Below are 193190 nucleotides of genomic sequence, written 5' to 3'. Positions count from 1 at the left end.
TCGAATTCGCCGTGAAGATGCGGTGTACCCGCGGCTAGACGGAAAGACCCCGTGAACCTTTACTACAGCTTGGCACTGAACATTGAACCTACATGTGTAGGATAGGTGGGAGGCTTTGAAGGCGTGACGCCAGTTGCGCTGGAGCCGTCCTTGAAATACCACCCTTGTATGTTTGATGTTCTAACGCAGGGCCCTGAATCGGGCTCGCGGACAGTGCCTGGTGGGTAGTTTGACTGGGGCGGTCTCCTCCCAAAGAGTAACGGAGGAGCACGAAGGTTGGCTAATCCTGGTCGGACATCAGGAGGTTAGTGCAATGGCATAAGCCAGCTTAACTGCGAGACGGACAGGTCGAGCAGGTACGAAAGTAGGTCATAGTGATCCGGTGGTTCTGAATGGAAGGGCCATCGCTCAACGGATAAAAGGTACTCCGGGGATAACAGGCTGATACCGCCCAAGAGTTCATATCGACGGCGGTGTTTGGCACCTCGATGTCGGCTCATCACATCCTGGGGCTGAAGTCGGTCCCAAGGGTATGGCTGTTCGCCATTTAAAGTGGTACGCGAGCTGGGTTCAGAACGTCGTGAGACAGTTCGGTCCCTATCTGCCGTGGGCGTTGGATGATTGAAGGGAGTTGCTCCTAGTACGAGAGGACCGGAGTGAACGAACCTCTGGTGTTCGGGTTGTCACGCCAGTGGCACTGCCCGGTAGCTAAGTTCGGAATCGATAACCGCTGAAAGCATCTAAGCGGGAAGCGAGCCCTGAGATGAGTCATCCCTGACCCCTTGAGGGTCCTAAAGGGCCGTTGGAGACCACAACGTTGATAGGCGGGGTGTGTAAGTGCAGCGATGCATTGAGCTAACCCGTACTAATTACCCGTGAGGCTTAACCATACAACACCCAAGAAGTGTTCTAAGGCTTGTAACAGATACCAAGCGAACTACTAATTCAGTGATAACGACCAAGTCGTTATTCACGTCAGCTTTCTCAGATTGAAGAATTTGCCTGGCGGCCATAGCGCCGTGGAACCACCTGATCCCATGCCGAACTCAGAAGTGAAACGCGGTAGCGCCGATGGTAGTGTGGCATTCGCCATGCGAGAGTAGGACACTGCCAGGCACCAAATTTAAGAACCCCGCTCGATGAGCGGGGTTTTTTATTGCCTGCAATTCAGAACGTCGCCGGATATTAAACTTTCCCCTTCTTGTCATTCATTGATTACCCTTCTAAAGCCCCAAAAAGACCTCTTTTTCTGTTCGATATTTGCTCACCAGTTCAATGTGTTGGATACAAAAAGTACAGAATGTGATGCCTGCTCTGGTTTAATTCTTCAGTCCACATGGATGGACCAAGGAATCACAATAATTTAAGGAATAGACCCATGTTCAAAAGAACAGTAACGATGATGCTGGCGGCGGGAACCCTGGTATTAGGCGGTTGCGCATCCAATGGTGGTGCAGAGCAGGCAGCGGCAGACAACAGCGACTTCGGTGGCAAGTCCATCTACCTGCGCGGGGAGATGAACGATTGGATGGCTACTGATGAAAGCAAGGTCGTCAAGGTGGCCGACAAGCTCTATATGGCCAAAGGCACCCTCAAGAAAGAGTGGGCACCCTACAAGTTCAAGTTTGCTGATTCAGGCTGGAGCTGCGGTAGCAACTTTGGCTACAAGAGCCCGAGTGATGGTGTTGCCGTGTTGGGTGGTGAGGCTGTGCCGGTCAACCCCTGCTCCAAGTATGAGGACATGAAGTTCTCACCGGATGCTGATGGCGTCTACGAGTTCTATCTGAATATGGCGGGTGAAACGCCGACTGTTTACGTCAAGAAGCCCTGATCTATCTCTGAGTGTTAAATCTCTTAGCAAATTAATCAGTTAAGTGCCCTGACCCAGAAATCTGCTGGCCGGGGCATTTTTTTAGGTTAGAATCGGCGCCCTCATGGCATCAGGTGTACTATATGTTGTGCCATTAATTTTAGATGGCACCATTAGTTGTGTTTTCTGCTGTTGTCATGATGTTGATGCATTCACATAAGGTTGATTGAAAATGGCTAAATCGAACCCGGTGCTGGAGAGTGAGCTTGGCTCCCGCCTTATCCCCATGCAGGAAACGTCCCTCGAGATCTGGGATAGCAAGTATCGCCTCAAGAGCAAGGATGGCACTCCCATCGACAGCTCTATCGATGAGACCTACCAGCGGGTAGCCCGTGCGTTGGCAGAGCAGGAGCTGGAACCGGAGGCCTGGTATGAGCCGTTCCTGTGGGCGCTGCGCAATGGGGCCATTCCGGCGGGCCGCATCACCTCCAACGCCGGGGCGTTTGAGCACAAGCCTGCCACTTCAACCATCAACTGTACTGTTTCCGGTACCATCGAAGATTCGATGGACGATATCCTTGGCAAGGTGCACGAGGCCGGTCTGACCCTGAAAGCCGGTTGCGGCATCGGATATGACTTCTCGACCCTGCGCCCGCGCGGTGCCTTTGTCTCCGGTGCCGGTGCCTACACTTCCGGCCCGCTCTCCTTTATGGATATCTATGACAAGATGTGTTTCACCGTCTCGTCAGCCGGTGGCCGTCGCGGCGCCCAGATGGGCACCATGGATATCCGCCATCCCGATGTGATCGAGTTTATACAGGCCAAGCGTGAAGATGGCCGCCTGCGTCAGTTCAACCTCTCTCTGCTCATCACCGAAGATTTCGTCAAGGCGGTGAAAGAGGATGCCCCCTGGTCGCTGATCTTCCCCTATACCGCTAAAGAGGTGGAGCAGGATGGCATTGCGCTGGACGATCCCGCTCAGGTGCTATGGGCCGACTGGCCCAACAAGGAAGGGGTTGTATTCAACGAGTTGGGGCAGGTCGCTTGTAAGGTCTACAAGACCATGCCAGCCCGCAAGCTGTGGAATGTCATCATGACCTCCACCTATGACTATGCAGAGCCCGGCTTCATCCTGATCGACAAGGTCAACCAGATGAACAACAACTGGTTCTGTGAAGAGATCCGCGCGACCAACCCCTGTGGTGAGCAGCCGTTGCCGCCCTACGGTGCCTGTCTGCTGGGCTCGGTCAATCTGACCAAGTTTGTGCGCGACCCTTTTACTGAAAACGCGGCATTCGATTGGCAGGCGTTTCGCAAGGTGGTGGCCATCTTTACTCGCATGCTCGACAACGTGGTGGAGATCAACCAACTGCCACTGGCCAAACAGCGCGAGGAGATCACAGCCAAGCGCCGGCATGGCATGGGTTTCCTGGGTCTTGGTTCGACCCTCACCATGCTGCAGATCAAGTACGGCTCTGCGGCATCCGTAGCCTTTACCGAGCAGGTATCCCAGGAGCTGGCGATGACCGGCTGGCAGGAGTCCCTGCGTCTTGCCAGGGAGAAGGGCCCAGCCCCCATCCTGGAGCAGGAGTTCGAAGTGACCGGCAAGATGCTGCGTCTGCGCCCGGAAATGGCGGCTGATGGCATCAAGGTGGGCGACAAGGTGAAGGGCAAGGTGCTGCATGCGCGCTACAGCCGCTACATGCAGCAGGTTGCCGAAGTGGATCCTGCGCTGGTCGCCGAGCTGGCCGAAGTGGGTGGGCGTTTCACCCATCACAGTAGTATCGCGCCGACCGGCACCATCTCGCTGTCTCTGGCCAACAACGCCAGCAACGGCATCGAGCCGAGCTTTGCCCACCACTACAGCCGCAACGTTATCAAGCCGGGCAAGAAGAGCAAGGAGAGCGTCGATGTCTACTCCTTCGAGCTGCTGGCCTACCGCGAGCTGGTGAATCCGGCCGCCATGCCCTATGCCGATGATGAGGCGAGCCGTCTGCCGGACTATTTCATTACTGCCGATGACATCAGCCCGGCGCAGCATGTGGACATTCAGGCGGCGGCCCAGCGCTGGATTGACTCCTCCATCTCCAAGACTGCCAACGTGCCAACCGATTTCCCGTTCGAGCAGTTCAAGGACATCTACATGTATGCCTCGGACTCCGGCCTCAAGGGCTGCACCACCTTCCGCTTCAATCCGGAGGCTTTCCAGGGCGTGCTGGTGAAGGAGAAGGATCTGGAGAACACCCTGTACGATTTCACCCTGGAGGATGGCTCCGTCATCTCCGTCAAGGGGAACGAAGAGATCGAATACGATGGCGAGCTGCATACGGCCGCCAACCTCTACGACGCCTTGAAAGAAGGCTATTACGGTAAATTCTGAGAACGACATTATGGTCAAGAAGATCGACAAGAAAATCGTCGCCTACAAGGTGCGTACCAAGGATGAGCCGCAAGAAGATCTCTCTGCGCAGGATGACGTGGTACACATGCACGAAACCGTGCTGCGCCCGGAGCGGCTGATGGGCACCACCTACAAGTTGAAGACGCCGGAGCATGTCTCCGAGCACTCGCTGTTCATCACTATCAACGACATCATTCTCAACGAGGGCACGGTTCACGAAACCCGCCGCCCGTTCGAGATCTTCATTAACTCAAAGAGCCTGGAACACTACCAGTGGATCGTTGCGCTGACCCGCATTATCTCCGCCGTATTCCGTAAAGGTGGGGATGTCACCTTTCTGGTGGAGGAGCTGCGCTCGGTGTTTGATCCCAAAGGCGGCTACTGGAACAAGGGCAAGTATGTGCCGTCACTGATCGCCGAAATTGGCAACGTGATCGAGAGCCATCTTACCGAGATAGGCATGCTCAAGGCGCCGGGACTGGACGAGCATCAGCAGGCGTTTCTGGCCGAGAAGCAAGCCGAGTTGAAAGCCGCTCAGGAGGCCGAAGAGCAGCAGGCTGGCAGTGGTTTCCCGGCCAATGCCGCGCTCTGCTACAAGTGCCATACCAAGGCGCTGGTGCTGAAGGATGGCTGCATGACTTGCCTCAATTGTGGCGACTCCAAATGTGGTTAATCCGCTAGATAAATAAAAAGACCGGCCCGATGGCCGGTCTTTTTATTGCTGCTTTTCTGTTCGGACGATTCTGGTGCTGCAAGTCATTTGTTGCGTGATGGTAAAATCGGGCGTAGCGTTGAAGGTAATAAAACTGTCACGGCCGTGTGGTTTCAATGACATCCGAGATTCACACACGTGGCCCTTCAGTGCCAAGGAGGATGCTTATGGACAATACGGACCGAAAGCTGTTTATCCTGGATACCAACGTTCTGCTTCACGAACCCCTCGCTATCTACTCCTTCAAAGAGCACGACGTGCTCATCCCCATGACGGTGCTGGAAGAGCTCGATAACATCAAGGATCGCAACAAGGATGTCAGCCGCGACGCGCGGGTGGCCATTCGTGCGCTGGAAGATGTGTTCCGCGATGCAACCCCGGATCAGATCACCCAGGGCGTGCCGCTGGCTGGCGAAGCGAGCGGCAATATCTGCATCTTCAGCGATCACCATCTGCCGCAGGATGCCGAGGTGTTTACCGACAAGGAGGCCGACAACCGCATCATCAACGCGGCCCTCTATCTGCAAAAGCACGAGTTGAAGCGTCAGGTGGTGCTGGTCACCAAAGACATCAACATGCGCCTCAAGGCCAAGGGGGCCGGGCTTGCTCACGTTGAAGATTACCGTAGCGACCAGCTGATCGACGATATCCGCCTGCTGGCTAAAGGCTTTCAGGTTGTGCCCGGCAGCTTTTGGGAGCGCGTCGGCGAGTGCGAGAGCGAGACCCATGGCCGCGACACCATCCATGTGATCGATGCCAATCTGCTGGAAGGGGTTCACGTAAACCAGTATCTGGTGGATGAAGAGAATTTCTTCGCCGCCCGGGTACTCAGCCACGATGGCAACAAGATCCGCATCAAGGATCTGGGCCGCGAGCGGCTGATGTCTCGCAAGGCGTGGGGTGTACACCCCAAGAATGTCTATCAGGGGATGGCGCTGGATGCACTGCTCGATCCGCACATCGATCTGGTGATCCTGACCGGCCCGGCCGGTTGCGGCAAAACCTTGCTGGCCATGGCTGCTGCGCTGGAGTTGGTGATTGAGAAGGGCATTTACGAGAAGGTGATCGTCACCCGGAATACCCCGGAAATTGCCGAGAGCATCGGCTTCCTGCCCGGCACCGAAGAGGAGAAGATGATGCCCTGGTTGGCGGCGGTGACCGACACCCTGGAGGTGCTGCACAAGCAGGACGAGAACATGAGCGGCTCGCTCAGCTACATCATGGAGAAGGCCAATATCCAGTTCAAATCGGTCAACTTCATGCGCGGGCGCAGCATCCAGAACACCTTCGTGCTGCTGGATGAGTGCCAGAACCTGACCGCGTCCCAGATCAAGACCATCATCACCCGCTGCGGCGAGGGTACCAAGATCGTCTGCTCCGGTAACCTGGCCCAGATCGACTCCAACTATCTGAGCCCTGTGACCTCGGGTCTCACCTACATCGTCGAGCGTTTCAAGGATTTTGACGGCAGTGCCAACATCTTCCTCAATGGCGTGGTGCGCAGCCGACTGGCTTCGTTCGCCGAGGAAAACCTCTGATTTAAATGAATATTTCCAGATGCAAAGGGAGGCCAATCGGCCTCCCTTTTTGATCATGGCGCAGTCTTTATTCCCAAGGGCTATTGGCCAAGGTAGCGCAGCAGCCCCGGGTGGTTGCTGTTTTGCAGAATATCCGGCTTGCCTTGCAGGGCGATGCGGCCCTCGTCGACAAACAGCACCTGATCGGCAATCAGCTGGGCATCTTCCGGATTGTGGGACACCATCAGTACGGTAATGCCCTGTTCGCAGGCTAGCCTCGCCACTTCCGCCAGCATCTCCCGGCGCAGGGCGGGATCGAGGGCAGAGAAGGGCTCATCCAGCAGCAGCAGCGGTTTGCCGCGCACCAGCGCGCGAGCCAGCCCGACTCGCTGCTGCTGGCCGCCGGAGAGCTGTTCAGGCTGGCGGTCTAACATCTCACCAAGGCCAACCCGCCCGGCTGCATCGATCACCTGTGCCCGCTGGGCTGCATTCAGGCGCAGGCCCGGGTGCAAGCCGATGGCGATATTGTCGAACACCGACAGGTGGAGGAACAGGTTGTGATCCTGAAACAGGGTGGTGACCGGTCGCTCGGCGGGGCCCAACGGCAGCAGATCTTCGCCATCGAAGCTGAGGCGGCCCGACTCCACCGGCACGAAGCCGGCGATCATCCCGAGCAGGGTCGACTTGCCCGCGCCGCTTGGGCCAATCAGCGCGGTGATCTCCCCCTTGGGCAGGGTCGCGCTGAAGCTGACGCGCCAGTCGGGGTAGCTGGTCACCAGCGTATCAATGTTCAGCATGTTTTCCTCCAAGACCCCGCTCCACCAGCCAGAACAGGGAGAAACAGAGTGTCAGCAACAGCAGAGCGGTGGCGGCTGCCTCGGTCAATCGATAGCTGCCAAGCTGCTGGTAGAGCAGCCAGGGCAGGGTGGTGAGCTCTTGACTGCCAAACATGGCGATGGCGCCGAGATCCCCCAGCGAGAGGATCATCGACAGCGCCATCGCCAGTGCCAGCGGGCGGCGCAGCAGTGGCCACTCCACCAGCCGCAGGCGATGCAGGCCACGTACCCCCAGGCTATCCGCCAGCCGGTCATACTGACGCACCACCAGCTGCATGGGGGCGGAGAGGGTGCGCAGCACGTAGGGTAGCGCCATCAGGGCGTTGACCAGCACCACCAGCCAGGGGCCGAGTGCGAATACATCGGCAAAGGGCATAAACAGGATGAAGAGACCGGTAGAGAGCACCACCGCCGGGATCATCAGAATCATCGAGCCGCTTGCCTCCCACAGGGCGGCAGCCCGCCGCTGGCGGGTGCGCACCTTGAGGTGACGGCTGGTGAGCAGCAGGCCACTGCCGAGCAGGGTCGCCATGGTGCCCGCCGCCAGCGCAATCAGCAGCGACTGGCCGCTCGCCTGCCATAGCTTGCTGGAGGTGAGCGCCGTCAGCAGGCCGGGGTGGAGGCCGGCCACCACGATAGCCAGCAGCGGTGGCAGAAAGATGGCCAGCCCGATACAGAGCGAGAGCAGATCCACCACGGCCGCGCCCGGCTGATGGCGATCCGGCCGCAGGCAGGGGCGACGGGGTGTCACCCTGCTGGCCGGGGTACTCTGCAGCTTGTGCTGCAGGGCGAGCAGGGCGGCGGTCAGGATGAGCTGCACCAGCGCCAATCCGCCCGCGGTGGCGAGATCGAAGTCAAAGCGCAGCGCCTGATAGACGGCCACCTCCAGCGTGGTCGATTTCGGCCCGCCCCCCAGCGCCAGCACTGTGGTGAAGCTGGTGAAGCAGAGCATGAAGATGAGGCTGGCCAGCCCCGGCAATATGCCGCGAATAAGCGGCCACTCCAGCAGCCGGAAGATGTGGGATGAGCGCATGCCAAGCTGGCTGGCAAGGCGCCAGCTCGATTCGGGGATGCTCTCTATGCTCTGCAGCATCAGACGGGCCGCCAGTGGCATATTGAAGAAGACGTGGGCCAGCAGGATACCAAACAGACCGTAGAGATAATTGCCGGGATCCAGCCCCAGTGAGCGCAACAGTTGCGGTAGCCACCCCTGTTTGCCATGTACCGCCACAATACCGAAGATGGCGATGATGACCGGCAGTACCAGCGAGAGACCAAACAACTTGATCAGTAGGGTTCGGCCAATGAAACGGCGCCGCGCCAGCGCGCGGGCCACCGGAATGGCGAGCCCGAGACTGAGCAGGGTGGAGAGCAGTGCCTGCCCCAGACTGAAGCCCAGCACATGACGCAGATAAGGATCTGCGAACAGGGTGCGGGGTGCCAGCGAACCGGCCTGCCACAGCAGGGCCGCGAGCGGCCCGAGGGATAACAGCAGGATCAACAGGGTTGCTGCACTGCCCGGCAGCCACCAGAGGGGACGAGCCTGTGGTTTCAGATAACGGCTCACTGGGTGACGGCTTGCAGCCACTCGCGGATCCACCCTTTGCGATTGGCGGCCACCTCATCGCTGCTGAAGGCGAGCGGCTTGGCTACGGTGATCATCTGCTCGAAGCCCTTGGGCAGCGGCGTGTCGATAACGGGATACATCCAGTTGCCGGTCGGGATCTCGTTCTGGAAGGCGGGGCTCACCATAAATTGCAGGAACTGGTCAGCCAGCTTCTCCTGTTTGGCGCTCTTCAGCTTGGCGGCCACTTCTACCTGACGGTAGTGACCCTCCTCGAAGGCGGCAGCCTGATACTGGGGCTTGTTCTCGGCAATCAGGTGATAGGCCGGAGAGGTTGTGTAGGAGAGCACCATGTCCGCTTCGCCATCGAGGAACATGCCATAAGCCTCTGACCACCCCTTGGTGACGGTGACCGTCTTTTTGGCAAGCTCGGCCCAGGCGGCAGGCGCCTTGTCGCCGTAGACAGACTTCATCCACAGCATCAGCCCCTGCCCCGGGGTGGAGGTGCGGGGATCCTGATAGATCACCTTGAGGTCGGGACGCTCCACCAGCTCTTTCAGGCTCTTGGGCGGCTGCTTAAGTTTGTCTTTGTCATAGACGAAGGCGAAGTAGCCGTAGTCGTAGGGTACGAAGGTGTCATCCTGCCAGCCACCCGGCACCTTGATGCTGTCGAGCTTGGCGGGATGGGGGGCGAACAGACCGCTCTGCTTGGCTTCGCTGATGAGGGCATCGTCAAGCCCCAGCACCAGATCGGCCTTGCTGTGGTTGCCCTCCAGCCGCAGCCGGTTGAGGATGGCGACCCCATCTTCGAGGGGAACCAGATTGAGGGTGCAGTCGCACGCTTTCTCGAAGGCCTGTTTGATCTTGGGCCCCGGCCCCCACTCGGCAGTGAAGGAGCTGTAGGTGTAGACGGTGAGGGTGTCGGCGGCGAACACATTGGCCGACAGCAGGCCGGTGGTGACCAGCAGCAGGGTCTTCATGGGTGGCACTCCCTATTACTTGTTAATAACGAGGTGCCAGCGGGTGAGGGCGCAAAAAATGAGCGCCATGCCTCAAATTCCTCCGCCAGCATTATCTGGATCAGGTACACGGGTATAATCTCAGCGGTAAACCGCACCCCGTTTGAGAAACGAACCGCATTGTATTAACGTTCTTTTGGGTAGACCAGCACAATTGTGCAATACCCATGAGATGACGCCCACCCAACAGAGGATGTTCGCGTGCTTACCAATACCAAGGAAAGGCGTGCCTTTGCGCGCATGGTCATCAATGCTCCGGTCACCGTCTATCAGCAGCAGCTGGTGCTGGAGGGGATCTGCCGGGATCTCAGTGCCAACGGCATGGGGATTGCGGTCTCTGAACACCAGCTCGACATCAATCAGCCCATCCGGATCAGTCTTGCCACCAACAACAACCTGTTGCCCCCATTTGAAGCCCATGCCCGTATTATCCGGGTGCTGGAGGAGGAGAGCGGGTTGTTGCTGGCGGTAGAGTTTCTGCCTCAGGGTTAATCCTCTCTCCCCATCGGCAGAGGGAGGGAATTAGCCTTTTTCCTGAACCGGCTGCACACTCAACTGCTTGCTATCGACCAGCGTTTTGCTGGTCGATGCTATTTGGCCTGCAGGCAAGGTGGCGGGACCGGTAGGTTCGAGCAGCAGGTAGTTCTGCCCCTGCCAGTTGAGGGTCACATCCCCCGGCTTGGCGGGCAGGTCAACGGCCAGCAGGGCATGGCCGGGGACGAACACCATGGCCTGTTTCAGCTCGGGAAAGAGCTGGGCCAGCATAGCGGCCATCAGGGTTACCTTGCTGTCGCAATCCCCCCGATTCTGCTCCAGCACCTGACGGGGAGATAGAAAGCCCTTGCCCTGTCTTCCATTCAGGCTATCGAGCTGCTGATAGGGGATGCTCTGGATAAAGGTGAGCATATGGGCCACGGTCTTCTGGCGAGCTTCCGTTTCGGTACTGCCTTGCTGCTTGAGTTGATCCGCCAGTGGAGCCAGCCCGCTGCGACTCTCCAGCGCGATGCGCACATGGTCCTGCTTCACCGCCAGCTGCCCGTCCGGGGTGTTGAAGTACTGGAAGTAGTGTTTGGTCAGCCACGCCTGCTCCTCTTTGCTCCGCTTGGACTGCAGAAAGGCCATCGCCTCGCGCGCCTTGTCCTGATTGCGGCTTTTCAGATGCAGCTCCAGCGAGGGACGGGCGAGGGTGAACTGCACCTCGGGGTAGTTCTGGCGCACCTCCCGCAGCAACACCTGCAACACCTCCTCCTGCATTCTCGCCGGGCGATAGGCGATAAGGGGCGGCAACTTGCCCTGTTCGAGCCGGTAGGTGAGCTGTTGGGGTTTACCTTCGCTATCATGCCAGCCGACGCTGATCTGGCCGAGGCTGTTGTTGAAGCTGGTTTGATTGGCCCCCGCAGGCAGGGCAAGCAGCAGGGCACAGAGCAGAGGAATTGCCGTCGGTCTCTTCATCATCCTTTCCTGTGGCACGGGCCAGTTCCGGTGGCCCAAAGTGGGAAGCGTCGCGGACAGTAAAACAGGGAGCCGAAGCTCCCTGTTGATTCTACTCGTTTTTTTGCAACTGGCGCGTTAAATCCAGCTGGGCTGCTTCGCCTCAAAGGCGCTGATAGCTGCCTCGTGCTGCAGGGTCAGACCGATGGCATCCAAGCCGTTGAGCAGACAGTAACGGCGGAATTCATCGATCTCGAAACCGAAGCAGAGGCTACCTGCACGTACCTGATTGGCTTCCAGATCCACTTCGATCTCGATGCCCGGCTGGGCGGCTACCAGCTGGAACAGGGCATCGACCTCCTCCTCCTTCAGGCGCACCGGCACCATGCCATTGTTGATGGCGTTGCCGTAGAAAATGTCGGCAAAGCTCGGGGCTATGATGGTCTTGAAGCCGTAGTCCGCCAGCGCCCAGGGGGCGTGCTCGCGGCTCGAGCCGCAGCCGAAGTTCTCGCGGGCCAACAGGATGCTGGCACCGGCGAATTGCGGTTGGTTGAGCACGAACTCGGGGTTGGGCTGCAGGCCTGCATCGTCCAGAAAGCGCCAGTCATGGAACAGGTGCTTGCCGAAACCGATGCGGTTTACTTTTTGCAAAAACTGTTTGGGAATGATGGCGTCGGTGTCGACGTTGGCACTGTCGAGGGGGACGACGATCCCTTTATGCTGTTTGAATCCTGTCATCGAAATGTCCTCTTACAGTGCGCGAATGTCGGCGAAGCGGCCGGTGACGGCGGCAGCGGCGGCCATGGCCGGGCTCACCAGATGGGTGCGGCCTGCGCGGCCCTGACGCCCTTCGAAGTTGCGGTTGCTGGTGGAGGCGCAGCGCTCCCCCGGTTGCAGCCGGTCGTTGTTCATCGCCAGACACATGGAGCAGCCCGGCAGGCGCCACTCAAAACCGGCCTCGATGAAGATCTTGTCCAGCCCCTCGGCTTCGGCCTGCGCCTTCACCTGCTCGGAGCCCGGCACCACCAGCGCCTGCACGCCAGCGGCTACCTTGCGACCGCGAGCGATGGCGGCGGCCGCACGCAGATCCTCGATGCGGCTGTTGGTGCACGACCCGATAAACACCTTGTCGATGGCAACGTCGGAGAGCTTCTGACCCGGTTGCAAATCCATGTAGGCGAGCGCCTTTCGGGCGGATTGCTGTTCCATCAGATCGCTGAAGGATTCTGGCGCCGGAATAGGCTCGTTGACGGCAATCACCTGACCCGGATTGGTCCCCCAGGTGACCTGCGGGGCGATATCGGCGGCGTCCAGCACCACTTCGGCATCGAAGTGGGCGCCTTCATCGCTCTTGAGGCTCTGCCAGTAGGCGATGGCCTGCTCCAGTACCTCGCCCTTGGGGGCAAACTCCTTGCCACGGATGTAGTCTATGGTGGTCTGGTCGGGGGCAATCATCCCCGCCTTGGCGCCCAGCTCGATGGCCATGTTGCACACCGTCATCCGCCCTTCCATAGAGAGGCTCGCAATGGCCTCGCCAGCAAACTCCACCACGTAGCCGGTACCACCGGCATGGCCGACCTTGCCGATAATGGCCAGCACCACGTCCTTGGCGCTGATCCCCTCGGCCAGCTTGCCGTTGACTGAAATGCGCATGGTTTTGGCGCGGCCCTGTTTCAGGGTCTGGGTGGCCATCACATGTTCCACTTCGGAAGTGCCGATGCCGAAGGCCAGCGAGCCAAAGGCGCCGTGAGTGGCGGTGTGGGAGTCGCCGCAGACGATGGTGGTGCCGGGCAGGGTGATGCCGAGCTCGGGGCCCATCACATGGACGATCCCCTGATATTTGTGATTGAGATCGTAGAGGCGAACCCCGAACTCTTTGCAGTTGTCGGCCAACGTCTCCATCTGGATGCGAGCCATCTCGCCGGAGGCGGCGATGTCCTTGGTAGTGGTGGAGACGTTGTGATCCATGGTGGCCCAAGTCAGGTCCGGGCGGCGCAGCTGGCGATTCATGGCGCGCAGGCCGTCGAATGCCTGCGGGCTGGTCACTTCATGCACCAGATGGCGGTCGATGTAGATGAGGGGGGTCTCCCCTTCCACTTCCCGTACCACGTGGGCGTCGAATACTTTCTGATAGAGGGTCTTGGCCATTGCTTCTCTCTTCCTTGTTCTCTGTTATGTGGCTCAGATCCGGGCGGCGATCTGGCTACCCATCTCGGACGTACTCTGCACCGGATGGCGGGCGCTGGCCTGATGCAGGTCGGCGGTGAAGTAACCCTCGGCCAGGGTCTGGGCCACGGCCTGCTCGATGGCTTGAGCTGCGGCTTCCTGGCCCAGGCTGTAGCGCAGCATCAGGGCGGCGGAGAGGATCTGGGCGATGGGATTGGCAATCCCTTTGCCGGCGATATCCGGAGCCGAACCACCGGCCGGTTCGAACAGGCCGAAACCCGATTCGTTGAGGCTGGCGGAGGGGAGCAGCCCCATGGAGCCGGTGATCATGGCGCACTCGTCGGAGAGGATGTCACCGAACAGGTTGGAGCAGAGCAGCACATCGAACTGGGATGGATCCTTGATGAGCTGCATGGTGGCGTTGTCGATATACATATGGTTCAGCGCCACGTCCGGATAGGACTTGGCAACTTGCGTCACCACCTCACGCCACAGGATGGAGGAGGCGAGCACGTTGGCCTTGTCGATGGAGGTGACCTTGCCACGGCGCACACGCGCCGACTCAAAGGCAATCTTGGCGATGCGCTCAATCTCGAAGCGGTGATACACCTCGGTGTCGAACGCCTTCTCTTTCGCCCCTTCTCCCTCGCGCCCCTTGGGTTGGCCGAAGTAGATGCCACCGGTCAGCTCGCGCACGCAGGCGATGTCAAAACCGCGATCGGAGATATCGGCGCGCAGCGGCGAGAACTGCTCCAGACCAGTGTAGATGCGGGCCGGACGCAGGTTGCAGAACAGCTTGAAGTGGGCGCGCAGGGGCAGCAGGGCGCCACGTTCCGGCTGATCGTTGGGGGGCAGATGTTCCCATTTCGGGCCGCCCACCGAGCCAAACAGCACGGCATCGGCCGCTTCGCAGCCTTTGATCGTGCTTTGCGGCAGCGGGGTACCGTGGTTGTCGATGGCGATGCCGCCCACGTCATGGTGATCATACTCGAAGGCGAGGCCGAACCTGGCCTGCACCTTCTCCAGCACCTTGACGGCTTCGGCCATCACTTCCGGGCCAATGCCGTCACCCGGCAATACTGCGATCCGATAACTGCTCATACACTCTCCATCCTGATATTGTCTTTGAGATCCCTCTGTCCGGTTTCCCCGACGCTGCGCGCGGTTGCCGGTTCAGACGTTCCCCGTCCTGATGTTGTCATTCCATGCCGTCTGTGTGGCAGTGAGTCCTGCTCAGACGGTTTCTGATTTGATGCTGTTATTGCGTTCCATCTGCTCGGCCACCTGATCGGCGCGCCAGATGCTGTTGATCACATGCAGCAGGGCGTGGGCCGAGGATTCGATGATGTCGGTGGCCAGTCCCATGCCGTGGAATTTGCGCCCTTTGTACTCGGCGACGATATCGACCTGACCGAGGGCATCTTCCCCTTCGCCCTTGCTCTTGAGGGCATATTTGTCGATGCGGATCTCATAGCCGGTGATGCGGTTGATGCACTGGTAGACCGCATCCACCGGGCCATTGCCGGTGGCCGCTTCGCAGATCAGATCCTGTCCCACCTTCAATTTGACCGAGGCGGTGGCCAGTACCGAGCTGCCGCTCTGCACCCCGAGGTACTCCAGTTTGAAGTGCTCGGGCTCTTCGTGGATCTGGCTGAAGAAGGCCAGTGCTTCGAGGTCGTAGTCGAACACCTGCCCCTTCTTGTCGGCCAGGGTCAGGAACTTGCCGTAGAGGTGGTCGAGGTCGTAGCTGCTCTCGGCGTAGCCCATGGACTCCATCCGGTGCTTGATGACGTGACGGCCGGAGCGGGAGGTCATGTTGAGGTTGTTCTGGGTCAGGCCAATGCTCTCGGGAGTGATGATTTCGTAGGTATTTTTCGCCTTGAGCACCCCATCCTGATGGATGCCGGAGCTGTGGGAAAAGGCGTTGGCACCGACGATCGCCTTGTTGGGTTGCACCGGCATGTTGCACAGCTGGCTGACCAGCGTGCTGGTGCGATGAATTTCGCTGTGGCGGATATTGGTTTGCACCCCGAGCAGGTCGGCGCGGGTTTTGAGGATCATCGCCACCTCTTCCAGCGAGCAGTTGCCCGCCCGTTCGCCGATGCCGTTGATGGTGCACTCGATCTGGCGGGCCCCCATCTGCACCGCGCCGATGGAGTTGGCCACCGAGAGCCCCAGATCATCATGGCAGTGGACCGAGATGATGGCCTTGTCGATGTTGGGCACCCGGTTGAACAGGGTGTGGATGATGCCGGAGAACTCGGTCGGTACCGTATAGCCCACGGTATCCGGGATATTGATGGTGCGGGCGCCTGCCTTGATGGCAGCCTCCACCATGCGGCAGAGATTATCAATCGGCGTGCGGCCCGCATCCTCGCAGGAGAACTCCACATCATCGGTGTAGCGCAGGGCGTGCTTGATGGCGCCGACTCCCATCTCCAGCACATCCTCGAAGCTCTTTTTCAGCTTGCTCTCCACATGAATGGAGGAGGTGGAGATAAAGGTGTGGATGCGAAACGCCTCGGCGACCCGCAAGGCTTCGCCGGCGGCATCGATATCCTTGGGCAGGGCGCGGGCGAGGGCGCAGACCCGGCTGTTTTTGATGTGGCGGGCGATGGTCTGCACCGATTGAAAATCGCCGGGAGAAGAGACCGGGAAGCCCACCTCCATGACGTCGACACCGAGCCGCTCCAGTGCCTGGGCGATCTGCAGCTTCTCCTTGACTGTCAAACTGGCCGCCAGGGCCTGCTCACCATCACGCAAGGTGGTGTCGAATATGATGACCCGATCTGACATGTGACTTCCCTCTTCCTAAGTTCGGTAACGTGCATCCTGCGGCGGCATAAAAAAACCCGTGCAGGGTGCACGGGTTTTTGTAAATTCCGGCTATGCCTTAGCCCGGCTACAAGGATCCCGCGCGAGTTAACGCGATTAGGGAGATTAGTAGTAGCGGGGTGGCAATACGCATGACGTTGTTATTCCTTCCAGTCGATAACGCTTTTACCAATATCGAGATTTTTATGCTGTGTCAACACGGAAGGTCAGGGGCAATCTGCTGACGTATTTAATCGGATTGTAAAGGATTGCAAATTTCCTTGTCCCATATTCGGCCCATGACCGATTATCTGGTCATTCCTGCTGTGCTCTATTCTCTGCACAACCAGATCGACTTATCAGCATTGGCTGAATTATCTGAGGTGTTAAATGGAAAAACGTAGACCTGGTCGTCCGGTCGGACGTTCTGACATTCGTGACAAGTTGCTTGCTGCCGCCCGTGAGCGTTTTCTCAATACTCCCTATAGCAAGGTAACTACACGCGAAATCGCGGAGCTTGCTGGCTCCAATCTGGCAATGATCCACTACTACTTCGGCAGTAAAGAGGGTCTTTACAAAGCGGTGTTGGGCGATGTCGCCGAGCCCCTCGACCATGCCTGGCAAGATGAACACAGCAATCACAGCCTCAACGAGCTGCTCAACACCTACTATCAGGTGATGGCGCCCAACAGCGAGCTGACCTCTGCCATCTCCAGCGCATTGTCGACCGAGAAGAGCCCGGGCCGGGATTTTGTGCTGAACCGCCTGCTGGAACGTCAGCTGCCGCAGTTCGATGCCCTGTTGGAAACCATGAGGTCCAACGGTGAGCTGGGTGACAACCTGGATCCCGACATGCTGAAGATCTCCTTCCTCAGCATGATGTGGCAGCCATTCGTGATGAAAGATCTCTACGAGCAGGTGTTTGGCCTGAAAGTGGATGAGCACTTCATGGCCCGTCTGGCGGACCACAATTGCCGTCTGATGGAGACCGGCCTGCGCGGCAGCCACTGATTTTGCCGCAACATCGAGATTAAAAAGGGCCATTCGGCCCTTTTTTCATAAATCTGTTATCCCTTGTTCAACGTAACGTCATCCCGCTTTCTTACTCTGCAAGCAAAATTCAGGGAAGGAGGGGATATGAACAAGATCCAGCAATGGGACCTGCAGGTGTGCCGGGTCTGCCTGCTTCACGGCTACAACCGGCAGCAGGCGAGGGTGAGTCGTCTCATTTCCCGCACCGGTGATGGCCCGCTTTACGCCGTGCTGGCCGCCCTGCTCTGGTGGCAGGGGGAGGCAGAGCGGGAACTGGTGCGACTGGCGCTGCTTGCATTTGCCATCGAACTGCCCCTCTATCTGCTGCTGAAAAACAGCCTGAAACGGCAACGGCCGGTCGGCTTGCCGGTCTTTATCACCCCCTCCGATCGTTACAGCCTCCCCTCCGGCCACACCGCCGCCGCTTTTCTGATGGCTACCATACTGGCCACCGGCTTTCCGCTCTGGGCGCCCCTGCTGTTTGGCTGGGCGGCGCTGGTGGGGGCATCCCGGTTGCTGCTCGGGGTGCACTACCTGAGTGATCTGGTAGCCGGTGCCCTGCTGGGTGGCGGTTGCGCCGTGCTGGCGCTCAGCTGGAGCCACTCATGAGGATACTGTTTGGGGTGCAAGGCACCGGCAACGGCCATATCAGTCGTAGTCGCACCCTGGCGCGGGCGCTGCGCACAGCAGGGGTCGAGGTGGATTATCTCTTCAGCGGCCGCCCCGCCGACCGCTACTTCGACATGGAGGAGTTTGGCGCATACCGTGCCTTTCCCGGCCTCACTTTTGTCAGTCACGAGGGGCGAGTTTCTCCGTGGCGCACCCTGCAAGCCGCCTCGCCACTCACCTTCTGGCGGGATCTGCGGTCTCTCGATTGCAGCGAATACGATCTGGTGGTGAGCGATTTTGAGCCGCTGACCGCCCACGCTGCCCGCCGCTATGGCAAGCCGAGCCTCACCGTCAGTCATCAGGCCAGCTTCAACTGGCCCATCCCGCGTTGGGGGGAGGATGGGGTCAGCCGCCAGCTGATGCGCCACTTTGCTCCTGTGGATCAGCCGCTCGGGCTGCACTGGTTTCACTTCGGTCACCCCTTGTTGCCGCCGGTGATCGACCCTATCGCCGCTGCGCCGGATAACGGCGAGATCCTGGTCTATCTGCCGTTCGAGCAGACCGAGGCGATCGCCGCCCTGTTGTCGCGCTTTGGTCAGCAACGCTTCGTCTGCTTTCACCCCGCCATTCGCACCCCCAGCCAATGGCGCAACCTGCGCTTCGAGCCGCCGTCGCGGCACGGGTTTATCGCCGTACTGGCCGGTTGTCGCGGCGTGATATCCAACGCGGGTTTCGAGCTGGCTTCCGAGGCGCTCACCCTCGGCAAGAAGCTGTTGGTCAAGCCCCTCGGCGGCCAGTTCGAGCAGCTGACCAATGGCAAGACGCTTGAGATGATGGGGCTGGCAACTCTGATGGATGTGCTCGATGCCAATCTGGTGCGTACCTGGCTCGACAGCGCCTCGCCGGGGGCGGTTTGCTACCCCGATGTAGCGGGGGAGCTGGCCCGCTGGCTGGCGGCGGGCGCTGACGAGAGCGTGGCCTCTCTGTCGCGGCGGCTCTGGGCGCGTACTCTGTTTCCGGAGGAGGTGAGTGATCGCCTGAGCGAGCTGGATGGGGGCGACTGTTTATCCAGTTGCTGGTTATCGCAAGTGAGCGTTGTTGACTAGACTGAAAGGCGATCCCACCAAGGAGAGGACGGAGCAAATGCGCTTTACCAATGAAAACGGCGAAGTCATGAACCTGGCTGACAATCTCACCCTGCACGAGTTGCTCGATATGGGTGTCAGCATCTCGGTCAGTGAAGAGACCGATCCGGATCAGCAGATCTGGTTGGCGGAGCCGGATCAGGAGAACTGAGTCATCATTCGGCATCAAGCCCATCGCTGAGCGGTGGGCTTTTTTGTGGCTGTTTTTCCCCTCTGCGGAATGATCCGCTGGCCATTCCCCGACTTCCTTCCCTTTTGTCTCATGGTCGCTACGGCAAGTCATTGAATGTTAATAGCCGGTTGAAATGTATGACTGTTCTGGTCAGATAAAGCCGTGGACAAGCGTTATGAAGCGGGTTAAGTTGGTTTTTCACCCTATTTTCGGGTGAATGACGGAAAAATCCTTTTTTTCTACTGTCGACGGGGCTGAATTGGACCGATCTGCATTCAGATAACAACAAGAAACGGATCGGGCCGTGCCGGGAAGCACTGCATCGTCGGCGGGATTCGCTAAACGGAGCAAAGCCTGGAGGGCTTTATCATGGAGATGTTATCAGGCGCCCAGATGGTGGTTAGAGCGCTGGAAGATCAGGGAGTTGAGCACGTCTTCGGCTACCCTGGTGGCTCAGTGCTCGACATCTATGACGCTCTCTTCGAAAACGGCAAGATGGAGCATGTCTTGGTGCGGCACGAGCAAGCCGCGGTTCACATGGCTGACGGTTACGCCCGTTCCACCGGCAAGGTGGGGACTGTGCTGGTAACGTCAGGCCCGGGAGCGACCAACTGCATTACCGGTATTGCCACCGCCTATATGGATTCCATTCCGCTGGTGATCCTCTCCGGCCAGGTGCCGACCAGCATGATCGGTGAGGATGCGTTCCAGGAGACCGACATGATCGGTATCTCCCGCCCGGTGGTGAAGCACAGCTTTCTGTGCAAGAAGGCGAGCGATATCCCTGAGGCCATCAAGAAGGCCTACTACATTGCCGCCAGCGGCCGCCCGGGGCCGGTGGTGGTGGATCTGCCCAAAGATGTGCAGAACCCGAAAGAAAAATTCCCCTACCAGTATCCCGAGACGGTCTCCCTGCGCTCCTACAACCCGACCAAGTCTGGCCATAAAGGGCAGATCAAGCGGGCAGCCAAGCTGCTGGTAGAAGCCCAGCGCCCGGTGATGTACGTGGGCGGCGGCGCTATCAATGCCAACGCGGATCATCTGGTGACCAAACTGGCGGAGCTGCTGAACCTGCCGGTGACCACCACCCTGATGGGGCTGGGGGCCTTCTCCGGTGTCCATCCGCAATTTATCGGCATGCTGGGGATGCACGGCACCTTCGAAGCCAACAAGACCATGCACAACGCGGATCTCATCTTCGCCGTCGGTGCCCGCTTCGATGACCGCGTCACCAACAACGTGGCCAAGTTCTGCCCAAATGCGACCGTGGTTCATATCGATATCGACCCCACCTCCATCTCCAAGACGGTGCAGGCCCATGTGCCTATCGTCGGCTCGGTGGAAACCGTGCTGGAGCAGATGCTGGAAGTGATCCGCGAGTGTGGCTTCGATAACGACAAGGAGGCGCTGGCGGACTGGTGGAGCCAGATCAACCAGTGGCGCTCCCGTCACTGTCTGGCCTACGAAAAGTCGGCCACCCAGATCAAGCCGCAACAGGTTATCGAGACCCTCTACAAGGTGACTCAGGGTCAGGCGTTCGTTGCCTCCGACGTGGGCCAGCACCAGATGTTTGCTGCCCTCTACTACCCGTTTGCCAAACCGCGCCAGTGGATCAACTCAGGGGGCCTCGGCACCATGGGCTTTGGTATTCCGGCAGCCATGGGGGCCCAGTTTGCCAACCCGGATGCGGTGGTCTGCTGCGTCACCGGCGACGGCTCGGTGCAGATGAACATTCAGGAGCTCTCTACCTGCATGCAGTACGGGGTGCCCATCAAGATCATCTCCATCAACAACCGTGCGCTGGGCATGGTCAAGCAGTGGCAGAAGATGTTCTACGGCGGTCGTCACAGCCACTCCTACATGGAGTCGCTGCCAGACTTCGTCAAACTGGCGGAAGCCTACGGCCACGTCGGTATCGCGGTGAGCGATCCGGCCGAGCTGGAGAGCGCCATGGAGAAGGCCTTCGCCATGAAGGATCGGCTGGTGTTCATGGATATCTCGGTAGACCCGGATGAGCACGTCTATCCGATGCAGATAAAGTTCGGCGCCATGGACGAGATGTGGCTGAGCAAGACGGAGAGAACCTGACGATGGAACATATTATTTCGGTCGTACCCAAGGAGCTCATGTTTGGTTCCATCAAGGACGAGATGTGGCTGAGCAAGGCGGGGGAAATATCATGAGACATATAATTTCCGTTCTGCTGGAGAACGAATCCGGCGCCCTGAGCCGCGTGGTGGGCCTCTTTTCCCAGCGCGGCTACAACATCGAGACCTTGACGGTGGCGCCGACCGAGGATCCCACCCTGTCGCGCATGACCATAGTCACCATGGGTGACGAGCGGGTGCTGGAGCAGATCCAGAAGCAGCTGCACAAGCTGGTGGATGTGCTCAAGGTGTGCGACCTGAGCGAAGGGGAGCATATCGAGCGGGAGATCGCGCTGGTCAAGGCGCGTGCCGCCGGTGGCGCCCGTGACGAGCTGAAACGGCTGGCGGATATCTTCCGTGGCCAGATCGTCGATGTCACTCCCGAGCAGTACACGGTACAGCTGGTGGGTACCAGCGAGAAGCTGGATGCCTTTATCAAGACTGCCGCCCAGACCAACGAGATCATCGAAGTGGTGCGCTCCGGTGTCTGCGGCATCTCCCGGGCGGACAAGGCGCTGCGGCCCTGATGGCTGGCGGAACAGCTGATGATGTGTCAGCTGCCGCAGAGTGAAAGAAAAGAGGGCTCTGCGGAGCCCTCTTTGTTTGGTTTTTCTTGATGATGGGAGGGGTGATGTTCGGTATTCATGATCTTGCTCTGTTTATGGTCTCGGGGCTGCTGCTCAACATCATACCGGGACCCGACTCCCTGCTGGTTATGCTGCGCAGCGGCTCGCAAGGGTGGCGTGCCGGTTCGGTCGCGACGTTGGGTATCGGCACAGGTGTCATGGTGCATGTGCTGGCGGCGGCCCTCGGTCTGTCGGCCTTGCTCAGCGCCTCGGCCGAGTTGTTTGCCCTTATCAAGCTGGCTGGTGCCATCTACCTCATCTATCTGGGGTTCTCCCTGCTGCGCCAGCAGGCAACGGGTGCAATGGAGGGAGGGGCCACCCTGCCCGCCCTCTCCTATGGCCAGATTTACCGGCAGGGTGTGTTGACCAATGTGCTCAACCCCAAGGTCGCGCTCTTTTTCCTCGCCTTCGTGCCCCAGTTCATCGCACCGGATGCCCCCGACAAGGCGCTCGCCTTTATCCTGCTCGGTTGCATTTTCAATCTGGGCGGCATCATCTGGTGTCACCTGCTGGTCTTTACCACCGTCTATGCCAGCCACAGGGTTCGGTTGTCACAGCGTCTTGGTCGCTGGCTCAACCGGGGCATCGGCACCCTGTTTGTCGGGCTCGGGATCAAGCTCGCCAGCGACTAGCTCGCGGCTTTCTGACCTGAGGCAGATTATCGTGCAGCGCGCTGTGGTATGGTCGGCTGTTAGCTGCGGGTCTCTCCCGCGCTCTCTTATAAACGCCAGCATTGCTGGCCGCAGCAGCGAGATCCCTTGCCCAGATGAACATCGCCCGGCTCAAGAACTTTACCGAGATCGTGAAGAACAACTTCAACATCTCGGCGACGGCGGAGAAGCTCTACACCTCCCAGCCCACCCTCAGCAAGCAGATGAAGATGCTGGAAGATGAGCTCGGGCTCGCCCTCTTTACCCGCAAGGGAAAGAATCTGGTCGGTTTGACCAGCGCAGGCGAGCAGGTGATGGAGTTGGCCAAGGGGGTGGTGGCACAGGTGGAGCAGATCAACCAGCTGTCGCTCGGGGAGCAGCTGGCCACCAGCGGGGTGCTGCGTATCGCCACCACCCACACCCAGGCCCGCTACAAGCTGCCAGCGGTGATCACCGAGTTCAGTCGTCGCTACCCTGACGTGGCGATCCAGCTCCATCAGGGGGCGCCTGCCCAACTGGCCCAGATGGTGCAAAGCGGCGATGTGGATATGGCGATCGCCACCGAGTCCATGTATCTGTTCGATGAGCTGGCTGCGGTGCCCTGTTATCGTTGGGGGCGCAGCGTGGTGGTGCCCCACGCTCATCAGCTGATCGACTGTCAGCCGCTATCGATGGCCGATCTGGCTCGCTATCCCCTCATCACCTATGTATTCGGCTTTACCGGCCGCTCCAAGATGGACAAGGCTTTCAGCCGCCACGGCCTCTCGCCGAAAACCGTGCTGACCGCCACCGATACCGATGTGATCAAGCACTACGTCCGGCTCGGGATGGGGGTCGGGGTGATTGCCAGCGTGGCCTTCGACGAGGGGGATAGGGGGGATCTGGTGAGCCTCAACATCGACCACCTGATCGCCTCGAGCGCCACCCATATCTGCCTGCGCAAGCATGCCCATCTGCGCGACTACATGTACGACTTTATCCACCTCTACGCCCCCCATATCAGCCGGGAGACGGTGCAACTTCATCTGATCAATCAGCCGCCCGTCGCCAATATGGTCGAGTTGCCGTGGCTCTAGCCGTGGGTTGTTTGTCGTACACAGAGCAAAAATACAGAGACAAAAAAGAGAGGCCTTGGCCTCTCTTCTGGTTTTATCGGTATGCGGGATTAAGCGCTGCGGGTCGCCAGATTGATAAAGATCTGGGCTCCGACCAGCAGGCAATCGTCATCGAGGTAGTAGGGGTTGGCATGCAGGTAGTTGCAGATCCCCTTGGCCTGACAGCCGCTGCCGAGGAAGAACATGGCCCCCTTGCGGCCACGGCAGGCGTTGACCATGTAGCTGAAATCCTCGCTGCCGGTCATCGGCTGACCCTGGGCGTTGATTCCCTCGGAGGGCAATACGTCGGCGGCCGCTTGCAGCAGACGGGCGCAGGCATCGGCGTGGTTCTCGACCGCCGGATACCCGGCATAGACCATCTTGGTCTTGAAGCCGCGCAGTTCGCTCTGGGCCACGATCTCCTTGAAGCTGTTCTTCAGGATCTGGTCGGTCTCGGCATCCATGGCACGGATGGTGCCGCGCGCCTGCACATGGTCGGCGATGGCGTTGGGGATGGTGCCGCCGTTGATCATGCCGCAGCCAAATACCGCCGGGCTGAACGGACTGGTGCGCTTGGCGACGATGTAGTCCATGTCCTCGATGATCCGCACCGCTTCGCGGATGGCATCCAGCCCCTTGTGGGGGGTCGAGCCGTGGGCGGAGATACCGTGCACATCCAGCGTCCAGGCGGAGCCCCAGGAGGACATGACACCGTGGTTGAACTTGATGGTGCCGGTCTCCATGGCGCCGTCGTTATGGAGGGCATAGACCTCGTCCACCCCCTTCATGCAGCCCAGTTCGACCATCTTCTCGGCGCCCGGCACCCGCATATCCTCTTCCGCCATCTGGAAGATAAAGCGGACGTTGTACTGCAGGCGATCGCGGTTGGCGGCCAGAAACTTGGCCGCGGTCAGGGCGATCGCCATATGGGAGTCGTGACCACAGTTGTGAGCCATTCCCTCGTGGGTTGACTTGAACGCAACGTCGCTCATGTCGTGCATCTCGAGGCCATCCATGTCGGCACGGAAGGCGATGGTCGGCAGCACCGGGTCAACCACCAGATCGCCGTGGAAACCGGTGAAGCCCGGGTAGTCGGTGAGACGGTAGCCAAAGCCTGCCATCAGCTCGCGGCAGTAGGCCGAGGTCTTGAACTCGACGCCGGAGGCTTCCGGAATGGTGTGCAGATGGTGGCGCACTTCCTGACTGAAGTCGCGCAGGGCCAGCAGGGCCGGTTCAATGTGGATGTTGTTCATCAGATGATCCCTTGGATGGAGAAGCCGAGCTGGGCCACCAGCGAGGCGCCGAAGAAGCAGCAGGTAGAGACGATCATGAAGATCAGGATCACTTTCCAGGACATCTTCTTCAGCTCTTCCAGCTGACCGCCCACCGAGAGACCGGCGAAGGCCAGCAGCGGTACGCAGCAGGAGAGGAAGGAGATCTTGGCGACGGCGTCAATAAAGAGGCCGCGCACCGGGGTTTCCGGCAGGCAGATGAGAATGCCGATGATGGTGGCATAGGCAAACGCCGGCAGGGAGGAGGGCAGGTAGCGCTTGGCAATCAGCGAAGCGAACACCACCAGCGACATGGCGATGAAGCTGTCACCCATCAGCCAGAGCGGGGTGCCGGTGGTCAGGGTCTGGGTAAACATGGCCAGCAGGATCGCCAGAAAGACGAACCGCATATCCATTACGATGCTTTTCATGCTTTCTCTCCTTTGGCAGTCAGGGCATAGATTTTTTCAGCGAGCGGCAGACCCAGATAGGTGAGGGAGAGGGCGCCGAGGGCAGACGAGAGCAGGTTCGAGGCTGCCGCGATACTCAGCACCTGCTGAGCCAGCGCTTCGTCGAGACCGTTGATCAGGGCGCCGGAGGCGGCACTCAGCATGGAGCCTGAGCCCACGCCGGAACCGGCAGCCAGCGCCAGCGGGTGCAGGCCAGTGAGCGGGGCGATGCTGCCCAGCACGCTGAACCAGAGGGTGCCGATGACGGAGCCGCACAAGTAGATGGCCAGCACGCCGATGTACTCCTGAGAGCCGGTGCCGAACTTGCCCTGAATTACCGCGACGGACGGCTCACGGCTGATGGAGGAGCAGGCCCCGATGGCGCGGCGGCCAAAGCCGAACTTCACCGCCAGCGGAATGGCGATCAGGATCGGCAGCAGATTGCCAATCTCCTGCAGGAACAGCGGTACGCCGACGCTCAGGATCATCTTCAGGTTGGGGATGATCATCCCCGCATACTGGGTGCCCAGGATCAGCAGGCTGAAGCCCACCATCTTGCCGCAGAAGCCCTCTTCTTTTTCGGTGAAGAGCTGCTTCCAGCCGGGAATGCGATCCTTGACCGGTTTGGCGGAGACAATCATGCCGATGATGACGGCAAAGAGCATCGGCAGGATCGGGATGATGGCGATGCCGATCTTGATCTCCTGTTTGCCTATCAGGTACTGGGCCACAAAGATCAGCATGGCGGTTGCCAATATGCTGACCGTGACCGTCTTGAGGGGGCTGGTTTGCTGCATAGTCTTTTCTCTTGTTATTCCCATGTGAGGCCATCGTCAGGGTTGTCCAGACCGATGATGGGGGCATCATAGGGATAGAAGAGGGGCAGGAATGTGACCTTCATCAAGCTGGCCATATGGCATTTTTTCATGTGGTATGCCCTTTAACCCTCTGGATACCAAGGGTTAAAGGCCGTTAACAGAACGTCAGCATTGGCAGGACAAGATAAAGCAAACAGGAGGGAAATGGTGACACCGCCCCGCAGGGCGGTGACGCGGATCAGACGGGCGTTTTGAGCCGTGCACTGCGCAGCAACAGGGGGAGCTGGTAGAGCACCAGGGCGCCGAGTACCAGTCCGGCACCGGCCAGTTTGGCGCCGCCTAGGGGTTCGCTGTAGAAGAGGGTGCTCAGCAGCAGAGTCCAGACCGGTTCCAGCAGCATCATCAGGGCGGCATGGGCGGTGGTCATCTTGCTCAACGCATGGGTGAGCAGCCAGTAGCGCAGGGTGGTGGCGATCAAGACGCTCGCCGCAAACCAGCCCCAGATGCCGTGGCTGACTCCAGCCTCGGGCCACTGTTCGGTCAGCAGGGAGAGCAGGGTGCCGAGCAGGCCGGTCATCGCCAGCTGGATGCAGGTGAGCCAGGTGGGGGCAATGGATTGGGCGAAGTGGCGATGGACGGCAAGCTGGATACCGAGGGTGGTGGCCGCCGCCAGAAACCAGAACAGCGAGAGCGACACGCCCCAGTGGGTACTGCTGGAGAGCAGCAGCAAACCGGCGATGGCGATGGGCAGGGTGAGCCAGTAGTGGCGGCCTGGCTTGGCCCGAAAGGCTCCCCATGCGGCCAGCGGGGCCATCAGGGTGGCGACGCTCATGATAAAGGCGCCGCTGCCGAGCGCATCGCTCTGGCTGATGGCGGTGACCCACAGCAGCAGGCTGGCGCCGAGGAGGGTGCCGCAACCGGCGGCGCGCACCATCTGGGGTCGGCTCGGCGGTGGCTCGCGCAACCAGGCCAGGGGGAGCAAAAGCAGGGCGGCCAGCAGAAAGCGGCTGCCGATAAAGGCGGCGGGGGGCAGTTCGCGGATCGCCTCTTTCGAGAAGAGCCAGCCAGCGGCGGCCAGCAGGGTGACCAGTACCATCAGCAGCAGGGGAGTGCGGTTCATCGGGGTCGTCATGGTGAAATGGAGGGAAGAGCATAAAGGAAAGGCGCCAGGTATTGCTACCTGGCGCCTTTCGCATCTGCCTTGAACCGCCGTTGCGGCTCGCGGCCAGCAATCAGTTCATGCCGTAACGCTTGAGCTTCTTGCGCAGGGTGCCACGGTTGATACCCATCATCACGGCAGCGCGAGTCTGGTTACCACGGGTGTACTGCATGATCACGTCCAGCATCGGCGCTTCGACTTCGGAGAGAACCATATCGTACAGATCAATCACTTCCTGACCGTTCAACTGGGCCAGGTAGTTACGCAGGGCCTGTTGCACAGAGTCACGCAGGGGGCGCTGGGTCGGCTCGGCAGCGTGATTGTGAGTAGTTGTTACCAATGCATCAGAAGTCAGGGTTTGTTCGAACATATTCGGTCGGCTCTTTAGTTATCTTGTTAACCTAATCCATCGAAATACGCTTCGAGTGCCTCAAGTTGCGCGTCTGCGCAATCCAGGGCATTGAAGTGCTTACGGAATTCTCGGCCCGTCTCTTCTTCATCCAGATACCAGCCCACGTGTTTACGGGCTATGCGCGCTCCCAGATATGCACCATAAAACCGGTGCAGGTTGGTTACATGCTCGTTCATCAGGGTGCGAACCTCTTCCCTCTCGGGAGGCGGCAGCTTGGTGCCCGTCTCAAGAAAATGACGGATTTCCCGGAAAATCCAGGGTCGTCCTTGCGCAGCTCGGCCGATCATCACGGCGTCAACACCGGTATAGTCGAGGACATACCGGGCTTTCTCCGGGCTGTTGATGTCACCATTGGCGACAACAGGAATCGATACGGCCTGCTTAATCGCCCTGATCGTGTCGTACTCCGCTTCGCCCTTGTAGAGGCAGGCACGGGTACGACCATGCACGGCAAGGGCCGCGATACCGCAATCTTCGGCGATTCGGGCGATCTCCACGCCATTGCGGTTATCCGGATCCCATCCTGTGCGGATCTTCAAGGTGACAGGCACCTCCACTGCATCCACCACGGCCCGGCAAATTGCTTTGACCTGATCGGGGGCACGCAGCAGGGCAGAACCTGCCAACTTCTTATTCACTTTTTTTGCCGGACATCCCATGTTGATGTCGACGATCTGTGCGCCCTGCTCAACGTTGTAGCGGGCAGCAAACGCCATCATCTCGGGGTCGGCTCCGGCAATCTGGACCGATCGCAATCCGCCTTCTGCAGAGTGATCCATCCTCATCCGGGTTTTCTGGGTATCCCAGACATCCGGGTTGGCCAGCAGCATCTCGGAAACGGCCATGCCAGCCCCCAATCGCAAACAAAGTTCACGGAATGGTCGGTCAGTTACACCGGCCATGGGAGCCACAATCAAGGGAGTTTCAAGCGTGTGGGGACCTATCTGCATTCCACGGTTACCATCGGCTTAGGGCGGCGTATATTACGCATTTTTTAGGCAGGAGAAAAGGTTAGTATTTGAGCGTCAGCCATTTTTTTCTGAAAAAAACGTCGCGCCAAGGCTTGCAAATTCTGGAGTTATTGAAAAACGGCCAGATTGCCGGAGAGTGAGCGCTGTACCATTCGGGTCGGACGCCTGCATAATTGTCAGTCCACTTGCAGGCTCGCTTTGCGTTATGATAACGGGCTTAAGTCGAGCAAATGCTCCAAACATTTATGCAACAAAAGCGGATTGGGGATCTATGACGTCAAGGTTCATTAAATCACTCTGGCCGTGTCTGATGGGGGCCGTGCTGGGGTCGGCGCAGGCGCAAACCATCAGTTTCGGCGAAGCCTGGACCCGGGTCATCCAGCAGGATGAAGGGCTGGCTGCCGAGCAGGCCGGGGTCGATCGGGCCAAGCAGCTGCGCGAGGCGGCCAAGGACATGTATCTGCCCAAAGTGGATCTGGGGGCCAGCTATACCCATCTTGATCAGCCGATTGAACTTGATGCCCTCGATCTCAATCCGCTGGCCAAGCAGAAAGATCTGATCCTGGCGCTCGGCAGCCTGTTCGGGGTCGGGGCCAACGCATTTGTCACCCCCCTGACCAAACAGAATGTGGTGACCAGCTCGGTCAAGATGCTCTGGCCGCTGTTTGCCGGTGGTCGCATCGATGCGGCGCAGGATATCCGCCAGGCGCAGGTGAGCGAGGCGCAGCAACTGCTGGTGCTCAAGCAGCAATCCACCTTCGAGAGCCTCTCCCAGACCTATTTCGGCGTGGTGCTGGCTGCTCAGGTGGTGCAGACCAAACAGGAGATCGAAGAGGGGCTGGCCCACCATCTGGATCACGCCAAGAAGCTCGAAGCACAGGGGCAGATAGCCAGGGTGGAGCGCCTCTCCGCCCAGTCGGCCTATGACAGAGCGCGCATCGATACCCAGAAGGCGCGCCGCAGCCTCGAGATCGCCGAACTGGCCCTCGGCCGCATGCTGAAGTTGCCAAATGCCCAGCCGGGCAGCGGCCTGTTCGTCAACAAGGAGCTGCCGCGCCTTGAGGGGTTGGTGAGCCAGACCCTGGAGGTGCACCCCGGTCTCAAGCTGCTCACTGCCAAGAAGGAGCAGGCCAAGGGGCTGATCCGGGTCGAGCAGGGCAAATATGCCCCCGAGGTGTTCCTGTTCGGCAACTACAACCTCTATGAAGATGATTCGCTTGCCTCCAAGACCGCGCCGGACTGGCTGGTGGGGGTGGGTGTCAGCATGCCGCTGGTGAGCCGCGATGGCCGCTCCGAGACGGTGCAGGCCGCCAAGAGTGCCGAGCTGCAGGTCAATCTGCTGCAAGCCAAGACCCGTCAGGATCTGGAGTTGCTCGTCGAGAAGACCTGGCGCGAAGCTGCGCAGGGGCTGGAGGAGTATCAATCCCTCTCTTCCACCCAGGCGTTGGCAGAGGAGAACGTGCTGCTGCGGGACAAGGCCTTCGGTCAGGGACTCTCTACCTCCCTTGATGTGGTGGATGCCCAAAACCAGCTGGCGGGGGTCAAGACCCAGCGCGCAGCGGCGGCCTATCAATATGTGGTATCGCTGGCCCGCCTGCTGGCCCTCTCCGGCCAGATGAACAGTTTCAATCAATATCAGCACGGTCAGGTGATCGAGGTGAACTCATGATCCCGGCCCTGTCTGTTCCTTTTTTCATGTCTTTTCCGACCGTCAAGGGTCGCCAGTTTGTCGAGGTGAAGTGATGAGCCATCCCCCCATCAAAAAGAAGATGAGCCAGGGTAAACCGCTGTTGTTGCCGCTGGCGCTGGTGATCCTGGTGGTCTGGCTCGGCTGGCGCTTCTGGCTGGCCTATCAGCCGGAGCCGGTGCATCTGCAAGGGCAGATTGAAGCGCAGCAGTACTCGGTCTCCTCCAAGGTGCCGGGTCGCATCGACGAAGTGTTGGTCAAAAAGGGTGATCAGCTGACCAAGGATCAGCTGGTCTTTACCCTGGCGAGCCCCGAGATTGAAGCCAAGCTGAGTCAGGCCAAGGCCGGTGAGGCCGCTGCGGGTGCGTTGGCGCAAGAGGCGGAGAAAGGGGCCCGTGCCCAACAGATCGCTGCCGCTAAGGATCAGTGGCAAAAAGCCAAGGCTGCCGCCCAGCTGCGTGGCAAGACCTATGAGCGGGTGGCCAGTCTGCACCGCGACGGCGTAATGCCCCTGCAAAAGCGAGACGAAGCCTGGACCGCCTGGCAAGCCGCCCGCTACAGCGAAGGGATGGCGTGGCAGCAATATCAAATGGCGCTGGAAGGGGCGCGGGAAGAGACCAAGATCGCCGCCCGCGAGAAGGCCAAGATGGCGGCCGGTTCGGTGGCCGAGGTTGAGGCCTATCTGGCCGATACCCGTATCGTCAGCCCCCACAATGGTGAAGTGAGTCAGGTGCTGCTGCGCAGCGGCGAGCTGGCGCCGCAAGGCTTCCCGGTGGTGACCCTGCTCGACATGAGCGATGCCTGGGCCCAGTTCCACGTTCGCGAGGATCTGCTGCCCCGCTTCCCGGTCGGTACCGAGTTTGATGCCCGCATCCCGGGCCTTGGCGATCAGATGGTGCGCTTCAAGGTGACCCATGTGGCCGTGATGGGGGATTTCGCTACCTGGCGTGCCACCGATACCCGTCAGGGCTTCGATATGAAGAGCTTCCAGGTGGAGGCTCGCCCGCTGCAACCGGTTGAGGGGCTGCGGGTTGGCATGAGTGTGCTGGTTGAACTCTGATGGGACGTGAATTTCGGCTGCTGTGGCAGGATCCCTTCAGTCGTGCCCTGATGAGCTGGGTGCCGCTGCTGCTGATGGGGATCCTCTGCTGGATCTTCTCGGCAGGATTGGCCCGCGACCTCAAGGTGGGGCTGGTGGATCTCGACCACAGCATGCTCTCGCGCCAGCTCGCCTTCTCGCTGGATGGCTCGGCCGGGCTCAAGGTGGCGCAACAGTTTGACTCCATCGATGCCGGTGCCCACGCCCTGCGCGGCGGCGACATCTATGCGCTGGTGGTGATCCCCAACCATCTGGAGCGGGATGCCCGTCAGGGCACCCAGCCGCAGGTGACGGTGTTCAACAACGGCCAGTTCATCCTGATCGCCAAGCTGGTTAACTCAGCGCTGGCGCAGGTGGTAGGCACTCTTAACGGTCAGGTGGGCGTGCTGGAAGCGATGGCTGACGGCAAGGCGCTGCCCGGTGCGATTGGACAGTCAGTGCCCATCAGCAGTCAGGTCACTGCGCTCTACAACCTCAACTCCAGCTACGCCCAGTTTCTGCTGAGTGCCATTCTGCCTGCGGTGTGGCAGATCCTGGTGGTGCTGTTCGGCCTCAATGCGCTGGCCCGTACCGATCGGCTGGGGCTGGACTGGACCACTCGCGGTGTCTGGTTTGGTCTCTGGCGCACCCTGCTGCCCCACGTGCTGATTGGCTGGGGCTGGGGGATTGTCTGGACGCTGCTGCTGTTCAAGGGCTTCTCCTACCCCATGCACGGTAGCTGGCTGGTATTGCTGGTGGGGCTGGGGCTCGCCTCGGCCGCCTGCGTCACCATGGGGGCCTTCTTTTACGGCATCATCCGGGATCCGGCCCGCGCCCTGTCGCTGGCGGGGGCTTACACGGCGCCCGGCTTTGCCTTTATGGGGGTCACCTTTCCGGTGAGCGCCATGGGGGATTTTGCCCGCTTCTGGCGCAGCCTGTTGCCGGTCTCTCACTATGTCGAGTTGCAGATTGGTCAGAGCAACTATGGTCTGCCCCTCGCATCGGCGCTGCCGCAACTGGGGGCGTTGCTGCTGTTTCTGCTCCCCTTGCTGCTGGTGGTTCGTCGTTACAAGCAGCAGGCCGAGCTGGCCCGTCAATCTGCCGCAGTGGCCGTCGCCGAGAAGGAGCCTGAGTGATGTTGGGATTTGTCGATCTGTTGCGCCTAGAGCTGCGCACCCTGCTGGCGGATCGCGCCATCATGCTGACCCTGTTTGGCGGAGTGATCTTCTACTCGTTTCTCTATCCCCAGCCCTATCTGCATCAGCTGCCGCGGGAAGAGGCGGTGGTGGTGGTCAACGACGATGGCAGTCAGCTGTCCCGTCAGCTGGAGTTTATGGCCGATGCCACCCCGCAGGTAAAGCTGGTGGCGCGAGCCAATTCGCTGGCCGAGGCGCGCCAGCTGATGATGGCCGGGGAGGCGAGCGGGATCCTGCACATTCCCAACCACTTCTATCGGGATCTGATGCTGGGCAAGAGCGTCACCCTGAGCTATGCCGGTGATGCCTCTTACTTTCTGGTCTACGGCACCATTGCCGAAGGACTGGCGCAGGCCGGTGGCACTCTCGCCGCGCAGGTGAAGGTGGCGCGGCTGTTGAGCCACGGCGAGGCACTGCCACAAGCGGCCATGGGCTGGAACGCGGTGGCCCTCAACGTGGTACCGGTGTTCAACCCCACCATGGGCTATGTGAATTACGTGGTGCCGGCGGTGTTCGTGCTGATCCTCCATCAGGTGCTGCTGATGGGGGCGGGGATCCTGGGGGCGACCCAGAACCAGCGCAGTTGCCGCGGCGAGCATGGCTACTGGCAAAGCGCGCCGGTGTTGCCGCTGCTGCTGGCCAGAACCCTGGTGCTGGCGGGGTTGTTCCTGCTGCCGGTGAGCTACTTCCTCGGCTTCTGCTTCGATCACTACAACATCGCTCGCCATGCCGACCCGGTGCAGCTTTGGCTGTTTGCTCTGCCGTTCCTGCTGGCGACCTGCTGGTTCGGGATTGTGTTGGGGGCGATCTTTACCCGGCGGGATCTGCCGACTCAGGTGGTGCTGGTCTCCTCCCTACCGCTGGTCTTTCTGGCGGGCTTTATCTGGCCGCTCGAGCTGATCCCGGCGCCTCTCAACTGGCTGGCTCAGTGGGTGCCCACTATCCCCGCTATCGAGGGTTTTTTGCGCCTTAACCAGATGGGGGCCGACTTTGCGCAGGTCTCCCGCTACTGGTGGCAGCTGTGGGGTCTGGCGCTGCTTTACGGTGTGCTGGCCAGCCTGTTGCTGCGTTGGCGGCAGCAGTCGTTGCCGGTTGCTCGTCCGTCAGTCGTGCAGAGTGAGACGACCGCCGGTTAAACGGGATAGGGCAAGCGCCCGTGAGATGGCGGGTGCGGTAAAGCGAAAACGGTCAGCCCTTGGGCTGACCGTTTTGTTATGTGGTGGGGTTAAGCGGTTTTACTGCTGCTTTAGCTGCGCTGGAGTTCGGGATCCCCGATGGCGTAGATCTGCCCCACTGCCGTCTCATCCGCCAGCAGGCGCAGCCCTTGGGCGGCCACATCGGCGCGGCGTACCAGTCCGTGTACCTCCTTGCCCTGACTCAGCTCGGCGCGGCTGGTGGCGTCGCCATCCTGCAGGCCCGCCGGGCGCAGAATGGTCCATGCGAGGGCGCTGGTCTGCAGCCAGCTCTCCGCCAGACTCTTGAGACGCACCTCGTGACCGAAGGCGGCGCGTGCCCGCTCCGGCAGATATTGCCAGCTGTCGCCGCAGCCGAGGGAGGTGACCAGCAGCAGCCGTTTCAGGCCTGCCTGCTCCATGGCATCGATTACATGGCGGTTGCCCTGATAGTCCACTGGCGCGGCCTGACGGAAGCTGCCGAGGGTAGAGACGACCTGTGCATCTTGCCCCGCACGGGCACATGCCTGCTGCACCGCAGCCGGATCCAGCGCATCCCCTTCGATGACTTCGACCCCCAGCGCACTCAGTTCCATGGCCATCTCGGGGCTGCGCACCAGCGCAACGACCCGGTGACCCTGGCTCAGGGCGTGGTGAGTAAAGGCGCGGCCCAGCCCGCGGCTGGCTCCGAAAATCAGTGTGGTTGGCATAGATGAGCTCCCTTGGCAAAAGGGGCTAGCCTAGTGGCTTGTTCGCCTGCTGTAAATGAGAGTTGTTTCTATTTGTGAGTCAGCAAGGAGGAGAAGGTGCGAGCCGTCAGCGACTCGCACTCTTTGAGAGGGATCAGCCGTTGTAGTTGCCGATGCTGGGGCGACGGCTTGGGCCGCTCAGGTGGATATCCACCGGATTGAACGCCTTGATCGCCTCATAGCTGAAATCACCGATCGCCTGATGCAGGGTCTGAGGCGTGTGGTTGGTGATGATGATGACGCTCTTTGACAGGTTGCGACGGCGGCGCAGCAGGTGGCCGAGGAAGCTGGACTGACTCTCCGCCATTTTGGCGCGGTTGGCCGATACCTCATCGATGATCAGCAGATCCACCTCTTCCAGCGCGCGGCGGTACTGGTTGCGCTCATCCTGATCGGGGATCACGTTGAAGAAGAGGCGATCGACGATGGAGGCCCACTGCTGGAAGATCACCGATTTCTGGTGACGGGCGATCAGCTCATGCGCAACCGCCCCCGCCAGGGTCGACTTGCCGGTGCCGTAGTCGCCGTAGATCAGCATGCAGCCGCCACCGCTCTTCTCCCAGTGCTCGAAACCGCTGATAAAGTAACGGGCGGTCTCGATGGGATATTGCAGCGCCGGGTCACCGGCATCCATCTTGTCAAATACCCAGTCGGGGTTGAGGTCGGCCTGGGCGATCAGCTTCTGGATCCGCTCCTGACGGGCCGCCTTCTGCAGCTCGCGCACCTCGGCGTTGGCCTTGGCGTCGTACTCCTTGCGCAGGGTCTCGTAGTCATACTGGCCGCCGCCGGTCTCTTGCTGCAGGCGACGAATGCGCTCCAGCAGGCCACCCACATGGCGGCTCAATTCCGGGTCGTGAATACGGTGATCCTGCTTGGCCTTGGCGATCTTCTGGCGCTTGGCTTCGATCTCTTCCAGCTCCTGGCGCAGGGGATCTTGCGGGTCAGTCATGGAATGCTCCTTCTGCTCGATCAGGGATGGGTAGACAGGGGATTGATTCTGCCTGCAGGCGGGGGCCGCTATCAATCATTATCCGGCTCCTGCTGCGCTGCGGGTTCTTGCGTCTGCTGTTGGGCCAGTCGCTTGGCCTCTTCAATCATCTGTTGGGCCCGTTTGCTGGGGCCCGACTCTGCCGGTGCCGGCGTCACCTGCTGGTAGCCCTGCACCTCCATCGGTTTGCGACGGGTATAGCGGCGGGTCTTGAGGGCGCGAATGAACTTGAGCATCCATTGATGCTGGGAGTCGAACACCTCGGGGCGCCCCAGCCAGTAGGCGATAAACTCCCCCAGATCCTCTTCGCTATAGCTGGCATCGATCACTCCGCACAGGCGGGCGAGGGCGGGCAGCTCTTCGTCCGGTCGCCATTGCAGGTGCATCTGGAAGGGGCGCTCCGGCAGCGGGCTGCGCAATTTCTGGGTCAGCAGCGGCAACTGGAACGGGCACTGATGGTAGTGCTCACTCTCGGGCTGAGCCTCGACCTGCAGCAGGCCCGCCTCCATCAGTTCATCGAACAGCTCGGTGAGCTGGCGGGCATTGACCTGAAACGAGAAGCCGCAGGGATCACCCGGATCGACCACCGCCAGCGCCCGACCCAGCTCGGGATAGTTGAGCCTTGCCGCCTGATTTTCCAGCACCAGTCGGCGCAGCTGCAGGGTATAGAGACTGCGAGCCGGATGGGACAATCTGGGGTGGGCAAGGGCGCTGTATTCGGCTGGGGTCATGGTCTTCTTCACGAGCTGGAGTGGGGGGCATTATCCCTTATGGCGCCCACTTGCACAATTCGGATGGCGGTCGCAGTCGCGGGGCCACCCGAGTGAATAGAGCTGCGCGGACGGATGGGGTTCTCTTGATGCCATCATATGAGCGAGGTCTACTTTTGACGCAGGGTTTCCGCGCTGACCACACTTTTGAGCTAGTCTTAATACCTAAATAACCAATTGACTAATAAGAGCTTTATCAAGATGTCAAAAGCCGGGCTACGGATCCTGGTGGTGGAGGACGAGGCCGTTTTTCGCCACTCGTTAGTGAGTTACCTCGCACGGGACGGGGCAACGGTGTTTCAGGCCGAAGATGGTATTGAGGGGCTATCGGCCGCGGCTCTCTACCATCCCGATGTGGTGCTCTGCGATCTCAACATGCCCAATATGGATGGCCACGAGGTGATCGCCTGCCTCTCTGCGCGCTATCCCCATATCCCGGTGATCGTTATTTCGGCCCAGAGCACCATGGAGGCGGTCGCCAGCGCCTTGCGTGCCGGTGCGCGGGACTATCTGCTCAAACCCCTCGAGGATTACGCACTGGTCGAGCGCAGCATTGAACAGTGTCTCAACGGCAGCGCCAACCGGGCGCAGCAGCTGGAGCTGATGGATCACATCGACTATTTCAGTGCCCATGACAAGGCGGCTAGCCGCCTGCTGGCGGGGCTCAAGCCGCCGGGTTTGCAGGAGTGGGGTCCCTGGCAGGTCACGTTCAAGGGGCTGGGGCAGTTGTTTATTCCAGATACCTTCAAGGTGGAAGACAAGCTGCTGGTGCTGGTGATGGAGCTGCCGATCATGGGGACGGATGCGGCATTTTGTGGTGCGCTGGTGCGATCCTTGATGAACGTCCCCTACCGCCAGTTTCAGCAGAACGAGAGCCGGTTGCTGAGCCAGCCGCACCGGTTGCTCGACTACCTCAACCATCAGTTGATGGCGTCAGGGCTTCGCCACTCTTTTGCCATGGCGGCGCTGCTGTTTGATCAGCATGATGGGTTGGTGTTTGCCAACGCCGGGCTTACCTCTCCCCACTGGCTGATGCGCTCAGGCGGCCTACCCCTTGGCCTGATGCGCAGCAGCCACTACGCCCTGCACAAACGCAGCTGGCATGAACCGTTCGCCCTGCAGTTTCGCAGCGACAGCGGCGGCTCGCTGGATGTGCAGGTTCGTCATCACTGATGCCGCCTGATAAACAGGCTAAAACAAACAGGGCGCCGATGGGCGCCCTGTTTGTTGTTTACAATCCTGACCGTTTAGACGGTGGCGGATTGCAGTTTCTTCTCTTGAGCTTGCGGCTCTTTGGCCGGGCCTTCGGCACCGTGCATCCAGTAAACCAGGCGGTTGGCCATGGTCAGCAGGATCAGGGCGCTCAGTACCGCCGCCAGGGCGATGCCACCGAAGATGGCGATCGGACCGGCTTCACCAACGAAGGAGCCGATAAAGCCCGCAGCGTAGTTGGCCAGGGCAACGAAGCCAAACCAGGCGCCCATCATCAGGGAAGCCAGACGCAGCGGAGCCAGCTTGGTCACCATGGAGAGGCCAATCGGGGAGAGGCAGAGCTCGCCCAGGGTGTGGAACAGGTATGCGCCAACCAGCCAGAACATGGAGGTCTTGACGGTGTTGTCACCACCCTGCTGCAGCACGGCACCGACCATGAACAGGAAGCCGATAGCCAGGAACAGCAGACCCATGGCGAATTTCACCGGAGAGTTCGGCTCTTTCTTGCCGAGCTTGATCCAGATGGCCGCAACGACCGGTGCCAGAGTGATAATGAAGAAGGGGTTCAGGGACTGGAACCAGGCGGTCGGCACTTCGAAGCTGCCGATCATGCGGTCGGTATACTCCTGGGTGTAGAGGTTCATCAGACCACCGGCCTGCTCGAAACCGGCCCAGAAGATGATGGTGAACAGACCCAGTACCAGAATAACCTTGATGCGATCCACTTCCTGCTTGGTCAGCGGTGCTTTCTGCTCGGTAGTACGCAGGGCGGCTGCGCGCTGGGCAGCAGTGCACGACCTATGTCACCCAGGAAACGCTGGGCCATGGTGGCCTGGATCACCAGAGAGAGCAGCATACCGATACCGGCGCCGACGAAGGCTGCTTGCCAGCCGTAGGCCGTAGCGGCAGCACCACAGATCACGCCTGCCAGCAGGGAACCCAGGTTGATACCCATGTAGAAGATGGTGAAAGCACCATCACGGCGGTGATCGCCCTCTTCATAGAGGTCACCCACCATGGTGGAGATGTTCGGTTTGAACAGGCCGTTACCCACGATCAGCAGCGCGAGGCCCGCGTAGAACATGGTGTTGACCATATCCGGGAACATGGCGTGGGGCAGTGCCAGAGTGAACTGACCTGCGGCCATCAGCACGGCACCGATCAGGATGGCGCGACGTTGACCCAGGAAGGTGTCAGCCAGCCAGCCGCCGATCAGCGGAGTGATATAAACCAGACCGGTATAGATACCGTAGAGTTTGAGGGCATCTGCCTGACTCCAGCCCAGACCGCCGTTGGCAGTCAGGTCGGTCAGATAGAGCACCAGCACGGCACGCATGCCGTAATAGGAGAATCTCTCCCACAGTTCGGTACTAAAGAGCAAAAAAAGCCCTTTAGGGTGACCTAAAAAGGTCCCTTTTGACGGGTTATTCATTGGAACTTCCACCTGTGTCTTATATTTTTTTGAGTTTTTTATGCAAGGGCGAGAAACACGCCTCAATCCTTATAGAGCATGTGTGAATAAATTACAACATTATGATTTGCTGAGAGTTTATTTACTCTTGATTGATTTTTTGTTGCAAAAATGAAAAAGGAGCATCATTTGATGCCCCTTAAATACGTCTATAAAAAACAGATTTATCAGCGATTACAACTGCTTGACGAACTGCTTCAGCCAGCCGATGAATTCACCATTCAGCTCGTGATGGCGCACACCATATTCCACATTGGCTTTCATGTAGCCCAGCTTGCTGCCGCAATCGTGGCTCTTGCCCTTCATGAAGTAGGCGTTGACCTGCTCCTGCTCCATCAGCATGGCGATGGCGTCAGTCAGCTGGATCTCGTCACCGGCACCGGCCGGTGTCTTCTCCAGCAGCGGCCAGATATTGGAGGAGAGGACGTAACGACCCACCACCGCCAGATTGGAGGGGGCTTCGTCACGGGGCGGCTTCTCGACAATGGCCTGCATCGGCAGGGACATCCCCTCGCTCAGGGCCTCGCCCTTGATGTCGGCGATGCCGTACTTGTCCACTTCGCTCTCCGGAACCGCCTCCACCATGATCTGGCTGATCTGGTTCTCTTCGAACATGTGCACCATCTCGGCCAGGTTGTCTTTTTTCGGGTCGCTGGCCACTTCATCAATCAGTACATCAGGCAGCAGCACGGCAAACGGGTTGTCACCGATCAGCGGGCGGGCGCAGAGCACAGCGTGGCCCAGCCCTTTGGCCTCACCCTGACGGACGTGCATGATAGTGACGTCTTTCGGGCAGATCTGTTGTACCTCTTCCAGCAGCTGACGCTTGACTCGCTTCTCGAGGGTCGCTTCCAGTTCGAAACTCTTGTCGAAGTGGTTTTCGATGGAGTTCTTGCTCGAGTGGGTGACCAGCACGATCTCTTTGATACCGGCGGCGATGGCTTCGCGCACTACGTACTGGATCAGCGGTTTGTCGACCACCGGCAACATCTCTTTCGGGATGGCCTTGGTGGCTGGCAGCATACGGGTACCCAGACCGGCTACCGGGAGCACGGCCTTACGAACAACAAAAGGAGTCTTTTTCATGGAAAACTATCCAGCGGGATTAAAGTGCGGCAATCATACCCCAAGAAAAATGGGGCAGCCACAGGCTGCCCCATTTGCAACTGATCCATTCGACTTTATTTGACTATTATCATGTCCCTGTTGGCTTCCAGCGTGGCCGGGCCAATGCCATTGACATCCGCCAGCTGATCGACCGAGGTGAACTTTCCCTGTTTTTCCCGATAGTCGACGATGGCTTGTGCCTTCTTGTCGCCAATCCCTTTCAGGCTGGTGAGTTCGGCAAGGGTGGCCGTATTGATATTCAGCTTGCCGGTCTCCTTGGCGACCTCGGCTGTGGTTGTTTGCTTGGGCGCTGCCTTATCTGCGGCCAGCACAGGTTGGCTGAACAGTGGCAAGCAGGTCAGCAGCATGACTGCAGAGAGCTTCTTCATCAGCATTTCCATTCCTCCATGATGTGGATATTGCCGAGTGGCACATTGATGAATAGCGTATCGAACGGGTCTTTTTCACTGTTATTTCTAACAGGTCAAATCCTCATGCCGATGGCGAAATATTTGCTATAAGCGCTTCACTATGAATGCCCTCATAAATCCAACCGTATGATCTTGAATCTATTTTAGATACATCTTTAAGGTGGCGGGCACGCTTTCCCGCAGTGCTACGCTCGAGACATTTCTGGCACATCACATGGCATTGTTCTGTGCAACACTGCGCTGATGGCATGTTTCACTGGTCTTCAAAAGAGAACCAATAAAAAAGGCTGCTCACCTGGGGTGAGCAGCCTTTGTGATCGGTTTTTTCAGACAGGCACTGATTAGGCTTGTTCGTCAGCCTGTGCAGCTTGGATACCGGTCAGGGCGATGGTGTAGACGATGTCGTCAACCAGGGCGCCACGGGAGAGGTCGTTGACCGGCTTGCGCATGCCTTGCAGCATGGGGCCGATGGAGACCAGGTCAGCGGAACGCTGCACCGCTTTGTAAGTGGTGTTACCTGTGTTCAGGTCCGGGAAGACGAACACGGTGGCTTTACCGGCAACCGGTGAGTTCGGTGCCTTGGACTTGGCCACGTTCTCCATGATGGCCGCATCGTACTGCAGCGGGCCGTCGATGATGAGGTCGGGGCGCTTGGCCTTGGCCAGCTCGGTCGCTTCACGCACTTTCTCTACATCGGCACCGGCGCCAGAGGTACCGGTGGAGTAGGAGATCATGGCGACGCGCGGCTCGATGCCGAACGCGGCAGCAGAGTCGGCGGACTGGATGGCGATCTCGGCCAGCTGCTCGGCAGTCGGATCCGGGTTGATCGCGCAGTCACCGTAGACCAGAACCTGGTCAGGCAGCAGCATGAAGAAGATGGAGGAGATCAGTGAAGAGCCCGGAGCGGTCTTGATGATCTGCATCGGCGGACGGATGGTGTTGGCAGTGGTGTGCACCGCGCCGGATACCAGGCCGTCCACTTCGTTGCGCTCCAGCATCATGGTACCCAGTACCACGTTGTCTTCCAGCTGCTCGCGAGCAACCACTTCGGTCATGCCCTTGTTCTTGCGCAGCTCGACCAGACGCGGCACATAACGCTCGCGTACAACGGCCGGATCGATGATTTCGACGCGATCGGTCAGAACTACACCCTGCTGCTCGGCAACACGACGGATCTCTTCCGGGTTACCCAGCAGTACCGGACGGGCAATGCCACGCTCGGCACAGATGGCGGCAGCCTTGATTGTGCGCGGCTCGTCGCCTTCCGGCAGCACGACACGCTTGTTGGCCTGACGGGCCAGCTCGGTCAGCTGATAACGGAATGCCGGCGGGCTCAGACGACGGGAACGGGTAGAGCTGACGGTCAGCGACTCGATCCAGTGCTTGTCGATGTGGCCAGCGACGTAGTCCTGTACCAGTTCGATACGCTCGCGGTCATCTTCCGGAATATCGACGTTGAAGTTCTGCAGGCTGACGGCGGTCTGCCAGGTGTTGGTACCGGTCATCATGATCGGCAGGCCGGTGGCCATGGCCTGTTGGCACAGCGCCATTACCTGCGGCTCCGGATGATAGTTACCGGTCAGCAGCAGGGCGCCCAGCTTGACGCCGTTCATGGCGGAGAGGCAGGCGGAGACGATGACGTCAGAGCGGTCGCCGGAGGTGACCAGCAGGCTACCCGGACGGAAGTGCTCGACCATGTTGTGGATGGAGCGGGCGCAGAAGGTCACGGTCTGCAGGCGACGGCTGTCCAGCTCACCCTTGTGCAGGATCTTGGCCGCCAGATGCTTGGCGAGATCCTTGGCGCGCGGGGCGATCAGCTGGGTGTTCCAGGGGATGCAACCCAGGATGCGCAGCGGGCTCTTGCCGAACACTTGCAGCACTTCCAGGTTGTGAGCTGCGTCGGAAGCGTGGTGATGGGCTTCGAACATCTCGGTCAGGTCAGGGCGGGTTACGCCATGCTCGTCAACCGGCGCGCCAACCTTGTTGATCACGCAGCCAACGATACGGGGGTTGTTGACACCACCGAAGTTGGAGCAAGCCAGTTCGATGCGCTCTTTCAGCTTCTGGCTGGAGTCATGGCCCGGATGGGTCACGAATACCATGTCGGCATCCAGAGCTTTAGCGACGTCGTAGTTCAGCTTGTTGGCAAAGGGCTGCTTGTCGGTCGGCACCATACCTTCGACAACCAGCACTTCGGCACCACTGGATTTCACGTGCTCTTCGAAGCGGGCAACGATCTCTTCCAGCAGGATGTCGGTGTTGCTGGAGCTGATCATGTTCTCGGCGTAGGAGAGGGTGAACGGCTCGGGCGGGTTGATGTTGGCAGCAGCGCGGATAACGGCGGTTGAGCGCTCGGCACCGGTTTCACCCGGACGCGGCTGGGCAACCGGTTTGAAGAAGCTGACATTGACACCGTGACGCTCCATGGCGCGAACAACGCCCAGACTCACGGAAGTTACGCCGACACCAGTGCCGACCGGGATAAGCATAATAGTGCGTGCCACTTTATACCCCTTGTTCATTTTTTGGGATCAGGAAAAGGCCGCCCTGGTGGGCGGCCTCGAGTTACTGCGTCAATTAAGCGCCGACCAGTTCCAGCGCGTCGTGGGCGATAACCCACTCTTCGTTGGTCGGGATAACCAGGGCCTTGGTAGAACCAGCCTTGGTGATCTCGCCACCCTTGCCGAAACGAGCCTTCAGGTTGGCGTCGTGATCAACGTCAAAGCCCAGCAGACCCAGCTTGTTCAGGGTGATTTCACGGATCGGGGCAGAGTTTTCACCGATACCACCGGTGAAAACAACGGCGTCCAGACGACCGTCCATGGCGGCAGCGTAGGCGCCGATGTACTTGGCCAGGCGATAGCAGTAAACGTCCATAGCACGCTTGGCTTCTTCTTTGCTGTCGTAGTTGTCTTCAACGAAACGGCAGTCGGAGGTCACTTCGGTCAGACCCTGCAGGCCGGACTCTTTGGTCAGCATGGTGTTGATGTCAGCCACGCTCATGCCCAGCTTGTCGTGCAGGAAGAAGATGATGGCCGGGTCCAGATCGCCGGAGCGGGTACCCATCACCAGGCCTTCCAGCGGGGTCAGGCCCATAGAGGTATCAACGGATTTGCCGTTCTTGATGGCGCAGACGGAACCGCCGTTGCCCAGGTGGCAGTTGATGATGTTCAGCTCTTCAACCGGCTTGTTCAGCTGCTTGGCAGCTTCTAGGCTGATGTAGTAGTGGCTGGTGCCGTGAGCGCCGTAGCGACGGATACCGTTCTCTTTGTAGAGCTTGTACGGCAGGGCGTACAGGAAGGCTTCTTCCGGCATGGTCTGGTGGAACGCGGTATCGAATACGGCCACGTTCTTGTCAGCCAGCGCCGGGAATACGCGGCGAGCTTCACGGATACCGATCAGGTGAGCCGGGTTGTGCAGCGGTGCGTACGGAACAGCAGCTTCGATGCCGGCGATCACGTCTTCGCAGATGACAACGGAAGAGGTGAAGCGCTCGCCACCGTGAACAACACGGTGACCGATGGCGATCAGGTTCTTGGACAGTTCCGGATTGAGCGGCAGGATCTTGTTGACGATGAAGTCCAGCGCTTCCTGGTGAGCGGCACCCGCGCCCAGATCGGCACTGCCTTTCTCGCCATTCAGTTTCCACTTGATGCGGGCGTCGTCGAGGTTGAAGCACTCGGCCAGGCCGGACAGCAGGTCATCACCGGTGGTTGCGTCAATGACGGCAAACTTCAGGGAAGAGCTGCCACAGTTAAGAACAAGAACCAGCTTACTCATGAATAAATCCTATCGCAGATTGGGTTGTGTAGGCGGATGCGTTGGACGCGGTGCGGCCAAAAACTTTCAACTTATCCTTATGAGGGTTGGCAATCTGTTGCTTGCCCCTTGTATAGTGATACAAGACCCGAAATCCAGACGTCCCTGACAGGTCAATAGCAAGAAGCTTTTGACGCAAAAATGGGCGTACAAAGGATAACCCGATTGTTGAAAAATAACAAAGTCATCCTCAACCTTTGTTACTTTGCATCAAATTTTGTCGAGGTTTTGCCGTTAGTACGTTCAAAAAGCGCTCGGAGGTAGTATGAGCATGAACATTTTTGGAACTAAGTTACAGCAAGGCCGCCATTATATGACGCTTTGGCCGCGCCGTCCCGAGCTCAATTCGATGTTTCCTGAAAATCGGGTGATCAAGGCGACCGAGTTCGCCCTCAAGGTGATCCCCGCGCTGGCGGTGCTGAGCGTGATGCTGCAGTTCCAGTTTGGTGAGCTGCACTACTGGCCTTCCGTCATCACCTCCGTGCTGTTTCTGCTCAGCTTGCCGCTGCAGGGTTACTACTGGCTCGGCCAGCGTGCCGATACCCGCTTGCCCCCGTCGCTGGCGAGCTGGTATCGGGAGATCAACGGCAAGATGAACGAGCAGGGCGGCCGCCGTCAGCTGGTGTCACAGCCGCGCTATGAAGAGCTGGCCGATACCCTCAAGGCTGCGTTTCAGCAGCTCGATAAATCGTTTCTCTACGAATAACCCGATTCAGATGCAAAAAGGCGCCACTGGCGCCTTTTTTGTTGTCTGGTGGTCTGCCATCAGGCAGCCAGCACTTTGCGGATCTCCTGAATGGAGAGCTTGTACTGACGGGGGCACTGACGCCACACCTGCAGCATCCGCTGATACTTGTCGCGCATGGCGATGTCGCTGGAGAGCTCATCGCACGGGCACTTGAGCTCGGGGAAGCGCTTGTCCACCTCCAGCAGGAAGCAGACGTAGTCGGCCAGCTCACGCTCCTGGCTGCGGCTGTAGCCGTTGAACTCCAGCCGGCTGGCATTGATCTCGCCCTGATCGGTGGCATCCAGATTGCCCCATGAGATGGCCAGTGCGTGGTGCAGCTCCAGGGTGTCGATCACCTCCTGGCAGGTCGCCAGATCCAGATGGCCGAAGCTCTTCTCCAGCTCGAGGATCTGCAGGCAGTAGCCGCGCTCGATGATGGTGCTTGCGCGCTGGTAGGCGTCCGCTTTCTCCGGATTGAGTTTCGCCAGAATTTCGTACTGGTTGCTCAGGATCAAACGCTCTGTGTTGCTCATGTTCATGGGATATCTCGCTGGAAGATGATTCTGGGGTCACGTTAACCCATATATAAAATGAATTTTTTGATCTGGGCGGGGGAGTTGGTGAGAAAAATCCGCTGGCAAGGGGCGGCTGAGCAGACGAAAAAGGCCTGCATGGCAGGCCTTTCAATAACGCAGGGGAGGATTATCCCTTGAGGAAATCCAGTACCACCTGATGGTGATCGCTGGTTTTGAACTTGTCGAAGTGGTGGGCAATCTTGCCCTCTTCGTCGATCAGGAAGCTCTGACGGTGAATGCCGTCATACTCCTTGCCCATGAACTTCTTCGGGCCCCAGACGCCAAAGGCATCGGCGACGGCGTGGTCTTCATCGGCCAGCAGGGTGAAGTTGAGCTGGTCCCGCTCTTCGAACTTTTTCAGCCGTTTGGCCGGATCCGGGCTGATGCCAAGTACCACCACATTGAGGGCGGCCAACTCGGCGTTCACATCGCGCAGGCTGCAGGCCTGGGTGGTGCAGCCGGGGGTCATCGCCTTGGGGTAGAAATAGACCAGCACCTTCTTGCCGCGCAGGCCAGCAAGGCTGACCTGATTGCCATTCTGATCGGGCAGGGAGAAATCGGGGGCGGGGCTGCCAGCTTGTAGTGGTTGCATGGGGTCTCCTCGGGTAAAACGCCCTCAGGCGTGTTTGCGATTGACGATAAACTCGAACGATTCGGCACCCAGTTGACGACAGAATTCGGCGAAGGCGGTTTGCGAACCTTCCACTTCACCCTCTCTGGCCAGATTGAGCTGAAAACTGATCTTCAGCAGGTTGAACGGCTGCTGCTCCAGGGTCATGGATTGCATCGCCTGAATGTTCCAGCCATGTTCGCTGAAGAACTGGGTGCACTGGCTTACGATGCCGGGCTCGTCGCGGATCAACAGGTCGGCACTGGCGCGGACGTCATACTGCAGGGACTGGTGGCGCTCGGTGCGTTTCATCATGGTGATGAGATCCCACTCCTGGCTACGCAGGGGCAGGCTGATTTCGAGTTGCATCATGCTGTTCCAGTCGCCCGAGAGCAGCATGATAAAGGTAAATTCATTGCCGAAGATGCCAAGGCGGCTGTCCACAATGTTGCAACCACAGCCACTGACGTGGCGGGTCACTTCATTGACGATGCCAGGCCTGTCCGTGCCGATGGCCGTTACGACCAGGTAGTGAGTCATAAATCTTCTCTCGTCCGTTATTTCGTTGCGAAAGCCGCGCTGGCAAGCCAACCCTCCGGCCCTGATGACCACTCCCTGAGGGACGCTGCCGACTTTCGTCCATTACTTTTTGTTCCGGATGGTATCACGGCTTGCCCCCTCTCTCCCTTGTTTTTCAAAGGGGTCAGCTTTACCATTACGCCCCTGAAAATCGGGAGAAAAGTCCATGTTACGCGGTAGTATTGTTGCGCTCGTTACCCCCATGCTGGCTTCAGGTGAAGTCGATTGGGCCAGTCTGGCCAAGCTGGTCGACTATCATGTCAGCGCCGGGACCAGCGCCATTGTTGCGGTGGGTACCACAGGGGAATCGGTGACCCTGAGCGAGCAGGAGCATATCGCCGTCGTTGAAAAGACCGTTGAGTATGCCGCCGGACGCATTCCCGTCATCGCCGGTTGCGGCTCCAACAATACTGCCCATGCCATTGAATTGGCAAAGCGACTGGCCAAAACCGGCGTGGTGGCGGGTCTCTCGGTGACTCCTTACTACAACAAGCCCACTCAGGAAGGTCTCTATCGCCACTATTGTGCGATCGCCGAGGCTAGTGGTCTGCCCCAAATTCTTTATAATGTGCCCGGTCGCACCTGTTGCGATCTCAAACCGGAGACCGTGGCCCGTCTGGCCAAGGTTCCCGGCATTATCGGTTTGAAAGAGGCAACCGGCGATTTGAGCCGCACCCCGCTGCTGCGCGAGCTGTGCGGGCCGGAGTTTGCTCTCTACAGTGGCGACGATGCCACTGGTTGTGATTTTATGCTGCAAGGTGGCGATGGCGTGATTTCGGTCACCACCAATATTGCAGCGGCCCAGATGGCCGACATGTGTCGTGCTGCGCTGGCCGGTGATGCCGGGCAGGCGCATGACATCAACAATCTCTTGATGCCGTTGCACAAGACTCTGTTCTGCGAACCGAGCCCCACCCCGGTGAAATGGGCCTGTGCCCAACTGGGGTTGATTGCAACAGCCACCTTGCGCTTGCCGCTGGTTGACCTCACCCCCGAGGGCGAACAGCTGATGGCGCGAGCACTGACCACAGCGGAGTTGATGGCGAGTGTTTAAATCTAATGGAAAGGGAAATAGAGCACGTCTGGTGCTGAGCGTTGCGACTGTGGCCGTATTGGCCGGTTGCAGCACCCCCCAGGATCGCAAAATGGCCAACCGCGACTTCGGTTATGAAGATGCCCGCCTCGAGGGCCGCGCGTTCTTGATCCCCGCAGGATTGAGTGCCCCCACCTTCAACAGCCAGTACGATATCCCGCCGCTTCCCGAGAGCAGCCGTGAAGGTGCCCTCGGCGCCCAGGTCGATGTGCGCCCACCCGCTCAACTGCTGACCGTGGTACCGGGCAGTCAGGTGGTGCAGACCACAACCGAACCGACCGTTGCCTTCTATGCCCTGAGCACCAGCCAGAGCGTGGAGCGCGATACCTGGTCGTTCCTGATGAACTTCCTGGCCAAGTACAAGGTCACCACCGAGAAGCTGGATCAGCAGGATGGCGTATTGCAGACCGGCTGGTTTGACAACACGGTCGCCCTCGATGGCTGGGGTGAAGATGACGAAGACTTCAAAATCCGTCAGCGTTACCAGTTCACCGTACGCAACGATGCCCAGCGCCACGCCGTCAACATGTCGGTCCGGGTGCTGGATCACGAAGAGACCATCGATGGCGAGACCAGCAACAAGCTGACCCCTGCCGATGCCCAACGCTATGCCGCGCGAGTGCTGAACCAGTTCTCTCTCTATTACGACAGCCAGCTGAAAGCCCGCGAGCAGCACAAGTCCAACGATGGCATGGGTCTGCAACTAGGTCTGGACAACAACGAACTGAGCGCCTGGATTGCCGAAGGCTCCTTTGACCAAGTGTGGCGTCGCCTCAACCAGGTACTGCCCGCTTACGGTTTCACCATCAAGGATACCCAGCAGTCTCTGGGCTGGATCGACGTCGAGTACGAAGAGCCGGGTGCCGAGTTCTGGAAGGCGAAAGGGAGCGAGCCGTTCAAACTGGAGGAGGAGAAATACCGCTTCCAGCTTGGCGAAATGGCGGGAGGCAAGACCTCCATCACCCTGTTCGACAAGGACAAGAAGCCGGTATCGTCCGGGGTTATCTCCCAGATGTATATCAGCCTGTCCGAGGCGTTCGCCAAGGGGCTGGCCGATCAGGCAGCAGCAAAAGCAGAATAAATACAGGGGCCTTGTGCCCCTGTTTTGTTATCAAAATCCCCCTGAAAACGCGGGGATTCCGAGCGGTTTTCGATGATGCGAGCCCCCTTGCCAGCCCGTTGCAAACAGAGCGCGCAGGTGAGGAACTCGCGATGTTTACCCCCCACAAACAGGAAGTGTTATTAGCCATGAGTCTTGCAGATCAAGTATTGGCGGTGAATGACGATTTGCCGATCCGTACCGATAAACCTGTCCATTCCGGCAAAGTGCGCAGCGTCTACTGGTTGACCCCTGAAGACAGTGCCCGGCTCATAAAAGAGAAAGGCTATGATGTACCGGCCGATGCGCCCCTCGCCCTCATGGTGATCAGCGATCGCATCTCGGCCTTCGATTGCATCTGGCAAGGTGTGGATGGCCTGAACGGCGTACCGGGCAAAGGGGCGGCGCTCAACGCCATCTCCAGCCACTGGTTCAAGCTGTTCAAGGAGAAGGGACTGGCCGACAGCCACATTCTGGATATTCCGCACCCCTTCGTCTGGATCGTGCAAAAAGCCCGTCCGGTGATGATCGAGGCGATTGCCCGCCAATACATCACCGGCTCCATGTGGCGTGCCTACAAGGATGGCGAGCGCGAGTTCTGCGGCATCACCCTGCCGGAAGGGCTCAAAAAGGATCAGAAACTGCCGGAGATCCTCATCACCCCTTCCACCAAGGGCGTGCTGAAAGGGCTGGATGGTGTGCCGGAAGCCGATGATGTCAACGTCTCCCGTGCCGATATCGAGCGCCACTACAAGGGCTTCAACTTCAGCAAACCGGCTGACATCGACCGTTACGAAGTGCTGCTCAAAGAGGGCTTCAACGTCATCAGCGACGCGCTGGCCGGGCTGGATCAGATCTTCGTCGATACCAAGTTCGAGTTTGGTTACGTCCACGATGCGGCGGGCAACGAAAAGCTGATCTACATGGATGAAGTGGGCACCCCCGACAGCTCCCGTATCTGGGATGGCGCGGCCCTGCGCGACGGTCAGATTGTCGAGAAGTCGAAAGAGGGTTTCCGTCAGTGGCTGCTCAACCACTTCCCGGATCCGGACATCCTGCTCAACAAGAACCGCATGCCGGAACGTTTTGCCCTGGCCCGCGACAACAAGCTGCCGACCGAAGTGATGATGGATATCTCCAACACCTACGTCGGGATCGCCGAGAAGATCATCGGCCACAAGTTGGCGCGTTCTGCCAATCCCAAGCAGGAGATCATCGAGGTGCTGCGCGATCAGTACGGTCTGATCGACTAAGGGTTGCTCTCTTTTTTGTCGCCAACAAATAAACGTTTGCTGATAGCGAAGGAGATAGGCAGAGAAACAGACGGGCCCCGCTATGGGGCCCGTTTTTATTGCTGGTCTGGCGGTAAGCGAGCGGCGATCAGCCGTTGACTCTGAACACCTGACCTGTCTGGATGCCCAACACCGACTTCTTGTAAGCCTGCGCCACCTTGGCGGCTGGCACCGGCACGAACCCCGGGAAGAAGTCGGCGTATTTGTCCATCGACTCCGCCAGCACGGTGGGGCTCACCACGTTGATGCGAATGCCCCTTGGCAGCTCGCAGGCGGCCGCTTTCACAAAGTGATCGATGGCGCCGTTGACGGTGCTGGCGCTCACGCCCCAGTTGATCGGCTCCTCGCTCAGAATACCGCTGATCAAAGTGATGGAACCCTTGTCAGTCAGATAGGGAATGGCGGCTCGGGTCAGGTTGATCTGGCCCATCAGCTTGCTCTCCAGTCCCACCTGCCACTGCTCGTCGCTCATCTCGGTCAGACCGTTGAAGGCCACGCTGCCGCTGGCGACGACCAGCGCATCGAACTGGCCCAGCTTGGCGAACAGCGCCTTGATGGAGGCGGGATCGCGCATGTCGACCGTGGCATCGCCACGGCTGTGGCCGACCCGGATCACCTGATGATCTTTGGCAAGCAGTTCACTGACCGCGGAGCCGACGGTGCCGGAGGCACCCACAATCACAATTTTCATCTGCATCACTCCTGGTTGGGATGTGTCGATTTTAGCGCAACAGAAAATGCAAAAAAGCGCGTATAATAAACCCATTGTTTCCATATTGGAGCTAATGATGGATATCGCCCATCTGGCCAGCTTTTACGAAGTGGTGCTGCGCGGCAGTTTCTCGGCTGCTGCCGATACGCTGGGGGTCAGCAAGGGGATGCTGAGCCGCCATGTCAGCGCGCTGGAGACCTCCCTCAATGCACAACTGTTGCAGCGCACCACCCGCCGCCTCAGTCTGACCGAGGCGGGCAAGACCCTCTATCAGCAGGCGGGGGAGATCTTCGCGCTGGCTCGGCAGGCGGAGCAGGATATTCAGGCGCTGACCGAAGAGGATTGCGGACGACTGCGCTTTACCTGCCCGGTCAGCACCGGCGACCGCATGGTGAGCGAACTGCTGACCAGCTTTGCCGCGCTCTGCCCGGGAGTGGAGGTGGAACTCAATTTCACCAACCAGATGGTCGACATGAGTCAGGGAGAAAACGACATCGCCCTGCGCGCCATGAGCGAGGTGCCGGACAATCTGGTGGCCCTGCCGCTGGGGCGGCTCAAGGATGTGGTGGTGGCCAGCCCCGCGCTGGTGGCGCGAGAGGGGTATCCTGCCACTCCCTATGAGCTGAGCGGGCGCAACTGCCTGTTGCAGGGGCACAATCCGGCCTGGGAGCAGTGGCACTTTATCCGTGAGGGGGAAGAGGCTCACATTTTGGTACAGGGCAAGGTGCGAGCCAACCACTACAGTACAGTATTGCAACTGGCGCGCGCCGGTATGGGCTATGCCAAGTGCCCGCTGATGCTGGTGGAGTCGCTGCTGACGGCAGGGGAGCTGGTGACCGTGCTCGACGAGTGGCAGAGCGGCCTGCATCAGCTTCATGTGCTGCATGCCCAGCAGCGGCGGGTGCCGCGCAAGATCCGGCTGTTCAAGCAGGTGCTGGCCCAGTGGTTTGCCGAGCGACCCCACTACCTGCTCTGAGCAGCGTTATTTTTCTGTCATCTTCGGCTGCTACCCTGCGCCCATCATCGGCATCAGGAAGATCAGCGGGAATGAAGAGTAATAGAGGGTTGACCGGGTTTGTGCTGCTCTGTGCAGTCTTGGGGGCAGGCAGTGTACAGGCCATGGTGGACGTGAAGGTGCCGGAGAATTTCCGCATCCTCGCGGTGAGCAACGGCACCTTGCAGGATGAGCAGCATGCCACCCTGGCGGATGGCGAACAGCAACTGTTAGTGCGCTTCGAGGGGGTGATCCCCAGTCGCAGCAGCAGCGAGAATGATCGGCAGGTACGCTCCGAGCCGCAGGTGGTGCGCTATCAGGGCAGCAATCAGCATTTGCAGCTGACGGCCAGTGTACCGGGAGACGAGCGGGGGATGCAGGCGTATGCCAAGGCTCCTGTGGTAGTGCTGCAGGAGAATGGCCGCGCGCTTGCTATCCAGCAGGATGCGCTGGTGACCAGCGGCATGCTGCTAGGGGTGGATTGGAACGGCAAACTGGCTGAATACAACCGCAGCGGCGGCAAGGCGGCGCTGACGGCCGTCGCTGTGACTACACAACCAACCGCTACGCTCTCCGGGGCGCAACCTGTTGTGGCTGCCAGCGAGCTGGAAGGGCAGTTGCAGCAGCTGTTCCTCCAGGCAGATCCGGCCCTGCGCAAGCGCTTTATCGGTTGGGCCGTCCCACAGCTTTAAGTTTTCTGCCCGTTGCAGTAACGTGGACACTCCTTTTTCAGGCGCTCTGTTCATCGTACTCAACGAGGTTTTCATGTTTGAATTGCATTCACGCCTGCAGGCAGATACCCGGTGGCTCGGGGATCTGCCCCTCTGCCGTGTCTTGCTGTCCAAAGACAGCCAGTATCCCTGGCTGATCCTGGTACCGCGAGTAGCCAACCTGCGGGAAATTCACCATCTGGCGCCGGAGCAGCAGCAACAGCTGATGCAGGAGTCCTGCGCTGTCGCCAACCTGATGGAACAGGCCCTCAGCCCGGACAAGATCAACATTGGGGCGCTGGGTAATCTGGTGCCGCAACTCCACCTTCACCATGTCGCCCGCTTTGCGACGGATCGCGCCTGGCCAGGCCCCATCTGGGGCGCTCATCCGGTCGTGCCTTATGAGCCACAAGTTTTGGTGCAGCAGGCCGATATATGGCGTGCCCGGCTCGCCAAGCTGAGCGGTTTCACCCCTGTGGCTGCTGATAACGGAGTCAACTGAGAGGCGTGTCGCTATTTCAGTCTCCGGGCCGCGCCATCTGTTAGAGTTATGGTATAGATAAGCCCATTTTCGATGTTCAGGAAGGTCCCATGATAGTGACAAGATCCGATGACGATGCCGTATTGACCACAGAGGATGTGCTGCTCAGCCTGTGCAACTCGGTGACGGACGTTTTGAGTGCTGCGACCATGAGTCAGGTGCGGTTTTCCGGCATGGTGCAGCGGATCAGCAAGACCTGCCTCAAGCCGGATATCGGCTGCTTCGTGCTGTTCGATGGCGGTTTTTCCGGTCTGGTTGTGATCAACTTCTCCGCCGCCGCCGCCATGGAGCTCTACGAGAGCTACATGCTGAGCATGGGACTCTCCAAAGAGGATCTCGCCATCTCCCACACCTCTGATGAGGTGAGCAACGTGATGGGCGAGCTGATGAACCAGATCGTCGGCAGCTTCACCGTCAAGGTGGGTCGGGATCTGCAGACCCACATCACCCAGAACCAGCCGAAGATGCTGGCCCTCAACAAGCAGGTGATGCTGAGTGTCGATACCAATCTCGACAGCCCGGAGTCCCGCCGCGTCACCTTCTTCACCGCTCGCAACAACATCTTCTATCTGGAGCTGGCGATGGACAAAACCGAGTTCATCCGCATCCACAATGAGGGGATGGAGCACGAGGAGCTGGATCCCGATGCGCTGATCGCCCAGGCCAAGCAGGATGCCGCCAAGCCGGCTCAGGCTGCGGCCCCGGTTGCCAACGATCACGATGATCTGCTCGACTCTTTGGGTATTTGAGGCAAATGCCGGATAGCAACAAGGCCACCTTCGGGTGGCCTTGTTGTATCGGTGCGAACAACCGTTGTTAGAAGTTGTAGAGCAGGCCGGTGTTGAACATCACCGATTCAGAATCGTAGAAGTTGATGTCGGAATCGGACTTGGCGTAGCCAGCGGTAAAGGTCGCCGAGAGCGGCGCAATACCGAACAGGCGGTGCCAGAAGAAGGTACCGGTCAGGGCAAACTCGTCGGAGTCGGCGTTTTGGCCAAAGATGGGGTTGGCCTCATCATATTTGGTCTGGCCCAGATAGGCGTTGCTGACGAAAGACCACTGGGAAGCGCGCATGCCGTAGGTCAACTGCAGGCCGTTGCTCTTGTAGCTTTGGGCGCTGCCATCCAGATCAGCTTGGCGGTAGATAAAGGCTGGCTCCAGCATCTGACCGGGTGCCAGCTGCCATTTGTAGGAGAGGTCGAGGGCGTGGATCTTGCCGTTGCGATCCAGCTTGGCGGCAGTATCGGCGCCGTACTGACTGCCGCTGCGCTCCTCATCCACCTCGATGTTGCGGGTGGTCAGGCTGCCATTGAAGTTGCTACCCCAGATGCTGTCCCAGGCGAAGCGAACCCCTTTTGACTTGATATCGGTCGACTGGCGATCAACGCCTACGGCGAAGGGATCGCTCCACTGCTCGGTCGGCATGGCATTAAAGACCACGGAGCCAGCTACAATGCCCTTGTCGCTCATCTCCTGACGGATACCGAGCTGCTGGGTGAAGTCGAAACGGATGGCATCCTGGATCAGGTTACCAAGGAAGACCTGGGTGCGGGTATCGGCAAAGGTATAGCGGATATCGGCGTTGAGCAGCGGCGCAACGGCGGAGCTGCTATCGGCACTGCCCAGTCCGCTCAGGCGGCGGTTTTCATCATCACCGCTATAAAAATTTGATTCGTAATTGATGACACTGACCCCGCCAAGCAGGAAACCGGACCAGCCAGACTCCTTGGGAATTTCACCCAAATCAGCATAAGCACTATTTGCGACCAGCAGGCCCAGGCCCAGCAAGGTGGTGTTGCGCATCGGATAACTCCTAAATTAAATGGTGGTGAATTTTTTCGGCCGGTGAGTATAAAGAAAAAACCTTAATGGCAACTGACTCAATATTGTCAATTATCCTAACCCACTCATTTCATTCGGCGAATCGTTAATTAATTGTGCGAGATTAAGAAGAGTTCACTCGGTTGTGCTGGTATTCTGTACCGCGAATATCGGGGGAAAACAATAAGATGAAACAGATTAAATCCTGGGCGCAATATTATGTCGATCTGATGACCAAGCTGGGACTAGTGCGATTCAGCATGTTCCTAGCGGCGGGCATTATCGTGCTGGCGGTCGCCATCCAGATGGGGGTGACCCTGTTCCTGCGCGGCAATATCGATGTGATCGACTTCGTTCGCTCGGTCTTTTTTGGCCTGCTGGTGACCCCCTGGGCGGTCTATTTTCTCTCCATCGTGGTGGATCAGCTGGAGGATTCCCGTCAGCGACTGAGCCGGATGGTGCGCAAGCTGCAAGATATGCGCGAGCGGGATCTGGAGCTCAATACCCAGCTGCAGGAGAACATCAGCCGCCTCAACGCCCAGATTGCCGAGACCAACCGGGCCGAGAGCCTGCGTCTGCAGGCCATCGAGGATCTCGAGAACGAGGTGTTCCAGCGGGAGAAAGCCCAGCTCCATCTGGGGGAGCGCACCGCGCTGCTGCGCTCCTTTATCGACTGCTCCCCGGATCTGGTCTACTACCGCAACGAGGATGAGCAGTTCTCCGGCTGCAACCGCGCCATGGAAGAGCTGACCGGCAAGGTGGAGGCCGAGCTGATCGGTCTGACCCCGTTCGATGTCTACAAGCAGGAGATCGCCAACAAGGTGGTGGAGACCGACAAGCAGGTCTTTGCCAGCAACGAGCCGCTCACCTACGAGCAGTGGCTGGAGTATCCCGATGGCCGCAAGGCTTACTTCGAGCTGCGCAAGGTGCCCTTCTTCGACCGCTTCGGCAAGCGACTCGGCCTGCTCGGTTTTGGCCGCGACATCACCGAGCGCAAGCAGTATCAGGACAAGCTGGAGAAGGCGAGTCGCGACAAGACCACCTTTATCTCCACCATCAGCCACGAGTTGCGCACCCCGCTCAACGGCATTGTGGGCTTAAGCCGGATGCTGATGGATACCCCCCTCGATCCCAAACAGCATCAGCAGCTCAAGACCATTCACCTGAGTGCGGTGACCCTTGGCAATATCTTCAACGACATCATCGACTTGGACAAACTGGATCGCCGTCGCCTCGAAATTGCGCCAACCCGTATCGACCTGCCTGCCTTCCTCGACGAGCTGGAGACCCTGTCGCGCATTCAGGCGGAGCAGAAGGGGCTCTATCTCCATTTCGATCGCGATGGCGACATGCCGCAATTTGTGATGGCTGACGGTACCCGCCTGCGTCAGGTGCTGTGGAATCTTGTGGGCAACGCGGTCAAGTTTACCGATGAGGGGGGCGTCACCGTGCGTTGCCTATCCCATCCCGCCGACGAGCCGGGCAAGCTGGCCCTGCACTTCGAGGTGGAGGATACCGGTATCGGTATCCCGCGCGCCCAGCAGGAGAAGATCTTCGCCATGTACTATCAGGTGCAGGGCAAGAAGCACGCCACCGGCACCGGCATTGGCCTCGCGGTCTCCCGTCAGCTGGTGCAGGCGATGGGCGGCCAGCTCTATGTGGACAGCGATCCGGGCGAAGGTTCCTGCTTCACTGCCGAATTGGAAGTGGCTTGCGCCGAGCCTGTGTTGCCAGAGCAGGAGGAGGAGATGCCTTCCCTCGATATCCTGCTGGTGGAGGATGTGGAGCTTAACGTGACGGTGGCCTGCGCCCTGCTGGGCAAGCTGGGTCATCAGGTGCAGGTGGCACGGGACGGCACCCAGGCGTTGGCGATGGCCAACCCGGATGATTTCGACCTCATTTTGCTCGATATCCAGCTGCCGGACATGACCGGCTTCGATGTGGCGAAAACCCTGCTGGAGCGTTATGGCGACAGCCTGCCACCCATGGTGGCGCTCACCGCCAACTCAACCGGCGATCGCCAGTACTACCGGGATCACGGCATGCAGGATGTCATTAACAAGCCGCTTGGCTCCAAAGCGGTGCGGGAGGTGATTGGTCACCTGTTTGCCGATCTGGCCGAGGATGAAGCGGACGAGCAGGCGGATGCGGGCAATCAGGATACCCTGCTGGATATCCCCTTCCTCACCGATTACGCCGATACCGTGGGCAAGCCGGTGCTGCTCTCCAGCGTCGATCTGTTCGAGAAGATGATGCCGGACTACATGGCAGTGCTCGACTCCAACATGATTGCCAAGGATCAAGCGGGGGTGGTGGAAGAGGCACACAAGATAAAAGGGGCGGCAGGCTCCATTGGCCTGCGCCGATTGCAGCAGACGGCACAGCTGATCCAGAGCCCGGATCACCCCGCTTGGTGGGAAAACGTGGAAGACTGGATTGAGACGCTGCGCCGGGAATATCCGGGCGATATCGCCCGTCTGCGGCGCTGGTTGCTGTCTTGAGGCTGGAGGTTGTTTTGAGTCTGATGGAAGTTGCTGGCAAGGAGCTGCGAGATGTATAGCCGTTTGATTACCCCTGCGCGCATCCACTCTTGGGGGGATGAGGAGCTGCTGGAGGCGACCGAGCAGGATCGCGCCCGTATCGTGCAGGCCGCGCCAGTGCGCCGGTTGCAGCAGAAGACCCAGGTCTTTCCGCTCGATGTGAAGGCCTCGGTGCGCAGCCGCCTCACCCACTCGCTGGAGGTGCAGGAGACCGGTCGCCAGATCAGCCGCCGCATTCTGGCCGCCTTGCCAGCAGGAACGGTCTGCGAAGGGGCCTTTATCAATCTGGTGGAGATGTCCTGCCTGCTTCATGACGTGGGCAACCCGCCGTTTGGCCACTTTGGCGAGCAGGTGATGAGCCAGTGGCTCGGCGAGATGCTTGATCCCCTCTATCAGCAGGCGCTGGCGCAGCCACCTTCGGCCCAGTGGGCTGAATTGCGTCAGGATCTGCAACTGTTTGATGGCAACGCCCAGAGTCTGCGGCTGGTGCACAGCCTGCACGAGCTCAACCTGACGCTCGGGCAGCTGGCGGCACTCTGCAAATACCCGCAGCAGCCGCAACCCGGGGTGAGCTATGGCCAGCATCATGGCTGGATCAGCAAGCGGGGCATCTTCTTTAGCGAGCAGCCGCTCTACCGCGCCCTCGGTCAGAGCCTGGGATTGGCCCCCGGCTGCCGTCATCCGCTGGTCTACATCATGGAGGCGGCCGATGATATCTCCTACTGCATCGCCGACCTGGAAGATGCGGTAGATCGAAGAATCCTGACTCAGGGTGAACTGCTGGCGGCACTGCGATCTGCTGACCAGAGTGACTACATGGGCACCTTGCTGGATGAGGCGCTTGCCAGTGGTCGGGGCTTTTTCCCCCATTTTCGCCAGCTGTTGACCCGGGATCTGGTGGCGTTGGCGGCGCAGAGCTATGTCAGCGAACATCAGGCCATTTTGCAGGGATCCTATCCGCAAGCGCTGCTGCACGGTCAGGCGCCGGCGGCGCGGGTGCTCGATATCCTCAAACGGGTGGCCCGCGAGCTGGTCTTTATGCGCCCCGAGGTGGAAGCGCTTGAGCTGGAGGGGTATGCGGCGCTGCGCGGGGTGCTGACCAGTTATGCCTGTCTGTTGGCGCTGCCAGCGCCACAGTTTGCTCGCCTGCTGGCCGGGGAGGGGAGTCAGACGCTTTTCTTTGCGCGCCGCCTCTATCACCGCCTCTCGGCCCGCCATCTCAAGGCCTATCGATTGGCGATCGCCACCCCGGATCCGCGTTTTGCCTGCCAGAACGAGCAGGAGTGGTATTACCGGGTGCGGTTGCTGCTCGATTACATCAGCGGCATGACGGATACCTATGTACTGGAAGAGTACCGGCTACTCTCGGGCATCTGATGCCCCAAGCTCCCTGTCGGGCAGCATAAAATGCCGTAAAAACGTTTAAAAAGGAGTCGCAAGAGGCTTGTTTTAAATTCGGATATTTTTTAGACTTCTGCAACCTGTTCAACTTTTATCCGGTAAGGAGACGAATATGCAACATCTGATTCTTAATATTGCATTCTCTCGCGGCACTGCGTGCGGCGTGAAATCTCGTGCTCTTTTACCGCGTGGCGTAAACAGGTAACCCCTGTCTTTTTATCACCCGCGGTTCGTCCCGCAGGGTGATATCCACTTTCTCCGGGAGAACCGCATGTTCAACTGGAGAATGTCATGTCTATCGAACTGGTTTTACTGCGCAGTGTTGAATCCCTGGTCCAGAGAAGGATTGCCCGGGTCGAGCGTCGTCTCGTGCAGGTCAATTTGTCACCCGCCCTGCTCAGGGATATCGGGCTGGAAGGATATCAGGGTCAAATCGCCCTCGTTCGCGAGCGGGAATATCAAACCGGCTTCCGCCTCGGGAATCGAATAACCTGATCGCGAGGGGGAGAATAAGATCCCCCTCGCTAGTGAAATGGCAGGCCGCATGCCTGCCATTTTTCCATCTTATGGTTGATTCCAGGTTCACATGTTGGTGACTCAGTATTATCCTCTCCGCCCTCTTTGTAACAGCTGCGATTGTTTTCTCGCCTTGCGTCGTCAGGATCTGCAAGATTAGAGGTGGCAGCCCTATCTGTTTTACTCATCAGGACAAGACTTTATGCCACTCCTTCGTCAGCTTTTTCTTCCCATTTTGCTGTTGTTTTCAGGCATGTTGGCTGTTGCGGCTCCCCAACCGCAAGATGAGAGCACAAGTAACGAAATTTCTGCACAAAAGGAGCTGCTGGTCGGGGTTCCCCGTGGTGGTTATCCCCCTTTCATCTATCAACTCCCCAACCAGCGTTATGCCGGTCCACTCAAGGAGTTGGCCTCGCGCATTGCAGCCGAGATGGGCGTGTCCCTGCGCTATATCTCCTACAACTCCTACGTCGATGCCCAGATTGCTCTCCAAGGCGGCCAGATCGATGCATTAATCGGAGTCGAACGTAATGCTCTTGAGCTGAAGGGGATAAACCATATCGGCAGTATCGGTTCATATGCCCGCTCCATTTTAATGCATACCCCGGATCAGCAATTGACCCTGGAGCAGGCGCGCAAGTTACGCTGGGTCTGTATTCGTGGTTTTGGCAGTTGTAATGAATTGGCGCGTTTGGGGATCTCTGATGTAACTGAGCTGGAGAGCCGCACTGAGGCGACCTATATGGTCAAGCTGGGCGCTGTCGATGCATATCTTGAGTTGGGTCCAATTGTTACCCTCAAGATGGAGAGAATGCCAGCGTCAATGGGGGTTGTCGCTCCTGGGTGGCTTTCTGGCAGCACGCTGACGATGGCGACCAGTTCCCTCCAGCCAGAACTGAGTGAGAAGCTTTGGCAGGCATATCAACGGATACCCGTTGCAGACTCACGACTACGGTTGCATCAGGAAGATGAGCGCGCCAACGCTGGTCTGTTGCTGGAACCTGATGAGGCTAGTTGGCTGAAGCAGAGAAACAAGGTGATCAAGTTCGCCGTTGCCCCCGGATTTGCCGGCATCAGTGAAATCGATGACGAAGGTGAATTGCATGGCTATACGGCAGACCTGATGAAGTTATTGAGTCTGCGCTCCGGGATCCGCTTTGAGCTGGAGTCGACAAATACCTGGCAGGAGTCACTTAAACTGCTGAAAGAGCACAAAGTGGACCTTATTCCCTTGATGACACCGCTCAAGGATCGTCAGTCCTTTGCCTCTTTTACCTCCTCCTATCTGAAGTTCGACAGCTATGTCGTAGCCAGACACGGTGCTCGCCCGCTGAAGTCGCTGGTCGAGCTGAAAGGGCGTCTGATTGGTGGTGTGACGGGCTCTTACGAAGCCTCTCTTATTCACGCGCTGGGCGCCAATATTATCGAAGTAGGCAAAGATGCCGATTTACTGACCTTGCTTGATACTGGGCGAGCCGAATATGTGCTGTTGACCATGACCAATCTGGGACAGCAAGCGATGAAGGGTTTCAATGAGAAGTATCAGGTGGTGCTGAGTTCTCCCGAATTTTCCGTACCTATCAGTATGGCTGTCGACAATGCTCAGCCCGAGTTGCTCCGCATCATGGACAAGTTGCTGCTGACCATCACGGATGAGGAGTGGCAACTGCTGGAACGACGCTGGCTCAATGTGTCGGTCAATATCGAGTCTGATTACACCCTGATTTACAAATGGTTGGCCATAGGGGGGGGCGCCTTGCTCGTCAGCGGTTTGCTGGTGATGTTCTGGGCTCGCAGTTTGCGTCGCCAGATTGCGCAGCGGAGAATCGCAGAGGACAAGCTGAACGAACAGTTGCTGTTTGTGCAGACCTTGCTCAACTCACTGCCAACCATGGTGGCGCTACGTGATAGCGAGCAGCGGATCACCTTGTGCAATCAGGCCTACCGCGATGCTTTCCTCGGTGCTGGCAGTAGCAGTGAGGAGCTGCAAAACATGCCAGAGACACTCAGAAACAGTGTGTTGGAAGAAGAGCGTTTGGTGTGGCAGACAGGACAGGATCTGGAGGGGGCAGGGAGCAACCTGCGAGCAGATGGCACGCCCTGCCATGTTATCTATGCCAAACGTCCCTATAGAGATCCGGATGGCAATATGCTGGGGGTGTTGACAGTACTGACCGATGTCAGCCGGATCAAAGAGGCGGAGGAGCGCGCCCGTCAGGCTGAAAATCGCCTTACCCAGATTACCGACAGTATGCCTGGGGTGGTCTATCAGTATTTGTGGCAAGGACCCGGCAAGGGGCGGTTTTTGTATGCTTCTCAGGGGGCCAGCGAGATCCTCGGGGCTTCCCGGCAGGATCTGTTCAATGCCGAATCGGGTGGCGAGGTGTTCGGCTTTACCGAAGAGGCGCTGCAGGATTTTGTCAGCAAGGTGGCCAATCATGCCGAGACTCTGGCGCCCCTCGATCTGGAGGTCAAGGTAGAGCGGCCTGATGGAGATCGCTATCTGCAAGTGCGTGGCAACTTTGTCAGACAGGAGCAGCAGGCACTGATCCTCAACGGGGTAATTCAGGACATTACGGCCCTCAAGCAACAGGAATATGAGCTGCGCGAAGCTCGCGCCTATGCCGAGCAGGCGATGCAGGCTCGCAGCCGCTTTTTGGCAACCATGAGCCATGAGCTGCGCACTCCCATTTCAGGCATGCATGGCATGCTCGAATTGCTGCAAATGAGCGAGCTCAACGACGACCAGCGTTTTATGGTGCGCAATGTGGTCACCTCGACCAATAACCTGCTCTATCTGGTCAATGACATCCTCGATTTTTCCAAGATAGAAGCGGGTCAGTTGCAGTTGAATCACCAGAGCAGCCGGCTGCAAACGGTGATCTGCGATGCCATTCGTGGCCACGCGGCACTGGCTCATAACAAGGGGCTCAACGTGGTGCTGGAGTGGGAGCATCATGTGCCGGATTGGGCCGACATCGATGGGGTGCGTATCGGTCAGGTCATCTCCAACCTGCTCAACAATGCGGTGAAGTTTACCGAACAAGGAGGGATTACGATTCGGGTCAGCTATCTGAGTGAGCAACTGACCATCAGTGTCAGTGACACCGGTATCGGGATTGCCGAAGAGAAGCAGGCGCTGCTGTTCACGCCTTTTGAGCAGGTGGAGTCAGATATCAACCGTCGTTTTGGTGGCACCGGACTGGGGTTGGCAATCTGTGAGCAGCTGGTGTGCAAAATGGGGGGGGCACTGACACTGACCAGCAAGGCAGGAGAGGGCTCCAGCTTCCGCTTTACCGTACCGCTTACCAATCCGCAGTGGGAGCCCCCTGCTCTGGCTGATACAGAATGGTGGTTTTTCAGCGATGACACCAACCTCGAAGCGGCCATGGTACGGCAGGGGGCCAAGCTCAGGTACTTGGGGGCCAATGAGCTCAGTCGCTCACTGGAAGGGTTGCTGTTGGCCGATCAACGGTGGCTTGAGCAAGCACTTGGGGGGGAATGGCAAAGCTGGCTGCAACACTCTGCGCTGAAGGGGATCATAGGGTCACCCGATGAGGCGTTACGGGGTCGGATTGGTGAACAGAAATGGTGGCGCCTGGGTCTATCTCCTCTCTATCCGGATCTTCTGCTGGAGAGCTGCCACGAATTGCTACGGGAGCGGGTCACACCAATCCTCCCTGCGCTTGCAGAGAAGCTGGGTGGCAAAGTATTGGTTGCTGATGATCATCCGGTCAATCGTGCCTTGCTGGCACGGCAGTTGGCCATTCTTGGTATCGAGGCTCAGGTTGTGGAAGATGGCGAGAAGGCTCTGCGGGCCTGGCAGGGACAGCAATTCTCTCTGCTGTTGACTGATTGCCATATGCCGATGATGGATGGTTATGCCCTGACCAAGGCGCTGCGGGCTGCGGGAGTGACGGCCCCCATCATAGGGGTAACGGCAGATACGTCGGAAGAGGCGAGTGCTCGTATGGTAGAGGCCGGCATGAGTGACATGCTACTGAAGCCCTACCCGCTGGATATCTTGCGCCAGATGCTGGCCCATTGGCTGGCAGAGAGGACGCCAACCAGAAGCGCGGGTGCGCCCGTTGATGGGGCTACAGGCATGCAGGCTGAACGCTGGTTAGCGCTGTTTGGTGACGAGCTGACCGCGCGAGCCATGGCGGTGGAGTATCTCGATTCCAACCGGCAGGATGGCGAGGCCATGATGGCAGCACTGATTTGTCATGATGCCAGCGCCTTGGTAGAGACCGCCCACCGGATCAAGGGGGCTGCCCGAATGGTCGGGTTGGAGGAGCTTGCCAGTCAGGCCGCCATGCTGGAATCGGCAGCGCGATTGAAGCGGCTCGACGAACTCGACGATCTGGTCAGCACAGTGCAGAGGCTGATGACGGCGATTACCCACGACATTGGATTATGGCTCGATGAAAAAAGCACAACATGAGTTGGTCATCATGGTCGTGGAAGACCATGGATTTCAGCGCAAGGCGCTGCTGCACCAGATCCGCAGCCTGGGTTACCAGAATCTGCTGGAAGCGGTTGATGGTGTCGAGGCGTTGGCGCTTAGCCAGCAACACAACGTCGATATCCTGTTTTGTGATCTGCGAATGCCCGGAATGGATGGCATGGCGCTGTTGCGCCGCCTGTCGCTGGGTGGTTTTCAGGGCGGCATTATCCTCTCCAGCGCGCTTGAGGGGGATGTGGTAGAAGCCGTATTGCGTATGAGTACCGCTTATGGCCTGCAGGTGCTTGGTCGCATAGAGAAACCCTCAACGCCGCAGCAGCTCCAGCGGCTTATCCAGGCTTGGTCACCCCGGCAGGAACCCGTCAGGGAGGAAGAGGGGCACAGAATAGGACTCGATGAGTTGCGTCGGGCGATCGAGCAAGATCAACTGCTGCCCTGGTATCAGCCCAAGGTGAGTTTTGCATCCGGCGAGTGGGTCGGGATGGAGGCGTTGGCCCGCTGGCAACACCCCGAGTTTGGCCTGATCCCGCCCGGGCGTTTTATTTCACTGGCGGAGCACAACGGGCTTATCGATCCGTTGACCGAGGTGATCATCAGTAAATCTCTGAGTGATGGTCATTTATGGGAGGAAACCGGCTTGTCACTCAATCTGTCGATGAACCTCTCCACCACCTCACTCATTGAAGGGGATCTTTGCAACTTATTGATTGATCAGTGCAAGCGCTGGAGTATCAATCCGGAGCTTATCACTCTGGAGGTGACCGAGAGCGCATTCGTTCAGGATCTGGGCAAGTCTCTGGAGGTGCTGACCCGGCTGAGGATGCATGGTTTTGGCCTCTCCATCGATGATTTTGGTACCGGTTACTCCTCGATGCAGCAGCTGGCACTGTTGCCGTTCACCGAACTCAAGCTGGATCGCTCCTTTGTCGATCGCTGCCATGCCGATCCGTCACGTTTGGCTATCATCGAGTCCAGTATCGAGTTGGCCCGCAAGCTGGGGCTGAAGTCGGTGGCGGAAGGGGTAGAGGATGAGGCGACCTGGCGAGTGCTGGCCCAGCTCGGTTGTGACCTCTGTCAGGGATTTTTCTCTGCCCGCCCGATGCCGCGCAGTGAATTGGCTAAATGGCACCGGACTTGGCAAGATAGATTGCCTACACTGATATCTATCTGATTCTGTTGGCTGGTTCCCTCTGTTTGAACAAGGATGTTCATGAAAATCTCAAGCAAGTTGCTGCTCAGCTTCGGTTTTATCAACCTGCTGATCCTGCTCTCCTCCACGCTGGTCTATTACCGGCTGACCCAGATAAATCAGGCCCAACACATCCTGCTGGAGCAGGCGCTGCCCGCTTTGCAGCGGGATGAGGCGAGCCAGAAGGCACTGGTTGCCACCGTTTCTGCTCTGCGTGGCTATCTGATCCTCGGCAAGGATCCGGCTCAGGCTTCCCGCCTCAAGCAGGAGTGGGAGTCGGCCTGGCAGGCCATCGCCCATCAGGCGTTCAGTCCGGCGCTCGCCAAGTCTCTCGAGACCTTCAAAAGCCATCAGGAGAAGGTGTGGACCATCGCCCAGAGTGAAGAGAATCTGCCCGCTCATACCCTGATGCTGCAGGAGGCGGGTCCGCTGGCGGAGGCGGCGCTCGATCAGCTGCAATCCTTTGCCAATGAAGAAGTTGGCACTCCGCAGGATCAACTCTCCGGCGATCGCCGCATGCTGCTCAAACAGGTGGGGGATGCCTACAACAGCCTCGCCAACTCTCTCTCAGCCCTGCGGGATTTTCTCATCTCAGGCGACCCCGAATACCGCAGCAAGTATCAGGATTACTACCAGTTTCATCAGCAGCGTGTGGCTGAGGTTAAACAGCAAGCCGCGCTCTTTACCGACACCCAGCAGAGCCTCTGGCAGCTGTTTGAAGAGATGGCTACCCCCTTCTCCGAGCTGGTGGGGCAGGTGATCGAGAAGCGCCAGGCGCCGGATTGGGATCAGGCAAACTACCTGATGGCCACCGACATCGAGCCGATGCAGTCCAGCCTCAGCGAGCAGCTGGTCCAGCAGGTGGGGAAAACCCGTGCCGAGGTGGATCAGATTTCGGCGCAGATGACCGGAGCCGGGAGGGCCATCAACCAGACTCTGCTGTTGGCTACCGGCAGCGCCATCGTGCTTGGCATGGTAGTCGCCTGGCTCTTTAGTCGTCGTCTGACCCGTGACATTGCCTGTCTGGTGACCCGGGCGGGGCAGGTTGCGGATGGCCGGCTGGCGGCCGAGCCCTTGCCAATCACAGGGCAGGATGAGTTGGGAGACTTGACCGGTTCCATCAACCGGATGTCTGCCCAGTTACATCATCTGGTCGGGGAGTTGCAGGGGGCTGTGGGGCAGGTCGAGGTGGCCTGTCTCGATGTGGGCAGCACTACCAGAGCCATAGTGGCGGATCTGACGGAACAGGATCAGCGGGTCGATGCGGTGGCTGCGGCTATCGATCAGATGTCGGTGAGTGCTCGTGATGTGGCTGGTAACATTGCCGGTGTGGCGGATGGTGCCCATCAGGTGCGGCAGCAGACCCGTCAGGGAGAGGCCGCGCTGGCACGAATGAGCGATACCATGCAGCAGATTGCCGCCATGATTGGACAGGCCAACGAGGCCATGGGGCTGCTGGAGCATCAGAGTGAACAGGTGGGGCAGATCACCGAGGTGATCGCCACTATAGCCGAGCAGACCAATCTGCTGGCACTCAATGCGGCGATAGAAGCGGCGCGGGCAGGCGAGCAGGGGCGAGGTTTTGCGGTGGTGGCCGATGAGGTTCGCCAGCTGGCGACCCGCACCCATCAATCCACCGCCGAGATCAGCCAGACTATTGCGGCCATCTCCCAGCAGACTCGCCAGACGGTGAGCACCGTCAGCAGCGGTACCCGGTTGGTGGAGCAAGGGCGGGATGCAGTCGGATTGGTGACCGATACCCTGAGTGCCATGAACCAGCTGGTACAGTCGCTGTCGGGACAGCTGGAGGCCATTTCGGTGGCAACCGAGCAGCAGTCGCGGGTGGCCGCCGAGGTATCCGGGACGGTCGACGACATTGCCGCGCTCAGTCGGCAATCCTGTCAGCGTAGTCAGCAGGGGGAGGAGATCGTAGCCAGACTGGCTGGCGATACCGGCAAGCTGCAGGCGGTCATCGCCCGCTTTGATCTTGATGCGTGAGATGGCGGGATTATCCCGCCATTGCTATTGCCATTCACCGGGCCGTCTGGCCCGTGGGTTTAGTCCAGACGTCGGAAGGTGTGGTTGTCGAAGCTGCTGGTAGTCTCCCGATTGAGCAGGCTGACCAGCAAAATCGCACGTTTCTCTCCATCCGGCTCCATATAGATGGCTTCGAAGCCGGCAAGCGGCCCCTCTTCAATCAGCACCTTGTCGCCCTGGGTCGGCAGGCTGGCGTAGCTGGCGCGGGCCTCATCGCTGTCGTCCCGGCTCATCAGCTGATAGACCAGCTGGCTGCTGATGGAGGTCCACTCCCGACCGAAGTGGATGATCCGGCTGATGCCGCGGGTTGACTTCAGGGTGACCGGGGTGACCTCTTCCAGATCCACGTAGATGAACAGATAGTTGGGGAACATGGGCTCCCGCACCGGGACACGCTTGCCCCGCCGCAGTTTTTCAATTTCCACCATGGGGTAGTAGGACTCGATCCCCTGGGCTTCGAGATGGGCGCGGGCGCGGGCCTCTTCTTTTGGCTTGCAGTAGGCCAGATACCATTTTTTCATGTGCTGAGTATGTTCGTGTTGCCGTGCTCGCCGATATGATAACGGCAGCAAAAAAAAGGCCACGCATTGCGTGGCCTTTTTTGCCGAGTGAGTGATTACCAACCTTTCACCAGGCCGCCCTTGAACAGTTCCAGCCCTTTCTTGTAGACGTCGTCGGTCTGGAAAGCCTGTACGAACTGTTTGACCTTCTCATCATCCTTGTTGTTGTCGCGGGCAACGATCAGGTTGACGTAGGGGGATTCTTTGTCCTCAACAAACAGACCGTTCTCGGTCGGGGTCAGGCCAATCTGACCGGCGAAGGTGTTGTTGATGATGGCCAAGTCCACGTCTTCCAGCGAGCGCGGCAGCTGGGCAGCTTCCAGCTCGACGATCTTGAAGTTGCGCGGGTTGCTGGCGATATCCAGTACGGTTGCCTCCAGACCGGAGCCCTCTTTGAGCTTCAGCAGACCTTGCTTCTCCAGCAGGATCAGCGAGCGGCCCAGGTTGGTCGGATCGTTCGGCACCGCGATCTGGGCACCATCTTTCAGCTCGCTCAGCGCCTTGATCTTCTTGGAGTAACCGGCGATCGGGTAGACGAAGGTGTTGCCGACCGGCACCAGCTTGAAGCCACGATCACGGATCTGGGCATCCAGATAGGGCTTGTGCTGGAAGGCGTTGACGTCGATGCTGCCATCGTTCAGTGCCACGTTCGGGGTGACGTAGTCGGAGAAGTTGACCACCTCGACGGTCAGGCCGTATTTCTCCTTGGCCACTTTGGCGGCTACTTCAACCAGCTCGGTCTCGGGGCCGGCAATAGCGCCTACTTTAAGAGTCTTGTTCTCTTCCTTTTGACCGCAACCGGCCAGTACCAGAGTGGCCAGCAGGGCTGCCGCAACGGATTTGATGCCAAATTTCATAAAACCTCCTGTCAGAAATCGACGATTAACGATGATCACATTTGTTGACCAGGCGCTCACCCGCGCTCTGGATGAGTTGAACCAGTACGACCAGAATAACCACGGTTACCAGCATGACGGTCGGGTCGAAGCGCTGATAGCCGTAACGAATACCCACATCGCCCAGACCACCGCCCCCGATGGCACCGGCCATGGCAGAGTAGTTCACCAGCGTGACGAGGGTGATGGTGACGCTGTTGAGGATGCCGGGCAGGGCCTCGGGCAGCAGCACCTTGGTGATGATTTGCAGCGGCTTGGCGCCCATGGCCTTGGCCGCTTCCAGCAATCCGTCCGGCACCTCCATCAGGGCCCCTTCCACCAAGCGGGCGATGAAGGGAATGCAACCGACGGTCAGCGGCACGATGGCAGCGATAGTGCCGATGCTGGTGCCGACGATCAGCCGGGTCAGCGGGATGATGGCGACCAGCAGGATGATGAAGGGCACCGAGCGACCCACGTTGACCACCATGCCCAGGGTACGGTTGAGCAGCGGGTTGGCCAGGATCTGGCCGGCCTTGGTCACGTGCAGCGCCACACCGAGCGGCAGGCCGAGCAGGCAGCCGAACAGGGCGGAGGCAAACACCATGATGAGGGTGTCGCCCAGGGCCGTGAACAGCAGATTAATCATGGCTTCGGACATAACCCATTACCTCCAGCTGAATATGGTTGTCGATGAGGAACTGCTGGGTCGCCTCGCACTGGGCTTCATCCCCGAACAGCTCTGCCAGCAGGAAACCGAATTTGACGCCCCCGGCGTACTCGATATCGGCGCTCAGAATGCTGATGTCGATGTTGAAGCGACGGCTCGCCTCGGAAATCAGGGGCGTGTCGACCGTGCTGCCGGTAAAGCCGAGCTTCACCAGCGGATAGCTGCCGGGGACCCGCTCCGCACTCATCCGATCCTGATACTCCTGGGGTACTTCCAGGTGGATGGTGGAGTGGATGAAATCCCGCGCCAGCTGGGTCTTGGCATTGCTGAAGAACCAGGCCACTTCGCCCTGTTCGATCAGGCTGCCGTCGCTGATGATGGCCACTTCGTCACAAATCCCTTTCACCACGTCCATCTCGTGGGTGATGAGCAGGATGGTGAGCCCCAGCTTGACGTTGATCTCCTTGAGCAGGGTCAGGATCGAGCGGGTGGTCTGCGGATCGAGTGCCGAAGTGGCCTCGTCACAGAGCAGCACCTTGGGCGCAGGGGCCAGCGCCCGGGCGATGGCGACCCGCTGTTTCTGGCCGCCGGATAGTTCGGACGGATAGGCGTGGGCACGGGCTTCCAGCCCGACCAGCGCCAGCAGCTCTTCCACCCGGCTCTTGATCTGATCCTTGTTCCAGCCTGCCAGCTCCAGCGGAAAGGCGATGTTGGCAAACACGGTGCGGGAGGCGAGCAGGTTGAAGTGCTGGAAGATCATCCCGATCTGGCGGCGGGCTTGGGTCAGCTCCCGTTCGCTCAGGGCAACCAGATCCTGGCCGTCGACAATCACCTGGCCCTCTGTCGGGCGCTCCAGCAGGTTGACACAGCGGATGAGGGTACTCTTGCCGGCACCGGAGGCACCGATCACCCCGAAGATTTTGCCTTGGGGTACATGCAGACTCACGTCACGCAGGGCGTGCACGGCGTCACTGCCTGTACCGTAGACTTTGTTGAGACCGATCAACTTAATCATGGATTCTTCCGTGCTAACAGCCTTAAAGCACAGGGCGCTACAGGCGGGGAAATTGGGCAGAGGTTCCACTGGGTTACTCTGTCATCATGGAGGATGATGCTAAGATGTCTGGATGGCCATGTCAACGCATGTTTTTACGTCTAGACGTCTAAAAAACTGATAAGGATTTCTGTCAGGTGGATAACGATCAGGATGGTATTGTTGCTCTGCCAGATCCTGTTTCGTCCCTGCGGCAGATAACCGAATTAAAAATGGTTTATATCGGGTAAATGCTGGTTTTATTAGTGTGTCAGCCCGTTTCTGTTCACATCTGCTGTCGAACTTAATGCTCCTCCATCGTTACACAAATTGCTGCACAAATCGTTCCCTATTCGTTACTGGATGACCTGCTCGCCACTTTGTCGGCGTCAACCTTGATGCAGCGCAAGAGGGGCTCGGATAGGGATTGGGTCAGTTGCGCCGGTTTTTTATACTGATGATGTCGACAGGCATGGAGGGCAGTGCGATGAGATTCCAACAGATCAAAGAGTTGCTGCACTATCTTGAGCAGGTTCACCACCAGCTCGGACTCTGTTACGGGCGTTTGACAAGTCAGGTGGACAGCGAACGCAGCCGGATGTTGCTGGTCTATCTGCAAGGGCGTGAGGATGCGGCCAGTGCCCATCTGCACGAATATGCTGCTCAGCTGGGAGAGGCGGTCAGGGAGACCTGGCTGAACCAGAGTTTCAGCGAGGATATGCTGCCTGCCATTACCCGCTTCGAGCTGCCGGCATCAGTCCAGACCCAGGATATCGTCACTCAGGTATGCCGTTGGGAAGAGCAGCTGGTGGGCGAGCTGAGCCATCTGGCCCGGGAGTGCCCGACACCGGCCACCACCGCTTTGCTCGAGAATCTGGCCGGGCTGGAGCAGACCCGCCTGACTCGACTGGTGCACGGAGTGCACCGACTCGACGACATGTAACGGGTGATAAGCACCAAACACGCAAGATGACAGCAAAACAAAAGGGCCCGGCAGCAGTGCCGGGCCCTTTCCATTGGTATCTGCTGACTTGCAGTGAGCGTCGGTTAGCCCTGCTGCTTGGCCGCGTAGAGGGCGGCCCCGATAATGCCTGCCTGATTGAGGCTGGCCGCCGGAATCAGCGGTGCCCGGGTCTCGATGCGATCGACAAACTTATCCAGCTTGGCTGCGCTGCCGCCCCCCAGAATGAAGAGGTCGGGGGAGAAGAGAAACTCAAGGCGCGCCAGATACTTGTTGAAGCGCTTGCCCCAGCGGTTCCAGGAGAGATCCTCCCGTTTGCGCGCCGCATCGGAGCAGTAGTGCTCGGCGACCATTCCTTCCAGCATCAGATGGCCCAGCTCGGTGTTGGGCAGCAGATGGCCGTTGACGAAGATGGCGGTGCCGATACCGGTACCGACCGTGATGAGGATGATGACCCCCTTGCGATCCTTGCCGGCGCCAAAGCGCATCTCGGCCAGACCGGCTGCATCGGCATCATTCAGCACATAGCAGGGCTTGCCGGTGACATCGGCAAACAGATGCTCGGCATCGGTTTCGATCCAGCTCTTGTCGATGTTGGCGGCACTCTTGGCAACCCCGTTGTGTATGGTGGCAGGAAAACCGCAGCCCACCGGTCCTTTCCAGTCGAAATGTTCGACCAGCGCCTTGAGGGTATGGGCGATGGCGGCCGGGGTGGCCGGTTGCGGTGTGGCAATGCGATGGCGCTCGCCAATCAATTCGCCGGTTTTGGTATCGACCAGACAGCCCTTGATCCCTGAGCCTCCAATATCCACTCCCAACATATGCATCTGTGTTGTCCTTGTTGTGTGCCGACCAGTTTGCAGTGACCACGCTGTTATGGGCACTGCAGGTCGGCAGAGCATGAAAAAAGTGCTGCAATCCGGCAAGGGGCAGATCACTTATGCGTGATCCGACAGACCTTTTTCGATGCAGCGGATCAGCAAACGGGTCTTCTTGTTCTCTTCATCCTGACGCCGGGCAAGGGTGGCCAGCGCCCATTCGATGTGTTCGGCCACCATGGGCTCGGCGGTGGTCAGCGCCAGTTGCAGGGCGGCGATTACCTCGGGGATCGCCGGACCATTGCCAAGGGCGACTGCCAGATTGCGGCGCCAGCGCTGGTAACCGATGCGGCGGATCGGGCTCCCTTCGGTTTGTTTGAGGAAATCGCTCTCGCTCCAGCACCACAGCGCCAGCAGGGGGGGGCGGTGCAGGCTGGGGCGGGGGCTAAAATCGGGTTCCGGGCTGGCATCGGCGTAGCGATTCCAGGGGCAGATAAGCTGGCAGTCGTCGCAGCCGTAGATGCGGTTGCCCATCAGGGGCCGGAACTCTTCCGGAATAGGGCCATCATTCTCGATGGTGAGATAGGAGATGCAGCGGCGGCCATCCACCACATAGGGGGCGACAATGGCGCCGGTCGGGCAGATGTTGATGCAGGCGACGCACTTGCCGCACTGCTCCTTCTCCACTTGCTGGTCGAGCGGCAGCGGCAGGTTGAGCAACAGCTCACCGAGAAAAAAGAAGGAGCCGGCCGACTCGTTGAGCAGCAGTGAGTGTTTGCCAACCCAGCCGAGGCCGGCCTTGGCTGCCAGTGGCCGCTCGAGGATGGGGGCGGAGTCAACGAAGGGGCGCCACTCACCCAAGGTATCTGCGGTGCCTTGAAACAGCTCGGCGCAGCGCGCTTCGATGCGATCACCCAGCTGTTTGAGCCGGTTGCGCAGCACCTTGTGGTAGTCACGGCCGAGGGCATAGCGGCTGATATAGCCGAGGGTCGGATCACGCAGGGTGGCAGCAAAGCCTGCCTCGAACGGCAGGTAGTTCATCCGCACCGACAACACCCGCACCGTGCCCGGCAGCAGTTCGTGGGGGCGCGCCCGCATCATGCCGTGACGTGCCATGTAATCCATGCTGCCGTGATAGCCCGCATCCAGCCAGGCCTGCAATCTCGGCTCTTCGATACGCAGATCTGTGTCGGTGATGCCCGCTTGGTCAAAACCTAGCTCCCGTGCCCAGAGCTTGATATCGTGGGCCAGCTGGTGGAAGTCAGGTGCACTCATGCGGCTTGGCCTGGCCGGCGTTTGCTGGCGTGGGTCGATTGATAAGAGGCGGGAGCCGTCATGGTAGAGATCATCAGGGGCGCGTTGGGCACAAAAGAGGGGGGCAGTTTACCACAGGGGCTGTGGCAGACTGAACAGATCCGCGCACTGGAGCTCAACTGGGCCGCGTGTGAGGGGCAACCTCTCTATGCCCTGATGGAGCGAGCCGGTGCCGCACTGCGCACCTATGCCACTCTGCATTGGCCCGACAGTCGCTGCTGGTGGATCTTCGTCGGCCCCGGTAATAACGGCGGTGATGGCTATGTACTGGCCCGCCTTGCCCGCCAGATTGGCATCGAGGTGGTGGTGATTGCCGCCAGAGCACCCGACCAGCTGAATGGGGATGCCAGACGGGCCGCCGATGAGTGGCTGGCGGCCGGTGGCCGGGTCTGGCTGGCCGAGCAGTTTGATAAGGACCAGCACTCCATCCCGGATCTGGTGGTCGATGCCCTGCTTGGCACCGGCGTCAACACGCCCCTCTCGCCACTACTGACAAAGATCGTCGCAACAATCAATGGCTTGGCTGTGCCCGTGCTGGCGGTGGATCTCCCCTCCGGCCTCAACGGCGATACCGGCCGTGCCATGGGGGCCGTGGTGCAGGCCACTCGCACCCTCACCTTTATCGGTATCAAGCAGGGGATGCTCACCGGCGACGGGGTGGATTGTGTCGGCCAGCTCGATTGTGATCCCCTTGGCATGACGCCTGATGACGCTATGCTGCCCGCCGCCTGGCGTATCGATTATCCGCAGCTGAGCACGCAGTTGACCCCGCGCCCGCGCGCATCCCACAAGGGCTCTTATGGCAAGGTGCTGCTGGTGGGGGGCAATCGCGGCATGCAGGGGGCCATCGTGCTGGCGGCTCGCGCCTGCCTGCGGGCGGGGGCCGGGCTGGTGCGGGTGTGTCAGCATCCGGATCATCCGCCAGTCAGCCTCTATCAACCCGAACTGATGAGTCTCACTACCGCTGATGACGAGGGGTGGGCGTCGGTGCGGGTCATTGGCCCCGGGCTCGGTCAGGATGAGTGGGGAAGAGCACAAATCGCCCGTTATCTCACCGAACGGCTGCCACTGGTTTTGGACGCCGATGGATTGAATTGGCTGGCGCAATCTCCCCGCCATCAGGATAATTGGGTGCTCACGCCCCATCCCGGCGAAGCTGCGCGCCTGCTGGGATGCTCCATTGCCGAGATTGAAACCGACCGGTTTGCCGCCGTGCAGGCGCTGCAGCGGCGTTATGGCGGTGTGGTGTTGTTAAAAGGGGCGGGAACACTTATTTATGACGGCGAGCGGGTCGCTCTCTGTTGTGAAGGCAATCCCGGCATGGCAAGTGGCGGCATGGGCGATCTGTTATCTGGTATAATCGCCGCCCTTTTGGCCCAGGGCTGGTCTGCCACCATGGCAAGCTGGCTGGGCGCCGTGATCCACGGCGAGGCCGCAGATCAGGCCGCCGCCGACGGCGAGCGGGGCATGCTGGCGTCAGATCTGCTGCCGCTGATCCGCAAACTGGTTAATCCCGACACCATTACAAGTTAAAAAGAAGAACATGGCAAAACAGTTGATGATGACACTGCCGGACGAGGCAGCAACCGTGGCACTGGGTGGCCGTCTGGCACAGGCCTGCCAGCAGGCGACCACAGTGTTTTTGCATGGCACGCTTGGCGCCGGTAAAACCACCCTGACCCGCGGCTGGGTGCAGGGCCTTGGCCATCAGGGCAAGGTAAAAAGCCCGACTTACACCCTGGTCGAACCCTATGAGCTCGATGGCTGGCAGGTCTACCATTTCGATCTCTATCGCCTGGCTGATCCGGAAGAGCTGGAATTCATGGGCATTCGGGACTATTTTGCCGCCAACACTCTCTGTCTGGTGGAGTGGTCCGAGAAGGGCGAGGGCTGGCTACCGGCTCCCGACCTTGAAATTACCCTCACTTATGTAGGCGAGCAGCGCGAGGTTCTGATAGAGGCTCGCACTGCTATTGGCGAAGCCATTCTGGAACGGTTGTCATCTACGTGCGCTTGATCCTTGTTATTGCTCTCTCTTTGATGGCGTTACCCTCTTGGGCGAATCAGCTCAAGAGCGTACGAATCTGGCCATCACCGGATAACACCCGGGTGGTGCTCGATATGAGCAGCGCCCCCAATTACAACTACTTCACCCTCACCGGCCCGGATCGGCTGGTGATCGATCTGAAAGGGGCGAGCAACGCCGCCAATCTGGCCCGGATCGAGAACAACAGCGAACTGGTGCGCAAGATCCGCCAGAGCACTCCGCTGGAGAAGGGCGGTCTGCGACTGGTGATGGATCTCAGCTCCGCCATCAAGCCGGTGGTCTTCCCGCTGGCGCCAGCCGGGCCCTATGGCCACCGTCTGGTCATCGATCTGCCTTATGAAGAGAAGCGCTCGGCGGCAGCGGTGCAATCCACGCCTGTCGGTGGCAAGGGCAAGGGAGTGGTGATTGCCATCGACCCGGGCCACGGCGGGGAAGATCCGGGCTCCATCGGCCCACGCCGTACCTACGAGAAGCGGGTGACGCTGGCGGTCTCCCAGAAGCTGGCGGCACTGATCGACCGCGAGCCGGGGATGCGCGCCGTGATGACCCGTCGTGGCGACTACTTCGTCGACCTCAACAAGCGCTCCGAGATTGCCCGCAAGGCCAAGGCGGATCTGCTGGTCTCTATCCATGCAGACAGTTTTCATAACTCGACCCCGCGCGGCGCCTCTGTCTGGGTTCTCTCGACCAACCGTGCCAACCGCGAGATGGGCAGCTGGCTGGAGAAGCAGGAGAAGCAGGGCGAGCTGCTGGGCGGTGTCGGCAAGGTGTTGGCGGAATCTGATCCCAACCCCTATCTGGCGCAGACCTTCCTCGACCTCTCCATGGACAAGTCCCGTGCCGAAGGGTATGACGTCAGCCGCCAGATCCTGCGCTCCATGGGCAAGGTCGCCCGACTGCACAAGAAGGCGCCGGAGCACGCCAGTCTGGCTGTGCTGAAGGCGCCGGATATTCCCTCGGTGCTGGTTGAAACCGGGTTTATCTCCAACCATGCGGAGGAGAAGCTGCTGGCTACCGCCAGCTATCAGGACCAGCTGGCCCGCGCCATCTTCGAGGGGATCCGCAACTACTACCGCGCCCACCCGACCAAGGGGGCCATGCTGACCGGCAAGGGGCAGGTGAGCCAGCCTGCCGCTACTCGCCCTGCACCGGTAGCCCGGCAGCCGGTGAGTCAGCCCAGGCAGACACAGTCGCAGCCGGTAGTGACCAACAAGATGCCCGCCACCGCCCGCGACGGCGGTGCTGGGAGCGGCTCTGGTGCCGGGGTGATCAAGCCTTACTCGGCGGCAGCGCAGGAGAGCGGTGCACCGGTCAGCAGTGTGGGGGACTATGACAAATCGCGGATGCTCCGCCATGTGGTCAAACGGGGCGAGAGCCTCTCTCGCCTTGCCGAGAAGCATGGAGTGAGTCAGTCCACTCTGGTGGAGATCAACCAGCTGCGCAGCCGGGATATTCAGATTGGTCAGACCATCTATATTCCCCAGCAAGGGCAGAGCCGCGCTGCCGCCCCCGTTCGCAGTGACGACAAGTCGCAGATGCTCCGCCATGTGGTCAAGCGGGGGGAGAGTCTCTCCCGCCTTGCCGAAAAACATGGGGTGAGTCAGGCTCGGCTGGTAGAGATCAACAAGCTCAAGTCGCGGAATATTCAGGTAGGGCAGGTGCTCTACATTCCGCAAAACTGACGCGCGGGAGCGGGCGATGCCGCTCCCGCTGTTAGCGAATACCATCAGCAAGATTGAAATTCAGGAGTAAATGATGCCGATCCGTATTTTGCCACCCATTCTGGCTAACCAGATTGCAGCCGGAGAGGTGGTGGAGCGGCCCTCCTGGAGCCTTAAGAGACTGACCATCCGCAAGATAGAAATTCAGGAGTAAATGATGCCGATCCGTATTTTGCCACCCATTCTGGCCAACCAGATTGCAGCCGGAGAGGTGGTGGAGCGGCCCTCTTCTGTGGTGAAAGAGCTGGTGGAGAACAGCCTGGATGCGGGGGCAGACCGGGTCGAGATCGACATCGACAAGGGGGGCGCCAAGCTGATCCGCATCCGTGACAACGGCTGTGGCGTCGCCAAAGACGAGCTGGTGCTGGCGCTGTCGCGTCATGCGACCTCCAAGGTGGCCACGCTGGATGATCTGGAAGGGATCAACAGCCTCGGCTTTCGTGGTGAGGCGCTCGCCTCCATCAGCTCGGTCTCCCGTCTCACCTTCACCTCCCGTACCGCCGAGCAGTCCGAAGCCTGGCAAGCCCAGGCGGAAGGGCGCGAGATGAGCGTCACCATCAAGCCGGCGGCCCATCCGGTGGGCACCACGGTGGAGGTGGTGGATCTCTTCTTCAATACCCCCGCGCGGCGCAAGTTCATGCGCAGTGAAAAGACCGAGTTTGCTCATATCGACGAGCTGGTGCGCCGCATCGCGCTCTCCCGCTTCGATGCCACCCTGATCCTGCGCCACAATGGCAAGGTGGTACGCCAGTACAAGGCCGCCAATACCGTGCCGGAGCAGGAGCGTCGCCTCGCCGCCGTTTGCAGCACCCCCTTCATGCACCATGCGCTGGCGGTGGAGAGCGAGCATAGCGACGTGCGGCTGTGGGGCTGGCTGGCGACTCCGGAAGGGGCAAGACCGCAGAACGACCTGCAATACACCTATGTCAACGGCCGGATGATGCGCGACAAGCTCATCAACCACGCCATTCGTCAGGCCTATGACGAGCTGCTGCCTCCCGATCGCTTTGCCGCTTATGTGCTCTATATCGAGCTGGATCCCCGTCAGGTAGATGTCAACGTCCACCCGGCCAAGCATGAGGTGCGCTTCCATCAGGCGCGGCTCATCCACGACTTTATCTTTCAGGCGCTGTTTACCGCGCTGCGCCGCGAAGGGATGAGCGCCGCTCATCAGGACACTCCGCTGGCCGAAACTCTGGTCGAGTTGCCGGTCAGTCCGCAGATTGAATATCCCGGTCAGGCGCCACGCCCGGAGTGGTACGGTGCCGAGCACAGCTACCGGGCACCTGCACAGGTGCGGGAGGGGGGCGGTGGGGCTGGCCGAGCCAGCAATTATCAACCACCTGAGCCGCCGAGTCGGGAGGCGATGCGCGGCATGGGCGCTCTGCTCACTACGCTGCCTATCGCAACTGAGGCTGCTCCTGCGCAGCCCACTGATCCAGTGCCGTCACCCAAACAGGGGGGATGTCGCGCCCTGACACTGGTGGAGCAGGCCTACCTGTTGATCGAGCGGGATAATCAGCTGGCGCTGCTCTCGCTGGTACGCGCCGAGCGGGTGCTGCTGCGCCACTGGCTGCTGGAGACCTGGGGTCAGGGGCTGGCGGCCCAGCCACTGTTGCTGCCGGTCTCCTTCAAATTGCCGAAGAATCTGATCGTGCTGGTTACCGAGCAGGAGCGTTTGCTGAAACGGATGGGGCTGGAGTTGAAAAGCGGGGGGCGTGACACCATGATCCTGACTCGGGTGCCGGCTCTGCTGCGCCAGACCGATCTGGTTCGTCTGTTACCCGAATTGCTGCAAATTATCGAGGGCGGATCTGACAGTGATGCTGGTCAGCAGGCTGAAGTATTATGCCAATGGCTGGTGGAGCAGGGGATAAGCCGCGAGAAGATATACGATTTTTCAACTGCCAGTCGTCTGCTGACGGAACTTGTGACCGATTTCAGTGACCAACTGGCAGACATTCGCATGGTGCGCCCCCTTTCGCTGGCGACCGTGCTGGAGGAGTTTGAACATGGCGAGTGACTTGCCGACCGCAATTTTTCTGATGGGGCCGACGGCCTCCGGCAAGACGGATCTCGCCATTGAACTGTGCCAGGCATTGCCTTGCGATATCATCAGCGTCGATTCTGCGCTGATCTATCGCGGCATGGATATAGGTACGGCCAAGCCGACCGCTGATGAACTGGCGCGGGCCCCGCACCGGCTGATCGACATTCTTGACCCAGCCTTGAGCTATTCGGCAGCCGATTTTTGCAAGGATGCCCTGCGGGAGATGAAAGAGATCGCCGATCGTGGCCGCATTCCGCTGCTGGTAGGCGGCACCATGCTCTATTTCAAGGCGTTGCTGGAGGGATTGTCCCCATTGCCCTCCGCCGATCCCGCCGTTCGTGCCGGGATTGAGGAAGAGGCTGCCCGCCTCGGTTGGCAGGCGCTGCACGATGAGCTGGTGCGCATCGACCCGGTGGCCGGGGCGCGAATTCACCCCAATGACCCGCAGCGACTCTCCCGGGCGCTGGAGGTCTACCGTATCAGCGGCAAGACCCTTACCGAGTTGACGCAGGTGCAGGGGGAGGGCTTGCCCTATCGGGTGCAGCAGTTTGCCATCGCCCCGAGCGATCGCGCCGTGCTGCATCAGCGGATCGAACTGCGCTTTGACAAGATGCTGCAAGGCGGCTTTGAACAGGAGGTTCGTGCGCTGATGGCGCGCGGCGATCTGACCCCGGATCTCCCCTCCATTCGCTGTGTGGGTTATCGCCAAATGTGGGACTACCTGTGCGGTGAAGTGGGGTATGATGAGATGCGTTATCGTGGCATTGTTGCCACACGCCAATTGGCAAAACGACAGATGACCTGGTTGCGCGGCTGGCCCGACGTGACCTGGTTGGAATCTGGTGAGTCTGGCAATCTCGACCGCGTGCTTGCTCGCGCTGGTGCGGCTTGACACTCCCTGTATAATCAGGTTGTTATATTGATATTCGGTGTTTAAAAACAACAAACTATAAGGAAAAGAAAAATGGCTAAGGGGCAATCTCTCCAAGACCCGTTTTTGAATGCGCTGCGCCGTGAGCGGATTCCTGTTTCTATCTATTTGGTGAACGGCATCAAACTGCAAGGTCAGATCGAGTCTTTTGACCAGTTTGTTATCCTGCTGAAAAACACCGTGAGCCAGATGGTTTACAAGCACGCCATCTCGACTGTCGTACCGGCCCGTGCCGTCAATCATCACCAGCCCACTCCGGGTGGCGCGGCTGATGAACAGGGTGATGCCGAGGCGTGATATCCCTGGGCGAGTCGACTCGCCAACTCAGATTCATCATGATTCCTGTTAAGGAGCAAGCGCTTGTTTGACCGTTATGAAGCTGGCGAACAGGCCGTTCTGGTGCATGTCAACTTCAGTGATGAGGGTGAGCGGGAGGATCTGGAAGAGCTCAAGATGTTGGTGAGCTCGGCCGGAGTCAATGCGCTGGGGGTAATTACCACCAGTCGCAGTGCGCCCAGTGCCAAATTTTTTGTCGGCAGTGGCAAGGCTGAAGAGATCGCGTCCCAAGTCCAGATGCTGGATGCCGATGTGGTGATCTTCAACCATGCCCTGACTCCCGCCCAGGAGCGCAACCTGGAGCGTCTGTTCCAGTGCCGGGTGGTGGATCGAACCGGCCTGATCCTCGATATCTTTGCCCAGCGCGCCCGAACCCATGAAGGTAAACTGCAGGTCGAACTGGCCCAGTTGCGCCATCTTTCCACTCGTCTGGTGCGAGGCTGGACCCACCTTGAGCGTCAAAAGGGCGGGATCGGTCTGCGTGGCCCGGGTGAAACCCAGCTTGAAACTGACCGACGTCTGCTGCGGGAACGCATCAAGGCGATTTTGCGTCGGCTCGACAAGGTGGCCAAGCAGCGGGAGCAGGGACGCCGCGCCCGCAACCGCAACGAAGTGCCGACGGTGTCACTGGTTGGTTATACCAACGCCGGAAAGTCCACTTTGTTCAACCAACTTACAGCTGCCAGCGTGTATGCTGCCGACCAATTGTTCGCAACTCTGGATCCCACCCTGCGTAAACTGGTGATCCGGGATGTGGGTGATGTGATTTTGGCGGATACAGTTGGATTTATTCGACACTTGCCCCATGATCTGGTCGCGGCCTTCAAGGCGACCCTGCAGGAGACCCGTGAAGCGGATCTGCTGCTGCATGTGGTGGACTGTGCCGATGAGCAGATGCAGGAGAATATCGACTCCGTGCAGCAGGTGTTGGCCGAGATCGAAGCCGATGACAGGCCCCAGCTGATGATCTGCAACAAGATCGACAAGCTGGCGGATCGTCCGGCAGGTCTGGAGCGAGATGACGAGGGGCGCCCGTTGCGCGTCTGGTTGTCGGCCCAGACTGGTGAAGGTTGTGAGCATCTGTTTACGGCGCTGACCGAATTGCTGGCTGGCTCCATGGTGCATCACACCCTGCAGTTGCCTCCTTCTGCCGCGAGATTGCGCAGTGCGCTCTATCAGCTGAAAGGGATTGAGCAGGAAGGTTTTAGCGAGGAGGGTGATTTCGTGCTGGAAGTCCGCTTGCAAGTGGCCGACTGGAACCGCCTCGTGAAACAGGAAGGTGAGAGTTTACAACGCTTTATCAGGCATTGATTCGTTGATGAAGATGAACCCTTAGGGGCTTCGCGACGTATGACGGCCCGATAGAGATGATATCCATCCGCATGTATTAATGGAGACGCTGATGGCTTGGAATGAGCCTGGTAACAACGGCAAAGACCGTGACCCTTGGGGGAACAACGGCAAGAATCAGGGACCCCCTGATCTGGATGAAATGCTGCGCAAGGTGAGCCGTCGTTTCGGTGGCCTGTTCGGTGGTGGCAAATCCGGTGGTGATGTGGGCAAGTTTGGCCTCTCCATCGCTCTGGTGGTGGCCGTGGTGGTGTGGGTCGTCAGCGGCTTCTACACCATTCGCGAAGCCGAGCGGGGCGTGGTGCTGCGTTTTGGGGAGTACTCCCATAACGTGGATCCGGGCCTGCGCTGGAAGCCGACCTTCATCGATCGGGTGATCCCGGTGGATGTGGAATCGGTGCGCTCCCTGCCTGCCTCCGGCTTCATGCTGACCCAGGACGAGAACGTGGTCCGGGTCGAGATGGACGTGCAGTACCGCGTGGTCGATCCCGAGCAGTATCTGTTCAGCGTCACCAATGCCGACGAGAGTCTGAGCCAGGCCACCGACAGCGCCCTGCGCTACGTGGTGGGTCACACCAAGATGGATGATGTCCTGACCACGGGTCGGGAAAAAGTCCGTCAGGAGACCTGGCAGGTGATCGATGGCATCATAGAGCCCTACCAGATGGGTCTGCAGATCGTCGACGTCAACTTCCTGCCGGCGCGTCCGCCGGAAGAGGTGAAGGACGCCTTCGATGACGCCATCTCCGCCCAGGAAGATGAGCAGCGCTTCATCCGTGAAGCGGAAGCCTATGCCCGTGAAGTCGAGCCCAAGGCCCGTGGTCAGGTCAAGCGTCTGGAACAGGAAGCCGAAGGCTACAAGTCCCAGATCGTGCTGAAGGCCAAGGGTGAAGTCGCGCGCTTCAACGAGCTGCTGCCCCAGTACCAGTCCGCCCCCGAGTTGACTCGTGAGCGTATCTACCTGGAAACCATGGAAGAGCTCTATCAGCAAGCCAACAAGGTGCTGGTCGACATGCCTGCTGGCAACAACAGCATGATCTACCTGCCGCTCGACAAGCTGTCCGGCAAGGCGAATGCCGTGCAACCGGCGCGTCCGGCGGGCACACCTGCGGTGGAGCCGGCCCAGCCGTCCAACGAAGGGGCCAACTCCACTCCGACCCCGCTGCGTGGCGGTGATCGTTTCAGCACAGGGAGAAACTGATAGATGAAAAAGCTAGCTATTGGTGTCATCGCTGTGGCCGCCATGGTCTGCTTCTCTTCCGTCTTCATCGTCGATGAAGGGCAGAAGGGAATCGTGGTGCAGTTTGGCAAGGTGAAGCGGGTTGACTCCGGCGAGCCGCGTCTCTATGAGCCGGGCCTGCACTTCAAGGTGCCGCTCATCGATCAGGTACGCAAGATGGATGCCCGCATCCAGACCCTGGAAGGCCAGGCGGATCGCTTCGTCACCTCCGAGAAGAAGGACCTCATCATCGACTCCTACGTGAAGTGGAAGATCGAGGACTTCTCCAAGTACTATCTGGCGACCGGTGGTGGCAACAAGATCCAGGCCGAAGACCTGCTCAAGCGCAAGATCAACAACGGTCTGCGTTCCGAGATCGGTAACCGCACCATCAAGGACATCGTCTCCGGCGAGCGCAGTACCGTGATGGAAGACGCCCTGATGAAGATGGCGCGCTCCTCCGAGCTCGGCATCAAGGTGGTGGATGTGCGCATCAAGCAGATCAACCTGCCGGTGGAAGTCTCCAGCTCCATCTATCAGCGGATGCGTGCCGAGCGGACTGCAGTCGCCCGTGAGCACCGCTCCCAGGGCCGCGAGCAGGCCGAGATCCTGCGTGCCGACATCGACCGCAAGGTCACCGTCATGATCGCAGACGCCGAGAGTAATGCGCGTCAGCTGCGTGGTGAAGGGGATGCCGAAGCCGCCAAGATCTATGCCGACAGCTACAAGAAGGACCCCGAGTTCTTCAGCTTCGTGCGCAGCATGGAGGCCTATCGCAAGAGCTTCGCCGGCGGCAACGACCTCATGGTCCTCAAGCCTGACAGCGAGTTCTTCCGCTACCTCAAGTCGCCTCACGGTGACAAGCAGTAAGCAGGCATAGCGCCATAACCCAAAGGGCCTGATGATTCAGGCCCTTTTGCTTGATAAGACAAGGCCCAGAGGGCAGGAGGAGTCATGCTGACAGCCATCTTGATGGGAGTGGGGCTGTTGCTGCTGTTCGAGGGGCTGGGCCCCTTGCTGGCGCCGAGGGCCTGGCAACAGATGCTGAGACTGATGAGCGATCAGCCGCCGGAGCAGCTGCGTCGCATCGGCGGCTGCCTGGTGGTGGCGGGGGCCGTCATCCTCTGGGCGCTGGCCCATTGAGCGCTCAAGAGAGCGCTGACGCCTGAGAGCCAAGGGGGGCTGACGCCTGAGAGCAAGGCGCAGACCATAAAAAAGAGGCCTATGGCCTCTTTTTTCTTGGATGCTGACACGCAGGCTCAGGCTCAGGCGCTGCGCTGTACCGCCATCTGGGCCAGGGTCTCCAGCGCCTGCCTGTGCTGGGAGTCCGGCAGGATGGCGAGGGCGGCAATGGCCTTGTCGGCCTCTTCCCGGGCCCGCTCGCGGGAGTACTCCAGGGCGCCGGTGCGATCCAGGATGGCCAGAATGCGCTCGAGATGCTCCATGCCGTTGCGGTGCTCGATGGCGTCGCGGATGAGCTGACGCTCTTCCGGGGTGCCCACGGCCATGGCGCGCAGCAGCGGCAGGGTGGGCTTGCCTTCGGCCAGGTCGTCGCCAACGTTCTTGCCCATCTCGTCGCTCTGGGAGCAGTAGTCCATGACGTCGTCGATGATCTGGAAGGCGGTGCCCAAATACTTGCCGTAGTCGGTCATGGCCTGCTCGACGGACTCGGGCTGGTGGGTCAGTACGGCGGCGAGGCGGGTGGCGGCTTCAAACAGCTTGGCGGTCTTGCAGTAGATGACCGTCATGTAGCTCTCTTCCGTGGTGTCCGGATCGTTGCAGTTCATCAACTGCAGCACTTCTCCCTCGGCGATGGTGTTGGTGGCATCCGACAGGATCTCCATCACCCGCAAGTTGGAGAGCTCGCTCATCATCTGGAAGGAGCGGCTGTAGAGGTAGTCACCGACCAGGACGCTGGCGGCGTTGCCGAACAGCGCATTGGCAGTCTCCCGGCCGCGGCGCAGGTCGGATTCATCGACCACGTCGTCGTGCAGCAGGGTAGAGGTATGAATGAATTCGATGATGGCGGCGAGCTTGAGATGGTCCTGACCTTGGTACCCCAGTGCGCGGGCGGCCATGACCGTCAGCATGGGGCGCATCCGTTTTCCGCCTGCACTGACAATGTAGAAACCCAGCTGGTTGATCAGGCTGACATCGGACTGGAGCCGGGCCAGGATCAGTTCATTGACCGCCGTCATGTCGGCGGCACAGAGCGCACGGATAGTCTGTTGGTCCATAAGTCTCGTAACGTGACGGCAGCAATTACTGCGTTTTTAGCAATGGCGGGGATTCTACACGATTTCACAATGGGTTACAGTTAAGCGTTTATTCACGGCGGCAGATATGCGCACAAAATAAACTTTTTGCTAAATTGGCCTTGCCTAGGCAAATCGTTCTGCGTAGAATGCCCGCCCATTGTTATAGGTTTTTGCGCGTGTCTGGCCTTGAGCAAAAGACACGCCTTTACGGAGTTAATCAAATGTACGCGGTATTCCAAAGCGGCGGAAAACAACACCGTGTGGCCGAAGGTCAAATCGTTCGTCTGGAAAAGCTGAACGTTGAGACTGGCGCTACCATCGACTTCAACGAAGTTCTGATGGTTGCTGCAGGCGACACTTTTAAAGTAGGTGCTCCTTTCGTTGAAGGTGGCAAGGTTGTAGCTGAAGTTGTGGCTCACGGCCGTGGCGAGAAAGTGACTATCGTCAAGTTCCGTCGTCGTAAGCACCATCGTAAGCAAGCGGGCCACCGTCAGTGGTTCACTGAAGTCAAAATCACTGGCATCAGCGCTTAATTAGAGGAGTCCGATAAATGGCACATAAAAAAGCTGGCGGTTCATCCCGCAACGGTCGCGATTCTGAAGCTAAACGCCTTGGCGTTAAGCGTTTCGGCGGCGAAACAGTTCTGGCAGGCAGCATCATCGTTCGTCAACGTGGCACCAAGTTCCACGCTGGCACCAACGTTGGCCTGGGCACCGATCACACCCTGTACGCGAAAGCGACTGGCAAGATCCTGTTCGAAGTTAAAGGTCCGCTGAATCGTAAGTACGTCAGCATCGTTGCTGAGTAATTACGGACCGCAAGGATCCGAAGCCCCGCCAACAGGCGGGGCTTTTGTTTTTCTGACGTCTTTTCTGATGTCGTTGACGAAAAAACGGAACGCAGCTGACCTTGGCTCTGACGGGCATGATTGGCAAGATGCGTATCGCCCGCAGGGGTCTGTACCACTATAATTGCGTATCGGTTTTTCGAATTAAGGTGACGGTTACCTATGAAGTTTGTTGATGAAGTCCAGATTCGAGTCGATGCCGGTGACGGTGGTAACGGTTGTGTGAGCTTTCGCCGTGAAAAGTACATCCCGAATGGTGGCCCGGACGGCGGTGACGGCGGTGACGGCGGTGATGTCTATCTGATCGCCGACGAGAACCTGAACACCCTGATCGACTACCGTTTCGAGCGTTTCCATGCCGCCGAGCGTGGCGAGAACGGCCAGAGCGCCAACTGTACCGGTCGTCGCGGCAAGGATCGTACCCTGCGCGTCCCGGTCGGCACCCGCGCCAGCGATGAGGATACCGGTGAACTGCTGGGGGATCTGACCACCCACGGCCAGAAGCTGCTGGTCGCCAAGGGCGGTTTCCACGGCCTTGGCAACACCCGCTTCAAGAGCTCCGTCAACCGTGCTCCCCGCCAGAAGAGTAATGGTACTCCGGGTGAAGTGCGTACTCTGAAGCTGGAGCTGCTGCTGCTGGCCGATGTAGGCATGCTGGGTCTGCCCAACGCAGGCAAGTCTACCTTTATTCGCGCCGTTTCTGCGGCTCGCCCGAAAGTGGCTGATTACCCCTTCACTACTCTGGTACCGAACTTGGGTGTGGTGCGTGGTGAGAACTCCCGCTCCTTCGTGATCGCCGATATCCCGGGTCTGATCGAAGGTGCTGCCGAGGGTGCTGGTCTGGGTATCCGCTTCCTGAAACACCTCGAGCGTTGCCGCGTACTGATCCACCTGGTGGATATCTGCCCGGTTGATGGCTCCGATCCTGCTGAAAATGCCGTGACCATCGTCAAGGAGCTGGAGAAGTACAGCCCGGAACTGGCGAGCAAGCCGCGCTGGTTGGTGTTTAACAAGATGGACCTGATCCTGGAAGAAGAAGCCCAGGAGGTGATGGATCGCGTCAAGGCGGCCCTGAACCACGAAGGTCCGGTCTATGCTATCACTGCCATCAGCAAGGAAGGCACCAAGAAGGTCTGCTACGACATTCTGGATCTGCTGGACACCATGCCCCGTCAGCTGGCGGAAGATGCCAAAGACGCCATTGAGAAGGTGGAGTTCAAGTGGGACGACTACCATAAGAACCAGTTGGCCAAGGCTGAAGCGGAAGCACTGGCTGCCTCTCTTGCCTTCGATGAAGGGCTTGATGATGACGATTGGGATGACGACGAAGATGATGGCGTTGAAGTCATCTACGTCCGTGACTGATCCCCGTCACTCTCATTGAAAACCGGAGCCTGAACAGGCTCCGGTTTTTTTATGTCTATCGAGCAGCAACTCATTAGGTATATTTGTGATGTCACTTATTGCCTGCTACTGATAACCGATTATACTGCCCACCAAAATTAACAATAACGAAACAATCATCTGGCGATGTCGATTGAATCGATATGCGCCGCTGTATCTCATTGTTTTAATGGAAGGTTTGCCTGTGGAAATATTTATGCGCAAATTTCTGCCTTAAGGGCTTGTTTGTGCATTTTTTTAGAGTATTCTTGCGCCCGTTTTGCCGGTTAATGCATGAATACGCAGGTTGGCCGGGCTAGGGAAAAGTAACATTAGGGCAGTCATATCATGTTGGAAAAGAGTCTCGAAGCACCTGCGGTCAATACTCGCCGTAATTTGTTGATGTTTCTGGTTCCGTCACTTATCGGGATCCTGCTGTTCATGACGCCGGTCGTCTATGACGGTAACGTCACCATCCCGGTGGCCGTGCTGGCCAAGCTGGTACAGCGCGTTTTTGCCGATTATCTGGTCGCCATGGTCAGTGCGGTGATCACCACCACCATGCTGATGACGGTGATTGCCTGGCTGTTCAAGCCAGCGATTCTGGTGCGTCGTCCTTTCCTCAACAGTTTGTTCAATGTCTCCCCTTTCTGGGCCTGCGTGCGGGTATTGGGCGGTATCTTCGTGCTGCTGACCTTCTTCCAGGTGGGGCCAGAGGTGCTTTACTCCGGCGCAACCGGTGGACTGGTGCTCAACGATCTGCTGCCGGTGCTGTTTTCGGTCTTCATTTTTGCCGGCCTGCTGCTGCCGTTGCTGCTCGATTTCGGGTTGCTGGAATTTGTCGGCACCATGATGACCCGCATCATGCGTCCGGTGTTCCGGTTGCCGGGGCGCTCCGCAGTGGACTGCTTTGCCTCCTGGCTTGGCGATGGCAGCGTCGGCATCCTGCTGACCAGCAAGCAGTACGAAGGGAAGTTCTATACCCAGCGTGAAGCCGCGGTGATTGGCACCACCTTCTCTGCGGTCTCCATCACCTTCTGTCTGGTGGTGATCTCCCAGGTGAAGCTGGAGCACATGTTTGTCCCCTTTTACCTGACCGTCTGTCTGGCGGGGGTGGTCGCCGCTATCGTGGTGCCGCGTTTACCGCCACTTTGCTGGAAGAAGGACATCTATGCCGATGGCACCCCCCTGTGCCGCAAGCAGGAAGCAGTGCCGCACCAGCACAGCGTGATGAGCTATGGCTTCGAGCGGGCGCTGACCAAGGCTGACAGCATGACTGATCTCGGCGCAGTCGCACGGGAAGGGGTGAAGAATGCACTGGATATGGTGTTTGGCGTGCTGCCGGTGGTAATGGCGATCGGTACCTGTGCCCTGATGCTGGCCGAGCACACCCCTATCTTCAACTGGCTTGGCGCTCCGTTTGTCCCCTTGCTGGAGCTGCTGCAACTGCCGGAGGCGGAAGCGGCGTCCAAGACCATCATGGTCGGTTTTGCCGACATGTTCATTCCGGCGGTGCTGGCCTCGACCATCGAGAGTGACATGACCCGCTTCGTGATTGCCGCCATGTCGGTGACCCAGCTGATCTATATGTCGGAAGTGGGCGCCCTGCTGCTGGGCAGCAAGATCCCGGTCAAGCTGTGGGAGCTGTTCGTTATCTTCCTGCTGCGCACCCTGGTCACCTTGCCGGTTATTGCCGGGGTGGCACACCTGCTGTTCTAAGGGTGCTGCGCAGTGAAAAACGGTCAACCTCGGTTGACCGTTTTCTTTTTCGCAGTAACGGGAGAGAGCACCCCTTCGGTTGGCTCAGCCTGTAGTGACGGGACACTGGATGGTCAGCGAGAGGATTGTGTTGGCGATGCGATAGGGCTTGGCTGCTTTGTAGACCTTCTTTTCGTCGTCATAGCTTCCCCCCAGATACTGGGTGCTGTAGAGCGTCTGCTGGCGGCGGTCGGTCTCCTTGTAACCTTGCGGGCAGGTCTGGTTGGCCTGCTGGAAGCAGGCTTTCATGCTGCTGCACTCGATATAGAAGCCGCGCTGGCTGGTATCGGCAAGGTGCACCGGGGTGACGGTGGGGGCGGGGGGAGACAACAGGGCGCAGCCGGACAGCGTCAGCGCGCCCAGCAGAACGAGATGTTTTGACATAGATAACCTGAACAGTGTGGTGTGACAAAGAGTGAGGGGGAGTCTGTTGCTCCCCCTTCGCTATAGGGGCACCGTTATAACCAGCCGGAGGCGCTCAGGCCAGCCCGCAAATGTAAGAAAATATGATCCACCCCCGGGCTTGCGCGGCCAGCAGGATGAGCATTCAAACAATACTTGCCTGAGATTTGTTCCGTTCGATTGCTGCCACTTGGCAGGCAGAGTGTGGCAGGAGATAGTGATTCATTCAGGTATCCCGTGCTACATTGCCCCACTTGTTACTGGCCTGTAAATCAATGGAGTGACCCATGTCTGCCATCCCCTATTCCGTGCTCGATCTGGTGCCTGTTGCCGAAGGTTCCGTACCTGCCGAGTCGTTTCGCCGTTCGCGGGATCTTGCCCGCCATGCCGAGGGTTGGGGTTACCAGCGCTACTGGCTGGCCGAACATCACAACATGCCGGGCATTGCCAGTGCCGCTACCTCGGTGCTGATCGGCCATCTGGCCGAAGCCACCACCACTCTGCGGATCGGGGCGGGTGGCATCATGCTGCCGAACCACTCGCCACTGGTGATTGCCGAGCAGTTTGGCACTTTGGCTTCGCTCTATCCCGACCGCATCGATTTGGGCCTTGGTCGCGCCCCCGGTACCGATCAGCGCACCATGCGGGCGCTGCGGCGTATGCGCAGTGGCGAGGTGGATGATTTCTCGGCCGATGTGCGCGAGCTGATGAGTTATTTTGGCGACGAGATCGGCGCGGTGCAGGCGGTGCCCGGCCAGGGGCTGCATCTGCCCATCTGGCTGCTGGGTTCCAGCCTTTACAGCGCGCAACTGGCGGCGGCGATGGGTTTGCCGTTCGGGTTTGCCTCCCATTTCGCGCCCGCCATGTTGCTGCAGGCGCTGGAGATCTACCGCAGCCAGTATCGTCCCTCTGCGCGCTGGCCCAAGCCCCATGCGGTGGTCTGCATCAACATGATCGCCGCCGACAGCGAGCGGGAGGCCCGCTTCCAGTTCACTACTGTGCAGCAGCAGTTCTTGCGCCTCCATCGCGGTGATGCGGGCAAGCTGCCCGCGCCGGTCGTCCAGCTTGGCGATGAGTGGTCTCCCCGTGAGCTGATGGCGATGGAGCAGACCCTGGCCCGCTCTCTGGTGGGCAACCCTGAGCAGGTTCGTCATGGCCTCAAGTCGCTGCTGGCGGAAACCCGTGCCGATGAGCTGATGTTCAATGGCCCCATCGTCGATCATCAGGCCCGACTGCGCTCCTTTGAAATCGCCGCCGAGCTGATGCAGAGCCTGTGATTACACATCCGGGCACATCTGCATGTGTGCCAGAGCTTGACCTTATATCTCTTTATGTTTATTCAACTAATTGATTTTAAAGAGTTGTCAGGTTGATGTCGGCCATCTGTCGTGTCACCTTTCGCGGCGTTAGCCCTATGCTGGCCCTGTCAATTACCACAAGGAGTTCGAGATGATCGTCAGGAAGTTGAGATTGCAACGGGGTTGGTCTCAGGATCAGTTGGCAACGTTGACTGGTTTGAGTGTCCGCACTATCCAGCGGATCGAGCAGGGGCAGCAACCCGGACTGGAATCTCTCAAGGCCCTGGCCGCAGTCTTTGAACTCGATGTGGCTCAACTGGATGGGTCAGAGCAACAGGAGCGCGAGATGAGAGGAAGTGACACTATGGGTCAGGATGCGGTGCAGGTATCGGCAGAGGAGCGGGCGGCAATGCGCTATGTGGAGGAGCTCAAGGGCTTCTATCACCATGTTGCCAGCTACGTGGTGGTTATCTGCGGGCTGTTTGTTATCAACTACCTGAGCAATCCGGAGTACATCTGGGCCTGGTGGCCAACCCTGGGCTGGGGATTGGGGCTTGCCTCCCATGCTGTTCGGGTGTTTCAGCCCTTCAAGCTGTTTGGCCCCGAGTGGGAGAGGCGTCAGATCGAGAAGCGGTTGGGGCGCAAGTTGTAACTTCATTCGCCGGAAAACAGGGAGCCTAAAACAGCAAGCCCGGCAGATTGCCGGGCTTTGTTATTGGAGCGGGTTGTGGCAATCCGTGCGGCAGCGACCGCCAGATTGCTGAGCACTCCCTAGCTGGCGTGAACCGGGCAGGGGGTGGCGATCAGGGCATCATCCTCGTAGCGCCACAGGGTCAGGCTGTTGCCCCAGACACAGCCGGTATCGAGTGCCTTGATGTCGCTCTTGCCGGTGTTGCCCATCAGGGCTGCCCAGTGGCCGAACACCAGAATGGGGTCGTCCACATGGTGTTCGCGCTGCTCGAACCAGGGACGCAGCCCCGGGGTCGACTCCTTGGGCCCCTTCTTGCATTTGAAGTCGAGACGACCGTCGAAATAGCAGAAGCGCATCCGGGTGAAGGTGTTGATGATGTAGCGGTAGCGGTCGAGCCCGACCAGATCATCTTTCCAGCCATCGGGCTGGTCGCCGTACATGTTGTGCAGCAGCCAGCTGTACTGGTCGCCGCGCAGCAGGCTCTCTACCTCGCGGGCGCAGTTGCGCGCGGTGCGGACATCCCATGCGGGGGAGATCCCAGCATGCACCATCATGATGGGCAGATCCGGATGTTCGGCCAGTAGCGGGCGGTGGCGCAGCCACTCCAGCAGTTCATCCCGATCAGGGGCATCCATCAGGCTTTGCAGCTTGTCTTTCTTCTTGAGCGGTGCAACGCCATCGGCGACCGCCAGCAGGTGCAGGTCGTGGTTGCCGAGCACGGTGACGGCGCGGTTGCCCAGCCCTTTGACAAAACGCAGGGTATTGAGGGAGTCCGGGCCGCGGGCGACCAGATCGCCGCAGAGCCAGAGCACGTCTTGGTCGGGATCGAACGCGGCAAGATCCAGCAGACGGCGCAAGTCGTCGTAACAGCCCTGGATGTCACCGACAAAACAGTTCGCCATGAAACCTCAGTTGATAATATTGGGGATGGCCAGCGTGAAGGGGGCGATGGGCGCCTCAAACTGCTGACCAGAGCCATCTTGCAGGGTATAGCTCCCTTCCATCACCCCAAGCGGGGTCGCCAGCGGCACGCCGCTCTGGTAGCGGTAGGTCTCACCTTCGGCAATGACGGGTTGTTCCCCGACCACGCCCGGGCCTGCCACTTCCTGCATCTTGCCATTGGCATCGGTGATGAGCCAGCGCCGATGCAGCAGTTGCACCGGGCCAGGCCCCAGATTCTCAATCTCGATCAGATAGTGAAACTGGTAAGGGTCTTTGGAGCCCGCCACATACACGGGGTATGGGCGGATCTCGATGTGCGGGAGTGCCACCGGATCAGGCCTGTTGCTGATCCGCCAGCCAGTTGGCGATCATGACAAACTGCTCGAGGGAGAGATTCTCCGGGCGCAGGTTGCCATCGATACCAAGCTCGGTCAGCTGGGCGTCGGTGATGAAGTTGGAGAAGCTGTTGCGGATGGTCTTGCGACGCTGGCCAAAGCCTTCGGTACAGACGCGATTCAGACAACGAATATCTTTTGCGACTATGGTCGGATTCTTGTGCGGGATCAGGCGAACTACGGCAGAGTCCACCTTTGGCGCCGGTTTGAAGGCACCCGGGCCCACTTCCAGCACCGGCACCACCTGGCAGTAGTACTGGGTCATCACGCTCAGACGGCCATAAGCCTTGCTGCCCGGGCCAGCGGCCAGACGCAACACCACTTCCTTTTGCAGCATGAAGTGCATGTCTTCAACCCGGTCGGCAAATTCGCACAGGTGGAAGATGAGCGGGGTGGAGATGTTGTAGGGCAGGTTGCCGAAGATGCGCAGCGGCCCCTTGCCTTCACCCATCAGGGTACTGAAGTCGAAACGCATGGCGTCCGCTTCGATGACGGTCAGCTTGTCTTTGAGGGTCGGGTGCTCGCGCAGGCGAGCTGCCAGGTCCCGGTCAAGCTCGACCACGGTCATTTTGTCCATCTGGGCGGCAACCGGCTCGGTCAGCGCGGCCAGACCCGGACCGATCTCCACCAGATTCTGACCCGGCTGCGGGTTGATGGCGGCGACGATCTGATCGATCACATACCGGTCGTGCAAGAAGTTCTGACCGAAACGCTTACGGGCCGTGTGGCCCATGTGCACCTTACTGCTCATATCTTTTTTTCTCTACCATCTTGATGGCGTGGTTAATCGCGGTGACAAGGCTACCCGGATCGGCCAGGCCCTTGCCTGCCAGATCCAGCGCGGTGCCGTGATCCACCGAAGTGCGGATGAAGGGAAGCCCCAGGGTGATATTGACCGAACTGCCGAAGCCCTTGTATTTGAGCACAGGCAGCCCCTGGTCGTGGTACATGGCGAGTACCGCATCCGCATCCTTGAGGTATTTCTCCTGGAACAGGGTGTCGGCCGGCAACGGGCCGACCAGATCGATCCCTTCCTGGCGCAGCGTGGCCAGTGCGGGTTCGATCACGTCAATCTCTTCACGTCCGAGATGGCCACCTTCCCCTGCATGGGGGTTGAGGCCGCAGACGTAAATACGGGGTTTGGCGATGCCAAACTTGGTGGCGAGATCCTCGTTGAGGATCCGGATCACCTTGCCGAGGCGATCCTCGGTGATGGCCATCGCCACATAGGCCAGCGGAATATGGGTGGTTGCCAGAGCGACCCGCAGCCCCTCGGTTGCCAGCATCATCACCACATCGGCGGTGTTGGATTGCTGGGCAAAGAACTCGGTGTGGCCGCTGAACGAGACCCCGGCCTGGTTGATGATCCCCTTGTGCACCGGCCCGGTCACCACGGCGGCAAATTCGCCGCTCATGTTGCCATCACAGGCGCGCTGCAGGGTCGCCAGCACATAGGCGCCATTGCCTTCGTTCAGCTCGCCCGGCACCACGGGGGCGCCGAGGGTGACCGGACAGACGGTCAGGGTGCCCGCCCGCTGCGGATGAGCAGGGGCGGCGGCATCGTAGGGCTCAAGATCGATGGGCAGCCCAAGCAGGGTTGCCCGCTCGCGCAGCAGCGCCGGATCGGCGATCACCACCAACTGGTGGGGCCAATCCTGCCGGGCAATCTGCAGAACCAGGTCCGGGCCGATCCCGGCCGGTTCGCCCGGGGTAACGGCAAGGCGACGGCAGCTCATCAGCTACCGGCGCCTTCGATCTGGATGTATGCCTCGTCACGCAGCTCATCCAGCCACGCCTGGGACTCTTCCACGAAGCGACGGTTGTAGATCAGCTGGTAGGCGCGCTGCTCCTGAGCCTTGTCGGTCGCATCCTGGCTGCGGCGATCTTCCACCTGCACGATGTGCCAGCCATGGCTGGTTCGGAACGGGGCACTGATCTGGCCCGGTTGCAGACGGTTGACCATGTCGCGGAACTCGGGCACATAGACGTTCGGATCAGACCAGCCCAGTTCGCCACCCTGCACCGCAGAGCCCGGATCTTCGGAGTACTTCTCCGCCATGCTGGCGAAGTTGGCCTTGCCGCTCTTGATGTCGTGCAGAATGCCATCCAGCATCCCTTTGGCTTTCTCTTCGCTCAGGATAATGGACGGCTTGATCAGGATGTGGCGGGCTTTCACCTCGGTCTGCATCACTTGCTGCTGCCCCTTGGTGTCGAACACCTTGACGATGTGCAGGCCGGCGCCGGAGCGCAGCGGGCCGACGATGTCGCCCTTCTTGGCACCCTGTACCGCTTCCGCCATCAAGGTCGGCATCTCTTGCGGGCTCATCCAGCCCCAGTCGCCCCCTTCCAGCGCCTTGGGACCGTTACTCTCGGCAATGGCCAGTTTGCGGAAGTCGGCACCTTGCTTGAGGGCGGCCAGAATGCGCTCGATCTTGCTCTTTGCTGCATCCAGCTGGGCGGCAGTGGGGTTGTCCGGCAGGGCAATCTGGATATGGCCGACGTGGTATTCGTTCTGCTGTTGACCCTGTTTCTTCAGGATCTCCACTACCTGCTTCACTTCCTGCTCGGAGATGTTGATACGGCGGCGCACCTGGTTGCGGCGCACCTCGTTCATCAGGATCTCGCGGCGAACCTCTTCCCGATACTGGGCATAGGTCATCCCTTCACGGGCGAGCTGGGCGCGCAGCTGATCCAGGGTCATCTTGTTGTCGGCAGCGATGCCCTGAATAGCCTGTTCCAGCTGGGTGTCGCTGATCTTCAGCCCCTGGCGCTCCGCCAGTTGCAACTGCAGGCTCTCCTGGATCAGCCGATCCAGCGCCTGTTTGCGCAGGGTGGCATCGTCAGGCAGGGACTGGCCGCTCTCCTGAGCGGAGAGTTTTACCTTGTTGACCAGTGCGTCCTGTTGGCTGGACAGCACCACGTCCTTGTTGACCACGGCCAGCACCTTGTCCATCAGCTCGGGCGCAGCCAGTGCGGCCTGGCTCATGGCGCCGAACATTCCCGCGGTCAGCAGGGCAATCAGGGTCTTTTTCATATCCATCTCTCAAGGCTGGGCCAGCATCATTGCTGGCCTTTCAGATTAAACGGGCGAACATAGGGCAACAGCTCGGTATCCAGTGTGACGCTGCGGCCACCTGTACCCACGCTGCCAAGTCCCTTCATTTCAAACTGCAGACCAATGACTTTTTCCGAAGTGGGCTTCAGGGTGACGTTGTCCGGCTGATTGTGCCACTCCAGGCTCATATTGATGCTCCAGCAGCAGGAGTCGTATTTGACACCGATCTTGCGGTCAATGTTCACATCCTGCTTGATGTCACGGTAGTAACCGCCATACATCTGCCACTGATCGGCGATCGGCGCCATCATCACCAGGCCCGCCTGGCTCAGATCTTCTGCTAGTGCCGTGTTGGTCGGATAGCGATAGTCCAGGTTGCCATCCTTGATGTAGCGGTAGTTGACCTGAGTGGTCAGCTTGCCGGTTCGGTACTCGACTGCACCGTTGCCAGCCGTAAATTCACCCTCGGAGGTATCGTACTGGGTCCCCGCATGGGCAAACCACTCATCGGTGATCCGGGCATCCCCCTCGAACGAGAGCAGGGAGCGGGCGTTGGTGCTTTCCGGATTTGAAGGGTAGAGGCGCACCTTGGGTGGTGTCATTTCGAAGGCCTGGGCCACCGCCAGACGCAACCGTTCATCACCCACATTGTCATAGACCCGGCTGGTCAGGCCAACGGTGACCCGATTGGCATCGCTGATGCGGTCGAGACCGGCAAAGCGGCGGTCACTGAACAGGCTGTAGTAGTCCTGACGGGTGGTGGTGGAGTCGTAGATCCCGATCTCGTCCTGATTTTTGTAAGGGATATAGAGGTACTGGAACTCGGGTTCCAGGGTTTGGGTGCCCTTGCCATCATACCAGTCGAGCGGCCGATCGAAGTTGACGCCCCCCTTGAGGCGGAAGGAGGGCAGAGTACGGGTAATGGTGCCCTCTTTCAGGGTCAGCTGTTTGCTGTCTGCATCGGTGAAACGGCTGCGGTCCTGGCTAACCAGATTATCGGGTACCTCCTGGTTGTAGGAGGTAAACATCAGCTTGTACTGACTGGTCAGGTAGTAACCCGGTGCATCCACCAAGGGCACGGTCAGGGTTGGCGCCAGATGCAGGCGGGTGGCGGTATAGCGCTCACCTGCTTGCAGAGTAGCGGCACTGCCACTGTCATAGCCAAACTTGGTCAGTTCACTGTTCCAGGCCAGATCGAACCACTTGCCTTGCTGATAGTAGTTGTAGTCGATACGCGGCAGCATCTCGTGGGGCAGCAGCGCATATGGGCTCAGGATTTGGTAGCGGCGCACCTCGGAGGTGAGGTTCCAGTTGTGCTGGTAGTAGCCGGCGGTAAAGGATTGCTGCAACTGACTGTCGACCTGAGTGCCCACTTGCGGGCTGAAGTCGTTGAAGTAGTTGTAATCCTTGTCGCGCACCTGGGTGTAGTCGATACCAAAACGCAGGCTGCCATCCATCAGGGCGGAACCGTGGCGGACGTTCATCAGGTAGCGATGGCCATCGGACAGACCCGCCAGACTCGGGTTGCTCGGGCTGTACTGCTTGTCATCTGCCAGATTTTCAAAATAGAGGGTGCCGGTGTGGGCGGGGTCCGGCATGTAGCGGAACTCCACCTGTTCCATCAGGCCGCGTTTATCCATAAAACGGGAGGTGATGGTGGCATCGTAGTTGGGAGCTATGTTCCAGTAGAAGGGCTGGGTGATATCCATGCCGTTGCTGGAGCTCTGCTTGTAGCCCGGGTAGAGCAGACCGGTCTTCCGCTCATCCTTGATGGGGAAGTTGATATAGGGGAAGTAGAACACCGGGTAATCATAGAGCCAGAGGCTGGCATTCCAGGCTTCGCCGAACACCTCTTTCTGGTCGATGTCGATGCTGCCCGCCTTGAGGGTCCACACTTCCTGACCGGGGGGGCAGGTGGTGTACTGGGCCCCCTCCATGGTGATGTTCTGGTTGTTGTTGGTCATCACCACGCGCTTGGCAAAGCCGCGCACCGGTGAGCCATGCACCTGATACTTGCCCTCTTCCAGTTCGGAGTTCTTGGTATCCAGGTTGGATTTGAGGGTCTTGTCGCTGGTGACGGTCACCTGACCGTCGTTGTAATAGATGTTGCCGATGGCGATGACATCCCGGCTCTTCTGGTCGAGCTGGGCATAGTCGGAGTCAAACTTGCGAACACCCTGACGAACCTTGACGTCACCTTCATAGACGGCGGTGCCGCCCTGTTTGGCCTCGAGACGGTCAGCATCAACCTCGACCGGCTGTGCGTTGGCATCCTGATCCGATGCAGGCTTCTCTATCTTGGGAACATAGTCATAGCAGAGACTATCTAGAATGCCGGTGGCTGGCGGCGCTTCGAACGGGGCCGCCTGCACCATCATAGAGGTGAGTGCGGGGGCCAGGCTGATAGTCAGGGCGATGGGATAGCGGTACCCCAGTGTCCATTTTGTCATGTGAAAGACTCGTGCAATCCGTGATAGATACGGTTGATCCAAGGCATGCATTTTACGACAGGTTTCATCGAGTTGACATTGCATGTCATTGCTTTATGTTAGCCGGCAATGATAAAGCATTATTGCGGCCAGGGCTAACAGCCAAGTGCTGCTTTCCACCTTGGTCCTCTATTTATGCACGATCGCGATTCCCTGCTATTGCAGTGGGCACGCCGTATTTCCGGTGATGCCAATCTTCAGTTGACCCTCATTTCCGGTGATGCCAGCTTCCGCCGCTACTCTCGTGGTGGTGGTCTTGTGTGGGTGGATGCCAATCCGAAAACCGAAAAAAATCATGAGTTTGTTCGTAACGCGGCCGCCTTGCAGGCGCGTCAGCTGTTGGCGCCAGAGGTGAAGGCGGTGGACTACGAACAGGGTCTGCTGGCGGTCAGTGATCTGGGCGATACCCAGCTGATCAGCTGCCTGAACGAGAACAACGTGCTGGCCTGGTATGGCAAGGCGATTGATTTGCTGCCCCGCCTGGGGGCGGTTGAACTGGCGCTTGAACCCTTCGATGCGGCATTTATGGCGCGGGAGAACAGCATTTTCCCCGAGTGGCTGCTTGGCCATTATCTGCAACTGACTCTGAGCCATGAAGAGCAGCAACTGCTGGACGAGACCTTTGCTTGTCTCACCGCCTGCAATCTGGCCCAGCCGCAGGGGGTGATGCATAGAGATTTCCACAGTCGCAACCTGATGGTGTGTGGCGGGGATACCCCCGAGAGCAGCACTCTTGCCATCATCGATTTTCAGGATATGGTCATCGGGCCGCTTACCTATGACCTGGTCTCCCTGCTGAAAGATTGCTACGTGCGCTGGCCGGACGAGGTGATCGATGAAGGGATGCGCCACGGCTTTGTCACCCTGCAACAGGCGGGTCTGCTTGGCGAGCTCGATTATGCCAGTTTCCGTCGTGATGCCGACCTGACCGGCATGCAGCGCCACCTCAAAGCGGCGGGAATCTTCACCCGGCTCTATCATCGCGACGGCAAGTCCGGCTATCTCAAGGATATTCCCCGCACCCTCGGCTACGTGGTGGATGTCTGTCGCACTCACGGTAGTGCCTATCCGGTATTGGCCCGTTTTGGTCAGTGGCTGGAGCAGGTGGTGTTGCCGGGGATCGCCAACGCTGGGGTGAAACCATGAAGGCAATGATCCTGGCCGCTGGCCGTGGCGAGCGGATGCGCCCGCTGACCGACCTGCTGCCCAAGCCGCTGCTGGCGGTGGGGGGCAAGCCGCTCATCGTTCATCACATCGAAAAACTCAAAGCCGCTGGCGTGACCGAGCTGGTGATCAACCATGCCTGGCTCGGCCACAAGTTGGTCGAGAGCCTGGGTGATGGCAGTGCGCTTGGCGTGACCATCCACTGGTCAGCCGAGGAGAGCGCACTGGAGACCGCGGGCGGCATCGTGCAGGCGCTGCCACTGCTGGGCGAAGCCCCTTTTCTGGTGATCAACGGCGATACCTGGCTCGATCTCGATTATCACACACTGGTCAGCCAGCCCCTTGGCGATGATCTGGCCCACCTTTGGCTGGTGCCCAATCCGCCCCAGCACCCGAGCGGGGACTTTGCCCTGCAAGAAGGGCGAGTCATGGATACGCCAGCGTTTACCTTCAGCGGGGTCGGACTATATGATCCGGCGGCCTTTGCCGGTCTCGCGGGCGGCGCCCGCAAACTGGCGCCCCTGCTCCGTGACTGGATGGCGCAAGGGCGGGTGGGCGGCAGCCTGCTCGCTGGCGAGTGGCGCGATATCGGCACTGTCGACCGTCTGCGCGAGCTGGACGAACAGCTTCAGCGCCGCGCTCAATAACATCAAGAGGTCTTGAACCATGCGTATTTGGGGTAAGGTGCTGGGCGCCTTCTTCGGTTTTCTGCTCGGCAACATCATCGGTGCCCTGATTGGTCTCTGGATTGGCCACCGTTTCGATCGCGGCATGGGGCTGCAGGGGGCGTTTCGCCGCACTCCGACTCAGGAGCAACAGGCTGTCTTCTTCCATGCCACCTTCTCGGTGATGGGCCATATCGCCAAATCGAGCGGTCAGGTGACCGAGCAGGAGATCCGGGTCGCCTCCAATCTGATGGATCGGATGCGTCTCTCCGGCGAGCTGCGCAGCCGCGCGCAGGATTCGTTCCGGCAGGGCAAGGAGGCAGGTTTCCCGTTGCGCGAGACCCTGGCCGAGTTTCGTCGGGCCAGCCAGGGCCAGCGCGATATCCTGCGCTTCTTTCTGGAAGTGCAGCTGCAGGCCGCCTTTGCCGATGGTCGGGTAGAGGATGGTGAACGCGCCATCCTGCACACCATTGCTGACGAGCTGGGCTTTAGCCGCATCGAGCTGGCCCGCATTCTGGCGATGGCCGAGGCGCAGATGAACTTCTTCAATCAGGCCCATGGTCAGTATCAGGGGGGCGGCGCAGGTGGCCAGCAGTATCGGCAGGCGCCTCCCTCGGCGGATCGCCTCAAGAATGCCTACCAGCTGCTGGGGGTAAGCGAGAGCGACAGCGATCAGGATATCAAGCGCGCCTACCGCAAGGAGATGAGCAAGCATCACCCGGACAAGCTGGCCGCCAAGGGATTGCCGCCGGAGATGATGGAGATGGCCAAGGAGAAGACCCAGGAGATCCAGCAAGCCTGGGAGTGGATCCGCGAGGCACGCGGTATCCGTTAAGCGCCAAAGTCAGGCTGGAAAAGACAATAAAAAGCCCCACAGCAGTGCGGGGCTTTTGTTTTGCCTGTTTTATCCGGGGCGTCTTACTTGGCCGGAATGGCTTCCAGTACGTGTACCAGCAGTTGCCAGAAACGCTCGACTGCCGGGATGTGTACCTTCTCGTCAGGGGAGTGGGCACCGCGGATGGTCGGGCCGAAGGAGACCATGTCCCACTCCGGATAGGCGCTCTTGAACAGACCGCACTCGAGACCGGCGTGGATCACCATCACGTTGGGCATGGTGCCGAACAGGGTCTGGTAGCTGTTGCGCACCAGCGCCATGACGGGGGAGTCCACGTTCGGCGCCCAACCCGGATAGGCACCGGTGAATTCGCAGCTGGCACCCGCCAGGGTGAACAGGGAGCGGGTCATCTGCTCGATGCTCTCGCGACCGGAATCGATCAGGGAGCGGATCAGGCACTGGACGTACACTTCGCCATCCTGAGTCTTGATGACCCCCAGGTTGGTAGAGGTTTCGGTCACGCCGGGCATGGCATCGCTCATGCGCATCACGCCATTCGGGCAGGCCATCAGGGCATCCAGCAGGCGCTGCTGCAGGGAGACGCTCATCAGCTTGGCCGGTTTGGCGGCGCTGTTGACCAGCAGAGTCAGGTTCGGCTCGGTGGCGGCCAGCTCGGTCTGGTAGATCCCGGTATAGCGGTCAACCAGCGCCTTGAACTCGTTTACGCTGGCAGCGGGTACCAGCAGGGTGGCACGGGCTTCGCGCGGGATGGCGTTGCGCAGGGTGCCGCCGTGGATCTCGGCCAGACGGATACCGAGCGGCTCGGCTGCTTTGAGCAGGCGCACCAGCAGCTTGTTGGCGTTGCCACGACCGCGGTGGATGTCGCAACCGGAGTGACCGCCACGCAGCCCTTTGACGGCCAGCTCGAGGGCTTCGCCTTCCGCAGCATCAGCCAGCTCGAGCGGGAAACGGATATTGGCATCCACCCCACCGGCGCAGCCCATATAGACCTCGCCATCCTCTTCGGAGTCGGTGTTGAGCAGGATCTCGCCTTCCAGCCAACCCGCTTCCAGACCGAAGGCGCCGGTCATGCCGGTCTCTTCGTCAGTGGTCAGCAGCACTTCCAGCGGGCCGTGCTTGATGGTCTTGTCCGCCAGCACGGCCAGGCAACCGGCCATACCGATGCCGTTGTCGGCACCCAGGGTGGTGCCACGGGCAGTGACCCACTCGCCATCGACATAAGCATCGATGGGATCGGTCGCGAAGTCGTGTTTGGTGTCGGCGTTGGCCTGCGGCACCATGTCGATGTGGGCCTGCAGCACCACACCTTTGCGGTTTTCCATCCCCGGGGTAGCCGGTTTCTTGATGATGATGTTGCCGACGTTATCCTGTTTGACCGCCAGACCTTCCCCTTGCGCCCATTGGACGATCCAGGCGCTCAGCTTGGCTTCATGCTTGGAAGGGTGGGGGATGGAGCAGATCTGTTCGAAGAAATGCCAAATCAGTTGGGGGGACAAGGAACTTAGTTGTGCCACGTCAGGACTCCTTACCAGCACGGAATGAGAGAGGCCCCGTCAGTGGGCCTGGAAAGTGGATAACGATAATACAGTCAATCGCAGAAAAATGTGAGCGGTTAGCGCAAATCGCAGGGCGGTTGTGCTGCCGGTGGCTACCAGGGCAGTGCAATTTTCAGGCTCGGGTGACACTGTTTGGCAGAAACGAAATTTATGTGACGAGCTTCACAAAAAGATTGAATTTACGGTGCCGGCTGGTAAATTAGCTCCCGTGGTTCGCCACCCGTCAGGATGACGATGAAAGCCTCCAGGGAACCGAAGCAAAGCAAGTGCGCCTCCATGGAACCGAGTGTTCGTTCAAGGATTTGAGCCCGCATTAAAGGTACGTAACTTGTTAAGCAATCAGGAGTTTCAATATGCCAGGCAGCAACTCAACCTATTGGTTTGCCCCCTCTTTGTATACCCAGGGTTTCAGCTACCCTAATCCCTTCGTCACTCGTCGCTAAGACGAGCTGCCCAACCAGGCAGAGGCGAGAAAGCAGCAGGTGCGTGAGGTTAAACCTCCCCCTGCTATTTTTTTATCTGCGATTTGCCGCACAGCCCATTAGGACTCGGCAGCAGGGACGGCAGGTTAGTCGTTTGGCGCTCTAGATGTGCCGAATGAAGAGGGGGATGCCGATTTTTCCTGTTTTTGGCATACGTTTGCCAGGCATTTTCTCTGCAAACGGTGCTATCATATCGGCCCAACAGCCTGTCCGCGGTTTGGACACATCATCTAACCGATCGCCGGATAAGCCCATCTTGCTTCCATTGTTATCAGATTTGCTGCCGAGGCTTAGCCCTGAGGCAGCCGAAGTGCAATCTGAATTCAGTCGGGCAAGGGCCGCCATTTACTGGCATCCGCAGGGAGAATTGCGGATGTTTTTATTTTAAGTGATTGTTTTTAAATAACTATTCGAGATCGATAACATGCCGAAAAAGTTCTATGTGTCGTGGGACAACCTGCAACGTGAAGCTCGCCGTCTGGCCCGTCGTCAGCTGCCTGTCAGCCAGTGGAAAGGTATCATCGCGGTCAGCCGTGGTGGTCTGGTGCCCGCAGCCCTGATGGCCCGTGAACTTGGCATTCGTAATGTGGAAACCCTCTGCATCTCCAGCTATGACCATGACAGCCAGCGCGAGCTGGTGGTCGTGAAGGCTGCCACCACCGCCGGTGACGGCGAAGGCTGGCTGGTGGTGGAAGATCTGGTGGACACTGGCACTACCGCCAAGGCGATCCGCGAGCTCTACCCGAAAGCCAAGTTCATCGCGATTTTCGCCAAGCCGATGGGCGAAGCGCTGCTGGACGATTTCGAAGTGGCGATCCCGCAGGATACCTGGATCGAACAACCGTGGGATATGGCACTGGAGTTCGCCACACCGATCTGCGACGAAAAGTAACGGGATCGGGATGTGACGCTCGCTGCGTCCATTGGTCGCAACCGGCAGTAATGGTTTCACAGGGCTCCAATTTGGAGCCCTGTTTTTTTGTGTATCAATCTGTTGCAGGGTGGCTGATGGGCAGTAAAAGTGGTTAAGATGAGCTATTGCCTGATATGAATGGGACACTATCTTGGACTTGAACGAAGACCTAAACCTGACCGAACAGCTCTTTACCCGCGTCAAGAAGGTATTGGAAACATCCGAGATCTCCAACTCCAGTGCGGCTGATCTGGCGCAAGCCGAGTCAGACGAGATGTTTATCGACGGCTCCATGTCAAAGAGCTGGTATCGCTTGCTGCGTCGCCCCTCCTGGACCTGGCAGGGGGCTGATCCCATCGAAGTGGAGCAGACCCTGGCCCGTATCGCCATGGCGACCGGCGAGCGTACCCATGACTGCTATCTCGATACCATCAAGGGCTATGTGCCCGGCAACTGGATCTACGAGTGGAGCCAGGTGGCTGGCAACTATTTCAAGCAGGGCCGCGAACTGCGCGAGAAGGGTGATCCTTCTGGCGCCTTGAAACAGCTGCTCAAGGCGGTGCGCTACTACTCCATCGCCAGCTATCCCCATCTCAAGGATGACGAGCTGGCGGATCAGGCCCAACTGCTCGGTAACATGGCCTATCGCGAGGCGGGTCGCCTGTTCAAGGTGCCGCTCAAAGAGATCCAGGTGCCTTTTCGCGGCAAGCATATTCAGGGTTATCTCCACCTGCCGACGACCGAAAAACCGGTGCCGCTGGTGATCATCAGCGGCGGGATCGACTCCCTGCAGCTCGATTTCCTCAACTTCTATCTCAAACGGCTCGAGCCCAACGGTATCGGCATGCTCTCCCTCGATATGCCCGGGGTTGGCTATGCCGAGCATTGGCCGCTGGTGCAGGATACCAGCCGCCTTCATCAGGCGGTGCTCCATTACCTCTCCGAAGTGGCCTGGGTCGATCATCAGCGTATCGCCATGGTGGGGATGCGTCTGGCGGGCAATATCGCAGCCAGACTGGCCTTTATCGAACCCTTTAAGCTGCGCACCGTGGTTTGTGTCGGCGCCGGTGTCAATCAGGTGTTTACCAATCAGGAGCTGTTTGCCAAGTGTCCGCGCATGATGCGGGACAGTCTGGCCAACCGGTTGGGGGCGGATGCGGCGCAGTGGGACGGCATGCGTACCAAGTGCCAGGTTTTTTCACTTAAAACACAAGGATTACTGGGGACTCGCACCTCAGTGCCGATATTGAGTATTGGACACAAGCGAGATTTTATTTGTCCCGAGCAGGATGTACGGGCATTGGCGGCGGCCAGTCGTAACGGCAAGGCCATCGTATTCGACAAACAGCCTTTGCTGGAGGTGTATGACAAGGCGCTGGACGAAATCGTCGAGTGGCTGAAACAGCATTTGTGTACCTGACATTGCGCTAAAGAACTGACACCATCCCGAGGTGGTGCGGCTTGTTTAACAGGGAGGTTAACATGTCTGAAAGAGTGACCTACAAGCGACTGCTAAGGCAGTTTGCTGCCATTGGCCCCTATTTGCGCGAAGATCTCTGCGAAGAGGGGCGTTATCGTTTCGACTGCCTGTCGGTCTGTGTCAGCGCCAAGCCGGCGCCGGACAAGCGGGAGTTCTGGGGCTGGTGGCTGGTGCTGGAGCAGGACGATCACCATTTCCGTTACCACTATCAGCTCGGTTTCTACAATGCTGATGGTGAGTGGCTGGACAAGCCGATCCCCAAGAAGCACCAGGTAGAAGTGGAGCGGACCCTCAACCGTTTCTACAAGCTCATCAGCGACAAACTGACGGCTCTGGAGTGTCAGTTAGCGCCAGCGGATCAGGTCACCAATGAGTTGACCGTGACCGCTGCTTGATCCCTGATGCCCGGCGAGCAGCATCCCGCTGTTTGCCGGGCCATCAGTCAGCCATCTCCCCTTCCGACCGCAATCATCCGGGCCTTTGCTTCATCTCCTCACCCCCGGCGTTAATTGCCTTGCAGGGCACCATGGCCGTGGGTATAAAGATATTCCTTACTTTTTAGTCTTTATGCTCCCATGGAAAACAGAACCATAGTCGTCAAGTTGGGCACCAGCGTGCTCACAGGGGGGTCTTCCCAGCTCAATCGTGCCCATATGGTCGAGCTGGTCAGACAGTGTGCGGCCTTGCACCGTCACGGCCATCGGGTCGTGGTCGTCACATCAGGAGCTATCGCCGCCGGGCGTGAACATCTGGGCCACCCGCCACTGGCGCCAACCCTGCCCAACAAGCAGATGCTGGCGGCGGTTGGTCAGACCCAGCTGATTCGGGTATGGCAGGATCTGTTCAACCTCTACGGTCTGCATATTGGCCAGATGCTGCTGACCCGCGCCGATCTGGAAGATAGGGAGCGCTACCTCAACGCCCGCGATACCATGCGCACCCTGCTCGATCACCGCATTATTCCGGTCATCAACGAAAACGATGCGGTGGCGACCGCCGAGATCAAGGTCGGCGACAACGACAACCTCTCCGCACGGGCCGCCATTCTGGCGGATGCGGATCTGCTGATCCTGCTGACTGACCAGAAGGGGCTCTTTACCGCCGATCCGCGCACCAATCCCGATGCCCAGCTTATTGAAGAGGTGCAGACTATCGACGATACCCTGCGCTCGCTGGCGGGTGACAGTGTCAGCGGCCTCGGCACCGGCGGCATGGCTACCAAGCTGCAGGCCGCCGATGTGGCGCGCCGCGCCGGCGTCAACGTGGTGATCGCGACCGGCCAGATGCCGGAGGTGATCGGCCGTCTCGCCAAGGGCGAGCGGATTGGCACCCTGTTCCCGGCGCTGGCGTCCCCGCTGGAAGGGCGCAAGAGCTGGATCCTGGCAGGCCCGCCCCCTCACGGCGAAGTACATGTGGATCAGGGGGCTGTCGCCGCCATGAAGGATAAAGGCTCCAGCCTGCTGCCCAAGGGGATTGTCGCCGTCAAGGGTGACTTTATTCGAGGCGATGTGGTGCGAATTCTTGATCCCAAGGGCGCCGAGCTGGCGCGCGGTATCTGCCGTTACGACCATCTGGAGCTGGAGAAGTTGCGTGGCGTCCACTCGGATCAGATTGAGCAGGTACTGGGCTATGGATATGGTTCAGTAGCCATCCATCGAGACGATATGGTGCTGCTCTAATCAGGGCGGCACGGCATGAACAAAGGGAAATGAGATGAGTCTGGAGAAAATGGGGCAGGCGGCCCGTGAAGCCGCCTATCAGCTGGCTACCATCAGCACGGCGCAGAAGAATCGGGCGCTGGCCGCCATCGCCGACGAGCTGGAGGCGCGCAGTGAGCAGATCCTCGCCGCCAACGTGAAAGATATCGCCGCCGGCCGTGAGGCAGGCTTGTCAGAGGCGATGCTGGATCGCCTGCTGCTCAATCCGGCCCGGCTGGCCGGTATCGTGGCAGATGTGCGCAAGGTGATCACGCTGGACGATCCGGTCGGCGCCGAAATGGATAGCCGGGTGCTGGAAAATGGCCTGCGTCTCTCCCGTCGTCGGGTGCCCATCGGGGTTATCGGCGTCATCTACGAGGCGCGCCCCAACGTCACCATCGATATCGCCAGCCTCTGCCTCAAGACCGGCAACGCCAGCATATTGCGTGGCGGGCGCGAGACCTTCCACTCCAATCTGGAGCTGGTGCGGGTGATCCAGCATGCCTTGGCGGCCTCCGGTCTGCCCGAGGCGGCGGTGCAGTACATCGACAACCCGGATCGGGCGCTGGTCGGCGAGCTGCTGCGCCTCGACCGCTATGTGGACATGATCATCCCCCGTGGCGGTGCCGGCCTGCACAAGATGTGCAAGGAGAACAGCTCCATCCCGGTCATCATCGGCGGGTTCGGTATCAGCCATATTTTCGTCGACGAGAGTGCCGATCTGGTGCGCTCTCTGGCTGTTATCGACAACGCCAAGGTGCAGCGCCCCTCCGCCTGCAACGCCCTCGATACCCTGCTGGTACACGAGAAGGTGGCTGCTACCTTCCTGCCGCAGCTGGTGACGCTGATGAACGAGCGCAAGGTGACGCTGGTGGCCGCGCCCAATGCCATGGCGTTGCTGACTGGCGCGGACAACCTGTGCGAGGCGGGGCCGGAGGATTTCGATACCGAGTGGCTCGGTCTGACCCTGGGGGTCAAGTTAGTGGCGGATGTGAACGAGGCGCTGGCCCATATGCGCGAGCATAACGCCGGCCACTCCGATGCCATCCTGACCAACGATCTGGCCAACGCCGAGCGTTTCGTCAACGGAGCCGGTTCGGCGGCTGTCTATGTCAACGCCTCCACCCGTTTCACCGATGGTGGCCAATTTGGTCTGGGGGCTGAAGTGGCGGTGTCGACCCAGATGCTGCACGCCCGTGGCCCCATGGGGCTGACCGAGCTTACCAGCTACAAGTGGGTAGGGCAGGCCGATTACCTCAGCCGTGCCTGATAACCTGTTGTGTCAGATACAAAAATGCCGACTCTTGGGTCGGCATTTTATTTGGCGGATATCGGGAAGATATCAGGCGATCGGGTTACTCCCCCTGATAGAGCACCTTGTCACCGGATTTGAGCACATAGCCCTTCCAGGGGAAGAGGGTGTAACCGCTGCCCTGCCACGACCAGTTGCCTTCCATCCCCTGACGGGCAAGCTGGTGCTGCTCACCGGTGGGCAGGGTCAGTTCGGCCTTGCTCTGATCGGTGTTGAACAGCACGAACGCACTGCTGGTCTGGCTGGCATCGGTCGGATTGAGCCGGATACCCTCTTCAAACAGGCGCACACATTTGCCAGTCAGCGCTGACCACTGATAGCCCGCACTGCCGATACAGCCGTGGCTGTCGCGATCGCCGCCCACCAGATGTTGTTCCGGTGTACTGCATGCCGCCAGCAGCAGAGAGGCGGCCATCAGGGTCAAGGTGCGCATGGTTACTCCTGAAGATCCCGTTCGATGACGATGTTGGAGAATCCCAACTCTTTGAAGTAGTTCTCCTGGTAATCCTTCACGCTTTTCTTGTCACGGCGACAAACCTGAGCCAGCTGGGCCTCCATAGCGTGAAAACTGGTGAGATCCAGCCCTTCGGCAGCGGCGATGGCGTCGTAGATGCTGCGGAACTTGTCGTTCGCGTAGCCGATCTCTTTGGCCTGTTTTTTATAGGTATACGTAATCTTAAAGGCCATCTTGCCCTTCCTTCTTCGATTTGGCTTGCTTGCGCTGGACGTAGAGGTAGAGGCTTTCGACCTTCTCCCGGGCCCAGGGGGTCTTGCGCAAGAACTTCAGGCTGGACTTGATGCTGGGATTATCGGTGAAGCAGCGGATATTGATCTGCTGCCCCAGCTCTTCCCAGCCGTAGTATTCGACCAGCGCGGTGACGATGGCTTCCAGCGTCAGCCCGTGCAGCGGGTTGTTCTTCTGCGAGGCGTTTGGTTGCTCGCTCATGCCTGCTCCGCCAGCTTGGCAAAGGGCTGACCCATGCGGGTGGTGACGCCGTTGGCCAAGTGAGGTTCGAAACCGGCCAGCATGCCAGGGCCAAACAGGCAGACCACGGTGCTGCCCAGCTTGAACAGGCCCATCTCGGCACCTTTCTGCAGGGTAATGGCCTCGTCGCCGCTGTAGTCCCAGCGCACCACCTTCTTCTCTTTGGTCGGCGCAATGTTGCCGGCCCAGATGGTCTCGATGCTGGCCACGATAGTGGCACCGACCAGCACCAGCGCCATCGGGCCGTGCGGGGTGCGGAAGGTGGCGACCACCCGCTCGTTGCGAGCAAACAGGTTCGGCACGTTCTCGGCGGTGAGCGGGTTGACGGAGAAGAGATCCCCCGGCACGAACACCATGCTCTCCAGCACACCATCCAGCGGCATGTGGATGCGGTGATAATCCTTGGGCGCCAGATAGATGGTGGCGAAGTCGCCATCCTTGAACGGCGCCACCAAATCCTCATAGCCACCCAGCAGCTCGCGGGCGCTGTAGTCGTGGCCCTTGGCCTGGATGATGCGACCTTGCTGGATGGGGCCGAGCTGGCTGACGGTGCCATCGACCGGCAGCGCCAGGGTCATGGCATCTTCTACCACGGGGCGGATACCGGGCTTGAGCTCGCGGGTGAAGAACTCGTTGAAGCTCTTGTAGTGGGCCGGGCTCTCGTGCAGCGCCTCGCTCATGTCGACCTGATACTGCTTGATAAAAGCCTCGATCACTTTGGTAGTGATGTTGCCCGCTTCGGCGGCGGCAAACTTGCCGATCAGACGGGAGAGGGCGTGCTTGGGCAGACAGTATTGACCGGCAATTTTCAGGTTGTCAGTAATGCTCATGTTCATCATCAACGTAGGTTTATTAGGGTCACAGGCGCGCCTGTTGGCGACCGTGACGTGCTTCCTGCATGGTTTCCAGGATGCGGTGATAGTTGTGGAAGCGATCGGCGCTGATAGCGCCCGCGTCGACCGCGGCGCGCAGGGCACAGCCGGGATCGTCCTTGTGGGTACAGTCGCGGAACTTGCAGCCACCCAGATAGTCGCGAAACTCGACGAAGCACCAGGTGATGCGGTCGGCCTCCAGATGCCAGAGGGCGAACTCGCGGATCCCGGGGGAGTCGATGAGATCGCCACCGCTCGGGAAGTGGTAGAGTCGCGCCGTGGTGGTGGTGTGCTGGCCGAGCCCCGAGTTTTCGGAGATCTCGCCGGTCAATACATCCAGCCCCGGCATCAGGGCGTTGGTGAGCGACGACTTGCCCACCCCGGACTGGCCAACGAAGATGCTGATCTTGTCGGTCAGAGCGGCTTTCAGCTCATCGAGCCCTTCGCCGCTCTCGCAGCTCACCAGCAGCACCTCGTAATTGAGTTTGCGGTAGGTTTCGAGCTGGCTTTCGATGCGCGCTCTGGCGGCATCATCGAGCATATCGACCTTGTTCAGCACGATGAGGGGGCGGATCTCCACATCCTCGGCGGCCACCAGATAGCGGTCGACGATGTTGGTGGAGAACTCGGGCATCACCGCCGAGACGATGATGATCTGGTCGATATTGGCGGCGATGGGTTTGACCCCGTCGTAGAAGTCCGGCCGGGTCAGTACCGAGTGGCGCGGATGCACTGCCTCGATGACGCCCGCTGTCGCGGCATTGAGGCCGGGACGCCACACTACCTTGTCGCCACAGACCAGACTGCTGATGCTGCTGCGCCGCAGGTTGCTGCGGTGGATGGTGCCATCGACCGCTTCCACGTCTGCGTGTTGACCAAAACGACTGATCACCACCCCTTCGATGGCGGGGCCAAACAGGGTGTCATCCACCACTGTGGTGTGATCTTTTTGCAGCCGCCGTTCGCGGTTGGCCTGGACGCGCCTTTGTTGACCCAGATTGAGTTTTGCTTTCTTTGCCACTCGATTCGCCAGTTTATGAACAGATCCAAAGCCAGTATGATACATGCAAATTGGCAAAATTCCGCCATTCCTCCCAATAGAGAGAGCAATCATGACAGTCAGCGCGCAGAACCTGGTATGGATCGACATGGAGATGACGGGTCTCGACCCCGAAGAGAACGTGGTACTGGAGATTGCCACCATAGTCACCGACAAGGATCTGAACGTACTGGCCGAAGGGCCGGTCATCGCCATTCATCAGAGTGATGAAGAACTGGCCAAGATGGACGACTGGAACGTCAACACCCATACCAAGAGCGGTCTGGTGGCCCGGGTCAAGGCGAGTCAGCACGATGAGGCGAAAGCCATTGCCGAGACCCTCGAGTTCATTCGCCAGTGGGTGCCGGAGCGTACCAGCCCGCTGTGCGGCAACAGCATCGGTCAGGATCGCCGCTTCATGGTCAAACACATGGCCGAGCTGGAAGCCTTCTTCCACTACCGCAATGTCGACGTCAGCACCATCAAGGAGCTGGTACGCCGCTGGCAGCCGGAACTGCTGGATCAGTTCAAGAAGAGCGGCACCCACCAGGCGCTGGACGACATCCGTGAATCTATCGCCGAGCTGCAGTTCTATCGCAGCCACGTCTTCAAGATCTGATTCCCCGGCAAGGGTTTGTCATACTCTGGCTGCTAAAATCGACAGTTCGGCCAGCTTTTGAGCGAACGCGCGCAACCAGACAAAAAAGCCCTTGCAATTGGAATGACTGCTCTTATAATTCGGCTCCCGTACAGTAGCGCAAGCAACCAAATGCTGTACGGCCTGTTTTAAGGTAGTTGCGGGAATAGCTCAGTTGGTAGAGCACGACCTTGCCAAGGTCGGGGTCGCGAGTTCGAGTCTCGTTTCCCGCTCCAAAAATCTGATGATGACACTGGTGCAAACCAGCCCGATGCGGGAATAGCTCAGTTGGTAGAGCACGACCTTGCCAAGGTCGGGGTCGCGAGTTCGAGTCTCGTTTCCCGCTCCAATCATCAGCCAGCCTAAAGACAACCAAATTGTTGCGGGAATAGCTCAGTTGGTAGAGCACGACCTTGCCAAGGTCGGGGTCGCGAGTTCGAGTCTCGTTTCCCGCTCCAAAAAATTTGTAAGTGATATTCCGATGCGGGAATAGCTCAGTTGGTAGAGCACGACCTTGCCAAGGTCGGGGTCGCGAGTTCGAGTCTCGTTTCCCGCTCCAATCACTTGCAGATGACATTCTGTTGCGGGAATAGCTCAGTTGGTAGAGCACGACCTTGCCAAGGTCGGGGTCGCGAGTTCGAGTCTCGTTTCCCGCTCCAAACATTTGTAAGTGACATTCCGTTGCGGGAATAGCTCAGTTGGTAGAGCACGACCTTGCCAAGGTCGGGGTCGCGAGTTCGAGTCTCGTTTCCCGCTCCAATCACTTGTAAATGACATTCTGTTGCGGGAATAGCTCAGTTGGTAGAGCACGACCTTGCCAAGGTCGGGGTCGCGAGTTCGAGTCTCGTTTCCCGCTCCAATCTCTCTTCGAAGTTTTCATAATCCCTTTGAATTGCCCCTCACATCGCGCTGCGATGCTTTGTCGTATCTGACGTTTACTCAGCGTGTCTCTGTCACCTCCTGCAAACAGGAAGGTGGTACGGGTTCATTGTGCGGGTTGTACGAGGGAAAGGTGGTTGGCAGGAAGAATTGCGGGCAAAAAAGAGGAGGGGCCTTGGCTCCTCCTGCATGATTCACTGGCGCGGGCTTAAACCAGAGTAACGTTCTCAGCCTGAGGGCCTTTTTTGCCCTGGGTCACAGTGAACTGGACTTTTTGACCTTCAGCCAGGGTTTTGAAACCGGTGCTCTGGATGGAGGAGAAGTGAACGAATACGTCCGGACCCTGGGATTGTTCAATAAAGCCAAAACCCTTGGTTTCGTTGAACCATTTTACCTGGCCGGTGCGAATGTCAGACATGTGCTAAATCCTATCAATAACAAAATGAAACTAAGCCCGTGCTGGGCTGCATTTGCCTTGCAAGCAGGGGTTGGCTCATGACTGACCACGTCTCTTTGTCCCAGTAGCACGTAGAACAATCCCTGTCTAAAGCACAAACGATTGTACGTTAGCGCCGATCCTTGTCAATTTGACCCCTTTCGTTTTTTGAACAAGCTAAAAATATTGTGAAGTCAGTAGCTTATTTGAAAATATTTGACTGAAAAAAACGGGAAGCCAGCGCCTCCCGTTTTTGTTATTCCTTGAGGGCGAACCCTTCGCCCTGCCGGTCGTAGCGGTAAACCGCCTGACCGTAGGAGCGGATCTCCACCCGCTGGATGCGGCGGGTGTCGTCCACCAGGATGAAGATAGAACGGCCCGATTGCAGGCGGGTCAGGGGACGATCCGGCCCCTCGATGGCGATCAGGCGGCTCAGCTCGGCACCCGGCAACTCGAATTTACGCCAGATGGAGTAGAGGGTCTCACCCGCCTGCACATCGTGTTGCAGCCAGGTGCCGTTAACCTTCTCTTCGACCGGCTTGGCTGCCGCGGGGGCACTGCCTGCCGCGCCATTACCGACAGTTAGAGCTTGAGCAGGCACGGCCAGCGGCACTTCCAGCGAGCCGGAAGGGGCGGCTTTGGGGGCGGATGGCGCTGGCTCCCAAGCCAGCACCAGCAACCAGAGCGGGATCAGGATCAGCAGACCTATGGTGTTTTTGCGGGGCAGCGGGCTGGACAGCTTGAATTTGCCTGCTTTGGCATCCTGGCGGCGTTGGCCGAGGTTGCTCATCCCTTGGCCAAAACGTTGGCGCAGGGACAGGGTCGCGGCATTGATGCGATGGAGCAGGGATCCTTGTGATTCGTCTTGGCGACGCTGCTGGGCTCGTCTGTTATGGCCTCGTGGGCGACGGTCCGGGGTGGGCACGGCATTTACCTCTCACTACATTGCCTGCCATCAGGCAAATTCGTCGCCTATGGTAAACGGACTCGCCCCCGAGGGGGAGAGTCCTGAGGCGGAAAATTATCAGCTGAGACGAAATTGACCCAATAATTGCTGCAATTTGTCGGCCGCCTGACGCAATGCCTGACTGGCTTTGGCCGTTTCGGTCGCATCCTGAGCAATGTCGTTGGCCAGTGCGTTGGTTTTTGACAGGTTGCCGGAGACGGTTTCTGAGACCGAGCTCTGCTCTTCGGCGGCGGAAGCGATCTGATAGGTCATGTCGTTGATGGTGGAGATGGCCTGGTAGATGCTGCCAAGCGCCTCTTCCGCCAGATCCGCCTCGCTCACCGCCTGATGGGTCAGCTGCTGGCTCTGGTTGATGGCGTTGACTGCATTGGTGGAGCTGAGGCGGATCTTCTCGATCAGCTCCTGGGTGTTCTGTACCGCCTGCTGGGTATTGCCCGCCAGTTTGCGCACCTCGTCGGCGACTACTGCAAAGCCGCGGCCCTGTTCGCCAGCCCGGGCTGCCTCGATGGCGGCGTTGAGAGCCAGCAGGTTGGTCTGGTCGGCAATCCCCTGAATGACGGTGAGGATGCTGGTGATTTGGGCGCTGTCGTGGGCCAGCCCTTCCACCACTTCTGCCCCTTTTCCGGCTTCTGCTGCGACCTTGTGCATCGACTGGATCACCTGCTGGAAGCGCTCCTTGCCCTGATCGGCTGCGCCTTGCGCCTGTTTGGCCGAGTCGGCGGTGTTGTTGGCGTGGGTGGCGACCTCCTGACTGACGTAGGACATCTCCTGTACCGCGGTCAGCATCTGCTCCATCTCGGCCTGATGATGCTGCAGATTGTTGTCGGTCTGACCGGCAATGCGATCGGTGTCACCGGCGTAGCGGTTCACCTCGCTGGCAGTCTTGAGCACATCCCCGAGCAGCCCCTGCAGTTTGTCGATAAAGCGGTTGATCCCCTTGGCGAGATCCCCTAGCTCGTCGACAGATCGGGTCGTGAGGCGTTTGGTGAGATCCCCTTCACCATCGGCGATGTCATCCACCAGGCTGACCATCTGACGGATGGGGCCTGTGATGCTGCGGGCAATCACCAGCATGGTGGCCAGCGCCAGCACCAGTACGATAACGGCACCCACCAATTGCTGGGTCATGGCTGCCTGGTTCATGTCGCTCAGCTGGCTCTCCAGTTGATCGGCCCCCGCCAGTACCACCTTGTAGGGCAGGGTGACGATGATGGCCCAGTTGCGGCTCATTCCCGGTACCATGATGGGGACGGAAATACGGAATGACTCGTCCAGCTCCTGACGCTGAACTTCCGGTTTCAGGTACTGCTGCCACTGGTTGCCCAGCACCTTACTTGCGCTGCTGCCGAGCAGGCTGGCATCGCCGCTGGTGCCGGTGATGACACCGGCTGCGCTGACGATCAGGGTCTCCCCCTGGCCATCATAGATGTTGTTGTTGAGGCTCTTGGCCTGACGGCTGATGGAGTCCACCGCCAGATCGAGCGCTGCGATCCCCTTGAACTGACCATTCACCATGATGGGGGTGGTGATGGTGCTGACCAGCACCTGCTGACCGTTGATATCCACCTTGAAGGGATCGATGAGGCAAGAGTGTCCTTCCCGCTTCGGGCAGGCGTAGTAGTCGTTGGCGGGATTGCCGAATTCGTCCGGGTCGGTTTTTTCGATGGAGAGCAGCAGATCGGTACCGATTTGATCCTTGTCGCGATAGAAGTAGGGCACGAAGCGCCCCTTGTCATCACTGCCCAGCGCACTCTGGCCAGCAAAGCTGGCATCCTGACCGTCGAAACCGTTGGGCTCGAAGCCGGCGAAGGCGCCATAAAGCTGGGGCTCCAACGCCAGTTGTGCCTTGAGCAGGTCGGTGGCCTGCTGGCGATCCAGCGGCAGTTTGCCTTGCTGTTGCAGGGCGAGGGTGCTGGCCATCTGCTGGGTGTAGGAGAGCCCTTTTTGCAGCAGCTGGGTGATGGTGGCTGCCTCGGCGCGGGCATTGGCGCTGACCTTTTGCCATGCCTCCTGCTGCAGCGCTTCACGGCTGGAGCTGATGGTGAGTTGTTGGGTCTGTTGGCCGGAGTATTGGTTGAGCAGGATCAGGATGACCAGGGCTGCGGTCATGGCGATCCCGGCCATCACTAGAATGCGATTCTGGATAGAACGGAACTGCATCGTCTCTTCCTTGTTCGTGAGAAGTGTGGTGAGCGTTGTTTGGGTATCGACCGGAGGAGGCAGCTCTCCAGCATTGTGCATAGCAAATCGGAAACGGGGCTTCGGTTTTGCGATCCTCTTCAAATATCGGGCTACAGATGCAAATGGCGACAGATTTAATCCCCTACTTTAGCCCGCAATAGCTTCATGGTTTTCCCATCCGTGATTGTCGGTGCTAAAATGCGACGGTTTTTTTAACGAATTGGCCCAAGGCCCTCTACACAAGGCTTAAAGATGAAAGTCAAAACCCGTTTTGCTCCCAGCCCGACCGGCTTTTTGCATGTCGGCGGTGCCCGTACCGCACTCTATTCCTGGTTGTTTGCAAAGAACCAGGGCGGTGAGTTCGTGCTGCGTATTGAGGATACCGACCTGGAACGTTCCACTCAGGAGGCGATCGACGCCATCATTGAGGGCATGGAATGGCTGGAGCTGAACTGGGATGAGGGCCCCTACTACCAGACCAAGCGCTTCGATCGCTACAACGGTCTGATCGACGAGATGCTGGCCGATGGCCGCGCCTACAAGTGCTACTGCTCCAAAGAGCGTCTGGAAGCACTGCGCGAAGGCCAGATGGCCAACGGCGAGAAGCCCCGTTATGACGGCAAGTGCCGCGACCACGCCCACGATCACCCGGCCGATGCGCCGCACGTCATTCGCTTCCGCAACCCGACCGAAGGTTCTGTGGTGTTCGATGACCACGTCCGTGGCCGCATCGAGTTTGCCAACACCGAGCTGGACGATCTGATTATCCGCCGTACCGACGGCGCGCCGACCTACAACTTCTGCGTAGTGGTCGATGACTGGGATATGGAGATCACCCACGTAGTGCGTGGTGAAGATCACATCAACAACACCCCGCGCCAGATCAACATCTACAAGGCGCTGAACGCGCCGGTGCCGGAGTTTGCCCACGTCTCCATGATCCTGGGTGACGACGGCGCCAAGCTCTCCAAGCGCCACGGTGCCGTTTCTGTGATGCAGTACCGCGATGATGGCTACCTGCCGGAAGCGCTGCTGAACTATCTGGTGCGTCTGGGCTGGTCCCACGGCGATCAGGAGATCTTCAGCCTGGAAGAGATGATCAAGCTGTTCAGCCTGGATGCCATCTCCAAGTCCGCCTCTGCCTTCAACACCGACAAGCTGCTGTGGCTGAACAACCACTACATGCGCAGCCTGGATCCGACCTATGTGGCCAAGCATCTGGCATGGCACATGGAAAACCAGAAGATCGACACCAGCAATGGCCCGGCGCTGGCCGACGTGGTCACCCTGCTGGCCGAGCGCTGCAACACCCTGGTAGAGATGGCCGCCCAGAGCCGCTATCTGTTCGAAGATTTTGAGGCGATCGACGAAGCGGCTGCCAAGAAGCACCTGCGTGGCGTTGCGGCCGAGCCGCTGGCACTGGCCAAAACCAAGCTGGCTGCACTGGATAGCTGGACCACCGAGGCGCTGCACGAGCTGATTGAAGCGACCGCTGCCGAGCTGGGTCAGGGCATGGGCAAGGTTGGTATGCCGCTGCGTGTGGCCGTCACCGGTCTGGGTCAGTCCCCTGCCATCGACGCCGTAATGGCGTTGGTAGGTAAAGAGCGTGTTCTCGCTCGTATCGACCGTGCGCTTGCTTACATCGAAGCCCGTATGGCTGCCGAGTAAGTGCTGCCGATGTGGCAGACGAGGAGATAACCCTGTTCTGCCATATGCTGAATAGCAAAAATCCGAAACCACAGGTTTCGGATTTTTTTATGGCCTGCGCACAGGCCGATAGTAAATCGGGGATAAAAAATGCCAGTCAACTGACTGGCATTTTTGTTGGCAGAAGCCGGAGTTAGTGGCTGTCGACCCAGACGAACTTGAGCACGAACAGCAGGGCAACCACCAGCACGCAAGGGTTGATCTCGCGCCAGCGGCCGGTACCTGCCTTCATCACGCAGTAGGAGATGAAGCCCACGGCGATCCCCTCGGTGATGGAGAAGCTGAATGGCATCATCACCGCGGTCATAAAGGCCGGTACCGCTTCGGTCAGATCTTCCCACTTGACCCGGGTCAGCTCGGAGCACATCAGCACGCCCACATAGATAAGGGCGCCAGCTGCGGCGTAGGCCGGCACCATGGCGGCGACCGGAGAGAAGAAGATCGCCAGCAGGAACAGCAGGCCGACCACAATGGCGGTCAGACCGGTACGGCCGCCGACGGCGACGCCGGAGCTGCTCTCAATAAAGGCGGTAACCGAGGAGGTGCCCATGAAGGCGCCGCCGACGGAGCTGACGCTATCCACCATCAGCGCCTGTTTCATGCGCGGGAAGTGGCCCTTGTCATCGGCCAGCTTGGCGCGGTTGGTGACGCCGATCAGGGTGCCGGAGGAGTCGAACAGGTTGACCAGCATAAAGGAGAAGATGATCCCGGCGAGGCTGATATCGAGCGAGCCCATCAGATCCAGCTGGCCGAACACTGGCTCGATGCTGGGGGGCATGGAGACAAAGCCCTTGAAGGTGACATCGCCAAACAGCCAGCCCAGACCGGTAGTGACCACGATGGCGATCAGCACGGCGGAGTGGACGCCGCGGGCGGAGAAGATGCAGATCAGGAAGAAACCGAGCAGACCCAGCAGGCAGGGCAGGGAGGTGAGATTGCCCACGGTCACCATAGTCGCGGGGCTGGCCACCACGATCCCGGCGTTGTGCAGGCCGAGCAGGGCGATCAGCAGACCGATACCGGCGGTGATGCCGACCCGCAGGGTGAGCGGAATGTTGCCGATCAGCCAATAACGCACCCGCAGCAGGGTGAGGATCAACAGACCCATGGCGCCCCAGAAGATGGTACCCATACCCACTTGCCAGGAGTAGCCCATACCTGCAACCACCACGAAGGCGAAGAAGGCGTTGAGGCCCATGGCGGGGGCCAGCGCGATCGGCAGGTTGGCCAACAGGCCCATCAGGATGCTGCCGATACCGGCGATGAGGCAGGTGGTGACGAACACGGCCTGGGTGTCCATGCCCGCCGCAGAGAGGATCTGCGGGTTGACGAACACGATGTAGACCATGGTCAGGAAGGTGGTGATACCGGCGATCACTTCGGTACGGGCGGTCGTGCCATGGCCTTGCAGGGCAAACAGGCGCTCAAGCAATCCTTGCCCGGCGGCCTGATTGGCAGCTTGGTGTTGTTGATTCATGTTGGATTCCAATAGGTGACGTGAAATAAGCAGCAGGGGAACGGGCTATCCCATCCATGCGGGGTAAATTGCCCTGTTTCTGGCGGTTAAGTAACCAGACTCGTCCTGATACCGTGACAGCGCGCACATTTTTACACAGGCGGCGCCGTTTACAAACCCCGGATCTGCGAAGCAGATCAATGAATAGAGTAAAAATTCAAACGTTTGCTTTTTGAGCATGAAAAAAGGTTCTCAGCAGAGAACCTTTTATCGAAAATAGGGGGCTTACAGGGTTTTGAAGTAGCGCTCGACCAGCTGGGCCAGTACCGAGTCGAGCCGGTCTTGCACTTCACCCAGTTCACGGCCGAAGCGGCGCAGAAAGAGGCTTGCCTGCTCTTCGGTCAGCTTGCGCCCCTCGATAAAGAACTCCTGCTCCGGTAGTTGCTTGTCGTAGCGGGGGATCAGCACCCAGCTCACCAGCTCGGGCTCCACGGCGGCAAAAATCTTGGCGGCAGCAGCACAGAAGGTCTCTATGTGCTCCTTGCCATCCGGCCCGAGGCAACCCGGTTCAACCCGGATCTGGATGGTGAGTTTTTTCTCTATGGGGGTCGTCATCGTGCTACATCCATGCAAAGGCATCCGTCTAGGATTGTAAGTCAAAAGGCAAGAGAAAGGGGAGCCGAAGCTCCCCTCAACACGCAGTCAGCCTTATTTGGCGATGCGCTTATATTTAGCGCGGTGCGGCTGGATCGCCTCGGCGCCGTAGGTCTTCTTCTTCCACTCTTCGTATTCGGTAAAGTTACCTTCGAAGAACTCGATCTTGCCCTCATCCTGATAGTCCAGGATGTGAGTGGCGATACGGTCGAGGAACCAGCGGTCGTGGGAGATGACCATGGCACAACCCGGGAACTCCAGCAGGGCGTTCTCGAGGGCGCGCAGGGTTTCGATATCCAGATCGTTGGTCGGTTCATCCAGCAGCAGCACGTTGCCGCCGGTCTGCAGCAGCTTGGCCAGATGCAGACGACCGCGCTCACCACCGGAGAGCTCGCCAACCCGCTTCTGCTGGTCGGAACCCTTGAAGTTGAAGCGGCCGATGTAGGCGCGGCTCGGGAACTCGTAGTTGCCGATGCGCAGGATATCTTGACCGTCAGCGACCTCTTCGAAGACCGTCTTCTTGTCATCCATGCTGTCGCGGAACTGATCGACAGAGGCCAGTACCACGGTTTCACCCAGGGTGATGGCGCCGGAATCCGGCTGCTCCTGACCCGACATCATGCGGAACAGGGTCGACTTACCGGCACCGTTCGGGCCGATGATGCCGACGATGGCACCCTTCGGAATGGCAAACGACAGATCGTCGATCAGCACCCGATCACCATAGGATTTGCGCAGGTTAGCCACTTCCACCACCTTGTCGCCGAGGCGCGGTCCGGGCGGAATGAACAGCTCGTTGGTCTCGTTGCGCTTCTGGTAGTCGTTGGTGTTGAGCTCTTCGAAGCGAGCCATACGGGCCTTGGACTTGGCCTGACGGCCTTTCGGGTTTTGACGAACCCACTCCAGCTCTTTCTCGATGGACTTGCGGCGAGCCGCTTCGGAACTTGCTTCCTGCGCCAGACGGGCGTCCTTCTGCTCCAGCCAGGAGGAGTAGTTGCCTTCCCACGGGATACCTTCGCCGCGGTCCAGTTCCAGGATCCAGCCTGCCACGTTGTCGAGGAAGTAACGGTCGTGGGTGATGGCCACTACAGTGCCTTCGTAGTCGTGCAGGAAGCGCTCCAGCCAGGCCACGGATTCCGCATCCAGGTGGTTGGTCGGTTCGTCCAGCAGCAGCATGTCCGGCTTTTCCAGCAGCAGACGGCAGAGCGCCACACGGCGGCGCTCACCACCGGAGAGGTGTTTGATCTTGGCATCCCAGGCCGGCAGGCGCAGGGCATCGGCCGCACGCTCCAGCTGGTTTTCCATGTTGTGGCCACCCTGGGCCTGGATGATGGCTTCCAGCTCGCCCTGTTCGCGGGCCAGCTTGTCAAAGTCGGCATCCGGGTCGGCGTAGGCCGCATAGACCTCGTCCAGACGAGCCATGGCGCGCTTCACCTCGCCAACGGCCTCTTCGACCGCTTCGCGTACGGTCTGCTCCGGCTCCAGCTTTGGCTCCTGTGGCAGGTAGCCGATCTTGATGCCGGGCTGCGGACGGGCTTCCCCTTCGATCTCGGTATCGATGCCTGCCATGATGCGCAGCAGGGTCGATTTACCGGCGCCGTTCAGACCCAGCACGCCGATCTTGGCGCCCGGGAAGAAGCTCAAGGAGATGTTCTTGAGAATATGACGCTTGGGCGGCACTACCTTGCCGACCCGGTTCATGGTGTAAATAAATTGAGCCATTGGCTAATTCTCTTCCTTTTCAGCAGGTTAATGTCTTGGCATTAACAGACTGATGTCGTGGTGGGGCCAGGTCGACACAGGTCAACCGGGTTCCAAAAAACCCGTCGATTGTAAACCAACGGACGAGGGGGGGCAAAGGTGGCACCCGGCTGTGTCCCCCCTTTGCCAACAGGGTCACGCCTTGCTGCATCAGCCGTGCAATTTGGGCATGATGTGGGCTGCCGTTTTGTCCCGGAGTCCTCATGAAACCATCCCCTCAAGCCCCCTCACTGGCCGCCTTTCTCTGCACAATGGGATTGGACGCCGCGCTGAGTGGAGCCCTCTGTCAGCGTTTGCCACGGCAGACGCTGCGCGCCGGTCAGGTGCTGTTGGCGCAAGGGGACAAACAGGAGGCTGCCTTCTATATCGAAATGGGCATCGCCCGTGCCTGCCATTACACCCGGGAAGGGCAGGAGCGCTGCAAGGAGTTCTACTTCGAGGGGGAGCTCTGCCTGCTTTACGACAGCTGGCTCACTGGGTCGCCCGCCCGCTATCAGCTGGAGGCGCTGACGGAGCTGCAGGTGGTGCGGGTGCCAATCGCCCTGCTGGATGAGCCCGCCTGGCAGTCGGTCTGCATGGCCCTGTTGCGCCAGCAGCTCGGTTACAAGGAGCGAAAGGAGGCGTTTTTGCTGCTCCACTCCCCCGAAGAGCGTTATCGGGAGCTCTGCCACACCTTCCCCCACTGGCCTGCACGACTGACCCAAGTACAGCTCGCCAACTATATCGGCATCAGCCCGGTTACCCTGTCACGGATCCGCAGGCGCATTAACACGGGTTAATGCCACCTGCTGGTTGCCACTTCATGCTGCGTCATCCAAATGACGGACGAGGGGTGGATGATGTCGCTGTTTCTGTGGTCGCAACTGGTGGTTAGCCTGGCCTTGTTGCTCGATCTGTTGTCGTTTCAGTTGCGGGATCGCCGCAGGATCCTGGCCTGTCTGGCCCTCTCCTGCGCCCTCAATGCCGGTCACTTTGTCCTGCTCGGGCAGTGGTCGGCCGCCAGCCTGTTGCTGCTGGCCAGTATGCGCTTTCTGGTGAGCATCTGGCTGGTTCGCCGCATCTTGATGTGGTTTTTCATGGGGTTGGCCTGTGCGGCGGCGCTAGCGACCTATCAGGGCCTGCTCTCATGGATTGGGCTGCTGGCGAGCCTGCTGCAAACCCGGGCCGCGTTTTGCCCTGATGATCGCCTGCTGCGGCGCTGGATGCTGCTCGGTACCCTCTGCTGGCTGGGTAACAACTTGCTGGTGGGCTCACCGGTCGCCGCGCTGATGGAGGGGCTGTTTCTGGTCAGCAATCTGGTGGGTTACTACCGCCACTATGGCTTCGATTATTGGGGGCGTGGCCGCCACAGTGGCCGCAGAAAGGGGCGTGTGCCGCCTTCCGGTCGGGCGAGCTCCTGATTTTCCGCTCAGGGCTGCTTGTGGCCAGCGAAGTAGAGCACCCGTTTCACATACTCCCGGGTCTCGTCATAGGGTGGGATCCCGCCATAGCGTTCCACCGCTTTTTCCCCGGCATTGTAGGCTGCCGAGATCAGTACCCAGTCGCCATCGAAACGGCGATCCAGCCATTTGAGATAACTGACGCCACCCTTGATGTTCTGGGCCGGATCGAATGGTCGGGTTACCCCGAACCGTTGCTGGGTTTCGGGGATCAGCTGCATCAGCCCCTGCGCATTCTTGGGTGAAACGGCGCGGCTGTTGAGATTGGATTCGGCGATGGCAATCGCCAGCACCAGCCGGGCATCCACCTTATGGTGTCTGGCGGCGTGACGCAGCATGGTGACCAGCTTTTGCTTGGCGGGGGGCTGACGGGCAACCCAGGAGTCGACATTGAAGGGGGTGGAAGGGAGCCCGGCCAGATAGCCACCCTGACCGCCATGGATCCCGATGCCACACCGCTCCCTCATAGGGGCATTACCGATGCGGGCGTTGTAGTAACGGGCGGCCTGTTGGTTACCTAGACGCATAGCCATGGCGAGATAACTGTTGGCCAGCCTGGCGCTGCGTATCGAGGTGGGGCCGGTGGCGAGCAGGCGGCCGATCCGGAAATAACCTTCGGGATTGCCGGTGCTGGCGGCGACACAGTAGAGGGTGATGGCCTTTTGCAGATTGCCGTGTTGCTGGGCAACTTGACCCTGCTTGATCGCCGTCAGCGCCTTGGGGGCCTGTCTGAAATCCCTGCCTTGTGCCATCGCCCGCGGCGTACCTGCCAGTAACAACGACAAAAAAAGCAGCAAAAACAGTCCGTTTTCGCTGATGTGCCTCATGGGTTATCTCCTGTTTGAGTACAGAAGATATAGAGGAACATGGCTGCTATCGCCACGAACCCAGTGGATCATGTTGTTATGGCGGGGGGATTTCAGAGAGCAAAACGGAATGGAACTAACGCTATCTCGACAGTTTCACACCATTTTTCATCCGGTTAAAAGTCGTGGTGATACTCCTGCTCATCCAGCACGGCGGGAGGAAGTGCGCGATAGAAGCTGCCAATTTCGCTGACAACCCAGAGCGAAAGCAGGGCCAGCAGGCTGAGCAGGGGAAGCAGAGAGTGGCTCTGGGTCAGGGCATAGGCCGCAATGGCGGCACCGGTCAAAAGCAGGGTTCGGATCATGAGGTGGCTCCTTGTCGTCATGGGGGTGTTGCATGGCCACGGACAGAGCGCCTGGGGTCGGGAGTTGTTCCCGGGTGGCACGAAGCGCGCTGAGTATATCGCGTCATGCCGCTGCCGATCCGTGGTGTCATCACACTTTCCATAGTCATGGGTTTCGTATCGAGTTGGGCCCCGCCAGATGCGGGGCCAGTAATGGTTTGACGGTCAGAAGAAACCGCCGTTGTTATCGTTACTGTCGGCCCAGCCGCCACTCAGGTTATCGTCATCGAGAAAATTGCTGCCAGCATCGGGAGGTGAATCCCAGCCGTCCCAGCGAACCGGTTCCGCATCGACCGGATTGGCGATGGGGGCAGGCTCTATGATGTCGATGATCTCCTCGGGCCGATTGTTGTGAAACAGTCCGCCGATCATATCGGCCAGCATCACGCCACCGGCCACACCGGCTGCGGTTTGCAGGGCGCCACCGAGAAAGGAGCTGGTACGGGAAGCGGGTTGGGCAGGCGCAGTTGCCGGTGGCGGCGTGAAGCGCGGGGGCGGGCTGCTCTCGCCACCAAACAGGCCGGAGAGAAAACTGCCACCATTTGGGGCGCTCTGGCTGGCTTCCAGCTCCTTGATCCGCTCGTTGAGGCGAGTAAGGGCAGCCTGCTGAATTAGCAGCGCCTGGGCCATGTAGTAGGGGGCATCGGGCTGCTGGGCCAGATGCTGGCGGATCAGCTGATCCGCTTGTTGGTCTCGCTTGCTATCCCTGGCTTGCGCTTGCTTGAGGCGGTCGAACAGTCCATCGATCAGACCCTGTTCCTGTGATTGCATCTCAAATCCTCGCTATGGTGCGCAGACAGTGCGTTTAGCCATCCTAAAACCCGCGGGGCATCAGTGGTATCTGATTAACTCATCAATGACCGAGGGGTTACCCGCGCTCGTCAGCGGGCGGGCCGATAGTAGTCGAGATACCAGCGGACAAACTCGGCAACACCTTGCTTGAGGGGCGTAGCGGGGCGCAGACCGGTGAGGGTGTGCAGCGGTTCGCTGTCGGCCCAGGTGGCGTGCATGTCACCTGCCTGCATCGGTAGCATCCGCTTGATGGCGGGCTTGCCGATGACATCCTCCAGCGCCTCGATAAAGTCGAGCAGCCGTACCGGCTGGCCGTTACCGATATTGAGGATGCGGTAGGGGGCTGCGCTCTCGGCCGCGCTCTGCTCGCTGGCGTGCCAATCGGAATTGGGGCGGGGCAGCTGGTCGGCCACGGCGAGGATCCCATCGACGATGTCGTCGATAAAGGTGAAGTCGCGGCTGAGATCGCCGTTGTTATAGACGTCGATAGGCTCTCCCGCGAGGATGGCGCGGGTGAACTTGATGATGGCCATGTCGGGGCGGCCCCAGGGGCCATAGACGGTAAAGAAGCGCAGCCCTGTGGTGGGCAGGCCATAGAGCGCCGAATAGGCGTGGGCCATCAGCTCGCCGCTCTTCTTGGTGGCGGCGTAGAGGGAGACCGGGTGATCTACCTGCTGCGCGGTGGAGTAAGGCATCTGATCCCCCATGCCATAGACCGAGCTGGAGGAGGCGTAGATGAGGTGCTGGATCCCGTGGTGACGACACCCCTCCAGCACTGTCAGCATACCGGTAAGGTTGCTGTCGGCATAAGCGAACGGATTGTCGATGGAGTAGCGCACCCCCGCTTGCGCCCCCAGATGGATCACCCGTTCGAAACGGTTGCTGGCAAACAGGGTCGCCATCGCTTCGCGATCTGCCAGATCCAGCCGCTCGAAGCGAAAATGGGGGAAACTGGCCAGCTGGGCCAGCCGTGCCTCTTTCAGACTCACCTCGTAGTAGTCGTTGAGGTTGTCGATCCCCACCACCTGATGACCTACGGCGCACAGCTGGCTGGCCACGTGAAAACCAATAAAACCGGCGACGCCGGTGACCAGATAGATCATGGTTGAGTCTCCGGGCTGCAACTGGTGTTGGCAGGCTGCTTTTTGGCGGGAAGATGTGGCCGCCCGATGGCGTGATAGTCAAACCCGAGCTCGCTGAGCTGGCGCGGCTCATAGAGGTTGCGGCCATCGATGATGACAGGTTGGTTGAGCTGCGCTTTCAACTGCTGGAAATCGGGGGCGCGAAACGCCTGCCACTCGGTACAGATCAGCAGGGCGTCGGCCCCTTCCAGTGCCGCTTCCTGAGTCGGGCAGAGCAGCAGATCCGGCCGCTCGCCGTAGATCTGGCGGGCACGCTCCATCGCTTTGGGATCAAAGGCCTGCACCCGGCCACCGGCAGCCCAGATGGCGGCCAGTAGCGGGCGGCTCGGCGCATCGCGCATATCGTCGGTGCCGGGTTTGAACGCCAGTCCCCACAGGGCGAAGGTACGGCCGCGCAGATCCGGGCCGAAGCGATTCAGCAGGGTTTGCGCCATCTTCTGTTGCTGGCGCTGGTTGACCTGCTCGACCGCTGCCAGCAGCGGGGCGTCGCAGCCGACACTCGCCGCGGTATGGCGCAACGACTTGATATCCTTGGGGAAGCAGGAGCCGCCGTAGCCGCAGCCCGGGTAGATAAAGTGGTAACCGATGCGGGGATCGGCCCCCATCCCCTGGCGCACCGCCTCGATATCGGCACCCAGCTGCTCGGCGAGGGCAGCCATCTCGTTCATAAAAGAGATCTTGGTGGCCAGCATGGCGTTGGCGGCGTACTTGGTGAGCTCGGCGCTGCGCAGATCCATCACCACGATCCGGTCGTGATTGCGGTTGAAGGGGGCGTAGAGGGCGCGCAACTGCTCAAGCGCACGCTCGCTGTCACAGCCGATGATGATGCGATCCGGCCGCATGCAGTCGTTGACCGCCGCCCCCTCCTTGAGAAACTCGGGATTGGCCGCCACCTCGCAGGCGAGGGTCAGCCCCCGTTCGGCCAACTGCAGCTCAATGTGTTCTCTTACTTGCTGCGCCGTGCCGACCGGTACTGTGCTCTTGGTCACCACCAGCTTGGGGCGGCTCATCAGTCGGCCTATGGTGTCGGCCACCGCCAGCACATGTTGCAGATCGGCCGAGCCATCCTCGTCAGCCGGGGTACCCACGGCGATCAGCAGCAGGTCGGCGTGTGCCACGGCAATGGCGGGATCGACCGTGAAGCTCAAGCGGCCGCTGGCCAGATGGCTCTCGACCAACGGGGCCAGCCCCGGCTCATAGAAGGGGATCTGCCCCAGCCTGAGGGCGGTAATCCGCTCATCATCCACATCTACGCAGCAGACCTGATGGCCCACCTCGGCCAGAACGGCGGCCTGTACCAGCCCGACATAGCCTGTGCCAAAAATGGTGACCTTCATGAAAAGTGCCTCGTGCTGTGAATGGGGGATGGCGCGCTTAAACCGCGGCATGCTGCATCTTGGTGCAGCGGGTGTCAATGCCAGATGACAGGCACCAGAATGGGGCGTTCAGCCTGCCTGTTGTGATCCTTTTCACAAAAAATAGACTGGACCCCATAACGAAGCCCTGTGGACAGGGCTCGCAGCCCGCCCGCAACGGCAGGCGACAGACACTCTCTCTTTACTTCGCTTGGATACAGGTTATGGACAACACCTCGATTCGCACTGCCCATCCTATTTATGAGGATGTGCTGGCCCTGCTGACGGCGGCCAGCTTTGTTTCCCTCGGCATCTTTCTGTTTCATCAGGTTGGCCTGCTCACTGGCGGCACCGCCGGGCTGGCGCTGCTGCTGCAAAAGGTGACCGGCATCAGCTTCGGCCTGCTCTTCTTCGGCATAAACCTGCCCTTCTATGCGCTGGCATGGCTGCGGATGGGGCCACGTTTTACCTTCAACACTTTTGTCTCGGTGGCGGCGGTCTCCTACATGACCGATCACCTCAACGGGGTGTTGCAGATCGGCAAGATAGAGCCCCTCTATGCGGCGCTGATCGGCGGTACCCTGATTGGCATGGGGCTGCTTATCATGTTTCGCCACAAGTCGAGTCTGGGAGGCTTCAACATTCTGGCGCTCTTTATTCAGGATCGCTTTGGCATTCGGGCGGGCAAGTTGCAGATGGGGCTCGATTGCGCCATTGTTGTCGCCTCGTTTTTCGTGGTGCAGCCCTGGATCCTGGCGCTCTCCATCGTGGCGGCGGTTATCTGTAATCTGGTGTTGACACTCAACCACAAGCCCGGCCGTTACCAGATTGCCTGACAAGCTGCGGCAGTGGCTCGATAAGACAAGCGTGACCCGATAGCACGAGGCGGCCTGATGGCCGCCTCGTCTGTTTCTACCCTGATGTTTGTTCGCTGCGCCTAGCTCGCCTGCTCCAGCCTGCTGTCGCCGCTCATGGCGTTGTCACTGATGGCGTGACCACCAACAGCGAGCGGGGTGTGACAGGCCACCTGATGATGGGACTCATCACACGCCTCAAGCTTGGGCGCCTTGCTTTTGCACAACTCGGTCGCATGGGGGCAGCGCTGGTGGAAGTGGCAGCCGCTTGGCGGCGAGATGGGGGAGGGGACATCGCCGGTCAGCAGAATGCGCTGGCTGCGCCTGCGTGGATCCGGCACCGGAATGGCGGAGATCAGTGCCTGGGTATAGGGGTGACGCGGCGCCAGATAGAGCGACTGGGCATCCGCCAGTTCGACGATCCGTCCCAGATACATCACTGCAATCCGATCCGAGATATGTTTGACCACCGACAGATCGTGGGCGATGAAGATGATGGAGAGATTCATCTCCCGCTGCAGGCTGAGCAGCAGGTTGACGATCTGCGACTGCACCGAGACATCGAGGGCCGAGACTGCCTCGTCGCACACCAGCAGCTTGGGCTTGAGGGCGATGGCGCGGGCGATGCCGATCCGCTGGCGCTGACCGCCGGAAAACTCGTGGGGGTAGCGATCCACCGCACTGCCCGGCAGGCCCACTTTCGCCAGCAACTCCTGCACCCAGCCGCGGCGCTGTTCAGTGTTGCCCTTGCCGTGGATGATAAAGGGCTCCTCCAAAATTTGGCCCACGGTGTGGCGGCTGTTGAGGGATTCTGCAGGGTCCTGAAACACCATCTGCATCTCCTGGCGCAGGGAGCGCATCTCCTTCGGGCTGAGGGCAGTGATATCGCGCCCCTCGAAGGTGATGGTACCCGCGGTCGGCTCGAATAGCTTGAGCAGACTGCGCCCGAGGGTGGACTTGCCACAGCCCGACTCACCCACCAGCCCCAGCGTCTCCCCCTGTTTCAGGTCGAAGCTGATGCCATCCACCGCGTGAACCGTATATTGCTTGCGCAGAAAACCGCCTCCCAGCCGGAAGTGCTGTTTCAGATCCCTGATCGATAACAGAGTGCTCATGCGGTCAACTCCTTCCAGTAGTGACAGGCGACATGGTGGCGCGGATTGAGTTGCTCCACCGCCGGAATGGCGCTGACACAGAGGTCGGTCGCATGGGGGCAACGGTTGGAGAAACGGCAGCCAGCGGGCATCTCGTGCAGGGCCGGTACCTGTCCCTTGATGGTCTTGAGCAGGCTCTTGGGCTCATCCTCAAGGCGCGGGATCGAGCTCATCAGGCCGTGGGTATAGGGGTGACGGGGGTGGTCAAACAGCTCGAATACGTCGGCCTGCTCTACCGCCCGCCCGGCGTACATCACCACAACTTCGTCGCACAGCTCAGCCACTACCCCGAGATCGTGGGTGATAAAGATGATGGCCATGCCGGTCTGGGCCTGCAGCTCTTTCATCAGTTCGAGGATCTGGGCCTGAATGGTGACATCCAGCGCCGTGGTCGGCTCGTCACAGATAAGCAGGTCTGGCTCGCATGAGAGCGCCATGGCGATCATCACCCGCTGGCGCATGCCGCCGGAGAGGTTGTGGGGATAGACCGCAAAGCGCTGGGCCGGTTCCGGGATACCCACTTTCTGCAGCATGGCGATGGCCGCGGCTTTGCGCTGGGCCTTGTCATACTCGGGGCGATGGAGGCGAAACACCTCCATCAGCTGCTCCCCCACCGTCTGCACCGGGTTGAGGGCAGTCATCGGCTCCTGAAAGATCATCGAGATGCGGTTGCCGCGCACCTTGTACATCTGATCCGGTGCAAGCGACAGCAGCTCCTCCCCCTGAAAGCGGATGGAGCCTGCTACCACCTGACCGTGGGGTTTAGGCAAGAGCCCCATGATGGCGAGCGAGGTAACGCTCTTGCCACAGCCGGACTCGCCGACGATCCCCAGCGTCTGACCCGGTGCCACCTTGAAGCTGACCCCGTCGAGCACCTTGATCTTGCCGTCATCGACGGCGAACTCCACCTCGAGATCGCGTACTTCGAGGATTGGGGCCAGGTGCTGGCCGTTATCAACGGCGAACTCCCCCCCGTTGTCCGGTACGTCAAGAATGGGGGCCTGAGTGTTGGGCATAACGGCTGCTCCCTTCGCAATGGCCTGAATATCAATGACGTGCATAGGTCTTGTCGAGCAGGTTGATGGGCGCCAGCGCCTCCCCTGCCTCCTTGGCGTTGCGGGTCTCTTCCTTCACCTTGGGATCGAGCCAGAGCAGACCGCCGCTACTGTGAGGATAACCGTCCATCGGCCAGTAGAGCAGATCCGGCGTGTTCTTGGTGGCAGGCACTTCCGGCAGCATCACATAACGCCAGCTGCTGGCCCGCACATAGTTGAGCTGCACCCCGGGCACGAAGATGGCGAGGTCATAGATGCGCTGCTGGATCTGCTGGGAGAGCTTGGCCCGTTTGGCCATGTCGAATTCGACGTTGTAGGCGTCGATCAGCGCGTCCAGCTCCTTGTCAGCCACGTTGAACAGGTTGTTGGTCTGCGGTTTGTTGGCGTTGGCGGAGTGGAAAAACTCCCAATATTGCGGATAGAGACCGCCGCCGCCCCAACCGAGCCAGGCCGCCTCGTGTTTCTTCTCCAGCATCACCTTGAAGCCGGTGGCGCCATCCACCAGATTGAGCTCCAGATCCAGACCCGCTTTCTTGGCCTCTTCTTTCAGCACGGTCAGTCGCTTGGAGTGCTCCTGACTGGTGTAGGTGAGCGCCAGCGTCAGCCGCTCACCCTTCTCATTTTGCAGGATGCCGTCCGGCCCGGGCTTGTTATAGCCACCCTTGGCAAAGTACTCCCGCGCCTTGCCAATGTCATAAGCCCGCTGTGGCAGCGTGATGTCAGTGAACTCGCCAAAGCCCGAGTCAAAGGTGGTGGCTCTGTCATAGTCGCCGCGCAGCACGGTCTCGATCATCTTGTCGATGTTGAAGGCGTGCTGGATGCCGAGGCGCATGTTTACGTCCGCCAGCTTGGGGTTGGCCACATTGAGGTGAACCCCCTGACCGCCCTGTTTGGTGTCGGTCATGGCCATCACCTTCTGCACGTAGCCTTTTTTGTACTCCGGGGTGACCGCTTTTTCATGCCACCAGTTGGGCAGGATCATCTCGAAGGTATCGATCTCCCCTTTCAGGAAGTGGCGGAAGGCGATGTTGTGGTCGCGGATCACCTGCACCTTGATGGTGTCGATGTTGAATCTGTGCTGGTTGTAGCGATCATCCTTTGCCCACCAATCCTTCTGCTTGCTGAAGGTGACCGACTTGCCCTTCTTGACGTCGCTGATCACGTAGGGACCTGTGGTGGGCACCACGGCCCAGTTGTACTGCTTCACCCAGTTGGGGGTCAGCTTGTAGTAGTGCTTGGGCTGGGGCCACAGCTCGGTGGTGTTGAGCAGGTCCATCTTGGCCTTGCGGTTGCCCGCTTTGACCATAATGGTGTGATCATCGATCTTCTCTACCGCTACCACTTCAGTGGTGTAGTAGTTGTTGAACCAGGGCCCCTTGATGTGTTTGGAGCGCATCATCTCGTAGCCGAAGGTGTAGTCGTCAGCATTGACCGGCTTGCCATCCGACCATTTGGCTCGCGGATCCAGCTTGAAGTAGACGGTCTGATTGTCTGGCGCGATGGCCCAGTGGGTCGCCAGCGAGGGGATGGGGTTGCCGGTATTGGGGTGGAAGCTGATGAGTCGCAACTGGTTATCGAGAATAAAGGAGCGGAACGATCCGTTGGAGTCAGGCCCCACGGTGCGAAACGTCAGCGGAAAGCTCTCCACAAACATATTGAGGCTGCCGCCCGACAGCGCCTTGGGGGAGGCGAACACAGGATCCGTGTCGTTGGTCTCCCATTTGAGATCCGCGGGCAGGCTGGCCGCCCAGACCCAGGATCCGTTTACCAGCACAAAGAGAGCACCTATCCATTTGATTTTATTTTTCATGTTTGACTTCCAGGTCTGGCCCCTGCACTGGGGGTCTTGATTGATAACGGGATTATCCCTTGCTCTCGGGACCGCCGATGGCGGCGGCCCGTCCTTCATTTATCACTGTTCGTTATCTGGCGCCTGCCGATGCGCTGGCATCGGCTGGCTTATTGGTAACGGGTAAATTTGCGCGGATCGAACGCCTCGCGGATCGCCTCGCCGATAAAGGAGACCATGATCAGCACCAGACTCACCGCAGCCACCACCGAGCTGACGATCCAGATGGCATCCAGATTGTTGATGCCCTGGGAGAGCAGCTCTCCCCAGCTCGGGGTCGGCGGTGCCAGCCCGAAGCCCAGATAGTCGAGGGCCGTCAGGGTGGAGATATTGCCCACCACGGCGAACGGCGCCAGGGTGACGATCATCATCAGGGTGTTGGGCAGGATGTGGTTGAAGATGATCCGCCCGGTGGTCGCCCCTTGCGCCCGCGCCGCCATCACATAGTCCCGCGCCCGCTCCTTGTAGGTGAGGGTGCGCATATACCAGGTGATCCCCATCCAGCCGAACAGCACGTTGATGGCGACAAACAGGCCGAAGTTGGGCTTGGCAAGCGACACCAGGATCATGATGACGTAGAGAAACGGCACTTGGGACCAGATCTCGATAAAGCGTTGCAGAATGAGGTCAAAGCGGCCGCCGAGAAAGCCCATCAGACAGCCGATTGTGACCCCGATGGCGTAACTGGCCGCCAGCGCGATAAAGGCAAAGCCGATGGCGATGCGAAAGCCGTAAACCAGCCGCGCCAGCACGTCGCGGCCGCTGGTGTCGGTGCCGAGGAAGTGGCGCTCAGCCGCGCTGGGGGCGTAGGGCGGGTAGGCATCCTCCTTGAAGTCCTGCTCGTAGGGGTTCCAGGGTACCGGCGGCAGCAGCACCCAGTCGCCCTGGCCCTCTGCGGCAAACTTGGCTTTGAGCTGGCGGTAGTTGGTTTCGTACTCGTAATCGAGCCCGAACTGCTGACCGGGGATCACATCGCCATAGGTGGGGAAATGCAGCTGGCCCTGATAGCTCACCATCAGTGCCCGGCTGTTGACCAGCAGCTCCGCCAGCAGGGAGAGCAGCACCAGGGTGGTGAAGATGATGAAGGAGTAGTAACCGCGCTTGATCGACTTGAAGCGCTTGAGTTTTTTCAAGGTAACCGGATTGAGCTTCATGGTCAGTCTCCAAACCGCACGCGGGGATCAACAGAAGGTGCAACGCAGATATCGGAGACGATATGGCGTGATATCAGCATCGGCATGGCAATAGAGGTCTGGTTCATGGTCAATCTCCAAATCGCACGCGCGGATCAACCAGGGCAACGCAGATATCGGAGACGATATTGCCAATCAGCATCAGCATGGAGGTGATGGCCAGAATGCCCATGACGGTGGGGTAATCCCGCTCGACGATCGCCTCGTAACCGAGCAGGCCGATGCCGTCGATGTTGAAGATGGTCTCGATGAGGAAAGAGCCGCCAAAAAAAACAGTGAGCACAGACCCCAGGTGACTGGCGATGGGGATCAGGCTGTTGCGCATCGCGTGGTCGGTGACCGCCTTGCGAAACGGCAGTCCCTTGGCCACGGCGGTACGCACATAATCGGCCGACAGGTTCTCCATCAGGCTGTTTTTCATGGTCATGGTGAGGATGGCGAAATCGCCGATGGCGTAGGCGATAAGCGGCAGCAGGGCGTGGGCAAAGACAGTGCGGATCTGATCCCAGCTGCTCTCCATGTACTCAAAGTCGTCTCCCGGAAAACCGCCCATCGGCAGCCACTCCAGATGGAAGGCGAAGACGGTGATGAGGAAGATCCCCACCACATAGGCGGGCAGGGCATAGGCCATGTAGATAAGCATGGAGCTCAACGAGTCGAAGCGGCTGTTGTGCCTGAGCGCCTTCGCCACCCCGAGCGGAATGGAGACCGCATAGCTCAGCAGAAAGGTTGCCAGCCCGAAGAAGGCGGTAACGGGGAGCCGCTCCTTGATGAGATCCCACACCGGTTCGTAGTAGCGGGTCGATTCGCCCAGATCCAGCACCGCCAGCTTCTGCAGCCACTCCCAGTAGGCGACCAGCATCGGTTTGTCGAGGCCATAGAAGGCCTTGAGCTCCTCTATCTGTTCATCGGAGAGGGCCTGCGCCCCCTTGCTTCCGCTGGAGCGGCCAGATTCATTCTGGGAAACCTGGGCTTGCAGCAGCATGCGTTCGACCGGTCCGCCCGGCACGAAACGGGTGATGGTGAAGACGAGCAGGGTGATACCGAGAAACGTCGGGATGATCAAAAGCATCCGGCGTAGGAAATACGACAGCATGGTGGAACCTCGTCCTTGTTGTTCTTTTTTGCGGCCAGTCAAATCCGGTGACAGGCCTGTCCTTCCTGGCATTACGCGCTGGATTGGTTGCCAAACAGCAGACAATCCGCTTGGCCACTGTAAAAGCTCTGCAACAAAAATCAAGTACAAGGAAATGGAAAACTGGGACAAATGACCCGCTGAGACCAAAATTACCGAAAAATGACGTTTTTTATCTGAAAAGTGAAAATCAAAACAAAACGCTACTGTTCAACATTTTTTTAAAAAATATAAACAGCTGTTTGTTTGAGTTTTGGGTGTTTTTAAGTTGTTGATTGATAATGTTTTTGTTTGATGGGTGAAATTGAAGGAAAACGATACCATCTCGACGATTTTATCTGTTATCCCCATGGGAGCGGTCAGGTTCAACCCTCATGAAGTTAGTGTTTTATTCTTATTAAGGCCGATAAATCAAAATAAGATATAAACAGACAGCACGTTAACTAATAAGTTCATCAAATTTTAATTCAGCGCCATTCGCGTCGTTTAACAATGTTTTTACATTGAATTGGTTGTTTTTGGCAGAATTATTCACTAATTATGTCGGTCAAAATTAATACACTCCGCTTATTTTACGCCTGACCTCGCCACCCCCCTGCTCCATTGACGTCGCTAGTCAAAGATTGATAAGCCTTACACATCGCTCCAAAGAGGGCGGTATCAGGAAGCAAACAATAAACAACCAGGAAGGATATAAGCGATGCTTAGGAAGAGCAGAATCTCTGCTGCGATTGCGTTCGCCTTGGCGAGCCTTGCAGCGGCCCCATCCGTATCTGCCGAAGAAGGGCAGAACGTCGAAAAACTGCAGAAAATCAAAGTCACTGGCTCCCGTATATCTACAACTCAGGTGGAAGGCCCATCACCTGTTACCATGATTAGTGCAAAAGATATTGAAGCTCGCGGGTTTAATAGTGCCGCAGATATTCTAGGCTCTTTGTCGCAAAACAGCGGTGTGATGAATCAGACAAATTCTTTCTCATTCACGCCTGCTGCTCAGTCAGTCAACTTGCGCGGCTTAGGCGCTGGCAAGACCTTGGTGCTTGTTGATGGTCGACGTCTTCCTCAATACCCGCTTGCACAAGACGGGTCGAGTAACTTCACCGATATTGGTCAAATTCCTGTTGCTGCCATCGAGCGTGTCGAGATCCTCACCGATGCTGGCTCTGCCATTTACGGCTCTGATGCCATCGGAGGGGTAGTTAACTTCATTCTGAAAAAAGATTTCGATGGGGTCGCTGTCAAAGCAAAATATGGTGATACGACCGAAGGTGGTTATCAGCATGGTCGCGTTGACATTGTTGCGGGTTCCCAATGGGAGCGGGCCAGAACCATGGTTGTGGGTCAGTTTTCTGGCAATGAAATATTGAAGAACAAAGATCGTGACTGGGCCGGTTTGGATAAATCAGATCGTTCCGCTTTTGGTAACTTCTCGAGTTACGGAGCCAACTTCCAGAAGTCTAATGGCGCATTGGTTGCGACAGTTGCAGATTGCACCAGTCTTATTGGTGAAAATGCAGTCAAGCTGGCAAATGGCAAATGTGGTTATAACCGAGCTGGTGATCGAACCCTCAAACCAGAAGACAAGCAGTACGATCTGATGGGGCGTGGTGAGTACGATATCACTGATAATGTCACCGCAATGGCAGAGCTTCGCTGGGGAACCAAGGAGACTAACTCACAATTTGAACCCAATCCGCTGGAGGTTAAGGTTTCCGCAACGGATCCTGGTAATCCATATGGTCAAGAGGGCTCCTATGTACGTCGTCTTGTCGAGTTCGGACCGCGCCAAAGTAATACCACCTCTGATGCAGCGGCTTTCACGACAGGTTTGACTGGCACATTGGCTGATAAATATGAGTGGGAAGCCTATGCAGGCTACGCTACCCAAGATGTGTCCACAGACAATCCTGCTGTACTTGGGACACTCGAAGATGCTGTTCGCCAGGGGGATGTAGACCTATTCCAGCGAATCGATCCTGCTACCGTCGCCAAATATTCAGGAAACTCCAATAAGGATGCCTCTACCAAGCTGTGGAGTTTCAATAGCGCTCTGAGCGGTGATTTGGTTGAGCTCCCTGCTGGCACCTCGGGTTTCGCTCTTGCTGCCGAGTGGACTAACACGGACTATAGCGAGACAACCGATGACATAACCAAAGCCGGTGGTTTTTCTGGTTTGGGAGGTACTGAAGGCGGTGGTAAACGCGATCAAGTCGGTCTTGGTGGGGAACTTCTCATTCCGATGATCACTGACGTCGAGATGACATTGGCTGGCCGCTACGATCGCTATTTTGATGACTCTGAAACCGGCGGTGCGTTCACTCCCAAGGTTGCCATTACCTATCGCCCTATTGATACGCTGTTATTGCGTGGTAGCTGGGGGCAAGGTTTCAAGGCTCCTGATATGAAGCGACTATTTGGTGGTTCAACTCAGGCGTTTGGTTCTAGTTCTGACTTGCAATACTGCTTGGCTCAGGGAGGGTCTGGCTTGGGTGACAAGTCTACTCCTGCGATCGCAGAAGCGTGTGGGACTCAGTACTACGATGTTGTTACCGGCCCCAATAAGGCTCTAAAGGAAGAGCGTAGTAACAACTACAACTTGGGCTTGGCTTGGGAACCGATCGAGCGTCTGGGTTTCACAGTTGATTACTATTACATCGATCTCGAGGATATTGTTGATGACCCTGATCGTCAGAAAGTCATTAATAACCCATCTCAGTATCCAGGCTCAGTGGTGGAACGCGATGCTAACGGTAAGTTGGTAAAAGTAAGCTATGGTCCGGTTAACATGGCATCCGAGAAGATTTCAGGTCTCGACTTCAAAGTAAAATACAGTTACGAGACTGATTCTTTCGGTATCTTCCGTACTTCAATCGCTCTCACTCGTGAGCTTAAACGCGAGCGCATCGTGCAGGCGGGAGAATCGGCTGTTGATGACCTGCCTTTCACTCCGAAATATAAAGGAAACTGGGAGCTTGGATGGGGTTATGGTGACCTGACAACAACCTTGTTTGCTAACTATCGTGATCGGATGTGCTCATCTTACGCTAACAATTACTACTTCACTGATTGCGAAGATGCTAAAGCTCAAGGATTTGAGCCTGAAATCGCTAGCTTCACGACATGGAATCTCACTATGGGGTATCAGCTTAACGAAGCTGCCAGCGTGACACTGGGTGCGGTCAACCTGTTTGACAAGACACCTCCGGCTGACCGCATCAGCGATACCGCCCCCTACTTTGCCAACGATTATGACAATCCGATTGGTCGGACTGTCTTTGTGGAAGGCAATTACAAGTTCTAATCAACCCTGTTGATATACAACCTCAGCCGGCCCGGTCGGGTCGGCTGTGCCCAACGTCCAAGGAAGTTACGGAGATAGGGTAATCCTATGAAGACAAGGACCATTACAATGAAGAAAGCGCTCCTTGGCAGCCTGGTTTCGGCCGCCTTGTTGACCAGCTTCAATCTGAGTGCCGCCACTGCCGGTCAGGCCGTGGACGCTCAAGCCGCCACCAATAATGCATCCAAAGTTTCCCAGCAGAAAATCGACAGCTATGCCGAATCTGCCGAGTCCGCACTGGCCCAGTACAAGGCCGCCCTGCGGCAGGTCGACAGTCTGCGCACCTACAACGAGCAGGTGAGCAAGATGGTCGAGTCCCAGAGCGCCGAGCTGGCGTCGATGCAAAAGCAGATCGCCCAGATTGATCAGACCAGCACCGAAGTGGTGCCCCTGATGCTCAAGATGATCGACTCCCTCGAACAATTTGTGTCACTGGATCTGCCGTTTCAGAAGGTCGAGCGCGAGGACCGCGTAGCGGCCCTGACCGACCTGATGAACCGCGCCGATGTCACCATCTCCGAGAAGTACCGCAAGATCCTGGAAGCCTACCAGATCGAGGAGGGCTTCAGCCGCACCATCGAGGCCTACAAGGCGAGCCTGGACAAGGATGGCAGCGAGAAGACCTACGAGTTCCTGCGGGTTGGCCGCATCGCGCTGCTTTACCAGTCCCCGGATGGTCAGGAGACCGGCATGTGGAACAAGCAGACCCGTCAGTGGGAAGAGTTGCCAGAGGAGTATCGCAGTGCGGTTGAACAGGGCCTTCGCATCGCCAAGAAGCAGGCGCCTCCCGCGCTGATCAAGCTGCCGGTTCAAACTGCGGAGAAAGCATCATGAAAGGAATCAAACTTGCTATTGCCTCCCTGATTGCGGGAGCAACCCTGGTTACCCTGCCGGTGACCGCTGCCGAAAAACCGGTGGATCTCAATGCGCTGCTGAACCAGGTCAAGGCCTCCAGCCTGAGCGAATCCCAACTCAACAAGGAGCGGGAAGCCCGCTTCCTGGCTGACAAGAACGAGCAGGGGGCGCTGCTGGCCAAGGCCAAGGCCGAGCTGGCTGCCGAAACAGCCAAGGGCGAGCAGCTCAAGGCGACCTTTGATGCCAACGACAAGCAACTGACCGAGCTGACTGAAACTCTGCGCCAGCGTTCCGGCAACATGGGCGAGATGTTTGGTGTGCTGCGTCAGTTCGCCGGTGAGTTCAAGGGGATCTTCAACGCCTCCGCTCGTCGGGTCGAGCATCCGGAGCAATCCGCCCTGCTGACCCGTCTGGCCGAGAGTAAAGAGCTCCCCTCCAGCGACGATCTGGAAGCGTTCTGGACCACCACCCTCAGCCGCATGGTGGACGGTGGCAAGGTGAGCCAGATCCCGGCGACCGTGGTCTACGGCGAAGGCAACCAGGCCGAGAAGACCGTCACCCAGATCGGCGAGTTCAACACTGTCTCCGAAGGCAAGTACCTCACCTTCGTGCCGGAGACCGGTAAATTCGAGCAGCTCTCCCGTCAACCGGAGAAGAGTGTGCTGGCTCCCATCGCCGAGTTTGAACAGGGCGGTGACGGGGTCAAGCCCATCTTTATCGACCCGTCTCGCGGCGTGATCCTCTCCCTGTTGGTGCAGTCACCGACCCTCAAGGAGCGTATCGATCAGGGTGGTTCCGTGGGTTATGTGATCCTGGCATTGGGGGTCATCGGTACCCTGCTGGCCATCTTCTGCGGTATCCGCCTGTCGCTGATCGGCTCGTCCATGCGCAAGCAGCTGAAATCCGATCAGATCATCAAGGGTAACCCCATTGGTGACATGCTGGGGGCCTACCAGAACCATCGCGGTGACAATATCGAGGATCTGGAGTCCAAGCTCGACGAGATCATCCTGCGCAACGTGCCCAAGTTCGAGAAGGGCATCAGCATCATCAAGCTGATCGCCTCCGTAGCACCACTGCTGGGCCTGCTCGGTACCGTGGTGGGGATGATTGCCACCTTCCAGGCCATCACTCTGTTTGGTACCGGCGATCCCAAGCTGATGGCGGGCGGTATCTCCGAGGCGCTGGTGACCACCATGCAGGGTCTGGTCGTCGCGGTGCCCATGCTGTTCCTCTACACCATTGTGCAGACCCAGAGCCGTCGTCTGATCCAGGTGCTGGAAGAGCAGAGCGCCGGTTTCGTGGCCCGTTATCAGGAACGTCTGCACGCCTCCAAAGCCGCAGCGTAAGGAGTCACCCATGTGGTTCTGGTTGATTGAAGAAGTCGAGTCGGTCCGCCGGTTTTTGGGATTGGGGGGCGATGTACTGGTCGCCCTGTTCTTCCTGACCCTGATGATGTGGGCCCTGTTGCTGGAGCGCTGGTTCTACTTCATGGCGGTCTACCCCAAGCAGGTGAAGCAGACCAAGGCCACCTGGCTGGCCCGTACCGATCATCTCTCCTGGTCTGCCAAGCAGATCCGGCGCGAGCTGGTCTCACGGGTTGCCATGGCGGTGGACAAGGGTATGCCGGTCATCAAGGTGCTGATCGCTCTCTGCCCGTTGATGGGGCTGCTCGGCACCGTGGTGGGGATGGTGCAGGTGTTTGACACCCTGGCCATCACCGGCACCGGTTCGCCGCGGGCGATGGCATCGGGGATCTCCAAGGCAACGGTACCGACCATGGCGGGCATGATCGCCGCCCTTTCCGGCCTGTTTTTTGTCAACCAGCTCGATCACAAGGCCAAACTGGCGGTGCAAAAGCTGGAAGACAACCTGAAACACGGTTGATGCAGGATGCATACCCCCGGCCAGGCATGGCCTGCCGGGGGCACAGAACAAGCAAGGAGTTTCTGCTATGAGAAAACGTTACAGCGACAGCGGTGCTGACGAGGCGGCTATCGATTTGACCCCCATGCTGGACATAGTGTTCATCATGCTGATCTTCTTTATCGTCACCACCTCCTTCGTCAAGGAGTCCGGTGTCGAGATCAACCGTCCCAGTGCCAGCACGGCCGAGACGGTGAAGAAGGGCAATATCATGGTCGCGGTGCGCGAAAACGGTCAGGTCTGGGTCGACAAGCGGGTGGTCGAGGTCGGTGCGGTACGCGCCAACATCGAGCGGCTGCGGGCCGAAAACCCGGAGAGCGCCGTGGTGATCCAGGCCGATAACGAATCCCGTTCCGGTCTGGTGGTGCAGGTCATGGATCAGATCCGCATGGCCGGTGTCCAGAACATCTCCATCGCGGCAGACAAGAGCAACTGATGCCGGAGAGAGACCTATGAGATACCTGATATCGTTGGCGGTCTCCTGTGTGGTGGTGTTCTTTCTGTTTCTGGGAATGAACAAGCTGATCACACCGGATCACCGGGAGCTGGTGGAGAAGGATGACGTCACCATGACCGATTTCATCCGCCTCAAGCCCCAGGAGACCCTGCAAGAGAAACAGCGGGAGCTGCCCAAACCGCCGCCGCCCAAGCGTCCGCCGCCTCCTCCCGAGATGGAAGTGGCCAGCACGGATCGGCCGAAGATGGATAGCGCGCCGATGGACATGCCCAAGCTCGACATCCCGGTCAACATCGGTGGTGGCAACGCGCTGGGTGCCTACAGCACCGGCGGTGGTGGTGGCGGAGTGGGTGGCAACAACGGTGCCATTCCGCTGGCAACCTTCGAGCCCATGATGCCCCGCAAGGCGGCACTGGCGGGGCTGGCCTCCGGCAAGGTGCTGGTGGAGTTCACCGTCACCGAGCGCGGCACCGTCAGCAACGTGCGGATCGTCAAGGAAGAGCCGCGCAGTTATGACCTCGGCAAAGAGGCGCGCAAAACCATCGCCAAGTGGACGTTCAAACCGGCCATGGTGGATGGCAAGCCGCAGGCGAGCCGTATGCAGCAAGAGATCGAGTTTGCGGTCAACTAAGGAAGGTGGCGATGAACAAGTTACACAAGATGATCCTCGCCTCGGTCGCCATGGCGGTGCTGCTCAGCACCGCCAGTTGGGCCGCCGAGCAGCCGGCCCTGTCGGATCGGGCCTATCGGGCGGTCAACAAGGCGCAGGAGCTGATCACTGACAAGCAATACGGTCTGGCGAATGCCAGATTGCAGGAGGCACTCTCCAGCGTGGGTGATAGGGTCTACGACAAGGGAGTCATATTGCAGACTCTCGGTTTCGTAGCCGCCCAGCAGGAGAAATACGGTCAGGCGACCAAGTACTTTGCCGATGCCATCGCGACAGGCGGCTTGCCGCCACAGGTGGCCCAGCAGGTGCGCTACAACCTGGCCCAGCTCTATATGGCGGAGGGTAATTATCAGGGGTCGATCAAGACCATGAAAGAGTGGTTTGCCAACCAGGGCAAGGATGACAAGCCCAACTCCCATGCCTATATCACGCTGGCCAACGCCCACGTGCAGCTCAAGCAGTACCGTGACGCGATCCCGGCGGTGGATCAGGCGATCAAGCTGTCGGCAGGTAAAGCGCCGGAGTCCTGGTATCTGCTGAAGATGGGCGCTCACTACGAGCTGAAACAGTACAAACCGGCGACCGAGGTGCTGACCTCTCTGGTCAACATGTTCCCGGAGAAGAAGAAGTACTGGACCCAGCTCTCGGCCATGCATATGCAGGCAGGCAACGATGCCAAGGCGCTGGCGGCGCTGGAGTCGGCCTACAACCTCGGTATGTTGACCGAGGCCGCCGAGCTGCAGCGCCTCGCCAACTACCTCGCCTTCACCGGCATTCCCCATCGCGCCGCACGGGTGATGGAGAAGGGGATGAAGGACGGGGTGATTGAGCAGAACGCCAGCAACTACAAGACTCTGGCCAACTACTGGCATCAGGCCAAGGAGCTGGATCCGGCCATCGACACCCTGGCCAAATCCTACCAGCTGGCCCCGAGCGCCGAATTGCAGCTGAAAATGGCACGCATGATGATCCAGAGCAAACGCTATCAGGATCTGGTGGCGCTGGCCGCCAAACCGGCCGCCAATGCCAATGGTGAACAGCGTGCTGATCTCAAGTTCCTGACCGGGGTCGCCTATTTTGAGCAACAAAAGCCGAAGGAGGCCCTCAACGCCTTCACCCAGGCGGCTCAGAATGGCAACGTCAGCGGTCGGGCATCTCCGTGGATCAGCTTCCTCAAAGAGCAGAGTGGCACCGGAGAGGCAGCCGTCCAGTAATTCCAATGACAACTACCTGTAGTCCCTTTTATGGTTGCCTGGTGGCTCCATTAACCGCTCTTCGGAGCGGTTTTTTTATGGTGGCTGCCAGCACCAGCGGGTAGCCGACGCACGGTTTTATCCCTCTTCATCCCAATAAAGAGCCTCCGTCGACATTGATCTATCTCTCCCGGTGTGACAAACGTTTTGGCTAGGGCTGCAACCGTGAAGCAAGGTGGCGTTGCGCTGTGGTTGACGGGGGCTGGAGTGGCTCGCTGCCAGGCGGGCCGTGCCATTCATCTTTCACTCAGCTGCGACTTGCTAGTGTGGCTTTTGCCCTGTTGATAAGCGTCACACCGAAACGGCTACTTTTAACAAGAAAAGCAACATATGGAAGTTGAAATTTTGGCCGACTCAGGAAAGAATGCGCGCTCGGTTATTGGCGTCGTGGGGCAGGTTGACCCGCCACCGGCAGACCGAGGATGAGACGGCCCCCGGCCCATTTGGTACAGGAAACCACACAGGAATTTTATGAATCCCCTTCGCACTGCCGCTTCGGCCCTTTTATGCACTTTTGCGCTGGTCAGCCAGCAGGCTGCCGCCGTCGAGTACCGTCTGCCTGCGGCCAACAGCCGCCTGATCGGTGAAAACCAGGAATACGTGGTGCCTGCGGACAACCGTCCGCTGGAGCAGATCGCTGCTGACTTCCAGCTGGGTCTGACCAACATCATGGAAGCCAACCCGGGCGTTGATCCCTATCTGCCGAAAGCGGGTAGCACCCTGATCATCCCCCACCAGCTGATCCTGCCCAACGCGCCCCGCGAAGGGATCGTCATCAACGTTGCCGAGATGCGTCTCTACTACTACCCGAAAGGGAAGAACGTGGTGGAAGTACTGCCCATCGGCATCGGTCAACTGGGGGTAAACACCCCGGAGAACTGGATCACCAAGGTAGAGCGCAAGCGCGCCAACCCGACCTGGACCCCGACCGAGAACATCCGTCGTCGCTATGCCGCCCAGGGCAAGACTCTGCCGGCAGTATGGCCAGCCGGTCCGGATAACCCCATGGGTCTGCACGCCCTCTATATCGGCAACCTCTATGCCATCCACGGCACCAACGCCACCTTCGGTATCGGTCTGCGGGTGAGCAGCGGTTGCGTGCGTCTGCGTGCTGACGACATCAAGTATCTGTTCGACAACGTGCCGGTCGGCACCCGCGTTCAGTTCGTCAACCAGCCGGTCAAGACCACGGTCGAGCCGGATGGCGGTCGCTACATGGAAGTACACGAGCCGCTGTCGCGCACCGAGGAGGAGTTCAACTCCACCGCCTCCGTGCCGCTCCCGATGACACCGGCTATCACCCGCTTCATCGCTCACGCCGAGTCTGACTCCAACGTGGTCAAGCAGGTGCTGGAGCAGCGTACCGGTATGCCGACCCGCCTCAATCCCTGATTGAGCAAGTTGGCGGTGCCGCGCGCACTGGCTGAATAAAGAAAACGGCGACCATCTGGTCGCCGTTTTTTTATGGGGGAGTCACCGCTTGCTTACTGCACGCAGACCGGGCAGAAGGCGTAGGTGCCTTGCGGATCGTTGAAGCGGGTGAGCGGGTCGAGACTGCGGTTCACTTCCACCAATGCCTTGCCAAATCCAGCCGGCAGCCAGCTTTGCAACTGGGGGGCCAGCACTTGGGCACTGCTGTCAAACAGCTGGCGCAGGAACTTGTCCTTGGTGGACTCCTCCTGCTCGATGGGGGTGACCTGCCACTCTTTGAGGTTGGCCAGCTCGGCGGCGGCCTTGATGGCGTCATCCAGATTGCCGAACTCGTCCACCAGACCCAGGGCCTTGGCATCTTCGCCGGTCCAGACCCGTCCTTCGGCCGCTTTCTCGGCCTCTTCCGGGCTCAGACCACGACCTTTGCTGACCAGACCGATGAAGCGCTGGTAGGTATCTTCCACGCTCAGCTGGATAGCCTGACCGACGTGATCCGGCAGAGCGCGGGTCGGGCCGACGCCAACGTAATCTGTGGTGCCGACCCCGTCGGTATGGACACCGAACTGAGCCAACGCCTTGTCGATGGTGGCGAACATGCCGAACACCCCGATGGAACCGGTGAGAGTAGTTGGGGAGGCGAAGATCTTGTCCGCATCGGCGGAGATCCAGTAGCCACCGGAGGCGGCATAGCTGCCCATGGAGACCACTACCGGTTTGCCAGCCTGTTTCAGAGCCAGCAGCTCGGCGCGGATCTGCTCGGCGGCGAAGGCGCTGCCGCCCGGGCTGTCGACCCGCAGGACCACGGCTTTGACCTTGTCATCGCGGCGAGCATCGGCCAGCAGGTCGGAGAGGCTGTCGCCGCCGATGGTGCCGGCAGGCTGGACGCCATCCATGATGGCGCCGCTGGCGACCACCAGACCCACCTCATCCTTGCCGCTCTGGGGATATTGTTCCGGAATGGCAGCCAGATACTCTTTCAGGCCGACCCCTTTCCAGCCGTGATCGTCCGCTTCACCCACCTCTTTAATGACCGCCTGGGTCATCTCGTCGCGGGTGGCCAGCTGATCCACCAGACCGTTGTCGAGGGCGTAGTTGGCGGCATTGCCACCGGCCTTGCGCAGCAGCTCGAGGAAGCGCTCCTTGCCCGGTGCCACGGCATCCGGTTCGATCTCCCGCTGCTCGGCTACATCGGCCACATAGGATTGCCACAGCTGATCCAGCCAGCGCTGGTTTGCTTCTTTGCTCTCGGGAGACATCTCGTCGCGGGTATAGGGTTCGACGAAGGATTTGTAGGTGCCGACCTTGAATACATGCGGGGTGATGTTGAGCTTCTCCAGCGCCGACTTGAAGTAGGTCTGGTAGACACCAAGCCCCTCGATCACCACGGCGCCGCTCTGGTTGAGCAGCACGTGATCGGCGTGGGCCGCCAGCAGGTATTGCCCCTGAGTGTAGAAGTCGGCCATGGCGATCACCGGTTTGCCGCTCTCCCGGAAGGAGTCGATGGCACTCGCCACCTCCTGCAGTTTGGTGAAGTTGGCCCCCTGCAGCCCTTGCGGCTTGATCACCAGCGCCTTGATGCGCTCGTCATCCTTGGCACTCTTGATGGCCCACAGCAGGTCAGAGAGAACGATCTCGCTCGGCTGCTCGTCGCTGCTGTCCATCTGGCGCAGCAGTTGTACGGTGGGATCTGTCTGGGAGCGTTGCTCCACCAGCACGCCGTTGAGATTGAGGGTCAGCGCGCCTTCAATGGGCGCCTTGGGAGCCTCTTTCTGGCTGACGCTGAAGACGATGACCAGCACTACGATGAGAAACAGCAGATTGACCAGCATCAGCCGGGTGAAATTGAGCAGGCGCCACAGGCTGCGGAACAACCAACCCAGACCTTTGAAAATAGACATAGTCGCGTTATCGCCCTGTTAATGGGTAGAGAAGAGCCATTATTAACCAGTTGCGGGCGAAATTGCCATTTCCGACTGGCGGATCCCGCCTATCTTCGTTCAGGGCACGGCTGTTCGCTGAAAAAATTGTCCAAACATTTGTTTGAAAAAGAATTTTCGATTCTTTACTCTAGCCTCAGTTTGATAACAAAAAATTAACTGGAGGCATCGTGAGCCGCTATCCGACCCTGCTGATCCCGCTCGACCTTGGTTTTACCCAGCTGCGCAACCGTGTGTTGATGGGCTCCATGCATACCGGCCTCGAAGAGGAGAAGGGCGGTTTTGACAAGCTGGCCGCCTTTTATGCTGAGCGCGCCCGTGGTGGTGTTGGCCTTATCGTCACCGGCGGTATTGCCCCCAACTTGCGCGGTCGGCTGGTGCCTCACGGCTCCCAGCTGAGCTTTCCCTGGCAGGTGAGCAAGCACAAGAAGGTGACCAGCGCCGTGCATCAGGAGGGGGGCAAGATAGCGCTGCAGATCCTCCATGCCGGTCGTTACGCCTATCATCCGTTCAGTCTGGCGCCGAGCGCCCTCAAGGCCCCCATCTCCCCGTTCAAACCGCGCGCCATGAGCGAGCGGCAGATCCGCGGCACCATCCGCGACTTCGCGGCTACAGCAGCGTTGGCCAAGGCGGCCGGTTATGACGGCGTCGAGGTGATGGGCTCGGAAGGCTATCTCATCAACCAGTTCATCTGCGAGCGAACCAACAAACGCACCGATGGCTGGGGCGGCAGCAGCGAAAAGCGGATGCGCTTTCCGGTGGAGATTGTCCGTGCCATTCGCGAGCGGGTCGGCACCGACTTCATCATTATCTTCCGCCTCTCCATGCTGGATCTGGTGGAGCAGGGCTCGACCCTGGAAGAGGTGATTGCCCTTGGCAAAGCGCTGGAAGCGGTGGGGGTGACCCTCATCAACACTGGCATCGGTTGGCACGAAGCGCGTATTCCCACCATCGCCACCAGCGTGCCGCGCGGCGCCTTCAGCTGGGTCACTGCCGAGCTGAAAAAACACCTCAAGGTGCCCCTCATTACCACCAACCGTATCAACACCCCCGAGGTGGCCGAGCGCATTCTGGCGGGTGGCGAGGCGGATATGGTCTCCATGGCGCGCCCCTTCCTAGCGGATCCCGAATTTGTCATCAAGGCGGCCGAAAATCGGGCGGACGAGATCAACACCTGCATCGCCTGCAATCAAGCTTGCCTTGACCATGTGTTCAAGCAGAAGCGCGCCTCCTGTCTGGTCAATCCCCGCGCCTGTTTCGAGACTGAGCTGACCTTTGGCCGCGTCCCCCAGCCCAAAAAGCTGGCGGTCGTGGGGGCTGGCCCGGCTGGGCTGGCGTTTGCCTGCTACGCTGCCGAGCGCGGTCATCAGGTGAGCCTGTTCGATCAAGCCAGCGAAATCGGCGGCCAGTTCAACTTCGCCAAGCAGATCCCGGGTAAGGAGGAGTTTCACGAGACTCTGCGCTATTTCGCCAAGCGGCTGGAGAAGTGCGGCGTCGAGCTCTATCTGGGCCAGCGCCAGAGTGCCGAGAGCCTGCTCAGCGGCGGTTTTGACGAGGTGATCCTCGCCACCGGTATCCGTCCGCGCACCCCCAATATCCCGGGGATCGAGCATCCCAAGGTATTGAACTACCTCGATGTATTGCGGGATCACAAGCCGGTCGGCGAGAAGGTGGCGGTGATCGGTGCCGGCGGCATCGGTTTCGATGTGGCTGAGTATCTGGTAGAGAAGAAGGTGGAGATGGATGCCGATGGGCACCGTGATCACTGGCTCAAGGAGTGGGGCATCGACAAACAGCTTGGCGAGCGCGGTGGCCTCACGGCTCCTGAAATCGACGCCCCCGAGCGCCAGATCTGGCTGCTCCAGCGCAAGGAGAGCAAGGTGGGTGACGGACTTGGCAAGACCACCGGCTGGATCCACCGTACCGTGCTCAAGAACCGCAAGGTGCAGATGCTCTCCGGGGTGCAATATCTGGGGATCGATGACGAGGGTTTGCACATTCAGGTGGGCGAGAGCAAGCAGTGTCTGCCGGTGGATCAGGTGATCGTCTGCGCCGGGCAGGAGCCCCTCAAGGAGCTGCAGGCCGGGTTGCAAGCGGCAGGCAAGCCGGTGCACATCATCGGCGGAGCCGACGTGGCTGCCGAGCTGGATGCCAAGCGCGCCATCCGGCAAGGGGCCGAGCTGGCTGCGATCATCTAGCCAACTGTGCCCTCTTGTCCTTTATAGTGCGATAAACCCCTGAGCCTCAGGGGTTTTCTTCATTCGGTGCTGTGCTAAGGTAGCGCCATCATTGCCCCAGAGAAGGAATTGCCCATGGATGCCCTCACCCTGTTGCTCAATCGCCACTCCTGTGGCCGTCTCGCCGATCCCGCCCCGAGCGGTGAGGTGCTCGACAATATCCTCAAGGCGGGCCTGCGCGCGCCGGATCACGGCACCCTGACTCCCTGGCAGTTCATTCTGTTTGAAGGGGAGGGGCGCGAGCGGCTGGGCAAGCTGCTGGCCGAGGCGGCCCGTGCCCGTGGCGAAGATGAAGAGAGCATCAAGAAGTGCAGCGAAGCGCCGCTGCGGGCGCCCTTGGTCGTCGCCGTGGCAACCCGTTATCAGGATCACCCCAAGGTGCCGAAACTGGAGCAGGAACTCTCTGCCGGTTGTGCCCTGATGGCGATGCAGATGGCGGCGCAGGCGCAGGGCTTCAACGGTATCTGGCGCTCCGGCTGGTTTATCTTCGATGAGCAGATCAACAAAGGATTGGGACTGGCGGCAGAGGATCAGCTGGTGGGTTTCCTCTATCTCGGTACCCCCATGCTGGAAGCACGCAAGCTGCGCGAACTGCCGCTCGATGAGTTTGTCCGCCGTTTCTGACTTTTCGGTCACGTTGCGGTTGAGAGAAGCAAAGCCTCGAGAAATCGGGGCTTTTCTGTTTAACCGTGAATAGTAACCAGAGAAATTGGGGAAAATAAATGGGCCAAAGAGGCTTCGCGCGTCATAGCAGGTAATTATTTAAATAGTGCGATGTACCTCGCAATCCTGTTGTATTTCACTATGTAAAACGTTTGCGCATTCGCTAATATCTCCCTGCCAGTTTAGAAGGGCACTCCTTCTAATTTTTCTGCGATGAGAGTCGCAATTCCGTAGCACCTTTTAACAGCCCAACGTCTTCGTGACATTGGGCTTTATTTTTATGGGGTGTCGGGGTTGCTGTGAGCTGATGGCAGCATCGTCATGCAGCCCGGTTGGCAGCCTTATGCCCTGTTTTTGGCTGGCAGGATCCGGGCTGGATTGCCGACGACCCGAGCTCCGGCCGGTACATCTTTGGTGACTACGGCGCCTGCGCCGACGATCGCCTCCCGCCCTATAGTGACGCCGGGCAGCAAGATGGCGCCTCCACCAATCCAGACCTTGTCTTCAATGGTGACCGGCAGCGCCGTCTCTGTGCCCTGAATTCGTTCGTCGGCCTCCAGTGCATGGGCTGCGGTATAGATCTGCACGTTTGGCCCAATCATCACGTTGGCTCCGATGCGGATGGGGGCATTGTCTAGCAGGGTCGCTCCCATATTGATGTAGGAGTCCTTGCCCAGGTGGATGTGGCGGCCATAGGTGCAGTAGAGGGGCGGGCAGATAAAGGCATTCTCTGCCAGTCCGCCAATCAGCTCCGCCAGTAGTGCCCGCTGTTCTGCTTCCTCTTCCGCCTGATTGAAACGGCGATAGCGCCGTGCCGCCTCCCGGCGCAACTGGGCTAGCTCGGATGCCATGCAGTTGTACTGTTGGCTGCTAATCATCTTCTGGTATTCGCTCATGGCAGGGCCTCAATGATGTGGAAGAACGATGTTAATCCCTCATTGGCCAGAGAAGCGTGAACCGTCCCCCAGAGTGGGAAAGGTGGAGAAACAACAAGAGCACCCGTGGGTGCTCTTGTTTGATAAAGATGCTGACTTTCCGCCTTGAGAGCGGGAGCTATGTTTAGCCGTGCTTGCGGCCGGAGAGGCGGCACCACTCCTCCTTGACGGCGGTCGGGTCCATCTCGAACCACTGGCCGTAGATAGTTTCCAGTTCCGGGGCCTGACTTTCCAGCACGCCGGAGAGGGCCATCAGGCTGCCCGCTTGGCCGTGGCCGGCGATCAGCGGAGCCAGTTCGCGCAGCGGGCCGGCCAGGATGTTGGCGACCACTACGTCCGCTTCGACGTCTTGTGGCTGGTCGGCTGGCAGATAGAGCTCAATCTGGTCGGCGACGCCGTTGCGCGCGGCGTTGTCGCGGCTGGCCTGAATGGCCTGCGGGTCGATGTCGATGCCGATGACGCGGGCGGCACCCAGTTTCAGGGCGGCGATGCCGAGAATGCCGGAGCCGCAACCAAAATCGACCACGGTTTTACCGGTCAGATCCAGCCCGTCCAGCCACTGCAGGCAAAGTGCCGTGGTGGGGTGGGTACCGGTACCGAAGGCCAGGCCCGGATCCAGCATGACGTTGACCGCATCGGGATTCGGCACGTCGCGCCAGCTCGGGCAGATCCAGAGGCGCTCGCCAAACTGCATGGGGTGGAAGTGATCCATCCACTCGCGCACCCAATCCTTGTCTTCCAGCTGCTCGACCTTGTAGCCGACATTTTCGCCGAAGATCTGCTGGAAGAAGGCGATGGTGGGAGCCGGATCGGTTTCGGCATCGAACAGACCCATCACTTCGGTCTCGCCCCAGAGCGGGGTTTCACCGGGCATGGGTTCATAGACGGGCACATCCTTGGCATCCATAAAGGTCACCGCCTGGGCTCCACGCCCCAGCAGCATGTTGCTCACCTTGTCTGCGGTCTTGGCAGTGGCGTTGATTCGAATTTGTATCCAGGGCATGGCGTCGACTCTTCATAAATGTGAAACCGCGAGATTCTACCATCATGGGGCAGTGCTGTCGTGGTTTGCCCATGACGTGGAGGGATTCGGGGGCTTTTGCAGGATTGGCACGGTTCCTGTATTGCTCTATGCAGGCGAAGACGACCGGTTTTCGCTGAACGCTTTGCTCAAGTTCCGTCATCTTTCACTGCCACCCTCGGGTGGCATTTTTTTATCTGCACTTGTTTGCCTGGTAAACAGTCTGCCAGACAAAAAAGAGCAAGGTCGGCACCTTGCTCAAGGACGGGCTGACGCCGTTTTGGCGCATTCATGCTGCTGTTGGCACGCCAGATGCAAAGACTAATATGTCCTGCATAAGGATATGTGTGTGATTGTTACCCCAATGTTCAGGTATTCAGGCCATTTCTCGCGAAATGGCCTCTTTTTTGGCTGATTGTCGGACGTTGGCCTGCCACAGGCAGTCATGAGTGCCGCTGGTTGTGCCCGTTTGGGGCATCTCCTTGGTGAACTTATCCCATCATGGTGCGTTTGAGGGCTTAGTTGGCAAAGCCGCTCATGTCGATCACCAGCTTGCCTACCATGCGGCCTGCTTCCACCTCGGCATGGGCCTGAGCCAGCGTGACCGGGGTCAGTGACGGGATGGTTCTGGTCAGGGTGGTCTGCAATACCCCTTCATCGACCAGTGCCGCCACCCGGCCGAGCAGGCGGTGCTGCTCGATCATGTCCGGCGTCTGGAACAGGGAGCGGGTGAACATGAACTCCTGGCTGAAGGTGACGCTCTTGCTCTTGAGCAGGGAGAGATCCCACGGCTCGCTCGATTCGGCGATGGTGCAGATATGGCCAAACGGGCGGATCAGCCCTGCCATGGTGGCCCAGTGCTCGGCGGTGGCGTTGGTGCAGAAGATGGCATCGACCTGGGTGATACCAAGGACGGTCAGCTCCTCCTGCAACTTGTGGTGGTTTACGACCTGATGGGCGCCCATCTCGAGGCACCACTCACGGCTCTCGGGGCGGGAGGCGGTCGCAATCACCTCCATGCCGGTGAGCTGGCGAGCCAGCTGGATGGCGATGGAGCCCACGCCACCGGCGCCGCCGATGATCAGCAGTTTGCCACGGCTTTCGCGGGTAAGAGCGAAGCGCTCGAACAGGGTCTCCCAGGCGGTGATGGCGGTGAGCGGCAGGGTGGCGGCCTCCACATCGCTCAAGGTGGTGGGGGCGATCGCGGCGATACGCTCATCCACCAGTTGCAGGGCGCTGTTGCTACCCGGGCGGCTGATGTCGCCGGCATACCAGACCCGGTCGCCCGCCTTGAACAGGGTGACTTCGCTGCCGATGGCGATCACTTCCCCCACCGCATCCCAACCCAGCACCCGGGGCGAGCTTTCAATTTTGGCCTTGGGGGAACGCACCTTGGTATCCACCGGATTGACGGAGGTGGCGGTGACCCGCACCAGCAGATCCCGCGGACCCGGAACCGGATCGGGCAGGTTGGCGGCGATGAAGCAGTCGGGGTGGTCGCTTGGCAGATAGTGAGTCAGGGCAATGGCTTTCATGGTTTTTCCTTTCAAATCGCTGTGTTCGGGATTGCCACTCACTCTAGTCTGGTTGATTATCAAGATTAAGATGGGTAATCGGTAAAGACTGTTTGAATATATGAACAATGTCGATCTGGAGTTGATGGGACTGTTCGCCACCGTGGTGGAGCAGGGAAGCTTTACCCGAGCCGCCGAGCTGCTTGGTATGCCCAAGTCATCGGTGAGCCAGAAGATCTCGCGGCTCGAATCCCAGCTCGGGGTGCGGCTGTTGCAGCGTACCACTCGCAGGTTGAGCCTGACCCCGCAGGGTGAACTCTATGTGGAGCACTGTCAGGGGCTGCTGGCACTGGCCCGCAGCGCCAATCTGGCGATGGCACGGCTGCGCTCGGCCCCGGCGGGGCGGGTGCGGATCACCGCCCCCGAGGCGACCGGTACTCTATTGCTTGGCCGGATCCTCGCCGAGTTTCGCGCCCTCTATCCCGAAGTGGTGCTGGAGTTGACCCTGAGCGATGAACAGCTCGATCTGGTGGGGGAAGGTTATGATTTGGCGCTGCGAGCGGCGCCGCTGAAAGACTCCAGCCTCATCTGTCGGCGTATCGGTCAGGTGGCGCGTCATCTGGTGGCAGCGCCCGCCTATCTGGCGGCCCACGGCATGCCGCAACAGCTGAGCGAGCTGGGCCGTTATGCCTGTCTGGTGCACTCGGCCATGCAGGTGTGGCCATTGCAGGAGGGTGGCTGGCGGCCACAGGGGGCCTGTGTCAGCAACAGCTTGCTGGCGCTGCGGGAGATGGCACTCCATGACGGGGGGATTGCCCTGTTGCCCCACCATGTATGTGAAGGGGATTTGGCGGCGGGGCGGCTGCAGAAGGTGTTGCCGGATCAGCCCATTCCGGCCAACCCGTTCTACCTAATCTATCCGAGTCGGGAGCATCTGGCCCCCGCTCTGCGCACCCTGATGGATTTCGTGGCCGAGCGGTTGCCGTTTGCCTGAGTTACCAACTGCTCTGGCTGGCCGACTCCTGATTGGGTTTGAGGCCGAGGGGGACCGACTGGCGCTCCGCCAGCATGCGGATCTGCCCTTCAATCAGGCTGGCGCTGGGGCCCAGCACCAGCACCAGCTGGTGGTCGTTGAGCTGGATCCAGGAGAGGCAGCCCAGGCCCAGCAGGCGGGATTCATCCACCAGTGAAATATCACGCACCCGCAGGCTGAGGCGGGTGATGCAGACGCTCATCGCCACCAGATTGTCCATCCCGCCCAGCACCTTGAGGTACTGGATCGCCAGCATCTGCGGGTCTGAGGGGGCAACGCTGGCAAGGCGCGGATGCTCCACTGCGATGGGCTTGCTCGGCATGCTGAGGGGGGCGCGCTCCAGCAGTTGATAGAACAGCAGGGTGTAGGCAACGAAGAACAGGATACCGACCGGGATGAGCCAGAAGCTGTGCTCCCCTGCCTGATAGCTCAGCACCAGATCCAGCAGACCGGCGGAGAAGTAACTGCCCACCTTGATCCCCAGCCCGCTACAGACAGCGAGCGATAGCCCGGTCAACAGGGCGTGGGCGAGAAACAGCCAGGGGGCGGTAAAGGCGAACAGAAATTCGATAGGCTCTGTGATACCCACCAGTGCCGAGGTGAGCGCCAGGGTGAGCAGCAGCCCGCCTTGTGGCAGCCGCTGCATCCGCTGGCGGTGCAGCCAGATGGCAAAACAGGCGCCCGGCAGGCCGAACATGATGATGGGGTAAAGACCGGCCACATACCCTTCATGAAGGGGTTGGGCGGTGGCCAGCGCCTGCAGGTTGCTCTCGCCAAGGCCGATGACGCTGCCCAATACCTGATGGAGCCCGAGCGGGATCAGCAGTCGGTTGAGGGTGCCGTAGCAGAAGGCGCCAAACGGCGTGGTGAGCAGCTCGGAGGTGAGCAGGGTCAGCCCGCGCTCCAGTGGCGGCCACAGCAGCGAGAGGGGGATGGCTATCAGCAAGCAGGCCAAGGCCGACACCAGCAGGCTGGGAAACTCTCCCCTGGCGATCTGCAGACAGCGGGGCAGCGTTTGCTGGTGTACCCAGGGGTAGATGATGGCGGTGGTGAGCCCCGCCAACAGGCCGCAGATCATGTCGGCGTGCAGGTTGGGGGCCAGCGTATTGAAGGCGGTGCTGAGCAGCAGGAAGTTGACCGCCCCCGCCAGCGTCTGTCCGCCCAGCTCCTGCCGACTCAGACCAAAGGCGATCGCCACCGCATAGATAAGCGGCATCTGGCTGAAGATCGCCTGACCGGTGAGGGAGAGCACCGCCAAATCGAGCACGTCGGGTTGACCAAGCCGGTATATCAGCGCCGCCATCGGCAGGATGGAGACGGGCAGCAGCAGGGCATAACCGAGCCGCTGCAGGGCTTGAGTAACGACTTGTCGAGTGGCTTTAACGGGCATACAGCGGCTACGTTCTGTGACTTGGCGCACAGTTTAACCGGAAAACACCTATTTGGGGATAGTTTTGGAACCCCTAATTTATATTTTTATTATTTCTGCCCGAAAAGCTCGCGCACTTCCCGCGAGGGCGGTGCCGTCAGCAAGCTGACCGTGATAAAGACCACCAGCGCCAGCGTGAGGCTTGGCACGATGGCGTGCAGACCAGCCAGCTTGATCCCCCACTGACTCAGTACCCCATAGCTGACGATGCCGCTGACCATGCTGGCCAGCGCGCCCGGGCCGTTGGCCCGTGACCAGTAGAGGCCGAGCACCAGCGGCCAGAGGAACACCGCCTGCAGACCGCCAAAGGCGAGCAGGTTGAGCCAGATGATCATCTCGGGCGGTTGTAGCGCCGCCAGCAGCACCAGGGTGCCCAAGATCAGGGTGCAGAGCAGGGAGAGGCGCGGAATGCGCACTTCCAGCTTCTCCTGCTTTGGACTCAGATAGTTGAGATAGAGATCTTTCACCAGAGTGGCGGAAGCCTGGATCAGCTGGGAGTCGATGGTGGACATGATGGCTGCCATCGGCGCCGCCAGAAAGACCCCGGCCAGCCAGGGGGGCAGCACTTCCATCATCAGGGAGGGCATGATCTTGTCCGGGCTGTCCATGCCCGGCAGGATGGCGCGGCCAAGGGCGCCTGCCAGATGCATGCCAAACATCAGCAGCGCGCTGACCACGGTGCCGATCAGAATGCCGCGATGGAGCGCCTTGCTGTCGCGATAGCCAAAGCAGCGCAGCGCCGAGTGGGGCAGCCCCACCACCCCGACACAGACCAAGATCCAGAAGCTCAGCATAAAGGGCTGGGTCAACATGTCGCCGGCCCCTTGCGGGCTTACCAGCTTGGGATCGATCTCCCTGAGCTGGTGGATAAGGTTCGGCAGGCCGTCACCGGCAATCAAAATACCCGCCAGCAAGGCGCCGGTGCCGATCAGCATGATGATCCCCTGCAGGGCATCAGTCATCACCACCGCGCGGAAGCCGCCGATGATGGTGTAGAGCAGTACGCAGCTGGCAAACAGCATCAACCCCTGCTGGTAGGAGAGGCCTGTAGCGGTCTCCAGCAGACGGGCGCCACCGATAAATTGCACCACCATGGTCGCGATAAAGGCGAGGATGATAGTAATGGAGCCGAGGATCACCACCGCCTTGCTCTGGTAGCGGGCCCACAGCATATCGTTGATGGTCACCGCATTGACCCGGCGGGCGATGATGGCGAACTTCTTGCCAAGCACTCCCAGAGTGAGCCAGACGGTGGGCAGCTGGATCATCGCCAGCAACACCCAGCCCAGACCGATCTTGTAGGCCGCGCCCGGCCCGCCGATAAAGGAGGAGGCCGAGGTGTAGGTGGCCACTAGCGTCATCGCCAGCACCAGCCCACCCATGCTGCGGTTGCCGATGAAGTACTCCTGCACGAAGTTGCCTTCTGCGCGATGGCGGCTGGCCCAGAAACCCACCCCCAGCACCAGCACCAGATAGATGACGAGCGGCAGCATCAACTCAAGATTCATGGGATGACTCCTTGCCGGAAGGGGAGTGGGTATCGAGGGGGATCTCCACAAACAGCCGGTTCACCATCAGTGCGCAGAGCAGAATGAACAGCAGCGGCATCACCATGCAACTGAGCAGGAACCACAGCGGCAGCCCCCACAACTCCAGCTGGAGCGGGATAAAATAGGCGGTGCCATACCAGGCAAAGAAGTAGAACAGGGTCAGCAGCAGGCAGAAAGCTGCTTCCCGGCGGGCGAGAGCAAAACGGTTCACCTTGGCCTCCGACAAATTTGAGGGGCGCAAGGATAACAAAAAAGGGCCATGTCGCCATGGCCCTTTTTCAGCAGAGGCTCCTTGCGGAGCAGACTTCCACCGGAAGTCCGGTCCCTATCAGCGATCCTTACAGACCCAACTTCTTGTGCAGGTAGTGGATATTGGTGCCACCGTGCTGGAAGTTTTCGTCTTTCATGATCTCTTTTTGCAGCGGTACGTTGGTCTTGATCCCTTCCACCACCAGCTCGTCCAGCGCATGGCGCATGCGGGCGATGGCAATGTCACGATTCTCGCCGTAGCAGATCAGCTTGCCGATCATCGAATCGTAGTGGGGCGGTACCTTGTAACCGGCATAGATGTGGGAGTCCCAACGCACGCCCAGACCACCCGGCGCGTGGAAGCGCTGCACCAGACCCGGAGAGGGCATGAAGGTGGCCGGATCTTCGGCGTTGATCCGGCACTCGATGGCATGGCCACGGATGCGGATATCCTGCTGGGTGATCGACAGGGGCTGGCCGGCGGCGATGCGCAGCTGCTCCTTGATCAGATCGATACCGGTAACCATCTCGGTGACCGGATGCTCAACCTGGATACGGGTGTTCATTTCAATGAAATAGAACTCGCCGTTCTCGTACAGGAACTCGAAAGTACCCGCACCGCGGTAGCCGATCTCGATACAGGCGCGCACACAGCGCTCGCCGATGAACTTGCGCATTTCGGCGGTGATGCCGGGTGCCGGCGCCTCTTCCACCACTTTCTGGTGGCGACGCTGCATGGAGCAGTCACGCTCGCCCAGATAGAGGGCGTTGCCCTGGCCGTCTGCCAACACCTGAATTTCGATGTGGCGCGGGTTTTCCAGGTACTTCTCCATGTAGACCATGTCGTTCTTGAAGAACTGGCCTGCTTCGGATTTGGTCAGGGCGATGGCGCCCGCCAGTTCCGCTTCATTGCGCACCACGCGCATACCGCGACCACCACCGCCACCGGCGGCCTTGATGATCACCGGATAGCCGATGCGCTTGGCAATGGCGGCGTTGTGCTTGGCGTCGTTATCGACGGGACCGTCAGAGCCCGGTACACACGGTACGCCCGCTTTCTTCATCGCTTCGATGGCGGAGACCTTGTCACCCATCAGGCGAATGGTCTCGGCGCGCGGGCCGATGAAGATGAAGCCGGATTTTTCGACCACTTCGGCGAAATCGGCGTTCTCGGAGAGGAAGCCGTAACCCGGGTGGATGGCCACGGCACCGGTTACCTCGGCGGCGGCGATGATGGCCGGGACGTTGAGGTAGGATTCAGTACTGGCCGGTCTGCCGATACAGATGGATTCGTCGGCCAGCAGCACATGTTTGAGCTCCCGGTCGGCGGTGGAGTGAACGGCCACTGTCTTGATCCCGAGCTCTTTACAGGCGCGCAGGATCCGCAGGGCAATTTCACCGCGGTTGGCGATGACTACTTTGTCCAACATGGGTGGCGATTTCCCTTATTCGATGATGAACAGCGGCTCGTCAAATTCGACGGCCTGACCATTTTCAACCAGGATCGCTTTGATCACACCGGCCTTGTCAGACTCGATTTGGTTCATCATTTTCATGGCTTCGACGATGCACAGGGTGTCGCCGACATTGACTTGCTGACCCACTTCCGCGAACGGCTTGGCATCCGGGCTGGAGGAACGGTAGAAGGAGCCAACCATCGGGGAGCGCATCAGGTGACCGCTCGGGGCGGCATCGGCGGCGGGTGCAGCGGCAACCGGGGCGGCAGCGGCAGGTGCGGCAACCGGAGCGGCTTGCTGCATCATCATCTGCGGCATGGCGGTGGTCACCTGACCGGAGAAGTTGCGGCTGATGCGAACGGACTCTTCACCTTCGGAGATCTCCAGTTCGGCGATGCCGGACTCTTCAACCAGTTCAATCAGCTTCTTGATTTTGCGGATATCCATTAGCATTCTCTTTCTTCTTTATCTGATCAGTGATTATCAAGCCGCGCGCAGATGGTGCACGGCCGCGGTTAAAGCGAATTGGTAGCCATCGGCCCCCAGACCACAAATGACCCCTTTGGCGACATCAGACAGATAGGAGTGATGACGGAACGGCTCCCTGGCATGGACGTTTGACAGGTGAACCTCGATAAAAGGGATGGCGACACCCAGCAGCGCATCGCGAATGGCGACGCTGGTGTGGGTGAAGGCGGCTGGATTGATGATGATAAAATCCACCTGGCCCATGGCCTGATGGATGCGGCCGACCAACTCATGTTCGGCATTGGATTGCAGATGTTCCAGAGTGACACCGAGTTCGCTGGCGTTAAGCTTCAGATCGGCGACGATCTCATCAAGCGTCTTGCTGCCGTAGATACCCGGTTCCCGTTTGCCCAGCAGATTCAGGTTTGGTCCGTTGAGCAGGAGAATTCGGTGATTTTGCGACATATTGAGTACATCCTCGATGATAATGCTGCTATCTATCAGCTATCTTGTGGACTACCAGAAATCTAGCCATTTTCTGCGCAAATCGGTGTGCCCTGGCACACAGATTTCGCAATTATATTGATTTCGTGAAAATTAGCAGCATTTTACTGGTCTAATCTCTACATCTGGCTATTTATTGCACATTTTGGTCGGCAAGGCTCCGTAGCTACCGCCTTGCTGTTTGCTGGCGGATGAGAAACGACAAAGCCGGCACAAGGCCGGCTTTGTTGAGCAACAAACGAAGCGGGATCAGGCTGCTTCCGACTTCTCGCGGATGAGTTTGTCTACTACCCCCGGATCCGCCAGGGTGGAGATATCCCCCAAGCTGTCGGTCTCGCCGGTGGCGATCTTGCGCAGAATTCGCCGCATGATCTTGCCGGAACGGGTCTTCGGCAGCCCCTCCGCCCAGTGAATGACATCTGGCGTAGCGATGGCGCCAATCTCCTTGCGCACCCACTCCTTCACCTCTTTGTGCAGCTCGCGGCTCGGCTCTTCCCCGGCGATCAGGGTGACATAGGCATAGATGCCCTGACCCTTGATCTCGTGAGGAACCCCCACCACCGCCGCTTCAGCGATCTTGGGATGGGCCACCAGCGCCGATTCAATTTCGGCGGTACCCATGCGGTGGCCGGAGACGTTCAGTACATCATCCACCCGACCGGTGATCCAGTAGTAGCCGTCCTCGTCGCGACGGGCACCGTCGCCGGTGAAGTAGCGGCCCGGGAAGGTGGAGAAGTAGGTCTGCTCGAAGCGCTCGTGATCGCCGAATACGGTGCGCATCTGGCCCGGCCAGGAGTCGGTGATCACCAGGTTGCCCTCGGTAGCCCCCTCCAGCGGTTCGCCCATGTTGTCGACCAGCGCCGGTTGCACCCCGAAGAAGGGTTTGGTGGCAGAGCCGGGTTTCAGGTCGGTGACGCCGGGCAGCGGCGTAATCAGGATGCCGCCGGTTTCGGTTTGCCACCAGGTATCGACAATGGGGCAGCGCTCGTCACCAATGGTGCGGTAGTACCACTCCCAGGCTTCCGGGTTGATGGGTTCACCCACCGAACCCATGATGCGCAGGCTCTGGCGTGACGTGCCGGTGACCGCTTCGTTACCCTTGGCCATCAGGGCGCGGATGGCGGTAGGGGCGGTATAGAGGATGGTGACCTGGTGCTTGTCCACCACCTGACTCATGCGGTTGGTGGCTGGGTAGTTGGGCACCCCTTCGAACATGATGGTGGTGGCACCGTTGGCAAGCGGCCCGTAGACCAGATAGGAGTGACCGGTGACCCAGCCCACATCGGCGGTACACCAGTAGATATCCTCTTCGTGGTAGTCGAACACATATTTGAAGGTTAGGGTGGCATAGACCAGATAGCCGCCGGTGGTGTGCAGCACCCCTTTGGGTTTGCCGGTGGAGCCGGAGGTATAGAGGATAAAGAGCGGATCTTCGGCGTTCATCGCCTCGGGCGGGCAGTCGCTGCTGACGGTGGCGGTCGCTTCATGCCACCAGATGTCGCGGTGGTTGTGCCAGGCGACATTGCCGCCGGTGCGCTTGAGCACGATCACCTTGTTGACCTGGGTATCCGGGTTAGTGAGCGCTTCATCCACATTCTTCTTGAGCGGCACCGGACGGCCACCACGCAGCCCCTCGTCGGCGGTGATGACGATGCGCGAGCCCGAGTCGATGATGCGACCAGCCAGCGCTTCCGGCGAGAAGCCGCCGAAGACGATGCTGTGTACCGCGCCGATGCGGGTACAGGCCAGCATGGCGATGGCGGCTTCGGGCACCATCGGCATATAGAGGCAGACCACGTCGCCGCGGTGAACCCCTTGTGCTTTCAATACGTTGGCAAACTTGCACACTTCGCTGTGCAGTTCGCGGTAAGTGAGTTTACGATCTTCGGCGGGGTTGTCTCCTTCCCAGATGATGGCGACCTTGTCACCCCGTTCGGCGAGATGGCGATCGAGACAGTTGGCAGAGACGTTGAGCTGGCCATCTTCAAACCATTTGATGGAGACATGGCCCGGATCGTAGGAGGTGTTCTTGACCTTGGTATAGGGTTTCATCCAGTCGAGAATTTTTCCCTGCTCTCCCCAGAAGGTATCGGGATCCTCGACGGAGGCTTGATACATGGCGGCGTAGTCGCCCTTGTCGAGCAGTGCATTGCTGCTGATGTGGGGTTTGACCGGGTATACCTTGCTCTCGCTCATCACTCACTCCTTTGAATACATACTTTTAATAATTAAGTAACAACTTATACCTTTGGTGGCGGGGGGCAATTAGACTTTTGGATAGGCGGCAACAGTTGGTTACAGGACAAAGAGTGACAATTAATCGGCGAGTGGGTAAAAGGGGGCGTGTCGATTAATTGGAGGTCATGATGTTTTCTCTGTTGCTCTGTGCATCCCTCTGGCAGTTTGATGCGCCAGTGCCCGCTGGCGAACCCCCGAAAGAGTTTGCGATCACCCATCAGGAGGCCTCACCTGCGCTGCGGGATCGGGTGGCTGATCAGCTTGGTCATGCATGGCAGGCCAAGGAGCCCGGTACCAGACTTACCTTCAGCGAGCCAGCCCCCCGTTATGCTGGCGAATCACCGTTGACGCGTATGCTCAATGATCGTGATGATGGTTGGGAATCCCGCTTGCAGATCGAGTGGTAACCCGGTCGGCAGCCAGGAGGCTGATGCCTCCCGGCTGGTAATGATGATTGTCTGCCGCTATGAGACGTAGCGTTGATGCAGGCGATCTCCCATATGTTCGACATGCAGTGGTTTGCTGAATAGATAGCCCTGTCCTTCGCCGCAGTTGAGTGACTGCAAAAAGGCGTGTTGTGCCTTGGTTTCAATCCCTTCGGCGGTGACCTCCATATCCAGACTGTCGGCCAGATTGATGATGGTGCGGCAGAGCTCCCGACTGTTCTTGTCTTCCGGTAATGCCTGCACAAACGCCCGGTCGATCTTGATGCGATCGATCGGCAGGGTCTTGAGCAGACTCAGTGACGAGAAGCCGGTACCAAAGTCATCGATGGCAATCTGCACGCCGAGATTTTTCAGGCGAGTAAAGAGATCCAGACTCTGTTCGACCCGCTGGATGATGCTCTCCGTCACTTCAATCTCCAGCCGTTCTGGTGGAAATCCGGTCTCGGCCAGAATAGCGGCGACCCGTTCAACGTAGCCCGGGGAGCGCATCTCCCGTACCGACACATTGACTGACAAGCGAGGCACCGGCAGTCCGGCGGCCAGCCAGTTTTGTCCCTGCTCGCAGGCGTTGCGCATCACCCACTCCCCAATTTTCTCGATCAGGCCGCACTCCTCTGCCACCGGAATAAAACGGGTCGGCGCTATCATCCCCTCATTGGGATGCTGCCAGCGCAGCAGGGCTTCCAGCCCACTCAGGTGGCCGTTGGCCAGATTGGTCATGGGTTGATAGAAGATGCAGAGCTGTTCGAGCTCCAGGGCCTTGAGCAGGCCCTGCTCAATCTGCATCCGCTCGCGGGCTCGAGCCGCCATGCAGGGGGTATAGAACTGGAAGCCGTTGCGCCCCTGACTTTTCGCCTCGTACATGGCGCTGTCGGCGGCGCTGACCAGGGTTTCCGGGCTGTCTGCATGATCCGGATAGATGGCGATACCGATACTTGCCGAGATCGCCACCAGCTCATGGGCCAGCTCAACCGGTTCACGTAACACGGTCAGCAGGGTATTGGCCAGGGTTGCCAGCTCGTCAGGCTCCTCCAGATAGGGGATCAGCACCAGAAACTCGTCTCCCCCGAGGCGGGTCGCCAGATCGTTGTGCTGCAGGCAGCCGCGGATCCGCTCTGCCAGCCGCTTGAGCAGCTCATCGCCAACTCCGTGGCCCAGGCTGTCGTTGATCAGCTTGAAGCCATCCAGATCGATAAAGAGCAGCCCCAACCGTTTGCGATTGAGCTGCGCGGTTTTCAGCTCAAGGGCCAGCCGCTCCTGCAACAGATGACGATTGCCCAGCTCGGTCAGGGGATCGTGATAGGCAAGGTGATTCAGTTCGGCCTCCACCTTGCGAATGGCGCTGATGTCGGAAAGGGCGATCACATAGTGAGTAGTGTTGTTGAAGTTGTCATAGACAGCGCTGATCTGCTGCCAGGAGGAGAAGTAGCTGCCATCCTTGCGCAGACAAACCATCTCGCCATGCCAGGCGTTGTTGCCGGGGCGCAGGTGATACCAGGGATAGTCGAGGTCGGTGTAGCGCCTGGGATGCATGATGATATCCGGGGTGCGGCCTATCACCTCCTCGGCATTGTATTGGGTCAGCATGGTGAAGGCCGGGTTGACCGACAGAATATGGTGCTCGCTGTCGAGGATGATGATCCCCTCGGCCGTGGTATCGAATACCACGTTGGCCTGATGGAGCCGCTCCTCCTGACGGCGGCGGGCGGTGGCATTGTGAATGACTCCCATGACCCGGTGGCCGACCGACTCGGTGGCGGGGACATGGTCGGCATGAATATCGACCCAGTGGCGCTCGTTGAGAGCGGTGAGGTAGCTCAGGGTGAGATGGATGGGGTCATGACTTTGCAGGGCGGCCTTGAGCTGGCTGCCGGATTCCGGTTCAAAACAGTCTACGAACGCTTGCAGCCCGCCGTGGAACTGGTTGGCCTCGATACCCAGCAGCGGCTCAATCTGGCCGTCGAACAGCAATCTGTCTTCCGCCACGTGCCACTCCCACACCCCGATTTGGGCCGCTCGCATCGCCAGCTGCAGCCGTTGTTCGGTTTCGTACTGCTCGGTGATGTCCCGTACGATGGCGAGGATGCCGTTCAGCTCCCCTTTCTCATCACGCATCGGACTGTAGGTGGCCTGAAAGCGGCGGGAGCTGCTGTCGTACGCCGCGGTTTGGCCCGTGATGGCGATATCCACGTAGGGCATGCCGCTGCGCATGATCTGCTGAAACATGGGCTCCAAGGTCGGGGCCAGCTTGGGAACCACCTCTCTGAGGTGCTTGCCCTGATGCTCCTCGATGCTTTTGCCATTGATGTCGGCCAGCACCTGATTGACTTTACGGTAGCGAAATTCGCAGTCAAAGACGCCGATGCCCAGAGGGGCATTATCCATCAGCTGTTCCAGGACGGTGTGATCTGACAGCTGGGTCAACATTGCCTCGGTGTCGGCGTTGAAAAGCTTCCCATCCATGATGACCTCGGCATTGATTGTTTTATCACTTGCATCAGTTGTCAGTATGGCACGAACTGTTTGGCCGGGAGTCAAGCGGAGTTATCTGGTTGTTTTGACGGCAAGAATAGGCAGAAAAACCTGATAAAAAGGATGGAAAAAGGGGCGAGTGGTTATCCCTTCTGGCGACCAAACGCTTGAATGCCGCGCACCAGTACCAGCCAGCCGAGCAGATGGAACGGGAGGGCAAGCAGATAGAGCAGCAGGAAGTGCGACTCGCTGCCACTGCTGTTGATGAAGTCGATCCAGGCGGCCAGCAGCGCCAGCATGCCGGCGATCTGGAAGCGGCGGCGCAACACCACCTCGACGCCGAGATTGGCAAGGTAGAGGGTGAGCAGGATGCCGGCAAAGCCGGTGAGCTGGGCGGTGCCGTAGAGCTCGCGATCCGGGTTGAACAGCAGCGCGATCAGGGGAGTAATGCCCTGATCCAGCGGGATCAGGGCCAGCAGCCAGCATGCAATCAGAAGCAGGGCTGTCTTCATCGCGGCCTCAGTCGGCAGACGGTGCCGGTTTGACCAGAGAGAGGTAGTTGGCATCCATCTTGAGGAAGACCCCCAGCAGACGGGCACTGGCGCCGTAGAAGCCAAACCGGTCGGCTGCGCGACAGGCCGTCTCGAACTTGTCGAACCAGCCCAGCAGGTGGCCGTGCAGCAGCGCTTCCTGCTCGTCGAGCCAGCGTTCCCGCTCGGCCGCGCTCTTGGCTTCCGCCGCGCGGATGATGAGATTGCCCATCAGATCCAGCTCGATGGCCAGATGATCCGCAGGCTCTTTGTATTTATCGCTGACATTGATGCCGAGGCGATCGAGGCGGGCCTGCATCTCGGCCATCGGGGCCTGCATCAGTAGCTTGGCCTCGCCGCGGTAGAGCGATTCATAGGGCAGGGCGCCCTGTTTGGGATCCACCAGAAACAGGCCGGCGAAGTCGGCGGCAAGCTCCAGCTGGCGATCCGGGCGCACCAGCAGGCGGGCGATGACATCGTTGAGCTCGGCCACGGCTTCGCGCATCGGATCCAGGGTGGAGAGGCTTTTCAGGAAGCTTCGCACATCATAGGTGTCATATTCGGCGATCTGCTCATCACTGAGTTCGGCGGCGAACAGGGTGGAGAACCACCAGTAGAGTTCGGCCCGGCGTTCGCTGGTAGCCATAAATTCCTGCATTTTTCCTCCGTGGATGGCAATCGGGAGCCTTGATGGCTCCCGATTCTAACGACTTTAAAAATAAAGGAAACTCAAGGGGGTGCTTTCGTCCCCCCGAGGTCAGAGTGCCGGGAACATGGGGTCGATGCCCTTGGCCGATTCCGGCGCGCCGAAGGCAGTGACGGCGGGCGCCTGTCCGCGGAACTTCTCGATCTCTACCAGCGCGGTATGGGCCGTGGTGGCCTGCGCCAGGCTGGAGGAGCCGATGTCGGCGGTCAGCACGTTGGGATCGCCGTAGGTACAGAGCGTACCCACCTTGCCGCCCTCTTGCGGGCCATACCAGGCACCTTCCTGTATCCGGACTACGCCAGGGGCGTAATCATCGCTCACCACCAGACCAGCCAATACCTGACCGCGACCGTTGAACACCCGCACCAGATCGCCGTCCTTGAGGCCGCGAGATTTGGCATCCTGCGGATTCATGTAGACAGGTTCGCGACCCTGCACCGTGTAGGTGGCGCGGTAGTTGTCGGAGGAGCAGAGCTGGCTGTGCAGCCGCTTGTCCGGGTGGCAGGATTGCAGGTGCAGCGGGTACTGTTTGCTGCCCGGCCCGCCGTGGGAGCGCTCGTAGGGCTCGATCCAGACCGGATGGCCCGGGCAATCCCCATAGCCGTAATCGGCGATGGTCTTGGAGTAGATCTCGATAAGGCCAGACGGGGTACCGAGGGGTTCCAGATCCGGCTCCTGACGGAACGACTCGTGGCGCACCCAGGGTTGGCCTGCCGGGAAGGTGACGAAGCCCTCGCCGTGCCAGAACTGGCTGAAACGGGGCAGACGGATGCCGATGCCGCGACCCTGCAGGCGGGCATCGTCATAGATGCTCTGGATCCACTCCAGCTTGCTCTTGCCACCGGTGAACTCGACCTCACGACCAAAGCGACGGCAAAGATCGGCGAAGATGTCGTAGTCATCCCGCGCCTCGAACAGCGGCTCCACCACCTTGTACATGGCCAGAATGCCCGCGTTGGAGTGGGAGCCCCACTGCTCTATGTCGTCCCGCTCATAGGTGGTGGTGGCGGGCAGCACGATATCGGCGAAACGGCAGCTGGCCGTCCACTGGTGATCGATGCTGACCACGGTTTCCAGCTTGCGCCAGGCGGCGACCATCTTGTTGCGATCCTGCTGGTGGTGGAACGGGTTGTTGCCGCAGAACACCGCCATCTTCATGTGGGGGTAGGTGATGGTCTGGCCGTTGAAGGCGATCTGCTTGCCCGGATTGAGGATGCAGTCGACGAAGCGGGCCACCGGAATGAATTTGGAGTAGCCCTTCCAGTCGCCGTCATGGAGTGGTTTAACGCCGGGAATGACCGAGCTGAAACCGGACATGATGGGGCCGCTGGAGGTGATGGTGCCCGCCCCGTTGTAGTGCCAGCCAAAGCCGTAACCGCCACCTGGCAGGCCGATCTGGCCAATCATCGAGGCCAGAACCACCAGCATCCAGGCGTACTGTTCGCCGTGGTGCATGCGCTGCACGCACCAGCCGCCGATAAGCTGGGTGCGGCCGCTGCTCATGGCGCGTGCCAGCTCGCGGATGGTCTCGGCTGGTACGCCACAGATGGCCGCGGCCCACTCCGCATCCTTCACCTGACCATCGCTGGTGCCCAGCAGGTAGGGCAGGAACTTGTCAAAGCCGGTGGTGTAGTTCTTCAGGAACGCCTCGTCGTGGCGCTTCTCGCTGTAGAGGGTGTGGGCGATGCCCAGCATCAGCGGCACGTCGGTCTGCGGATTCAGGGTCACCTGATCGCAATTGAGGTACTTCTGGGTCTTGGATTTGACCGGGTCGACACTGATCACCCGGATCTCGCCTTTGGCCACCTTCTCTTTGAGCTGTGCCCAGTAGTCGTAGACGCTGTGATCCGGCACCAGCCAGCCCACCTGCAGGTTCTTGATGGGATCGGAGCCCCAGATGACGATAGTCTTGCTGTGTTCCAGCACCAGCGGCCAAGAGGTTTGCTGCTCATACACCTCCATTGCGCCCGCCACGTGGGGCAGGATCACCTGGGCGGCACCGGTGGAGTAGTCACCGGCCTTGGCCAGATAGGTGCCGTGCAGGTTCATGGCGCGCCCCAGCATGGCACCAGCGGAGTGCAGTTTGCCCACCGACTGCCAGCCGGAGTGACCGGCATAGAGAGCGCTCGGGCCATAGGTCTTCTGCACCCGCTCCAGCTCGTGATAGAAGAAGTCCAGCGCCTGAGACCAGGTGACCCGCACGAAGCGGTTCTGGCCGCGTTCGCTGGTGTCGGACTGGTGCCCCTTGCGCAGCCAGTCCAGCCGCACCATGGGGTAGCGGATGCGGGAGGGGTTGTAGACCACTTCACTCAAGGCCTTGAGCATGTCGGTGGGGTGCTTGTCGTGCTCGAACGGCAGGGTCTCGACCCAGCGGCCATCGACCACCCGGGCACGGAAGGCACCCCAGTGGGAGCCGGACTGCACCAGCTTGTCGCCGGACTCGGCGGCCATCACGGCGCGACCGAGCAGGGAGGGGCCGATCAGGGCAGAGGCACCGCTGGCCAGCAAGCCACCCAGAAAACCACGACGGGAAATATTGATCATCTTGTTATTCCTCTTTCGAATCCGGACTTAGTGGCTGCCCTGACCACCGGTATCGGCGGCATGGTTTTGCAGGTATTTGAGCAGGGTGCGCTCCTCTTCCTTGCTCAGGCGATAGTAGGCAGACATCGCCTTGAGTCCCGAAATCCAGCCGTTGGCAGTGAAGTGAGCGGGATCCGGCGCGCCGTGGCAGGAGTTGCAGGTGGATTTGTACATCTCGCCGGCGTAATCCCAGATCGGCTTGAGCGAGGACTCAAAGCCCTTGCCATCGACCCAGGCCTGCACCTGAACCTGTTCCCACTTGATATGGGTGGCGCTGTCGGTCTCCTGTTTGAGCACTTTCTCGCTCGCTTTCAGTTCGTCACGGATGGTGGCGACGAAGACCCGCTTGCCCATGTATTCGCTCAGCACCCGGCCCTTGCCATCGCTCTCGCGCCACCCTTCGATGGTCACCTTGAGGCGATCGCCGCTGCGGTCCACCACGTCGATGCGGGAGGCGGGCAGCAGTTTGCCGACCGGGTCGCTGCTCTGTTCGCTGGCATAGAGATCTTTTTCACCCAGGTTGTAGAGGGTCTCGGCGGCTGGCGCCTCTTGCGCGTCGTTGACCAGGGTGGCGTAAGTGGCCCGGAAGCCGCCCGCCATGTTGGGCAGTTCGTGGGCGATGCCCTTGTGGCACTCGATGCAGTTCATGTTCTTCGCCGCCGCATCTTTCATCGCCAGCGCTGCCGCCGGGGACTGCTTGGCGTGATCCATGTTGTCGTAGCTGTGGCAGGACTTGCAGGTCTTGGAGTTCTGGCTGCTCATCCGCGCCCACACCTTCTCGGCCAGATGCAGGCGCCGGTCTTCGAACTTCTCCTGAGTGTCGATGCTGTGGCCTATGTACTCCTGATAGAGGTCGTTGGCCGCCTCCATCTTGCGGGCCACCTTGCCGACAAAGTCCTTCGGCTGGTGACAGTCGGTACAGACCGCCTGTACCCCTGAGGCATTCTTGAAGTGGATGGACTCCTTGTACTCCGGATAGACGGTGTCTTTCATGGAGTGGCAGGAGATACAGAATTCGAGGCTGCTGGTTTTCTCAAAGCCGTAGTGCAGGCCGACGGTGCCCGCGAGGGTGACGCCGACGCCCACCAGAAGCAGCGCCAGTACCGACCAGCGACGGCTGGGGGTGCGCAGGAAGTGCCACAGTTTTTTCATCATGCTCTCTCACATCACTTTTTTGATGGGAGCCATGGTAGGGAGGCGTTGTGAACAGGGCTGCCGCCACAAATTAATGAAATAGGGGTATTTATGACAAAATGTGAATAGAATAATCCTCCCTTGTCGACCATCGTGAACCCTGCCCATGAGCTACCACATTCTGGTTGTTGAAGATGATGCGGTTACCCGCGAGAAGCTGACCGGCTATTTCGAGCGGGAGGGCTATCGGGTGACGGCGGTCGAAAACGGCCAGGAGATGCGCGCCGTGCTGGCGGAACAAACGGTCGATCTGGTGATGCTGGATATCAACCTGCCGGGGGAAGATGGTCTGCTGCTGACCCGTGAACTGCGGGCGCGCAGCACGGTGGGGATCATTCTGGTCACCGGCCGCAGCGATGCGGTGGACCGGATTGTCGGCCTCGAGATGGGGGCCGATGACTATGTCACCAAGCCGTTCGAGCTCAGGGAACTGCTGGTGCGGGTCAAGAATCTGCTGTGGCGGATCTCGCTGGTGGCCGCCGCGCCGAGCGAGCCTGCGGTGGCTGACGATGCGGTGCGCTTTGGTCCCTGGCGTTTTGATATTCCCCGTCGCCAGCTCAGCAAGGACGGGGTGCCGGTGCGCCTGACCAAGGCCGAATATGAAGTGCTGGTGGCCTTTGTCGCCCATGCCGGACGGGTGCTCAGTCGGGAGCGGATCCTGACCCTCATCAGCCATCGCAGCGATGGCCCGAGCGATCGCACCATAGACGTGTTGATCCGGCGGCTGCGCGGCAAGATGGAAGCGGATCCGCGGGATCCCCAGCTGTTTGTCACCGTCCATGGGGAAGGCTATCTGTTTGCCGGCGAGATAGCCTCCTGACCCCGTTACGGTGGCCTTGACCTGTTTGACCGGGTGTCAGACCGGCGGGCGGGTATCAAATTGCGGGCAGTCGTCGCCAATCTGGTGCCAGGGCGCCTTGGAGCCGACAAAGATGTGAAACGCGGGCCGCTGGCTCGGCACATCGTCCAGTACCCCGAGGCGCAGGTTGATCTTGCCGCTGCTGCTCTTCTGGCTGAACAGGCTGGAGCCGCAGTGACGACAGAAGGCCAGGGTGGTCTCTGCCGATTTCCGGTAGCGGCCGATGGCCTCTTCTCCCTTCACTATGGTGACCTTGTTGCCATCCAGTCCGCCGACCGAGGCATAATCTCCCCCTGAAAACTTGCGGCATTCGCTGCAGTGGCAGTTCCCCATATAGTCGAACTGATCCGGCAGGGTCAGGGCGACGGCGCCGCACAGGCAGCTGGCATGTAACTCTTTCATCTCTTCTCCTTGAGTGTGCTGATCGGATTTGGAACGGCTATTCGACCCGATAGACGGGGCGAAAAGCGCCCTCCGAGAGGGAATCGGCGGGATCGGCCAGCGGCGCAGACAGCGTCAGAATGGGTGGCCCCATCACCCGCGGGCACTGCTCGGCATTGGCATCAGGGTGTTGCAGCAGGCAGACCGCCTGAGCGACCGCAAGGCGCCCCTGCAGCCGCATCTGATCGCTGTTGGCGGCCAGGATCTTGCCCCGGCGCAGTCCCCGCTGTACCCCGTGGCTGAAGTAGGTGCTCAGCACCTGGGGCCTGTCGAGATGGCGCTGCGCCAGCTCGTTGACGGCCACTTCGGCGGCGATGGCGCCTCCCACCAGATAGTCGAGGTTGGGATAGCGGGCCAGCGTCTGCTGCACCAGTGTGCGCTGGATTTCCCGGCTGTTGTCGCCACGCTCGGTGGTGACCAGCTTGATGGCGCTCCCCTTGATGGCATCGGCAAAGCCCGGCTCGACGAAGTTGTTGCCGCCACTTGCCTTCGGGCCGGGGAAGAGGGCGACCGAGACCGGTTTGCTGCCTGCGGGGTGGCGCTGCGCCAGCCAGTGGCCGATTTGCCAGCCCATCTGGTACCAGGAGACTCCCACCTTGGCCTGCACCAGACCGCTGGGCAGATCGTTGACCAGACCAAAGAGCGGCAGCGGCGTGGCCTTGATGGCCTCGCGCAAGCCCTGATAGCTCACCGCGCCGAGCAAGATGGCGTCGCTCCCTTCCTGCACGCAGCGCTGCAACTGCTGGCGCTGCTCGGCGAGGGCACCGTAACCCCCCGCTTCGTGGATCTGCAATTTGACTCCCAGCCGCTTCGCCTCGTCCACCATGCCCTGATTGACCGAAAGCCAGTAGGCGTCGCGCAGATGGGGGTAGAGTGCACAGAGGGTCAGCGGTTTGGCTGCGGCAGCGGGTTCCGGCCACTGCTGGCGCAGCGGCTTGCCGCTGAATTCGCCGCCGGTCCAGATATCGACCGCAAAGGCGAGGGCGGCGCGGGGAAGCATTAGCAACCAGATCAGCAACAACGGGGAGAGATAGACGCTTCGCATGGTCAGGGGTTTTGTTAAAGTGTTGGGCCATATTATCCGGTCAAAGCCGACCACAACCAAGGGACTTCCCGTGAGAATCTTTTCCGGCCTGGGTGGCAAGTTGCTGCTGGCCTTCTCCCTGATGGCGTTGCTGAACCTGAGTGCCTCCCTGCTGGGCTGGGTGGGGCTTAGCCATCTGCGCCAGCTGGAGCAAGGGGTGCAGCAGACTCTGGCCGATCAGGAGCTGGCCCGCACGCTCTCTCGCCTCAGCGGCGAGATCCAGAGCGCGTCACGGCTGCTGGCCACCGCAACCAGCGAGCAGGAGCGGGAGCATCAGGGACGCTTGCTCACTCTGCAGGGGCAACAGCTGCAGCAGGTGCTGGCGCAACTTGGCCGTGGCCAGGGTTCAACAAGCCTCGATCAGCTCAGTCAGAGCATCATCGGCAATCTCGGTCAGCAGGGTTGGCTGGTGGGGGATCGGTTGACCCTGATGGCGCAGGGCGAGGCGCAGCGGGCCCGTCTGGTGGCGGCGGCTGGGCAGATTGCCGAGCTGGCGCGCAGCCAGATGGAGAACGCCGAAACCGTGATGGTGGCGGGATTGGGTTCCCTCTACCAACAGCAAGGGGGGCAAGCGGCCCAGACGCTGGACCGCCTGCTGGAGCAGGATCTTGACTGGCTGGAGCAGATGACCGAGCTGCGTCATCGCACCCTGATGCAGCAGCAGCGTATCGAGGAGATGTGGCGCAGCGAACGGCAGGAACAATTGCAAACGCTATTGCAAGAAGGGCGGCGGGAGCTGGCCATCTTGCAATTGCGGGCAGGGGCGGTGACCGATCCGGCCCGCCGTCAGGCGGTGGAGCAGGCGCTGGCCGTACTGGCGCAGAGCGACAAGCTGGTGCAACTGCGCAGCGACTGGCTCGGCAAGGGGGAGGCGCTGCGGGTGCTGGCCAATGCCAACGAAGCCCTGATGAGCAGCCTCAACCAGCAGGTCGGTGAGCTGGTCAGCCGTGCCCGCGATTCGCTGGGGCAGAGCCAGCAGGCGCTAAGCCAGCGCCTAAGGCTGCTGGAGCAGGCGTTGATGGCCATTGGCTTGCTCACCCTGCTACTGCTGATGCTGCTGATGTGGCGCATGGTCTATGGCCGGATCGTCTGGCCGCTGCAACGGGCGGTGGCGGGGATGAGCCGGTTGGCGCGCGGGGATCTGGCCCCTCTTGAGCCGATCGCCGGGGCGGGCCGCGATGAGCTGGCGGAGCTGGGCCGGGCCTTGCAGGTGTTTCGTGACAATGCGGTGGAGCTGGGCCGCTATCAGCGCGAGCTGGAGTCGCGGGTCGAGGAGCGCACCGGCCAGCTCAGCCACGCCAACGAGCGGCTCAATGAGGAGGTGGAGAAGCAGCGGCAGGCCCGCGCCGAGGCAGAGCAAGCCAACCGGGCCAAGTCGGTGTTTCTCGCCACCATGAGCCACGAGATCCGCACCCCCATGAACGGCATTCTCGGGGGCCTGACGCTGCTGGAAGATACCCACCTGAGCGATACCCAGCAGCGCTATCTGGCCGCCATCGAGCACAGTGGCGAATCCCTGCTGGAGATCCTCAACGACATTCTCGACTACTCCAAGATCGAGGCGGGTCATGTGGAGGCGCGCCGCGAACCCTTCCCCCTGTTCCAGCTGGTGGATGAGCTCTGCGCGCTTTTCCGGCCAAAGGCGGCCAAGGGGGTCACCCTGGCGCTGGAATATGCGCCCGGGCTGGCGCCTGTGGTCGAGGGGGATCTGGGCAAACTGCGGCAGGTGCTCGGCAACTTGCTCGGCAATGCAGTCAAGTTTACCGCCCGTGGCCAGATTACCCTGACGGTGGCGCCCCTTGTCTGTCACGGCCCTTGCGCCGAGCCCTGCATCCGGTTTGTGGTGCGCGATACCGGCCCCGGCATTCCGGCCGATGAGCAGGAGGCGGTGTTCGAGGCGTTTCGCCAGCGCAAGTGTGATATAGGCCATCAGGGCGGCACCGGGCTGGGATTGGCGATCAGCCGCAAGCTGGTGACTGCCATGGGGGGTGAGCTGATCCTTGCCAGCGAACCGGGCAAGGGGTGTGAATTCAGCTTCAGTTTGCCGTTGCAGCGTTCGAGCGCCCAACTGCCTGCCGAGGCGCAACCGCTGCACCTTGGCCAGTCCCGAGACATCCTGCTTGTGGAGGATAACGAGATCAACCGGCTGGTAGCGCACGGCATGCTGACCCGCCTCGGCCATTGCGTCACCCTGGCGGAGGATGGTCGCAGCGCGCTGGCGCTGGTAACCGAGCGCCCCTTCGAGCTGGCGCTGCTTGATATCAATCTGCCCGATATGGACGGCATGACCCTGCGCGAGGATCTGGCCGCCATCAGTGAGGAGATGCATGAGCGGCCGCTGCCCGCCATCGCCATCTCGGCCCAGATGTATCCGGAGGATATCCGCCATTGCCTTGCCGCCGGGTTTGTCGATTTTGTCGGCAAGCCGGTACGGCTGGCGGTGCTGGCGAACGCCATCGATCAGCTGTTTCGGCAAGAGGGCGCCGCTATCGAGCCGCAGGTGCAGTTATCAGTAGCCGTGCCCCCAACTAACCAGCCCGAGTTGGCCAATCCGGTGCTGGATGCCGATCTGCCCCTGCTCGGCATGGCGCGGATCCGCCAGCTGGTCGCGCTGTTTGAGTCGCAAGGGCGGGTGTTGGTGGATAAGTTGGCTCAGGGTGAGGGAAGTGAGCAACGTCAGCTGGCGCACAAGCTAAAGGGGAGTGCGTTGGCGCTGGGGTTGACCGAATTTGCCAGCCACTGTGCGGCTCTTGAGGCAGGAGGCGGGGAGCCTGCGGCAATCGGGGCGCAATTTGACGCGGCGGTGAGCGGGTTGCAGCAGTGGCTGGTGGCAAACAGGGATGCGCAGCCCTGATCCCTGCTGGCGATGCACGACGTTTAGGGAGGGGGCCAGTTCCTGCGCCGTTATTCGATCTCGCGAAACAGCACCTGCTTGCACTTGGCGCAGACCCATTCCCGGCGAAAATCGGTCAGGTGCACCATGCCAACCTCCAGCAACTCGTGGTGGCCGCAGTGATAACAGAAGATGATGTCGCCATCGACTGATTCAGGGTGGGCCGCCAGATAGTCGGCTTTGGTGGGGAGTTGCTCCCACGAGGTGGTGGGGACATGCTTGCGTTGGCTGGTGTAGTAGACCCAGTAGAACAGAAAAAAGACAGCCAGGATCACGAATGTCAGCAGATGGTCCATCTTGAACTCCTCCGGTTAGGTGCAGCCCCTCGGATGCATGGCTGCAATCAGCTCCATCATCATTAAATTTGTTTCGAATGAATATGTTACAGGATGGATAAAGAGGGCGTTGTGATCCCCTTCGGGTTTTGCCCGCCCGCCGCGGGATGAAAAATGTGCCGTTTGGCGGAGCGGCCAGGGTATTGAACGGGGAGGGAATCTTGCTTTTTACAACATAAATTCAACATTTTTTTAGGTGGTTGGACTGTCTCTTTGATCCAGCTCACGTTACAATGCCCGCGCCCACTTCACCTAACGCGCAAACGATTTTCAGGAGAGAAACGGATGTTGAAACGTGACATGACCATCGCCAATTATGATCCGCAATTGTGGCAGGCCATCACAGACGAAACCCGTCGTCAGGAAGAGCATATCGAGCTGATTGCGTCTGAGAACTACACCAGCCCCCGTGTCATGGAAGCCCAGGGCTCCCAGCTGACCAACAAGTACGCTGAAGGTTACCCCTCCAAGCGTTACTACGGTGGTTGCGAGTATGTGGATGTGGTCGAAACCCTGGCCATCGAGCGCGCCAAAGAGCTGTTCGGTGCCACTTACGCCAACGTGCAGCCGCACTCCGGCTCACAGGCCAACAGCGCCGTTTACATGGCTCTGCTGCAGCCGGGCGACACCGTACTGGGCATGAACCTGGCCCACGGCGGTCACCTGACCCACGGCTCTCCGGTCAACTTCTCCGGCAAGCTATACAACATCGTGCCTTACGGTATCGATGAGTCCGGCAAGATCGACTACGACGACATGGAGCGTCAGGCTGTCGAGCACAAGCCGAAGATGATGATCGGTGGCTTCTCCGCCTACTCCGGCATCGTTGACTGGGCCCGCATGCGCGAAATCGCCGACAAGGTTGGTGCCTACCTGTTCGTCGACATGGCCCACGTGGCTGGTCTGATTGCCGCTGGCGTCTACCCGAACCCGGTTCCCCACGCTCACGTGGTCACCTCCACCACCCACAAGACCCTGGCCGGTCCGCGCGGTGGTCTGATCCTCTCTGCCGCTGACGACGAGGAGCTCTACAAGAAGCTCAACTCTGCCGTCTTCCCGGGTGGTCAGGGCGGCCCGCTGATGCACGTTATCGCCGGTAAAGCCGTTGCCTTCAAAGAGGCGCTGGAGCCGGAGTTCAAGACCTATCAGGCTCAGGTCGTGAAAAACGCCAAGGCGATGGCTGCGACTTTTATCGAGCGCGGTTACAAGATCGTCTCCGGCGGTACCGACAACCACCTGATGCTGGTTGACCTGATCGGCCGCGAGCTGACCGGTAAGGATGCTGACGCCGCACTGGGCAAAGCCAACATCACCGTCAACAAGAACTCCGTGCCGAACGATCCGCGCTCCCCGTTCGTCACCTCCGGTGTGCGTATCGGTACCCCGGCCATCACCCGCCGCGGTTTCAAGGAAGCCGAGTCCATCGAGCTGACCCACTGGATCTGCGACGTACTGGACAACCACGACAACGATGCCGTGCTGGCCACCGTGCGTGAGAAGGTGCTGGATATCTGCCGCCGCTTCCCGGTTTATGGCTGATAAGTCAGACCGTTCGGTTTGAGACCAATGCCACCTGCGGGTGGCATTGTTTTTTCTGGCTTTTACCGGTTTTGGATGGCCGTGCTACACTGGCCGACCTAGATCCTGGCCCGCCGGGCCGGTCCCTGTTCCATTAACGCCGGAGGTCCGATGCATTGCCCATTCTGTAGTGCGGTTGATACCAAGGTGATCGATTCCCGTCTGGTGGCAGAAGGCCATCAGGTGCGCCGCCGTCGTGAGTGTCTGCTCTGTCACGAGCGTTTTACCACCTTCGAGATGGCCGAGCTGGTGATGCCCCGCGTCATCAAGTCCAACGGTTCCCGCGAGCCGTTCAACGAAGACAAGCTGCGTGCCGGCATCCTGCGGGCGCTGGAGAAGCGGCCGGTGAGCATGGAGGCCATCGAAAAGGCGGTCAACCATATCAAATCCCGCCTGCGTGCTACCGGCGAGCGTGAAGTCGCCTCCGAGCTGGTAGGCAATCTGGTGATGGATGAGCTCAAGAGTCTGGACAAGGTGGCCTATATCCGCTTTGCCTCCGTCTATCGCAGCTTCGAAGATATTCGCGAGTTCGGCGAAGAGATCGCCAAATTGGAGAAATGATGGTATCGGATGGGCAAGTGGATATCCGCTTCGCCCCTCTCTACCTCAGGACACGAAGATATTCGCGAGTTCGGCGAAGAGATTGCCAAGCTGGAGAAGTAAACCGCCATTCTCACCCATGTTGCCGCGTCCGATTACGCTGCGCTAATCGAACCTACGATACTGCGTAAAGTCGAGATGTGTTGTCAAAGGAGCCCGGATGTTTAGTCAAGATGATTACCAATGGATGAATCGGGCCCTCGAACTGGCCCGCCGCGGCCGCTACACCACGGCCCCCAATCCCTGCGTCGGCGCCGTGCTGGTCAAGGATGGCGTGGTGGTTGGCGAAGGGTGGCATCAGAAGGCGGGCGAGCCCCATGCCGAGGTTTACGCCCTGCGCGCCGCCGGTGACAACGCCCGTGGTGCTACCGCCTATGTAACCCTCGAACCCTGCTCCCATCACGGTCGTACTCCCCCCTGCGCCGAGGCGCTGATCAACGCCGGCGTGGCCCGAGTGGTCGCGGCCATGGTTGACCCCAATCCCCAGGTGGGCGGACGCGGGCTGCGGATGCTCTCCGAAGCGGGGATCAAGACCGATTTCGGCCTGCTGGCGAGTGAAGCCGAAGCGCTCAACCCGGGCTTTTTCAAGCGGATGCGTACTGCCTTCCCGCGGGTGACCGTCAAGTTGGGAGCCAGCCTCGATGGCCGCACCGCCATGGCGAGCGGTGAGAGCCAGTGGATCACCTCCCCGGATGCGCGCCGCGATGTGCAACGACTGCGGGCCCGCCACGATGCGGTGCTCTCCAGCGCCGAAACCGTGCTGGCCGATGGCGCTTCCCTGACCGTGCGCTGGGACGAGCTGCCCCCCTCGGTCAAGGCAAGTTATCCCAAAGAGACCCTGCGCCAGCCGCTGCGAGTCATCGTCGATTCGCAAAACCGCCTCACTCCCGACTTGCCGCTGTTCCAGAGCGAGAGCCCGGTGCTGCTGGCCCGTCACAAGGCGTCCGGCGAGTGGCCCGAGTGGGTGCAGCAGCTGGAGCTGCCGCTGCTGGATGGCAAGCTGGATCTGGTCAGCCTCTTCATGCTGCTGGCCAAGCAGAACGTCAACTCGGTGCTGGTCGAGGCGGGCCCGCGGCTGTGCGGCGCTCTGCTGGAAAAAGGGTTGGTGGATGAGCTGGTGCTCTATCAGGCGCCCAAACTGATGGGGGATGAGGGGCGTGGCCTGTTCCATCTGCCGGGCCTGACACGCTTGTTCCAGGCACCCAAGCTCAACATCAAGGATGTGCGCATGGTCGGCCAGGATATTCGCATTACCGCCAAAATAGCCTGATTTATCAATGTTCAAGGGGGCATAATCAGCCCCCGTCATCAGCAAGGTGATCTGCATGTTTACCGGAATTATCGAAGCGGTGGGAACCCTGGCCGAGCTTCGCCGTCAGGGCGATGACATGGCCCTCACCGTCCACGCACCAGGTCTGGATTTTAGCGACGTCAAACTGGGCGACTCCATCGCCACCAACGGCGTCTGCCTCACCGTCGTGGCGCTGGGTGACAAGAGCTATACCGCCGACGTGTCGCTGGAAACCCTCTCCCGTACCGGCTTTGCCGCCGCCAGAGTGGGCGATCGGGTCAACCTGGAGAAGGCGCTGATGCCCACCTCCCGCCTCGGCGGCCATCTGGTCTCCGGCCATGTGGATGGGGTAGGGGAGGTGAAAAGCGTCTCCAGCAGCGGCCGCGCCATCGAGTACTGGATCAAGTCGCCGGGGGAACTCTCCCGCTATATCGCCGAGAAAGGCTCCATTGCGGTGGATGGCATCAGCCTCACCGTCAACGCGGTGCAGGGCGACCTTTTCCGCCTGACGATCGTGCCCCACACCGCGCAGGAGACCACTATTGCCAGCTGGAAGCCGGGTCACAAGGTCAACCTCGAGGTGGATCAAATCGCCCGCTATCTGGAGCGGCTGATGATGGGGAAAAGTCAGGAGAGCAGCGCCTCGACCCTGACCATGGAGACGCTGGCCAAGGCCGGTTTTCTCTGACGGTGTGCGCTAAATCTGGCCACCAAAACGATTTTCTGTGATCCCGCTCTGATTGAAATGGAGCCGCTAGCCCCAATCTAGAGCAACATACACTCGCATTTGCGTTGAGCCTGCTGGCTCAACCCCCAAGCACACTGATGGAGTAGCCCATGGCGCTGAGCACAACCCAGGAAATCATTGCCGATATCAAGGCTGGCAAGATGGTGATCCTGATGGATGACGAAGACAGGGAGAACGAAGGGGACCTCATCATGGCCGCCTCCTGCGTCCGTCCGGAGGATATCAACTTCATGGCCCGCTACGGCCGTGGCCTCATCTGCCTGACCCTGACCCGGGATCGCTGCAAGCAGCTGGCGCTGCCGCTGATGGTGGATCGCAACAATGCCCAGTTCTCCACTGCCTTTACCGTCTCCATCGAGGCGGCAGAAGGGGTGACCACAGGTATCTCCGCCGCCGATCGCGCGGTGACCGTGCAGGCGGCTGTGGCGTCCAACGCCAAGGCGGCCGATCTGGTGCAGCCGGGCCACATCTTCCCGCTGATGGCGCAGGATGGCGGCGTGCTGACCCGTGCCGGTCACACCGAAGCGGGCTGCGATCTGGCCCGTCTGGCTGGTTTCGAGCCTGCCGCCGTCATCGTCGAGATCCTCAATGAAGATGGCACCATGGCGCGCCGTCCTGACCTGGAGATCTTCGCCGAGGAGCACGGCATCAAGCTTGGCACCATCGCCGACCTCATCGAGTACCGCAACCAGCACGAGACCACGGTCGAGAAGGTGGCCGAGTGCAAGCTGCCGACCGAGTTTGGCGAGTTCGACCTCATCACCTTCCGCGACACCATCGACAATCAGGTTCACTTCGCCCTGAAAAAGGGTGAGGTGCAGGCCGACCAGCCAACCCTGGTGCGGGTTCATCTGCACGATGTGCTGAGCGATCTGCTGCTGACCGACCGCCACGCCGCCCGCAGCTGGCCGCTGCCCAAATCCATGGCCCGCATTGCCAGCGAAGGCGGGGTGCTGGTGATTTTGGGGGCGGAATCCCATGGCGCCGAGCTGCTGGCCCGGGTCAAGGGTTTTGAAGCCGCCGACAAGGGGCTGGCGCCGGAAGGAGCCAAGTGGCAGGGCACCTCGCGCCGGGTGGGCGTCGGTTCCCAGATCCTCAAGGCCCTTGGCGTAAGCAAGATGCGCCTGTTGAGCTCACCGAAGAAGTACCATGCCCTCGGTGGTTTCGGTCTGGAAGTGGTTGAGTACGTCGGCGAGTAACGTACTACCAGAGAAGTACCATCCCCTTCTGGGCGGTTTCGGTCTGGAAGTCGTGGAATTTACCGGCGAGTAAGCGCGCCGGACTGGTTAAATCGCAATCATGGCCGTCTATTGCGGCCATGGTTTTTGTCGTGGGTCTGTTGTGCTAGAATATGCGCACTTTTGACTCCGGCCCTTTTGATTGCACAGATACAGGATTTCCAATGAAGGTTATCGAAGGAAATATCGCCGCTCCTGAGGCGCGCGTTGCTATTGTTGTTGCCCGTTTCAACAGCTTCATCAACGACAGTCTGGTGAACGGCGCGGTGGACGTACTGAAGCGTCAAGGTCAAGTGCTGGACAGCAACCTGACACTGGTAAAAGTGCCGGGCGCGGTTGAAATGCCATTGGTCATCAAGAAGCTGGCCAAGAGTGGTCAATACGACGCCATCGTGGCGGTCGGTACTGTCATCCGTGGCGGCACCTACCACTTCGACCTGGTGGCAAACGAGAACAGCAAGGGCATGGCCCAGGTAATGATGGAATATGAAATTCCCGTTGCCTTCGGTGTGCTGACCACTGAAAACATTGAACAAGCCATCGAGCGTGCAGGTACCAAGGCGGGTAACAAGGGTGCAGAGGCTGCACTGGCAGCGCTCGAAATGATCAACGTCCTGAAAGAACTGGACGTGTAACGAGGAGAAGTACATTGAAACCGTCTGAGCGCCGTAAAGCCCGCCATTGCGCCACCCAGGCCATCTACCAGTGGCAGATGACCAAGGCTAACGTGGGTGACATCGAAGAGCAGTTCAAGATCGATCAGGACACCAAGGGTGTAGACCTGAACTATTTCCGCGATCTGCTGTTCGGGGTAGCCCTCCACTGCAACGAGCTGGACAAGGTGTTCGCACCTTACCTCTCCCGTCCGCTGGAAGAAGTGGACATGGTGGACAAGGCGATCCTGCGTCTGGCGACCTACGAGCTGACCCGTCGTGATGATGTACCGCCGCGCGTGGTCATCAACGAAGCGATCGAGCTGGCCAAAGCTTTTGCTGCCGATGACAGCCACAAGTTTGTCAACGGTGTACTGGACAAGGTGATCAAGTCGCTGAACAAGCGTTGATCCTGCTGTCCGTCAGCATCTAAGAGAGGAGCCAGCTTATTGCTGGCTTTTTACTGTATGGGTGAATTTGAGCTGATTGATAAGTACTTCAAGGTCCCCCACGCCCGCAAGGACGTGGTGATGGGCCCTGGAGATGACTGTGCCCTGCTGACCCTGCCCCCCGATACCCAGCTGGCGGTGAGCACCGACACTCTGGTGAGCGGCGTACACTTCTTTCCCGACATGGATCCGGTGGATCTCGGCTACAAGGCGCTGGCGGTCAATCTCTCCGATCTCGCCGCCATGGGGGCCGAGCCGCGCTGGGTATCGCTGGCGCTGACCCTGCCTGCCATCAACGAAGGTTGGGTCGCCGGTTTTGCCGAAGGGTTTCTGGAGCTGGCCGAGTACTACAATGTGGCGCTGGTGGGCGGGGACATGACCCGCGGGCCGCTCTCCATCACCATCTCGGTGAAGGGATCGGTGCCTGCCGGTCGCGCCCTGATGCGCAGTGGCGCCAAAGCGGGTGACGGTATCTATGTGACCGGCACTTTGGGGGATGCCGCGCTGGCGCTTTCCCACCTGCTGGGCAAACGCACCCTCAACGAGAACCAGCTGGCTGCCGTGCTACCACGGCTCGACCACCCCCATCCCCGCATTCTGGCCGGTCAGGCGCTGCGCGGGCTGGCGGGCAGTGCGCTGGATCTCTCCGACGGTCTGGCATCGGATCTCTGCCATATCCTCAAGGCCTCCGGCGTGCGGGCCCAGATCGATCTCGATCTGCTGCCGCTCTCTCCGGTGCTGCAGGATGCGGTGAGCGAGCAGGAGGCGTGGCAACTGGCGCTGGCCGGTGGCGATGACTACGAGCTCTGTTTTACCGTACCGGAGGAGCACCGCGGCGCGCTCGATACGGCGCTGGCTCACAGCGGGGTCAAGTTCAGCCGCATCGGCCGCATCGTGGCGGGTGAGCCGGGCATCGACTACCTGCGTGGCGACCAGGCGGTCGAGCTGCAACTGAAAGGGTGGGATCACTTCGCATGAGTTTGTTCAGGATAAAGCCCGAGCTGACACGACTGGATCTGAAAAATCCGCTTCACTTTTTGGCGGTGGGATTTGGTTCCGGTCTCAGCCCCAAAGCGCCGGGCACCATGGGCACCCTGGCGGCGATTCCGCTCTATCTGCTGGTGAGCGGGCTGCCGACCTATTGGTTTATCGCCCTGCTGGCGGTTGGGTTTGTGGTCGGTATTCGTATCTGCCAGAGCGCCACCGATGCCATTGGCATGCCGGATCACGGTGCCATCGTCTGGGACGAGGTGATCGGTTTTGGCGTCACCATGATCGCCGCGCCAGCCGGTTGGGAGTGGGTGGTGGCGGGCTTCGCGCTGTTCCGGTTGTTTGATGTGCTCAAGCCCTGGCCCATCTCCTGGTTTGATCGCCGGATCCACGGTGGCCTGGGCATCATGCTGGACGATCTGATCGCCGGCCTGTTCGCCCTGTTTTGTATGCAATTACTGGCATTCTGGCTCGGTTGAGAGCCACCTTCCGGGGGATGACCGTTCTGGCATCCCCCGATTTATATCTGCTTAATTTTCATTCATCGGCATATGCTGCCGTTTATCATCCATTTCACATAAATATTCACTACTCATTCGGGGCTGGTGATTGTTTTGGAAATAGTGATAAATTCTGCTTGTTGCGTTGTTGTTGAAATTAAAGTAATGATACCAATAGATGTACGGACGTACCGGCCATTTGTGTGATGAAAATCATCATTTATCTCTGCCGAATTGGTGATTATCTGCACAAAACATTGCGGAATTGTATAACTCAATCATTTACACCCGTGGTCAAACCGTCTAAGTTACTCGCGGGTTATTCCAAAAAAATGCAAAAAACCCGCCCGGATCGCTGGTTTCGCTGCCTCATGGATTGAGCAAATATTGCCCAAGGTAACAACCGGCATCTGCGGCTGATTTACGGACGAATTATTTGGGACGGATGTCCCCCGCAGAGGTAAACATGTCCTTGCTCGAAGTAAAGAACTTGCGGATCGAGTACCCCTCCCGCTACGGGGTACTGGCCGCGGTGAAGGATCTCTCTTTCTCTATCGAAAAGGGTGAGATTGTCGGGGTGGTCGGTGAATCCGGCGCCGGCAAGTCCACCATCGGCAACGCCGTTATCGATCTGCTGAGCCCGCCGGGTCGCATCGCCCGTGGTGATATCTATCTCAATGGCGAGCTCATCTCCGGCAAGAGCCAGAATCAGATGCGGGCCATCCGTGGCTCCCGTATCGGGTTCATCTTCCAGGACCCCATGACCTCCCTCAACCCGCTGTTCACCGTTGAGCATCAGCTGGTGGAGACCATTCTGGCCAATACCGACCTCTCTCGCGAGGCGGCTTTTGCCAAGGCATTGGAGCTGATGGGGGCGGTGGGTATCCCGCAGCCGGAGCTGCGCATCAAGCAGTACCCGCACCAGTTCTCCGGTGGCATGCGTCAGCGGGTGGTTATCGCCATCGCGCTCTCCTGCGATCCGGAGCTGATCATCGCTGATGAGCCGACCACGGCGCTCGACGTATCCATTCAGGATCAGATCCTCCAGCTTATCCGCGCCCTCTGCAAAGAGCGTCAGGTGGGCTGCATGCTGGTGACCCACGACATGGGCGTGGTCTCCAACGTTACCGACAAGGTGGCGGTGATGTATCGCGGCGATCTGGTGGAGTTCGGCCTGACCGAACAGGTACTGGGCAGCCCCAATCACCCCTATACCCGCAGCCTCATCTCGGCGGTGCCCCGCTCCGATGTGAAGCTGGTGCGTTTCCCGCTGGTCTCCTATATCGAGGATGCCAGTGCGCCGGATACCAATATCGACCTCAAGACCCACTGGCTCGGCCAGAGTCAGGACGAGCGTGCCTATGAAGGGGCGCTGCTGCGGGTGGAGAACGTCGATCTGAAGTTCGTCACCAAGGACTCCATCTTCCCGAGCCGCCGCCAGTATGTGCGTGCCTGCAACAACATCAGCTTCGAGATCTTCGAGGGTGAAACCTTCGGTCTGGTGGGGGAGTCGGGCTCCGGCAAATCGACCATTGCCCGCGCCATCACCGGTCTCTATCCGCCTGATACCGGCAAGATTTTCTTCGAGGGGATCGATCTGACCGCTCTCAAGAGCGAGCGCGAGCGTCGCCCGCTGCGTCGCCAGATGCAGATGGTGTTCCAGAACCCCTATTCCTCGATGAACCCGCGGATGAAGGTGCGCGACATCATTGCCGAGCCGATCCGCTTCCATCAGCTGGCGAGCAGCGAGAGCCAGATCGAGGGGATCGTCGGCGATCTGCTGGATCACGTGGGTCTCGGTCGTGGTGCTGGCCTCAAGTATCCCCACGAGTTCTCCGGCGGTCAGCGCCAGCGCATCTCCATTGCCCGCGCCCTGGCCACTCGCCCGCGCTTCCTTATCTGCGACGAGCCGACCTCGGCGCTGGATGTGTCGGTGCAGGCCCAGATCCTCAACCTGCTCAAGGATCTGCAGCAGGAGCTCAAGCTCACCATGCTGTTTATCAGCCACGATCTGCCGGTGATCCGCCAGATGTGCGACCGCATCGGGGTGATGCAGCACGGTCATCTGGTGGAAGTGGCCGAGACCGAGAAACTCTTTACCAATGCCGAGCATGAGTACAGCCGCAAGCTGATCTCCCTCATGCCGGAGTTCAAGGGAATGTCCCGCGAGGGGCTGGAAATCGCAAGCTAGGAGAGCGCCGGTGCGCCGGTCTGCTTGTCAAAAAAAGTGTCATAAGAAAGCCAAAAGCATGGAGAACAAGATGAAGAAAGGATTGTCCAAGATTGCCCTGGCGCTGTTTGCCGCCGGTTTCGCCTTCAGTGTCTCAGCCGCCGATATCAAGGTGGGTGTCGCTTCTGACGCCACTTCGCTGGATCCGCAGGAGCAGCTCTCCGGTCAGACCCTGGAGATGTCGCACCTGGTATTCGATCCCCTGATGCGTTACACCCAGGACCTGCAGTTCGAGCCCCGTCTGGCCGAGAAGTATGAGCGTATTGACGACAAGACCGTCCGCTTCCACCTGCGCAAAGGGGTCAAGTTCCACTCCGGTAACGACTTCACCGCAGACGACGTGGTGTGGACCGTCAACCGCCTGAAATCCTCCGTCGACTTCAAGGCGATCTTCGATCCCATCAGCGAAGTGAAGAAAGTCGATGACTACACCGTCGATCTGATTACCGCCAAGCCGTTCCCGCTGGTGCTGCAGACCGTCACCTACATCTTCCCGATGGACTCCAAGTTCTACACCGGCAAAACCGAAGCGGGCAAAGACAAGGCCGAGATCGTCAAAAACGGCGACTCCTATGCCTCTACCCACGTCTCCGGTACTGGCCCGTTCACCGTCAAGTTCCGCGAGCAGGGCGTGAAGCTGGATTATGCCCGCAACGCCAACTACTGGGATAAAGCTTCCAAGGGTAACGTCGAGAACCTGACCGTGGTGCCGATCAAGGAAGATGCGACCCGTGTTGCAGCCCTGTTGGGTGGCGACGTGGACATGATCTATCCGGTTGCGCCGAACGATCTGGAGCGTGTGAAGAATGGCAAGGACTCCCAGCTGGTCACCCTGTCCGGTACCCGTGCCATCATCATCGAGCTGAACCAGAACACCAACCCGGCGCTGAAAGACAAGCGCGTGCGTCAGGCGATCAACTACGCCATCAACCAGGTGGGCATCGTCGAGAAGATTAACAAGGGCTTCGGTACCCCTGCTGGTCAGCTGAGCCCGAAAGGCTATGCCGGTCATAACGAGGCGCTGGTGCCCCAGTATGATCTGGCCAAGGCCAAGGAGCTGATGAAAGAGGCCGGTTACGAGAAAGGCTTCAAGATGACCTTCATCTCCCCGGCTGCCCGCTACGTCAACGACGTCAAGATTGCCCAGGCTGTTTCCGCCATGCTGGCCAAGATCAACATCAAGGTGGATCTGAAGACCATGCCGGTGGCCCAGTACTGGCCGGAGTTTGACAAGTGCGCCGCTGACATGCAGCTGATTGGCTGGCACTCCGATACTGAAGATACCGCGAACTTCTTCGAGTTCCTGACCTTCACCAAGGATGCCAAGACCGGTATGGGCCAGTACAACTGCGCCGGTTATGCCAACGCCGAAGCTGACAAGATGGTGATGGATGCCAATGCCGAGACCGATCCGGCCAAGCGTGCCGAGATGCTGAAGAAGGTCGAAGCCATGCTGATCGAAGATGCTGCCTATGTGCCGTTGCACTGGGAAGATCTGGCCTATGGCGCCAAGAAGAACGTCGACATCAAGCCGGTGGTCAACGTGATGAACTTCCCTTACCTGGGTGACCTGGTGGTCAGCAAGTAAGAGAACGTCGCAAGGAAGGACGGGGCGGGGTGGTCAGCTGGCCACTCCGCCCACTAACAGAAGCCTGTGCCACGACACAGGCCACGTAGAAGGACAAGCATGTTTACATTCCTGCTGAAACGGTTCTATCAGGCCGTGATAGTGATGTTCGTCATCAGCCTGGTCGCCTTCTCCATCCAGGATAACCTGGGTGACCCGTTGCGCGAGCTGGTGGGACAATCCGTCTCCGAAGCCCAGCGTCACGAGTTGCGCGAGAAGATGGGCCTTAACGATCCCTTCCTCATCAAATACAGCCGCTTTTTGAAAAATGCGGTGCATGGGGATTTGGGCACCTCCTATTTCTTCAAGCGACCCGCTCTCGAGGTGATCCTCGACAAGCTGGTGGCTACCCTTGAGCTGGTGTTTGCCGCCGCGCTCATCATCGTGGTGGTCTCCATTCCACTCGGTGTCTATTCGGCGATCCGCCCGCGCAGCATTCCCACCAAGATCATCATGGCGGGGAGCAGTATCGGCATTTCGATCCCGGTGTTCCTGACCGCCATCATGCTGATGTATCTCTTCTCCATCCAGCTGGGCTGGCTGCCGGCCTATGGCCGCGGCGAGACCCGTAACCTGCTGGGCTGGGAGTCGGGCTTCTTCACCTGGGACGGCATCCTGCACCTGATCCTGCCGGCGGTGTCGCTCTCTTCCATCATGCTGCCGCTGTTTATCCGGCTGGTGCGCTCCGAGATGCTGGAGCAGCTCTCCTCCGAGTACGTCAAATTCGCCCGCGCCAAAGGGCTGGATAACAACAAGGTCTACTATCAGCACGCCCTCAAAAACACCATGCTGCCGGTCATTACCGTCGGCGGGGTGCAGATCGGCACTATGGTGGCCTACACCATTCTGACCGAGAGTGTGTTCCAGTGGCCGGGTACCGGCTTCCTGTTTCTTGAAGCGATCCACAGGGTCGATACCCCGCTGATCACCGCCTACGTCATCTTCGTGGGATTGATCTTCGTGGTGACCAATACCCTGGTCGACCTGCTCTACGGGTTGATCAACCCGACCGTTAACCTGACTGCCAAGGGGTAAGCGCATGACTAATGCTGTAACTGCAAGCCCAAGCCGTTGGGCACGATTCAAGAACTCTGACATCGTCTACTACTTCCTGCGGGACAAGGTAGCCATGTTCAGCTTTGCGGTGTTTGTGGTGTTCGTGCTGGCGGCGCTGCTGGCGCCCTGGCTCGCTCCGCACAACGTCTATGACCAGACCAGTTTTGATCTGATGGATGCCGAGTTGCCCCCCTCCTGGCTCGAAGGCGGCGAGGAGCGCTTCTGGCTCGGTACCGACAACCAGGGGCGGGATATCTGGAGCACCATCCTCTATGGCGCCCGTATCTCCCTCACTATCGGTCTGTTTGCGGTGGCGCTGCAGCTGGTGCTCGGTATCGTCATCGGTCTGATTGCCGGTTACTTCGGTGGCCGCATCGACAACCTGCTGATGCGCTTTGCCGATGTGCAGTTGTCGTTCTCCACCATGATGGTGGCGATCATCATCTCCGCCATATTTCAGGCAACCTTTGGCTCCGAGTTCTACTCGAAGTTCGCCATCATGATGCTGGTGGTGATCATCGGTATCGCCGAGTGGCCGCAGTATGCCCGTACCGTGCGCGCCTCTGTGCTGGCGGAGAAGAAGAAGGAGTATGTGGAAGCAGCCAAGGTGATGGGATTCCGTGCCCCGCGCATCATGTTCCGCCACATTCTGCCCAACTGTTTGTCGCCCATTCTGGTGATCTCCACCGTGCAGGTGGCCAACGCCATCATGAGCGAGGCGGCACTCTCCTTCCTCGGTCTGGGAATGCCGGTTGATCAGCCCTCGCTCGGTTCGCTTATCAGCGTCGGCTTCAACTACATCTTCTCCGGCTCCTGGTGGATCACCGCCTTCCCGGGAATCTGTCTGGTGGTGCTGGTGCTGGTCATCAATCTGCTGGGTGACTGGCTGCGGGATGTGTTTAACCCCAAGATCTACAAAGGTTAACGCGGGCCGACTCTGAGGCGCCGAGTCGCAGCTGTCAGGTCATTTGGATGAAAAAAATCCGAAACCGGTTTAGCCGGTTTCGGATTTTTATTGGTCTTGAGCAGACAGCTTGTTGATTGCACACCCATCAGTAGTGCGGCGGCGGAGTCTCTTCGGCCATGCTGGCAATCTGGCTGGGCTGTACGCTTTGCAGTTTGTCGATCAGCAGCTGGATCTGGTATTTGAGCCGATCGAGTTCACGGCCCTGAGTGGTTACCTCGTCGTTGAGCTGCTCTATGGTGTACTCCGCATAGGCGAGACGGGTTTCCAGGGTTTCGATGCGATCGTTAAGTTGCTGACTCATGGGCCTTCGGGTCCTTACTTGATTGTCCAGATTTCGGCCAGACCACTGGAGCTGGCACTGACAAGGTGGCTATTGTCGCGCAAAGCGACGCCGTAGACCACTGCGCTGGGCGGTTTCACCTTGGGTTGCGGCGAGACGCGCCAGCTCTGCAGCAGGGCACCATCGCTCACTTGCCACAGGGAGAGCTGACGGGAAGGGGCGCCGGTGATGAGCCACTTGCCATCGTTGGCAAAGCGGGCGCTGGTGTAAACCTCGAAGCGGTGATCATATTGCAGCTGACTCACCTCTTTGCCGGTTTTCAGATCCCAGATGCTGGCCCGGCTGCTGTCGGCGGTGAAGGCGTAGCGGCCGCTCGGCTCCAGTCTGGCCATGATCACTCGGCCACCATGGTTGAAGCGCCAGATCACCTGCCCGCTACGGGTATCCCACAGATAGGCGCTGTAGTCGTTGCCGCCGGTCAGGGCGTAGCGACCGTTGGCGGAGAGATCCACCGTATTGACCTGTTCGGTGTGCCCCAGAAACTGCAGGCGACGGCCGCTTCGGGTGTCGAGCCACTCAGCTTTGCCATCTTCCCGCCCGATCAGCACATAACGACCGTCTGCAGAGAGCGCGATGTCCCTCAGCCTGGATTCAGGAAGTGAGTAGTAGCCTTGTGATTGCCCGTCGTTCAGCCGCCAGGTAGCAAAGGTGTCTGGGGTGGCGGTGACGGCATGGCTGTTGCCTTCGGAAAAGCGGGTAATGAATACCAGATCTTCCGCCGAGTCGGATTGCTTCCAGCGCCAGCGTTGACGGTTCTGTTCCAGATCCCAGACGATGATGCCCTGGCTGATGCTGGAGACGATGGCCTGCTTGCCATCACTGGAGAGATCTGCGGTCAGCAGACCCGTGCTGGCGAGGGTCATTTGCTGGTTGGGTTGGGAGCTTTGCTCGCAACCGGTGAGCATTAAACAGAGGCTCACCAGATAAATGGCACTTTTTATCATTTTTGCGGTCTCACGCTTTTGTTACCTGCGATCACGGCGTTAGTATAAGGCGCTTATCACGATAAACCTCTCATTTCACGATGGAACCGAGAGCGGTATTTGGAGTTTGGAGAAACTGATGAACAAATTTCTGAAGGTGTCCCTGTTGGCGGCGGCCGTTGCCGTCGGTCTGACTGCTTGCCAAAAAGACGAGAAGCCTGCTGCGGCCAATACCGCCGAAGTGAAGGCAGAAGCCAGCAAGCCGGCAGAGGCGACCAAGGCCGAAGCCAAGAGCTTTGAAGAGCAATCTGGCTACGCAATTGGCCTCTCCATGGGTCGTTACATCGCCAATACCCTGGAGCGTCAGCAGGAACTGGGCATCAAACTGGACAACGCCGTGATCCTGAAAGGGGTGACTGACGGTCTGGGCAAAGAAGCCAAGATGACTGATGAAGAGATCCAGAAGGTACTGCAGGATTACGACGCCAAGATCAACGAGCTGACCAAGGCCAAGGCCGAGAAAGACGCCGTTGAGAATCTGAAGAAGGGCGAAGAGTTCCTGGCTACCAACGCCAAGAAAGAGGGTGTGAAGAGCACTGAATCCGGCCTGCAATACGTGGTCGAGAAGATGGGCACTGGCGCCAAGCCGAAATCTACCGATATCGTCAAGGTGCACTACACCGGTACCCTGACCGACGGCACCAAGTTCGACAGCTCCGTCGATCGCGGCGAGCCGGCTACCTTCCCGCTCAACCAGGTTATACCGGGTTGGACCGAAGGCGTTCAGCTGATGCCGGTTGGCTCCAAGTTCAAGTTCTTCCTGCCGTCCAAGCTGGCCTATGGCGAGCACGGTGCAGGCTCCATCCCGGCGAATGCCGTACTGGTGTTTGACGTTGAGCTGCTGGCTATCGAGAAGCCGACTGCAGACGATGCCAAGAAGTAATCTTTTCTTGTAGTGAAAAACGGCTCCTTAAGGAGCCGTTTTTACTTGTGTATTCCCTGCAATCGCGGGATAACAGAGCTGTCTTGGCGTTGGGTTTGCGCGCGAAAATAAGGCAAAATAGATCGCAGAATCAAATACAAGGATGAGTCCAGTGGCTGAAAATAAATCGCGTGTCCTGCTGGTGGAAGATACCCGTAGTCTGGCGGTGGTCTATGAACAGTACCTGCGCCAGGAGGGGTACGAGGTAGTGCTGGCCGATTGTGGTCAGCAAGCGTTGGCACAGTTGCTGGCAAGTCCTCCCCCCGTGGTGCTGCTGGATCTGGAGCTGCCGGATATGTCCGGTATGGATATTTTGCAGATGATCACCGAACAGCAGTTGCCCTGCTCTGTGGTGGTGATCACCGCCCACGGCTCGGTGGATGTGGCGGTGGAGGCGATGCGCCTCGGTGCCTTCGATTTTCTGACCAAGCCGTTTGACAGCAAGCGGCTCTGCGCCACCGTTCGCAATGCCTTGAAACACCAGCAGTTGAGCTCGCTGGTTGCCCACTATCGGGAGAACTTCGAGCGTAGCTCCTTCTTTGGCTTTATCGGTGCCTCCATGTCGATGCAGGCGGTCTATCGCATCATCGAGAGCGCGGCGCCCAGCAAGGCGACCGTCTTT

At 59.4% G+C, this 193190-nt stretch carries 174 protein-coding genes, 7 tRNA genes, 2 rRNA genes, 1 pseudogene and 1 riboswitch (2 of these 185 running past the window's edge); of the genes and pseudogenes, 100 read left to right on the top strand and 84 right to left on the bottom strand.

Annotation, left to right across the window (positions count from 1 at the left end; translation table 11 throughout):
- The 6 genes from ACTG2W_RS09700 to ACTG2W_RS09675 form a co-directional block, all read left to right on the top strand.
- Nucleotides 1-890: ribosomal RNA gene (locus ACTG2W_RS09700) — 23S ribosomal RNA — on the top strand; it begins 2000 nt to the left of the window's first position.
- A gap of 111 nt (nucleotides 891-1001) precedes the next feature.
- Nucleotides 1002-1116: ribosomal RNA gene (rrf, locus tag ACTG2W_RS09695) — 5S ribosomal RNA — on the top strand.
- 262 nt (nucleotides 1117-1378) lie between these two features.
- The gene (locus ACTG2W_RS09690) at nucleotides 1379-1831 is read left to right on the top strand and encodes a pullulanase (RefSeq protein WP_440016177.1); all 453 of its coding nucleotides are present in this window, start codon (nucleotides 1379-1381) and stop codon (nucleotides 1829-1831) included.
- A gap of 211 nt (nucleotides 1832-2042) precedes the next feature.
- Nucleotides 2043-4190, top strand: a complete 2148-nt coding sequence (locus tag ACTG2W_RS09685; RefSeq protein WP_440016176.1) for an adenosylcobalamin-dependent ribonucleoside-diphosphate reductase — start codon at nucleotides 2043-2045, stop codon at nucleotides 4188-4190.
- Nucleotides 4191-4200: 10 nt separating this feature from the next.
- The gene (locus tag ACTG2W_RS09680; RefSeq protein WP_019446911.1) at nucleotides 4201-4884 is read left to right on the top strand and encodes a TSCPD domain-containing protein; all 684 of its coding nucleotides are present in this window, start codon (nucleotides 4201-4203) and stop codon (nucleotides 4882-4884) included.
- Nucleotides 4885-5090: 206 nt separating this feature from the next.
- Nucleotides 5091-6461: a PhoH family protein gene (locus tag ACTG2W_RS09675; RefSeq protein ID WP_005358170.1), complete on the top strand. Its 1371-nt coding sequence runs from the start codon at nucleotides 5091-5093 to the stop codon at nucleotides 6459-6461.
- Nucleotides 6462-6541: 80 nt separating this feature from the next.
- Here ACTG2W_RS09675 and thiQ read toward each other — a convergent pair whose 3' ends face one another.
- Genes thiQ through thiB form a run of 3 tightly spaced genes read right to left on the bottom strand, consistent with a single transcriptional unit; the run spans nucleotide 6542 to nucleotide 9820 of the window.
- A complete protein-coding gene (thiQ, locus tag ACTG2W_RS09670; RefSeq protein WP_440016175.1) occupies nucleotides 6542-7237 on the bottom strand; it encodes a thiamine ABC transporter ATP-binding protein in 696 nt (231 codons plus the stop codon).
- Complete coding sequence (gene thiP, locus ACTG2W_RS09665) at nucleotides 7224-8843, bottom strand: thiamine/thiamine pyrophosphate ABC transporter permease (protein ID WP_440016174.1); 1620 nt, start codon at nucleotides 8841-8843, stop codon at nucleotides 7224-7226. Before thiP ends, thiQ begins: the two co-directional genes overlap by 14 nt.
- Entirely contained in the window at nucleotides 8840-9820 is a 981-nt protein-coding gene (gene thiB / locus ACTG2W_RS09660) for a thiamine ABC transporter substrate binding subunit (protein ID WP_268012583.1), read from the bottom strand. The genes thiP and thiB overlap by 4 nt, the downstream gene beginning before the upstream one ends.
- Before the next feature lie 60 nt (nucleotides 9821-9880).
- Nucleotides 9881-9971, bottom strand: a riboswitch (TPP riboswitch).
- A gap of 89 nt (nucleotides 9972-10060) precedes the next feature.
- On the opposite strand from thiB, the gene ACTG2W_RS09655 reads away from it, so the two are divergent.
- Nucleotides 10061-10351: a PilZ domain-containing protein gene (locus ACTG2W_RS09655; protein WP_005339160.1), complete on the top strand. Its 291-nt coding sequence runs from the start codon at nucleotides 10061-10063 to the stop codon at nucleotides 10349-10351.
- A 30-nt stretch (nucleotides 10352-10381) separates the two neighbouring features.
- Here ACTG2W_RS09655 and ACTG2W_RS09650 read toward each other — a convergent pair whose 3' ends face one another.
- The 5 genes from ACTG2W_RS09650 to leuA form a co-directional block, all read right to left on the bottom strand.
- Complete coding sequence (locus tag ACTG2W_RS09650; RefSeq protein ID WP_440016173.1) at nucleotides 10382-11311, bottom strand: transglutaminase domain-containing protein; 930 nt, start codon at nucleotides 11309-11311, stop codon at nucleotides 10382-10384.
- Between the two features lie 117 nt (nucleotides 11312-11428).
- A complete protein-coding gene (gene leuD / locus ACTG2W_RS09645; protein ID WP_421268197.1) occupies nucleotides 11429-12028 on the bottom strand; it encodes a 3-isopropylmalate dehydratase small subunit in 600 nt (199 codons plus the stop codon).
- A gap of 12 nt (nucleotides 12029-12040) precedes the next feature.
- A complete protein-coding gene (gene leuC, locus ACTG2W_RS09640; protein WP_167558462.1) occupies nucleotides 12041-13438 on the bottom strand; it encodes a 3-isopropylmalate dehydratase large subunit in 1398 nt (465 codons plus the stop codon).
- Between the two features lie 33 nt (nucleotides 13439-13471).
- The gene (leuB, locus tag ACTG2W_RS09635) at nucleotides 13472-14557 is read right to left on the bottom strand and encodes a 3-isopropylmalate dehydrogenase (RefSeq protein WP_279486078.1); all 1086 of its coding nucleotides are present in this window, start codon (nucleotides 14555-14557) and stop codon (nucleotides 13472-13474) included.
- 132 nt (nucleotides 14558-14689) lie between these two features.
- A complete protein-coding gene (leuA, locus tag ACTG2W_RS09630; protein WP_058057212.1) occupies nucleotides 14690-16252 on the bottom strand; it encodes a 2-isopropylmalate synthase in 1563 nt (520 codons plus the stop codon).
- A 408-nt stretch (nucleotides 16253-16660) separates the two neighbouring features.
- Here leuA and ACTG2W_RS09625 point away from each other — a divergent pair, with 408 nt between their 5' ends.
- The 8 genes from ACTG2W_RS09625 (at nucleotide 16661) to ACTG2W_RS09590 (ending at nucleotide 23727) form a co-directional block, all read left to right on the top strand.
- Complete coding sequence (locus ACTG2W_RS09625) at nucleotides 16661-17281, top strand: TetR/AcrR family transcriptional regulator (protein WP_440016172.1); 621 nt, start codon at nucleotides 16661-16663, stop codon at nucleotides 17279-17281.
- 126 nt (nucleotides 17282-17407) lie between these two features.
- Nucleotides 17408-17911 carry a phosphatase PAP2 family protein gene (locus tag ACTG2W_RS09620; protein ID WP_005358196.1) on the top strand — a complete coding sequence of 168 codons (504 nt, stop codon included), beginning with the start codon at nucleotides 17408-17410 and terminating at the stop codon, nucleotides 17909-17911.
- Nucleotides 17908-19017 carry an MJ1255/VC2487 family glycosyltransferase gene (locus tag ACTG2W_RS09615; RefSeq protein ID WP_005349173.1) on the top strand — a complete coding sequence of 370 codons (1110 nt, stop codon included), beginning with the start codon at nucleotides 17908-17910 and terminating at the stop codon, nucleotides 19015-19017. Before ACTG2W_RS09620 ends, ACTG2W_RS09615 begins: the two co-directional genes overlap by 4 nt.
- A gap of 37 nt (nucleotides 19018-19054) precedes the next feature.
- Nucleotides 19055-19207 carry a hypothetical protein gene (locus ACTG2W_RS09610; RefSeq protein ID WP_005339147.1) on the top strand — a complete coding sequence of 51 codons (153 nt, stop codon included), beginning with the start codon at nucleotides 19055-19057 and terminating at the stop codon, nucleotides 19205-19207.
- A 390-nt stretch (nucleotides 19208-19597) separates the two neighbouring features.
- The gene (locus ACTG2W_RS09605; RefSeq protein WP_005339146.1) at nucleotides 19598-21316 is read left to right on the top strand and encodes an acetolactate synthase 3 large subunit; all 1719 of its coding nucleotides are present in this window, start codon (nucleotides 19598-19600) and stop codon (nucleotides 21314-21316) included.
- 91 nt (nucleotides 21317-21407) lie between these two features.
- On the top strand, nucleotides 21408-21902 hold the full coding sequence (ilvN, locus tag ACTG2W_RS09600; RefSeq protein ID WP_005311605.1) for an acetolactate synthase small subunit: 495 nt from the start codon (nucleotides 21408-21410) through the stop codon (nucleotides 21900-21902).
- Nucleotides 21903-22006: 104 nt separating this feature from the next.
- Nucleotides 22007-22633, top strand: a complete 627-nt coding sequence (locus tag ACTG2W_RS09595; protein ID WP_106842206.1) for a LysE family translocator — start codon at nucleotides 22007-22009, stop codon at nucleotides 22631-22633.
- A 134-nt stretch (nucleotides 22634-22767) separates the two neighbouring features.
- Complete coding sequence (locus ACTG2W_RS09590; protein ID WP_106842207.1) at nucleotides 22768-23727, top strand: LysR substrate-binding domain-containing protein; 960 nt, start codon at nucleotides 22768-22770, stop codon at nucleotides 23725-23727.
- A gap of 89 nt (nucleotides 23728-23816) precedes the next feature.
- Here ACTG2W_RS09590 and ACTG2W_RS09585 read toward each other — a convergent pair whose 3' ends face one another.
- The 6 genes from ACTG2W_RS09585 to dusB all read right to left on the bottom strand — a co-directional run bounded on the left by ACTG2W_RS09585 (nucleotide 23817) and on the right by dusB (nucleotide 28804).
- The gene (locus tag ACTG2W_RS09585; protein WP_005341171.1) at nucleotides 23817-24998 is read right to left on the bottom strand and encodes a M20 metallopeptidase family protein; all 1182 of its coding nucleotides are present in this window, start codon (nucleotides 24996-24998) and stop codon (nucleotides 23817-23819) included.
- Nucleotides 24998-25447, bottom strand: coding sequence for a hypothetical protein (locus ACTG2W_RS09580; protein WP_033114935.1), 450 nt, complete (start codon nucleotides 25445-25447; stop codon nucleotides 24998-25000). The genes ACTG2W_RS09585 and ACTG2W_RS09580 overlap by 1 nt, the downstream gene beginning before the upstream one ends.
- Nucleotides 25444-26262 carry a DUF3100 domain-containing protein gene (locus tag ACTG2W_RS09575; protein WP_005339140.1) on the bottom strand — a complete coding sequence of 273 codons (819 nt, stop codon included), beginning with the start codon at nucleotides 26260-26262 and terminating at the stop codon, nucleotides 25444-25446. Before ACTG2W_RS09575 ends, ACTG2W_RS09580 begins: the two co-directional genes overlap by 4 nt.
- Nucleotides 26263-26521: 259 nt before the next feature.
- The gene (locus ACTG2W_RS09570) at nucleotides 26522-27403 is read right to left on the bottom strand and encodes a DMT family transporter (protein ID WP_106842208.1); all 882 of its coding nucleotides are present in this window, start codon (nucleotides 27401-27403) and stop codon (nucleotides 26522-26524) included.
- A gap of 112 nt (nucleotides 27404-27515) precedes the next feature.
- On the bottom strand, nucleotides 27516-27812 hold the full coding sequence (gene fis / locus ACTG2W_RS09565; RefSeq protein ID WP_005309538.1) for a DNA-binding transcriptional regulator Fis: 297 nt from the start codon (nucleotides 27810-27812) through the stop codon (nucleotides 27516-27518).
- 26 nt (nucleotides 27813-27838) lie between these two features.
- The gene (dusB, locus tag ACTG2W_RS09560) at nucleotides 27839-28804 is read right to left on the bottom strand and encodes a tRNA dihydrouridine synthase DusB (RefSeq protein WP_019445016.1); all 966 of its coding nucleotides are present in this window, start codon (nucleotides 28802-28804) and stop codon (nucleotides 27839-27841) included.
- A 292-nt stretch (nucleotides 28805-29096) separates the two neighbouring features.
- Between dusB and ACTG2W_RS09555 the strand changes: the two genes are divergently transcribed.
- The 4 genes from ACTG2W_RS09555 to ACTG2W_RS09540 all read left to right on the top strand — a co-directional run bounded on the left by ACTG2W_RS09555 (nucleotide 29097) and on the right by ACTG2W_RS09540 (nucleotide 33922).
- The gene (locus ACTG2W_RS09555) at nucleotides 29097-30494 is read left to right on the top strand and encodes a TolC family protein (RefSeq protein ID WP_042052508.1); all 1398 of its coding nucleotides are present in this window, start codon (nucleotides 29097-29099) and stop codon (nucleotides 30492-30494) included.
- A 73-nt stretch (nucleotides 30495-30567) separates the two neighbouring features.
- Nucleotides 30568-31572 (top strand): HlyD family secretion protein, encoded by a 1005-nt coding sequence (locus ACTG2W_RS09550; RefSeq protein ID WP_421309387.1) that lies wholly within the window; start codon nucleotides 30568-30570, stop codon nucleotides 31570-31572.
- Nucleotides 31572-32726 (top strand): ABC transporter permease, encoded by a 1155-nt coding sequence (locus tag ACTG2W_RS09545; RefSeq protein WP_041210389.1) that lies wholly within the window; start codon nucleotides 31572-31574, stop codon nucleotides 32724-32726. Before ACTG2W_RS09550 ends, ACTG2W_RS09545 begins: the two co-directional genes overlap by 1 nt.
- Nucleotides 32726-33922, top strand: a complete 1197-nt coding sequence (locus ACTG2W_RS09540) for an ABC transporter permease (protein WP_106842240.1) — start codon at nucleotides 32726-32728, stop codon at nucleotides 33920-33922. Before ACTG2W_RS09545 ends, ACTG2W_RS09540 begins: the two co-directional genes overlap by 1 nt.
- 110 nt (nucleotides 33923-34032) lie before the next feature.
- Here ACTG2W_RS09540 and ACTG2W_RS09535 read toward each other — a convergent pair whose 3' ends face one another.
- The 3 genes from ACTG2W_RS09535 to ACTG2W_RS09525 all read right to left on the bottom strand — a co-directional run bounded on the left by ACTG2W_RS09535 (nucleotide 34033) and on the right by ACTG2W_RS09525 (nucleotide 36426).
- Entirely contained in the window at nucleotides 34033-34668 is a 636-nt protein-coding gene (locus ACTG2W_RS09535) for an NAD(P)-dependent oxidoreductase (protein ID WP_106842241.1), read from the bottom strand.
- A gap of 133 nt (nucleotides 34669-34801) precedes the next feature.
- Nucleotides 34802-35656 carry a DnaA ATPase domain-containing protein gene (locus ACTG2W_RS09530; RefSeq protein ID WP_005341142.1) on the bottom strand — a complete coding sequence of 285 codons (855 nt, stop codon included), beginning with the start codon at nucleotides 35654-35656 and terminating at the stop codon, nucleotides 34802-34804.
- Nucleotides 35657-35727: 71 nt separating this feature from the next.
- Nucleotides 35728-36426 (bottom strand): DnaT-like ssDNA-binding domain-containing protein, encoded by a 699-nt coding sequence (locus ACTG2W_RS09525; protein WP_005349201.1) that lies wholly within the window; start codon nucleotides 36424-36426, stop codon nucleotides 35728-35730.
- A 240-nt stretch (nucleotides 36427-36666) separates the two neighbouring features.
- Between ACTG2W_RS09525 and ACTG2W_RS09520 the strand changes: the two genes are divergently transcribed.
- Complete coding sequence (locus ACTG2W_RS09520; RefSeq protein ID WP_005358239.1) at nucleotides 36667-37638, top strand: response regulator; 972 nt, start codon at nucleotides 36667-36669, stop codon at nucleotides 37636-37638.
- A gap of 74 nt (nucleotides 37639-37712) precedes the next feature.
- On the opposite strand, the pseudogene ACTG2W_RS09515 reads toward ACTG2W_RS09520, so the two are convergent.
- From ACTG2W_RS09515 to ACTG2W_RS09495, 5 genes and pseudogenes are all read right to left on the bottom strand, one after another.
- Nucleotides 37713-39109 (bottom strand): annotated as a pseudogene (locus tag ACTG2W_RS09515) (peptide MFS transporter).
- Between the two features lie 213 nt (nucleotides 39110-39322).
- Entirely contained in the window at nucleotides 39323-40234 is a 912-nt protein-coding gene (gene galU / locus ACTG2W_RS09510) for a UTP--glucose-1-phosphate uridylyltransferase GalU (RefSeq protein WP_106842242.1), read from the bottom strand.
- Nucleotides 40235-40329: 95 nt separating this feature from the next.
- Entirely contained in the window at nucleotides 40330-40650 is a 321-nt protein-coding gene (locus ACTG2W_RS09505; RefSeq protein WP_106842243.1) for a ComEA family DNA-binding protein, read from the bottom strand.
- Between the two features lie 377 nt (nucleotides 40651-41027).
- A complete protein-coding gene (gene pta / locus ACTG2W_RS09500; RefSeq protein ID WP_005339119.1) occupies nucleotides 41028-43208 on the bottom strand; it encodes a phosphate acetyltransferase in 2181 nt (726 codons plus the stop codon).
- 55 nt (nucleotides 43209-43263) lie between these two features.
- Entirely contained in the window at nucleotides 43264-44466 is a 1203-nt protein-coding gene (locus ACTG2W_RS09495) for an acetate kinase (protein ID WP_005349210.1), read from the bottom strand.
- A 304-nt stretch (nucleotides 44467-44770) separates the two neighbouring features.
- On the opposite strand from ACTG2W_RS09495, the gene yfbV reads away from it, so the two are divergent.
- The gene (yfbV, locus tag ACTG2W_RS09490; RefSeq protein WP_005339116.1) at nucleotides 44771-45211 is read left to right on the top strand and encodes a terminus macrodomain insulation protein YfbV; all 441 of its coding nucleotides are present in this window, start codon (nucleotides 44771-44773) and stop codon (nucleotides 45209-45211) included.
- A 59-nt stretch (nucleotides 45212-45270) separates the two neighbouring features.
- Here yfbV and ACTG2W_RS09485 read toward each other — a convergent pair whose 3' ends face one another.
- The 3 genes from ACTG2W_RS09485 to ACTG2W_RS09475 form a co-directional block, all read right to left on the bottom strand.
- Nucleotides 45271-45771 (bottom strand): YfbU family protein, encoded by a 501-nt coding sequence (locus ACTG2W_RS09485; protein ID WP_106842244.1) that lies wholly within the window; start codon nucleotides 45769-45771, stop codon nucleotides 45271-45273.
- Between the two features lie 163 nt (nucleotides 45772-45934).
- A complete protein-coding gene (bcp, locus tag ACTG2W_RS09480) occupies nucleotides 45935-46399 on the bottom strand; it encodes a thioredoxin-dependent thiol peroxidase (protein WP_005358255.1) in 465 nt (154 codons plus the stop codon).
- A gap of 24 nt (nucleotides 46400-46423) precedes the next feature.
- The gene (locus tag ACTG2W_RS09475; protein WP_005349229.1) at nucleotides 46424-46957 is read right to left on the bottom strand and encodes a glycine cleavage system protein R; all 534 of its coding nucleotides are present in this window, start codon (nucleotides 46955-46957) and stop codon (nucleotides 46424-46426) included.
- A 205-nt stretch (nucleotides 46958-47162) separates the two neighbouring features.
- Here ACTG2W_RS09475 and dapA point away from each other — a divergent pair, with 205 nt between their 5' ends.
- From dapA to ACTG2W_RS09460, 3 genes are all read left to right on the top strand, one after another.
- A complete protein-coding gene (gene dapA, locus ACTG2W_RS09470; protein WP_005349232.1) occupies nucleotides 47163-48050 on the top strand; it encodes a 4-hydroxy-tetrahydrodipicolinate synthase in 888 nt (295 codons plus the stop codon).
- Nucleotides 48043-49170, top strand: coding sequence for an outer membrane protein assembly factor BamC (gene bamC / locus ACTG2W_RS09465; RefSeq protein WP_106842245.1), 1128 nt, complete (start codon nucleotides 48043-48045; stop codon nucleotides 49168-49170). Before dapA ends, bamC begins: the two co-directional genes overlap by 8 nt.
- A gap of 167 nt (nucleotides 49171-49337) precedes the next feature.
- A complete protein-coding gene (locus tag ACTG2W_RS09460) occupies nucleotides 49338-50441 on the top strand; it encodes a phosphoribosylaminoimidazolesuccinocarboxamide synthase (protein ID WP_040065098.1) in 1104 nt (367 codons plus the stop codon).
- 127 nt (nucleotides 50442-50568) lie between these two features.
- Here ACTG2W_RS09460 and ACTG2W_RS09455 read toward each other — a convergent pair whose 3' ends face one another.
- On the bottom strand, nucleotides 50569-51171 hold the full coding sequence (locus tag ACTG2W_RS09455) for a short chain dehydrogenase (RefSeq protein ID WP_106842246.1): 603 nt from the start codon (nucleotides 51169-51171) through the stop codon (nucleotides 50569-50571).
- Nucleotides 51172-51268: 97 nt separating this feature from the next.
- On the opposite strand from ACTG2W_RS09455, the gene ACTG2W_RS09450 reads away from it, so the two are divergent.
- The 4 genes from ACTG2W_RS09450 (at nucleotide 51269) to ACTG2W_RS09435 (ending at nucleotide 54186) form a co-directional block, all read left to right on the top strand.
- Nucleotides 51269-52168, top strand: a complete 900-nt coding sequence (locus ACTG2W_RS09450; RefSeq protein WP_106842247.1) for a LysR family transcriptional regulator — start codon at nucleotides 51269-51271, stop codon at nucleotides 52166-52168.
- Nucleotides 52169-52239: 71 nt separating this feature from the next.
- Nucleotides 52240-52878: a DUF2057 domain-containing protein gene (locus ACTG2W_RS09445; RefSeq protein WP_106842248.1), complete on the top strand. Its 639-nt coding sequence runs from the start codon at nucleotides 52240-52242 to the stop codon at nucleotides 52876-52878.
- A 73-nt stretch (nucleotides 52879-52951) separates the two neighbouring features.
- Complete coding sequence (locus ACTG2W_RS09440; RefSeq protein ID WP_106842249.1) at nucleotides 52952-53398, top strand: HIT domain-containing protein; 447 nt, start codon at nucleotides 52952-52954, stop codon at nucleotides 53396-53398.
- 89 nt (nucleotides 53399-53487) lie between these two features.
- Entirely contained in the window at nucleotides 53488-54186 is a 699-nt protein-coding gene (locus ACTG2W_RS09435) for a DUF3334 family protein (RefSeq protein ID WP_005339098.1), read from the top strand.
- Between the two features lie 67 nt (nucleotides 54187-54253).
- On the opposite strand, the gene ACTG2W_RS09430 is transcribed toward ACTG2W_RS09435, so the two are convergent.
- Nucleotides 54254-55240 carry a DUF2860 family protein gene (locus ACTG2W_RS09430; protein WP_106842250.1) on the bottom strand — a complete coding sequence of 329 codons (987 nt, stop codon included), beginning with the start codon at nucleotides 55238-55240 and terminating at the stop codon, nucleotides 54254-54256.
- Between the two features lie 206 nt (nucleotides 55241-55446).
- Between ACTG2W_RS09430 and arcB the strand changes: the two genes are divergently transcribed.
- The 6 genes from arcB to ACTG2W_RS09400 all read left to right on the top strand — a co-directional run bounded on the left by arcB (nucleotide 55447) and on the right by ACTG2W_RS09400 (nucleotide 67367).
- Nucleotides 55447-57759 carry an aerobic respiration two-component sensor histidine kinase ArcB gene (gene arcB, locus ACTG2W_RS09425; protein ID WP_106842251.1) on the top strand — a complete coding sequence of 771 codons (2313 nt, stop codon included), beginning with the start codon at nucleotides 55447-55449 and terminating at the stop codon, nucleotides 57757-57759.
- Nucleotides 57760-57810: 51 nt separating this feature from the next.
- On the top strand, nucleotides 57811-59175 hold the full coding sequence (gene dgt, locus ACTG2W_RS09420; RefSeq protein ID WP_421309380.1) for a dGTPase: 1365 nt from the start codon (nucleotides 57811-57813) through the stop codon (nucleotides 59173-59175).
- 315 nt (nucleotides 59176-59490) lie between these two features.
- The gene (locus ACTG2W_RS09415; protein WP_005349248.1) at nucleotides 59491-59694 is read left to right on the top strand and encodes a hypothetical protein; all 204 of its coding nucleotides are present in this window, start codon (nucleotides 59491-59493) and stop codon (nucleotides 59692-59694) included.
- 223 nt (nucleotides 59695-59917) lie between these two features.
- A complete protein-coding gene (locus ACTG2W_RS09410) occupies nucleotides 59918-64159 on the top strand; it encodes an ATP-binding protein (RefSeq protein ID WP_421309378.1) in 4242 nt (1413 codons plus the stop codon).
- On the top strand, nucleotides 64140-65351 hold the full coding sequence (locus tag ACTG2W_RS09405; protein ID WP_106842254.1) for an EAL domain-containing response regulator: 1212 nt from the start codon (nucleotides 64140-64142) through the stop codon (nucleotides 65349-65351). The genes ACTG2W_RS09410 and ACTG2W_RS09405 overlap by 20 nt, the downstream gene beginning before the upstream one ends.
- 39 nt (nucleotides 65352-65390) lie before the next feature.
- Complete coding sequence (locus tag ACTG2W_RS09400; protein WP_106842255.1) at nucleotides 65391-67367, top strand: HAMP domain-containing methyl-accepting chemotaxis protein; 1977 nt, start codon at nucleotides 65391-65393, stop codon at nucleotides 67365-67367.
- 59 nt (nucleotides 67368-67426) lie between these two features.
- On the opposite strand, the gene rfaH is transcribed toward ACTG2W_RS09400, so the two are convergent.
- The 4 genes from rfaH to metN all read right to left on the bottom strand — a co-directional run bounded on the left by rfaH (nucleotide 67427) and on the right by metN (nucleotide 70526).
- Nucleotides 67427-67927, bottom strand: a complete 501-nt coding sequence (gene rfaH, locus ACTG2W_RS09395; protein WP_181281543.1) for a transcription/translation regulatory transformer protein RfaH — start codon at nucleotides 67925-67927, stop codon at nucleotides 67427-67429.
- Between the two features lie 95 nt (nucleotides 67928-68022).
- Complete coding sequence (metQ, locus tag ACTG2W_RS09390; RefSeq protein ID WP_106842257.1) at nucleotides 68023-68823, bottom strand: methionine ABC transporter substrate-binding lipoprotein MetQ; 801 nt, start codon at nucleotides 68821-68823, stop codon at nucleotides 68023-68025.
- A gap of 25 nt (nucleotides 68824-68848) precedes the next feature.
- Entirely contained in the window at nucleotides 68849-69502 is a 654-nt protein-coding gene (locus tag ACTG2W_RS09385; protein WP_011704854.1) for a methionine ABC transporter permease, read from the bottom strand.
- Nucleotides 69483-70526 carry a methionine ABC transporter ATP-binding protein MetN gene (gene metN, locus ACTG2W_RS09380; RefSeq protein ID WP_106842258.1) on the bottom strand — a complete coding sequence of 348 codons (1044 nt, stop codon included), beginning with the start codon at nucleotides 70524-70526 and terminating at the stop codon, nucleotides 69483-69485. Before metN ends, ACTG2W_RS09385 begins: the two co-directional genes overlap by 20 nt.
- Before the next feature lie 505 nt (nucleotides 70527-71031).
- Here metN and ACTG2W_RS09375 point away from each other — a divergent pair.
- Nucleotides 71032-71487: a hypothetical protein gene (locus ACTG2W_RS09375; protein ID WP_043822996.1), complete on the top strand. Its 456-nt coding sequence runs from the start codon at nucleotides 71032-71034 to the stop codon at nucleotides 71485-71487.
- Between the two features lie 104 nt (nucleotides 71488-71591).
- On the opposite strand, the gene ppgK is transcribed toward ACTG2W_RS09375, so the two are convergent.
- Together ppgK and queG are read right to left on the bottom strand one after the other, a co-directional pair.
- Entirely contained in the window at nucleotides 71592-72332 is a 741-nt protein-coding gene (ppgK, locus tag ACTG2W_RS09370) for a polyphosphate--glucose phosphotransferase (protein ID WP_106842259.1), read from the bottom strand.
- 111 nt (nucleotides 72333-72443) lie between these two features.
- Entirely contained in the window at nucleotides 72444-73598 is a 1155-nt protein-coding gene (gene queG, locus ACTG2W_RS09365; RefSeq protein WP_106842260.1) for a tRNA epoxyqueuosine(34) reductase QueG, read from the bottom strand.
- 60 nt (nucleotides 73599-73658) lie between these two features.
- Here queG and ACTG2W_RS09360 point away from each other — a divergent pair, with 60 nt between their 5' ends.
- The 10 genes from ACTG2W_RS09360 (at nucleotide 73659) to ACTG2W_RS09315 (ending at nucleotide 84434) form a co-directional block, all read left to right on the top strand.
- On the top strand, nucleotides 73659-75170 hold the full coding sequence (locus tag ACTG2W_RS09360; RefSeq protein WP_106842261.1) for an NAD(P)H-hydrate dehydratase: 1512 nt from the start codon (nucleotides 73659-73661) through the stop codon (nucleotides 75168-75170).
- A gap of 10 nt (nucleotides 75171-75180) precedes the next feature.
- Nucleotides 75181-75654 (top strand): tRNA (adenosine(37)-N6)-threonylcarbamoyltransferase complex ATPase subunit type 1 TsaE, encoded by a 474-nt coding sequence (gene tsaE, locus ACTG2W_RS09355; RefSeq protein WP_005339056.1) that lies wholly within the window; start codon nucleotides 75181-75183, stop codon nucleotides 75652-75654.
- A 23-nt stretch (nucleotides 75655-75677) separates the two neighbouring features.
- Nucleotides 75678-77366 (top strand): N-acetylmuramoyl-L-alanine amidase, encoded by a 1689-nt coding sequence (locus ACTG2W_RS09350; protein ID WP_235656971.1) that lies wholly within the window; start codon nucleotides 75678-75680, stop codon nucleotides 77364-77366.
- Between the two features lie 196 nt (nucleotides 77367-77562).
- Nucleotides 77563-79428 (top strand): DNA mismatch repair endonuclease MutL, encoded by a 1866-nt coding sequence (gene mutL, locus ACTG2W_RS09345; RefSeq protein WP_106842569.1) that lies wholly within the window; start codon nucleotides 77563-77565, stop codon nucleotides 79426-79428.
- Nucleotides 79418-80347 (top strand): tRNA (adenosine(37)-N6)-dimethylallyltransferase MiaA, encoded by a 930-nt coding sequence (gene miaA, locus ACTG2W_RS09340; protein ID WP_181281544.1) that lies wholly within the window; start codon nucleotides 79418-79420, stop codon nucleotides 80345-80347. The genes mutL and miaA overlap by 11 nt, the downstream gene beginning before the upstream one ends.
- Nucleotides 80348-80419: 72 nt before the next feature.
- Nucleotides 80420-80683, top strand: coding sequence for an RNA chaperone Hfq (gene hfq / locus ACTG2W_RS09335; RefSeq protein ID WP_005339045.1), 264 nt, complete (start codon nucleotides 80420-80422; stop codon nucleotides 80681-80683).
- A gap of 63 nt (nucleotides 80684-80746) precedes the next feature.
- Nucleotides 80747-82033 (top strand): ribosome rescue GTPase HflX, encoded by a 1287-nt coding sequence (hflX, locus tag ACTG2W_RS09330; RefSeq protein ID WP_005339043.1) that lies wholly within the window; start codon nucleotides 80747-80749, stop codon nucleotides 82031-82033.
- 91 nt (nucleotides 82034-82124) lie between these two features.
- Nucleotides 82125-83273 (top strand): FtsH protease activity modulator HflK, encoded by a 1149-nt coding sequence (gene hflK, locus ACTG2W_RS09325; protein WP_025328125.1) that lies wholly within the window; start codon nucleotides 82125-82127, stop codon nucleotides 83271-83273.
- A gap of 3 nt (nucleotides 83274-83276) precedes the next feature.
- Nucleotides 83277-84161 carry a protease modulator HflC gene (hflC, locus tag ACTG2W_RS09320; RefSeq protein WP_043130464.1) on the top strand — a complete coding sequence of 295 codons (885 nt, stop codon included), beginning with the start codon at nucleotides 83277-83279 and terminating at the stop codon, nucleotides 84159-84161.
- An 84-nt stretch (nucleotides 84162-84245) separates the two neighbouring features.
- Nucleotides 84246-84434: a DUF2065 domain-containing protein gene (locus ACTG2W_RS09315; RefSeq protein WP_025328123.1), complete on the top strand. Its 189-nt coding sequence runs from the start codon at nucleotides 84246-84248 to the stop codon at nucleotides 84432-84434.
- A gap of 122 nt (nucleotides 84435-84556) precedes the next feature.
- Here the strand turns inward: ACTG2W_RS09315 and ispB are convergent, their stop codons facing one another.
- Entirely contained in the window at nucleotides 84557-85528 is a 972-nt protein-coding gene (gene ispB, locus ACTG2W_RS09310) for an octaprenyl diphosphate synthase (protein ID WP_139435029.1), read from the bottom strand.
- 242 nt (nucleotides 85529-85770) lie between these two features.
- Here ispB and rplU point away from each other — a divergent pair, with 242 nt between their 5' ends.
- From rplU to ACTG2W_RS09290, 4 genes are all read left to right on the top strand, one after another.
- A complete protein-coding gene (gene rplU, locus ACTG2W_RS09305; protein ID WP_005304210.1) occupies nucleotides 85771-86082 on the top strand; it encodes a 50S ribosomal protein L21 in 312 nt (103 codons plus the stop codon).
- A 17-nt stretch (nucleotides 86083-86099) separates the two neighbouring features.
- On the top strand, nucleotides 86100-86357 hold the full coding sequence (rpmA, locus tag ACTG2W_RS09300; RefSeq protein ID WP_005311678.1) for a 50S ribosomal protein L27: 258 nt from the start codon (nucleotides 86100-86102) through the stop codon (nucleotides 86355-86357).
- A 201-nt stretch (nucleotides 86358-86558) separates the two neighbouring features.
- Entirely contained in the window at nucleotides 86559-87761 is a 1203-nt protein-coding gene (gene cgtA, locus ACTG2W_RS09295) for an Obg family GTPase CgtA (protein ID WP_440016171.1), read from the top strand.
- A gap of 366 nt (nucleotides 87762-88127) precedes the next feature.
- Complete coding sequence (locus ACTG2W_RS09290) at nucleotides 88128-89498, top strand: YjiH family protein (protein WP_005339025.1); 1371 nt, start codon at nucleotides 88128-88130, stop codon at nucleotides 89496-89498.
- A gap of 84 nt (nucleotides 89499-89582) precedes the next feature.
- On the opposite strand, the gene ACTG2W_RS09285 is transcribed toward ACTG2W_RS09290, so the two are convergent.
- A complete protein-coding gene (locus ACTG2W_RS09285) occupies nucleotides 89583-89921 on the bottom strand; it encodes a hypothetical protein (RefSeq protein ID WP_106842265.1) in 339 nt (112 codons plus the stop codon).
- A 305-nt stretch (nucleotides 89922-90226) separates the two neighbouring features.
- On the opposite strand from ACTG2W_RS09285, the gene ACTG2W_RS09280 reads away from it, so the two are divergent.
- Nucleotides 90227-91216: a luciferase-like monooxygenase gene (locus tag ACTG2W_RS09280; RefSeq protein WP_106842266.1), complete on the top strand. Its 990-nt coding sequence runs from the start codon at nucleotides 90227-90229 to the stop codon at nucleotides 91214-91216.
- 172 nt (nucleotides 91217-91388) lie between these two features.
- Entirely contained in the window at nucleotides 91389-91889 is a 501-nt protein-coding gene (locus ACTG2W_RS09275; protein WP_021231934.1) for a 2TM domain-containing protein, read from the top strand.
- Between the two features lie 119 nt (nucleotides 91890-92008).
- On the opposite strand, the gene ACTG2W_RS09270 is transcribed toward ACTG2W_RS09275, so the two are convergent.
- The 6 genes from ACTG2W_RS09270 to lptD are packed head-to-tail and all read right to left on the bottom strand — an operon-like array spanning nucleotide 92009 to nucleotide 98770.
- Nucleotides 92009-92830, bottom strand: coding sequence for a symmetrical bis(5'-nucleosyl)-tetraphosphatase (locus ACTG2W_RS09270; protein ID WP_106842267.1), 822 nt, complete (start codon nucleotides 92828-92830; stop codon nucleotides 92009-92011).
- A gap of 6 nt (nucleotides 92831-92836) precedes the next feature.
- The gene (gene apaG, locus ACTG2W_RS09265) at nucleotides 92837-93199 is read right to left on the bottom strand and encodes a Co2+/Mg2+ efflux protein ApaG (RefSeq protein ID WP_040065073.1); all 363 of its coding nucleotides are present in this window, start codon (nucleotides 93197-93199) and stop codon (nucleotides 92837-92839) included.
- 4 nt (nucleotides 93200-93203) lie between these two features.
- On the bottom strand, nucleotides 93204-94016 hold the full coding sequence (rsmA, locus tag ACTG2W_RS09260) for a 16S rRNA (adenine(1518)-N(6)/adenine(1519)-N(6))-dimethyltransferase RsmA (RefSeq protein ID WP_040065075.1): 813 nt from the start codon (nucleotides 94014-94016) through the stop codon (nucleotides 93204-93206).
- Nucleotides 94006-95001: a 4-hydroxythreonine-4-phosphate dehydrogenase PdxA gene (gene pdxA, locus ACTG2W_RS09255; protein ID WP_106842268.1), complete on the bottom strand. Its 996-nt coding sequence runs from the start codon at nucleotides 94999-95001 to the stop codon at nucleotides 94006-94008. Before pdxA ends, rsmA begins: the two co-directional genes overlap by 11 nt.
- Nucleotides 95001-96299: a peptidylprolyl isomerase SurA gene (gene surA / locus ACTG2W_RS09250; RefSeq protein ID WP_106842570.1), complete on the bottom strand. Its 1299-nt coding sequence runs from the start codon at nucleotides 96297-96299 to the stop codon at nucleotides 95001-95003. The genes pdxA and surA overlap by 1 nt, the downstream gene beginning before the upstream one ends.
- Before the next feature lie 26 nt (nucleotides 96300-96325).
- Nucleotides 96326-98770 carry an LPS assembly protein LptD gene (lptD, locus tag ACTG2W_RS09245; protein ID WP_106842269.1) on the bottom strand — a complete coding sequence of 815 codons (2445 nt, stop codon included), beginning with the start codon at nucleotides 98768-98770 and terminating at the stop codon, nucleotides 96326-96328.
- Nucleotides 98771-98944: 174 nt separating this feature from the next.
- Between lptD and ACTG2W_RS09240 the strand changes: the two genes are divergently transcribed.
- Genes ACTG2W_RS09240 through djlA form a run of 3 tightly spaced genes read left to right on the top strand, consistent with a single transcriptional unit; the run spans nucleotide 98945 to nucleotide 101473 of the window.
- On the top strand, nucleotides 98945-99955 hold the full coding sequence (locus ACTG2W_RS09240) for an aminoglycoside phosphotransferase family protein (RefSeq protein ID WP_106842270.1): 1011 nt from the start codon (nucleotides 98945-98947) through the stop codon (nucleotides 99953-99955).
- Nucleotides 99952-100620 carry an N-acetylmuramate alpha-1-phosphate uridylyltransferase MurU gene (murU, locus tag ACTG2W_RS09235; RefSeq protein WP_106842271.1) on the top strand — a complete coding sequence of 223 codons (669 nt, stop codon included), beginning with the start codon at nucleotides 99952-99954 and terminating at the stop codon, nucleotides 100618-100620. The genes ACTG2W_RS09240 and murU overlap by 4 nt, the downstream gene beginning before the upstream one ends.
- Nucleotides 100621-100639: 19 nt before the next feature.
- Entirely contained in the window at nucleotides 100640-101473 is an 834-nt protein-coding gene (gene djlA / locus ACTG2W_RS09230) for a co-chaperone DjlA (RefSeq protein WP_106842272.1), read from the top strand.
- A gap of 83 nt (nucleotides 101474-101556) precedes the next feature.
- On the opposite strand, the gene ACTG2W_RS09225 is transcribed toward djlA, so the two are convergent.
- Nucleotides 101557-103008: an aminoacyl-histidine dipeptidase gene (locus ACTG2W_RS09225; protein WP_071914473.1), complete on the bottom strand. Its 1452-nt coding sequence runs from the start codon at nucleotides 103006-103008 to the stop codon at nucleotides 101557-101559.
- Between the two features lie 948 nt (nucleotides 103009-103956).
- On the opposite strand from ACTG2W_RS09225, the gene gpt reads away from it, so the two are divergent.
- The 5 genes from gpt to ACTG2W_RS09200 all read left to right on the top strand — a co-directional run bounded on the left by gpt (nucleotide 103957) and on the right by ACTG2W_RS09200 (nucleotide 108892).
- Nucleotides 103957-104424: a xanthine phosphoribosyltransferase gene (gpt, locus tag ACTG2W_RS09220; RefSeq protein ID WP_005339007.1), complete on the top strand. Its 468-nt coding sequence runs from the start codon at nucleotides 103957-103959 to the stop codon at nucleotides 104422-104424.
- A 172-nt stretch (nucleotides 104425-104596) separates the two neighbouring features.
- Nucleotides 104597-105865 carry an esterase FrsA gene (gene frsA / locus ACTG2W_RS09215; protein WP_005349360.1) on the top strand — a complete coding sequence of 423 codons (1269 nt, stop codon included), beginning with the start codon at nucleotides 104597-104599 and terminating at the stop codon, nucleotides 105863-105865.
- Nucleotides 105866-105927: 62 nt separating this feature from the next.
- Complete coding sequence (gene crl, locus ACTG2W_RS09210) at nucleotides 105928-106320, top strand: sigma factor-binding protein Crl (protein ID WP_005339003.1); 393 nt, start codon at nucleotides 105928-105930, stop codon at nucleotides 106318-106320.
- Between the two features lie 180 nt (nucleotides 106321-106500).
- Nucleotides 106501-107604 carry a glutamate 5-kinase gene (gene proB, locus ACTG2W_RS09205; RefSeq protein ID WP_042080580.1) on the top strand — a complete coding sequence of 368 codons (1104 nt, stop codon included), beginning with the start codon at nucleotides 106501-106503 and terminating at the stop codon, nucleotides 107602-107604.
- 34 nt (nucleotides 107605-107638) lie between these two features.
- Nucleotides 107639-108892, top strand: coding sequence for a glutamate-5-semialdehyde dehydrogenase (locus ACTG2W_RS09200; protein ID WP_106842273.1), 1254 nt, complete (start codon nucleotides 107639-107641; stop codon nucleotides 108890-108892).
- 85 nt (nucleotides 108893-108977) lie between these two features.
- Here ACTG2W_RS09200 and ACTG2W_RS09195 read toward each other — a convergent pair whose 3' ends face one another.
- The 5 genes from ACTG2W_RS09195 to rsgA are packed head-to-tail and all read right to left on the bottom strand — an operon-like array spanning nucleotide 108978 to nucleotide 111812.
- The gene (locus ACTG2W_RS09195) at nucleotides 108978-109367 is read right to left on the bottom strand and encodes a hypothetical protein (protein WP_106842274.1); all 390 of its coding nucleotides are present in this window, start codon (nucleotides 109365-109367) and stop codon (nucleotides 108978-108980) included.
- A 2-nt stretch (nucleotides 109368-109369) separates the two neighbouring features.
- Nucleotides 109370-109621: a DUF2960 domain-containing protein gene (locus ACTG2W_RS09190; protein ID WP_005338984.1), complete on the bottom strand. Its 252-nt coding sequence runs from the start codon at nucleotides 109619-109621 to the stop codon at nucleotides 109370-109372.
- Nucleotides 109611-109880, bottom strand: coding sequence for a VF530 family DNA-binding protein (locus tag ACTG2W_RS09185; protein WP_005338981.1), 270 nt, complete (start codon nucleotides 109878-109880; stop codon nucleotides 109611-109613). Before ACTG2W_RS09185 ends, ACTG2W_RS09190 begins: the two co-directional genes overlap by 11 nt.
- Nucleotides 109877-110749 carry an archaetidylserine decarboxylase gene (gene asd, locus ACTG2W_RS09180; RefSeq protein ID WP_162516305.1) on the bottom strand — a complete coding sequence of 291 codons (873 nt, stop codon included), beginning with the start codon at nucleotides 110747-110749 and terminating at the stop codon, nucleotides 109877-109879. The genes ACTG2W_RS09185 and asd overlap by 4 nt, the downstream gene beginning before the upstream one ends.
- A 28-nt stretch (nucleotides 110750-110777) precedes the next feature.
- Nucleotides 110778-111812 (bottom strand): small ribosomal subunit biogenesis GTPase RsgA, encoded by a 1035-nt coding sequence (gene rsgA / locus ACTG2W_RS09175; RefSeq protein ID WP_041202348.1) that lies wholly within the window; start codon nucleotides 111810-111812, stop codon nucleotides 110778-110780.
- A gap of 91 nt (nucleotides 111813-111903) precedes the next feature.
- On the opposite strand from rsgA, the gene orn reads away from it, so the two are divergent.
- The 8 genes from orn to ACTG2W_RS09135 all read left to right on the top strand — a co-directional run bounded on the left by orn (nucleotide 111904) and on the right by ACTG2W_RS09135 (nucleotide 113326).
- Nucleotides 111904-112449, top strand: coding sequence for an oligoribonuclease (gene orn, locus ACTG2W_RS09170; RefSeq protein WP_042080584.1), 546 nt, complete (start codon nucleotides 111904-111906; stop codon nucleotides 112447-112449).
- Between the two features lie 178 nt (nucleotides 112450-112627).
- Nucleotides 112628-112703: transfer RNA gene (locus ACTG2W_RS09165), tRNA-Gly, on the top strand.
- 37 nt (nucleotides 112704-112740) lie between these two features.
- Nucleotides 112741-112816: transfer RNA gene (locus ACTG2W_RS09160), tRNA-Gly, on the top strand.
- 33 nt (nucleotides 112817-112849) lie between these two features.
- Nucleotides 112850-112925 (top strand) — tRNA-Gly (locus ACTG2W_RS09155).
- Nucleotides 112926-112950: 25 nt separating this feature from the next.
- Nucleotides 112951-113026 (top strand) — tRNA-Gly (locus ACTG2W_RS09150).
- Between the two features lie 24 nt (nucleotides 113027-113050).
- Nucleotides 113051-113126, top strand: a tRNA-Gly gene (locus ACTG2W_RS09145).
- A gap of 24 nt (nucleotides 113127-113150) precedes the next feature.
- Nucleotides 113151-113226, top strand: a tRNA-Gly gene (locus ACTG2W_RS09140).
- A 24-nt stretch (nucleotides 113227-113250) separates the two neighbouring features.
- Nucleotides 113251-113326, top strand: a tRNA-Gly gene (locus tag ACTG2W_RS09135).
- Between the two features lie 228 nt (nucleotides 113327-113554).
- On the opposite strand, the gene ACTG2W_RS09130 is transcribed toward ACTG2W_RS09135, so the two are convergent.
- The 3 genes from ACTG2W_RS09130 to ACTG2W_RS09120 all read right to left on the bottom strand — a co-directional run bounded on the left by ACTG2W_RS09130 (nucleotide 113555) and on the right by ACTG2W_RS09120 (nucleotide 116909).
- The gene (locus ACTG2W_RS09130; RefSeq protein ID WP_005338972.1) at nucleotides 113555-113764 is read right to left on the bottom strand and encodes a cold-shock protein; all 210 of its coding nucleotides are present in this window, start codon (nucleotides 113762-113764) and stop codon (nucleotides 113555-113557) included.
- A gap of 274 nt (nucleotides 113765-114038) precedes the next feature.
- Complete coding sequence (locus tag ACTG2W_RS09125) at nucleotides 114039-114707, bottom strand: LysM-like peptidoglycan-binding domain-containing protein (protein ID WP_103250429.1); 669 nt, start codon at nucleotides 114705-114707, stop codon at nucleotides 114039-114041.
- Nucleotides 114708-114806: 99 nt separating this feature from the next.
- Nucleotides 114807-116909 (bottom strand): methyl-accepting chemotaxis protein, encoded by a 2103-nt coding sequence (locus ACTG2W_RS09120; RefSeq protein WP_181281545.1) that lies wholly within the window; start codon nucleotides 116907-116909, stop codon nucleotides 114807-114809.
- 273 nt (nucleotides 116910-117182) lie between these two features.
- Between ACTG2W_RS09120 and gltX the strand changes: the two genes are divergently transcribed.
- Nucleotides 117183-118598: a glutamate--tRNA ligase gene (gene gltX / locus ACTG2W_RS09115; protein ID WP_106842276.1), complete on the top strand. Its 1416-nt coding sequence runs from the start codon at nucleotides 117183-117185 to the stop codon at nucleotides 118596-118598.
- A 172-nt stretch (nucleotides 118599-118770) separates the two neighbouring features.
- Here the strand turns inward: gltX and ACTG2W_RS09110 are convergent, their stop codons facing one another.
- The 3 genes from ACTG2W_RS09110 to ettA form a co-directional block, all read right to left on the bottom strand.
- Nucleotides 118771-120114, bottom strand: a complete 1344-nt coding sequence (locus ACTG2W_RS09110) for an NCS2 family permease (protein ID WP_005343409.1) — start codon at nucleotides 120112-120114, stop codon at nucleotides 118771-118773.
- A 264-nt stretch (nucleotides 120115-120378) separates the two neighbouring features.
- Entirely contained in the window at nucleotides 120379-120708 is a 330-nt protein-coding gene (locus ACTG2W_RS09105) for a hypothetical protein (protein WP_005343410.1), read from the bottom strand.
- Nucleotides 120709-120801: 93 nt separating this feature from the next.
- Nucleotides 120802-122469, bottom strand: coding sequence for an energy-dependent translational throttle protein EttA (ettA, locus tag ACTG2W_RS09100; RefSeq protein ID WP_005338959.1), 1668 nt, complete (start codon nucleotides 122467-122469; stop codon nucleotides 120802-120804).
- 242 nt (nucleotides 122470-122711) lie between these two features.
- Between ettA and ACTG2W_RS09095 the strand changes: the two genes are divergently transcribed.
- Both ACTG2W_RS09095 and ACTG2W_RS09090 read left to right on the top strand, forming a co-directional pair.
- Entirely contained in the window at nucleotides 122712-123287 is a 576-nt protein-coding gene (locus ACTG2W_RS09095) for a Crp/Fnr family transcriptional regulator (protein ID WP_106842277.1), read from the top strand.
- 57 nt (nucleotides 123288-123344) lie between these two features.
- Nucleotides 123345-123908, top strand: coding sequence for a YgjV family protein (locus tag ACTG2W_RS09090; protein WP_181281546.1), 564 nt, complete (start codon nucleotides 123345-123347; stop codon nucleotides 123906-123908).
- A gap of 8 nt (nucleotides 123909-123916) precedes the next feature.
- Here the strand turns inward: ACTG2W_RS09090 and ACTG2W_RS09085 are convergent, their stop codons facing one another.
- The 5 genes from ACTG2W_RS09085 to ACTG2W_RS09065 form a co-directional block, all read right to left on the bottom strand.
- Complete coding sequence (locus tag ACTG2W_RS09085; RefSeq protein WP_106842279.1) at nucleotides 123917-124774, bottom strand: lytic transglycosylase domain-containing protein; 858 nt, start codon at nucleotides 124772-124774, stop codon at nucleotides 123917-123919.
- A gap of 155 nt (nucleotides 124775-124929) precedes the next feature.
- A complete protein-coding gene (locus ACTG2W_RS09080) occupies nucleotides 124930-125118 on the bottom strand; it encodes a hypothetical protein (RefSeq protein ID WP_043822919.1) in 189 nt (62 codons plus the stop codon).
- Nucleotides 125119-125322: 204 nt separating this feature from the next.
- A complete protein-coding gene (locus ACTG2W_RS09075; RefSeq protein ID WP_106842280.1) occupies nucleotides 125323-125928 on the bottom strand; it encodes a DUF2076 domain-containing protein in 606 nt (201 codons plus the stop codon).
- Between the two features lie 110 nt (nucleotides 125929-126038).
- Nucleotides 126039-127052, bottom strand: coding sequence for an NAD-dependent epimerase (locus tag ACTG2W_RS09070; RefSeq protein WP_106842281.1), 1014 nt, complete (start codon nucleotides 127050-127052; stop codon nucleotides 126039-126041).
- On the bottom strand, nucleotides 127049-128428 hold the full coding sequence (locus ACTG2W_RS09065; RefSeq protein WP_106842572.1) for a UDP-glucose dehydrogenase family protein: 1380 nt from the start codon (nucleotides 128426-128428) through the stop codon (nucleotides 127049-127051). Before ACTG2W_RS09065 ends, ACTG2W_RS09070 begins: the two co-directional genes overlap by 4 nt.
- Nucleotides 128429-128670: 242 nt before the next feature.
- Between ACTG2W_RS09065 and ACTG2W_RS09060 the strand changes: the two genes are divergently transcribed.
- The gene (locus tag ACTG2W_RS09060; RefSeq protein ID WP_069556328.1) at nucleotides 128671-129282 is read left to right on the top strand and encodes a YitT family protein; all 612 of its coding nucleotides are present in this window, start codon (nucleotides 128671-128673) and stop codon (nucleotides 129280-129282) included.
- Nucleotides 129283-129383: 101 nt separating this feature from the next.
- Here ACTG2W_RS09060 and ACTG2W_RS09055 read toward each other — a convergent pair whose 3' ends face one another.
- From ACTG2W_RS09055 to ACTG2W_RS09035, 5 genes are all read right to left on the bottom strand, one after another.
- On the bottom strand, nucleotides 129384-130415 hold the full coding sequence (locus tag ACTG2W_RS09055; protein WP_106842282.1) for an ABC transporter ATP-binding protein: 1032 nt from the start codon (nucleotides 130413-130415) through the stop codon (nucleotides 129384-129386).
- Nucleotides 130412-131470 (bottom strand): ABC transporter ATP-binding protein, encoded by a 1059-nt coding sequence (locus tag ACTG2W_RS09050; RefSeq protein WP_106842283.1) that lies wholly within the window; start codon nucleotides 131468-131470, stop codon nucleotides 130412-130414. The genes ACTG2W_RS09055 and ACTG2W_RS09050 overlap by 4 nt, the downstream gene beginning before the upstream one ends.
- Nucleotides 131471-131501: 31 nt before the next feature.
- A complete protein-coding gene (locus ACTG2W_RS09045; RefSeq protein ID WP_106842284.1) occupies nucleotides 131502-133319 on the bottom strand; it encodes an extracellular solute-binding protein in 1818 nt (605 codons plus the stop codon).
- Nucleotides 133320-133468: 149 nt separating this feature from the next.
- Nucleotides 133469-134512 (bottom strand): ABC transporter permease, encoded by a 1044-nt coding sequence (locus ACTG2W_RS09040; RefSeq protein WP_013724081.1) that lies wholly within the window; start codon nucleotides 134510-134512, stop codon nucleotides 133469-133471.
- Between the two features lie 109 nt (nucleotides 134513-134621).
- The gene (locus ACTG2W_RS09035; RefSeq protein ID WP_031227629.1) at nucleotides 134622-135647 is read right to left on the bottom strand and encodes an ABC transporter permease subunit; all 1026 of its coding nucleotides are present in this window, start codon (nucleotides 135645-135647) and stop codon (nucleotides 134622-134624) included.
- A 739-nt stretch (nucleotides 135648-136386) separates the two neighbouring features.
- Here ACTG2W_RS09035 and ACTG2W_RS09030 point away from each other — a divergent pair.
- The 8 genes from ACTG2W_RS09030 (at nucleotide 136387) to ACTG2W_RS08995 (ending at nucleotide 145579) form a co-directional block, all read left to right on the top strand.
- Nucleotides 136387-138987: a TonB-dependent receptor gene (locus ACTG2W_RS09030; protein ID WP_106842285.1), complete on the top strand. Its 2601-nt coding sequence runs from the start codon at nucleotides 136387-136389 to the stop codon at nucleotides 138985-138987.
- Between the two features lie 108 nt (nucleotides 138988-139095).
- Nucleotides 139096-139860 carry a DUF3450 domain-containing protein gene (locus tag ACTG2W_RS09025; protein WP_106842286.1) on the top strand — a complete coding sequence of 255 codons (765 nt, stop codon included), beginning with the start codon at nucleotides 139096-139098 and terminating at the stop codon, nucleotides 139858-139860.
- A complete protein-coding gene (locus ACTG2W_RS09020; RefSeq protein ID WP_042054929.1) occupies nucleotides 139857-141230 on the top strand; it encodes a MotA/TolQ/ExbB proton channel family protein in 1374 nt (457 codons plus the stop codon). The genes ACTG2W_RS09025 and ACTG2W_RS09020 overlap by 4 nt, the downstream gene beginning before the upstream one ends.
- 10 nt (nucleotides 141231-141240) lie before the next feature.
- On the top strand, nucleotides 141241-141768 hold the full coding sequence (locus ACTG2W_RS09015) for a MotA/TolQ/ExbB proton channel family protein (RefSeq protein WP_005338936.1): 528 nt from the start codon (nucleotides 141241-141243) through the stop codon (nucleotides 141766-141768).
- Nucleotides 141769-141835: 67 nt separating this feature from the next.
- The gene (locus ACTG2W_RS09010) at nucleotides 141836-142243 is read left to right on the top strand and encodes an ExbD/TolR family protein (protein WP_106842287.1); all 408 of its coding nucleotides are present in this window, start codon (nucleotides 141836-141838) and stop codon (nucleotides 142241-142243) included.
- 16 nt (nucleotides 142244-142259) lie between these two features.
- Nucleotides 142260-142895, top strand: a complete 636-nt coding sequence (locus ACTG2W_RS09005) for an energy transducer TonB (protein WP_042656692.1) — start codon at nucleotides 142260-142262, stop codon at nucleotides 142893-142895.
- A gap of 11 nt (nucleotides 142896-142906) precedes the next feature.
- Nucleotides 142907-144148, top strand: a complete 1242-nt coding sequence (locus ACTG2W_RS09000) for a tetratricopeptide repeat protein (RefSeq protein WP_128836404.1) — start codon at nucleotides 142907-142909, stop codon at nucleotides 144146-144148.
- Between the two features lie 510 nt (nucleotides 144149-144658).
- Nucleotides 144659-145579, top strand: coding sequence for a L,D-transpeptidase family protein (locus tag ACTG2W_RS08995; RefSeq protein ID WP_005338927.1), 921 nt, complete (start codon nucleotides 144659-144661; stop codon nucleotides 145577-145579).
- 92 nt (nucleotides 145580-145671) lie between these two features.
- On the opposite strand, the gene sppA is transcribed toward ACTG2W_RS08995, so the two are convergent.
- Nucleotides 145672-147516, bottom strand: coding sequence for a signal peptide peptidase SppA (gene sppA / locus ACTG2W_RS08990; RefSeq protein ID WP_101531282.1), 1845 nt, complete (start codon nucleotides 147514-147516; stop codon nucleotides 145672-145674).
- 209 nt (nucleotides 147517-147725) lie between these two features.
- Here sppA and ACTG2W_RS08985 point away from each other — a divergent pair, with 209 nt between their 5' ends.
- Together ACTG2W_RS08985 and ACTG2W_RS08980 are read left to right on the top strand one after the other, a co-directional pair.
- Nucleotides 147726-149753 carry an NADPH-dependent 2,4-dienoyl-CoA reductase gene (locus tag ACTG2W_RS08985; RefSeq protein ID WP_111899880.1) on the top strand — a complete coding sequence of 676 codons (2028 nt, stop codon included), beginning with the start codon at nucleotides 147726-147728 and terminating at the stop codon, nucleotides 149751-149753.
- 114 nt (nucleotides 149754-149867) lie between these two features.
- On the top strand, nucleotides 149868-150416 hold the full coding sequence (locus ACTG2W_RS08980) for an NAD(P)H nitroreductase (RefSeq protein ID WP_005338924.1): 549 nt from the start codon (nucleotides 149868-149870) through the stop codon (nucleotides 150414-150416).
- Between the two features lie 380 nt (nucleotides 150417-150796).
- Here ACTG2W_RS08980 and ACTG2W_RS08975 read toward each other — a convergent pair whose 3' ends face one another.
- The 3 genes from ACTG2W_RS08975 to ACTG2W_RS08965 form a co-directional block, all read right to left on the bottom strand.
- The gene (locus ACTG2W_RS08975) at nucleotides 150797-151351 is read right to left on the bottom strand and encodes a sugar O-acetyltransferase (protein ID WP_128836398.1); all 555 of its coding nucleotides are present in this window, start codon (nucleotides 151349-151351) and stop codon (nucleotides 150797-150799) included.
- Nucleotides 151352-151514: 163 nt separating this feature from the next.
- On the bottom strand, nucleotides 151515-152393 hold the full coding sequence (gene prmA / locus ACTG2W_RS08970) for a 50S ribosomal protein L11 methyltransferase (protein ID WP_128836397.1): 879 nt from the start codon (nucleotides 152391-152393) through the stop codon (nucleotides 151515-151517).
- A gap of 536 nt (nucleotides 152394-152929) precedes the next feature.
- Nucleotides 152930-153946: a zinc-binding alcohol dehydrogenase family protein gene (locus ACTG2W_RS08965; protein WP_106842293.1), complete on the bottom strand. Its 1017-nt coding sequence runs from the start codon at nucleotides 153944-153946 to the stop codon at nucleotides 152930-152932.
- A gap of 100 nt (nucleotides 153947-154046) precedes the next feature.
- Between ACTG2W_RS08965 and ACTG2W_RS08960 the strand changes: the two genes are divergently transcribed.
- Nucleotides 154047-154919: a LysR family transcriptional regulator gene (locus ACTG2W_RS08960; RefSeq protein WP_181281547.1), complete on the top strand. Its 873-nt coding sequence runs from the start codon at nucleotides 154047-154049 to the stop codon at nucleotides 154917-154919.
- A gap of 1 nt (nucleotide 154920) precedes the next feature.
- On the opposite strand, the gene ACTG2W_RS08955 is transcribed toward ACTG2W_RS08960, so the two are convergent.
- The 7 genes from ACTG2W_RS08955 to acs all read right to left on the bottom strand — a co-directional run bounded on the left by ACTG2W_RS08955 (nucleotide 154921) and on the right by acs (nucleotide 162811).
- Nucleotides 154921-156348 (bottom strand): PTS transporter subunit EIIC, encoded by a 1428-nt coding sequence (locus ACTG2W_RS08955; protein WP_106842294.1) that lies wholly within the window; start codon nucleotides 156346-156348, stop codon nucleotides 154921-154923.
- An 89-nt stretch (nucleotides 156349-156437) separates the two neighbouring features.
- Nucleotides 156438-157895 carry a sodium/pantothenate symporter gene (gene panF, locus ACTG2W_RS08950; RefSeq protein WP_101531276.1) on the bottom strand — a complete coding sequence of 486 codons (1458 nt, stop codon included), beginning with the start codon at nucleotides 157893-157895 and terminating at the stop codon, nucleotides 156438-156440.
- On the bottom strand, nucleotides 157885-158148 hold the full coding sequence (locus tag ACTG2W_RS08945; RefSeq protein ID WP_005349483.1) for a YhdT family protein: 264 nt from the start codon (nucleotides 158146-158148) through the stop codon (nucleotides 157885-157887). Before ACTG2W_RS08945 ends, panF begins: the two co-directional genes overlap by 11 nt.
- A gap of 127 nt (nucleotides 158149-158275) precedes the next feature.
- The gene (accC, locus tag ACTG2W_RS08940; RefSeq protein WP_005338910.1) at nucleotides 158276-159616 is read right to left on the bottom strand and encodes an acetyl-CoA carboxylase biotin carboxylase subunit; all 1341 of its coding nucleotides are present in this window, start codon (nucleotides 159614-159616) and stop codon (nucleotides 158276-158278) included.
- A gap of 15 nt (nucleotides 159617-159631) precedes the next feature.
- On the bottom strand, nucleotides 159632-160090 hold the full coding sequence (gene accB / locus ACTG2W_RS08935) for an acetyl-CoA carboxylase biotin carboxyl carrier protein (protein WP_005338908.1): 459 nt from the start codon (nucleotides 160088-160090) through the stop codon (nucleotides 159632-159634).
- Between the two features lie 36 nt (nucleotides 160091-160126).
- On the bottom strand, nucleotides 160127-160576 hold the full coding sequence (aroQ, locus tag ACTG2W_RS08930; protein WP_005338907.1) for a type II 3-dehydroquinate dehydratase: 450 nt from the start codon (nucleotides 160574-160576) through the stop codon (nucleotides 160127-160129).
- A gap of 288 nt (nucleotides 160577-160864) precedes the next feature.
- Nucleotides 160865-162811 carry an acetate--CoA ligase gene (gene acs / locus ACTG2W_RS08925; RefSeq protein WP_106842295.1) on the bottom strand — a complete coding sequence of 649 codons (1947 nt, stop codon included), beginning with the start codon at nucleotides 162809-162811 and terminating at the stop codon, nucleotides 160865-160867.
- 167 nt (nucleotides 162812-162978) lie between these two features.
- On the opposite strand from acs, the gene ACTG2W_RS08920 reads away from it, so the two are divergent.
- Nucleotides 162979-163260, top strand: a complete 282-nt coding sequence (locus ACTG2W_RS08920) for a hypothetical protein (protein WP_225315392.1) — start codon at nucleotides 162979-162981, stop codon at nucleotides 163258-163260.
- 57 nt (nucleotides 163261-163317) lie between these two features.
- Here the strand turns inward: ACTG2W_RS08920 and ACTG2W_RS08915 are convergent, their stop codons facing one another.
- The 5 genes from ACTG2W_RS08915 to torC form a co-directional block, all read right to left on the bottom strand.
- A complete protein-coding gene (locus tag ACTG2W_RS08915; RefSeq protein WP_047438153.1) occupies nucleotides 163318-165762 on the bottom strand; it encodes a sensor domain-containing protein in 2445 nt (814 codons plus the stop codon).
- Nucleotides 165763-165914: 152 nt separating this feature from the next.
- On the bottom strand, nucleotides 165915-166283 hold the full coding sequence (locus ACTG2W_RS08910; RefSeq protein WP_005349490.1) for a hypothetical protein: 369 nt from the start codon (nucleotides 166281-166283) through the stop codon (nucleotides 165915-165917).
- 7 nt (nucleotides 166284-166290) lie between these two features.
- A complete protein-coding gene (torD, locus tag ACTG2W_RS08905; protein ID WP_106842296.1) occupies nucleotides 166291-166959 on the bottom strand; it encodes a molecular chaperone TorD in 669 nt (222 codons plus the stop codon).
- 99 nt (nucleotides 166960-167058) lie between these two features.
- Complete coding sequence (gene torA / locus ACTG2W_RS08900; RefSeq protein ID WP_106842297.1) at nucleotides 167059-169551, bottom strand: trimethylamine-N-oxide reductase TorA; 2493 nt, start codon at nucleotides 169549-169551, stop codon at nucleotides 167059-167061.
- 27 nt (nucleotides 169552-169578) lie between these two features.
- Nucleotides 169579-170745, bottom strand: a complete 1167-nt coding sequence (torC, locus tag ACTG2W_RS08895; RefSeq protein ID WP_080771394.1) for a pentaheme c-type cytochrome TorC — start codon at nucleotides 170743-170745, stop codon at nucleotides 169579-169581.
- 145 nt (nucleotides 170746-170890) lie between these two features.
- Here torC and torR point away from each other — a divergent pair, with 145 nt between their 5' ends.
- Nucleotides 170891-171604 carry a two-component system response regulator TorR gene (torR, locus tag ACTG2W_RS08890; RefSeq protein ID WP_106842298.1) on the top strand — a complete coding sequence of 238 codons (714 nt, stop codon included), beginning with the start codon at nucleotides 170891-170893 and terminating at the stop codon, nucleotides 171602-171604.
- A gap of 36 nt (nucleotides 171605-171640) precedes the next feature.
- Here torR and ACTG2W_RS08885 read toward each other — a convergent pair whose 3' ends face one another.
- On the bottom strand, nucleotides 171641-172045 hold the full coding sequence (locus ACTG2W_RS08885; RefSeq protein WP_005338893.1) for a GFA family protein: 405 nt from the start codon (nucleotides 172043-172045) through the stop codon (nucleotides 171641-171643).
- A 37-nt stretch (nucleotides 172046-172082) separates the two neighbouring features.
- Nucleotides 172083-173129, bottom strand: coding sequence for a TMAO reductase system periplasmic protein TorT (torT, locus tag ACTG2W_RS08880; protein WP_440016170.1), 1047 nt, complete (start codon nucleotides 173127-173129; stop codon nucleotides 172083-172085).
- A gap of 70 nt (nucleotides 173130-173199) precedes the next feature.
- Between torT and torS the strand changes: the two genes are divergently transcribed.
- Nucleotides 173200-176022, top strand: a complete 2823-nt coding sequence (gene torS / locus ACTG2W_RS08875) for a TMAO reductase system sensor histidine kinase/response regulator TorS (protein ID WP_106842300.1) — start codon at nucleotides 173200-173202, stop codon at nucleotides 176020-176022.
- 50 nt (nucleotides 176023-176072) lie between these two features.
- Here the strand turns inward: torS and ACTG2W_RS08870 are convergent, their stop codons facing one another.
- Nucleotides 176073-176357 (bottom strand): hypothetical protein, encoded by a 285-nt coding sequence (locus ACTG2W_RS08870; protein WP_088870031.1) that lies wholly within the window; start codon nucleotides 176355-176357, stop codon nucleotides 176073-176075.
- A 324-nt stretch (nucleotides 176358-176681) separates the two neighbouring features.
- Here ACTG2W_RS08870 and glyA point away from each other — a divergent pair, with 324 nt between their 5' ends.
- The 13 genes from glyA (at nucleotide 176682) to ACTG2W_RS08805 (ending at nucleotide 190281) form a co-directional block, all read left to right on the top strand.
- On the top strand, nucleotides 176682-177935 hold the full coding sequence (glyA, locus tag ACTG2W_RS08865) for a serine hydroxymethyltransferase (RefSeq protein ID WP_005338884.1): 1254 nt from the start codon (nucleotides 176682-176684) through the stop codon (nucleotides 177933-177935).
- A 150-nt stretch (nucleotides 177936-178085) separates the two neighbouring features.
- Entirely contained in the window at nucleotides 178086-178535 is a 450-nt protein-coding gene (nrdR, locus tag ACTG2W_RS08860) for a transcriptional regulator NrdR (RefSeq protein WP_005338880.1), read from the top strand.
- A 199-nt stretch (nucleotides 178536-178734) separates the two neighbouring features.
- Nucleotides 178735-179844 carry a bifunctional diaminohydroxyphosphoribosylaminopyrimidine deaminase/5-amino-6-(5-phosphoribosylamino)uracil reductase RibD gene (ribD, locus tag ACTG2W_RS08855; RefSeq protein ID WP_206900406.1) on the top strand — a complete coding sequence of 370 codons (1110 nt, stop codon included), beginning with the start codon at nucleotides 178735-178737 and terminating at the stop codon, nucleotides 179842-179844.
- 55 nt (nucleotides 179845-179899) lie between these two features.
- Nucleotides 179900-180553: a riboflavin synthase gene (locus tag ACTG2W_RS08850; protein WP_274160179.1), complete on the top strand. Its 654-nt coding sequence runs from the start codon at nucleotides 179900-179902 to the stop codon at nucleotides 180551-180553.
- A 149-nt stretch (nucleotides 180554-180702) separates the two neighbouring features.
- Nucleotides 180703-181812, top strand: a complete 1110-nt coding sequence (gene ribBA, locus ACTG2W_RS08845; RefSeq protein WP_274160180.1) for a bifunctional 3,4-dihydroxy-2-butanone-4-phosphate synthase/GTP cyclohydrolase II — start codon at nucleotides 180703-180705, stop codon at nucleotides 181810-181812.
- Between the two features lie 203 nt (nucleotides 181813-182015).
- Nucleotides 182016-182486, top strand: coding sequence for a 6,7-dimethyl-8-ribityllumazine synthase (gene ribH / locus ACTG2W_RS08840; RefSeq protein ID WP_274160181.1), 471 nt, complete (start codon nucleotides 182016-182018; stop codon nucleotides 182484-182486).
- 14 nt (nucleotides 182487-182500) lie between these two features.
- Nucleotides 182501-182914, top strand: a complete 414-nt coding sequence (gene nusB / locus ACTG2W_RS08835) for a transcription antitermination factor NusB (protein ID WP_033137762.1) — start codon at nucleotides 182501-182503, stop codon at nucleotides 182912-182914.
- A gap of 57 nt (nucleotides 182915-182971) precedes the next feature.
- Complete coding sequence (gene thiL, locus ACTG2W_RS08830) at nucleotides 182972-183931, top strand: thiamine-phosphate kinase (RefSeq protein ID WP_106842574.1); 960 nt, start codon at nucleotides 182972-182974, stop codon at nucleotides 183929-183931.
- The gene (locus tag ACTG2W_RS08825) at nucleotides 183928-184422 is read left to right on the top strand and encodes a phosphatidylglycerophosphatase A family protein (RefSeq protein WP_021230380.1); all 495 of its coding nucleotides are present in this window, start codon (nucleotides 183928-183930) and stop codon (nucleotides 184420-184422) included. Before thiL ends, ACTG2W_RS08825 begins: the two co-directional genes overlap by 4 nt.
- A gap of 487 nt (nucleotides 184423-184909) precedes the next feature.
- Nucleotides 184910-186634, top strand: coding sequence for a dipeptide ABC transporter ATP-binding protein (locus ACTG2W_RS08820; RefSeq protein ID WP_106842303.1), 1725 nt, complete (start codon nucleotides 184910-184912; stop codon nucleotides 186632-186634).
- Nucleotides 186635-186704: 70 nt separating this feature from the next.
- The gene (locus tag ACTG2W_RS08815) at nucleotides 186705-188261 is read left to right on the top strand and encodes an ABC transporter substrate-binding protein (protein ID WP_106842304.1); all 1557 of its coding nucleotides are present in this window, start codon (nucleotides 186705-186707) and stop codon (nucleotides 188259-188261) included.
- Between the two features lie 99 nt (nucleotides 188262-188360).
- Entirely contained in the window at nucleotides 188361-189335 is a 975-nt protein-coding gene (locus tag ACTG2W_RS08810) for an ABC transporter permease (RefSeq protein ID WP_005349514.1), read from the top strand.
- Nucleotides 189336-189339: 4 nt separating this feature from the next.
- Nucleotides 189340-190281 (top strand): ABC transporter permease, encoded by a 942-nt coding sequence (locus ACTG2W_RS08805; RefSeq protein WP_019445927.1) that lies wholly within the window; start codon nucleotides 189340-189342, stop codon nucleotides 190279-190281.
- 127 nt (nucleotides 190282-190408) lie between these two features.
- On the opposite strand, the gene ACTG2W_RS08800 is transcribed toward ACTG2W_RS08805, so the two are convergent.
- Complete coding sequence (locus ACTG2W_RS08800; protein ID WP_005335285.1) at nucleotides 190409-190624, bottom strand: SlyX family protein; 216 nt, start codon at nucleotides 190622-190624, stop codon at nucleotides 190409-190411.
- A 14-nt stretch (nucleotides 190625-190638) separates the two neighbouring features.
- Nucleotides 190639-191607: a hypothetical protein gene (locus ACTG2W_RS08795; RefSeq protein WP_005349516.1), complete on the bottom strand. Its 969-nt coding sequence runs from the start codon at nucleotides 191605-191607 to the stop codon at nucleotides 190639-190641.
- A gap of 118 nt (nucleotides 191608-191725) precedes the next feature.
- On the opposite strand from ACTG2W_RS08795, the gene fkpA reads away from it, so the two are divergent.
- Nucleotides 191726-192529, top strand: coding sequence for an FKBP-type peptidyl-prolyl cis-trans isomerase (gene fkpA / locus ACTG2W_RS08790; protein WP_106842305.1), 804 nt, complete (start codon nucleotides 191726-191728; stop codon nucleotides 192527-192529).
- A gap of 151 nt (nucleotides 192530-192680) precedes the next feature.
- Nucleotides 192681-193190, top strand: partial view of a sigma-54-dependent transcriptional regulator gene (locus tag ACTG2W_RS08785; RefSeq protein ID WP_005348258.1) — the 5' portion only. Its footprint extends 897 nt past the window's final position; the window shows 510 of its 1407 coding nt (coding positions 1-510); its start codon is at nucleotides 192681-192683; its stop codon lies beyond the right edge, outside the window.

Source organism: Aeromonas sp. 96A, assembly GCF_051919165.1.
GTDB classification, from domain to species: Bacteria; Pseudomonadota; Gammaproteobacteria; order Enterobacterales; family Aeromonadaceae; genus Aeromonas; species Aeromonas veronii.
The sequence above is the reverse complement of the archived record's forward strand: the minus strand, read 5'-3'. Positions and strand labels throughout refer to the sequence as shown.

Coding starts and splice junctions, on each gene's coding strand:
- mutL (WP_106842569.1), top strand. CDS start 77,563: ATGCCGATCCGTATTTTGCCACCCATTCTGGCCAACCAGATTGCAGCC.
- tsaE (WP_005339056.1), top strand. CDS start 75,181: ATGGCAAAACAGTTGATGATGACACTGCCGGACGAGGCAGCAACCGTG.
- nrdR (WP_005338880.1), top strand. CDS start 178,086: ATGCATTGCCCATTCTGTAGTGCGGTTGATACCAAGGTGATCGATTCC.
- ACTG2W_RS09385 (WP_011704854.1), bottom strand. CDS start 69,502: ATGTCCGAAGCCATGATTAATCTGCTGTTCACGGCCCTGGGCGACACC.
- ACTG2W_RS08920 (WP_225315392.1), top strand. CDS start 162,979: ATGATGTTTTCTCTGTTGCTCTGTGCATCCCTCTGGCAGTTTGATGCG.
- ACTG2W_RS09360 (WP_106842261.1), top strand. CDS start 73,659: ATGGTAGAGATCATCAGGGGCGCGTTGGGCACAAAAGAGGGGGGCAGT.
- metN (WP_106842258.1), bottom strand. CDS start 70,526: ATGATTAAGTTGATCGGTCTCAACAAAGTCTACGGTACAGGCAGTGAC.
- ACTG2W_RS08910 (WP_005349490.1), bottom strand. CDS start 166,283: ATGAAGACAGCCCTGCTTCTGATTGCATGCTGGCTGCTGGCCCTGATC.
- leuA (WP_058057212.1), bottom strand. CDS start 16,252: ATGTCAGATCGGGTCATCATATTCGACACCACCTTGCGTGATGGTGAG.
- ACTG2W_RS08810 (WP_005349514.1), top strand. CDS start 188,361: ATGTTTACATTCCTGCTGAAACGGTTCTATCAGGCCGTGATAGTGATG.
- ACTG2W_RS09505 (WP_106842243.1), bottom strand. CDS start 40,650: ATGCTGATGAAGAAGCTCTCTGCAGTCATGCTGCTGACCTGCTTGCCA.
- ACTG2W_RS09570 (WP_106842208.1), bottom strand. CDS start 27,403: ATGAACCGCACTCCCCTGCTGCTGATGGTACTGGTCACCCTGCTGGCC.
- ACTG2W_RS09415 (WP_005349248.1), top strand. CDS start 59,491: ATGTCTATCGAACTGGTTTTACTGCGCAGTGTTGAATCCCTGGTCCAG.
- ACTG2W_RS09535 (WP_106842241.1), bottom strand. CDS start 34,668: ATGCCAACCACACTGATTTTCGGAGCCAGCCGCGGGCTGGGCCGCGCC.
- ACTG2W_RS09075 (WP_106842280.1), bottom strand. CDS start 125,928: ATGCAATCACAGGAACAGGGTCTGATCGATGGACTGTTCGACCGCCTC.
- ACTG2W_RS08965 (WP_106842293.1), bottom strand. CDS start 153,946: ATGAAAGCCATTGCCCTGACTCACTATCTGCCAAGCGACCACCCCGAC.
- ACTG2W_RS09400 (WP_106842255.1), top strand. CDS start 65,391: ATGAAAATCTCAAGCAAGTTGCTGCTCAGCTTCGGTTTTATCAACCTG.
- ACTG2W_RS09375 (WP_043822996.1), top strand. CDS start 71,032: ATGAGATTCCAACAGATCAAAGAGTTGCTGCACTATCTTGAGCAGGTT.
- ribD (WP_206900406.1), top strand. CDS start 178,735: ATGTTTAGTCAAGATGATTACCAATGGATGAATCGGGCCCTCGAACTG.
- pta (WP_005339119.1), bottom strand. CDS start 43,208: ATGAACAAGGGGTATAAAGTGGCACGCACTATTATGCTTATCCCGGTC.
- ACTG2W_RS09540 (WP_106842240.1), top strand. CDS start 32,726: ATGTTGGGATTTGTCGATCTGTTGCGCCTAGAGCTGCGCACCCTGCTG.
- dapA (WP_005349232.1), top strand. CDS start 47,163: ATGTTACGCGGTAGTATTGTTGCGCTCGTTACCCCCATGCTGGCTTCA.
- ACTG2W_RS08885 (WP_005338893.1), bottom strand. CDS start 172,045: ATGAAAGAGTTACATGCCAGCTGCCTGTGCGGCGCCGTCGCCCTGACC.
- ACTG2W_RS08915 (WP_047438153.1), bottom strand. CDS start 165,762: ATGGATGGGAAGCTTTTCAACGCCGACACCGAGGCAATGTTGACCCAG.
- ACTG2W_RS09620 (WP_005358196.1), top strand. CDS start 17,408: ATGAACAAGATCCAGCAATGGGACCTGCAGGTGTGCCGGGTCTGCCTG.
- crl (WP_005339003.1), top strand. CDS start 105,928: ATGTCTGAAAGAGTGACCTACAAGCGACTGCTAAGGCAGTTTGCTGCC.
- glyA (WP_005338884.1), top strand. CDS start 176,682: ATGTTGAAACGTGACATGACCATCGCCAATTATGATCCGCAATTGTGG.
- ACTG2W_RS08795 (WP_005349516.1), bottom strand. CDS start 191,607: ATGATAAAAAGTGCCATTTATCTGGTGAGCCTCTGTTTAATGCTCACC.
- torR (WP_106842298.1), top strand. CDS start 170,891: ATGAGCTACCACATTCTGGTTGTTGAAGATGATGCGGTTACCCGCGAG.
- ACTG2W_RS09525 (WP_005349201.1), bottom strand. CDS start 36,426: ATGACCCCAGCCGAATACAGCGCCCTTGCCCACCCCAGATTGTCCCAT.
- pdxA (WP_106842268.1), bottom strand. CDS start 95,001: ATGAGCTGCCGTCGCCTTGCCGTTACCCCGGGCGAACCGGCCGGGATC.
- ACTG2W_RS09190 (WP_005338984.1), bottom strand. CDS start 109,621: ATGGCCTTTAAGATTACGTATACCTATAAAAAACAGGCCAAAGAGATC.
- ACTG2W_RS09550 (WP_421309387.1), top strand. CDS start 30,568: ATGAGCCATCCCCCCATCAAAAAGAAGATGAGCCAGGGTAAACCGCTG.
- ACTG2W_RS09050 (WP_106842283.1), bottom strand. CDS start 131,470: ATGCCCAACACTCAGGCCCCCATTCTTGACGTACCGGACAACGGGGGG.
- ACTG2W_RS09290 (WP_005339025.1), top strand. CDS start 88,128: ATGTTGGAAAAGAGTCTCGAAGCACCTGCGGTCAATACTCGCCGTAAT.
- torD (WP_106842296.1), bottom strand. CDS start 166,959: ATGCAGGAATTTATGGCTACCAGCGAACGCCGGGCCGAACTCTACTGG.
- prmA (WP_128836397.1), bottom strand. CDS start 152,393: ATGCCCTGGATACAAATTCGAATCAACGCCACTGCCAAGACCGCAGAC.
- aroQ (WP_005338907.1), bottom strand. CDS start 160,576: ATGTCGCAAAATCACCGAATTCTCCTGCTCAACGGACCAAACCTGAAT.
- ACTG2W_RS09590 (WP_106842207.1), top strand. CDS start 22,768: ATGAACATCGCCCGGCTCAAGAACTTTACCGAGATCGTGAAGAACAAC.
- ACTG2W_RS09105 (WP_005343410.1), bottom strand. CDS start 120,708: ATGACGACCCCCATAGAGAAAAAACTCACCATCCAGATCCGGGTTGAA.
- leuC (WP_167558462.1), bottom strand. CDS start 13,438: ATGGCCAAGACCCTCTATCAGAAAGTATTCGACGCCCACGTGGTACGG.
- ACTG2W_RS09000 (WP_128836404.1), top strand. CDS start 142,907: ATGAACAAGTTACACAAGATGATCCTCGCCTCGGTCGCCATGGCGGTG.
- ACTG2W_RS09575 (WP_005339140.1), bottom strand. CDS start 26,262: ATGCAGCAAACCAGCCCCCTCAAGACGGTCACGGTCAGCATATTGGCA.
- ACTG2W_RS09610 (WP_005339147.1), top strand. CDS start 19,055: ATGCGCTTTACCAATGAAAACGGCGAAGTCATGAACCTGGCTGACAAT.
- ACTG2W_RS08995 (WP_005338927.1), top strand. CDS start 144,659: ATGAATCCCCTTCGCACTGCCGCTTCGGCCCTTTTATGCACTTTTGCG.
- ACTG2W_RS09440 (WP_106842249.1), top strand. CDS start 52,952: ATGTTTGAATTGCATTCACGCCTGCAGGCAGATACCCGGTGGCTCGGG.
- ACTG2W_RS08800 (WP_005335285.1), bottom strand. CDS start 190,624: ATGAGTCAGCAACTTAACGATCGCATCGAAACCCTGGAAACCCGTCTC.
- rplU (WP_005304210.1), top strand. CDS start 85,771: ATGTACGCGGTATTCCAAAGCGGCGGAAAACAACACCGTGTGGCCGAA.
- leuB (WP_279486078.1), bottom strand. CDS start 14,557: ATGAGCAGTTATCGGATCGCAGTATTGCCGGGTGACGGCATTGGCCCG.
- ACTG2W_RS09240 (WP_106842270.1), top strand. CDS start 98,945: ATGCACGATCGCGATTCCCTGCTATTGCAGTGGGCACGCCGTATTTCC.
- torC (WP_080771394.1), bottom strand. CDS start 170,745: ATGATGAAAAAACTGTGGCACTTCCTGCGCACCCCCAGCCGTCGCTGG.
- rpmA (WP_005311678.1), top strand. CDS start 86,100: ATGGCACATAAAAAAGCTGGCGGTTCATCCCGCAACGGTCGCGATTCT.
- gltX (WP_106842276.1), top strand. CDS start 117,183: ATGAAAGTCAAAACCCGTTTTGCTCCCAGCCCGACCGGCTTTTTGCAT.
- ribBA (WP_274160180.1), top strand. CDS start 180,703: ATGGCGCTGAGCACAACCCAGGAAATCATTGCCGATATCAAGGCTGGC.
- galU (WP_106842242.1), bottom strand. CDS start 40,234: ATGAAAAAGACTCCTTTTGTTGTTCGTAAGGCCGTGCTCCCGGTAGCC.
- ACTG2W_RS09675 (WP_005358170.1), top strand. CDS start 5,091: ATGGACAATACGGACCGAAAGCTGTTTATCCTGGATACCAACGTTCTG.
- hflK (WP_025328125.1), top strand. CDS start 82,125: ATGGCTTGGAATGAGCCTGGTAACAACGGCAAAGACCGTGACCCTTGG.
- ACTG2W_RS09045 (WP_106842284.1), bottom strand. CDS start 133,319: ATGAAAAATAAAATCAAATGGATAGGTGCTCTCTTTGTGCTGGTAAAC.
- ACTG2W_RS09460 (WP_040065098.1), top strand. CDS start 49,338: ATGAGTCTTGCAGATCAAGTATTGGCGGTGAATGACGATTTGCCGATC.
- acs (WP_106842295.1), bottom strand. CDS start 162,811: ATGAGCGAGAGCAAGGTATACCCGGTCAAACCCCACATCAGCAGCAAT.
- ACTG2W_RS09085 (WP_106842279.1), bottom strand. CDS start 124,774: ATGAGGCACATCAGCGAAAACGGACTGTTTTTGCTGCTTTTTTTGTCG.
- torT (WP_440016170.1), bottom strand. CDS start 173,129: ATGCGAAGCGTCTATCTCTCCCCGTTGTTGCTGATCTGGTTGCTAATG.
- orn (WP_042080584.1), top strand. CDS start 111,904: ATGACAGTCAGCGCGCAGAACCTGGTATGGATCGACATGGAGATGACG.
- ACTG2W_RS08815 (WP_106842304.1), top strand. CDS start 186,705: ATGAAGAAAGGATTGTCCAAGATTGCCCTGGCGCTGTTTGCCGCCGGT.
- accC (WP_005338910.1), bottom strand. CDS start 159,616: ATGTTGGACAAAGTAGTCATCGCCAACCGCGGTGAAATTGCCCTGCGG.
- ACTG2W_RS09455 (WP_106842246.1), bottom strand. CDS start 51,171: ATGAAAATTGTGATTGTGGGTGCCTCCGGCACCGTCGGCTCCGCGGTC.
- ACTG2W_RS09275 (WP_021231934.1), top strand. CDS start 91,389: ATGATCGTCAGGAAGTTGAGATTGCAACGGGGTTGGTCTCAGGATCAG.
- leuD (WP_421268197.1), bottom strand. CDS start 12,028: ATGACAGGATTCAAACAGCATAAAGGGATCGTCGTCCCCCTCGACAGT.
- ACTG2W_RS08975 (WP_128836398.1), bottom strand. CDS start 151,351: ATGAGCGAATACCAGAAGATGATTAGCAGCCAACAGTACAACTGCATG.
- ppgK (WP_106842259.1), bottom strand. CDS start 72,332: ATGCATATGTTGGGAGTGGATATTGGAGGCTCAGGGATCAAGGGCTGT.
- ilvN (WP_005311605.1), top strand. CDS start 21,408: ATGAGACATATAATTTCCGTTCTGCTGGAGAACGAATCCGGCGCCCTG.
- arcB (WP_106842251.1), top strand. CDS start 55,447: ATGAAACAGATTAAATCCTGGGCGCAATATTATGTCGATCTGATGACC.
- ACTG2W_RS09435 (WP_005339098.1), top strand. CDS start 53,488: ATGATAGTGACAAGATCCGATGACGATGCCGTATTGACCACAGAGGAT.
- ACTG2W_RS09005 (WP_042656692.1), top strand. CDS start 142,260: ATGAGATACCTGATATCGTTGGCGGTCTCCTGTGTGGTGGTGTTCTTT.
- djlA (WP_106842272.1), top strand. CDS start 100,640: ATGCGTATTTGGGGTAAGGTGCTGGGCGCCTTCTTCGGTTTTCTGCTC.
- ACTG2W_RS09530 (WP_005341142.1), bottom strand. CDS start 35,656: ATGACTGACCCGCAAGATCCCCTGCGCCAGGAGCTGGAAGAGATCGAA.
- ACTG2W_RS09350 (WP_235656971.1), top strand. CDS start 75,678: ATGGCGTTACCCTCTTGGGCGAATCAGCTCAAGAGCGTACGAATCTGG.
- ACTG2W_RS09065 (WP_106842572.1), bottom strand. CDS start 128,428: ATGAAGGTCACCATTTTTGGCACAGGCTATGTCGGGCTGGTACAGGCC.
- ACTG2W_RS09520 (WP_005358239.1), top strand. CDS start 36,667: ATGTCAAAAGCCGGGCTACGGATCCTGGTGGTGGAGGACGAGGCCGTT.
- ACTG2W_RS09010 (WP_106842287.1), top strand. CDS start 141,836: ATGAGAAAACGTTACAGCGACAGCGGTGCTGACGAGGCGGCTATCGAT.
- thiL (WP_106842574.1), top strand. CDS start 182,972: ATGGGTGAATTTGAGCTGATTGATAAGTACTTCAAGGTCCCCCACGCC.
- ACTG2W_RS09650 (WP_440016173.1), bottom strand. CDS start 11,311: ATGAAGAGACCGACGGCAATTCCTCTGCTCTGTGCCCTGCTGCTTGCC.
- ACTG2W_RS09410 (WP_421309378.1), top strand. CDS start 59,918: ATGCCACTCCTTCGTCAGCTTTTTCTTCCCATTTTGCTGTTGTTTTCA.
- ACTG2W_RS09060 (WP_069556328.1), top strand. CDS start 128,671: ATGGACAACACCTCGATTCGCACTGCCCATCCTATTTATGAGGATGTG.
- ACTG2W_RS09030 (WP_106842285.1), top strand. CDS start 136,387: ATGCTTAGGAAGAGCAGAATCTCTGCTGCGATTGCGTTCGCCTTGGCG.
- ACTG2W_RS08955 (WP_106842294.1), bottom strand. CDS start 156,348: ATGCCCGTTAAAGCCACTCGACAAGTCGTTACTCAAGCCCTGCAGCGG.
- ACTG2W_RS09055 (WP_106842282.1), bottom strand. CDS start 130,415: ATGAGCACTCTGTTATCGATCAGGGATCTGAAACAGCACTTCCGGCTG.
- hfq (WP_005339045.1), top strand. CDS start 80,420: ATGGCTAAGGGGCAATCTCTCCAAGACCCGTTTTTGAATGCGCTGCGC.
- ACTG2W_RS08805 (WP_019445927.1), top strand. CDS start 189,340: ATGACTAATGCTGTAACTGCAAGCCCAAGCCGTTGGGCACGATTCAAG.
- ACTG2W_RS09625 (WP_440016172.1), top strand. CDS start 16,661: ATGGAAAAACGTAGACCTGGTCGTCCGGTCGGACGTTCTGACATTCGT.
- proB (WP_042080580.1), top strand. CDS start 106,501: ATGGAAAACAGAACCATAGTCGTCAAGTTGGGCACCAGCGTGCTCACA.
- ACTG2W_RS08825 (WP_021230380.1), top strand. CDS start 183,928: ATGAGTTTGTTCAGGATAAAGCCCGAGCTGACACGACTGGATCTGAAA.
- lptD (WP_106842269.1), bottom strand. CDS start 98,770: ATGACAAAATGGACACTGGGGTACCGCTATCCCATCGCCCTGACTATC.
- ribH (WP_274160181.1), top strand. CDS start 182,016: ATGAAGGTTATCGAAGGAAATATCGCCGCTCCTGAGGCGCGCGTTGCT.
- ACTG2W_RS09035 (WP_031227629.1), bottom strand. CDS start 135,647: ATGCTGTCGTATTTCCTACGCCGGATGCTTTTGATCATCCCGACGTTT.
- ACTG2W_RS09445 (WP_106842248.1), top strand. CDS start 52,240: ATGAAGAGTAATAGAGGGTTGACCGGGTTTGTGCTGCTCTGTGCAGTC.
- surA (WP_106842570.1), bottom strand. CDS start 96,299: ATGAAAAAGACCCTGATTGCCCTGCTGACCGCGGGAATGTTCGGCGCC.
- panF (WP_101531276.1), bottom strand. CDS start 157,895: ATGAATCTTGAGTTGATGCTGCCGCTCGTCATCTATCTGGTGCTGGTG.
- ACTG2W_RS09185 (WP_005338981.1), bottom strand. CDS start 109,880: ATGAGCGAGCAACCAAACGCCTCGCAGAAGAACAACCCGCTGCACGGG.
- ACTG2W_RS08870 (WP_088870031.1), bottom strand. CDS start 176,357: ATGGACCATCTGCTGACATTCGTGATCCTGGCTGTCTTTTTTCTGTTC.
- ACTG2W_RS09285 (WP_106842265.1), bottom strand. CDS start 89,921: ATGTCAAAACATCTCGTTCTGCTGGGCGCGCTGACGCTGTCCGGCTGC.
- ACTG2W_RS09080 (WP_043822919.1), bottom strand. CDS start 125,118: ATGATCCGAACCCTGCTTTTGACCGGTGCCGCCATTGCGGCCTATGCC.
- ACTG2W_RS09545 (WP_041210389.1), top strand. CDS start 31,572: ATGGGACGTGAATTTCGGCTGCTGTGGCAGGATCCCTTCAGTCGTGCC.
- metQ (WP_106842257.1), bottom strand. CDS start 68,823: ATGAAATTTGGCATCAAATCCGTTGCGGCAGCCCTGCTGGCCACTCTG.
- ACTG2W_RS09120 (WP_181281545.1), bottom strand. CDS start 116,909: ATGCAGTTCCGTTCTATCCAGAATCGCATTCTAGTGATGGCCGGGATC.
- fis (WP_005309538.1), bottom strand. CDS start 27,812: ATGTTCGAACAAACCCTGACTTCTGATGCATTGGTAACAACTACTCAC.
- murU (WP_106842271.1), top strand. CDS start 99,952: ATGAAGGCAATGATCCTGGCCGCTGGCCGTGGCGAGCGGATGCGCCCG.
- ACTG2W_RS09615 (WP_005349173.1), top strand. CDS start 17,908: ATGAGGATACTGTTTGGGGTGCAAGGCACCGGCAACGGCCATATCAGT.
- ACTG2W_RS09130 (WP_005338972.1), bottom strand. CDS start 113,764: ATGTCTGACATTCGCACCGGCCAGGTAAAATGGTTCAACGAAACCAAG.
- ispB (WP_139435029.1), bottom strand. CDS start 85,528: ATGGACCAACAGACTATCCGTGCGCTCTGTGCCGCCGACATGACGGCG.
- dgt (WP_421309380.1), top strand. CDS start 57,811: ATGTATAGCCGTTTGATTACCCCTGCGCGCATCCACTCTTGGGGGGAT.
- ACTG2W_RS09450 (WP_106842247.1), top strand. CDS start 51,269: ATGGATATCGCCCATCTGGCCAGCTTTTACGAAGTGGTGCTGCGCGGC.
- queG (WP_106842260.1), bottom strand. CDS start 73,598: ATGAGTGCACCTGACTTCCACCAGCTGGCCCACGATATCAAGCTCTGG.
- hflC (WP_043130464.1), top strand. CDS start 83,277: ATGAAAAAGCTAGCTATTGGTGTCATCGCTGTGGCCGCCATGGTCTGC.
- ACTG2W_RS09690 (WP_440016177.1), top strand. CDS start 1,379: ATGTTCAAAAGAACAGTAACGATGATGCTGGCGGCGGGAACCCTGGTA.
- ACTG2W_RS09685 (WP_440016176.1), top strand. CDS start 2,043: ATGGCTAAATCGAACCCGGTGCTGGAGAGTGAGCTTGGCTCCCGCCTT.
- ACTG2W_RS09585 (WP_005341171.1), bottom strand. CDS start 24,998: ATGAACAACATCCACATTGAACCGGCCCTGCTGGCCCTGCGCGACTTC.
- ACTG2W_RS09015 (WP_005338936.1), top strand. CDS start 141,241: ATGTGGTTCTGGTTGATTGAAGAAGTCGAGTCGGTCCGCCGGTTTTTG.
- asd (WP_162516305.1), bottom strand. CDS start 110,749: ATGAGCATTACTGACAACCTGAAAATTGCCGGTCAATACTGTCTGCCC.
- ACTG2W_RS09595 (WP_106842206.1), top strand. CDS start 22,007: ATGTTCGGTATTCATGATCTTGCTCTGTTTATGGTCTCGGGGCTGCTG.
- ACTG2W_RS09095 (WP_106842277.1), top strand. CDS start 122,712: ATGAAACCATCCCCTCAAGCCCCCTCACTGGCCGCCTTTCTCTGCACA.
- ACTG2W_RS09090 (WP_181281546.1), top strand. CDS start 123,345: ATGATGTCGCTGTTTCTGTGGTCGCAACTGGTGGTTAGCCTGGCCTTG.
- ACTG2W_RS09580 (WP_033114935.1), bottom strand. CDS start 25,447: ATGAAAAGCATCGTAATGGATATGCGGTTCGTCTTTCTGGCGATCCTG.
- rfaH (WP_181281543.1), bottom strand. CDS start 67,927: ATGAAAAAATGGTATCTGGCCTACTGCAAGCCAAAAGAAGAGGCCCGC.
- thiQ (WP_440016175.1), bottom strand. CDS start 7,237: ATGCTGAACATTGATACGCTGGTGACCAGCTACCCCGACTGGCGCGTC.
- ettA (WP_005338959.1), bottom strand. CDS start 122,469: ATGGCTCAATTTATTTACACCATGAACCGGGTCGGCAAGGTAGTGCCG.
- cgtA (WP_440016171.1), top strand. CDS start 86,559: ATGAAGTTTGTTGATGAAGTCCAGATTCGAGTCGATGCCGGTGACGGT.
- ACTG2W_RS09485 (WP_106842244.1), bottom strand. CDS start 45,771: ATGAACATGAGCAACACAGAGCGTTTGATCCTGAGCAACCAGTACGAA.
- ACTG2W_RS08980 (WP_005338924.1), top strand. CDS start 149,868: ATGGATGCCCTCACCCTGTTGCTCAATCGCCACTCCTGTGGCCGTCTC.
- rsmA (WP_040065075.1), bottom strand. CDS start 94,016: ATGAGCAGTAAGGTGCACATGGGCCACACGGCCCGTAAGCGTTTCGGT.
- ACTG2W_RS09475 (WP_005349229.1), bottom strand. CDS start 46,957: ATGACTCACTACCTGGTCGTAACGGCCATCGGCACGGACAGGCCTGGC.
- dusB (WP_019445016.1), bottom strand. CDS start 28,804: ATGCAGATAGGTCCCCACACGCTTGAAACTCCCTTGATTGTGGCTCCC.
- ACTG2W_RS08960 (WP_181281547.1), top strand. CDS start 154,047: ATGAACAATGTCGATCTGGAGTTGATGGGACTGTTCGCCACCGTGGTG.
- ACTG2W_RS09555 (WP_042052508.1), top strand. CDS start 29,097: ATGACGTCAAGGTTCATTAAATCACTCTGGCCGTGTCTGATGGGGGCC.
- accB (WP_005338908.1), bottom strand. CDS start 160,090: ATGGATATCCGCAAAATCAAGAAGCTGATTGAACTGGTTGAAGAGTCC.
- fkpA (WP_106842305.1), top strand. CDS start 191,726: ATGAACAAATTTCTGAAGGTGTCCCTGTTGGCGGCGGCCGTTGCCGTC.
- ACTG2W_RS09110 (WP_005343409.1), bottom strand. CDS start 120,114: ATGAATCAACAACACCAAGCTGCCAATCAGGCCGCCGGGCAAGGATTG.
- sppA (WP_101531282.1), bottom strand. CDS start 147,516: ATGTCTATTTTCAAAGGTCTGGGTTGGTTGTTCCGCAGCCTGTGGCGC.
- gpt (WP_005339007.1), top strand. CDS start 103,957: ATGCCGAAAAAGTTCTATGTGTCGTGGGACAACCTGCAACGTGAAGCT.
- ACTG2W_RS09430 (WP_106842250.1), bottom strand. CDS start 55,240: ATGCGCAACACCACCTTGCTGGGCCTGGGCCTGCTGGTCGCAAATAGT.
- ACTG2W_RS09070 (WP_106842281.1), bottom strand. CDS start 127,052: ATGATCTATCTGGTCACCGGCGTCGCCGGTTTTATTGGTTTTCACGTG.
- ACTG2W_RS09315 (WP_025328123.1), top strand. CDS start 84,246: ATGCTGACAGCCATCTTGATGGGAGTGGGGCTGTTGCTGCTGTTCGAG.
- yfbV (WP_005339116.1), top strand. CDS start 44,771: ATGAGCATGAACATTTTTGGAACTAAGTTACAGCAAGGCCGCCATTAT.
- ACTG2W_RS08850 (WP_274160179.1), top strand. CDS start 179,900: ATGTTTACCGGAATTATCGAAGCGGTGGGAACCCTGGCCGAGCTTCGC.
- ACTG2W_RS08820 (WP_106842303.1), top strand. CDS start 184,910: ATGTCCTTGCTCGAAGTAAAGAACTTGCGGATCGAGTACCCCTCCCGC.
- ACTG2W_RS09495 (WP_005349210.1), bottom strand. CDS start 44,466: ATGAGTAAGCTGGTTCTTGTTCTTAACTGTGGCAGCTCTTCCCTGAAG.
- ACTG2W_RS09270 (WP_106842267.1), bottom strand. CDS start 92,830: ATGGCGAACTGTTTTGTCGGTGACATCCAGGGCTGTTACGACGACTTG.
- ACTG2W_RS09025 (WP_106842286.1), top strand. CDS start 139,096: ATGAAGAAAGCGCTCCTTGGCAGCCTGGTTTCGGCCGCCTTGTTGACC.
- thiB (WP_268012583.1), bottom strand. CDS start 9,820: ATGAAGACCCTGCTGCTGGTCACCACCGGCCTGCTGTCGGCCAATGTG.
- ACTG2W_RS09280 (WP_106842266.1), top strand. CDS start 90,227: ATGTCTGCCATCCCCTATTCCGTGCTCGATCTGGTGCCTGTTGCCGAA.
- ACTG2W_RS09020 (WP_042054929.1), top strand. CDS start 139,857: ATGAAAGGAATCAAACTTGCTATTGCCTCCCTGATTGCGGGAGCAACC.
- ACTG2W_RS09605 (WP_005339146.1), top strand. CDS start 19,598: ATGGAGATGTTATCAGGCGCCCAGATGGTGGTTAGAGCGCTGGAAGAT.
- miaA (WP_181281544.1), top strand. CDS start 79,418: ATGGCGAGTGACTTGCCGACCGCAATTTTTCTGATGGGGCCGACGGCC.
- ACTG2W_RS09040 (WP_013724081.1), bottom strand. CDS start 134,512: ATGAAGCTCAATCCGGTTACCTTGAAAAAACTCAAGCGCTTCAAGTCG.
- ACTG2W_RS09195 (WP_106842274.1), bottom strand. CDS start 109,367: ATGCGCACCTTGACCCTGATGGCCGCCTCTCTGCTGCTGGCGGCATGC.
- ACTG2W_RS09680 (WP_019446911.1), top strand. CDS start 4,201: ATGGTCAAGAAGATCGACAAGAAAATCGTCGCCTACAAGGTGCGTACC.
- ACTG2W_RS09405 (WP_106842254.1), top strand. CDS start 64,140: ATGAAAAAAGCACAACATGAGTTGGTCATCATGGTCGTGGAAGACCAT.
- ACTG2W_RS09200 (WP_106842273.1), top strand. CDS start 107,639: ATGAGTCTGGAGAAAATGGGGCAGGCGGCCCGTGAAGCCGCCTATCAG.
- bcp (WP_005358255.1), bottom strand. CDS start 46,399: ATGCAACCACTACAAGCTGGCAGCCCCGCCCCCGATTTCTCCCTGCCC.
- torA (WP_106842297.1), bottom strand. CDS start 169,551: ATGATCAATATTTCCCGTCGTGGTTTTCTGGGTGGCTTGCTGGCCAGC.